Here is a 215,013-nt window from a genome sequence, read left to right as displayed (position 1 = left end):
CTCTCAGGACCCCTACCCATCGTAGCCTTGGTATGCCGTTACCATACCAACTAGCTAATGGGACGCATGCTCATCTTTCACCGATAAATCTTTAAATACATCTTGATGCCAAGTCGTATTACTATGAGGTATTAATCCAAATTTCTCTGGGCTATCCCTCTGTGAAAGGTAGATTGCATACGCGTTACGCACCCGTGCGCCGGTCTCAAAGAAGCAAGCTTCTTCTACCCCTCGACTTGCATGTGTTAAGCCTGCCGCTAGCGTTCATCCTGAGCCAGGATCAAACTCTTCATCGTATATTATGCGAATCAAATTGCTTTGATTCTATTTATGTTTGACTGAAGGTCTAGTGGTTTTTTCAAATCTCTCGATTCTATTACTCTTTATTCTTTTGTTCTAACATCTCTGTTAAAACGGCTGTCAATTCAATATGTCTAGGAACGTGTTCTTATCTTTTTTCAACCTCGTTAATCACTTTTCGTGTTTCTCGAAGCGGGTGCAAAAGTACAACTTCTTTTCTTTCTCGCAAGAAAAATTTAAAGTTTTTTTTGAAGATTTATATCCTCATTTCTTTATATTTTCTTACCAGTCTTTCAACGAACTTTGCATGTTTTGCGGGGTGCAAAAGTAATAAGCAAAATCAAATCTCACAAGCTTTTTTTGATTTATTTTTAGAAATAAATTCTAATCCTAAACCTCTTAATCACTTGACAATCTTTTAATGAACTTATTCGCTCTTGCGGGTGCAAAAGTAGACCCTTTATACCGTTATTCAATACTTTTAATTGACTATTTTTTGTGCTTTCCTCAACCTTGGGTTTAACTCGCTGGAAATACGCGTACTGAAGACGAAAAAAAAATCCTCACCCCCGCCCTCTCCGAAGGAGAGGGAGACTTTGCAGAAGTGGTTTGTGGAGTTTCTATGTAAATGCAGTGATTTTGCAGTTGCTTTGCAGTAATATATTAGGAATAATAACTGTGCTTTTGAACCGATATAAAGGACCGTATAGGTGTCTTTGTATTCAATAACCACTAATCCTTCATTCTTTAGTCGTGTTTTTCATTACTAAATTAAAACCAGATACTTCTAACCTACTTTTGTTTGCGTTAGGGATAGTAGTGGAAAGCCCACAGTCTCGTCTCGTCTTTTTGGACGAGACGAGACGAGGACTTGTAACGGATAGCCCGACCCATTATAAAAAAAGAGGCTACTCCTTTATATATAGGTATAGCCTCTTTTTTTATAATAGGGAACGCCCAAATAGAATAGTAGTCCTGACGAGTTGCTTTGACCCATCAAACTCTAGCGATACTATATTAATAGAATTAGCAACGCTAAAAAAACAAATGCAAATTGTAATTCCGATTAATAATGAAATATACCCCCAATTAAAACATAGCGCCACATAATCAACATAGTACTTTTTAGCACTTAGCTAAATTATTCCGTAATATTTCTGAAGCGATCTAACCACTAATTAAACTACCCTACAACAATCCATGAAGAATTAACCAGGACGAATCACAGACTAGCGTACATTCCTTTGACAATAAAAACAACATGACCTCTGTAAAATCTCTAAACGAGACAATAAAAACTTTTAGACCTCAATTTAGAAGAGTTAGAAACATTAGTTTACTCCTTTTTAAAATAACTAATAGTATTCTTAATTTCTACCACTCCAAAGCTTCTGAGCTCAATCAATTCTTAAATGCAAAAATAAAAGCATTCACAAATAAACATGAAGCAGTTAGAAAAGTACATTCCTCCTATTTAAATTAACTAACCACCTACTTAGCCCCAACTTTTGCACCTGATCCCCAATTTCTTAATCTTAACTATAAAAAAACGCATAAAAAAAGCCCCTCAAGGAGGAGCTTTTTTTATGATATATAAAATGTAATAATTACAATTTAGCTACGTGCTTCGTTAATTTAGATTTTAAATTAGACGCTTTGTTATCATGAATGATATTCTTTTTAGCTAATTTATCAATCATAGAGATTACATTTGACAACTTAGATGTAGCATCCACCTTATCAGTTGCTATTCTTAATGCTTTGATTGCATTACGAGTAGTTTTATGTTGGTATCTGTTTAATACTCTTCTCTTTTCGTTACTTCTGATTCTCTTTAGAGCTGACTTATGATTTGCCATTTTATTATTTTTTTTCTTTTACTATTCTATTTTTTTGTAGTCCGTAAGGGAATCGAACCCCTGTTACCAAGACGAAATCTTGGCGTCCTAACCCCTAGACGAACGGACCATTATCCTCCTAAGTTTTTTTTCAATCTAAATTGAAATTGTAGTCCGTGGGGGAATCGAACCCCCCTTTCCTGGATGAAAACCAGAGATCCTAACCGATAGATGAACGGACCATTTCCTTTTAAAGTTCAGGAATACTTTTAGCAAAACAAAAATTGTAGTCCGTGGGGGAATCGAACCCCCCTTTCCTGGATGAAAACCAGAGATCCTAACCGATAGATGAACGGACCGTGCTTCTGTATTGCGGATGCAAAAATACAACTATTTTTTAGACGCACAATAGCAGAGGCAAAAAAATTTCATTTTTTTTAATACGCCTTTGCAAACAGCACCCTCCTAACAGAAGAATTGCCAGTGAGAATACAGCTTCCCGCCTCTTCTACACCATCCAAAGGAATACATCTTATAGTAGCTTTCGTGAGATCCTTGATTTTCTCTTCAGTGGCTGCTGTCCCATCCCAATGTGCTGATACAAAACCACCTTTGTCATTTAAAACCGCTTTAAACTCCTCAAAACTGTTCACTTCCGTTATATGCGTATCTCTATAATTTAATGCTTTATTAAATAAATCTGCCTGAATTTCTTCTAACAAATCGCTAATATAAGTCGCAATTCCGTTTTTAGGCTTCACTTCTTTTGTCAAAGTATCTCTTCGCGCCACTTCAAAAGTTCCATTTTCTAAATCTTTCGGTCCGACAGCAATTCGGATTGGCACTCCTTTCAGTTCCCATTCTGCAAATTTAAATCCAGGTTTCTGAGTAGTTCTATCATCGTATTTCACCGAAACATGAAGTTTCTTCAACTCTGAGACTAAAACATTGACTTCAGTAGTAATTTCGGCTAACTGCTCATCGCTTTTATGTATTGGCACAATCACAACTTGTATAGGCGCTAAATTAGGAGGCAAAACCAATCCTTTATCATCAGAGTGAGTCATTACTAATGCTCCCATCAATCGTGTTGAAACCCCCCATGAAGTCCCCCATACATATTCTTGTTTCCCTTCGGCATTTGCAAACTTAACATCAAAGGCTTTTGCAAAATTTTGGCCTAAGAAATGCGAAGTACCTGCTTGTAATGCTTTTCCGTCTTGCATTAATGCTTCAATACAATAGGTCTCTTCTGCTCCAGCAAAACGCTCTGTTTCTGTTTTTAATCCTTTTATAACAGGTATAGCCATGAAATTTTCAGCAAACTCAGCATATACGTTCATCATTTTCTCCGATTCTTCAATCGCCTCACTTCTTGTAGCATGTGCCGTATGCCCTTCTTGCCACAAAAACTCAGCAGTTCTCAAGAACAATCGAGTTCTCATTTCCCAACGAACGACATTAGCCCATTGATTGATTAACAAAGGTAAATCTCTATACGATTGCACCCATCCTTTGTAAGTAGACCAAATAATTGCTTCACTTGTAGGTCGAACAATAAGCTCTTCTTCTAATTTAGCGTTAGGATCTACCATTAGCTTACCTGGTTTGTCAGGATCGTTCTTTAATCTGTAATGCGTTACGATTGCACACTCTTTTGCAAATCCTTCTGCATTCTTCTCTTCTGCCTCAAACATGCTTTTAGGAACAAATAAAGGAAAATAGGCGTTTTGATGACCCGTTTCTTTAAACATTCGATCCAACTCTGCTTGCATTTTTTCCCAAATGGCATACCCGTATGGTTTGATCACCATACAGCCTCTAACTCCTGAATTTTCAGCTAAATCAGCTTTGACAACCAGTTCGTTATACCATTTTGAATAATCTTCTGATCTTGTAGTAAGGTTCTTACTCATATTGAATAGTTTGGCACAAATTTTGCATTATTTTATTTAACTAAATAGTTCCGCAAAACTAACTATTTTTGCAATGTGCAACAATAAAAAACCATACAGATATGAAAACTAATATTTATCCATCCAAATCACTACTACTTTCCATCTCAATTTTCATTGTTCTCTTGATGGTTTCGTGTGGCTCTTATCAAAATAGCTCATACTACGAAAGAGACGGGATTTATGGGAATAATGAGGTTCGAAATGTAGAACGAGAATCGAATGCGAATCCAAACAACTACTATCAAGATTATTTCTCTTCACTTCAAGACGACAATCAGTCTGATGAAATTTTCACTGACATAGATAATTACAACAATAGTTATAATGATAATAATCAATCGAATGATGATTCTTACGCAGGCTGGGGAAATAACGCAACGCAAACTTCTATAAATTTAAACTCTTATAATTCTGGGTTTTCATTTGGTTTGGGGTATGGCTATTCCTCTTTCGGATGGGGGTACCCTAATTATGGGTGGGATTATCCATATTACGGTTATTCGAATTTTGGCTGGAATTATCCAAATTATGGTTTTTCAAATTTTGGATGGAATTACCCTTATTATGGATGGGGATATTCTAATTACTATGGCTGGAATTCTCCCTTTTACAATTACGGATACTCTAATTATGGTTACGGGAACTATTCTGGAAATTATTATAACAACCGTAACTACTCTAATAATCCAAGCAGAAGAGGTTCGTCCTATTCAAATTCTGTAAATACAAATAGAAGTTATAATACAACTTCAAGAACTTATTCACAGGACAGGAGCAATACTAATAGAAGTTCTAATAATATAGATTTTAGAAGAAACTCAAATACTGACAGAACAAACGGTAACTTCAATAGACGTAATACAAATCAAAACAACAATTATAGTACTCCTAGCAGAAGCAGAACAAACACAAATAGTTCTAGAAGCGAAAGTACAGCTCCAACCAGAACATATACTCCTTCATCAAATAGCTCAAGAAACGAAAGCTACTCTCCTAGCAGATCTAGTTCGTCAAGTTCTAGTAGTGGTAGATCATCTGGAGGAAGCTCAAGACGAGGTGGGCGTTAAGACATAACAATCCTTAGAATTTTATATTAAAAAATTTATTTCCAAAAAAAATGAAAAAATATTTATTTGTATTAATCGCAGGTTTTACATTTAGTGCAGCACAATCACAAGAGATTACTGACGCTTTGCGTTACTCTCAAGATAACCTAATCGGAACAGCTCGATTTAGAGCTATGGGAGGTGCATTTGGCGCTCTTGGTGGCGACCTATCTTCTTTAAATGTTAACCCCGCTGGATCGGCAGTTTTCATCAATAACCAAGTCACTGTCACCTTAAGTAATAATGACATTAAAAATAACTCCAACTATTTTGGAACAACAACTACTGACAACAGCAATTCCTTTGATTTAAATCAAGCAGGAGGCGTCTTTGTTTTCAAAAATCAAAATCCAACCAGCAACTGGAAAAAGTTCTCAGTGGGCGTGAATTATGAAAATACCAATAATTTTAATAATTCGCTTTTCTCAGCAGGTACAAATCCAAACAATTCTGTTGACAGCTATTTTTTGAGCTTTGCCAATGGCGTTCCGTTAAATACTCTTGAAAATTCAAGCTACGGTAGTTTAAATAATGGTGCACAACAAGCCTTTTTAGCCTACAATGCTTATATTATTGATCCAGTAAATAATGATTCAAACAATACTGCCTACAATTCAAATGTACCCGGAAGCGGAAACTACTACCAAGAAAATACCATCAGTAGTCAAGGATACAATGGAAAACTTACCTTTAATGCTGCAACCTCCTATAAGGACAAACTATATATAGGTGTAAACTTGAACTCTCATTTTACTGATTTTAGAAAATACAGTAGTTTCTACGAAGACAATAACGCTCCCTTGACTTCAGATTATACCATTTCTAAATTGCGTTTTGACAATGACTTATACACTTACGGGACAGGATTTTCTTTTCAACTAGGTGCGATTGCCAAAGTTACAAATGAAATGCGTTTAGGTTTAGCATATGAATCTTCGACATGGTATCACTTGAGTGATGAACTATCTCAAAAACTGGTTTCTGTAAGCAGTAGCTCAACTGGAGATGACATCAATGATATAGCAGATCCAAGAATCACTAATACTTATGCACCATACAAGTTACAGACACCCAGTAAGCTTACAGGGAGTTTTGCCTATGTTTTTGGAACAACAGGCTTAATAAGTATTGATTATGCTATAAAAGACTACAGTAAAACTAAATTCAAACCTGAGAGCGACTCCTATTATAATGGCTTGAACAACTACATGAGCAATACGCTTGATAATACTGGAGAACTAAGAATAGGTGCCGAGTATAAAATTGAAAAATTGAGTTTAAGAGCAGGATACCGATTTGAGCAAAGTCCTTATAAAAATAAAACAACTGTAGGCGACTTAACCGGATATTCTGGAGGTTTAGGTTACAACTTTGGTTCTACTAAAGTTGATTTATCTTACGCTTACGCAAAAAGAGATACGCAACAAGGTTTTTTCTTTCAAGGATTAACGGATGGAGCGACTATCAATACCATTACAAATAATGTAGCATTAACATTATTATTCGAACTGTAATTCACGCTCAAAAAAGCACTTAAAACCGTCTTATTCTTATTTTAGGAAGGCGGTTTTTTTTTAGCCCTGATAGAAGCGGCATCCCACACTGACATTGCGAGGGACGAAGCAATCAGAGTGGATATAGCATATAGCAGGAATAGCTCCATAAATAAACGCTAAAAGAAAGTCAAACAAAGTTCTGTTTGAATAAAAAACCGTAATTTTGCACTCCAATTTACAAATATATGAGAACCAAGTCATTAAAAAAGAATAAAATCAACGTGATCACTCTAGGGTGTTCTAAAAACATATACGACAGCGAAGTGCTGATGGGTCAACTACGTGCAAACGGAAAGGATGTTGCGCATGAAGCTCCTGCTGCCGAAGAAGGAAACATTATTGTTATTAATACCTGTGGATTTATTGACAATGCAAAGGCAGAATCAGTAAACATGATTTTAGAATATGCAGATAAAAAAGAAAAAGGGTTAGTTGACAAGGTTTTTGTTACTGGATGTTTATCAGAACGTTACAGACCGGATTTAGAAAAAGAAATACCTAATGTAGACCAATATTTTGGGACAACTGAATTGCCTGCATTATTGAAAGCTTTAGGCGCTGATTATAAACATGAGCTATTGGGAGAACGGTTAACAACTACTCCAAAAAATTATGCTTATCTAAAAATTGCCGAAGGTTGCGACAGACCATGTAGTTTTTGTGCTATCCCAATTATGCGAGGAAAACACGTATCGCAAACTATTGAGAAACTAGTCAAAGAAGCCGAAGGATTAGCAAGAGATGGTGTAAAAGAGTTAATCTTAATTGCACAAGATTTAACTTACTATGGTCTTGATATTTACAAAAAACGTAATCTTGGAGAATTGCTAGAAGCATTAGTAAAAGTTGAAGGAATCGAATGGATCCGTTTACACTATGCCTTCCCTACTGGCTTCCCTATGGATGTTTTGGAAATCATGAAACGCGAGCCTAAGATTTGTAATTATATTGATATTCCGTTGCAACATATTTCAGATTCCATCTTGAAATCAATGCGTCGCGGAACAACTCAAGAGAAAACAACGAAACTATTAAAAGATTTCCGTGCAGCAGTTCCAGAAATGGCTATTCGTACGACTTTAATAGTAGGATATCCAGGAGAAACACAGGAAGATTTCAATATATTAAAAGACTGGGTTCAGGAAATGAAATTTGACAGAATGGGTTGTTTTGCCTATTCTCATGAAGAGAACACGCATGCTTACTTATTAGAAGATGATGTTCCTGCTGACGTAAAACAAGACCGTGCCAACGAAATAATGGAATTACAATCTCAAATTTCATGGGACTTAAACCAATTAAAACTAGGCAAAACATTCAAATGTATTATCGATAGAAAAGAAGGCAGTCATTTTGTAGGAAGAACTGAATTTGATAGCCCAGATGTAGATAACGAAGTACTTATCGACGCATCAAAACATTATTTAAAAACAGGAGACTTTGCAATGATAAAAATCATTGAAGCCACTGAATTTGATTTGTACGGAGAACCTGCTTAGTTTTTTTTTCCCAATCATCAACTAACATTATTTGACAACCATTTTTTAAAAAACAACCATGAAAACAATTCAAATCTTATTCGTTTTGGCACTTATGTTATTGTCCATAGATACTGCTTCTGCACAATATGGAAACAACGGTTATAGTAACGGAGGCGGTGGAGGTGGATACGGTAGAAATAACCGAATGAACCAAATGCCACAGGGCCCAAGCCAAGACAAACCCAAAGAAATCCCTGTCGAGGTAACTGTTGGGAAGATAATGGAAAAATTAAAACCTGAACTTAATCTTGATGTTCTGCAAGAAATTGCAATTTCCAACGTTTTGATAGAAAGTATCAGATCACAGGGTATTTTATTAAAAGCGGAGACAGCTCAAGAACAAAAAATAAAAGAAATTCAAGCACTTTCTGAAACCACAGACAGAAAAATCAATGATTTTTTAAATGAGGATCAAAAGGTAAAATACAAAGCATTAAACGAAGAAAGTAATACCAAAAAAAAATCAAGAAGAAATAGATAATTATTCTTCCAACCCCAAAAGTACTTTTACCCTTTTATAGTATGCAAAAATATTTTTACTCCCTAATTGTTGTTGTCGCTCTTGCTTCATGTTCTACTAATCCTTACAAGGCGAGCGAAAAAGAATATGACACTAAACTCAAAACCTTTAAGGAAACGATTTCGAATAAAGAGCCTGAGCCGTTACCAGTCGTTTCAAAAACGACAATTAGCATAGACAATGTCTATACAAAACAATTGTATACTTTTAAGGATACTATATCCAAAATGGGATCAACTGCTTTAGACAACGGAATACGCACTGAATGGATTGGGACCGTAAATTTCAATTTACGAAAACCTAATTATATTATCATTCATCACACGGCACAAGACTCTATTCAACAAACGATAAAAACGTTTACTGTAACCAGAACTCAAGTAAGCGCACATTATGTGATTGCAGATGATGGTAGCGTAGTGCAAATGTTGAATGACTATTTGCGTGCATGGCATGCAGGAAGAGGTTCTTGGGGTAAAGACACAGACATCAACTCATCCTCTATAGGGATTGAACTTGACAATAATGGAACAGAGGCTTTTTCTGAAGCACAAATTACCACCTTGATGGCTCTTTTGAGTAAATTAAAAAAAGAGTATAATATTCCAACTCAAAATATCATAGGCCATTCAGACATTGCTCCTACTCGTAAAAATGATCCTAGCGCTCTATTCCCCTGGAACATATTGGCAGAAAATGGATTTGGCGTATGGAAAAATGACATCTTAGAAACAGCCCCGCTTGATTTCAATCCGGAACAAGGACTCCGAATCATAGGATATGACACAAAAAATCTTTCCGCGGCAATTAAAGCATTTAAGCTTCATTTTATCCAAACGGAAGTAGATTCAATTTTAAATCAAAATACTATCAATACAATTTACTCAATCTATAAGAAACAGTAAAACGATATTCTAAACACATCTTAAAACAGTTCTTTGACAACTCAAAGCACTGTTTTTTTTTATACCAAAATCTCAACTATACCTACTCTATTTAAGTTGGCTCAATAAAAAACTGCCAACATACACATTAAAGTATATTGGCAGTCAAAAAAAAAAAAATTATAAATCTAGAATCCGTATACCATTGCTACAGCAAATTGTGATGCAGACTTCGTAGCAGCTCCGCTAGACTTTTCAAAAATTTCTTCAGAACCACTATCTAATCTAAACTCAGGAATAAAAGTTAAGCCACCCGCTTTTAAATTAGCTGAAAATGTTAATGCAGTTACTGAATCATCACCAGAACCTTCTTTATATTTAAAATACTCACCACGTAAACCTAAACTAAATTTCTCCGTTACATCTACTGCAGGATACAAAGCTACACCTGTATAACCCACTTTACCATCATTAGAGAAATCAGCAGCATTTAAACCTAGTTTGAATTTATCCGTAAGTTGGAAAGAAGCAGTTAAGTCAACAATAGTTCCACTAACAGAACCATCCATAAAGTTAAGATAAGCATTTACTCCTTCAGTTGGGGCAAAAGATAACTGAGCTCCAAATGCATTTAAACCTTTAATTGGATCTGCTTTATACATGTTCCAAGTGTCATTAAAAGCACCTACCATCAAACCTACTTTATCAGAAATCGCATAATTTGCTTTAATTCCTGCATTTTGGAATGGTCCATTAGTAAATAAGTATGACGTAGAGTAGTGAAAGTTAGCTACTGGAGAAATTACTTCATACCCTATAAATGTACCCATGAAACCAGCTGTAAAGCTCAATTTTTCTGTAGCAGCATAAGTTGCATATAAATTTTGAATGTGGAATGAATTTTCATCAACTCCATCTCCATTTAATATTGACTGATATTGACCTCTTGGACCAAAAGAAACCTCACCTACAAACGATGCTTTACCTGTTGTTTTTTTCAAAGTAATATCAAGCATCCCTAAAGAAACTGAATTTTGATCAGTTGCAAAACTAGTTCCTATGTTTTCTTTCTTAGCGAAATCATATTTATAGTACACATCTCCAGAACCTGAAATTTCTAGTGGAGTATCCTGAGCTAATACTATGTTCCCTGTCAGCGCTAAAGCTAAAATTAAAATTACTTTTTTCATCATCAATTTGTTTTGGTTATTTATTATTCTGGTTATTTACTACTCGTTTACTGCTTGTTTTTCGCTTTCTCTTGGGACGAATTTATTAACTTTTATTCTACTTAAATAAATATATAATGACTTTTTGATTTGATTTCGAAAGAATTATCGATTACAAAAAATCACTTCCAAAAAACAAGAAATACATATTTTTGCTATTATAAAAATATTATATTCATAATCCGTTTTCTACAACACACCCCTACTTTTTAAATAGTAGCTAAGCAAAAACCACACTTTTTTACAATTAAAACCAAGAAAAAACTACCAAAAAAACAAATAACCCTGCTAAAATACAGGTAAAAATAAAATCACGTGTTTTTAAATCGTGGTAAAAACAATCGTATTTAGCAATAATTCTAAAACGGCAGACTTGAAAATTTCATTCTTTTACGCTAAAATCGAAGCAAAACTGAAGCGTGCTTGAATTTAAGAATCTCAACTCGACTCTTAAAATAAAACAACCATGAAGGGAATTATCTTGACCAATTCTTCCATGACTTTCTATGCTTCTATAAGTACAATAAAATTGAAGTGGTTTCTTTTTGAAGATTTACATACTAAACTTGAATTCAGTTTAGGAATCTTAATAGATACCGTTCAATATTTAAAAATCCATAAAGTTCGTTTTAAAATAGAGCTTATATTTTTATTTTTCGAATTCCGAAAATACTATTTCACTAATAGTACTGCCAACATTCTGAAGAAAACGCTAAGTCAATAGTAATGTAAAAAAACTACGAACGGAAAAAGCGACTGAGAATAGAGTTTCCTCTATTCTCAGTCGCTTATCTAATAAATTTTGCTGCTGCAGTTGTACTTTATTTAAAATACCCATAATAGTCTACAGCCACAATTATAATCTCTTTAACACTATAAATTAAAAATATTATAAACAATAATCCTGTTTCCGTAATTAATATACAATTGCTTTCTATTATCCTGGTGTTTCCTGGTTATTATAGAAAGAGTACAATCATCTCCATTATTATCCTTACAACTAAAGGAGTAGACAACATCTGTGTCATTTTCCTCCGTTGGCTGATACTCTACGATTTCAAACAACTGAATAACTTCGGAGTAAATAACAATTCTACTTTTATTGGTATCCAAAGAAACTACAACATTTACCAATTGTAAGTCAGACCATTTTCCCCATTTCCCTCTTTCGTTTTTTTCCAAAACACTCACGCCAGAAGTTTTGAATTTGTAATTCTGACTGTAAGTCTGCTGCAATCCTATTCCTAAGAATAACAACACTATATATAATTTAATTTTGGTCATTATTTCAATAATTAAAAATCAAGATCTACTACTTCTTTCCTTGCCGTATTATAATCTGCCATCATTTCTAAAATGATTCCCTCTGCCGATTTTACTTCATGTATCAAACCTGCAATTTGGCCAATCTCCAACTCTCCTTCAATTAAATCTCCTTCAAACATCCCTCGTTTAGCCCTTGCTCTACCTAATAATGTTACTAATTCATCCTTTGTTGGACATTTCTCATATAAATTTTGAACATCCTGAAAAAATTTATTTTTTATTAGTCGAACAGGAGCCAGCTCTTTTAATGTAAGTTGGGTATCTCCTTCTTTAGTCTCAATAATCGTATTCTTAAAATTTTCATGTGCCGATGATTCCATCGATGCCGCAAACCTACTCCCCACCTGAACAGCATCTGCACCCAATACCATTGCGGCAAGCATACCTCGTCCGTTTGCAATTCCTCCTGCTGCAATAACAGGAATTTCTATTTGCTCTTTTACCATCGGAATGAGTGTAAAAGTAGTAGTTTCATCTCTTCCGTTATGACCACCAGCCTCAAAACCCTCAGCAACTATAGCATCAACACCCGCATTTTGCGCTTTTAATGCAAATACAGTACTACTCACCACATGCACTACTGTGATACCGTTTTCTTTTAAATACGGAGTCCATGTTTTTGGATTTCCTGCCGATGTAAAAACAATCTTCACACCTTCTTCGACAATAATTTTCATAATTTCTTCAATGTTGGGATACAACATAGGAACATTCACTCCAAAAGGTTTCGAGGTTTCTTTTTTACATTTCTGAATGTGCTCACGCAATACTTCCGGATACATCGATCCCGCACCTATCAATCCTAATCCACCTGCATTACTTACTGCACTGGCGAGTTTATGCCCACTTACCCATATCATTCCTGCTTGGATAATTGGATATTTGATATTAAAAAGTTTTGTAATTCTATTCATTTAGTAGGTTGGGGATTACTGTTTTATTATTTTTCCGCTTTTTGAAAAAGCCTCTGATTCAATTTTATAAATATAAATTCCGTTGCTTAATGCTTGTAATGAAAAAGTATCTACTGGACTGGTTACTTGACGTTCTAAAACTTTCTGTCCTAATATGGTATAAAAACCAACTGTTCCTTTATTAAAACTTTCCGGAAATTGAACGGAAATATAATCAGAAGTTGGATTTGGATAAGCCACAAAATAATTTTTGTTAAGATTCTTTAAAGAAAGCGTTGATTTTAAAGCCGCACTAAAATCCGGGATACCGTAACCATATTGAGCTGTCGGCGCAGTATACCTATCGGCAGATTGAATAATTAACGCTCTGATTTCTTTATTTGTTTTCGTGGGGAATGCCTGCCAAAAAGAAGCAACCATGCCAGCCATGATAGGGCCCGAAAAAGAAGTTCCATTAGCCGTTACAATATCACCATATTGATTTGATAAAACTGCGGATACACCTTGCGCCATTACATCCGGTTTTACTCTTCCGTCATAAGATGGCCCAATTGAACTGAAAGAAGCTCTTGTTTCTGATGAATTAACAGCGCCAATTGCAAGTACAGATACCGCATCGGCCGGCGCTCCAATATGAGGGTTAGAATTACCACCTTCATTTCCTGCAGATGCAACAACAATCATTCCTCTACTAAAAGCAATTTCAGCACCTCTAGATATAAAAGCTGTAATTCCATTCATGTCATTATACGTATGATTGTAAGCGGAATTATCGAACTCGAAATAACCCAAAGACGTATTAATAATATCTACTCCTAAACTATCTGCTTTTTCAGCTGCCTCAACCCAAAGTGATTCCTCAACGGGGCTCTCGCTTCTAACATCTTCCGTAATAAACAAATAGTAAGAAGCATCTGGAGCAGTTCCTACCAATTTAGTCTCGGTATAACCTCCCATTGTTGAAAGAACTGATGTCCCGTGAGAGTCTGAATTGTATACATCTGAGTCTCTTAGTACAAAATTATAACCTCCCAAAATTTGATTGTTATCTCTCAATCTCTGAAAAGGCTGAGTTGTATTTACACCTAAGAAACCTGCATCCATTATAGCGATAATCTTTCCTGTACCAGTATAATTTTGTTTATGCAATAGGTCGCCGTTAAGCATCCTAATTTGATTATCTGACGAACCGTAAGAATAGTCTATTTTAGTCTTTCTTGTCCTACCTTGTTCTTTTTGCTTAAATACCTTCGCCGTTTTACCTGCTTGATTCAAGGTTTTATTAGCGAAATCCACTTTATCGACAAAAGCGAATCCTTTTAAAGAATTTATCAAGGCTTGAGTCCCTCGAACATGAATCGCATTCATCCATTTTGATTTTGCCATAACAGTAATCCCTGCTACGGATTTCACCTGACTTATATAAGTGGCATCGATAGGAACATCTTTAAGGTCAATTGCTATATTCTGATTAGTTCTTCTTTCCAAAGCTCGTTGAGACAGCATCTTTAAAGGCGAATCAAAATATGACTGTGAATTGGATTTGGCATTGAAATAAACCCATGCATCTTCCTGAGAAAAAGCTACTGTAGTAATGGATAATAATAAGAATAGAAAAAACTTTTTCATAGTCAACTTTTACATTCGACAAAACGATACGATCCAATAATCAACTCCTAAATTAAAATGAATGAGTCGAATGAAAAGGTATATTGCAATTTATTTTATAAATAAAGTACTAATCTAAGAAATAACTCCCGAACCAACTAATTCATCCTCTATATACCAGGCAACAAACTGTCCTTCTGTAATAGCTGATTGTGGCTCGCGGAAAGAAACGTACATTCCGTTTTCAAATTGATGTAAAGTGGCTGCTTGCAACGGTTGTCTGTAGCGTATTCTTGCCATAACTTCCATTTCTTCGCCATTATCCAAAGTCATATCCGTACGAATCCAGTGTACTTCTGATTTTTCTATAAATAAGCCTTTTCTAAACAATCCTGGATGTTGACTACTCAAACCCGTATAAATTGTATTAGTCTCTACATTAGTGGCGATAATAAACAATGGATCTTTATTTCCTCCCACATTCAGTCCTTTTCGTTGGCCAATCGTGAAATAATGAGCGCCTTGATGTTTCCCTACTATTTTCCCCATCTCTGGAGTATATGCTATTTTATTCGAAGCCAATGCCAATACTTTTTCAGTAGACAATCCTTCTTGCTCTTCGATGGTATATACCGCATCGTCTTTTTCAATTTGAATAATTGATCCTTCTTTTGGCTGCAATTTTTGTTGCAAGAATTCAGGTAAACGCACTTTACCTATGAAACACAAGCCTTGAGAATCTTTCTTTTCGGCAGTTACCAATTCCATTTCAGCAGCAATTTCACGCACCTCAGGTTTTGTTAACTCACCTATAGGAAACAAAGATTTTGACAATTGTTCTTGTGATAATTGACAAAGAAAATAAGACTGGTCTTTATTATTATCAGCACCTGCAAGTAATTGATACATCGTTTCACCATTAACTTCGATTTCACTTTTTTTGCAATAATGACCTGTAGCTACATAATCTGCGCCCAAGCTTAAAGCAATTTTCATAAAAACGTCAAATTTTATTTCGCGGTTACAAAGCACGTCAGGGTTTGGAGTTCGTCCTTTTTCATATTCATTGAACATGTAATCAACGATTTTCTCTTTATACTCTTCACTTAAGTCTACCGTTTGAAAAGGAATCCCCAATTTTTCAGCAACTAATAATGCATCATTACTGTCTTCTAACCAAGGACAATCATTTGATATAGTAACAGAATCGTCATGCCAATTTTTCATAAAAAGACCTATCACTTCATATCCTTGTTGTTGCAACAAATATGCGGCAACACTTGAATCCACACCTCCAGAAAGTCCTACTACAACTCGCTTCATTTTATATTCTTTATTAATTTTTACAAGACTGCAAAGTTACAATGTTTTTATTACAACCGCTGTTCAAGGATACACTTAATTACCCTTGGACTTCGAGGCACTCCCAGTAGCACTCATGTCAGTTTCTTTGACTATTTTTCCGTTTGCAAAAAATTGCCAAATTCCTGCTTTCTTACCATTCAAAAATTTACCTTTTGAAACTATATTACCTTGCGTATCTCTAAAAATGGCTAATCCATTATATTCATTATTCTTATAAACCGATTCTTCAAGTACCATTCCATTCTCTGAAAAACTTTTGTAAACACCGTCTTTCACATTATTTTTATAATTGATTTCTTCCGCAATTTTACCACTAGGGTAATACACCAAACGCAAACCTTCCAGCTTCCCATTCTTGTAATTTTCGATAGACATAACACTTTTAGCAGCCTGATGATAGTACTTCCACTCTCCTTCAAACAACTTATTGGCAACAACACCCTCACTTACCTTATTCTTTGCCTGATCATAAAATATAGTATAAGCTGAATTGTCCTTGATATTAAATTCTCTTGTAGCAATTATCGATTTTGCTTTGGTATCGTCGAAAAAACTGAACACTCCTACTTCTTTTCCATGATCGAAAGTCCCCTCATACCTGGGTCTTTTAGAATCAACATAAAACCCCTTCCAAGCTCCATTTTTTTTTCCTTTTTCATCAAGCTTATTATAATCTGACTGAGCAATTATAATGTGACTAGAGAACATTAAAAACAGAAGAAGACAAAATTTATAATCTTTCATTGTATTGTATGATTTAAGGCTATTATTATAAAACAAAATTACTGCTTTTATATTTAAACGTTTTTACTTTTTCTTTTATTATCCCACAATTTATCACTGTCAATTATAAGTTCAGAACAAGTCAATCTTTATGCCACGCTTTAACTCTTTACCACAAATTCCTTTAATATTCAGCTTTACTTTCGAATAACACTTACCAATACCTAAACCAGAAAGATTAGGGAACACTATAAAACAAAAAAGCTCCCAAAATTGGGAGCTTTTTTTATGAACTAGAAATTACTATTTCTTTTGGTCTTTCGCTTTTTGAGCCTCAGCTTGTTCCATAACTTCTTGAAGTTTACGTTGGAACTTACCTTGTTTCTTAGGCTCTTTTTTCTTGTTCTCTTGAATTTGAGCATGAATCTTATCACTATCGATGATATAATTCTTAATCACAAGCATGATTCCTATTGTAATTGTATTCGAAACAAAATAATACAAACTCAATCCCGAAGCATAACTATTAAAGAAGAATAACATCATTAATGGCGAAACATAAATCATTATTTTCATCATTTTAGCCATATCAGGCATCCCTTCCTGTGTAGGAGCAGCCATTTGTTGATCTCCAGTAGTCATTTTCATATAAAAGAAAATAGCTATAGAGGCTAGAATTGGAAACAAACTAATATGACTTCCGTATGCTGGAATATGAAATGGCAACTCATAAATAGAGTCAAAAGAGGATAAATCATCTGCCCAAAGGAATCCTTTTTGCCTCAAACTTATTGCAGAAGGAAAGAATTGAAACAAAGCATAAAATATAGGCGCTTGCATCAGTCCTGGAATACAACCAGCCATAGGATTCACACCTGCTTTATTATAAAGCTTCATTGTTTCCTGTTGCTTTTTCATTGGGTCTTTTTTGAATTTTTCCCCAAGTTCATTAATTTCAGGTCTCAATACTTTCATTTTTGCCTGTGACAAAAATGATTTGTATGTGATAGGTGACATCGCTAATTTAACTAACACTGTAAACAATATAATAGCCCAACCGTGTTGAATAAACAAACTTAAGAAACCATACATAGGAATGAATGCATGACGGTTAATCCAACCAAAAATCCCCCAACCCAAAGCAACAATATCTTCTAAGTTTTTGTCATACGATTTTAACAAAGTGTAATCAGTTGGTCCGTAGTACCAATTCATTTTTTGATCAATTTCTCCATTTTTAAATGCTAATGGAACAACTGCCTTAAATTGTTTTGTAAAAGTTGTATCTACTTTATCATCTTTCACTAAATTAGTAGAATGTAATTCTGCTTTTTCAAAAGGAGTACTTGATAACAAAATCGAAGTAAAAAAGTGTTGTTTGTATGCTACATAAGAAACATCTTGAACAACATCATCTTCTTGACTTCCTAATCCTAAGTAGTTACTCTTTCCTTCTTCGTGCTCGTAATACAACTCCGAATAACGGTTTTCATAACTAATACTTTTTTCATTAGTATAGGTTTTTAAATCCCATTCTAGGTTTAATGGCTTAGATGTATTCAATACTTTATTCAATCCTTGTGACTGAATATCGAAGTCTAACATATAATCATCTGCCTTTAGCACATATTTATACTCTAGATATTCATTAGCACCCGCTTTTAAACGCATCGATAAAATTTGGTCTTCACCATTTTTTGTCAATGTAGGTTCAAAATAGAGGTCTTTTGTATTTAACGTATGATTATCACTTGTAAACAACTGAATGTTTAAACTAGCATTATTATCTTTTACTAATTTTACTAATTCTCCAGATCCTTTTTTAAATCTTTCAAAGTTTTTTAAAGTAGCTTCTACAATATACCCCCCTTTATTAGCAATTTTTAGCGTAACTAATTCATTTTCAATAGTAGTAACACCTCCTTTAGCCGACGGTAATGCAGCAGAATAAGCAAAATTTCCAAGCTTTTTCTCCAAACTTGCTAATTGCGTAGAATCGCCGGTGGCAGCAACAGCAACTGTAGCTTCGGCAACCACTTTATCGTTTAATTCTTTAGCTTTAGCTTCCTTAATCACCAACTCCTTTTGCGCTTTTTCAGCTGCAATTACTTTAGGATCTGGTTGATTTTGATACATTATCCAAAGTAATATCCCAAAAATCAATACAAAACCAATTATCGAATTCGGGTCAAATTTCTTCTGTTCCATTATTATAAAATTATTTATGTTTCATTGCTTATCATTTCCCGACAAACAAAAGTTATATTCTATTATCGTACTGAAATACTGAAATTATTTCTTTTTTGCTTTTACAGCAGCGGCTACAAAATTCACAAAAATAGGATGTGGGTTTGCCACGGTACTTTTATATTCTGGATGGTATTGTACCCCGATGAAAAATGGATGATCTTCTAATTCCACGATCTCAACTAATCCTGTATCTGGATTCACTCCAGAAGCTTTCAATCCTGCCTTTTGTAACACATCAACATAAGCACTATTGTACTCATAGCGATGACGGTGACGCTCAGAAATTGTCGACTCTCCATAAATTTTATAAGCTAATGAGTCTGCTTTGATGTCACATTTCCAAGCTCCAAGACGCATTGTCCCTCCCTTGTCAGTCACATTCTTTTGCTCTTCCATTAAATTAACGACTGGATGTTTAGTATCCTCGTTCATTTCTGTCGAATTAGCATCAGCATATCCTAAAACATTTCTAGAGTATTCGATCACTGCCATTTGCATTCCCAAACAAATTCCGAAAAACGGAACTTTATTTTCACGTGCATAACGAACTGCTTCGATCTTCCCTTCAATCCCTCTTTCTCCAAAACCTGGTGCTACAAGTATACCGTCAAGATCTTTTAATTTATCTTCAATATTTGAAGCATCAATATATTCAGAATGAATTGAAATGATATTTACTTTAGTCTCATTTGAAGCTCCAGCATGAATAAAAGATTCTAAAATTGATTTGTAACAATCCTGCATTTCTACATACTTACCAATCAATCCGATATTTATAACATGTTTTGGATTTTTAATTCTGCGTAAAAAAGTATTCCAAATTTTCAAATCTGGAGCCGCTTTTTTAGGTAAGTCTAATTTCTTTAAAGCAACAACATCAAGACCTTCTTCTAACATTAAATTAGGCACTTCATAAATTGTAGCTGCATCAATAGACTGAATAACCGCTTCTCTTTTTACATTACAAAACAAGGCTAATTTATTGCGAATTTCATCTGAAATTTCATGCTCTGTTCTACATACTAAAATGTCAGCTTTAATTCCGCTTTCCATTAGAGTTTTTACTGAATGCTGTGTAGGTTTTGTTTTCAACTCTCCTGCAGCCGCTAAATAAGGTACTAGAGTTAAGTGAATAACAATTGCATTATGCTCCCCTAGATCCCAAACCAGTTGACGAACAGATTCGATATAAGGTAAGGATTCGATATCTCCTACTGTTCCTCCAATTTCAGTTATAACAATATCAAAATCACCTGAATTACCAAGCAATTGCATTCTGTCTTTAATTTCGTTGGTGATATGAGGAACTACTTGTACTGTTTTTCCAAGAAATTCTCCTCTTCTTTCTTTTTCAATAACCGAAAGATAAATTCTTCCTGTAGTAACATTATTAGCTTGAGAAGTAGGAACATTTAAGAAACGCTCGTAATGTCCTAAATCTAAATCCGTTTCAGCTCCATCATCCGTAACATAACATTCTCCATGTTCGTATGGGTTTAAAGTCCCCGGATCAACATTTAAATAGGGGTCGAATTTTTGGATAGTCGTCCGATACCCTCGTGCTTGTAACAATTTTGCCAAAGATGCTGCGATTATACCTTTCCCTAAAGAAGAGGTCACACCGCCAGTAACAAAAATATATTTCGTTTGATTCATGCTGTTGTTATTTGTATTGTAGTTGTGTCAAAAACTTGGCAAAAATACGATTATAAATTGAGAATATGCTAATTTGAAAATGAGATAATTCGGAAAATTGACAATTGCTTAATACAACCCTTTTTAAGCAAAAAACCTCACTAATTTCTTAAATTAGTGAGGTTTTGGATATCTTTTTTTAATATTTCTTATTAATTCTTCCAGTCCATTAAGCTTTAACTCATATATAAGTTTTAATTGCTCGCCTAATTCTCCTTTGGGAAACCCTTTGTTATTATACCATACTACGTAGTACTCAGGCAAATCGATTAAGAACTTTCCTTCGTACTTCCCAAAAGGCATTTTAGTATGTGCCAATTTTACAAGTTGTTGTTGATTTTTATCCATTAAGTAAGAGGTTAGAAAATAGAGAATAGAAAACAAAAATATAAAGACCAGATGATATAACATCTTACAAAAAGCAATCATTCCTTTACTCTATGCTCTTTGCTCTAACTTCTCTAATCTATTTCCAGTTAAAAGTGATTCGTTTTTCTATTTCAGAATTTAAACTCAAGAAAACAGGACAAGTCATCGCTGTTTTTTCAAGAATTGTTTTGCTTTTTTGATCTGCATCGATGTTCATATCAAAAACAATTTCTATTGCTCCAATTCGTCTTGGCTCTGCATTCATGATTTTTGTAACTGAAGCTGTAGCCCCAGTAAAATCAACATCAATATCACGGGCTTTTATCCCCATAACGGTCATCATGCAACTCGCTAAAGCATTTGCAACCGTATCGGTAGGCGAAAAAGCCTCTCCTTTTCCGTTGTTATCCAATGGTGCATCTGAAACAATTTCACTCCCTGATTGTAAATGTATCGACGATGTTCTTAAATCTCCTAAGTAGGTTACTTTTGACGTCATTAGTTTGCTTCTTTAATGGTCATATCCGTATCATAATACAAAATAAAAACGCCTTTGTTTGTGTACCCGCCGTCTTCTTTTTTATAATATTCGAACTTATTCTCACCTCGTTTTGTCGCTGCTGAATTTACAGTGTCTTCAAAGCTTTTATTTTGAACCAATCGAATCATAGTATCAAAAGTCATATCAAAACCACGAGTAGCATAATCACTTGGAAAAATATTATTTACTTTTCTATATTTTTTTTCAAAAATTGCCACTTCAGGAGAAACATAATCACTAGTAACCGAAGGGTACATTAATTTCAGTTTCGTAAGATTCGCAAATTTAATTTCATCTGTATCTAATGTCTCATTAGGCTCTAAAATCACTAACTGCACTTGATAAGCAGACATAGAACTCAACATAGATGCTATAGTAGTTTTTATCATCCAGGTATTTCCCGTTTCCATCACTACGTAATTCATTCTATCTTTCACCAACATGCTTTTTAGACTTTCAGCCGACAAACTTCCATTCTCCTTAAAAGCGACAAAGGGAACTTCTTTTTGGTATTGTTTTATGTATTGTACAATAGATTCTTTTTTCTTGTCAACTACAGCTATAATATTACCATTCTTTGAACGCATATAATCAAACATTGCACCCTTAATCGCTTCATTTGTAGGTATTGTTTGGTACAAGTTAGCATAAGGATTTCCAATATCTTTTGACAAAGGAGAAACAACAGGCACGTTATTCATACCCACTAACTGAGCAGCAGTTTCCGCATTACTTTGATAAAACGGCCCAATTATAGCATTGGCATTTACAAGGTTTTTACTTTGGATTAGAGTAGCAACATCTGAACTGTTTTTAGTTTCACGAGAATCATAAATTTCAACATCGATGGGAAGCCCCAAAGTTTTAGCCGAATCAATTGCTATTAGAGCTCCAGCATAAAAATCTAAAGTCATGTTTAAAAACTTATCTTTTTTCAAACGGCTATATGTAGAGTTAATGGTATCACTTTCTATATTAGCAATATTAAAGGGTAAAAGTAGAACCATTCTTTTTCGGTTATCGTAGGTGATCTTTTTAGACAAAGACTTGTACTCCTTTTTATCACCAATTGAGACTGGCGTTTTAGAAGGAATTCTCAAAAGCATCCCAATTTCGACTCCGTTGTTAAGTTCTGGATTAAGCGCAATAAGTTCTTCTTGAGTCATCTCAAACATCTTTGACAAACTGTATAGCGTTTCTTTAGGTTTTACTTCATAAGCAACATAATCAACTACTGTTAAAGCCTTTTTTAAATCTTGTTTCTCTTTTTCCTCTTTTGACTCTACTTTCTCAGCTATTCTTTCTACAACTTTTTCTGCTTTTGGAGCTGCACCCTTAATTATCAGTCTGTATCCAATAGGTAAATTAGTAACCACTTCAGGATTGCGTTTTTCTAATTCCTCAATCGTAATTCCATATTTTTTAGCAATAGAATATTTCGTTTCCTTTGCAAGCACATCATGATAAATGAATTTATCTTGATTAACAACAGCATTTTTTGGGGCGTTTTTTGAAGGGATAGTAAGGATTTGGCCAATTTGCAACCCTTCATTTTCAAGAAACGGATTCGCTTTTTTCAAATCTTCATCAGAAACCTCATATTTCTTTTCGATTCCATATAATGTTTCTTTTGCGATTACCACATGAGATTGCCCTTGCGCATTTGTTTTAGGCGGTACACTTACAGTTTGCGCCCCTGATTTATTTGGAATCAGTAAAACACTGTTCGGCCTTAGACCGCTTTGCGCATCTGGGTTTAATTGGTAAATATCAAAAGGAGTAACGCGATACTTTTGTGCTATTTGATTGATCGTTTCTCCTTTCTCCACTTTATGTGTTATGACTTTTTCTTGTGAAAAAGTATTTGTGGTAAATAAGAAAACAGTTATGTAGATTGCAAAAAAATACTTCATCATAGTAGTTATATATATTATTGGTTCAAAGATAACAAAAACGGTACCAAATTTTAATTAAAAAATTGGTACCGTTTATATAAAGACCATTAAAAGTTAAATTCTTAATGTAGACAATCTATGTGTCCTATTCCCATTCAATCGTTGCAGGCGGTTTTGAACTAATGTCATATACCACTCTATTAACACCTTTAACTTTATTGATAATATCATTCGATACTTTCATTAGAAAATCATAAGGTAAATGCACCCAGTCAGCAGTCATACCATCTGTAGATTCAACAGCACGTAGCGCGACTACTTTTTCATAAGTACGCTCATCACCCATTACTCCTACACTGTTTACAGGAAGAAGGATTGCTCCAGCTTGCCATACTTTGTCATATAATCCCCAAGATTTTAATCCATCAATAAAGACTTTATCTACATCTTGTAAAATTTGAACTTTCTCAGGAGTAATATCTCCTAAAATACGAATGGACAATCCAGGTCCAGGAAAAGGATGTCTTCCTAATAACTCAGGATCAATTCCTAATGAAGCTCCTACTCTACGTACTTCATCTTTAAAAAGCATACGAAGCGGCTCTACAATTTTCAATTTCATATAATCAGGCAAACCACCTACGTTATGATGCGATTTAATTGTAGCTGATGGTCCTTTGACAGAAACCGACTCAATTACATCAGGATATATAGTTCCTTGTGCTAACCATTTTACGTCTTCAATTAAATGAGATTCATCATCAAAAACTTCTATAAATACTCTACCGATAATTTTACGTTTGGTTTCAGGATCACTTACCCCTGCTAATTCTGACAAGAAACGATCTCCAGCATCTACTCCTTTAACGTTTAATCCCATTCCTTTGTATTGATCTAATACACTTTGGTATTCGTTTTTACGAAGTAAACCGTTATTAACAAAAACACAGTATAGATTTTCACCAATGGCTTGGTGTAATAAAACCGCTGCTACAGTAGAATCTACTCCACCAGAAAGTCCTAAAACCACTTTATCGTTTCCAACTTTCTCTTTCAACTCTGCCACCATTTCTTCAACAAAAGCATTTGGAGTAAAATTTTGAGGAACCTCAGCAATTTTTACCAAGAAATTTTCCAGCATTTTTGACCCGTCTGTCGAGTGAAAAACTTCTGGGTGATATTGTATAGCATAGGTTGTTTCACCTTCAATTTTGTAAGCAGCAAATTCTACATCATGTGTGCTTGCTAACTTCACACCGTTTGTAGGCAAAGCTTTAATACTATCGCTATGACTCATCCAAACTTGACTGTTAAGGTCAACTCCTTCAAAGAAAACTTCATCCTCTTTAATATAAGATAAATTAGCTCTACCATATTCTCTCGTATTTGAAGCTGCTACTTCCCCACCACTAAAGTGAGCTAAATATTGCGCTCCGTAACATACGGCAAGCATAGGTAATTTACCTCTAATTTGAGATAAATCTGGATGTGGCGCATCTTCTCCTCTAACAGAAAAAGGGCTTCCTCCAAGAATTACGGCTTTATAACTTGATAAATCACTCGGAAAATGATTGTATGGGAAAATTTCGCAGAATATATTTAATTCGCGAACTCTACGCGCAATAAGCTGTGTATATTGCGATCCGAAATCTAAAATAAGTACGTTGTGTTGCATGCGCAAAAATACTTTTTATATTCGGAATTGAAAAATTGAATTTTGAAAAAGTGTAAATTATTTTTCCGCTACAACTTTTAAGCTTAAAAAAGTGCGAAAAACACAGAAAGTAAAGCGATGCAACTCTTCGAACGCATGCTTCATTATTTTCATATAGCGTAAGAAAGTACTTTACATGGTAGACAAGTACTTCTTAAGACATAAATCATTTGCAGACAGCTACTTATAAATAAAACAACATGTAAAAATCGAAACAAGTGACAGAAGCCTGTTTAATAAACCATTACTGATTTTATAAGTATTACTTTTGCAAAGAATTAATATAAAAAAAACATTTTGAAAAAATATATTTACACAGCCTTAGCCACTTTAAGCCTTTTTATTGTTTCCTGTAGTATTGTAGATCAGTTGCTGACATTTACAATTTCTAATCAAACAAGTATTACTATTGAAACAGGGTTTCCTATTGGAACAGCTATGAGTATAATAACACCGGAGGTTACGACCAACTCCAGTGCCGAATTTGAGAATAACAACACTAAGGCTAACTTAGTCAAGGATGTGAAGCTAAAGGAGCTGACGTTGACAATAACTGATCCTGCTAACAAATCTTTCAGCTTTTTAAAATCAATTCATCTTTTTATTTCAACAGATGCAAACGACGAAATTGAATTGGCTTATAAAGATGACATAAACTCCACTTCTAACACTTTAACGCTTACGACGACTACTGAAAAACTGGATAAATACATCAAAGCCGCTTCGTATAAATTGCGAACTAAAGCCGTAATTAAAGAAACTATAGCCCAAGACATTACAGTAAAAGCAGATATGAAGTTCAAAGTTACTGCAGATCCGTTTTAGTTCGAAAAGGCAACTTTTATTCTTTAATAAATGTAAATTTAGACTTGACTCCTGTATCAAAATTATTCCACAAGTCAGACAGCAGCAAATTCCCTTCTTTATCGTAAACATAAAAAGCGCCTGTGTTCCCTCCCAAAGAACCACGGTTTAGTGCCTCTAATTCTAAATAATTAAGTCCTTCTTGAAGGTCTATTTTGATATCTTTGAAACTTGATTCTAAGTACAAATTATTTGCTAAAACAGTACCCTTATAATTGTGTATAACGGTAGCTTTTATCAAATCTCCATCAATTGCACCATAGTCTCTTACTCGAATCATTAAAGACTTTGACTTTGTACGAATAATTCCAAAATCTAAGTCTTTTACATTTAAATACGATGTATCCTCTTTTAATCCATTATTGACTAATGATTTTTCAATACTCTTATTCATTTTATCCCTTACTTCATCGCCTGGATTAATAAAATCATTGGTTTGAATCATAGAAATAGGATCAGGATCACCAATTTTAAAATTGGTACTCTGAAATTTGACTTCGGGCTTTTTTAAAATATTAGGAGCGACAATATCTGGTGGCGCAACCGTTGCAGGAATTACTTTTTTAGTTTTAATGCTTGTATCCACCGGGGGAATTGCCTTAAACTTAGAACTAAACTCAGTTTGAGAATAGCCATTGATTGCAAAACACATCATAATAAACAATAATCCCTGTTTCATATTATACCCCTTTGTTTTTATATCCTCCAAATATCAAGTTGCGACAAATATACCGTGCTTTCTATTTAGAAAACAAAACCTTAAACTAACATTAAATAAAATTTAACCAAATAGGACTGAAACAAACTCTAAATGTAGAATCATATCCCTTCCTAATTTTTTAAAAACCATAAACAGCTTTCAAATTATTCTTTATCTACAATTATTGTAGCCTTGTATCCTTCGCCTATATTCCATTGGCTTGAAGAGATCATCTTTCCCTTATCGTCATAAACTTCAAATTCTGCCGTATTAGGTGAGGCAAAACCTTCATTTAATGCTTCGAAATCAATTCTATTTATCCCTTTTTCCAGTTTAATTTCAAATCCTTTAAAATCTCCTTCCAATAAAACTTCATAATCTACCACCTTATAGTTTACATAAATTCTAATTCTATCCCCATCAACATAAGCTCCATCGCGATATCTTATCTTCGCAGTATTAGAATTAGTTTTAAAAACTCCTAAATCTTGGTTTCTTCTATATGCTTCAGAAGCAATTATAACATTATTTGTGGGTACTTTAAAAGTGTTTTCTGGTATGACAGCAGCAACATAAGGCTTAACTGTTGGTGGCCCTGGATCATGTGGAGTTATTGGTTCAATTTTCAATTTCTTGTTTTTAGGAGGAACCACTTTAAACTTGTCTTTAAATTCTTCCTGAGAATAACTATTAGAAATCATTCCTAGTAAAAAAATAAAAAAGAAAATTCGCTTCATACTTCTTGTATATCTATTGATCATTTGTTCAATTTTTTTAAAAATAAAAAACCAAAATTATAAAAACATAAAAATGGCATACTTTAACTTCCTTTTATAACTTCAAATTTTGATAAATAGTATGTTTCAGTACATAGAATATGCTAAAGCAAGCCTATCAAAATCGAACTTTTTTATATGAAATCAGTATTTTTTATTTTATTATTTTTTATAAATTGCAAAAAATATACCAAACTATATAACCAAACAACATTCCTTAAATAACAATCAAAAAAAATAATCAAATGAAAAGAGAAAACGTATTAACAGGTTCGCCTTGGGAAGATAAAATGGGCTATTGTCGTGCAGTACGCATTGGAAATATTATTGAAGTTTCTGGAACGGTCGCTATTGTCGATGGGGAAAAAGTAAAAGCTGACGATGCTTACTCGCAAACATTTAATATTCTTGAAAGAGTAGAAAAAGTACTTGAAGATTTAGACGCAAGCATGAACGATGTCATTCGCACCCGAATTTTTACTACTGATATCAATTCTTTTGAGGCCGTGGCTAAAGCGCATGCTGAATTTTTTAAAGATGTAAAACCTACAACTGGCTTCTATGAAATCAGTAAATTAGTAGCTCCTGAATACCTTGTGGAAATTGAATTTACGGCCGTACTTGCTGAAAAACAAAATATTTCGGCAGGATTGTAATACTTTAGCCAAAAAATACCTGGGAAATCCCACTGTTGAAACGAATGAATTCAGAAAAAATAAAAACAATTATACAAAGCTCTCTCAAATGGATTTTCATTTGTGTTTTGATAGGCTTTTTGTCTGGCTCAGCCTCTGCCATTTTATTAGTGGCATTAGAATGGGCAGCACAATACCGAGGACAGCACAACTGGATTATTTGGCTCTTGCCAATAGGTGGATTACTTATTGGATTAGGATATCATTATTACGGAAAAGAAGCCGTAAAAGGCAATAATTTATTACTGGAAGAATATGAAACTCCTAAAAAAAGGATTCCTTTAGTAATGGCACCGTTAGTGCTTATCGGTACGCTAATCACACATTTATTTGGTGGATCAGCTGGTCGTGAAGGAACTGCGGTACAAATGGGCGGAGCAATAGCCGACCAATTTACAGGGCTTTTCAAGCTCGATAATTCAGAAAGAAAAACACTTATCATTCTAGGAATCAGTGCTGGATTTGCTTCTATTTTTGGCACACCACTAGCAGGGGCTTTATTTGCTTTAGAGGTACTTTATTTCAGTAAAATTAACTACAAAAGTATTGTTTTATCCTTTTTAGTTGCCTTTATCGCTTACTACACCGTCGAGTTCTGGGAAGTAAAACACACCCATTATTCTATTCCTATCGTTCCTACTTTTACTTTAACAGTATTACTTTGGATTATTCTTATTAGTATTTTGTTTGGTTTGGCGGCGATGCTTTTTTCCAGAAGCACTCATTTTTGGGGCACTTTATTTTCGAAAACAATCAAATATCCCCCACTACGTCCCTTCATAGGAGGAATTCTATTTGCATCTGTTATGTATTTCATCGGTACTACAAAATACCTAGGACTAGGAGTTCCTATTATTGTTGAATCTTTCTCGAATCCAAGTGAATACTATGACTTTCTACTCAAAATATTGTTTACCGGATTTACTTTAGGTGCTGGATTTAAGGGAGGCGAAGTTACCCCGCTGTTTTTTATTGGCGCAACCTTGGGAAGTGCCTTATCCATTTTTGTTCCGTTACCTATTGCACTTTTGGCGGGAATGGGATTTGTAGCCGTTTTTTCTGGCGCTACTCATACACCAATTGCCTGTACTATTATGGGAATGGAACTCTTTGGAATAGAAAGCGGACTATTTATCGGTCTTAGCTGTTTTATAGCTTATTTAGCATCGGGACCGGTAGGAATTTACCATTCCCAAATTGTAAAAGGACCTAAGCATCTTTTGTATCAAAAATTTAAAAGAAGGAGATTAGACAATTTTTGATCTTAAAAACAACGTTAATTTCTAAATATTTTCAACTTTACATTAAAAAAATGTAATTTCGCACACTATGAAAATACAAGACATTCAAGCGATACAGTTGTTATTGGCAACACCAAAAAAAATTGCAATCATTCCACATAGAGGTCCTGACGGCGATGCTATGGGTTCTACATTAGGATTATATCACTTTTTATTAAAAAACAATCATGAACCTATCGTGATTGCACCAAATGAATTTCCAGATTTCCTTGGTTGGCTTCCAGGCTCAGAGACCGTTAAAATATTCGAAAAAGACAAAGAAAACTGCACTAAAATACTGGAGGCAGCCGATCTTATTTTTACGTTAGACTTCAATGCTTTACACCGTGTGGGTGGTGATATGGAAGCTACTTTAGCCTCGATGAAATCACCATTTATAATGATTGACCATCATCAAAAACCGGATGATTATGCTGCTTATACCTATTCAGATACTTCTTTTGGTTCCACTTGTGAAATGCTGTACAACTTCATTTCTTTTCTTGGTAAAAAAGAAGATATCGATAAGACTATTGGAACCTGTATTTATACTGGAATTCTAACTGATTCTGGTTCCTTCCGATTCCCAGGAACTACAGGAAATACACATAGAATTGTTGCTGAATTAATCGATTTAGGTGTTGAGAACACTAAAATACCTACTTTACTTTTTGAAAATAGTTCGTACAGCAGATTACAGCTATTGGGTAGAGCGCTACAAAACTTGAAAGTAATTTCAGAACATCACACCTCATATACTACGTTAACTCAAGATGAATTGAATACCTTTGGTTACGTAAAAGGAGATACTGAAGGAATCGTAAACTACGGTTTGAGTATAAAAGGAATTGTTTTTACAGCCATTTTTATCGAAAATAAAGATGAAAAAATAATCAAAATTTCCTTTCGTTCACAAGGGGATTTTGATGTCAATCAATTTGCAAGAGACCATTTTCAAGGCGGAGGACATCGCAATGCCGCAGGAGGAAAATCAGAAGTATCGATGGAAAAAACTGTAAGCAAATTTGAGGATTTAATAACAAAACTAACGGTATAATAAATCATGAAATTTATTTCTATTATCTTAATTGCCTTATTTTTATCAGTCATGGTTTCCAGTTGCAAGCAGCATCAGGACGCCCGAAGACCTATTTCACAAACTTCGGGAAGTTTCATGAAAAAATCTGTAGCAAGAAATAAAAAATTAGTGGCTGGCGAAGAAGATCAGATAAAAAAACTGATGAAAAGCAATCCAGAAGTGGATTATATTGCTTCTTCAAAAGGCTATTGGTATTCTTATGACACTGAAAACGAAGTAGACACTCTAACCCCTAAAAAAGGAGATGTTGTTTTCTTTGACTATGAAATAAAAGACCTTAACGGAGCCATCATATACTCCGAATTAGAATTAAGACCTCAAATCTATTATGTCGACAAACAAGACATCATGATGGGATTAAGAGATGGTATCAAACTAATGCATAAAAATGAAAAAGTGAATTTTCTTTTTCCTTCGCATATGGGATATGGCTATCACGGTGACAATAAAAGAATCGGACCAAACCAACCTCTGATTTGCACCGTTACATTACACGATTTCAAACCGGAAGACGTTTATAAAAAAGAAAATAAATCAATTTCTACTGTTCCAACTCTAAAAAAAGTAATAACAGACAGTACCCCGCAGGTACCTACCACAATAAAAAAAGCAATCCCAACCCCAATAAAACCAAAAGACACTTTAAAATAGTAAGTTAACCCCAATAGTTATGAAAAAAAGCATCTTATTTGTATTACTCGCAATTGTTACTTTGTCTTCCTGCAATGAAGAAAACAGCAATCTTCCAGATGGTTTATATGCTAAAATTGAAACTAGCAAAGGTCCTATTATAGTAGCTTTAGATTATCAAAAAGCACCTATTACAGTTGCTAACTTTGTTACTTTAGCTGAAGGTAAAAATGATTTTGTTACAAATGACAACCTGAAAGCAAAACCATTTTATGATGGATTAAGATTTCACAGAGTCATCAAAGATTTCATGATACAAACTGGAGATCCATTAGGTACGGGTTCAGGTGATGCTGGATATAAATTTAAAGATGAAATCACTGATTTGCGTTTTGAAGGTGCTGGCGTCTTGGCAATGGCAAATAATGGCCCTGCAACTAATAGCAGTCAATTTTTCATTACACATGTTGCTACTCCTTGGTTAGACGGCAAACACACGATTTTCGGACATGTAGTTGATAAAGGAATGGATGTTGTAAACTTGATTGAGCAAAATGACTACCTGAATAAAGTTACAATTATTCGAAAAGGAGAAGCTGCAAAAAAGTTTAACGCAGTAAAAACATTCTACGATTACTTCTCTGTGGAATCTGAAAAGCAAAAACAAAAACTGGCTTTAGAAGAGCAAAGCAAAAAAAAATACGACGAGAAATATAAAGATGTTCGTGAAGACAAGGTGAAATATTTTAATGCTCTAAAAAATAAAGCAATAAAAACATCTACTGGACTTAAATATGTGATCACTCACAAAGCAGGCGGTAAAAAACCGACAAAGGGCGCACCTCTATACATTCATTATGCAGGATTTCTAGAAGATGGTCATCTTTTTGACACGAGTATAGAAAATGTAGCTCAAACTTATGGAAAGTTTGATCCAGACAGAGCCGCTCAAAACGGATATCAACCTATCCCTTTTCAGGCTGGAAAAAAAGATGGCATGATTCCTGGTTTCATTGAAGGGTTAGACAAATTATCTTTTGGTGATAAAGCAATTTTGTTCATTCCCTCTCACTTAGCCTACGGTGCTGGTGGTGCGGGAGATGTAATTCCTCCTAATGCAAATATCGTTTTTGAAATTGAATTAATGGAAGTAATGCCTCAATAGCCAAATAGATCTTTATAAATTACTCCTTAAATAAATATAAAATGAAACTTAAACTTTTATTTTTAATGTGCATCGGAATGTTAAGTGCACAGGCTCAAACCACGAAAAAACCAGTTCCTACTAAGAAACCTGTCTCAGCGGTTAAAGCTGTAGTAAAAGCTCCAGTTGTTGAAGGTATCTTTGCCACTATTTCTACAACTAAAGGCGATATTACCACTCAGTTAGAGTTTGAAAAAACACCTGTTACGGTTGCTAATTTTATTTCGCTTGTTGAAGGAAAAAACACTTTTGTTACCGATGACAAATTAAAGGGAAAACCTTTTTATGATGGTTTAAAATTTCACAGAGTCATCAAAGACTTTATGATTCAGGGAGGAGATCCTACAGGAAGTGGTGGTGGTACTGCTGGCTATGCTTTTAAAGATGAATTCACTGACCTGAAGTTTGACAAAAGTGGTATTTTGGCTATGGCCAACTCTGGTCCAGCGACCAATTCCACTCAATTTTTTATAACTCATAAAGATACACCATGGTTAAACGGAAAGCATACTATTTTTGGGCATGTAACTGAAGGCATGAATATAGTGAATGCTATCGCTCAAGGTGATGTAATCACAAAGGTAACTATTACAAGAAAAGGTGCTTTGGCAAAAAAGTTTGATGCTCCAAAAGTATTCTCCGATTATTTTCTAAATAAAACGGAAGATGCTAAAAAACAAGCATTAATCGATGCGGAAAATAAAGCGAAGCAAGTAGCAGCTGAAGCAGAAAGCAAAGCGAAGCAAGCAGCGGTTGAAGCAGAAAGCAAAAAAGTCTATATGGAAAAATATGCGCCGGTAATTGCTTCAAAAAAGGCTTATTTCGCCACTGTAAAAGCAACTGCTACTACAACCGCTTCCGGATTGACTTACAAAATAGTTCAAAAAGGTACTGATGTAAAACCGATTGACGGTAGTACTTTCTATTTTCACTATGCCGGTTATTTTGAAGACGGAAGCTTATTTGACAGCAGCTATGAAGACGTAAATAAATCGTACGGTAAATACGATCACTATAGAGCCGCACAAAACGGATACCAGGCTTTTCCTTTTCAAGCAGGAAAAAAAGACGGTATGATTCCTGGATTTTTAGAAGTATTATCTTTAATGTCTTATGGAGACAAGGTAATGGCATTTATCCCAGCTAAATTAGCTTACGGAGAACAAGGTGCAGGTGATGTTATACCGCCAAATGCAACCCTTATTTTTGAATTGGAAATGTTTGAAAAACCAACAACAGCAAAATAGTAAACAAACCCTTCTAGATAGAGTTTAAAATAGAAACCCGATACATTAAAAAATGTATCGGGTTTTATATTTACACGAGTTCTTTAACTATTATTTACTCTTAAATTTCCAGTCAAATTCATCTTTCTGGTTGATGATTGCACCCACTTCCACTTTTACAACCTCATCAAATTCTGTTTGAAAGATAATCCAGTTGTCTTCGTTAAAATAGTTTTCGAAAGTATCAAATTCTTCTTGAGTAAATTTAGCTACTCCTTTTGCAGTTAATTCTTTTTTGACTTCACTGATTTTTCTATTAATCACTTTATGCCCGAATAACTCTAAATTTGGATTAGAAGCTACCATATATCCTAGTTTAAAATCTTCTTCTTTGTAGAATGTCAAACGGATTTTGAGTGTGTTGTAAGCAAAAATAACGTTGTCATCTTCGTCCTTGTAGTTTCTATCTGGTTTACCGTATATAGCGGTAACATCCTTTTGTTTCATCCCGAAAATGAGTTGATCAATTCCGTTTTTTAAGTTTATTTTCATTTGATTCTATTTTAATGCAAAGTTCGCAAAGTTTTTGGCAATGTGCGCTATGTTTTATCTTTTTATAATTTTCAATGTCTTCTTAACAATAGCGTTTTTTTGAGAGGTACCCTTTGCCGTTAACGATTTTGCCATTCCCCACTTTTTCTCTATCTTTATGTAGTTGAACACATTCAGCTTTATATCATTACCTAAGTCTTGAACTCACAGTAGCTTAATCGCTATAGAAAATACCGCTATCACCAACCAATTTCTAAAAGTATAATTGGAAAGAAGAGCTCACATTACAACACGATTTTTTGTTTCAAACATTAAATTATTCGAAAATGGATTTCATAAAAATAGCCTCGCTTTCTGAACTACCAGAAGGCTGTAGTAAAATAGTGAAAGTAAACAATTCAAAAGTGGCTCTGTTTCATTTCAACGGAAAAATTACCGCTATTGGTAACGCTTGTTTGCATAAAGGAGGACCACTAGGATTAGGTTGTATTGAAAAGAAATACGGTGCCATGTATGTAACATGTCCCTGGCATGGCTGGGAATACAATATCGAAACGGGGAAAGCGCCACCGGGTTACGAGGACCAACAGTCTGTTTATGAAATAAAGATAGAAGATGATAGTATTCTAATAAGCGATGAACCTATTGTTAAATCTAAAACAGCGACACATGATCTAAGTGCATTGGAGGATTTGATTCAACTAAAATACCAAACTACAGGAACTTCTTTAAACATACTGGGAATCTCAACAACCAATATGAATGATAATTTGGCACGGTTCAGCACATCCGAAGACGCGCTTGAAAAAGCCTTGACGTATGCATCTAAAAAATATGGCGCAAAAACAAAAATGCTTAAGCTACGGCAGTTAAAATTTCGGCATTGTGAAGGCTATTATTCCCAACATATGAATGCTTGCTCTTGGCCGTGCAGCATTACCGAAATGGACGCCAAAGACGGCATGACGCAAGTCTATCGGGAAATGGTATTGTGGGCTGATATCGTTCTACTGGCCACCCCTATCCGATGGGGAAATGCGTCATCCTTGTATTATAAAATGGCGGAACGTCTTAATACGGTGCAAAATCAAATTACCTTAAACAATAAAATTTTAATTAAAAATAAGGTAGCGGCTTTCATTATTACTGGTGGTCAGGATAATATCCAATCCGTTGCAGGTCAATTAATGTGGTTTTTTACTGATTTGGGTTTTGTCTTTCCCCCTTTTAGCTTTGTAGGATGGAGCAGAGGATGGACCGCCGAAGACATGGATAAGAATGTATTACAATTTAAAAAGAGTGACTATATAAAGCGGACCACCGAAGAAATGGTAGACAACTGTGTTGAAACTTTATCCCAAATAAAAAACATGAATACCGTCAAAATAATAGCACCTAAACCTCATCAACAAGATTCTTTTTCTGCAGATATTGAAAATCCGGATATGAATATATAGCCTTAGATGAAAGTACTACTCGAAAAACTTTATTTTAATAAAGCTATTTCACACCTATTAAGTAAACTACTGTCACTTTATGTACTCTATTACTTAAAACAGACTTCACGCTATTAGAAAAAATCCTACATTAACGGAAGGGAACATTATTTTTCATTAACTTAGTTCCCGTTATTAAAAAGTAGACAGCACCCTTTTTTGGTCAAAGAAACAGGAGTCTAATCCATTAAAATATGGAGTCTAACTTTCGTAGCTCCGTTTAGTAAAAAACAATAATTTAAACTTTCGAAATGAAATCATTCCAGTTTCTAACACTCCCAATTTTCCTATTCACAGTATTAGTTTCTTATTCCCAAAACGAAACCAAAACTACAAAGTCCAAAGAGTTCAAAGTAGAATTTGAACAATTCTCCTTAGACAATGGTTTACATGTCATCCTCCATATCGATCGATCTGATCCCGTTGTTGCAGTTGCTTTAACTAGCCATGTGGGATCAGCACGAGAAAAAGCTGGCCGTACTGGTTTTGCCCATTTATTTGAACATTTACTGTTCCTAGAATCAGAGAATCTGGGAAAAGGAGGGCTGGATAAAATGAGTGCACGTATTGGAGGTTCTGGTGCGAATGGTTCTACCAGTAGAGATCGTACAAATTATTTTCAAACTGTTCCAAAAGATGCCTTAGAAAAAATGATCTGGGCTGAAGCCGACAAACTAGGCTATTTCATCAATACGGTTACAGATCCAGTGCTTGCCAAAGAGAAGCAAGTCGTTAAAAATGAGAAAAGACAGAGTTACGACAACAGACCTTACGGAAATAATTTTGCCGTAATCAATAAAAATTTATATCCAGAAAACCATCCTTACCATTGGGAAGTAATTGGTTCTTTAGAAGATTTACAAAATGCGTCGCTTCAAGACGTAAAAGATTTCTACAACCGCTGGTATATTCCTAATAATGTAACACTAACCATTGCGGGTGATTTCGATGTCAAACAAGCCAAAGCATGGGTACAAAAATATTTTGGCGAAATAAAACGTGGTGAGGCTATTCCTAAAATGGAAAAACAGCCCGTAACCCTCACTGAAACTAAAAAATTCTATTTTGAGGATAATTTTGCCCGTTTGCCACAGCTTACACTAACCTGGCCGTCTGTATACGAATACCATCCTGATAGTTATGCGCTAGAGGTATTGGCTAGTTATCTTTCTAAAGGCAAGAAAGCGCCCTTATACAAAGCACTAGTAGAAGATAAAAAACTAACCGATGAAGTTGAATTATCACAATACAACTCTGAAATAGCGGGACAATACATCCTCAACGTTGTTGCTTTTGATAAAACAGAATTGAATACCGTGATGACTGGTATAAATGAAGCCTTTAAAAACTTTGAAAACCAAGGTATTTCACAACAGGATTTAGACCGAATTAAAGCGGGGCAGGAAACTGCTTTTTACAACGGATTATCTAGTGTTCTAGGAAAAGGATTTCAATTAGCCCAATATGAAATCTTTGCAGGAACTCCTGATTTTATTAATCAAGATGTAAAAAACATCCTTGCTGTAACGAAAGAAGATGTGATGCGAGTTTATAAAAAATATATAAAAGACAAACATTTCATCGCAACTAGTTTTGTACCAAAAGGCGAAGCTAATTTGGCATTAGAAGGGTCAACCTTAGCGAAGATTGTTGAGGAAAAAATAATTGAAGGTAAAGAAGAATCATTCGATGCTAGCATTGCTGCAACTTACGCAAAAACAGCTTCTAGCTTTGACCGCAGTATCGAACCTATCTATGGTGCAAGTCCAGAAGTAGTATTGCCAACGGTATGGAAAGAAAAATCGCCATCTGGACTAACTGTTTTGGGAATTGAAAACCATGAAGTGCCACTGGTACAGTTTCAAATGCAAATAAAAGGAGGACTGTTACTAGAAAACCCTGCTAAAATAGGTGTTTCAAATATGTTAGCTCAATTACTGACAAAAGGAACTAAAAATAGAACACCGGAGCAATTAGAAAATGCTATTGAAAGCCTTGGAGCCACAATTAACGCATTTGCAACCGATGAATCCATTTTAATTACAGGAAATACACTGGCAAAGAATTACAATGAAACAATGAAATTAGTTCAGGAAATTGTATTAGAACCCCGTTGGGATACCATAGAATTTGATTTGATAAAACAAAGTACATTGAGTCAAGTGATACAGCAAAAAGCGGATCCAAACAGTATTGCGAGAAATGAATTCAAGAAATTAGTTTATGGAAAAGAATCTATTTTAATGAATAATCGAATTGGTACCGAAAATTCAATCAATAGCATTACTATTGATGATTTAAAAACGTATTACAACCAAAACATTTCACCTTCTGTTACTAATTTCCAAATTGTAGGTGCTATTTCAAGAGCGCAAGTGAACAGCTCACTAGCTACTTTAAATAAAAACTGGAAGCCTAAAGAAGTGACAATCCCGACAACAAAAATTGCAGATGCACCTGCGAATTCTAAAATTTATTTCTATGATGTCCCTGGCGCAAAGCAATCGGTAATAAGAATTGGGTATTCAGCACTTGCTGCCACAGACTCAGATTTCTACCCTGCTGACATCATGAATTACCGTTTAGGAGGAGGTAGTTTTGCATCGCAGCTTACGCAAGAATTACGTGAAGGAAAAGGCTATACGTATGGAATAGGTTCTTCTTTTATCGGTTCTAACAATAAAGGTCCTTTTACTATATATAGCGGGGTACGATCAAATGTAACTTATGAGTCTGTTCGTTTAATAAAAGAAATTGTAGAACAATATGGCAAAAATTTCAATGAAAACGACCTCAATGTCACAAAAGGATATTTAATTAAAAGCAACGCTAGAGAATTTGAAACAATGGCTTCTAAATTGAACATGCTTTACGAAATAAGTAATTATAACTTCCCTGTCGACTACGCCAAACAAAGGGAAAATACAGTTAAAAACATTGCTATTGACGATATAAAAGCGCTTTCTGATAAGTATCTAAACGCTAACAAGATGATTTACTTAATTGTGGGCGATGCTGAGACTCAATTGCAGAAGTTAGAGCAAATTGGTTTTGGAATCCCTGTTCTTTTAAACAAAACAGAGAATAACAATTAAAATAAACAGAATAAAATTAAGCTTATGAAATTGCCAATAGACGATAAAAAATTTATTTTTCTACTTTCCGCTGTAACAATTGTTGTCATTTTAGAAATTTTATCGATTATTGGCATTCACATTCCTATGCCCTACGGACCTTTTATTTTCGCCGCATTTATCATAGGAATTGGTCACGCCGTTTTGATAAATGGAATAAAAGCAATCTTCAAACTTAAATTCAGCAGTATTAATTTACTGATGACCATCGCAGTTGTTGCGGCCTTTTATTTGGGAGAATATCCTGAAGCGGCAGTTGTTATTGTTCTCTATGTTTTGGGTGAGCGACTGGAGGATATCGGTCTTGAAAATTCAAAATCGGCATTAGATCAATTAGTTAATATAGCACCAAAAACTGCTTTTGTAAAATCAGAAAATAAAAATATCCCCGTAAACAAAGTTGCTGTAGGCACCATCATTCAAGTGAAACCTGGCGAAATGATTCCATTAGACGGAAAAATAGTATCAGGAGAAACGACGGTTGATGAAGCGGCTATTACCGGAGAACCTATTCCAAAAGACAAACGTCCTGGTGATATTTTATTTGCGGGAACGCTCAATAAAAATGGTTTTGTCGAAATGGAAACCACAACCCTTTCCATAGACACCACCTTTGCAAAAATAATCCGGCTGACATTTGAAGCAGCGGCATCCAGAAGTGACACACAAAAATTCATTCAACGTTTTTCTAAATTCTATACCCCAACTATTATTGCCTTGGCAGTTTTGGTTTTTGCAGTACCCGTTTTCGTATTGCACTTAGATTTTGACCTTTGGTTGAAACAAGCCATTACACTATTAGTGATTGCATGCCCTTGTGCACTTGTAATCTCTACACCGGTTGCTATCTATGCAGCTATAGGTAATGCTTCCGCAAAAGGCGCTCTGGTAAAAGGAGGGAAATACATCGAAGCCATGGCTCAAGTGAAAGCAATTGCCTTAGACAAAACCAGAACCATCACTTATGGAACTCCCATCGTTTCCGATGTTTTTCCGCTAAACGGAACTGCCCGCGAAGAGCTGTTAGCCTGTACTGCCGGAACCGAACTTTTCTCTGAACATCCATTGGCGCAAGCCATTGTCACGGCAAGCAAAGCTGAGGGTTTTGAACCGCATAAAGCCGAAGGTTTTAAAAGCATCATGGGAAAAGGAGCCATTGCAAAATGTTTGGTTTGTGAGGACGAAACTGTTTATGTGGGTAAACTTGAATTCATTCGAGAATATCACGAAGTAACCGAAGAAGCTGAAAAAATTGTCGAACAATTAGCTTCCCAAGGTAAAACAAGTGTAGTCGTTAGTTTTGGCAAAGGCGTAGCTGGTATCATTGGCTTGACCGATGCCATAAAACCAGATAGTATTGCCGCCATAAAAGAATTGCAAGCGCTTAATATCGAGCTAATAATGCTAACAGGAGATAGTGAAAAAGCAGCTCATTATGTAGCTAATACCGTTGGTATTAAAAAAGTATTTGGAGGATTACTACCCGAAAATAAATCGGAAAAAATGGGTGCACTTTTAAAAAAGTACGGTAGCGTCGCCATGGTAGGTGACGGTATAAACGATGCGCCAGCTCTGGCATTGAGTACGGTGGGAATTGCAATGGGAGCCGCCGGAAGCGATACCGCAATTGAAACTGCCAATATCGCCTTGATGAACGATAAACTTTCCCTTATCCCCTTTCTAATTCGTCTCAGCAAAAAGACACTGTCAAGGATAAAAACCAATACCATAGGAGCCATCGCTGTAAAAGTGCTTTTTATCGCATTAGCCTTTCTGGGATACAGCAATTTAGTTTTCGCGATTGCAGCAGATGTAGGTGTAACTTTGGTTGTAATCCTATTGAGCCTGAACTTGATGAAATTTGAAAATAAATAAAGACTAACGCATCTCTTATTTTAAGAAATTATATTTATCAAATAACTTGCCCCTTTTGCTGATAAAAATCAACGAAAGGTTACTAACAATTATTGACACTATACATCCACTACTTATTTCCTACCTGCTTTTTTTGTATGTTATTTCACTCTAAAAAATATAATTTCACAATACTAAATTGGATATAATTCACTAACTTTCATATTGATAAGCAAGTGCCTTACTCCTTGTCGCACTTTTTCCAAATCAAATTAAAATGTTAGTCCATGAAAATATCATTTGAAAAAAAAGTATTTATAGGATTTGTCATAAATGTACTGGTTGTCGTTGCTTCGGGATGGATTTTCATTTCGCGTCTTGACAAGCAAAGAGACAAAACAATGGATTCTAAATTAGATTGGCTAGAGGTTGCTTTATTTGGACTATCCATAATTTTACTAATTGTTGTCTATTTTATTATTCATTCCCAATTAAAAGCTAAAAAAATATCTCAAAAATTACTATTCGACAACAAACAATTGCTTCAGTCTATTATTGACAATACGTCCAATCCCATTTTTATAAAAAAAATCAACGGGGAATATATATTGATCAACAAACAATTTGGGGATTTATTTAAAATATCGAATGATGAAATCATAGGGAAAACAGATTTTGACTTTTTACCAGAAAGTGTTGCTGATGTCTACAGAAACTCAGACATCGAGGTTGTAAAAAAATTACGTGAGTTAAAGACAGAAGAAACCATCCAGCAAAAAGAGGGCAAACATACGTACCTCGCTGTAAAATTTCCATTGTATGATTCAACTGGAAGAATCTATGCCATCGGCGGGATATCTACCGATATTACTGAAAGAAAGGAAATGGAAGAATCCTTAGTTGCATCTGATAAATTCTTCACCATGTCGGCAGAAATGATGATTATTGCGTCATCAACACACTTCATTAAAGTAAATCCGGCCACGGTCAAAATATTAGGATACTCTGAAGAAGAATTATTAAGTCAACCCTTTCTTAACTTTGTCTATGATGAAGACAAAACTAATACGCAAGGAGAAGTTGTAAAACTGGAAACTGGAGCTACTACGACACAGTTTAAAAATAGATATATTGGTAAAGACGGATCTATAAAATGGATTCAGTGGTCTACCTTCCCCGATATAAAAACAGGTTTATTATATGCCGTTGCCACTGATGTAACTCAATCCGTTGAAAATGAAAAGTCACTAAATGCAGCTGACAATTTTTTCAATATCTCATTAGACATAATGGCGATCGCTTCTAAGGAAAAATTTGAAAAAATAAATCCTACAATGGTTAAAACATTAGGATACTCAGAAGTCGAATTATTAAAACATCCCTTTCTCCATTTTGTTCATCCAGATGATAAAGAAAGTACCCAAAAGGAAATTGAGAAGATTAAAAATGGCTCCTCACTAATACTTGAGTTTAAAAACAGGTGGATTTGTAAAGACGGCTCCATTAAATGGCTTGTTTGGTCTGCCATCGCTGATTCAAAAACCGGATTAATGTATGCCGTTGCAAGAGATATTACCACACTTGTACAATTAGAAAAGGAGCAACAACAGGCAATTGACGAACTCTACGAAAACGAACAAAAATTACGACTAATTCTAGAGAATATAAGCGAAGGGATCATCGTTGCGAATGCAGATAAAAAAGTAATCATGGCAAATTACAATGCTAATGAAATGTTTGGAATTGAAGAAGATGACCTTATATCTCCCAATATCTCAGATCATTTTGAGCTGTATTTCCCTGATGAAAAGACGATTTTCCCTTCTCAAAATTTGCCTATGGAACGCGCATTAAACGGAGAAGTTACTAATGATATTGATATTGTGCTTTGGGACTCTGCTAAACGTGAAAAAAAACGAGTTCTTATTAGTGGGAGGCCATTAATCGATCAGGATAATAACGTGATTGCTGCCGTCGTTACTATAAAAGACATCAGTAAATACAAACACTTAGAAGAAGAATTAAAAAAAACAGAAACAAAATACAGACAACTAATAGGCTTTAGAAAAACAGAAGAAATAGAAGAGGACGATACTAAAGAAGAAGACGGCAAAGAAAAAGAATCTAAGCTTGGAGATTAGTTCAATTCCTTTATAGAATCAACAAGACGTTGCTTAACATTCTCAAACCACTCGGCTCTAAGAATACTTAAAATAATGGTATCACGTCTCACATCGCTATTATATGTCGGCATATGATTTCGTAATACGCCTTCTTCCTTACAACCGATACTTTTCATCGCGGCAATACTTCTTTTATTATCATTATCAGCTCTAAACTCAACACGTTCTACCTCAAGCGTTTCAAACGCAAATTGTAATAATAAAAGTTTACAGTGTTTGTTTAATCCTGTCCCTCGAAAAGCTTCACCATACCAAGTGTAGCCGAGTTGCAGCGTTTTATGAGCAAAATTAATATCATAAAAACGAGTACTGCCAGCATATTTTCCAGATTTCTTATCGAAAACGATAAACGGAAACTCTGCTTTTCTTTCTTTGGCAGCTAATGCTATTTGAATGTACTTTTCTAAATTCTCTTTTCCGTTTGCACGTACTAAAGAATAGTACCAAGTATCTGGCTCGTTAATTGAAAAGTCTAATAAATTATCAAAATCACTTTCCAGAAGTGGACGAAGTAAAACCGCTTCATTTTCAAGAATTAAGTCAGGGAAAGAATCCAAATTCATTTGCTAATTATCAGAAATCAGTATTTTGGTAGTTTTTACTTCAATTGTGTATTTTGAGTTCTATTTATTTATAAAATAGTACTACTCCGGCGCATACATTTCATCGTAGCGCATAGGAACTTGTGGGTCATACAATGGACATTTATATTCTTCCATAATATTCACTAACTGATCCATTGTTTTCCCTTCGGTACCATAGCAATCAATCTGTATACTTTGTGGTGTTGTTAGTACTTGAAAAGCTCCTGGCCCGTTATTGTTTTTCCAACTATTCTCATCTACTTTTTCCCATTTTGAAAATACAGAGGCTATTCTATTCAAAATTACTTGAACAGGAAGTTCTTCTAGGCCTTCAATTGCAGTTTCGTCATCAAATGCTTCATACACTTCTTGATGATTTAAGTAAACCTCTTCTAAATATTTCCAAAAAATTAATTCGTACATATCATTGTGTTTTTAGCCCTGATGGAAGTGGCATCCTTTTATTGTCGAGTTTTTTAACGAGACAATAAAAGATACAACGGACAGCAGGAATAGCTCCTAATTATATTAATATTCGAAAGTTCCGTATTCGCTGGTGATTGTCAATTTTTTAGTATCGGCTGCTTCTACCCTTCCTACGATTTGTGCATCGACATTGAATGATTTTGAAATAGCGATAATATCCTGGGCAACTGCCTCAGGAACATATATTTCCATACGATGGCCACAGTTAAAAACTTGATACATCTCTTTCCAATCTGTTTTAGACTGTTCTTGTATCAACTTAAATAAAGGAGGAACCGGGAATAAATTATCTTTAATGATGTGAAGATTTTCTACGAAATGCAGAATTTTTGTCTGTGCTCCTCCACTGCAATGTACCATACCATGAATGGCAGCAGCGTCGTATTTATCTAAAATTTTCTTGATAATAGGTGCATAAGTTCTCGTTGGTGAAAGTACTAACTGTCCTGCATCGATAGGAGAATTCTCCACGGCATCAGTCAATTTTACTTGTCCAGAATAAATTAAGTCTTCGGGTACTGCCGCATCAAAACTTTCTGGGTATTTGCTAGCCAAATATTTTCCAAATACATCATGACGAGCAGAAGTCAATCCATTACTTCCCATTCCGCCATTATAGCTTTTTTCGTAAGTAGCCTGACCAAAAGAAGCCAAACCTATAATCACATCCCCTGCTTTGATATTAGCATTATCAATGACTTTAGAACGTTTCATACGAGCTGTAACAGTAGAATCTACGATAATAGTACGAACAATATCACCCACATCGGCAGTTTCTCCACCTGTAGAATGTATGGTTACCCCAAAAGAATCCAACTCTTTAATTAATTCTTCTGTTCCATTGATAATAGCAGAAATTACATCAGCCGTAATCAAGTTTTTATTTCTACCAATAGTAGAAGACAGCAAAATATTGTCAGTTGCTCCCACACACAATAAATCATCAATATTCATGATTAAAGCATCTTGGGCAATCCCTTTCCATACTGATATATCACCTGTTTCTTTCCAGTACATATATGCCAAAGAGGATTTAGTTCCTGCTCCATCTGCATGCATAATCAAACAATATTCCTCGTCTTGAGTAAGGTAATCCGGAACAATTTTACAAAATGCTTGTGGAAACAATCCCTTGTCAATGTTTTTTATGGCGTTATGCACGTCTTCTTTGGATGCCGAAACACCGCGTAGTGCGTATCTTTTTGAAGTATCTGAACTCATGTAGTGATTTTTGTTGTGTGTGACAAAGATACTAATTTGATTTAGGATTACAGAATTAGGGTTTAGGATTTATTTTACTATTTTTTGACAATCATAATCTCCACTCTTCTATTGGCAATTCTTTCTTCTTCATTTTGCTCCGGTAGTAAATAAATTGGTCTAGTACTTCCAAAACCTATGTGTGAAAGCCGTTCTTTTTCTATTCCGCTCTTGACTAAAATATCATAAATTTTTTTGGCGCGTGCAGCAGAAACATCATATTTATCTTCCTTAGTTTGACAGCAAATATGACCTTGTATTTCAATCGTCAAACTTTTATTTTTTATTAAAACCGCAACTAGTTCCAATAAAGCAGGCCTCGATTCAGGTAGTAATTGATCACTGGAGTTGAAAAAATTTATATTCTCTAATTTAAACAGGTCGCCTATTTTTGAGTCACCTACCTCTTTTTCAATAGCAGTCTTTTTTGAATATTCCTTTTCTATCGCAATCGGCAAAACCGTTTTAAAAAAGACTTCAACTTTCCGGTTATCACTTTGTATTTTGGACTGTAAAAAATCTTCCCCAAAATTATTTAATTCTACTTTTTCATTAATCTGAATTTGATTAGAATTCAAAAGAGAAAGCACATTATTAACTCTTCTTATAGACAAGTCCTTATTGTACACATTCGTACCAACGCTATCGCAAAACCCATAAATTTTTGTGACTTCTTTGTCTTTTGAATTTTTCAACCAATTTCCGAACCCCTCATTTGATTTTTCATTAATAATCTCTTTATTAAAATCAAAAAACAATTCTAGTTTATCTTGGGCAGATAAAGCCACTATATCAAAAAACAATAAAATTAAAAAGCACTTGATTTTCATGTAAAAAAATTTAATCGTTATTTTTCAAATAACGTACAAGAAAACGAAATTGTATCATAAATCCAATAAAATTTATAAATTCTTCGCAAAAACTAGATGTACACATTCGAACATAAATACATAATCACACCTAACTTTTCTTTCCATAAAAATGCCCCCAAATAGTGTCTAACTTTTGGGGGCAGGCTACTGCTACAGGCTTTTTTTTTTAAAATCCAGTAAAGATTAATTTATTCCCAATCTGGCATACTTGCGTCTTTAAAAAGAATCGTTCTTATTACGCTCAGATTAGTTATCGACGGAGTGTATTTCACTATATTTTTGACAGATATACCATCATTTGAAGTATTCATTAAAATTAATTCTGCCTCATTAGGTGAATACCTTACATCTAAATCTACGGTTCCTTGAGGTTTATCTAACCCAATTTCAGAAGTGAAGTTAGTACTTAAAATATGTTGAAAAACCTTAGTATCTAATTGTCTATAATTAGCTGCTTCAAAACCTGATACATCTCTTGTGAAAACCAATTTCTCCCCATTTACAGCAAAATTCAAACCTCCAATAGCACCAGTTGTACCAGATACAACTTGATTAATGACTGTTCCGGCAGTATTGATAACATATATTTCAGCATTATAACCGCTAGCATTATTTACTTTTAATGCAATTTTTGCTCCATCATTACTCCAATCACATTCTGATATAAACTTTCCATTTGGCGTTTGATAAATCATCGTTAATCCGCTTCCATCATTGTTAATTCGATATAATTTGTCAAAATAAGGGTAGATAATCTGACTTCCAGATGCATTCCATGAGTAGGTAATAAAATCAGAATTAAATCCAGCTATAGGAACTGAATTAGTCACTTTTAAAATACCTGAACCATCTGGGTTCATGGTGTAAATATGATTTTGCGCACCACTCGATCTAATAAAGGCTATCTTTTTAACTTGGTTATTTTTTCTTGGTCGCCAGCTATTAATACTAGAGTTAGTTAATTGCAATTGATTTCCATTTTCGTCTCCCGAATAAATCACATAATTATCACTTTCCTTCTTAACAAATAGAAATCTTGCATTTGGAAAAGCTGTTGTGGTAAAAGTTCGAATAGCGCTTAAAACTGGAGAATTAATACCGTCTGAAACTGAAACCTGCCAATAATACTTTGTACTATAGGTCAATCCTTTTAAAGTGTAATTTAATTTAGAGATGTCTGAATAAATTACGACGTCATTACTACTGTCTTTTCTTAAAATAACTTCATATTTAAGACTATCTTTTTCAGGATCAGTAGCTGTCCAGGTTAGGTTTACTTCTAGAGCTTGATTAATCGCATTCTCAGTGGGTGACACTAAGACAGGCGCCGTTGGAGCCTTATTGTTAGTCGTTGATAATTTAAGTTCAAAAACTAAATTAGTCGTTTTATTAGCATTTACTGTAGCAGCCTCAAATTTAGCAATATATCCATCTTTTTGAGCTTCAAAAGAATAATCTCCCACTTTTACATTATCAACTACAAACTTCCCCTCTTCATCTGTAAATACAATACTTGTATTTGGGCTTGAAAACACTTTTACATTTACTAAAGGCTTAAAATCTATAGCACTCACTACTTTACCCTCAACGGTACCAAATTCTTCTCCTGCAAATTTATCTTCTGAACAAGACATCATTAAAACCAAGAAAACTAAACTAAATCTTATATATATATCTTTCATTATTATCGATTTTGGGTTTATTGAGAATAAAAAATCATTTATTTGAAACATTAATTAAGGTGCGCTTATTTTATTTTTCATTTTTTTTTAGAGAAATAGTACGTTGCCCCAAATCCAAAGCGATAATAATAATCATCCCTTGAACCTCTAATGATATAATCAATATTATCGCTAAAGTTTAAATTATGCTCTCCATAAATTTTTAAACCAATATTATCAGAAACTAAATACTCAAGTCCCAATCCATATTGCACTTTGGCATGTACATTATCAAAATCATCGTTTAGTCCAAAACCCCCACCGCCAAAGAAATACGGACTAAACTTATCTTTTGGTAGTAAAATAACTTCGGCATTAAGGTCAAAGGAAGCGTATCCTTTCTCTGATTGACCTTTATTAGCCAATTTAAAAACATTCGTAGATGCGCTTATATTCAAACCAGGACTTATGAAATATTTCAGTGCTCCACGTCCCATGGGTCTCAATAGCGGATCGAGATAATCACCATCAATTAGTGTCACTCCTCCTGAGAATTCTATTGCAAACTTTGATCTTCTTTCTTCCAGTTTCCTTCCATAAATTGCGGTAACATCAGCCTCTTCGTTTTCTTTAGCATAGTTTTTTAACAGTGTATCAATTTCTGGTTGCGGAATATCAGCCTCCCAAATTCCATCTTTTATTCCTTCTAAAACTAAAGTTACAACTGCTTTTTCAATTGCTTCTTTCACTGCCATTTGTACCGGTTCATTAGTAGTGTATCCTGTTTCAACTTCAAGGAGTCTTTTAAAATTCACATACTTAAAAAGACTTTGATCGATGGCTTGCGACAATATGGTTTTTGATATATAGATTGACTTTAATATTTTTCCATTAGAAGTAGATACCATTCTAAGGTAAATAGTTACCCTATCCTGTCTGTATTTTATCGCTCCTCCTGTGCCAAAATACCGAGCCCCAAAACCACCAGTAATAATATTAGAATCATATGAGACAATACCTCCTTCAAGCAAAACTCCAGCGTAAAGTAAAGGAGTAATTTGAGGTACATTTGGATCTACATCCTTTGTATATTCTTGTCTTGTAGAGCGTATTAAATTTCTTTCCTGAAGTAAATTACTTATATTTTCCCTTTCAATAGGTACAAACCATTTTGAATCTTCAAGTGCTTTAATTAATATTGAGGTAGCACCTTGTGTTACAGCGGTACTAAAATTACTTCCGGTTTCAGAAGCTTTGTACTGGCCGGTTTGATCCCTAAATTTATAAAGGCCAACGACAATGGGTTCTTTAGGTTTAGGCAACTCTTTTAAAAGAGTTGTAGCGGGTGTACTCTCACCAATAATTGCTTTTTCAATACCTGTAGGCTGATTATAATAAGCTCCACAACTGAAAAACAGAAAAACTATCGAAATTATTAAGTAGGATTTTAAGTTCATAATTGTTTTGGCGTATAATTATCGATTTGGAATGATTACTTGAGTTTGTTCACCTGTTTTTGTATCTAGAATATCAACTGTTAAACCTCCTGAAGAAGGATATACCTCAACAGACAAACTCCCAAAAACATAACTCCCAACAGATATTCCCTCTGTTCCAAACTGCTGTGTAAATAAGGATCTTGAAACTGAACTCAATAATTGCGAGTTCAAATCCTCTGTGAATTGTTGTAATTCAGTCAGCTCGTCGCTTTGTAGTTCTTTATCTTTAAATTTATTTTGAGACTCTGCAGAACCAATCATCCATTGATAATTAAATGTATCTCCTCCAAAAGCTGGATTTCGTGGTTTATACACTAATTCTTGTGCAAAGACTGATAGTGAAAATAAAAGTATAGCAAGAGAAAATAAAAGTTTCATAAATCATATATTAAATTAATACTGTGTAAAATATTTACTTTCCTTTTCCAAATTCTTTAAATATAGATAGGTTTGATAAATCGATTGCTGAGCCATTGCCTCTATATATTCTTCATCTGGTCGAGATAAAAACTCATTAACAACTTCATTATTTATGTTAATCGATATTTTTGTATTTCTTGAAAAGCTAAATTCTTCATTAATCACCACAAGTTTATTGGAGTTAATTTTATACTCATTATATAAATAATAATATAAATCATAGAAGTCCTTTCCCATTTTAGTTTTCGTCTCGTCTGAAACTATTCCTCTTAATTCAAAACCATCAACTGGTAGTGTTTCTACTTTTTTTTTTCATCACCAAATACGACTCTGTCCTTCCCTATAAGTTTTTTGCTTTCATCATAAAAAAGCAGCAAAACAATCACTTCATCTTCATTACCAAGGTTAATTTGAGTAGTAGATAAATTTTTATTTTCATTAGGATCTAAGCTAAAAAAGCCTTCTTGTACATTATTAGATGTATTATTACTAGATCTGTTTTTTTTTATCACTGACAAGCTATAAGACATGCTTTGTAGTATGTCCGTTAAATTTTCGGCTGTACCAGTAATTTTAATGATTCCATCATTTTCTTCATATACTATTCTAGCCTTAACTTTTGTATTTGTTGTTTGCGAATAACATCCTACAGTAAATAATAAAAAAACAAAAAACACTTTAAATTGATTACTGGTTTTCATTATTCGCTTATTTATGATTAATAATAAAGACTGAAGCACCGTCGCCTTTTTGAATAACTTTCATATCTTTTGACATAGAATTAGTTCCATAGTTGTGAATATTTTGATTATTCCCTTTTTGAATAAACTCCATATTTACATCAATACCGGTATTAGTATGACGAGAAACATCTCTAATAGTATTTTTTTGTCCTACCTGAACTACCTTTTGTTTGAAGTTATCGACTTGATTGTCTAATTGAAATGTATTTTCATCTCCATATTGTAAAATATCAAGATCTACTGATTGCGCTTTTATATTCACTGCAACTGTATTATAATTCCCAATTTGATTGATATTTAAACTACTGTTTTGTTGAAAATTCCTTTCTGAACTACTCTTTTTATTTGCATAATCAATTTGGGTTATTAAATGATATCGCAAATCTTTAGAAAAGTCAGTTAATGAATTAAAAGCTTTACTCTCCTTTTCCTCATTATCATTTTGACAGAAAGCAATCTCTGAAAATGAAAACATAATAAAAAGAATATATATTTTAGTTTTCATGATGTTTTATATTAAAAAAAAAGAGGTAATTCTTTTTAAACTACCTCTTTTTTATATGTTATTAGAATTGATAAACGTTAGCACCATTGTTGTTCCCCATTTGAGTTACAGTACTGATTTGATAATCATTAAATTGTCTAACTCTAGCGAAGTTTTTATCACCCGTTTGAGTAATATCAGACATATTAAAGTCACCATTTTGTCTAGTAATAGCCTCATTTTTATCACCAGTTTGAATAGTCCATGCTTCATTCCAATCACCTGACTGAGTAGTTATATCATCATTACCATTACCGGTTTGAGTCGTTTCTGAGTCGTTAAACTCCCCTGTTTGGACAGTTCTCGCATCATTATTTTCTCCTTTTTGAGTTTGTTCAGCACGATTTCTCTCACCATTTTGACGAATAACAGCGTTACTTCCTTTCGCCATGTTAGTCATAGTTCTTTGATCTTGTACAGCCTCATTTCTTTTCCCGTCTTGTACAACAAGGGCAGTATTTTTATCATAACGTTGAGTTTGCATAGACTCATTTCTAACTCCGTCTTGTCTAGCAGTAGCACTATTTTTTTCTGCATACCCCACTCCTTGATCAATTGTAGCCATATTAAATCTCTTTTCTTGCACTATTCTAGCATCGTTTTTATCACCATGAGATCCAATTACTGCTACTTGATTTAAACCAGTTTGAGTAACCCAAGCTTCGTTTTTCCATCCATCCCCAAGAACTAAACCATTTTTTCCGTCTTGAATGACATTTGACTGGTGCTGGGTACCTACTTGTGAAATAGTAGCGTCATTACCGTTACCTGTTGACATAACTGAACTGTAATGCGCTACATATGCTGAAGCTGAAGCTCCATGAGGCGCTGTTGATTGTGCTAAGCACATTGCTGTTCCGAATAGCATCGCGGAGATGCTTAAAATTACTTTTTTCATAATAAATATATTTAATTGGTTATTAATACATATTCAGATGTAGGTAATTATAACATATAACCCAGGGCAGGATTTAAGATAAAAAAAGGAGGTGGTATTTGAAGTAACGAAGGTATTTATAGTTACTCTGCAGTGTAAGAATTTATGATATATTAACCTTAAAATAGAAGTATTTATATCGGATATGTCTTAATCAATTATCTTAATTCAAATGTAGAAAAAACATAAGGTGAAATCCAAACCATCTGAACCTTAAGTATTAACATCTTCTACTTTTTCGACAAAGAGAAACAATTTCTCGATGAAAAACATCTATTTTGAACGACCACCTCGGAAATTTCCCGCAAATTAATCGCGAACAAAAAATAAATTGAATGAAAACTCGGAAAAAAAAACTAAGTCTAAAGAATTTACCACTTAAAATCTAAATTCTTAGATTCATTAAATAGTAAGACATTAATAATTAATTATTTAGGTCTCGGTAGTGACAACAGCGGTTAAGGAAAAATTCACGAATTAGAATTTAAAATACCATCTATTTTGATAACATAAAGTTATTTTTCTTTTTTATTGGCCATAAAACCATCCAATAATTACCTTAATACATTTTAAAATAAGACAATCTCTATTCAAAAAATAGCGCTTAAATTTTCAATTATGAAGTGAGAAATTATTCTTCCAAATATTAAAATCAGAACAATAAAAAATGCCTATCCAAAACTGGATAGGCATTTTTAATCAATAAGTTTGTTTGCTTACTATTTCGTAAACAACAATTCTCTGTATTTAGTTAAAGTCCATAGTTCATTATCAACTAAAAGCTCTAATTTATCACAATGCTCACGTATCACCTCAAAATAAGGTTTTACTTTATCACAGTAAGCTTCAGCCATTTCTTGACCATCAGTCAATACATTTGCTTTCTTTCTTTCATTAGTCATTTCAAGAACCTTAGAATTGATTCCTTCTATGTGCTTAGAAATTGATTTAATAATAATGATTTGCTCTTTAGCAATTGTTTCAAAATCAGCTCCAAAAATATCTTTCAATCCTTTTACGTTTTCTATCAAAGTGTTTTGGTAACGAATAGCCGTTGGAATTACGTGGTTTGTAGCAATATCACCTAATACTCTACCTTCAATTTGAATTTTCTTAGTGTACTCTTCCAATTCAATTTCGTAACGCGCTTCAACTTCAACATGATTCATGATCCCTAAATCAGAGAACAAATCTAACGCTTGTTTAGACGCTCTTGCTTTTAATGCTAAAGGAGTCGTTTTGAAGTTACTCAATCCTCTTTTCCCAGCTTCTATTTCCCATGCTTCACTATATCCGTCTCCTTCAAAAAGGATTTTTTTAGAATGTTTGATGTATTCTCTCAAAACATTGAAAATTGCATCGTCTTTCTTCATGTCTTTTGACTCGATTAAAGTATCAACTTCTTTCTTGAAGTCTTTCAATTGTTTTGCAACAATCGCATTTAATGTCGTCATTGAATTAGAACAGTTTGAATTAGAACCTACCGCTCTAAACTCAAATTTATTTCCTGTAAAAGCAAATGGTGAAGTTCTGTTTCTATCCGTATTGTCTAAAAGAACGTCTGGAATTTTACCTACAACATTTAACTTTAAATCTGTTTTTTCTTCAGGAGATAATTTACCAGCAGTTACGCCTTCTAATTCAGCTAACACCTTAGTCAATTGTTCTCCAATAAATACAGAAATAATTGCCGGTGGCGCTTCATTTGCACCTAATCTATGATCATTACCCGCAGTTGCAATGGCTCCTCTTAACAAAGACTCATGGTCATGTACTGCTTTTATAGTATTGATAAAGAAAGTCAAAAACTGTAAGTTTGTCATTGGTGTCTTACTTGGACTCAATAAATTCACTCCAGTATCAGTTGCTAATGACCAGTTATTATGTTTTCCTGAACCATTAACACCTTTGAATGGTTTTTCATGTAGTAATACTTTTAAATCATGACGTTCAGCCACTTTTTGCATTACATCCATTAATAAACAGTTGTGGTCTACCGCTAGGTTTGTTTCTTCAAAAATTGGTGCAAACTCAAATTGATTTGGCGCAACCTCATTATGACGTGTTTTTACTGGTATTCCAAGTAACATACATTCTTGCTCAAGATCTCTCATATACGTTAAAGCACGAGTAGGAATAGATCCAAAGTAATGGTCATCTAATTGTTGTCCTTTAGCAGATGTATGTCCTAACAAAGTTCTTCCTGTCATCATCAAGTCAGGACGAGATTCAGCCAAAGCTCTGTCTATCAAGAAATATTCTTGCTCCCATCCTAGGGTTGCAGTAACTTTCTTTACATTTTTATCAAAATATTTACAAACGTCTGTAGCTGCTTCATCCATAACTTGCAAAGCGCGCAACAAAGGTGTTTTATAATCTAAAGCTTCTCCTGTATAAGAGATAAAAACCGTTGGAATACATAATGTAGTTCCAAAAATGAATGCTGGAGATGTAGGATCCCAAGCTGTATATCCTCTTGCTTCAAAAGTATTTCTAATTCCTCCATTAGGAAAACTAGATGCATCTGGTTCTTGTTGTACCAATTGTGCACCTCCAAATTTTTCTACTGGATCACTACCATCATATGAGGTTTCAAAGAAAGCATCATGTTTTTCAGCAGTAGCTCCTGTCAATGGTTGAAACCAGTGCGTATAATGAGTTACTCCTTTAGCTAAGGCCCATTCTTTCATACCCATTGCAATATAGTCCGCTAACTTTCTGTCTATTTTAGTTCCATGCTGCACCGCACCTTGAACTCCTTTAAAAGCATCTGAAGTCAAATACTGCTTCATTGCCTTATCATTAAACACATTTGAACCGAAAATAGCAGATTTTCTTCCTGATTCTTCAAATTGAACTGGTTTTCTTGTAGAAGCCTCTCTCAAAGCTTGGAAACGTATTGTTGACATAAAAATTATATTTAAAATATTAAACCCCTATTATTGAGGTGCAAATATAATTCAAATAATGCTTTTATAAAATTATACCTCTATTTTTTTAGGGTAAACCCAATTAAATTATGGTTTTCGTAATAATACCCTTGTTTTTTGACAACCTATTAATATTTAGCTCGTATATTTTCATATTGACATTTCAATTAAACTACAAGACTCCTTTTGTCTTAAGATTCAACTTTATAGGAATAACTTTCGAAGTTAGAAATCAAAAAGTATCTTTGTCAATCAATAAATAACTCGATTTATGATTGTCTGGATTTCTTTCTTTGTTATCGTTATTATCATTCTTGCATTAGATCTAGGTGTCTTCAATAAAACACCCCACATTATCAGCACAAAAGAAGCTACTAAGTGGACCATAATCTGGGTGACACTTTCTTTTCTCTTCTCAGGAGTTATCTATTGGATATATGCTAACGAGTATATTGCTAACCCGGACGGACTTAAACCTCTTGCCGCATCGATAAAATTCATTACTGGATATTTAATCGAATTATCGCTTAGTGTCGATAATATATTTGTCATTGCCATCATCTTTTCGTCTTTTAAGATTCCGCAAAAATACCAACACAGAGTTTTATTCTGGGGCATATTGGGCGCCATCGTTTTTAGGGGATTAATGATCTTTTTTGGTGTTTTATTAATACATAAATTCTTTTGGGCTACTTATCTTTTTGGCTTCTTCCTTATTTTCACGGCAATGAAAATGCTATTCTCAAACGGAGAAGAACAATTTGAGCCTAAAAAATCATTTGTATATAAAGGTCTAAAAAGGTTAGTTCCTATTTCAAATCATATCGATAAAGAACATTTTTTTGTAAAAAGACGACATATCACCGCCGCTACTCCTTTATTTGTGGCTTTGGTAGTCATTGAAGTTATGGATGTGGTATTTGCTATTGACAGTGTTCCTGCAATTCTAGCGATTACAAGCGATCCGTTTTTAGTTTTTAGCTCTAACATATTTGCCATATTAGGATTGCGATCCATGTATTTCTTTCTGGCTAATATGCTTGAAAAATTTAGTTATTTAGAATTTAGCCTTATTGCTATATTAAGTTTCGTAGGTCTTAAAATGTTACTCCATGAGTTTATTGAAATTCCAGAGTGGGCTTCCTTGGTTTTTATTGCCTTTTCACTTTTAGCGGGAATTGTAGTTTCCTTACGAATGAGTAAACAGAAGCCAGCAGAAGAAAACTAAACAATACCGCTTCGCTTACCTATGATTTATTAGGTCCGTAGGCAAACATTTAAAATTAAAGCATAAAAAAAAGGAAATCGGGGGATTTCCTTTTTTTGTGCAATACCCAAAACATTAAAAATTAATATTCTGAATTTGGCTTTCTTTTATATTTAGAGCAGTAATTACATCTGCATAATTATTTTTATTAATTGAAGTAGAAAAACTACCAGGAACAATTACAATGCGAAAGGTTTGATTGTTTAAGTATGATGGTGTAGTACTTAAGTCATAGTTACCTCCGGCATAGATCGTAAAATCTTCCTTGCTAAAATCAAAATCATAATCTAGCTCACCTTGCGGTAGAAAAAGAGTTCTGGGAATAAGTTGCCAAATTGGAGTGTTAGCATCGATAGTTCCCCTCATTCTGTAAATCAGTACTACATCAGAAGCAAAAATCTTTGGATTCAATGCTCTATAAATAGTATAACCATCTGTTGCGTTATAGCTGAAGTTAACATTTTTAAGTTCGAAAACTTCGCCCACTAAACCATCTTGTCCATCAAGTCCGTCATATCCTGGAGGCCCTTCTGGCCCTGAACAACTTGAAAGGACAATCATTCCAATAATTGCCAAAATTGTACTTATCTTTTTCATATTTATCTCTTTTAAATGGTTATTTCACTACTATTTATTATGCATTAATTATACCAAAGTCACAATTTACATCATTATTTTTCAGGTAATCAGGTATTTAAATAAAAAAATAATTTTATAACGAGAGAAAAAAATACGATTTACCCTTTCGTTTTGATGTATAAAAAGGAAACCTCTCAGTTCCCTTTTTTATTATTTTTTATTAAAGATCAATTTTCTGAATTTGGCTATCCTTTATGTTTAAGGCTGTAATCACATCAGAGTAACTATTTTTGTTTATTGACTTGGCGTAGCTCGCAGGCACAATAACAATTCGAATTACCTGATTAAGTCTGAAGTTTGTAGATACAGATTGTAAATCATTTCCAATCATATATATTCTTACATCGCGATTAGTATAATCAAATTTAAAACCAAAATCCAATGCTCCATTATTAAAATAGTAGGTTTCTGGTAATAATTCCCACACGTCTCCTTGTGAATTCGATCCAGACAATCGATACGTCAGAACCACATCTGAAGAATAAATTGGAGGATTAAAGGTTACCAATCGACTGAAATTATTTGTGGAATTGAATGAAGTCGTTACTTCAAAAACTTCGGTTGTCGCAATAGGCGCAATTTCAAAACTACCTGATGTTGTGCAACTTTGCAAAGTCAACAACCCTGTAATGGCTAAAAGTGTAATTATCTTTTTCATGTTTTTTATTTTATTGGTTTCTTTGATTGCGTATATCCACGAACTGTGCCAAAGTTTATTTTGTGAAAATTATGTGACTTTGAATTATGGATAAAAAACTCAAATTATACATGGTCATGCTAGGCTGTGCAAGGGAAGACCAACTCAAAGAGCGACACGATATTTTTTTTAGAATTAGTAGTACGCTGATGGAATTGATTCCACAGAGGAATACTTTTTGCTCTGAAGTCAAAGGAAAAATTTATAGTGATACCTGCGTCAAGTTTCGGTGGTGAATAGCAATTCCAAAAATTAAATCACTAAAAGGTCAACCTATATCACGACGGGACGATACCAAAAAAGCACCCGCTTTTGGCGGATGCTTTTAATTTAAATTGGTTAAATTAATTATTTAGAAGACATTACTTTTTTAGTGCTGCTTCCTCTATCAGTAGTCAGTTTGACAATATAAACTTGTTCTTGTCCTCTTTTTACATTGAGTTTAAGTACCACTTCTTTGCCTAAATAACTATTAGTATCCAATTGAGAATGTATTTTACCTCCTTGGGCATCAAACACTTCAATATTTACTTTAGAAACATAATCAAAATCATATTTAATAGTCAACTGATCTTCAAAAGGAACCGGACTAGCTGTAAATCCTGCAACTTCAGTTGTTTTAGCAGTTGTTGTGTCAACTGGTGCAACTGTAGCACTAAACGAACAACTTCCAGGTGATGGAGTGTTATCTGAACAGTCTTTTACAAGATTTATTTTACCAACACTTACACGAGGTCCATAAGGATTAACACCTACTTTTATGTTCATACCGAATGTGGCATACGCTCCTGTTTGAAAAGTTGAGCCAATTATAGATTTAGTATCATATTTCACAGAGACAACATATTTTTTCCCTACTATTGGGGTAAATACTATTGTAACATTGCCTTTATTTGGACCTTTTGCAATAATTGTAATCAAACTTGGCGCTACAGTTTGACAGTCATCTACAAACAATCTGACGTTACTGATATTTTGAGGATCAAATTTACCATTAACATTGAAACTTGTCTGATCAACAATAATTGTTGTCTGATCACCTGATGTAGCTGTAAAATCTCCATAATAAAAGAAAACTCCAGGAATTGCATTAGAAATTACATTAGGATTATTCCCTTTCGTACCTAGTGTAACACAAACATTTTTCAAGACGAATACTTGTGTATCTCCTTTCAAATAATTACAACATGTGGTTTGGGTAGGGAAGATGTGTGCACAATTATCAGGTGCATTTACTGTTGCTCCTGAATTTTTCACACAACCGTTAGCATCAGTTATTACTACTGTATAAGCACCAGGGGACAACCCACTCACGTCTTTAGATGTTGCACCATTACTCCATAAATATTTATATGGAGCCGCACCACCACTTACCGTTAAACTAATAGATCCATCGGCCCCTATACAGCTTTCAGCAGATGGAGTAGCACTGGCTGACAAGGCATCTGGTTGGGTTATTGTTTCTGATCCGCTTGCTGTACAACCACCGGTTGTACCATTGGCATCTCTTACTATCCAGGCATAAGTACCTGCTGCAAGACCGCTGTAAACAACACCGGAAACTTGTGTAGTATAGGCTCCGCCATTGAAGCTCACCGTGTAAGGTGATGTTCCGCCGCTGAAGTTAACAGTAACACTTCCTGTGCTGGCACCAAAGCAAAGCACATTCGTATGTGTGCCACTTGTTGTAACGGCCGCTGCAGGCTGGGTTATTGTTTCTGATCCGCTTGCTGTACAACCACCGGTTGTACCATTGGCATCTCTTACTATCCAGGCATAAGTACCTGCTGCAAGACCGCTGTAAACAACACCGGAAACTTGTGTAGTATAGGCTCCGCCATTGAAGCTCACCGTGTAAGGTGATGTTCCGCCGCTGAAGTTAACAGTAACACTTCCTGTGCTGGCACCAAAGCAAAGCACATTCGTATGTGTGCCACTTGTTGTAACGGCCGCTGCCGGCTGGGTGATTGTAGCTGTTGCTGTTGTTGTACAACCGCTATTACTTGTTACAGTCACATTATAAGTACCTATTGCAAGACCTGTTAAGTCTTCGGTAGCAGCACTAAATGTGGGATCACCAACTTTTGTCCAGGCATAAGTAAATGGAGCTGTTCCTCCTTTGATTGTCAAATCTATAGCACCCGTTGCTCCTCCAAAACAAGAAACATTAGTAGCCACAGCAGTAGCTGTTGGTGTCAAATCCAAAAATAATTGAAAAGGAGCTCCTGGGAAATCCTTTAATTCTGATTGACCGGAAGAACCAGAAGTTCTGGTTCTTACAAACAAGGTGCTAATAGTAAAACAAGGATTTTCTGGAAAAAATTTACTCACATTAACAGCTCCTTCTGCCCATTGATTTGGCGCATATGCCCATACAGGAACAGGAGTAGTGGAGATAGGAGCTTGATTATAAATAGGATAAGGAACTATTGTTTGTACGTCATTATTTGTAGCAAAAATTGTCCCCGGAGTAGGAGTAAATACTATATACTCTATTCCATTCCATTTTCTAACTACAACATTTGCGGCTCCACCACCTTGAGTAAACTCGACAGTCACTAAAAGATCTCCATTTGTACGACCACTAGTAGTACCAGCCTCACTGTCAAATCCACCATAAGCGAATCCTTTATTATCAATTCCGTCTGTTCTCATGTTTAATCGTTTTTGCAGAATCTCAAAATCGATATAACTACTTCCATTAGTCACTTGACGGTCTGCCGCAAAAATCATCCATAAATCATTTACATTTCCTACTATAGGATCACCATTACTTTTAACTTGCGGTACACCATTCACTACTAATTGAATACTAGGGTCTCCAAAACTGAAATGTGCAATTGCATTTTGAATTTCATTTTTGTCTGGTGAAGAACCCACGCCCCACTTAAAATCGGACACATTATGATCAATTTTATTACTCATTAAGAAACTCGTTGGATCTTGACTTGTAATATTATCTCTTAAAAAAGTAGTAAAACCAGGGTATACATAGAATTCAGGTGGTAATACTCCGTCCGGATAAAGGTATGTAGGTGGCACAGGCACAAATATCCCTCCCGGGCTTTTTGCTTTATAGATATTTGGAACAGTTTCTACATAACCTGGTTCGAATAAAAAATCACCCCATGCTGTATTATCTGTTGCGGGTGGCCCAGGATAATTAACAAATGCATTCCCATCAATAGCAAACCCACCCTTAGGAAACGCAACTGGAGCACGACCCAGAATATTTTGCGCCTCAACCGTATAACCAATCATTAAAATTGCCACCACCATAAGAGGCATAGCAAGTGACTGTCGCCAGCAATTGGCCCACAATCTTGTTAGGTAATCAATAGAATTTCTCTCGTTAGATGTCAAATTATCTAATTTAGAAATAGTGTTTTTCATTAAATGGCAACTTATTATTTTACCAGAAAAACCGTCGAAAATTTTCGAAATTGTATTCTTTTTCATAATAATAGTATTTTTATGTCATATTATATAGGAAATTTAAAGACTTGGAAAAAAACAATCTTCACAAAAACAACTATGAAGCACACCATCAAAAAGCTATTTATTCCTTGAAATAAATACTTTTACAAACCATTAAGGGGCAGCAATAATCTTAAAAAATAAGGGACAGAAAAAAATAGATTAAGAACATTTCGGTAGCTAAAACTTTCACACAATAAGTGTCCAACCTAAAAATAAATTATCAGGTTTTCAATCATTAAAAAAACACTTTTTGTGGGGAAATACGAATTTTAACTAGCAAAAGGATTGTAAACAACCATTGTTTAAAATTAATACTAAATAAGAAGTGTAACAGTAGATTTTCTTTTGGGTCAGTAAAAGGTACTGTAACATTTAAACACCTTCAAAATATTTTGAAGATACCTTCATCAAAAGGATATTTTATTGTGGGGAACAATAACTACATTCTTTTTTACCATTATACCATTATACCATTTTACTTAATAATATGGCAGTCAATTCATTTGAGTACTCAAAGATAATCAATAAAATAAAAGCCATTTTATATTTAAATTAAATGTCCGACAATATACAAATATACCGGATAAAAAACTTTTAATTCAGAAAATTAGTACGCTAAAATCGCCGCTCACAAACCACATAACTAATTGATAATCAATACATTTACTGATTATATTATTGCTTTTACATACAGAAATTTAACAGTAAAAAAAACAACATAAAAAAACCCCGAAAGTAAAACTTTCGGGGTTTAATTTTGGTATATAATCCTTCTCTATATTTTATAGGATTAGATCATTAATTCTACTATTGTGAAGACATTACTGTTTTAGTACTGCTTCCTCTATCAGTAGTCAGTTTCACAATATAAACCTGTTCTTGCTCTATGTTAGAGCTAAGTGTTAACGAGATTTCTTTGTTCAAGTAACTATTTGTGTCCAATTTTGTAAGTACCACTTTTCCTTGTGGATTGAATACTTCAATTTTCACATTAGACACGTAATCAAAATTATATTTGATTTTAAGAACGTCTCTGAAAGGAACCGGACTAGCTGTAAAACCAGCAAGTTCAATTTTTGAAGTCGTGCTAGAATCTACTGGTTCAGGAGAACATTTAGAAACATCCCAACCTATGAATATAGCACATTCGTCAAACACTTCATTTATGGAACCAACGGCACCTGCAATTTCAGATAATGATACACCATCCTCCATGTTTTTAGTTCCGTCAACATTAGCTAAAGCTCGGTTTGCTAAATCTAACAATCCGGCAACGGTTTTCTTTCCGTTTCCATCAGCTGTAATAGCATTAATAACAGCGGCGCTGAATGTTCTGTAAGTATATTCATTTACAGTTGGCACCCAAATATCGCCTTCATAATAACCACATACTCTCACTTTTGGAATATCAGATCCACATCCTCCAGCTGGTTTGGCTGTTGCCAAAGTACCTGCTTGCAATATAAAACCTCCTAAATCTGAAGGACTGGTTATATTGATATTCAACGCCATAGCAATGGTTTGTGAAAGAAGTACGTTATTAATTCTGCCATTTTTCAAATACGGAGGGGTCAATGAACAAATACCAATATTAACTGCTGGAAGTTCGCTAGCTTTACCTCCCCCTGGCATTACTTTAATGATACAACCTTCATCCCCTAAACTCATGATAACAGACTGACCAGGTTTACCAATAGTAATTGAATTTCCGGCATTAGCTAATGCTTGTGCAATTAGATTAGTAGTGGAAATTCCTGCGTCTGTTCCATCACAATATTTACCTCCAGAATTACCATAAGCTCCTTGAGTATAAGTACATAATGGTCCTCCGCAAGATTCAACGGTAAGTTCTCTTGAACATTTACTTGAACAATCATTTGAATTGGTGATTGTAACTTCGTAAATACCTGCAACTGTCACCGTGATTTCACGATCAGTTGAAGTGAAACCTCCAGGTCCAGTCCATGAGTAGCTTTTCATTCCTGCAACTGCAGTAAATGTAGAACTATCTCCGGCACAAATGGTTTGTTCTCCAGTAATTTCACAGGTTGGATTTGCATTAATGGTCAATGTTCCATTTCCAGTTCCTGTACATTTTGTATTGGTTCCGTCAGTAATCACTACTGTATATTTACCTGCTACACTGGCATCAAAACTGGCTACATTGCCTGGATCTGTCGCTGTTGCCGGAACTGTCCATTTATATGTATATGTTCCTGCTGGACTTGGTGTCGCTGTGATTTTTCCAGTTTTATCAGATGCACAAATCGTTGGGCTATTTACCGTAACCGTTGGATTCGCATTGATAGTCAAATTACCAAATCCTGTTCCTGTACATTTTGTACTGGTTCCGTCAGTAATCACTACTGTATATTTACCTGCTACACTGGCATCAAAACTGGCTACATTGCCTGGATCTGTCGCTGTTGCCGGAACTGTCCATTTATATGTATATGTTCCTGCTGGACTTGGTGTCGCTGTGATTTTTCCAGTTTTATCAGATGCACAAATCGTTGGGCTATTTACCGTAACCGTTGGATTCGCATTGATTGTCAATTTGCCTTTTCCGGTTCCTGTACATTTTGTACTGGTTCCATCGGTAATCACCACACTATATTCTCCCGCTACACTGGCATCAAAACTGGCTACATTGCCTGGATCTGTCGCTGTTGCCGGAACTGTCCATTTATATGTATATGTTCCTGCTGGACTTGGTGTCGCCGTAATAGTTGCACTTATAGCATCTGCACAAATCGTTGGGCTATTTACCGTAACCGTTGGATTTGCATTCACGGTAACCGTAAAAGAAGTAACATTATCACATTCGCTACCAGGACGAAGACTACGTACCCAAATTGTTTTCGGACTATTAGCAATTTCCAGGTCGTAACTTTCTGGAGAAATAATTGGATTATCCCCTTCCTCTGCGTCAATTTCGTTGTTATGGAATGTTATTGTCGTTTCTGCTGTACTATTCTCTGTGTCAATAGCTTCGTTCAGGTCAAATGTAGCCTTACCTGTTGCGCCATTTTCGCATTTAACGAGGGGTTTCGCAGCGATCTCTGGTTGTTCTCCAGTAAATCCAAACAAATAAGGCCCGGCAAAGTCTTTCAACTCACTGCCAAAAGCGCTCTCATTTGGTCCACCACCACTACTACGCGTTTTAACCAATAAACTACCCAGTAAATTGCTACATGGACTTTGTTCCCCACGTTTATCCAATCCAAAAGCCGTTAGATTAATTCCTATTTCAACAAACTGATATCGAGTATACATATCTACATCTGTTGGCGTAGTTCCTTCCCATGTATGCCATGGTGGTGCTTGTGTACGAGAGTTTTCAAATGTAGCAAAATCATCATTAACCCTACCCCACATATTTACACCCGATCCTATAGGATTAATGGCAGCATAACCATAAACCCCTGAACCGGTACCTTTTTCGAAAGCTACACTTTTATCAACATTAAAAGGGCTATTCACCTTTGTAGTATATCCATCAAAAGTCGCTTGACTCATCCAAACTCTGACCCTAATAGAAGGAACATTTCCCCCATTGATGTAATCTACCGAAATAATGATGGTTCCCGGAATCGCAACAGAACCGTCTAGTGGGTCAAAAGTAAATGCGGTTCGACCTCCATCAGGACCGGTCGCTCCAGGAACAGACAAGTCTGCCGGTTTAGATAATGCAGTACGGAAGAATTCAAAATCGACATGCTTGTTACCGTTGGTAACCACTAAAGAAGCTCCCGCATAAGCCCATAGGGTCCCAAAAGGTCTAGGATCTTTGTGGTCTGGCACATCTGAAAAAGGTATTCTAATATCTTGCCCTCTTAGATGTGCATATACATCAATGATGTCAGTTTTTTGAGGAACACTTCCCGCAGTCCCAATAGTCCAGCTATTCGGATTATCTGAATTTTTATCTGCGCCGCCTGCAAAATAGGATGTTTCGGCACTACCTCCCTTTACGTAAGTATCGCGTCCGTAAACCGCATCCAGCCATAGATATTTTCCTGACCAAGTTGAAGGATCGTCATCTTTATAACCTTCAAGAGGAACTACAGGAAAAGGAAATGGAGCCGTAGGGGCAAATATGGATTGTCTTCGCTGAAAAGACGTATTTGTCATCGGATTCGGAATTGCGTCTGAAGCCGGATTTGAAAAAGGTGGTATTGCCTGATCTATCACCCCTAAACCAGATGCACCTAAAAACCAATCATCATATGGTCCCGAAATAGCTGGATTAGGTGGTGGATTAGTTTGAAACTTAAACAAGCCTGAATAAGCATCCCCATCAATTCCAAAATTAGCTTTAACAGCAGATGAACCTACATCCTGCCCATAGGAATTTGATATAAAACCAATCCCTAAAAGTAGCAGCGTTACATAAAAAACGAGTCTCTTCGTAGATCTACTCGTTTCAAAAAAATCTGAAAAACCTGCTTTTAAACGGCAGGAAAAAGTTTGACAATACTCTTGCCATACTTTTAGCTTCGATAAAATTGTAATCTTTTTCATAATAATAGTATTTTTACTTCATAAAACATGTTATATAGGTAGTTTATAGACTCAGGGAAGAAACTATTAAGAAAAAACACCTTCATAAAAAATATGAAGTGGACCGTCAGTTAAAGGATATTTTGCTACTAACAAAACCCTTCTTTTGAACTTCTAAAAGCTCAATAATTAAAATTAAAGTAGGAGAATTGATAAAAAAAAGCTTGGGGCAGCGTTAAAAAAAATAAACATTATTTCCAATTTGTGATAAAACCAATATTCGAAAAGAAAAGTTTTAAACTAAAAAAAATCCTTATTAAAAAATGTCGTTATTAAAAAATGAATTGCTTTTTATTGTTAAATAAAGTTACCCATTAATCAAAAAAAAAAGAATAAAAACATCTCCAAATAGACAAAATCCTATTATCGCCGATAAAAAACAGGGTCATTAAAGAAACCCATTACAAAAACACAATATTAACAACTTTAGCCTTGTTAAAGTATTGATAATTAGTTTATTAGCTTTTGTATTACAAATTAATTGTTAACCTAAGAATAGTATTACGGTTAAACTACTAATAGTTGGTAAATAGCTCAAGACATTACTATTTCATTGTTTTAGAACGCTTTTTTAAATTTATACCATGTTACTACAGTAGGTTTTCTAAAGTTCCATAAACCGCTATTACTTTTAAAATATTGAACCTCTACTACTCTAATAGTAGCGCATACTAGAAATGAAAAAACCTTCCATAAATGGAAGGTTTTTCGGTAAAAGATCCCGATAAAAATCGAGATAAGCGATTCACATGCTTTTTTGCAGAGCAATTAACACTCTGCTTTAAGAGATCCCGATAGACATCGGGATAAGCGATTCACACGCTTTTTTGCAGAGCAAAATAAACAAAATCGCCGCTCGATGAGATCCCGATAAAAATCAGGATAAGCGATTCACACGCTTTTTTGCTCTGCAAAAAAGCGGTTCTCTGCTTACATATTTCTTCTGTATTGACCACCTACTTCAAATAACGCAGCAGTGATTTGTCCCAAAGAACAAACCTTAGTCGCTTCCATTAAATGATCGAATAAGTTTTCGTTACTAATCGCCGCTTCTTGAATTGTATTCAAAATCTCATCTACTTGGTCGTGATTTGCTTTATGCAAATTATCTAACATTGTGATTTGGTATTTTTTCTCTTCTTCAGTAGCACGAATAACCTCAGCAGGAATAACTGTTGGCGATCCTTTCGAACTCAAGAACGTATTCACTCCTATGATTGGGAATTCTCCAGTGTGTTTCAACGTTTCATAATACAAACTTTCTTCCTGAATTTTAGAACGTTGGTACATAGTTTCCATAGCTCCTAGAACGCCACCACGTTCAGTGATTCTGTCAAATTCTAACAATACGGCAGCTTCAACCAAATCAGTTAATTCTTCGATGATAAAAGCACCTTGAATTGGATTCTCATTTTTAGCCAGACCTAATTCTTTATTGATAATCAACTGAATCGCCATCGCACGACGCACAGATTCCTCCGTTGGCGTTGTGATTGCTTCATCGTACGCATTCGTATGCAATGAATTACAGTTGTCATAAATCGCGTACAAGGCCTGTAAAGTCGTACGGATATCATTGAAATCAATTTCTTGTGCGTGCAAAGAACGACCTGATGTTTGAATATGGTATTTCAACATTTGAGCGCGTTCATTAGCGCCATATTTATTTTTCATGGCTTTCGCCCAAATTTTACGTGCTACACGACCAATAACTGCATATTCAGGATCTACTCCATTCGAAAAGAAGAACGATAAGTTAGGTCCGAAATCATTGATGCTCATTCCGCGACTTAAATAGTACTCTACATACGTAAATCCATTTGAAAGTGTGAAAGCCAATTGTGTAATTGGATTGGCACCTGCTTCAGCAATGTGATAACCTGATATAGAAACCGAATAAAAGTTCCTTACGTTTTTAGTGATGAAATATTCCTGCACATCACCCATTAAGCGCAATGCAAATTCAGTAGAAAAAATACAGGTGTTTTGTGCCTGGTCTTCTTTTAAAATATCTGCTTGAACGGTTCCACGAACTTGTGACAAGGTTCTCGCTTTTATTTCATTATAAACATCCATAGGTAAAACCTGATCTCCAGTCACACCCAAAAGCATCAATCCTAAACCGCTATTTCCAGCCGGTAAATCACCTTGGTAATGTGGTCTTTCAACCCCTTTTCCTTTATATATAGCATTGATTTTTACGGCAACTTCTTTTTCTAAACCGTTTTCTTTAATGTAATACTCACATTGCTGATCGATGGCTGCATTCATGAAAAAACCTAACAACATAGGCGCTGGCCCGTTGATAGTCATACTCACTGATGTCATGGCATGAACCAAATCAAAACCAGAATACAATTTTTTAGCATCATCTAAACAACAGATAGAAACTCCCGCATTCCCGATTTTTCCGTAAATATCAGGACGGATGTGAGGATCATTTCCATATAAAGTCACACTATCAAAAGCGGTTGACAATCGTTTTGCCGGCAAACCCGCACTTACGTAATGGAAACGTTTGTTTGTTCTTTCCGGCCCACCTTCACCTGCAAACATACGAGAAGGATCTTCTCCTTCACGTTTAAAAGGATATAAACCAGCGGTAAAAGGAAATTCTCCAGGAACATTCTCCTGTAAACACCAACGTAGAATATCTCCCCAAGCATGGTACTTTGGTAAAGCAATTTTCGGGATTTGAGAATGAGAAAGGGACTCTGTATGTGTCGCCATTTTTATTTCTCTATCACGTACTTTAAAAGTATAAACAGGATTTTTATATTTATTTACTTTTTCATTCCAAGTCAATATGATTTCCCAGTTGTACGGATCTAAATCCATTTTCACTTTATCGAATTGATTCAGTAACAGATTCAGGAAAATTTTATTTTCAGCAACTCCTACTTTTTCAGATTCAATTGCAGTTGGTAATACAGAGGCATCATCAATTCCAGCTTTTGTAATAACAGGTAATTTTCCTGAAACTGTTTCCAATGTTTTAAAAATACCGTATAGTTTTTGAGCCACTTGTTCTTGAGTCACCGCCGTTTCATCATAATGACGGTTGCTTTCCGCAATCTCAGATAGGTAACGAGTTCTATGTGGTGGAATAACGTAAATCTTCTCGCTCATTTCACGAGTGATTTCGAATGTTGATTTCAAATCGGAATTTGTTTTTTCAACAACCTTATCCATAATCGCTTTGTACAACGTATTCATTCCTGGATCATTGAACTGTGAAGCAATAGTTCCGAAAACGGGCATTTCATCAGGATTCACATCCCATAGATTATGGTTGCGTTGGTATTGTTTTTTAACATCGCGAATAGCATCTAAAGCTCCACGTTTGTCAAACTTGTTTAATGCTACTAAATCAGCAAAATCAAGCATGTCGATTTTCTCTAATTGAGTTGCAGCACCAAACTCCGGTGTCATTACATATAATGATACATCTGAATGATCCATAATCTCTGTATCCGACTGACCGATACCAGAAGTTTCTAAAATGATAATGTCATACTTAGCTGCTTTGATCACTTGGATTGCATCGGCTACATATTTAGACAAGGCCAAATTAGATTGACGCGTTGCTAAAGAACGCATATATACTCTAGGACTATTGATTGCATTCATTCGGATTCTGTCTCCTAGAAGCGCTCCTCCTGTTTTTCGTTTTGATGGATCTACAGAAATCAAACCAATTGTTTTCTCTGGAAAATCGATTAGAAAACGACGAACCAACTCATCCACTAAAGAGGATTTCCCTGAACCTCCTGTTCCAGTAATTCCAAGAACTGGTGTAGTGCAAGTTTCGTTCATTTTATGAATAGCAGCCAAAGCTGGTTTCGCAATTTCCGGAAAATTCTCTGCCGCAGAAATAATTCTTGCGATCGCTGTTGGATTTTTTGACGCTAATTGTTCCACTTCATTGGTCAGCTTATCTCCTGTTGGAAAATCGGAACGCTCAACCAAATCATTTATCATTCCTTGTAATCCCATAGAACGACCATCATCTGGTGCGTAAATACGGGTAATTCCATAGGCTTGTAATTCTTCAATTTCAGAAGGCAAGATCACTCCGCCTCCGCCTCCAAATATCTTAATGTGTCCTGCTCCTTTTTCGACAAGCAAATCATACATGTATTTAAAATACTCATTATGACCTCCTTGATAAGATGTCAATGCGATCGCATTTGCATCTTCTTGAATCGCAGTATTCACTACTTCTTCGACACTGCGGTCATGACCAAGGTGAATTACCTCAACACCGGTAGATTGAATAATTCTTCGCATTATATTAATAGCTGCGTCATGACCATCAAAAAGAGAGGCTGCAGTAACAATTCTTACTTTATTCTTAGGGATATAGGGTGTTTGTGGATTCATTTTGAGAATATGATAATTTTAAGAGTGCAATTTACACATTTTTTTAATAATTGTTTCCTCTTCGTTATTTTAAGTTAACAAAATAATTAAATACAACTTTGATAGTTATAACAGCTTAATTATAAATTTTAAATACCAATTACTAGCTTAAAAGAGTATTAATATAAAGTTTAATGATAAAAATTATTTTTTCACGATAATCAAATAAATATTATTTTTTTTTTACTAAAAAAAGTAGTAAAAATTTGACAATAATTGATTAGAATTATACTTTTGAAAAAAAAATATGAAAAAAATAATCTTATTCTTATTATTAACTGCGATTAGTAGTGCTTCCTATGCTCAAAAAGCAGATACAGAAAAGAAAAAAATTAAAATTAACATTCCGAAATCCGAATTATTCAAAAACATTCTGACTTACAACATTATCATTCAAGGTGATGACACTTGGAACGCTGATTTTGCTAACAAGAAATACAATCGAAGATTATTCTAAAAAAGACACCATTAATCCAGATGTTAGAGTTTTAATGGGATACAAAGGTGCTACTTATAAAAAAGCGAGTAATGGTCAATATTTATTAGATGGAGATTTCAAATATTTAGTTTTAGGAAAAAACAACGAGATACTATATGAGAAAGGATCTAATGCTATGTTATATTCTCCTACTTATAATGGAAAACCGTACACAAGTTTAACAAATGATTTAAATAATATCGGGTATAAATATTTAACTGATAATAACATCATCATTAGCGAAAAAGAGATTTCTTTTAATTATGGTTTTTTTGACAAAGCAGAAGAATTCGCTGAACTTGTCGCATTTAACACTAAAACAGATGAGTTTTTAAAAAAGACCGAAACTAATTCAACAGATCGAACATACTTAAATGAAATGGAAAAATTTTATTTAACTTATGTAGCTAAAGAATATAAAAAAATAAAAACAAAAGATTATAACAAGGTTATCTACCTTAATCTATCACTTACTCAACTACTTCTAAACGACTTCGACAAGTCTTTAGACTATTTAGAAACAGCTAAACAAGGTGCCGGAATGTTCAGTATGTGGCCAACAGAGGCAAAAGCTACTATCGATAGCTTTATTACTGTTAATTCAAAAAACTCTGGTGTAAAAGTTGATAACCTAACTTATGATTCAGCTTATTATATTTACATCAACGGTAGTGTAATACAAAATGGAAAAACACAAACTGGAAAATTAAAAGTAGATCGCTTTACAAATGCTTCAGAAGGAAGTATCTTGAGTTCTAACGATCCTACAAAACCAAAAGTATGGATTTATAAAGATAATGGTGAAGTTGATTTTATTTTTGTTGACGATAAAACGACTATAACAACAAACAACGGGGTTGAATTAATTTACATTTCTTACCAAAGCAACTTCATATTAGTTGAAAAAACAGCAGATTCATGTTATAAAAAATTCGAATCTAATTCTAATTTAATTTACTGCAATCAAGGCGGGAAATTTGAATTAAAAAAATAGTGCTTCACTTTAATTTCAATAAGAAAGGGATTTAACTTCTGTTAAATCCCTTTCTTCATTTAAGTCGATTAAATATTGCTGTAGATAAACCAATTGTTCTTTTGATATAAGTTACCTAAAAATTAACATTCATAATTGAAACAAACATCTTCTTAAAAAAACCTAAAGTTTCTGCTCCAAAAAACAAATAGTGGCTTTATATTTGAAGAAGTAGTATTTTTGGCTGGAGCCAAATGGTAACGCAGCTGAAGTAAACTAATAAAACGATGAATATGAAAAAATTTTTGCTTTTAACAATGGTATTTTCTCTTTTTGGTTGCGCTGAGATGCAACAAGTAATGAATCAGTTTCCACAGACGGACGGAACAGGTTTCCTTGATATTTCAGGAGGACTAAAAGAAGCCCTGAATAACGGTATTTCTAAACAAGTAACTAAGTTGACTGCGACTGATGGTTTTTACAAAAATGAAGCGGTGAAGATTCTTCTACCGGAAGAATTGAGAAAAGTCGATGCTGGATTAAGAAGCATTGGTCTTAGCTCTCTAGCTGATGAAGGTCTTAAAGTGTTGAATCGTGCGGCAGAAGACGCAGTGAAGGAAGCAACTCCCATATTTGTAGATGCAGTAACAAGTATGTCATTTGCAGATGCCAGAGGTATCTTGATGGGTAACGAAAGTGCAGCAACAAGCTATTTACAAAACAGTACTTCTACTGCTTTATACGGGAAATTTAATCCAGTAATAAAAAACTCTTTTACTAAAGTAGGCGCTGACAAAGTGTGGACGAACATCATCACTAAATACAATAGCATTCCACTGGTAAATAAGGTAAATCCGGATTTGACTGACTATGTAACCAATCAAGCAATGAATGGGGTTTTTAAAATGGTGGCTGTTGAAGAAAAAAATATCAGAACTAGTCTTAGCTCAAGAACCTCCGTTTTATTACAAAGAGTTTTTGCTATGCAGGACAAGAAGATGTAATTCTTTTTGCTTGTAACTATGCTAGTTCAAATTCACACAAAAAATCATAAGTAAACATAGATTTAAAACATCCTTTATCTGTTTATTTTAGGTAAAATGGTTTAGTTTTGATTTTCCTTTCCTCCATTGAGTGAAAATAGAAAATCAAAACTAAACTTTTTTTGTTACCCTAAAAAAGGATTAAAAATTATAAGAACCAACAATAATGCAAAAAATCACCCTGCTTATACATTGCAAAGACCAAAAAGGAATTATTGCAACCGTGACTAATTTTATATTAAAAGTAGAAGGAAACATCACTTATTTAGATCAGCATGTCGATATGGAGCAAAATGTGTTTTTTATGCGACTGGAAAGTGAACTTACTAATCCAGCAAGTAGCGTAGAAGCCATAAGAGCCGATTTTCAGCAAACCATTGCCACTGATTTCAATATGTCCTGGGATCTCTACAACAAGGAGGTAAAACCTAAAATGGCATTGTTTGTTTCTAAATACAATCATTGCTTGTATGATATTTTAGGGCGTTACAGCGCTGGAGAACTAAATGTCGAAATTCCTTTGATTATATCCAATCATATGGATTTAAAACCCATCGCTGATCAATTCAACATTCCGTTTTATCATGTTCCTTTTACGAAAGACAACAAGGTAGAAGGAGAAAAGCAACAGATTGAATTACTCCAAAAGCATAAGATTAATTTTATTGTCCTAGCGCGTTACATGCAAATCATCACGCCTGATTTGATTTCGCTTTACGAAAATAAAATCATCAATATTCACCATTCCTTTTTACCTGCTTTTCCAGGAGCTAAACCGTATCATTCGGCTTTTAAAAGAGGAGTAAAAATCATTGGTGCGACCAGTCATTATGTTACTGAGGAATTAGATGAAGGCCCAATTATTGAGCAAGACATTACTAGGGTTTCTCATATCAATTCTGTAGATGATTTTATCATGAAAGGAAAAGATTTAGAGCGCACTGTTTTGGCAAGAGCCATAAAACTACATGCCGAAAGAAAAGTGATGGTATATTCTAATAAAACCGTTGTTTTTTCCTAAAACTATTTTAGAACAAAATCCTATTGAATAAATTTAAAAAAATGAAAAAGCTACTATTACTATTGTTGTTTGTTCCTTTAATTAGTTCCGCACAATTCAAAGATTTACTAAAAAAAGCTACTGATAAAGCGACCGCTATTAGCAGTTCAAATTCGGGTTTAGATATTGCAGCTGGACTAAAAGAAGCCTTAAATAAAGGAGTTACAGAGCAAGTTTCTAAATTAACCCAGGCTGACGGATTTTATAAAAATGAAGCTGTCAAGATTTTAATGCCCGAAGAATTAGTTAAAGTAGACCAAACTTTGCGCAAAATGGGAATGAGCAGCTTAGCTGACGACGGTATCAAAGCACTAAATCGTGCTGCCGAAGATGCTGTAAAAGAAGCAACGCCAATTTTTGTTTCAGCCATAAAAAACATGAGTATTACTGACGCCAAAAGTATTTTATTAGGTGCCGACAATTCGGCTACTAATTATTTACAAACTAGTACAACAACCGCATTATACGCCAAATTTAGTCCCGTGGTACAAACCTCTATTGGTAAAGTTGGTGCTGATGTAATTTGGGGAAATATTATTACAAAATACAATACACTGCCATTCGTTTCTAAGGTAAATCCAGATATTACAGATTACGTTACAAACAAAGCGCTTGATGGTGTTTTTAAAATGATTACCGTAGAAGAAAAAAATATTAGAGGCAATTTAAACGCAAGAACTTCTGATGTTCTTAAGAAAGTCTTTGCCTTACAAGATAAAAAGTAAAATTCTCATAAAAGAAAGTGTAAAAACTTAACTTTTGTACAACAAACTAATAACAAAAACTTAACAACAATTAGCTCACAATTGAACCATCTTTGCAGAGTAATAAACTGGTTATTTATTATTTGGTTTTGGTTAGTTAAAGAACTGCCGGTATTCATAGAGTACCGGCATTTTTTTATTTAGTTCCACTCATAAAAGAAAGAACCGCGTCGTTAAAAACATTGGGCTGTTCTACGTTTACCACATGACCACAGTTAGCAACAACAAATAATTTTGAGGACTTATAATGACTCTCTACTACTTTTCTCACTGACGGTAAAAACATATAGTCTTCTTCACCCATAACATAGAGCGTAGGAATATTTAATTCGACCTGACGAAACCATTTAAGAATAGGGTTAATTTCGGCGGTAAGTTTGAACCATTTCAAAAATTCTTTATGGTATAATTTCTTTGCTTCATTTATAAAAAGAATACGCGATTGCTTGTGGTTTTTTTTAGGCATAATCACAAAGGCAAAAAATCGATATAAAACTAAATAAGGCAAAACATACTTGAAGGTGTTACCCAAACGCATTAATATCTGTGAGCGAAAATTCATTTTTAAGATTGCACCGCCAAGTATCATACTTTGTACTCTCTGCGGATGCATTTCAGCTAATTGCCTGATTAGAATTGTACCCAAAGAAATTCCAACAAAATGTGACTTTTCAATTTTTAGAAAATCTAAAACCTCCAAAATATCATTGGCAAGAGCCGAAAAAGTATATTTTTGTTTGAACGCGGTTTTTAGCGATGATTTAGAATTTCCATGACCGCGCAAATCCAATAACAGCACATTATACTGTTTTTGAAAATCCCTGATTTGTTTGAACCAAATCGATGAACTTCCCCCTGCACCATGAACAAAAGTTACCCATTGGGTACTGACCGGATTTTTGTAAATGGTATAATTAAGCACTTTTTTTTGGTAAAAATAGCACTTTAATTTTAAATCCCAATCTTAACATTTTTTAATGCCTAATTTGTGATAGTATACCGTAAATTTGCCGAAAAAATACCACCATGATTGGATTACTGCAAGAGAAAAGTGAAATTGAAAAACTCCAAAGAGAATACAAAATACTTTCTGAATTAAATTTTAATATCGATACTGATCTTATTTCAAAAGTTACAATTCCTGAAGAAGAATTGATTCTGGAAGAATGTGAATATTAAATATTTAGAAGTTTAAAATTATTCAACCTTATTTCGAAACAAAAAAGGGATTCTGAAAATCATCAGAGTCCCTTTTTTTTGTTTATAACATTATTATAGTGAATTTATAAATTCCACTAGCTTATTTCTATCTGTTACAGCTAGTTTTTTAAAGCTATTCTTTGCATTCTGAGCTTCTCCACCATGCCATAAAATAGCTTCAGTAACGTTTCTTGCTCTACCATCATGCATTAAATTAGTGTGTTTATTTACGGTGCTGATTAAACCAATTCCCCATAAAGGCTGCGTTCTCCATTCACTACCCGAAGCCTCAAAATCGGGTGCGTTATCCGCTAAACCAGTTCCCATGTCATGCAGCAACAAATCTGTATACGGTCTAATGGTTTGATTGCGCAACGCTGTAATCGCATGTGTATTTCCGGTTTGTACTTTAGCAATATGACAACTCGTACAATTAATTGTTTCGAATATTTTCTTTCCTTCCAATACATTTTGCTCTGTGTAATTTCTTCTGGCAGGAACAGCAAGCGTACTCGAATACAAGGCTACCTTGTTTAGATTAGAATCTGTGATTTCTGGACTACCTCCGTTAGGAATTACATCACAATCTACACCTGGGGGACAGTTTTCTGTTGGAAACAAACTAGATGTGATTCCGATATCACCAGAAAAAGCAGCAGCTACTTGTTGACGAACATTGGGTTGATTTGCTTTCCAGCCAAAGCGCCCTATTGTCTTTGAATTAGAAGCGATATCATATACATAATTTAATTTTCCTGAAATTCCGTCCTTATTATTGTCGTTAGGATCTGCCCATTTAAGTAATGTGCTTTCATCAATTGCTTCTAATAAGCCTAAACCGATCATTTGATTGGCTACTCTAGGAGATACTTTTATACCTGAAGCAAATTCACCGTAACCCAAACTATTAATTTGATAATTGGGTTTTCTAAGTATTACTACAGTTCCATCTTCAAAAGTCTCTGTTATATCCTGATAAACAATATTGAATTTTCCTTTTACAGTTTGTCCTAAAACGGCATTATCCTGTAATTGTCCCCCATAAATAGGATCCGAAAACGAACTACCATTACTGTTGACACCAGCTACACTTAAACGCAACAATAAACCATGTGCCGTTTCTCCATCAACTAATGGTGCTCTACCTCTACCGTCTTTAAAATGACAACTAGAACATGATGTAGCATTAAAAAAAGGTCCTAAACCATCTCTGGCGGTTGTAGAGGCCGGAGCTGTTACCCAACTTTGACGAAAAAAGGAATTCCCGATTCCGAAATCACTTTGTTCATCAAAAGTCAAATTAGGCGCCGAAAAACCAAAAGCCTCCTCGGTAGCATTAAAAAAGGTAGTTTCACCACCTGAGTATTGTTCTCCTTCTTCGGCAGTAAGCGTAATGTATTTATCATCACTATTACTACAGCTATAGAATTGAAAACCAATCAACAAAAACAAAATCTTTACACTATTCTTCATTATTTTAAAACAGAAAAAAGTGTCCTTAAAAAAAGGACACTTTAGATTATACAAATATTCTTAAATTACCCATTAACGATAATTCCTATTTTAACAGCTCCAGCCAATAAATTAGCGCCTAAGTTTTTAAGTGCTACAACAGCAACATTAACCTTAGCACCTTCAACAGAGTCGATTCCACCAGAAATGGCTAAATCAAAAGGGGTTTGAATAGCAGCTACTTTGGTTAAAGAAGCATTAACAGCAACATTAGTATCATTGTAAACAGCTACATTAGCTTGCATTACTAAATCTTCTAACGAAGGACCGTCAATAATGCCATATTTTCCTTGGTAAACATTAATAACACCTTGTAAATTCAAAGCAATATCTCTGTGTGTATTATCACTAAAACAAGAATGTTCATCTTCTTGATCTGCATTTCCTAAAGCAACATACATACGCTCAACAGGTAATTCAGCTGAAACAAGAGTTGTTATTCCTAAATATATATTCTTGATTGCTTGATCATCAGATAATGCTAAAAACGTTTTTCTATATGTTCCATCTACTTTCCATTGGTTTACCATATAGTCCAAATGATCCGTCAAAAGGTCAGCACAAACTTTTAAATAAGCCGCTCTACGTAATGGATTAGCAGCAGTTCCACCCACAACATAATCAGTAAAAGGGCGTAATCCCGCTTTTTTCTCAGAAGGCGCAGTCAAATCCTGTCCCCAAAGTAGAAATTCAATAGCATGGTAACCCACACTAATATTCTTTTCTCCACCATTTTCATTTTGAGCTTCTAAGAAAGCCTTGTCAATAATGGGGAATAAAACTGGATTGTTAATAATACCTGAAGTACTCGCTCCTTCTACATAATCGATATAATTTTCATCTAACGGCCAAGCGTTCATTAAGCTCTCTGGTCCGTTTTCATCATCAATGGGACCATTAGCAAAACGAAAAGCTTCTGTAGTACCGTAACTCTCTCTTGATTGTTTCCATTTTGATTTAGCTGTATCAAAATTAGCTTGAGTTGGAGCATTCGTAAAAGTATTTATCGCTGTTTCTAAAACAACAGCATCATCATAAGCTTGTTTATAATTGGCGTAAGCAATATTCGCATAGTTTTCGACAACTTCTTTTTTAGTGACATTAGAATCAGTTGAAGCATTATCATCGTTATTACATGAGAATATTAAACCTCCGATTAATAAAAATAATGATGTTCTCAAAAGCACTTTATTCATAGTATTGTTATTTAGATTAATTAAATTTAAGCGAAAGTATATGCTTTTATTTAAACGACAAAATCTTATTTAGATTAATTTTAAATAAAAATTAAGAAACATTTACAACAATCTTATTTACTGTTATTTAGGATAAATATCCAAATCCTATCTTTTTTGTTCGAAGATGTAGCTTCAAAAAACATCCCTACACCTCTTGTAACTTGTTGATCTGAACGAATAAATATTATTTAGAAAAATTCTAAACAAAGTTTTGGAATTCTAAAATTGAGTTATATATTTGCATAAAATTTATTCTTATTCAATCTAAATAAACAACTGTTATGACACTAAATAAAGTTCTACTCTCAACGTTACTAATGACAGCGTTAACAATTACCTCATGTTCAAATGATGATAATTCAGAACAAACTCCTAATTATACCGTTCCAGCAACTTACACATTTGAAAGAAGCAGTTCAACAACAGTAGACTTTTCTGGACAAAGCAGTCGTTTACTTATGCTTGAAGAAATGGGAAATAACATCAAAACTGCTGCTACAAATGGAACAGTGGCAAGTCAGTCTGTTTTGACCAATATGTATTCTAATACAAACAACGCCTTTGAAACTACTGCTCTAAATACATCGGGAAAACAATTAAAAGATAAGACTGCAGCTTCAAAAGACTACTTTCAATTATTTCTAGGTGGCGGAACAACTACTGAAAAAATAAGTGTTCAAGCTTTCTTTGAAACCCAACTAACGTTGGCAAATACAGCAAGTCTGGGTACAGCAGCCTCAGCAGGAGTAGCAGGTTCTTATCTTGATGGCACCAGCAAAAGATTGTTTGCATCCAATGGATTAGAGCCACAACAAGTCTTACTAAAAGGGATGATGGGAGCTTCTTTCATGGATCAAATTGTCAATAATTATTTAAGCAAAAATAAATTAGACGAAGGGACCAATAAAATAAACAACACCAATAAAGTTTTAGAAGACAGTAAAACGTACACTACAATGGAACATACTTGGGATGAGGCTTACGGTTACATCTATGGTGTAGATGGTACAAAATTTTGGAGTAGTTACATAGACCAAGTAAATGCTGATACTGATTTCAATACTGTAAAAGCAGATATCAACCTAGCTTTTCGCACAGGTAGAGCGGCAATTGTAGCCAATGATTATACTACTCGTGATGCACAAATTGATATCATCAAAGCCAAACTGGCTATAGTACCAGCGGTTAGAGCCGTTTTCTATCTTCAAGAAGGAAAAGGAAAATTAACAACCGATAAAGGTGCCAAAGCTTTTCACGCCCTTTCAGAAGCATACGGTTTTATCATTTCATTGCGATACACTAACAAACCAGGTACTGACAAACCTTATTTTACAAAAGCAGAAGTTGATGCGATGTTAGCTACTATGATAAGCGGTACAAATGGATTTTGGGATATTGACACCCTTGGAACAAAGTTAGACAGCATATCAGTACAAATTGCTACTAAATTTGGCTTCACAGTTGCACAGGCTGCAACGGTAAATTAATTTAGAATTAATACAAATAAGTACAATTGGTTTTGTATTTTTGCAAAAAATATTTTAAAATGAAGAAACTATTTATATTCTTTGGTGCTTTACTAACTATTGCAGCTTGTTCTTCAAGTGACGATAGTAACGCTGGCACAGACGGCAACAACTATAATAGAACAGTGCTTTTGACTAACTGGGCAGACAATATCATTATCCCTAGTTATGTTAATTACCAAGCTAAAATCGAAATATTAGCAACGAATATTACTGCTTTTAACAGTGTTTCAACCACGACAAATCTTCAAGCTGTGAGAACCTCTTGGCTAGAAGCTTATAAAGCATATCAATATGTTGCTATTTACAGTTTTGGAAAATCAGAGGAAATCAACTTAAAAGAGAGCGCTAATACTTACCCTACTAATGCCGCAGGCATTGAGGCTAATGTTAGTGCAGGTGGATACAACTTGGCATTGTTGTCTCAATTTGACAAACAAGGTTTCCCTGCTTTGGATTATTTGATTAATGGATCAAATACTACTGATGCGTTAATTGTAGCTCGTTATACCACTAACGTAAATGCAGCAAACTATAAAAAATACTTAACCGATGTCGTTACGCGCTTAAAGTCAAGTGCAGATACTGTATTAGCAGACTGGAATTCAAGTTATAGAAACAGTTACATTGCCAATAGCGGAACTTCTGTAAGCAGTTCAGTAAACATTACTACAAATAACTTCGTAAAGAATTTAGAGAAAAATGTACGTTCTGGAAAACTTGGAATTCCAGCAGGGGTTTTCTCTGGCGGGGTAAAATACCCAGAGAAAGTAGAAGGTTTTTATAAAAACGATGTTTCAAAAGAGTTATTAAACACGGCCATTCAAGCTTCACAAGATTTCTTTAACGGAAAACACTTTAATAAAACCACCTCAGGAGAAGGTTTAGCATCTTATTTGGATTACCTTAAAACTGTTCGTAACGGCCAAAATCTGAGCACGATTATCAACAATCAATTTACCGCTATTTTTGCAGTAAATGCTACTCTAAACAACAGCTTCTCAAGTCAGATAAATACAGATAATGCAAAAATGATCCTAGCTTACGATGCGTTACAACAAAATGTAATCTATACTAAACTAGACATGATGCAAGCTTTAAACATTACTATTGACTATGTTGATGGAGACGGTGATTAATTATGAGTACCCAAATTAAAAAATATCTGAATACGTATTCAAATGCCTCGACGCTAGCTTTTTTTAGGCTAGCGTTTGGTTTGATGATGCTATTGAGTTTAATTCGCTTTGCGAGTTACGGATGGATTAAGAAATTCTATATTGATCCGCAATTTCATTTTACGTATTACGGGTTTCAGTGGGTAAAACCTTTTGGGAACTACACCTATTTACTTTTTATCATTGCTGGACTCGCTGCTTTATTTGTCGCAATAGGATATAAATACAAGTGGGCTATCGCTGCCTTTTTCTTGAGCTTTACCTACATCGAACTACTAGACAAGACAACTTACCTTAATCATTATTATTTCATCACTATTATTAGTCTTGTGCTGTTATTTTTACCAGCAAACTGTTATTTTTCAGTGGATGCTTTAAAGAATGAAAAAATCCGATTTGAGAAGGTTCCACGTTGGAATATTGACATTTTAAAATTATTATTGGCTATTGTTTACTTCTACGCTGGATTAGCAAAACTAAACTCCGACTGGCTATTGGAAGCTATGCCACTTAAAATATGGTTGCCTAATAACTCTAATCTCCCATTAATAGGTTCATTACTAAATGAAAACTGGGTGCATTATGTGTTTAGCTGGACTGGAGCTATCTATGACCTCGGAATTGTGGTCTTATTACTTTACAAAAGAACCCGAATATTCGGTTTTATTTTAGTTGTTGTATTTCATATTCTAACTAAAATATTATTCCCAATTGGCGTTTTCCCTTATGTAATGATCATCAGTTCTTTGATTTTCTTTGATGCTAATTTCCATAAAAAAGCATTGTCCTTTTTAGGGAAACTGATTTCCATTCCTATTTTAATATTCGAAAATGGAAAAGAAAAAATACCCGCTCTTAACTCTCTATATAAAACAAAATTAGTTTTTATAAGCTGCTTTATTGCGTTTCAGTTACTATTCCCGTTTCGTTATTTATGTTATCCCAATGAGTTGTTTTGGACTGAAGAAGGTTTCCGATTCTCGTGGCGCGTTATGTTAATGGAAAAAGCAGGATATGCCACATTTAAAGTAAAAGATGCAGTTTCTAAAAAGGAAATCACCATCAACAACAGTCACTTTTTGACCACATTTCAAGAAAAACAAATGGCTTTCCAGCCCGATTTCATTTTGGAATATGCTCATTATTTACACGATTATTATCAAAAACAAGGCCTTAATAATCCGGAAGTTTATGTAGAAAGCTATGTAGCACTAAACGGAAGATTAAGCCAAAAATATATAGACCCAAAAATAAATCTAGCTAACGAAAATGAAAATTTCAAACACAAAACTTGGATACTGCCTTTCAATGACACGATTAAGGGATTTTAGTATTCTCATCCTTTTATTGTTTTCTGTAGGTAGTTTTGCCCAAAATAAAATTGCGGGTGTAGTTACTGATGGAAACGGAAAAAAATTAATAGCTGTAGAAATATACAATAAAACGTCCAATACGAAAGTATTTACAGACGCTTTAGGCGCTTTTGAAATTGATTTAAAAAAATCAGGAAGCTTTGATTTTGTTTTCTTCAAAGAGGGCTATTCTATTGTAGAACAAAACAGTATTACAACTGGAAGCACCCTGACGATTGCGTTGACTAAAATCAACAACCTTTCTGAAGTAATCATCAAGAAACAAAACGAAAAAATATTTGCACTTCACAAGCTGAAAGATATTGAGGGTACTGCGATTTATGCCGGTAAAAAGACTGAGGTCGTATCTATAAATAAATTGACCGCTAATAAAGCAACCAACAATGCCCGTCAAATATTTGCTCAAGTAGTGGGCCTAACAATTAACGAAAGCTCCGATGGTGGACTACAACTAAGTATAGGTGGTCGTGGATTAGACCCAAACAGAACCTCAAATTTCAACACCCGCCAAAACGGTTATGATATTAGCGCAGATGTTCTAGGATACCCTGAAAGTTACTACGCGACACCCACAGAAGCTTTAGAAGAAATACAAGTCGTTAGAGGCGCTGCCTCTTTGCAATACGGAACCCAGTTTGGAGGTTTGGTGAACTTCAAGATAAAATCACCGGTTAAAAAACCTTTTGAATTTACATCTAGAAATACGGTAGGATCTTATGGTTTGTTTACTAATTTCACTTCCGTTAGCGGAACCAACAAGAAATTTAGCTACTACAGTTTTTACAATCACAAACAAGGAAATGGTTTTAGACCCAACTCCGAGTTTGAAAGCAAGAATTATTACGCTAATCTTAACTATCAATTGAATGACAAAACTTCTTTGCATTTTGATTATACCTATTTTAATTACTTAGCTCAACAAGCTGGTGGTTTAACTGATTTCATGTTCAACCAAGATCCCAAACAAAGCAACAGAACCAGAAACTGGTTTGCTGTAGATTGGAATCTATTCGCTTTAAAATTAGAGCATAAGTTCAATAACGATGCTGACTTTTCCTTACAGTTATTTGGTTTAGATGCCAGTAGAAAAACGGTAGGATATCTCTCAAACCGTGTTTCAAGTTCTGATGCTGAAGGAACCGTTCGGGATTTAATCGTAGGTGATTTTGTGAACTGGGGAGCCGAAGCACGTTACTTAAAACGCTACAGCATTAACGACAATAGAAGTGCCTTTTTAATTGGAGCTAAATACTATCAATCAAAAAATACCGGATTACAAGGACCGGGTAGCTCAGGTAGTGATGCCAATTTTAATTTAGCCAATAACGAATTCCCGTTCTATGCAAACCAGTCAGATTATACCTTCCCGAATTTAAACCTTGCTATTTTTGGAGAAAATATTTTCAAAATATCGTCAAACTTCTCTATTACACCAGGCTTTAGATTTGAAAAAATACGTACGCAAGCCGAAGGATATTACCGAAAAATAAACCTAGACTTAGCTGGAAATGTTATCCTTGACGAAAATCAACAAGAGAACAATGTCAAAGACAGGAATTTTGTATTATTAGGTGTTGGGTTGAGTTACAAGCCTCAAAACCAAATTGAATTTTACGGAAACGTATCTCAAAATTACCGCTCAGTGACTTTTAACGACATCCGTACCGTGAGTCCAAGTAATGTGATTGATCCCAACATAAGCGATGAAAAAGGATTTACTTCAGACATTGGTGTACGTGGACAACTAGGCAACAAAGTAACTTTTGACGCCAGTATTTACGGCTTGTATTACAACGACAAAATTGGTGAATATGAAACCCGTAATCCAAATGGATCTGCGGCTGTAGTACGTTACCGTTCTAATATAGGTACTGCCGTTACTTATGGTTTTGAAACCATGTTTGACTGGAGTTTAAACAAAACTTTCTTTGAACGAAAAGAAAACTTTATCTGGAATGTGTTTTCTAACATCGCCTTAACCGATTCACAATACTTAAAATCGGATGCGCCCAATATAGAAGGAAACAAAGTCGAATTTGTCCCTCTTTTTAACATCAAAACGGGAACAGGTATTGGATATAAAAATTTCATGTCTAGCCTGCAATTCACCTATGTTTCTTCGCAATATACAGAAGCGAACAATAGCAAAACAGACATCAATGATAACACTTACGGGATATTTGGAGAAATCCCTTCTTATTATGTTGCCGACTTTTCTGCATCTTACAAATGGAAAAAATGGAAACTAGAAGCTGGAGTAACTAATTTCACAAACAACAGTTATTTTACAAGAAGAGCTACAGGATATCCTGGGCCGGGAATCATTCCGTCAGATGCTAGAACTTTTTATACTACTCTGGAGTTTGTATTTTAAAACATCGAAGAAGTATTAAAATTTAAAACCATTTATAAATTAAGGATCAGATCTTAATTTATAAATGGTTTTTTAATAATGTTAAAAAGGAGAATTGTCACTTCAGGAAAAGAAAAAACTATTTTTCTAAATTTTTACGCAGCATTTTGAAATAATCAAATGCTTTTAAAAGTCGGCTGCCGTACCAAGAGAACATTTCGCCATCTACTAGAATTGTTTGCGCTTTGTTCGTGTATTGTCCTATTTCGTATCCATCCTCTTTCTTAAACGGAAAAGGTTCAGACGAAAGAAAAACAATTTCTGGATCGCCTTCTGTCTTCATTTTTTCAAGTTCAATTTCAGGGTAACGTCCTTTATCATCATATATGTTTTTGAAGTGATTCAACTTCAACAATTCATTGATGAAATTGTCTGAACCCGCAGCCATATAAGGGTTTTTCCAAATAAAATAAGCTACTTTTTTTACTGTTTTATCTTTGATGAAATTTTTAAAATCGCTTAAAGCAAAAGCCAATTTATCATTCCACTTTTGTGCTTCAGTTCTACAGTTAAAAAGCTGGCCAAAATCAGTGATCATCTGAAAATTATCTTCTACGGTAATGATATTCGTCACCCACACCGGACAAATTTCACTTAGTCTTTCAACAATTTCCTGGGTATTTTCTTCCTTATTGCAAATGATAAGATCCGGATTTAATAAACGGATTTTTTCATAATGCACTTTTTTAGTACCGCCGACACTCTTCTTGGTTGATTTAAAATGATACGGATGCACACAGAATTTAGTAATTCCGATGATTTTTGCTTCCTGACCCAAATCATAAAGTAATTCCGTTTGAGAAGGAACTAACGAAATTATACGCTGAGGCGAAGTTTCAAAAGTATGTGTTGTTCCGAGCTGGTCTGTTAGGGTTTTCATATTGTTTTATTTAAACACAAAGGTTTTCTTATCCGCAATCCCGATAGCTATCGGGACGCAAAGCTTACAAAGTTATTAAACCATTTAGGTATTAAGAAAAATTAAGGCTTTATAAATTTAACAGCAAAGATCTACGCAATGTCCCATAATATTTTTTTTAAACACATAGAAACATAGATTTTTAATCTTAAAAAGGTATTCCACTTTTTTAAAGATAACATAGCTATGTGAATTCAAGTATTGAACTCAAACATTCTCTTTTATTCTATGATTCTATGTGTTTCAATTTTTTTAACCGTAAACGACATAACCACAAAACACTTAATGAACCTTAATATCTTAATGGTTCAAAAAACATTTCAATTTTAAATTGAGTACAAGCTTAAAAATTTAAACCATTTAGGTATTAAGAAAAATTAAGGCTTTATAAATTTAACAGCAAAGATCTACGCAATGTCCCAAAAGATTTTTTTTAAACACATAGAAACATAGATTTTTAATCTTAAAAAGGTATTCCACTTTTTTAAAGATAACATAGCTATGTGAATTCAAGTATTGAACTCAAACATTCTCTTTTATTCTATGATTCTATGTGTTTCAATTTTTTTAACCGTAAAGGACATAACCACAAAACACTTAATGAACCTTAATATCTTAATGGTTCAAAAAACATTTCAATTTTAAATTGAGTACAAGCCTAAAAATTTAAACCATTTAGGCATTAAGAAAAATTAAGAATCCTTTTTTTTTGGACACTCCAAAAAAATTTAAACCTAAAACTTTAGACTAATTATTCCTTCCATTTCCTGTTGCATTTTCAAAGCTTCTGCTCTTGCTTTTTCGGCAAAGTCAGTTCCGTTTGAAGCATAGATAATTCCTCTAGAAGAATTAATCAGTAATCCTACATTAGCATTCATTCCGTATTTGCATACTTCAGAAAGACTTCCTCCCTGTGCTCCTACTCCGGGAACAAGTAAGAAACTGTCTGGAACAATCTTACGGATTTCAGTGAAATATTCGGCTTTAGTAGCACCAACTACATACATTAAATTTTCGCAGTTTTTCCATGTTTTAGACGTTTCCAGCACTTGCTTGTACAATTCCTTTCCGTCCACAGTAAGCGTTTGAAAGTCAAAAGCGCCTTCATTAGAGGTTAAGGCAAGCATAATGGTATGTTTGTTTTCAAAAGCAAGGAATGGCTCTACTGAATCTTTTCCCATATAGGGTGCAACAGTAACGCTATCGAAGTTTAAATCCTCAAAAAAAGCTTTGGCATACATCGAGGACGTATTACCTATATCGCCACGTTTAGCATCGGCAATCGTGAAGATATCTGGATAGGTTTCGTTGATATAATTGATTGTTTTTTGTAAAGACATCCATCCTTTAATTCCATACGCTTCATAGAAAGCGGTGTTGGGTTTATAGGCGACACATAAATCATGAGTCGCATCAATTATCGCTTTGTTGAATTCAAAAATGGGGTCTTCGAGTTCTAAAAGGTGTTTCGGAATTTTATCTAAATCAACATCTAATCCTACGGCTAGAAATGATTTTTTTATTTTGATTTGCTCAATAAGTTGTTGTGTCGTCATAAAAAAGTTTAAAGTTTAAAAATTTAAAGTTTCAGGTTTTCCCATAAGACCTTAATTGCACTTTCTTGAATTATATTCTATTCTCTAGCCCCGATAGCAGTGGAAATCCTTTTCTTTTTTATTTAAAAAAGAAAAGATTGTAACGAATAGCGGGAAATTGCTCCAAAAAAAAGCCTCAATAAATGAGGCTATTATATTAAAAAACTTCGCTGGCTTCTTTTAATTTTTCCATGTTGTTAACTAACGCTAACTCGTCAACAATTTTCTGAATGTCACCATTCATGATATTTCCTAGATCATACAAAGTCAATCCTACTCTGTGATCCGTTACACGACCTTGTGCGTAATTGTAAGTACGAATCTTTGCAGAACGGTCACCAGAACTCACTTGAGAAGTACGTTTAGTAGCATCTTCAGCTTGTTTTTTAGCTAATTCCTGTTCGTATAAACGGGAACGTAAAACGCCAAATGCCTTGTCTTTATTTTTATGCTGTGATTTCTGATCCTGACATTGCGCTACTAATCCTGTTGGAATGTGCGTTAAACGAACGGCTGATTTTGTTGTATTTACTGATTGTCCACCTGGTCCTGAAGAACAGAAAAAATCTACACGTACATCATTCATATCGATTTGCACATCAAATTCCTCTGCTTCTGGCAACACCATAACAGTCGCTGCTGATGTATGCACACGTCCTTGAGTTTCTGTTTGTGGTACCCGTTGTACACGGTGTACACCTGCTTCAAACTTCAAAGTTCCATAAACATCTTCACCTGTAACTTCAAAAATCACCTCTTTAAATCCACCAGATGTACCTTCATTCATATCCACTACAGATGTTCTCCATCCGCGGTTTTCACAATATTTAGTGTACATACGGAACAAATCTCCTGCAAAAATACTCGCTTCATCCCCACCTGTACCGGCACGAATCTCCACCATCACGTTTTTAGCATCTTCAGGATCTTTTGGGATTAACATGAATTTGATTTCTTCCTCTAATTCCGGTAATCTTTCCTTTGCCTCATCGAGTTGCATCTTGGCCATTTCGGTCATATCTGCATCACTATTGTCGGCTATGATTTCATTTGCTTCTTCAATATTAGCCATCAAAAGCACGTATTCATCGCGCTTTTCAGCCAAAGCTTTCAAAGTCTTATATTCTTGATTCAATTGCACATAACGCTTCTGATCAGAAATAACATCCGGTTGAATGATTAAATCCGAAATCTCATCGAAACGTTGTTTTACTATTTGAAGTCTATCTAACATATTATTAGTCCTTATATTTGGAGTGCAAAATTACGAAAAATAGTTTATAGTTAACTCTAGTTTCCTGACAGTTTTTTTTGGAGCTATTTCCAGCTATCCGCTCTATCTTTTTATCCAAGAATTAGTGCACTTCCCAGAACCAATTTCAGGATAAAAAGGATGCCGCTTTTATCTGGGCTATTTACGATCTTTTTCATAATTTCGCACCGTCATTGTAGTACAACTCAATCTCAAAACACTATGTATAAAAAAATTACTTTTCTAGTTCTAATAACAATCTTCGTTTCTTGTAAAAAATCAGACGATACCGGAACTGACAACAACGAAAAAGATAAAATCAAAACGGCACGTTGGCTACTAGGACAATGGGAAACCAAGTCCGAGGACGGAACACTTACCGAAACCTGGAAAAAAGTAAACGACAGTACTTATAATGGGAGCTCTTTTTTTCTAAAAGGAAAAGACACCATTCATTATGAAACAATAGTCTTGCAACAAATAGGAGAGCAATTAAGTTACAATGCTAATGTAAGAGGTCAAAACGATGATAAACCAGTCGCCTTCCTTCTTGCGGAGACGAAAGAAAACCAACTTGTTTTTACTAACCCCGCACACGATTACCCACAAAAAATCAGTTACACCCAAGTTTCGAAAGACAGTCTAGTAGCTGAAATATCAGGTATTCAATCAGGGAAACCCAGTTCTGAAAAATATGTTATGCGAAGAACTAAATAGAAATATCTACAATACTTTATAAAAAACCTTGCCCACAGCAAGGTTTTTTTTTGGTTTAAACATTAAAAATGATTTCAGCTATTTAATTAATTATTTGTAAATAAAATAGTATATATTTGAATAAAGAGTTGACAAGCGCTATTGTTGAGCTTGTATATTCAATTTAAAGGCAAACTAATAAAAAACGAAATAAACATGAAATTACTTACATCTCAAAAAAATTCATTATTTGAAATAATCCAAAATTTTGAATTCTTTTCTCATAATCAGTTTGAAATAATTGAAGATGATGTGATGGGAAGTTATACAACTTACATAGAATATAAAGCCAACAAAGGATTTAATTTTCGTTTTCTTGATTCAGAGTATAATAATACGTTATATGTAAATTATTCACCTGGTTACGAACAAATGACTGATTGCACTTCTCAAATTGATTGGAATCAAACTTTAAATGTTTTTATCAATTGGCTAGATTATTTGCAAAGAGAAGTGACATCTCCAAACCTTTGGAAACAATTCAAAAATGAAATTTCTGAAATAAAATTACTTAATAACTTTAATAATCAAAAATTTTCATTTTCTGAATATAACGAAATTTCAGAAAAAATAGATGTTCTAAAAAATTGTCTATCTGAAATTCCTCTAATTTTGAATCAGCAAAACGCGATAATATTAAGACTTGACCACTTAAGTGAAACTGCTAAAGATTTAGGTAAATTTGACTGGGTTAATCTATTTGTGGGTACAATAATCAGTGTAGTAATTCAATTAAATGTTACACCTGAAAATACAACTGCTATTTGGGACTTAATAAAAAGAGTTTTTAACAACTACTTTTTACCAAAATAGTGAGCCACTAACAGACCTGCTATACGAAGTGTTCCATATTAAAAGCTTCGATTACTAGCATAGTCTCCCGACTTCTTACAGCATTATATATCCCCAGCTTCAAAACCAATCCAAAAAATTTAAAATAATTAAAATGAAATATATTTTTGATTTAGCTGAAACAACAAAAATTATAAATCGCATAAACCAACTATCTCCAACAACGAAAAATTTATGGGGAAAAATGAATGTATCTCAAATGCTTGCCCATTGCACCGTAACCTATGAAATGGTTTATACCGACAAATACCCCAAACCGAATTCCTTTAAAAGATTTTTATTAAAAACGTTTGTAAAAAAAGCCGTTGTAAGTGATAAGCCATATCCAAAAAATGGTAGAACAGCACCTCAATTTTTAATTACAAGTACAAGAGAATTTGAAGAGGAGAAAAAGAAATTAATTGAATATCTTAAAAAAACTCAGACCTTAGGAGAAAGCCATTTTGATAATAAAGAATCTCACTCTTTTGGAAAATTGACCGCGCAGGAATGGAACAACTTGTTTTACAAACATATTGATCATCATCTAACACAATTTGGAGTGTAGTAAATTATAGAAACAGCTTATTATTTCTTTGAGTTCATAAAGTAAAAAATGAAAGCTATGCTAATAGAAGAATCTAAAAAATTAAGCTCTTATCAAAAAAAAAAGACCATTTAATTTACCTAAAACCAATTTTAACCTTTAACAAAGAACTCTAATGGAAAATCAAAAAACAACAATCCCAAAGTGGTTTTGGGCAGTAGCAATATTCTCTTTACTCTGGAATTTAATGGGAGTTAGCTCCTTTTATCTACAAGTTTCAATGACTGGTGAAGCATTAAAAACATTATCCCTCGCCGAACAAGAACTGTACAACAGTTACCCGCTTTGGACGTTCATTGCCTTTGCATTTGCGGTATTCGGAGGAATTATTGGTTCAGTAGGATTGCTTATGAAGAAAAAATGGGCAAAGCCGGCCTTTATTATTTCGCTTCTTGCCATCATCCCTCAAATGATTCAAAATCTATTTTTTACAAATGCTCGAGAAGTTTATGGCCCAGGTACAGAAGTCATGCCGATACTGGTAATTATTTTTGGAGTTTTTCTAGTATGGTTCTCCACTTTTGGAATTAGAAAAGGTTGGCTGAAATAAATAACAAATTTAATTTCTAGATGGTTTTCAATCTACATATAAACAAAATTTTCATATTCTATTCTGATGCTAGCGCAGAATACATGTCATAAACTTTTAAAAAAATCATATTGAAAAAAAAATATTTTTTATTACTATTTTCATTCTCAATAATTTGTTCCGCTCAAGACACTAAAATTGAAGGAATTGTTTCATTTGCTAAAAAAGGTAATAACTACGTTTCAGTACAAGTGAATGACACATTAAAAAAATTTAGAGACAAGGCTAAGCTTACAAAAAAATGGGATAGTTATCCCGAACTAACAAAAAACAAAAGATACGTAACACATACCGATTCTACAGGTTTTTTTAGTATTTCAGCTAAACCAACAGATTCATTATTTTTCTCTTCATTGACTTACGTTACACAAAAATTTGCAGTATCTGATTTAATTAAAAGTAAGGAAATAAATATTCTATTGGAACCCGAACCTTGTATTCCATATGTTGAATGTAAGCAAGAAAAGCCATCAAAATTTTATATTTTTATTGGAAAAAAGATCGATATAAAATACGAAAAAGGCCCTAACTATTGCGATGTAATTTTTCTACATGGATTTAACGGTGAGTTTAAAAGTGAGTACAAAATAGAAAAAAACATTTATGGGAATTATCAGAAAGACACAATAAATTTTGCTGCCATTGATGAATACGGCATTCCTAATTTTAGTAAATATGAAAATGTCTTACTTTTTGTGGGAGAATATTGTGGACAACTTTACCACCTAAAATACCAATACTTTGATTTATATAAAGTAAAAAATGGAAAATGGGCTAGCCCAGGAAATCCGTATAAATACGATAAAAACGTAAAAGAAAAAATCATTCAAGCTCGAAAAATCAAATTTGACGACTCCGTTTGGTTTGATATTACCAAATTAACGCCTAATCAGATCGAAACTGAATATCCGTCCGAATATTACAAAATAACAAACAACAAAGCAATTCCTATAAGGGGAACTTATGTTGATGACTTGGTTATAATAAAGAAAAACGGAGTCCTCAAGGCTCGTAATATAGAACTTGAATAAAACCTAGTTTGCTTTAATAACTTAGTGTTATTAATTCTTCTCCAATTAATTTATCTTCCTTCCATACTTAGCTCCTTCTCAGGGAAACCATCTCGTTCATAACTCCTGCAGATTTCATTTCCATACCAACTTCTAAATTCCTAATTTGCACCCTCAAAATCAGTAAGAAAAATGAAGGTCTGTATTGCCGAAAAACCAAGTGTAGCACGAGAAATCGCATCCGTTTTAGGTGCCAATACTAAACATGATGGCTATTATGAAGGTAATGGCTATGCTGTCACCTATACCTTTGGGCATTTATGTACTTTAAAAGAACCTAACGATTACAAATCCTATTGGAAAAGCTGGGATTTGAACAACCTGCCCATGCTTCCTGAAAAATTTGAAACCAAAGTCGTGGAGAATTCGGGTATCCAGAAGCAATTTAGAATCATAAAAAGTTTATTTGACAAAGCTAGTTTGGTCATCAACTGCGGGGATGCGGGACAAGAAGGAGAACTCATTCAGCGCTGGGTGATGAACGAAGCCAATTATAAAGGCGAAGTGCAACGCCTATGGATTTCTTCCTTAACGACCGAGGCCATCAGAGAGGGTTTTGAAAACTTAAAACCATCAGCCAACTACGATAATTTATACTATGCGGGTTTTTCCAGAGCCATTGGCGACTGGTTATTGGGTATGAATGCGACCAGATTATACACCGTAAAACACGGTGGATACAAACAAGTACTGTCTATTGGACGCGTACAAACGCCAACATTAGCGATGGTTGTAGACCGCTGGAAAGAAATCGAAAATTTTAAACCACAACCCTATTGGGAGCTACAAACCTTATATCGAGAAACACTTTTTAGTTACGAAGAAGGTCGTTTTTTGAAAAAAGAAGACGGAGAACTTTTAGCCAATAAAGTAAAAGAAAGTTATTTCGAAATTGTCTCTATCGAAAAAAAGAAAGGAAATGAGTTTGCACCAAAGCTTTTTGATTTAACGGGCTTACAAGTCTATTGCAATACTAAGTTTGGCTTTTCGGCAGATGAAACCTTGAAAATTGTTCAAACTTTGTACGAACAAAAAGTAGTTACTTATCCCAGAGTCGACACCACATTTTTACCCAACGATATCTACCCGAAAGTGCCTGGTATTCTTCAAAACCTTACCAATTATGCTGCTTTAACGGAACCACTTTTAGGCAAAAAAATAAAAAAATCAACCAAGGTTTTCAACGATAAAAAAGTAACAGATCACCACGCCATTATTCCAACGGGAATTCAAAGCAACTTGCAATACAATCAGCAACAGGTGTATGACATCATCACTAAACGTTTTATTGCCGTTTTTTATGATGATTGTTCAGTAGCGAATACTACCGTAATAGGGAAAGCGGCTGATGTGTTGTTCAAAACCACTGGAAAAGTAATTCTAAAAAAAGGATGGCGCGTCGTTTTTGAAAACCCAGACGCCAAAGAAAAAGAAGCTGATTTATTGCCCGACTTTGTCAAAGGCGAAAAAGGGCCGCACCAACCTTCTTTTTTAGAAAAAGAAACTAAAGCACCTAATCAGTTTACGGAGGCGACCTTATTGCGTGCGATGGAAACAGCAGGGAAACAAGTCGATGATGAGGATTTACGGGAACTGATGAAAGAAAACGGAATAGGCCGTCCGTCAACACGAGCGAACATTATTGAAACGCTTTTTAAACGCCAATACATTGTTCGAAACAAAAAACAAGTACTACCAACGCCTACTGGAATTCAGTTGATTGACACCATTCAAAATGATTTGGTGAAGTCAGCAGAATTGACAGGATCTTGGGAAAAGCAGTTGAAAGATATCGAAAAAGGAACGTTTACCGCCGCTGCATTTATCAATAACATGAAACGCATGGTGGAAGCTTTGGTGTATGAAGTGCGCAGTGAAACCAAGCGTGCCAATATTTCGCATGCCGGAAGTATTCAAAAACAAGAGGCAACAGTTGAAAAAAAGAAAGCAGCAGGAATTTCGGCAGAAGTTTGTCCGAAATGTAAAAAAGCGACACTTCTAAAAGGAAAATCAGCTTACGGTTGCTCCGGCTATAAAGCGGGTTGTGATTTTGTATTGCCTTATACTTTTGCCGACAAAAAAATATCTGAGAACCAATATTTGCGTTTACTTCAAAAAGGGTCTACAGTAAATTTAAAAGACTTCGTAACTAGTGCGGGAACAGTAGAAGGTTTACTTCGTTTTGATGAAAACTTCAAACTCAGATTAGAACCTAAAAAACTAGCTGCTCCTACTCCACCAAAAGAAAACAAAACACAATCTGATGCTTTGCCTTGTCCAAAATGTCAAAAAGGAACGGTCATCAAAGGAAATACCGCTTACGGTTGCACCGACTATAAATCAGGATGTAATTTTAAAGTTACTTTTGATGTGGTCAGAGAAAAATTGAAAGACCAAAAACCAACTAAAGAACTGGTTTATAAAATATTGGAAGAAAATAGCTAAGAACTTTCGGTGCCGTTTTTAAATTTATAGTCTAAACTTTGAGTCTTACTAAAAAGAATAGATCAACCTATAAAAATGACCTCCATAAACTCATTACCTACCTAAAAACACATATTAAGCGAAAGCACCTATACGTTTTTGATTAAACACAATCTATCTACAAAATACAAACAGACCTCTTTTTAATCACTTTAGAAGAGGTTTATTTTGTTTATAATTATGACGCTAAAAAGCGTTTTGAACTACCCTTTAGATTTTGGTAAAAAAGACAATTAATCTGAATACATAAAAAGTTGATTTTCAATTTACTAAAAAAAAGTTAAAATTATTATTCATATTTAGTCTAAATAAGTTTTATAATTCAAAAAGAAGAGTCTACATTTGCATTGTTATTTTTAATCATTCCAAATAAACAATTATGAACAGTCGAATTAGAATCCTATTCATCCTATTACTTACTTCACTTTATATAAACGCACAAGAACATGGAATCATCGAAGGAAAAATACTTTCTACTGATGGATTTCCGCTTCCGGGAATAGCTATTAAATTAGGTAAAGACGCAAAAGCAACTGAAACGAATGCCAATGGCGACTTTAAATTTGCCAATTTCCCTACAGGAAACCATACAATAACACTTGAGGGTGTTGGCATGAAAAAACAATCTAAAGAGATTAAAGTTTTGGCCAACCAAACAAATTTTGTGGAATTTAGACTAATTGAAGACATCACGACCCTGAAGGAATTAGTGATTAAAATCAAGCAAACTCCTAACAAGAAAAAAGAAACCGTTTTATCAGGTCTGGATATAAAGCCGATAGATCTACCTCAAAGCATTCAAATAGTAGGACATCATATTATAGAACAACAGCAAGCGGTACGGTTGAGCGATGTTATTCGAAATGTGAATGGTGTCTATGTTGGTTCGGCCCGTGGTGGTGCCCAAGAATCATTCTGGTCTCGAGGATATGATATGTCTTCTAATAATATGTTTAAAAACGGTTTCCGTTTTAGCAATGGTTCCCTTCCAGAAGTATCTTCTCTAGAAAGAATAGAAGTACTTAAAGGAAGCGCTGCTCTTTTATTTGGAAATGTAGCTCCAGGAGGGATCTTGAATATGGTTACAAAAAAACCTTCTTTCAAGAGCGGAGGAGAAATTAGTATGCAAATGGGAAGCAACGCCTTCTACAAACCATCTATTGATATTTATGGTCCATTAAACAATGCCATCGCTTACCGCTTCACAGGTTCATACGAAAACTCAGAAAGCTTTAGAGACATTGTAAAAAAAGAACGTTATTATGTCAACCCATCGATACTATTTAAAGTAAGTGACAAAACGGAAATTGTATTGCAAGGAGATTATTTACACGACGATTGGACTCCTGATTTTGGAACTGGAATGACTGGAAAAGAAATTGCTGACGTACCTAGAAACACTTATTTAGGTGCCACATGGTCTAACGGTCAAACAAGACAAGCCAGTGTTTCAGGGTTAGTGAAACATGAGTTCAATAAAGATTGGAAACTAAACTTCAACTCTTCTTTTCAAAACTATAACAGAACATCTAAAGGTACAGAGCGCATCCAACCAACAAATGATGGCTACTGGGAAAGACCATTAGGACAAAATAAAAACCTAGAACAAATACTTGGACAGCAAATCAGCTTACAAGGAAATTTCAATACTGGAAATATAAAACACCAACTATATACAGGTGTTGATTTTGAGAATTCTTATGCTCAAGCATATACTTATACATTCTCACCTAACACTTATGGTAGCGGTAACATTTTTGATTTTGATAATTTTGATCAAGGTGGTGCCATTCCAGAAGCAACAAACACAAAAATAGTAAAAACAGACACAAACCGTTTTGGAATTTATGCGCAAGATTTAATTTCGCTTACTGACAAATTCAAACTGTTGGCAGGATTGCGTTGGTCATGGCAAGAAGCTCAAGCTGAAACTTATGATTTAACTAAAACGCCAACTACTATTACAACTGATGCAAAACGTATCGATCATGCTTTTACTCCTAAGTTAGGACTTGTTTATCAACCTACTCAAGACATGGCCTTATTCGCTAGTTACTCTAATTCTTTTACTCCAAACTCTGGTACAACGGTCGACCTAAAAGTAATTAAACCTTCTTTAATTGACCAATATGAATTGGGAATCAAAAAAGATTTCTGGCAAGGGTTGTTGAGTACCAACATCACTTTGTACCAAATTGAAAATAGCAACTTAGCCCAAACTGCCGAATTTAAAGCAGATGGATCAAATAATACTGATTCAAGTATAAAAGTCTTAAGTGGAGCTACAAAAAGTAAAGGAGTAGAACTGGATATCACGGCTCGACCTACTGAAGGTTTACGCTTAATGGCAGGTTATAGTTATAATGACATGCGCTACACAAAAACTTCAGGCCTTAACGGAAGCTTTATTGTAGGAGACCGTCTAGCAAGAACACCAGCAAACACGGCTAACCTAAGCTTCTTCTACACGGTGCCATCAGGAATATTAAAAGGACTCTCAATTGGATCATCGGCAAATTACATAGGAAATCGTGTAGCTGGATGGAACAACCAAATCTTAATTGACCCAGATACTCAAGTTGTGACTCTTAGAGACAGACAAGTACCTATAAATGATTATACTACCGTAGACCTATCTGCCGGTTATGAATGGGGTAAATTCTCTGTCTTATGTAAATTATCTAACGTAGGAAACGTTTTAGATTATACCGTTCATGAAAACTACAGTGTAAACCCAATTGCGCCACGTCAAGTACTAACTTCCTTAAAATATAAGTTTTAAAACAAACTATTTAAAAAAGTTTTTTCTGAATGATTACTTATTGAAAAACAGAGAAAAGTTTTTTCTTTTCTAAACAGGAATATATTATTTTCGCAAATACAAATTCAACACCTACAATGAAAAAAAAGACCTTCAGAAATTTACATAGAGATTTAGGTTATTTCTATATTGGACTCATCGTTTCCTTTGCTTTATCAGGACTTATGATGAATCACCGCGACATGTGGCATCCTGAAAAATATACTACTGAGACTAAACTAATTGAAGTTACCCTGCCCAAAGAGAGCGAAATCAATGAAGAATTTGCTAAAGATTTAGGTACGAAACTGGGAATAGACGACAAGTTCCGCCGTCACAATGTTAAAAAAGGAAATCTGAAAATTTCATTTGAAAAGCATGATGTCGAAATAGACATGAAAACCGGAAAAGGAGAGATTGTTTCCTTCATAAAAACACCGATCATCAGTCAGTCGATGAGTTTACATAAAAACACCTCTAATTTCTGGATTTACTATTCAGATATTTTCGCCCTAAGTCTAATCATCATTGCTCTAAGCGGAACAATAATGGTAAAAGCCGGTAAATTTAGTTGGAAACAGCGTGGATGGAAACTAGCAGTAGCGGGAATCCTATTTCCATTAATCTTCTTGTTCTTATTAGCTTAAGAAGAGAGAATAAGACATGAAAAAACCGTAATAGCGCATGCGTTATTACGGTTTTTTAGTTTTTAACTATTTCAAATATACCTTACATTGCTTGGTTCATTTTGATTTCGTTCTCACTAAGTAATGCTGAAAGATTAGCATATTGATTGGGCTCATATTTTTCAATACCACTTTCATACCATTTTGAAATTATATTCATTTGATTCGCTGTGTAGCCATCAGCATCGACATCAAAACCTAACATACCTGCGATGAGAAAGTCTTCTAAAACTTTTTCAGTCACAATTCGTTGCGGAATTCCGAAACAAATTAAACCATTCATGTTTTCATAATCTAAACGTCCGGATTTAAAACCCGCACTAAATGCAGTCTCCGTATTACCTTCAGATGATTCATGTGGGTTTAAACCCATTGAATATCCGTCAAGATAGCCTATCCTATAAGTAGAACTAAATATTTCTTTCATATGTTTATTAATGTGGTATTTAACAATATAAGGACAAAAATATATAACAATATGTCCGAAATAACACATAAATCGTTTAAAGGGAAAAATACCCTTTGAAATACAATGGCGATGTCGTTCGTCGATAAAAAGTCTTCATTTCACTGTACTTAAAAGTTTAGATTAAAAACACTTGCGCTCTTTACTTCTAACAAAGCATTCTCTAGAGTTCCTTCTACAAATTTAACGTTTTACAATTTTAATTAAATACTGATTTAAGTAATATAATAGATTGTGCAAATGGTATTATATAAACATAAAACTATTCTCAAAATTTAAATTAACGAAACTATTAAAATCTGTTTTATCATATCTTTGTCTATTGTAGTTTCGTTTACCGTAAATTCATGCCTTTAATGATTGAATAAAATTTAGCCACACTTTTCTAAAACAAAAATTAAGTGAAAAAGATAATAATTCTACTTGGACTTTTATTGCTCACTATCACTTCGTGTTCAACAGACGAAACTGATATACCGATTAAACAAAATAGTAAACCACTACTCAAAACAATTGAAGTGATAAATACTACAAATGGTTTAACAACAGCATTCACTTATAACGGGTACAAAATCATCCAGGTTACAAGTAATCTTTATATTGGAGTTTATAAAATCAGTTATACCTATACTGGAGATTACATTACAAAAGAAGACGGATACATCAATGACCAGCTTATTGTGAGCACTGAATATACATATGAGAATAACAAGTTAAAAACGGTAATTTATAAAGACACGAATAGCGGAACAATTTTTCCGGCCATGAATCAAAATAAGTTAGTTTATACTTATCAGCCTGATAATACCGTAGATATTGGTATCTATTCTTATTCTCTCAATAATTGGCAGTTAGTTGCGCCATACCCTAAAATGAAAATTTATTTTAAAGATGGGAACATTGTAAAAAGAGAAAAATTCAATACTGACGGAATGATTTCATCAACCATAATACATGAGTATGACACGAGCCCTAATAAATACACCAACATAATAGGATTCGATAAATTATTTTTCACGGGTTCGTTTACAAATAATTTTAATCGACATTTCAACATTCAAGACTTAAATAACGTCAACAACGTCATTCGTAATGAATCAGACACCTATAAATACAATTATAACTCTGATGGTTTTCCAATAGAACAAATTAACACTTATTTTTCAAGTCCTATTAGGCCTCCTTTTGGAGAAAAAAAATACACTTACTATTAAATTTAAAACTTATTTATATAGAAAACCCCAATATTGAATTTCAATTTTGGGGTTGTTTTTATGTTAATAATTGACTTATTTCAATCCTGCTAAACACAGCTCGATTGCTTAAATTTTAGAAAATTAGACCTATCCTCTTTGTTTCTGACTCATCGATTTATTTGTAAAATAAATACTATATTTGAATATGTAAATAATTTATTCAGTGCTGTATAGCAAATTAATTCATTTTCACTCACAGGGAAAGCAAACCTTCATAAGTGATAAAAAACAAGACGCAATACTAGCTAATTACTACTTTTCAAAAAAACAAATTCAAATAACAGCTGATGATCTTTTCTTTAAAACATTTATTTTACATTACTGTAACATTCACTGTTACTTCATGTGTTTCTCAAAAAACAACAAATAGAAACTCTATTATTAATACTAAATACAATGAGGAATATATCGCTAGTACAAAAACATTAGTAGGTAAATTAGATGAAAGTCAGTACGCCAAAATAACAACTGTACTAGCAAAGGAACTAAATACGGTATTATCTAAAGACAAAGCAATTTTGATAAATTATAGTCAAAAAGCGCCAAACTGTATTACAGAAGGACATAGCAAGAAGAATGACTTGTTAGTTAGCGAAAATGGTATTCGTCTATCTAATGAAATAAGTAAAAAGTATAATGCTGCCGACTTTTTTGTTTATGCAGCAGATACTTTCGTTAAAGATTTACGTCAAGAAAATTTCATTTTAGATACAGGTTTTTTTTACAATAATGTATTTACCCTCCATGAAAACTGTAAAGCTTTTTTCATTCTCAAACCAAATGGAGATTTCATGAAATATTATGGAGAAGATTACTATTCTCTGGTTAATGATTTTTTAGAAAAGAAATAGTTAAAAAAAAACATTTAAAATAAGGTTAAAATTAATCCTAAATTATACTCAAAAATAGTGATTGAATTTGAAATAAAAATAAAAAATCCCAATCCTGAAAAAATGATCAGCATTGGGATTTTACTATTTTAAAAAGACTAATCTCTTATTTCAATCCAGCTAAACTTTGCTCGATTGTTTCAATTTTAGCTAAAGCATCTGCTTCTTTTTGTCTTTCATTTGCCAAAACTTTCTCAGGAGCTCCATTTACAAATTTTTCATTAGACAATTTTCCTTGTACTGATTTCAGGAAGCCTTTTGTATAATTTAATTCCGTAGTTAATTTTGCAATTTCTTCTTCTACGTTGATGTTTCCAGTAATCGGAATAAAATATTCATTCGATTTTACTCTAAACGATAAAGCACCATCCACTTTTTCAGAAACATATTCTAATGCTGTAATGTTTCCTAATTTGGTCACAACCGAATCAAAATAAGTAGAAGCTGAATCGTTATTAATCGCTTTTAATTCAATCGCGTCTTTGAAAGGAATATTCTTGTCTTTACGAATGGTTCTAATTCCAGAAATCACTTCTGCAGCATTTTCAAAACCAGCAATTAGAGCAGCATCGAAAGGCTTTAATTCTGGCCATGTTGAAACAATTAATGCTTCTTCGGGAGTTCTCTCTGCTAATATCTGCCAGATTTCCTCAGTCAAGAATGGCATAAACGGATGCAATACTTTTAGATTATTTTCAAGCATTTCTATTGCTTTCGCAAAAGTTACGCTGTCAATAGGCTGTTGGTAAGCCGGTTTTATCATTTCTAAGAACCAAGAACAGAAATCATCCCAAACTAATTTGTAAGTTCCCATTAAAGCTTCTGATATTCTGTATTTTTCGAAATTGTCTTCGATTTCCAAAAGGGTTTGTTGCAACTTCGCTTCATACCATTCAATAGCCACTTTTGAAGATTCTGGCTGCGGAATAGTATCAGATACTTCCCATCCTTTTATCAGTTTGAAAGCATTCCAAATTTTATTAGTAAACCCTTTTCCTTGGTTGCATAATTCTTCATCAAACATAATATCATTCCCTGCAGAAGCGCTCAAAAGCAAACCTACACGAACTCCATCAGCACCAAATTTCTCAATCAAATCTAGTGGATCTGGTGAGTTACCTAATGATTTAGACATTTTACGTCTTTGCTTATCACGAACTAATCCAGTTAAATAAACATTAGTAAATGGTTTTTTACCCGTATACTCATATCCCGCAATGATCATTCTCGCTACCCAAAAGAATAAAATATCCGGTCCAGTAACTAAATCATTCGTTGGATAATAATATTTAAAATCTTCACTTTCAGGATCCATTATTCCACCAAAAACCGACATTGGCCACAGCCAAGATGAAAACCAAGTATCTAATGCATCAACATCTTGTTTTAAGTCCTCCGTTTTTAGTCCAGAGTTCTTAGTCTTTTCTTTGGCTAAAGCCAAAGCGTCTTCTATATTTTCAGCAACTACAAAATCTTCCTTTCCATCTCCGTAGAAATAAGCCGGAATTTGTTGTCCCCACCACAATTGACGAGATATATTCCAATCGCGAATATTGTTCAACCAATGAGCGTAAGTATTCTCAAAACGTTTAGGATGCAATTTAATATCTCCGTCCACTAATACAGATTGTATTGCTGGTTTTACTAAATCTTCCATTTTTAAGAACCATTGATCTGATAATCTTGGTTCGATAACTGCTTTGGTTCTTTCAGAAGTCCCTACTTTATTCAAGTGTATTTCTGTTTTTGTAAGTGCACCAATTGTTTCTAATTCTAATGCAACTTCTTCACGAACTACAAAACGGTCTTTTCCTTGGTAATGCAAACCAAAACTATTCATTGTTGCATCTTCATTGAAGATATCAATAATTTCTAAGTTGTGTTTTTCTCCAAGAGTTTTATCATTCATATCGTGAGCAGGAGTCACTTTTAAACATCCTGTCCCAAATTCGATATCTACATATTCATCTTCAATAATAGGAATCACACGACCACAAATAGGCACAATCGCTTTCTTCCCTTTTAAATGAGCAAAACGTTCGTCATTTGGGTTAATACAAATAGCGCTGTCTCCAAAAATTGTTTCTGGACGTGTCGTAGCAATCGTTAAGAAATCTTCACTTCCTTCAATTTTATATTGTATGAAATATAATTTCCCTTGTCTTTCTTCAAAAATAACTTCTTCATCAGATAAAGTCGTCTTCGCTTCGGGATCCCAGTTTACCATTCGGTACCCACGATAAATTAGTCCTTTGTTATATAAATCAACAAAAGAACGAATTACAGATGCTGACATATCAGGATCCATAGTAAACTTAGTACGTTCCCAGTCACATGAAGCTCCTAGTTTTTTTAACTGCTCTAGAATTACGCCACCATATTTGTCAGTCCAATCGTAAGCGTGTTTCAAAAATTCCTCACGAGTTAAATCCGATTTATTAATTCCCTCTGCTTTCAGTTTAGCAACAACCTTAGCTTCGGTAGCAATAGAAGCATGATCCGTACCAGGAACCCAGCAAGCATTAAAGCCCTTTAGACGTGCTCTTCTGATCAAGACATCTTGAATCGTATTGTTTAACATGTGTCCCATGTGTAAAACTCCAGTAACATTTGGAGGAGGGATTACAATGGTATATGGCGTTCTGTGGTCTGGCTCAGAGTGAAAATAATTATTTTTCATCCAGTAGTCATACCATTTATCTTCAATAGTCTTGGCGTCAAATTGTGCGGGAATTGTCATAAAAAGCAACTGTTAAAACCAAAATTAAACTTTGGTCTGATATTTGTAATTCATATAGGGAACAAAAGTAAATAATTAAGTACACTATAAAAAGAGAAATAAAAATTTGTGGGTTAATTAAAAGAAACTAAATTTACTTTTTATCTATAAAAAAAATCTTATGAAAAAAATAGCAACAATAATAGCGGTCATATTCTTTACAAGTATTGGATTTTCGCAGAACGGGGCTAAAATTGAATTCAAAGCGGAAAACAACACTATTGATTACGGAACCATAACTAAAGGAAAAGATAATGGTGTTCGAGTATTTGAATTTACAAATACTGGTACTACCCCACTAATTATATATTCTGTTCAATCTACTGCTAGTTCTACTATCCTATCTAAACAAACAGATACTATTTTACCTGGAAAATCAAGTAAGATTGAAGTGAAGTATAACATGGCTGTAGGGCCTATCAGAAAAACGATTACGGTAGAATCTAATGCTGTCAATTATGACGAAGGTAGAGTTCCTTTAAAAATTAAAGGAGATGTAATCGCTAATTAGTATTAGTCACCTTAAAAAAATTAAAACGTTCCTTGATAATTATTTCAAGGAACGTTTTTCGTTTTACAAAATATCAATAAGTTGGAATCTAAATTTAAGCTTTTGCTTCTCTCTTTCTATTTCTATGGTTATCCATTTGTCCTCTTCTGATCTTAAGAGTGAATTGATTTGCTGTAGCGAATATTTATAGGCAGGATTTCTATTTATGGAAATAATCACATCTCCTTTTTGTAAGCCACTATTTTCAGCCGGCGAATTTTTTCTAATATTGGCTATTTCAAAAATAGGCTTTAATTGAAACTTGTATTTTAAATTAGTAGCACTTCTTTCCCTACTGGTATCCAGATGGTCTACCTTTATTGGAAAAGCTTGCAACTGCACTGTCTCCTGAATCCATTGCACGCCAGAATGCCTTATTTCAATTCCACTTTTATTGTAAACAAATGGAGCAGCATAATGTCTATTCTTCCTTAAATACAAAAATTCATTTGGGTAGTCAAAAATGACTGAGAATCTCCTTAAAATTTCTCCTCCAACCGAACCCACCCGATCAGGAACCATGGTTACATGCTTTATCGAACTGGAATCTGGAAAAGCTATTATAGGTTTGAAAAATTTAAAGTCTGAAATAAAAAATTCAGCAATTCGCGCTCTTTTTCCTTCTACATCACCGCTAAAACCTTTACCTAAATAATCATCAAAATTAATTGTAGGAACATGTATTTTATCGGAAACATTTTGAAAAAGCCAAATCGCATCACTGTTTCCAACATCTACAAGCAATTTTGCGGCAAACCTACTGGAATCAATAACAACATTAGCATTTAGATATGGTTTTGATTTTTCAATAGTAATAGGAACTTTTTTATATCTTCTTTCTATCCTTTTACTGTTTCTCCTACTGTCTTGATAAAAAATAACTTTTCTTTTTTCGTAATTAATTTCGAGTAAATTATTCTTAAAGAAAGGAGACCCGATGATTCCATTTACTGGAATTCCAATGTGTGAGGACAGACTAAAATCCTTATCGACGATAACATATAAAAGATGATTGCGGGATTCCATTCCTTTAACCTCCAATAAATTTCCCTCAGATTTTAAACCGTCAATAGCCTCTTCACTACCTAAACCCCGTAAAGTGATTTTTTGAATATTTTTAAGATTGAGGTCACTTTCCTCTTCTAAACTAAACAGGATAGTCTCTTTTACTCCAGAATCAACTAAAAAAGTCAACTCTACGCCGTTGACATTTATGGGAATAAACACTAGGTTATTAATTAATTTAAAAGGAATACTTATTTTCTTAACCTCTTTTTTAAATCGAAATCCACCCTGTGCCGAAATAGTGAGGGCGTATATGAAAAGGAGAAAAAATAAGATCTGTTTTTTCATAGAGTAACATTTCTATAAATTTACTGAAAAAACTAAAGAATATTGCACATTTAACAATAAATAGGCTAGATAGCTTATTTAGTTCAAAAAAAAAATCGCAAATTTGCATTTCAACAATTACTATCATGCCAAAAATATCGAACAAGGGTACACAAATGCCTGAATCTCCAATACGTAAATTAGTTCCATTTTCTGAAATTGCAAAGAAAAAGGGAAACAAAGTATATCACTTGAATATCGGACAACCGGACATTAAGACACCTGAGGTGGCTATGAATGCGGTTAAGAATTTTGATATTAAAGTATTAGAATACAGCCATTCAGCCGGATTTGAAAGCTACAGAACGAAACTATCTCAATTCTATAAAAATCAAGGATTACCTATCAATTTTGAGGACATCATCATTACAACAGGTGGATCAGAAGCTTTGCTTTTTGCAATGGGTAGCACTATGGATCCGGGAGATGAGATCATCATCCCTGAACCATTTTACGCTAACTATAATGGTTTTTCTACTGCATCAGGAGTTAATGTAGTTCCAGTTATTTCATCAATTGACACTGGTTTTGCACTTCCTCCAATCGCTGATTTTGAAAAACTAATTACACCAAAAACAAAAGCAATCCTTATTTGTAATCCAGGAAACCCAACAGGTTATTTGTATTCAAAAGAGGAAATGATGCAGCTTGCTGACTTAGTAAAAAAACACGATCTGTTTTTAATCGCTGATGAAGTTTACAGAGAGTTTACTTATGATGGAGATATTCATTATTCTGTAATGAACATTCCTGGACTGGAAGAAAACGCTATCATGATTGACTCTGTATCCAAAAGATACAGTATGTGTGGTGCAAGAATTGGTTGCATTGTTTCAAAAAACAAAGAATTAATGGCTGCTGCAATGAAATTTGCACAAGCAAGATTAAGTCCGCCAACATTTGCTCAAGTAGCTAGTGAAGCCGCTCTTGACACTCCTCAAAGTTATTTTGATGAAGTAATCTCAGAGTATCGAGAACGTAGAGATACACTTATCGCAGAACTTCATAAAATTGAAGGTGCAAAAGTAGCGACTCCAAAAGGAGCTTTCTATTGTATTGCTGAACTTCCTATTGAAAATGCTGATGATTTTGCAAGATGGCTTCTCGAAAGTTACGATCTTGATGGAGAAACGGTAATGGTTGCACCAGCAGCTGGGTTTTACTCTACTCCTGGAGTAGGTTTAAACCAAGTTAGAATTGCTTATGTATTAAAGAAAGAAGAATTAATTAAAGCAGTACAAATACTTAAAGAAGCAATTGTCGTTTATAATGCAAAGTAATTAGCACTACAATTTGACAATAAAAGATACTACATCACTATAAAAATAGCGATATAACTCTCATAATTAAAGCAATATACTACAACGGCAATAACCCATAAAGTTATTGCCGTTTGTTTTTAATACAAAACCGTAAAAAGTCCTTTACACAATCACAATGTTAAAGCGATCATTAATTATTAAAAGGGATGGAAATTCTTTAGTATTTATTAATTATCTTTACGCCTTAAATATATACACCCACTATAATAGTAGCTTTTAATGAAACATAATGAAGAAATTCATGACGAAATAGGAGATAATCATATTGGTTCATGCGCAACAAACCCTTTACGAGAAGACGCTTTTGATATTACTGATGACGAAAAAATAGAAAGCATAAAAAAAGATGTTGAAAGTATCCTACTTACACTTGGGATGGACTTGACTGATGACAGCATTAAAGGCACACCTAATCGTGTTGCTAAAATGTTTGTAAAAGAAATTTTTGGAGGATTGAATCCTGCAAGAAAACCAAAAGCATCTACATTCGACAATAATTACAAATACGGCGAAATGTTAGTTGAAAAAAACATTATCGTTTACTCTACTTGTGAGCACCATTTATTACCGATTATAGGAAGAGCACATGTTGCTTATATCTCTAATGGAACTGTAATTGGCCTTTCAAAAATGAATAGAATAGTTGAGTACTATTCTAAAAGACCACAGGTGCAAGAGCGCTTAACAATGCAAATCGTTCAGGAATTACAAAATGCTCTAGGTACAAAAGACGTTGCCTGCGTTATTGATGCAAAACATCTTTGTGTAAATTCAAGAGGAATCAGTGACATCGAAAGTAGCACAGTCACTTCTGAATTTGGCGGAAAATTTAAAGAACCTCAAGCTCGTAGAGAGTTTTTGGATTATATTAAATTAGAAACAAAGTTCTAAAGTAATTTATTTCTTATTTACCCACAATTCCTTAGCCCTGATTGCAGTGGAAATCCTTTTTATTTTTTCTTAAAAATAAAAAGATTGAAGCGGAAAGCAGGAAACAGCTCCTAAAAAAACAAACATGCCTTTATATACTACCCAGAAGTTAAAAATATACAATTCTCTTTCAGGAGAGAAAGAAACATTCGTACCTATTCATGAAGGCAGCATAGGTATGTATGTATGCGGGCCAACGGTTTACAGCAATGTACACCTTGGAAACGTGCGGACTTTTATGTCATTTGACATTATATTCAGGTACTTACTGCATCTGGGTTATAAAGTGCGCTATGTACGAAATATTACTGATGTAGGACATATTGTGGACGATGCAGAAGATGGAGAGGATAAAATTGCAAAAAAAGCACGTTTAGAGCAATTAGAGCCGATGGAAGTGGTACAACGTTACACTGTTGACTTTCATGAAATTTTGAAGGCTTTTAATTTTTTACCTCCAAGTATCGAGCCTACGGCTACGGGGCATCTTATTGAACAAATTGAGATTATAAAAACAATTATCGATAAAGGAATTGGATATGAAGCGAATGGCTCTGTCTATTTTGATGTCGTTAAATTCAATGAAACCAATCATTACGGTAGATTAAGCGGTCGAAATATTGAAGACATGCTTGCTAATACCCGTGATCTTGATGGACAAACTGACAAAAGAAATCCACAGGATTTTGCACTTTGGAAAAAAGCCGAACCACAGCATATCATGCGCTGGCCTTCTCCATGGAGCGAAGGTTTTCCTGGTTGGCATCTAGAATGTACAGCCATGAGTACAAAATACCTAGGAAATCATTTTGATATTCACGGTGGCGGAATGGATTTAAAATTCCCTCATCATGAATGTGAAATCGCTCAAAACGAAGCTTGTACCGGTCAAACGCCTGTTAATTACTGGATGCACGCCAATATGCTGACTTTGAACGGTAAAAAAATGGCTAAGTCGACCGGAAATAATATTTTACCAAGAGAAATCTTAACGGGAGAAAACTCGATCTTAAGTAAAGCCTTTCCAGCTTCGGTAGCTCGATTCTTTATGTTACAAGCACATTACAGAAGCATCCTTGATTTTTCTGACGATGCGATTGTTGCAGCCGAAAAAGGATATAAAAGATTGATGGAAGCCTTAGCTACTTTAAAACAGATAAGCGCAAGCGCAAGCAGTACACTGGATATTGCTAGCTGGAAACAATCCTGCTACGACGCTATGAATGATGATTTTAATTCACCTATTTTAATAGCACAATTATTTGAAGGAGTTCGTTTTATCAATCTATTAAATGATGGTAAAGAAACCTTAAATGCAGTTGATTTAGAAAACTTATCTTCTACAATGAATGCCTTTATATTTGATGTATTGGGACTAGAAGATGAAAAAATAGCAGACGGTAATAATGATAAACTGGAAGCAGTTGTAAACATGCTTATAGGAATGAGAAATCAAGCTAGAGCAGATAAAAACTTTAAACTTTCTGACCAAATAAGAGATCAGTTGATTGCCTACGGAATCCAATTGAAAGATGGTAAAGAAGGAACTACTTTTAGTGTTTAATGATCCTTTTTTAGTGATTAACTAAAAAATTAAAATACTAAATATCTAAAATATGATTTCAAAAATTCTCATATTTCCTTTTATAGTATTAGTTCGCTTCTATCAAGTTGTGCTTTCACCACTTATGCCAGCAACCTGCCGATTTGCTCCCACTTGCTCTTCTTATATGATTGAAGCATTGCAAGTTCACGGTTTGTTTTATGGCGGATTTCTAGGTGTTAAACGAATTTTAAGTTGTCACCCTTGGGGTAAAACTGGCTATGACCCAGTTCCTAAAAAAAAGTGCAATCACCAAGACAATCCTTAAGTTAAAATTGTGCAATTTGCCTCTTAAATAGCACAAGAAAATAAGGCATAACTTCAATATACTATTGAAACTCAAAACAAAAAATGTATTTTTACATCAAATAAAAAATAATGACACACGCTTTAAACATAGTTTGGAACCCATCAGAAGGTATTGATTTAGGTTTTTTTATAATCCGTTTCTACAGTCTAATGTTTGTAATTGCATTTGGACTGGGTTGGTACATCATGAAAAACATATTTGAACGCGAAGGCGAATCCATTGAGAAACTAGATTCTCTTTTTATATGGACTGTTCTTGCTACCTTACTAGGAGCCCGTTTAGGTCACGTATTTTTTTACGACTGGGAATATTTTCGTAATCATTTAATCGAAATTCTTTTACCAATTAGAGAAAATATTAATGGTGAATTATTTGGCTTTATTTCTGGTTGGGAATTTACAGGATTTCAAGGGCTAGCAAGTCATGGTGCTGCGATCTCAATTATTATCGCAATGTATTACTTTAGTAAAAAAGTACTACAAAGACCGCTGCTTTGGATTTTAGACCGAGTGGTAATTGCAGTTGCGAGTGGTGCTATTTTTGTAAGGTTGGGTAATTTTTTCAATTCTGAAATTATAGGAAAACAGACAAGTTCCCCTTTTGGAATAAAATTTATACGTGATCAATTTAGTCCTAGAGATGCCGTAAATGCAACACAAATACCAACTCCAAATGAAGCTTATCAAGCGATTGCAACTAATCCACAGTTTGCTAATTTACTAGAACAAGTTCCTGCCAGACACCCAGCTCAATTGTATGAAGCATTTTGTTATGTTTTTGTTTTTGCGATATTATTTTTCTTGTATTGGAAAACAGAAGCCAGACAAAAATCTGGATTTTTATTCGGACTTTTTCTAGCACTATTATTTTCCGTACGTATCGTTGTAGAATTTGTGAAAGAAAGTCAAGGTGGATTTGAAAGCTCCTTAGGATTACTTTCTACAGGTCAATGGCTAAGTATCCCATTTATTCTTATCGGGCTATATTTTATTTTTACAGCGGAAAAACCGGTAAAGATATAAGTCATAATTTTAAAGTAAATTTCGAATATACCATAAAAAAAAGCTTCCAAATTAGGAAGCTTTTTTTATCTTATCTCTTTAACGAGAAGTGAGATTTAAATTTCTTAAGTATGTCATTTTCTCTATATTCGACAACGAACCAATAATCATTTCCTGGCATTGGACGGCCGTTATAAGTACCGTCCCAACCTATACCGTCTGGCGTAATCTCTTTTAGTAATTTACCATATCGGTCAAATATGTGAATCTTAGAACCCACGTCATCTTGTAGCTCAAATATATTCCATCTGTCATTATAACCATCTGCATTAGGGGTAAAGTACTTTGGATACCCAATCACAAGAATGTTTGTTCTTACTATTGGCAGACTACACCCACCTTCATCGATAACGGTAACCGTATGATATCCCGAGGAAACATATTCAAATATAGGACTCTCTTGAAATGGCCCGTCATCCAATCGATATAGATACTTACCACCTGATCCTATCGCTATTATAGTTACCACTTGATTTTCGGCAAAAGCCTCAGTAACGGTCCACTGAAAGTCTGTTAAAGTGTTAGATGGTATTACGGTGACAACTATAGTTTCTGGGTTAGCACATTGATTTGAGTCTGGCGTAAAAATATACGAACCAGTATTCATGTTATTAACTATAGCTGGAGACCAAGTCCCTTTAATTCCGTTAGGAGATGTCGTTTGTAAGACAGGAGGAACGCTACCTGAACAAATTGAAAAAGAGTTAAATCCAGGACTAATTCGAGGGTTAACAGTAACATTCAATGTTTGGTTTGTGGCGCATTGATTCGCATTAGGGGTGAAGACATAACTTCCGCTTGCCGTATTACTAATTGTAGCTGGTGCCCAGGTTCCTGATACTCCATTTGGAGAAGCCACGTTATTGTCTAAAATAGGCGCTGTCGTTCCTTCACAAAAAGAAGCTATAGCAGGAAAATTAGGAACTGTCCTAGGTGTAATTGTAACAGGAAGAGTTTGCTTAGTAGCACATTGACCGGCAGTAGGTGTAAAAACATAGGAACTGCTTGTGGTATTATTTATGACTGCAGGTGCCCATGTACCTGTAATTCCATTAGGTGAAGCAGTAGCTAAAACCGGCACTGGATTTCCGGTGCAGATAGCACCAATTGAAGCAAAATTAGGAGCAACATTTGCTTGAACTGTTATTGTAGCAGTCGTTTTTGTTGCAACTACACATTGCCCTGCATTAGCTGTAAAAGTATAGGTAACGGGTCCTAAAACTGAAGTATTAACTGTGCTAGGACTCCAAGTTCCTGATATTGATGGCGTATTGTTAGAATTTAAAGGAAGAACAGGTGCCGTAGCATTCTGACAAACGGTGGTCGGAATGGTTGTAAAAGTTGGTGTTGCTCTTGGCGTTATGACTACGGGAAGCGTTTGTGTGGTGGCACATGGAAATGCAGTAGGATTTGGAGTAAATACGTAACTACCGCTTGCGGTGTTACTAACCGTTGCGGGAGACCAGGTTCCTGTAATCCCATTTGGCGATGTATTTGCTAATACAGGAGCAGGATCTCCAGAGCAAATAGGAGCAATTTGGGCAAAATTAGGATTTGAATTATTTACACAAGTTGTTTTGCAAGAATAAACCTCTGGAGTTACGCAAGTTTTTGCTCCCATTGCAGTAAGAGTAAATTCTACTGTTTGTCCTTCAGACAGACCTGTAACAGTAAAATTAGAAGGAGACGTATGTGTTCCTGTTACTGGCGTGCCTCCTGAAATACTGTAGCTATAAGTATAACTTGCCTGTCCAGTATTTGAAAAATCGAACTTGATCGAATTTGGCGTTACTGTTTGACAGTACAAATCCAATTTTTGATTAACATATACATATATTGCTGTCCTAGGAGAACTTTCAACTCCACCAATTTCTTGTGTCACATAAAATATAATTGGACTACCTCCTGTTGCTGGTGTACTTGTAGATGGCGTGGGAGCATTGGTTGAAAAAGTACCTCCGGTGGCATCATTACCATACCATCTTAATGTTCCACCTGTAGAAGCTGTTGCGGACAAAGGAACTGCAGACTCATTTAAACAATAATATAGAAATTGTGGAGTTGGAGTTGGCGGAGGAGTAGCCAATACACTTATACCGTGCCTTAAAGTCTCCATTTCAGAAGCACTATGTGCATGAAGCGCAATATTGGATAAACATACTACTAATAAAAGATAAAGAAATGACCTGTGCTTTTTTTTCATTATACTTTAAGGTTTAATTTAAATCAAAAATAAAATAGTCTTTTAAATCAATATTTAGTAAATATATAAAAATTGAGACTTTAATAAAATTAAAAAACTACTTATTGTCAGGAGTAATTGGGATACAACAGCGAATACTCCCTGTATTTCTTACAAAAACGAAAAATCACAATAGAAGCACAGTGATAAAATCCTCATTAAACATCAGAACACAACCTTCAATTAAGAGTATCAAAATCAAAATTCACCTTCTACAAGCTTGCATTAGAAACACGGCATAAATCAGTCAGACTTTAGCTAAAATATTATAAAATTTATACACAGTACCTAATGAAATTCTATTTTAAAACGCAAAAAAACTTTCGAAAACCATTTTGTTTAAGCGTTCCCTCATTACAGAGCAAACACTGTTAGAAAGACAATCTAAAATTGGTTTCGCTACATTAACGCTATTAAATTGAATCAAAAAAAACTAATTAAAAGTCAAAAAAAAAAGACCCAACTTACGTTGGGTCTTTTAAAGTTATATAAAAACAACTACTAACTTTCTTGATGTTGTTTTTCAATTAATTTTTTATCTTCTCTAGAGATTGTATCTACCAATACTGGGGTTGCAATAAATAACGAAGAATATGTTCCAACAATAATACCGATAAGCATTGCAAAGATAAATCCTCCAATAGATTCTCCTCCAAATACAAACATTATCGCCAATACACCAATCATCGTTAACGAAGTATTGATTGTTCTTGACATTGTTGAATTAATTGATTTATTTACGATTTCAGAAAAAGTACCTTTAGTGTTACCGTCTAAGAATTCACGAACCCTGTCAAATACAATTACAGTATCATTCATTGAATATCCAATAACAGTAAGGATCGCCGCGATAAAATGTTGGTCAATCTCCATACCGAAAGGCATAAACTTGTAGCATAAAGAATAAATCCCTAATACAAATATAACATCATGCGCTACAGCTGCGATTGCACCTAAACCATATTGCCATTTTCTAAAACTGATTAACAAATACAAGAATACAATTAGCATTGCTCCTAAAACTGCCCAGTATGCATTAGTTTTAATATCCTCAGCTACAGTAGGCCCTACTTTCGATGCTTGTACAACACCGTATTGTTTACCTGCGTATGCATTTACAAATTTATCATATGTTAAATCTGCAGAGAAATGTTGTTTTAAACTTTCAAACAACAATTTATTTACCTCTTGATCAGCCTCTACACCATGCTCTTCTACTTTATATTTAGTTGTGATTTTCAATTGATTATCATTACCAAATATTTTTACTTCAGCACTACCAAATACTTTAGTAAGTTCTTCTTTTACGATTCCCGCTTCAACTGGTTTTTCAAAACGCACTTGAAATGTTCTTCCTCCAACAAAATCAACACCTTGATCCAATTTATTTGTTGCCAATGATATAACGCTCACAACCACTACAATTGCTGAAAACAAATAAGCCCATTTTTTAACTTTTAAGAAATCAAAATTGAAATTTGTAAAAAAGTTTTTAGAGAAATTAGTTACGAAAGTCAAATCAGCTTTTTTACCAATGTTTTTATCGATAAAGATTCTTGCAATAAAGATTGAAGTAAACAATGATGTTACAATACCAATTAACAATGTAGTTGCAAAACCTTTTATTGGTCCAGAACCAAAAATAAACAATACAGCACCAATTAAGATGTGCGTAACATTTGCATCAACAATAGATCGCATTGCTCCTGTCCAACTATAAGAAGATTTTACTGCTTCATCCAGTGATTTACCATCACGTAATTCTTCTTTGGCTCTTTCATAGATAATAATATTAGCATCTACTGCCGTACCCATTGTCAAAACGATACCTGCAATACCAGGCAATGTAAGAACTGCTCCTAAACTTGCAAGGATTCCAAAAAGGAATAGTAAGTTAACTGCCAATGCAATATTAGCATACCAACCCGCTTTACCATAATAAACCATCATCCAAAGGGATACTAAAAGCAAACCTACAATAGCAGAGTTTGTACCATTATCGATAGCTTCTTGACCTAAGGATGGCCCTACTACTTCTGACTGAACTATATCAGCAGATGCAGGAAGTTTACCAGCTCTTAGTACGTTAGCTAAATCTTTAGTTTCTGTAACGTCAAACGATCCAGAGATTTCAGATCTACCACCTGAAATAGGTCCGCTAGATACACCTGGAGCAGAATATACGATATCATCAAGAACTATCGCGATATTGCTTTTTTGTGTGTATGCTCTACCTGTCAATTCTTCCCAAGCTTTTGCGCCTTGTCCGTTCATTTGCATAGAAACAGAAGGCTTTCCTAACTGGTCAAATGAATCTTTAGCGTCAGTTACAACTCCACCGCTCATCGCAGCGATATTGTCTCTGTTACCTTTCAAAGCATATAATTCTACTGCTTCAATATCTTTATCTTTAGCGTCTTTTATTGTTGTAAGTTTTCCCCAAACAAATTTCGCATAACGTTGATCTGCAGCTAATAAATTTTTAACATGTTGTCTTTTAAAATACCCATTTACTGTTGCAGTGTCTTTTGGAGAGAAAAGACCTAAAACTGGTCCACCACCTTGAGCAATAATTTTGTCAAGTAAAGGGTTGTTTCCTTTTTTAGAAACAGCTGAATCTTTCCCATCTGCTAATAAAGCACTCAAAGAATCTTTAACAACTGGTTTAGACTCCACTGTAGTAATTTCGGTTTTTTTCAATGCCTCATTTGCAGCCATTAAAAAATTACCCATTTCTTCAATTTTGTACGTTTCCCAGAACTCTAATTGAGCAGTACTTTGCAATAATTTTTTAATTCTATCTACATCTTTAGCACCAGGAAGCTCAACAAGGATTCTTCCAGACTCTCCTAATTTTTGAATGTTAGGTTGAGTAACTCCAAATTTATCAATTCTTTTTCTAAGTACTCCAAAAGCACTTTCTACAGATTCGTCAACTTTTCTTTTGATTACCTTTTCAACTTCTGCGTCAGTCATTTGAAAATCTACTCCACCTTCTCCTTGCAAACTTCTGTTTGCAAAAATATCTGGCGAAGCTAATTTTACAGTTCCTTTTGAATTTGCAGCAAAAGCATCAAAAAACTTATCTAAATAAGATTTGTTCCCCTCTAAATCAGCTGTAGCATCTGCTAAAGACTTGTTAAACACAGGGTTTTTAGAATTATTAGATAATCCTTTCAATATATCTTTAACAGAGATTTGAAGTATTACATTAATACCTCCTTCTAAGTCAAGACCTTTATTGATTTGCTTATCACTTACTTCATTGAAGGTGAAATTTGTAAATCCAAGGTTAAATACGCTTTCCTTACCTATGGAATCCAAATATTTTGTTTCTTTTTCAGAATTACCAGCAGCATAAGCTTTGGCATCATTTTTTACTTTGCTTGCGACAAAAGTGAAAGAAAGTTGGTAAATACTCACCAATGCAAATAGAATTGCGAAAAATTTAATAAGTCCTTTATTCTGCATTATTACTAAAAATTAATTATTTTATATTTATTTGTTTATTTTCAACCCTTATAAAAGAACCCTTGACCACGATTTCGATCCTAAAAAAGAAAATCAAGAATTATATTATTTTTTTTTAACCGAGCAAATATATAATTAAGGTTAAGATTAACCAATTTATTTATTAATTAATCTCAAAAAAAAGACTGCTAAAGTGCAGTCTTCTTTATTATATAAGATATTAATTAGGCTAAAATCGATTTAAGCGCATCGTTCATTGCTCGAACGGCAACTGCACTTTTAGCAAACACGGCCTTTTCCTTATCATTCAACTCAATTTCAATAATTTCTTCCACACCATTTTTACCGATTATACAAGGTACACCGATGCAAATATCATTTTGCTCGTATTCCCCTTCAACAAAAACAGAACAAGCAATCATTTTCTTTTGGTCATTCAAAATACTATCCACCAAATAAGCAACTGATGCTCCTGGCGCATACCAAGCTGACGTTCCTAAAAGACCTGTAAGCGTAGCTCCTCCAACCATAGTATCAGCAGCTACTTTTTCCAAAGCCTCTTCTGAAAGAAATTGAGAAACTGGAATTCCATTGTAAGATGCTAAGCGCGTCAAAGGAATCATTGTAGTATCACCATGTCCTCCTATAACCATTGCAGAAATATCATTAGCTGGTTTTCCCAAAGCCATTGACAAGTACGTTCTAAAACGAGAGCTATCAAGAGCTCCACCCATTCCTATAATTCTATTTTTTGGTAATCCAGTCGACTTCAAAGCCAAATATGTCATGGTATCCATTGGATTTGAAACCACTACTATGATAGCATTTGGTGAATGAACTAGTACATTTTCAACAACCGTTTTTACGATTCCTGCATTAATTCCTATCAATTCTTCACGAGTCATTCCTGGTTTTCTAGGAATCCCAGAAGTAATAACTACCACACTACTATCAGCGGTTTTAGAATAATCATTAGTAACACCAGAAACTCTGGTATTAAATCCTGTATTTGTAGCACATTGCATAATATCTAACGCTTTACCTTCGGCAAAACCTTCTTTAATATCTAATAATACTACTTCACTTGCAATTCCTCTATAAGAAATTACGTCTGCACAAGTTGCTCCTACATTTCCTGCTCCTACAATAGTAACTTTCATCTTTATATATGTGTTTCTGGTTAGTTAGTTGATTCTTATAATTTAGTTATGCATCAATATTCGCATAAACAGCATTCTTTTCAATAAATTCTCTTCTTGGTGGCACTTCATCTCCCATTAACATAGAGAAAACTCTGTCCGCTTCAGCTAAACTATCAATAGTTACCTGACGTAAGGTTCTGAAACTAGGATCCATCGTAGTTTCCCACAACTGCTCTGCATTCATTTCCCCAAGACCTTTGTAACGCTGAATACCTGCGCTACCACCCATTCTTTCATTGGCCTGATCGCGTTGAAGATCATTCCATGCATATTCTTTCTTATTTCCTTTTTTAACTAAATATAAAGGCGGCGCAGCTATATAAACATGCCCCTCTTCGATTAGTTCCTTCATGAATCTGAAGAAAAATGTTAATATTAAAGTAGAAATGTGGCTACCATCGACATCGGCATCACACATAATAATTACTTTATGGTAACGTAATTTCTCAATATTCAACGCTTTACTGTCTTCGGCTGTACCAATAGTAACTCCTAATGCAGTAAATATATTTCTAATCTCTTCGTTTTCAAAAACTTTGTGGTGCATTGCTTTCTCTACGTTCAAAATCTTACCACGTAATGGTAAAATAGCTTGAAAAGCTCGGTCCCGACCTTGTTTAGCCGTTCCCCCTGCCGAATCTCCCTCGACAAGATACACTTCGCATTTTGCAGGATCCTGCTCTGAACAATCAGATAATTTTCCTGGCAATCCACCACCACCCATTACGGTTTTACGCTGGACCATTTCACGTGCTTTTTTAGCGGCGTGACGTGCTTGTGCTGCAAGAATTACTTTTTGAACAATGATTCTAGCGTCATTTGGATTTTCTTCCAAATAAGCTTCAATCATATCACCTACCGCTTGACTTACTGGAGAAACAACTTCTCTATTTCCAAGCTTAGTTTTAGTTTGCCCTTCAAATTGTGGTTCCGCAACTTTTACAGATATAATAGCTGTAAGTCCCTCACGAAAATCATCCCCAGAGATGTCAAACTTTAATTTATCCAACATTCCTGAAGCATCCGCATATTTCTTTAGAGATCTAGTTAGACCAGTTCTAAAACCTTGCAAGTGCGTTCCTCCTTCGTGCGTATTAATATTGTTTACATAAGAAAATATATTCTCTGTATAACTTGTATTGTATATCAAAGCAACCTCAACCGGAATTTCTCCTTTTTCATTATCCATAGAAATAACGTGTGCAATAATAGGCTCACGGTTTCCGTCTAAGTAACGAATATATTCTTTTAAACCTTCATCAGAATGAAAAATTTCAGAAACAAAGTTCCCGTCTTTATCCAATTCTCTTTTATCTGTAAATGTAATTGTGATACCTTTATTAAGGTATGACAATTCACGCATACGGGCAGATAAAGTGTCATATGTAAAATCTGTAGTTTGCGTAAAAATAGTATTGTCAGGATAAAAAGTAACTATCGTTCCTCTTTTGGTCGTTTCCCCAATTTGTTTTACTGGATATAATGCTTTTCCTTTTTCATATTCTTGCTGGTACACTTTTCCATCACTACTATGAACCGTAGCCGTAAGATGATTTGATAGTGCATTCACTACCGAAACCCCAACACCGTGCAGTCCACCAGAAACTTTATAAGAATCTTTATCAAATTTTCCTCCAGCACCAATTTTAGTCATTACAACTTCTAATGCTGAAACTCCTTCTTTTTTATGAATTCCTACCGGAATACCACGACCATTATCTTCAACCGTAATAGATCCGTCTTCATTAATATCAACAGTAATGGTATCACAATGACCACCCATTGCCTCATCGATCGAGTTATCCACTACTTCATAAACTAAATGATGAAGTCCACGAACCCCCACATCTCCAATATACATCGATGGACGCATTCTTACATGCTCCATTCCTTCTAATGCCTGAATACTATCTGCTGAATAATTGTCCTTCTTGATTTCTTCGCTCATATGATTTATTCTAATAATGTAATTTCGTCTAACACGCAAATATATAAAAATGTAAACTATATAACCGTTAAAATAGCTTTTTAAGCTGTTAAGTTATTAACATATTGTTGATTTTTTCACATAAAAAAACGCTCTCAAAATAGAGAACGTTCTGCTTTTATAGAAAACTTAATTATTTTTTTAAATATTTACTCCAGCCTTAGCTATTTCAGTATCTGCCTTTACGTGTGCTGAATTTGCCCTTCCACTCGGATCTTGATTTTCCTGCCATTTTGGAATCCATTTTCTAACCGTTTGTGCCGCACTAACTTGCGGGTAATGTTTATGAAAAATAGATCGGTAAAAATAGGCTTCTTTAGTAATTGGAGAGTTGTATGGAAATTCCGCAACTGCTCCAGACAACTGTTCGTCAGTAACCTGAGAAGCGCAATACTCTATCAGTTGATCAATCCAGTTGTAACCTACCCCATCAGAAAACTGTTCTTTTTGTCTCCACAGCACCTCTGCAGGTAAATATGGATCTTCTGGAGTATCAAATGCTTTTCTTAATATGTATTTTTCTTTACCATCATACGTTTTAGGCTGTTTCTCTTCTGGCTTAATACGTACAGCTATTTCTAAGAATGCCTTATCTAAAAACGGTACCCTAGCCTCTAATCCATGAGCCATCGTAGATTTATCAGCTCTTAATAAATCGGCAGTAAATAATTTCTGAACCCTTTCAATCGTTTCTTTTTGGAATTCTACCGCCGAAGGCGCACTTCTAAAGTATAAATAGCCACCAAAAATCTCATCAGCACCTTCTCCTGACAACACTACTTTAACTCCTAAATCGCTGATTGCTTTTGATAAAAAATACATTGGCGTACTGGCTCTTATCGATGTTAAATCATAAGTTTCCAAATGCCAAATTAATTTATCTAATATTTTTATACCGTCTTCAACAGTAAAATAAATTTCATGATGTTCAGTACCCAAAAAATCAGCTACTTTTCTTGCTGCTATAGCATCTGGTGCATCTGCATCCAAACCAATAGAAAATGAATGAAGCTTCTTCCCTTGCTCCGCCAATAATCTTGAAGCAATTGCAGATGTTAATGACGAATCTAATCCTCCTGACAACAATACTCCAATAGGTACATCACTCATTAAACGTTTACGAGTAGCCTCAGTCAAAGTAGTTCGAATTAATTCTAAGTCTAAGTTTTGATCAGCCTTTTCATAATCTTCATAAACCGGTCTGTAATATTTCACAAAGCCTGTTTTTTGTGTATAATAATGTCCCGGAGGAAAAGTGGAAAATGTTTTACATTGGTCAGAAAGAGATTTCATTTCTGAAGCGAAATAAATCCTACCTCTTTCGTCTAAACCATAATACAGCGGCTTTACTCCTAACGGGTCTCGAGCAGCGATAAAATCATCTCCGTCTATTACAACAAAAGCAAAATCACCATCTATCTTATCACAAAAATCATATCCGAATTCCTCAAACAAATGAACAATCACTTCCGAATCTGATTTTGTTCTAAAAGTGTGTTCTTTCAAAATACCATCTCTAAGCGCTTGATGATTGTAAACTTCACCATTATGAACTACATAAGCAGTAGCACTTCCTTGAATAGGCTGTTTACCAGAATGTAAATCGATGATAGACAAACGTTCATGACTTAAAATAAACCCGTTTTCCATAACATGCAAATCACTTTCATCAGGGCCACGGTGTGACATCCTTTTTGAAAGCTCCTTTACCAGTGCCTCATCTTTTCCTTTTCCTATAATGGCCAATATTCCACACATAATTCTACTATTTTCTATATTTGATACCTCAAAGATGCGTTAGCGGTTACAAATACAAAACACAAGCTCATTATTTAGTTATACTTTCAAACCAAAAACAAGCAAATACATTAAAAATGAAATTAAAACAGACACAATCTGAAGTATTAGAATATAAATTGTAAATACTCCTTTTCAGCAGTTCGTTTATTTGACTTTCATTCCTTTTAAATAGGTATTCGAAGGCTTCATCCCTAAAATTTCACTGGTTTCTATTTTCATAATATCTTTATCATACATAACAAAGTCGGCCCATTTACCCACTTCTAGACTTCCTTTTTCTTTTTCTTCGAAATTAGAATAAGCAGCCCAAATTGTCATCCCTTTTATGGTTTCTTCTCGAGTCAAAGCATTTTCCATCTGAAAACCATCTCTAGGATATCCTCTACTGTCCTTTCTAGCAACTGCCGCATGAAAAGTCAACATGGGGTTCACCTCTTCAACAGGGAAATCAGTACCTAAGGCAATAACTCCTGCTTTTTGAAGTAATTTTTTATAAGCATAAGCATTCTTTAAACGCTCTTTTCCTAATCTCTGCCCTGCCCAATACATATCTGAAGTAGCATGCGTAGGTTGAACGGAAGGAATAATTCCCAATTTAAAATAATCAAAATCAGCCTCTTGCACAACTTGAGCATGCTCGATTTTCCAACGCCTGTCTTTTTTACCTTCTAAAGCCGCTTTATACACTTTTAATATTACTGTATTGGCAGAATCACCTATCGCATGAGTATTCAACTGAAAAGCGGAGGCCGCAATTCTATTGGCAATCACTTTCATATCAGGAATAGGAGTAATTAATGCGCCAAACTGCTCAGGACTGTCTGAATATGGCTTGTGCATACAGGCCCCACGAGAACCTAAGGCTCCGTCACCATACATTTTAAAAGAACGAACATCCAGATTATCGGTTTTGTAAATACCTTTTTTTAGATATAAATCCATGTTTTTTTGATTCACCGTAATCATTGCATAAACATTAAGCTTCATCGCTTTAGCCTTTTGTAAACTATCGATTAAATCAATCACCTGAGGATCTAAACCAGCATCATTTACCGTAGTCAATCCATATTCGAACATTATTTTTTCAGCGTCTAGCAGTGCCGTTATTTGTGTTTTCCTGCTCGGCTTTGGAATTATATTAAACACTAACTCCATTGGGTTATCAATTAAAATCCCCGTTGGTTCTCCATCTACAATTTCTATCTGTCCGCCAATTGTTTTTGTGTCTTTAGTGATATTGGCTAATGCCAAAACTTTACTATTCACGACTATCGCGTGACCATCAACTCTATTAAGCACTACGGGAATATTAGGGAAGTACTTGTCTAAAATTGCTTTAGACGGAAATTCTTTAACCTCCCAATCATTTTGGTCCCAACCATTTCCAACAATAAAATTAAGATTTTTCTTTTTTTGAAAAGCCTGAATACGGCTTATCACTTCACTCATACTTTTAGTACCACGTAAATCGACTTCTTGCAAACTAAGTCCATAACCGTAAAAATGACAGTGTGCATCAATTAGACCTGGATAGATAAACTTCCCCTTCGCATTGATGGTAGTATTAGATTTGAACTTATTACGTATCTCGTCATTTGTACCAATGGCAACTATTTTACCATCTTTAACAGCCATAGCCGTTGATCGGTCGAAAGAATTGTTTACAGTATATATCGTAGCATCAGTAATTATGGAATCGACAGCAGTTTTGTCCTTTTTTAAACAAGAAACAAGAGAGAATAAAGCAAGAATTAAAATATAGCGTTTCATATTGTGCGGTTTAGATAGGCTAATATAAAAAAGAAGAGCAAATAAAAAAACTACTCCCTGTTATTTAGATAGAACCCAAATTCTAAATTTCACTTTTTACTTCCATTTAATTGATACCAGCCTAGGCGCACAAGAAAAATCAGTCCGTAAAAAAAATAAAACATCTCCACTGGACACTAGTTTAAACAAAAAAACGCTCTCATAAATGAGAACGTTTCCTTCACTAATTATAAATAAACTTTAAACTACACTTTTGCATAAGCATCCGAATGCACATTAGCAACTGCTCTTCCAGAAGGATCATTCATGTTTTTGAAAGCCTCGTCCCATTCCAAAGCGATTTTTGTACTACATGCTACACTAGCTTCCTGAGGCACACATAAAGCCGCGGCATCACTTGGAAAATGTTCATGGAAAATAGAACGGTAATAATATTCTTCTTTAGATGTAGGTGTTTGCAACGGGAAACGGAATTTTGCATTTGCTAATTGCTCATCTGTCACCTCAACCGCTACCACTTCTTTCAATTTATCAATCCAACCATATCCTACTCCATCACTAAACTGCTCTTTTTGTCTCCAAGCAACACTTGGTGGCAACATCTCTTCAAAAGCTTTACGCACTACCCATTTTTCCATTGGATGTTCTTTGTTGATCATTTTATCTTGTGGGTTGATTCGCATGGCTACATCCATAAACTCTTTATCTAAGAATGGTACACGTCCTTCAATTCCCCAAGCAGCTAAACTTTTGTTTGCTCTTAAACAATCGTACATATGTAGTTTTCCTAATTTACGAACATTTTCTTCATGGAATTCACGTGCGTTTGGTGCCTTGTGAAAATATAAATACCCTCCAAAAAGTTCATCAGCTCCTTCACCAGACAACACCATTTTTATCCCCATTGATTTAATTACTCTTGCCATCAACCACATTGGAGTTGATGCTCTAATCGTAGTTACGTCATACGTTTCTAAGTTATAAATCACATCGCGTATCGCATCTAAACCTTCTTGAATTGTAAATTTAATTTCATGATGAATCGTTCCAATATGATCTGCTACAATTTGAGCTGCAGCTAAATCTGGCGAACCTTCAAGACCTACAGAAAAAGAGTGCAATTGTGGATACCAAGCATCAGTTGTATCTCCTGACTCAATACGTTTTTGCGCATATTTTTTGGCTATAGCCGAAGTAACCGAAGAATCCAATCCTCCTGAAAGCAATACTCCGTAAGGAACGTCACTCATCAATTGTCTATGAACCGCAGCTTCCAGTGCCTCTTTAATAGCAGGAATACTTGTTTCGTTGTCTTTTACAGCATCATAATCAGTCCACTCTCTTTTGTACCATTGTACAAACTCTCCATCTTTACTTGTCATATAATGTCCTGGGGGAAACAATTGGATTTTTGTACAATATCCTTCCAATGCTTTTAATTCTGAAGCTACATAAAAAGTTCCATGTTGATCCCAACCAATGTATAATGGAATAATCCCCATGTGATCACGTGCAATAAAATATTCATCTTTATCAACATCGTAAATAGCAAATCCAAAGATTCCATTCATTTCATCAATAAAATGAGGCCCTTTTTCTTTGTAAAGCGCTAGAATAACTTCGCAGTCACTTTCTGTTTGAAAGTTATATTTTCCTTCAAATTGTTTACGCAATTCTCTGTGGTTGTAAATCTCACCGTTTGCAGCCAAAATCAACTTTCCATCTTCACTAAATAAAGGTTGTTTACCAGAAGCTGGATCAACAATTGCCAAACGCTCATGAGACATAATTGCTTTTTCATCGCTGTAAATCCCGCTCCAGTCTGGTCCGCGGTGACGAATGATTTTAGACATTTCTAATACTTGCGGTCTTAAAACTTCCGCTTTTTGTTTTAGATCAAAGGCACATACTATTCCACACATAACTATATATTTTTAACTTTTTTATTTATTTTGATAAGGCAAAGATGCAATTACAGTTACAATTACAAAACACAAATAGCTTATTTGGTTATAAATATAAGTAATAATTAAAGATTATAGTAAAAACTGTAACTAAAAGAACAACGAGAAGAGTTTTCAAGTTGAAAACAGTAATTTCATAACGTCTTCCATAATCATAAAAGCATCCAAGAGGACTAAATAGAATGAATGCTATGCAATCTCCTCTATCAAATATTTTGTACTATTAATTTCAAATGTAAATCCTACTGCATTACCCATCAGTTTATTTCCCAAAGGCGATTGAGGAGACAACGCAATTACATTAACTCCTTCTATGTTAATTTTAGGCAGTGCTAAACTAAGGTATAAATATATTCCGTTTGCTTTCACTAAACTCCCTACCACTATGGTTCCAGCTATTTTAGAGGAATCGATTTTATCCAAGATTGCCTTTTGGGCAACGACCTCACGTAGTTTATTATTCAGTTTTTCCTGTTCGATATGCATCATGGATAACGCGGTCTCGTGCTTATCACCAGCAGAACCTTTGGCATCATTCTTAGAATCCTCGGTAAGCGCCACAATCATATCTCTAAAAACATCAATTCTGTCTTGAACGAGTTGTACGTAATGCTGATATATCTTTTGTTTGAAAGTCATAATTATAAATTTTAAATACGGCAAATGCAAATGAGTTTGGCACATTTCGCTTGAGAAGCAAGAGCACTATTTCACATTACAGCTACCAAAGTTATGTTATTATTGTAGAGTCTAACAACTTTTTTTAGAATCCTTTTCAGTATTTGTAGTGAGTTTTAATAGGAATTTCTAACTTTACATTTGATTCAAATACTAATTTCAACATATATAATTAAAACTATGAAAAAATCGACATTGATTACTACAATCGCTTTTGGCTTTATGATACTACTATCATCAAATGCAAATGCTCAGAAATTCCCTGATCTTGATAAGAGCCCTATGGATGTGGCTTCCTACCCCACCGATTATAAAAATGCTGACAAACTTGCAAAAGTAACCTACAGCAGACCGCAACTAAAAGGACGTAGTTTAGACGAACTTGCTCCAGCGGGGAAAGTATGGAGAACAGGCGCAAATGAAGCAGCAGAAATCACGCTTTACAAAGACATGAAATTAGGAGAAACTAAAGTTAAGGCAGGTACTTATACTTTATATGCTATTCCAGAAAAAGACAACTACACTATAATTATTAGTAAAGATTTGAATGTTTGGGGATCTTACTTCTACAAAGTAGCTAATGATGTTGCACGATTAAAAGTTCCTGTAACTGAAGGTACTGATTCATTAGAGTCTTTTTCTATGGTTTTCACCAAAGCGGATAATGGTATCGTTCTAAACTTAGGATGGGACAAAGTAAGAGTTGCAGTTCCGTTTACTGAATAATACTACTTTACAGTATACAAAAAATGGCTTCCCAAATCAGGAAGCCATTTTTTATGCTGTCGTTTTGGCTGTAAGCCAAATTAAAAATCAAACTTATAATTAGCACCTACCACGATTTGAAAACTTTGAACTGGGTAATTCAACCATTTTTGATACCCATTATTCGTGATATTATTCGCTCTTACAAATCCAGTCAATTGGCTGTTGTATTTATACCCCAAATGGGCATTAACATCAAAATAACTATCTAATGTTATTGGGCTAGAATTTGTTACAAAAGCAGTATTGCTTTGTATATCCTTACGCTCTCCTACATAAAAAACAGCAGCTCCAGCAAACCATTTTGGCGTAATATTAAAATCAATGTTAGAGTTTAATTTAATCGTTGGTAAATTCCAGGCTTCTTGCTGCACATCGTTTGTGTAACTACTAAAAGTTCCGCTGATGCCAAAAGTCACATCATCTGAAAAATTAGCTTTTAAGTCTCCTGAGAAACTCACCGTTTTCATATCATCATAAACGACTTGAAATGAATTCCCGTAGGCATAGTCTTCATTTGACACATTTTCATTATAATCATTACTTCGATACAACGCCTTATTTCTTTCGTTTATATAAGACCCGCGAATATTATAACTCACGTTATTCACTATTTTCCCTTTCAAACCAGCAAAAACATCATATTGTTGGTCTGTTGGCCTGATATCCAAAGTAGGTGATAAGAATAAATTTTCATTGGCAAAATCCATATAAGAGTTTTGCTCCAAATTCCCTTCAGCACCTGCATAAAAAATCATTAAGTCCCCAACCACCTTGTAAGAAGCATTAAAATTCGGATACACATACAATTTATTAGTACTGTTTTCATTATCTAAACTATAGAATACTTTAGCACCAATATTCAAGGTCCAATCCTCCTTTTGCATTACAAAACTAGGAGCTATACCCAAATTTGTATACCCATATTTTAAAGGTTCTGTATTAGTCTTTAAATAATTATTTTCAAAACTTCCTCCTACGTAATCAACGGTTATGTCTGTTTTAATCGACTCATCCATAACATCAAATTGTAAGGAAGGCTTGACATAGAATCTGTTTTCAGCAGAACCTAAAGCATCTGTAAAGCGATTAAACTTCATACTTGCTTCATTCAAAAAACCTTCATTAAAATCAATTTTACCGCCAAAAGAAATGGTGTTGTAAGTATGCTGTGGGTCAATTGCAAAAATCAAATCAGATCTATCAGCCGGGTTTAAAGAAGCACCAAAATTTTCTGGTAATCCATACCAGTTATAGATTTGGTTTTTATAGCCTAAATCCAGATTCCAAGACATATCATTATAATTAGCCCCATACGTCAAATTGATAGAGGAGTCATAAAACCGATCGTCTAACTCTACACCGGTTATTCCGCCTTGTGAAGACAGATGACGAAACATTCCGCCTACATAATCATTGTTATCTAGTTCTTGGTTAACAAACAATTCAGCGTTTAATGTTCTGTAATTTCCAAATCCAAGCGTAGCATAATTATTATACAGATGCTCTTGTTTTGTTTTGTCTACACCTTCTGCTTTTCCTTTTGAAGGTGTAAAAGTAGAAGCTACAGGAAAAGAGAAAATAGAATATTTAATAGTTTCTTTTTTAGCATTCCCTTCATCATCAAGAACAGGAGTCTCTTGTACTTTGAAAGCATCCGAAATGGCAGGTGTATATGGCTTTACCACGTTTACAACCTCAGAGCCAATGTTTTCTTCTTTCTTTTGAGCAAAAGAAACCTGAAGTACCATTAGTAAAACGGCAATGCTAATTTTATTTTGGAAATTGAATTTCATATTTTATTATTTTTTTAGAGTTAAGAAGAAAAGTTCTTGTCTTAACCTCCTGTTATTCTCTTTTCGTATTATTTTTTCTAACTAGTTTTTTGTCGCTACTCTATTTCCCATTCTCCTTTTGCAATGAGTTGCGTCTTACCGCCTATTTTAATATCATAATGTCCATCAGATAGTTTTCCTTCGAAAAAAATTTGCGAAGGCCTATTAATAAATTCTCCTTGATTATTAATTATATCAATCACAGGAGCATGATATTTTAAAAGAAACGCTTGCAAACAGCTGCTTGCACTTCCCGTAGCGGCATCTTCTATCAACTGATTTCTTTCGAAACATAACATTCTACTACTCAACGTTGCATCTTCGAGGCAAAAAAAGTATAATGCCTGATGCGCTGTTTTACAATGACCCTCTAACCAGTTCTCCGCTTTGCTTTTATCCAGTTCAATTTTTTCAAGTGTCTTTTTATCTTTAACAGGAACGATGATAAAAGCACTACCTGTAGTGACTTCTTGAATATCAAATCGATTATCAAAATCATTCAATTCTAAGTTACTGAAAGACACAAAATCATCTTTTGAAAAAACATCAAAAAATTGCGGTTGCGCTGCCTGTAACCAAACTAAGCCTTCTGATTGGTAAACCGGAATTGGACCAATAGGAACCGTTACCGTACAATTTTGAGGATTGCTCTTAAAAATTTTATTCATCAATATCCATGACGTTCCTATAATAGGATGTCCTGCAAACTGCATCTCCTTTACTGGAGTAAATATTCTAATTTGCGCAGTAGTTTCATCGGGATTCATTTTAGAAATAAAAGTGCTTTCCGCAAAATTGATTTCAGCAGCTATTTTCTGCATCTGATCCTCTGCTATATTCTCCGCATCTAAAAAAACTGCCAATTGATTCCCAGCATACTTGCGATCTGAAAAAACATCAACGATGTAAAAAGGAATGTTCATTTTTTATGAATTATTTTAAAAATTTATATCAGGTAACCAACAGTGATTTCCCTTACTTCATTTTTATTTTACAATCGATGAGTTTGTTTTAGACTCTTCTGTCTTAATCGCATCCAATTCTCTTTTGGCTTCGGAGATAACATCTGGAAAATCAGTAAAGTTTTCAATTACATTATCTAAAATATAAGTTGCTTGAAAACTATCTTTCAATCCGTAGAAATTCTTGGCCATTAGAATCAAACCTTTGGCTCCAAAATATCGGTAACCTGAATAATTTTTAGCTAATTTTTGAACCGCTGTATTTGAAGTCTCAAACTTTCCGTCTTTATTTTTAAAATAAGCATCATAATACAATGCTTCTGCCGCTAATTCTCCTTTGGCAATCGTTAGTAATTTCGCATACCCTGCTCTCGCCTTTGCTTCGTCTCCTGTTTGCATTGCGGAGCGAGCAATGATAATTTGCGCATCACTTTTTACATTGTCATCCGTTTTAGGATTATTTAATACTTTATCAGCATAAATAACTGAGTTTGAATAGTCTTTTTTATCATAATAACATTTCATCAAATTAGATTGTGCAAACACTTTATTTTGAGGAAAATCAGCTTCATTCTCTAGACGAAGTAATACGGGAATCGCTTTTGCATTATCATTGTTTTTCAATAAAACTTGAGACAAACGAGCTAAAGATTGTTCCGTAAATTCATTTCTAGGCTGCCCTATTACGTATTCATAGTTAGGAATAGATTTGGTTTGCAATCCTTCAGCGAAGTATGCTTGCGCCAAGTAGAAATTAGCCTGTAAAGAATGTATTCCTCTAGGAAAGCTGGCAGTATAAGCCATAAATCCAGAAATAGCCTGCTTGTTATTGTTCTGCTCAAATTGCTTTAATGCTGATTCGTAAGTATCATTATCTAAATCCGCATCAGTAACCGCAACAAAATCTAGAGTTCTTACCCAAGTTGCATATTCCGCTACTCTTCCTCCGTCGACATAAATCAATCGTGCCGTTGAAACCGCCTCAAGCGCCTCAGGAGTTTTTGGGAATTCAGCCGCTACTTTTTTAAATTTTGTTAAAGCATCTGCATTTCTATCAGAGTTATAATAAATTAAACCTTGACGCAAAATAGATTTTGCAGTATAAGATCCATTCTTAAATTCAGAAATTAAACGATCAAATGTTTTCAAAGCCAAATCTTGTTTCCCGCTTGCAACATAAGTGTTAGCCAATTCGTACATGGCATCGTCTCTGTAATTTGATCTTGGATACAATTGCAAAAAGGAATTCAACTCCTCGATTTTTTTATCGTTTTTGGCAACAAAACCATAGCAAATTGCTTTTTGATAAAAGGCATAATCGCCATCGACACCTTTCATATCAATTGCCTTATTGTACGCGTCCATTGCAGGCCAATATTTTGATGTTACAAATTGGCAATCTCCTAATCTCAAGTAAGAATCAGTCAATCGCACTTTATCATCTTTTACTGATTCAATTTGGTTTTGAAAGTAAGTTGCCGCCTGATCGTATTCTTTCAATTTGAAATACGTGTAGGCAATATTGTAATTGATGTTTTTATATTCTGGTGCAGAGGATGCGCGAGACGATCCTGAAAATTGTCTAAAACTCAATAATGCATTTTTATAATCATCTAAAACATACTCCGTTTCTGCTTTCCAGAAAGTAGCTCTTGCTGTCATCGCTGCATCAATTTGCCCATCGATAGATTTCTTAAACATTTTTAATGCTTCTGCATATTCTCTATCAGCATATAATTCTAATCCTCTATAAAAAGTAACTTTTTGATACGCCAACTTATTCTCAGGGCTTTCATTTTTTTCCAATAAAACCAATGCTTCCTTATAATTTTTTGATGAAATATAGGAATCAATCAACAATTTCTCCACTACAGAACGACTGGCGTTATTCGGATATTTTTTGGTAAAGCCCAATAAAACACCGGGTACACTTTGGTACGAATTCCCTATTTCATAACTTAACTTTGCATAGTTTAAACTCGCATCTTCCTGAATTGAAGTGTCAAATGCCATTTCGGAAGCATTCTTAAAAGCATTCAAAGCCTCTTGTTTCTTGTCTAACTTCAGGTAACTTTCTCCTAAATGGTAGTAAGCGTTTTGTGCTACAAAATCTTTTCCGCTTACAATCTTATTAAATTGTGAAATAGCATTTTCAAAATCATTTTGCTTGTAATAAGCATAACCCAATTGGTAAAAATCAGTATTATTCCATCTGCCTTTTTTGCCTTTGTATGCTGCCAAATAAGGAATCGACTGCTCGTATTTTTTTAGATTAAAATAGCTTTCCCCAATGATTTTATTCAGCTCCGATTTTTCGACAGCATTCGACTTAGCCATTGCTTTTTCACCTAGCTCGATTGCTTTTTGAAAATTACCTAACTTAAAATTCATGTCGGCTTGGTAATACGAAAGCTTTTCTTTGTATTTTTCTTCCCCAGACACAGCATCAAAATACTTCGTTGCTTCCTTATAGTCATCACCCTCATAAGCCATAAAACCTAAATAATATTTGGCTTGAGAACCGTATTCTTGAGAGTTTACCACCTTATTAAAGTAAGTAGTAGCTTCTTTTTTATTTTTCGAATTAAAGAAACTGTATCCTTTTTGGAAATTAAATTTATCTCTATCGCTAGCACTCAATTGACTTTCATTTACCTTTTCAAACCACTGTAGGGCTTGAGGATAGTTCCCTTGGTCAAAATAATAATGCGCCACTTCTATAAATGCCTGATTACTCTTGGCACTTGTAGGATAATCTGAAACAAAACGCTCCATAAGCATGTCGGCATTAGCCTGATTCATACGAATGGCGCAAGTCGCATCATAATAGGAACAATCAGACTTTAGTTCGTCATTGTCGCTTTCCGATTTTACTTTTTCAAATATAATTTTAGCAGAAGCATATTGCCCATCATTAAACAAGGAAAGGGCTCTATTAAAATCTTTTAAATCATGGGTATATATTGTTGACTTTTGTGCCGAAACAGAAAAAGATGCAACAAAAAGCACTAAAAAGAGAAGCCAAGAAAGTTTACGCATTTTATTTTTTTTTAATATTCAAATGTATCATATTCTATGGTCTATAACGAATCCACTTTCGGTTTTATTATGAACAAATGTTTTAACAATACCATTTTAAGTACTTAACACTACTTCAACCTCTTTTTAAAAACCACAAACCCACGTTAATTTGGATTTCGATAACGATCATTATCCGTTCACGCATTTATATTCGGGCTAATCCACCTTAATACATGAAATTTATTTTGAATACAACCGTTATCTTATTACTTTTACCCAATAAACAAATGCTAATTATGTCTCAAGCTATACTGTCTTTAAAAAACGTAACGATTCATCAAGAAGATAAAGTGATTTTATCTAATATTAATTTGGACGTAAACCGTGGTGAATTCTTATACATCATTGGAAAAACAGGATCAGGAAAGAGTAGTTTAATGAAAACGCTTTATGCAGATATGCCATTGACAGAAGGTGAAGCACACATTGTAGATTTTGATTTAGCATCCCTAAAGGAAAATGACATCCCGTTTTTAAGAAGAAAAATAGGTATTGTATTCCAAGATTTTAAACTATTACCGGACCGTACTATTAAAGACAATATGTTATTTGTGCTTAAAGCTACAGGATGGACTGTTAAAGACGAGATGGATCGAAAAATTGACGAGGTATTAGACAAAGTTGGAATGAAAGAGTACGCCAGCAAAATGCCACATCAAATTTCCGGTGGAGAACAACAACGTGTCGCCATTGCCAGAGCCTTGCTAAATGACCCAGAACTTATCCTTGCCGATGAGCCAACCGGAAATCTAGACCCACAAACAAGCGCTGAAGTACTTGAGGTATTGAGAAAAATCAACGCCAACGGAAAAACAATAATAATGGCTACGCATGATTATGCCTTATTAATGAAGTTCCCATCAAAAACATTGAAATGTGAAGACACTAAAATATATGAAGTAGTTCAAAGAACGGTGTAATGCTTTCTATCCTTGTTCCAATCTACAATTACAATGCCTATCCATTAGTGTTAGAATTGCATTCTCAGTGTTTGGAATCCAAGATTGATTTTGAAATCATCTGTATTGATGACGCTTCACAGGAGTGTCAATCCAATAACAGTTCAATTCAATTTTTATCAAATTGTATATATATTGAACTACCAAAAAACATCGGGAGAAGTTCAATTCGAAATTTATTAGCGTCTAAATCTAGAAAGGATTGGTTACTTTTTTTGGACTGTGACACATTTCCTAAAAGTTCTGATTTTATTTCGAATTACAGCTACCATATTAAATCGACAACTAAAAAAGCTTTTTTTGGAGGATTGCTTTACACCAAGGAAAAACCAACTGACGAGCAATTATTGCGATGGGTATTTGGAAAGAGTAGAGAGGCTATTCCTTTATCTGAAAGAAAAAGAAATCCCTATAAATCAACTTTCGTTTCTAATTTTCTGATACAAAGATCTGTGTTTGAAACGATTTTCTTTGACGAGAAAATTAATTCGTACGGCTATGAAGATTATTCTTTTATTTCCACTTTAAAGCATCGAAATATTGCCATTGAACAGGTCGAAAACCCGGTCTTTCATTTGAATTTAGAAACATCTGAAGTATTCCTTTCAAAAACCAAAACAGCTCTTCAAACACTTTTATCTCTTTCTAAAGATAATCCTGCAATCACGATGCAAAGCAAAATAACTCAATTGCACAAAACACTTTGCTTTTTCAAAATGGATTATATCGTTTCAAAATTATTTCAAAGTCTTGAAGTGAAACTAGAAGAAAACCTGACTTCAAAAAAACCTTCTCTTATTGCATTTGACATCTACAAAATAGGCTATTTTTGTTCCTTAAATAGTAAATAGATGCCTTTCTTTTCGGTCATAATTCCTCTTTTTAATAAAGAAACCTTTATCGAAGCCACTTTAAAAAGTGTCCTAGAGCAGCGTTTTACTGACTTTGAAATTATCATTATCAATGATGGCTCGACGGACAACAGCGAAAACGTAATTGCAGCATTTGACGATACCAGAATTCGCTATTTCACTAAAGAAAATACAGGAGCATCATCAGCAAGAAATCTAGGAATCGAAAAAGCACAATCCAATTACATCAGCTTTATAGATGCTGACGACTACTGGTACCCCACATTTTTAGAAGAAATGTTCGAAAAAATTAAACGTTTTCCCGAAATCAAAGTGTTTTCGGCAGCGATAGAAATCGAAACTCCAAAAAGTACTTTTCCTGCACACTATGCAATCGAAAAAACGGGGGCTTATGAAATTGTGAATTACTTTACCGCAAGTACTAAAGAAACGGTAATATGTACTTCCTGCGCTGTTTTCAACAAAACTATTTTCGAAGAGATAGGAACTTTTGACACCGATATAAAAAGCGGGCAAGACACCGATATATGGATTCGTATTGGGTTAAAATATCCCGTACTGTTTTCTTGGAAAATTTTAGCGAGGTACGTTTATGATGAAAAAAGTCTCTCAAAGAATAAAAACTACCTAGATACTAAAGTTGATTTTTCGAAATTTGAAGAAGACGAAAAAACAAATCCCGAATTAAAAATATTTCTTGATTTGAATCGGTTTTCGTTAGCGATAAAATACAAAATAGCCGGAAATAAAACACTCTTTCAAAATTATTACGATGCCATCGACTTACAAAATTTAGAACTAAAAAAAAGAATACTACTGCTACTTCCCTCTTTTATTTTGAAACAATTAATTTCTTTAAAATCAGTTTTAACTAACTTTGGTTTTGGTTCGTCGGTTTTTAAATAATTTAAAATCTTTATAATTGCGGATGTAATCAGCTTCATCAAAGACAGCTGAAGACATAACCAAACAAACAGCTCCTGAAGAAAAATTTTCTAATTCTCTCCAAATTCCATCTACTATCAACAATCCAATATTAGGCTTATTGAGTGTCATCACTTTTTTGGACTTTCCATCTTTTAACACCACATCAAAACTACCGCTTAGTGCGATTAAAAACTCTTGCTGCTCCATATGGCAATGGCCTCCTCTTCTACTTCCTCCAGGCACATCATATAAATAATATACTCTTTTAGACTCAAACGGAATCGTGTCTCCTTCCACAACCGAAAGATTGCCTCTGCGATCTTTAATTTTTGGAATTTCAATAAATTGAACGTCGTTGTTAGTTGTCATTGTTTTGGCTTAAAATGGATTCCCATTGTTTTGAAATCGTTTCTAAAGATAAATGTGCTACACTTTTGGCGGCATTTTTTTTACAAAAAGCGTACAACTCGCGATCTGAAATCATACGGTTAAAAGCAGCTGCGAGACGAATAGCATTATAATTCTCTACTAATAATCCGTTATACTCGTCGATTACTATTTCTTTTGGTCCCGAATTACAATCAACAGCGACAACCGGAGTTCCTAATGCTAAAGACTCTACAATCGACATTGGAAAACCTTCATAACGACTCGTTAAAACCGTAAATCTAGCATTCTGAACAATATCAAACGGATTGTTATTAAAGGGTAAAATTGCTATATAACCTTCCAATTGAAATCCTTTAATCGAATCTTGAATCTTGTTTAAGTCAGGACCATCTCCCATAAGCAACAGTTGAAATCCCTGCAAAAACAATTTGGAAACAAAAAAAGCCTCAAGCAATAAGTTGAAATTTTTTACTTTTTCATCAAATCGACCAAAATACAAGATGTAATCTTCAGTAGTCGCAGTATCCTTACTAACTTGTATTCTAGAAAAATCAAACGAATTATGTATTGTCTCCGTATTCTTTAAATCAAATTTTAGTTGTATTTCCTTTTCAATAGCGTTTGAAACACATACTATCTTAGCTGTCTTTCGATACAAAAACTGAGACCAAAATGCAGACTTTGGAAAGTAGTTTTCTAACTTATAACTATGCACCACGACTATCTTTTTTCTGCTACCATAAATCCAATTCGTAATTATTTCTCTTAACAAATTATTCCTAGGTCTATTATCGATGACACAACTAATCTGCTTCTCCTTTAAATAGCTATTCAATAGAAACCCCTTTTTTATTTTCTTAAAAAAAGGAAATCGTCTTTCACTATCTATTCCCAAATTCAACAACTCACCTGCATATTCATATTCAACGGCATCATTTATAATGATAGTATGCACTTCGATATTTAAATTCTCCAACATAAAACTCAATAACGAAGCAAATTTTTCCGCTCCCCCATTTCCTAATGAGGTCGAAATTATAGCGACTTTATTTTTGTTTTTTATCATTCCTGTCTAAAAGTAAATATATTTGTCAAATATACATATAAATGAAAGTTTTACTTGTTGGCGAATTTAGTAGGTTACATAACTCCCTTAAAGAAGGCTTGCAGGAATTGGGTCATGAAGTTTCCATTGTAGGACACCAAGACGGCTTTAAAAATTACCCAATTGACTACCCAATTAAGAAAAAATGGGATAGTGGCATTTTAAAAAAAATAAAAGTTGGAATCCATTTGTTGTCTGGTTTTGATGTCAGCTCGTATTTAACGTATAAACAATTTAAGAAAAATAAAAATCACTTTAGCGGTTTTGATGTAGTACAGCTTATAAACGAAAACAGCTTTTACTGCAACTATTTTCATGAAAAAAGAATTCTAAAATTCCTCTTCAGCAACAACTCTAAAACGTTCTTATTATCTTGTGGATATGACTATTTAAACGTAAAATACTGCTTTGAAAACCCTAGCTACAAATCGGTAATTCAAGCGTATTTATTAGGCCGAATTAGTACTAAAAGTGTTGAAAACGTGTTGAAATTCAAAACAAAATCGTTTAAGAAGCTTCATCAATTTATTTACTCAAACATTAAGGGCATTATCGCCTCTGATATGGATTACCATTTTCCTTTGCTTCAAAATCCAAAATATTTAGGTCTGATTCCCAATCCAATCAACACCAACAAAATTGATTTTAAACCATTAGAAATCGAAGATAAAATCATCGTTTTTCATGGAATCAACGAAGCGAATTACCATAAGAAAGGAAATGATTTTTTTGAAAAAGCATTAAAAATAATCGAGTCTAAATACGGGGACAAAGTAGAAATTATTACAACCCAAGATGTTCCTTATGCAGCCTATATTAATTCCTATAACAAAGCACATATTCTACTAGATCAAACATATGCCTGCGACCAAGGCTACAATGCTTTGGAAGCCATGGCTAAAGGAAAGGTGGTTTTTACAGGAGCGGAGCATCTATTCATGGAGCATTATAAACTCACCGAAAAAGTAGCTGTCAATGCCATCGCTGATGTAGATTATCTGGTTAATGAATTATCCTTACTAATTGAAAACCCAAATGAAATTATTGCGATTGGTAAACGTGCCAGAGCATTTATAAAGAAAGAGCATGATTATATCAAGATTGCAGAACGATATCTAGAAACTTGGAGAACAAGCTAAAATAAGCTTTTCCTAAAATAAATACCAAGCACTACTAAGTATACGAAATACGTCAAGGCATGCGCCATTACAATCCCTTCGATCCCATAAATTGACACTAAGAATATACTGGAGAAGTAAGTGATAGAAAGAGATAGCAATTCAGTAACAATAAAGGCTACTGTAAGTTTTTTTGCAAAAAACTGATAGCCTAAAATCAACGAGGCCACTTTTAACACATCTCCTACTAATTGCCAAAAGAACAAAGTGGTCACCGGTAAAAACTCCCGCGTAAAAAGTAATTTTACAATATAAAAACGTAAGAAATAAACAATAGTCACCCCTACAATAAAAACAGGTAATATCCCTTTATAATAATTCCAAAAAACGGTTTTCGTTTCTTGATTATTTTTTGCGACAGCAAGTTTAGGTAAAAAATAAACTGTCAAAATAGTACTTGCAAAAAGCATATAATACGTTGAAATACGCATCATCGTTTCCCAATAGCCCGCCTGGTTATAATCTAGCGTTTGAATAATATTATTTCGTATTGCAAGAAAAACCAGAGGTCCTAAAACGGATGAAACCAATGCCATAAGCGAATAAGAAGACAAATTCTTTATGATCTCTAAATCAAAAGCGGAACGGCTAATTGATTTAAAAATATCAATTTCTTTGTTGACAAAATAGAAACTAACAAAAAATAATAAAGCCGGTGAAACAACAATCGCCAATAACGCTCCGAAAGTTCTATACTCCAAAATTAAAACAATCGACACTAGCAATCCGATAGCATTTCCGATACTGTTAATCCAAATTACTCTTTTAAAACTACCCAAACCATTCAGAACGGAAATTAAAAAAATGGAGATGACATACCAAGGTAATGCTAAAGCTAAGGCTTTGAAAACAGACTTATACTGGTAATTATTTCCAAAAATTTCTTGGTTCCAAAATGAAGCAAAGAAGAACAAAACACCGCTTAAAAAAACAGCCACAAAAACTAAACTTATAAAAACAGTGGACAATAATTTTTGAAGACGCGGCTTGTCTTCTTTAATTTCGGCTACATATTTTACGATTCCGTTTTGGAAACCCAAAGTAGAAATACTTTCTACTGAAGTCATAAAATTCCTGAGATTCCCCACTAAAGCCATGCCACTTGGCCCAACAAAAACAGCTAGCAATTTAGACGTAACTAACCCAATTCCAATTTTTAATATAATGCTTAAGCTATTTAAAGAACTAATTTTAAACAGCTGTGACCGGTATATTTTTTTCAAAACTTCCAAATCAATATTTATTTAAAATTGCTATAATAAAAGTCACTTCTTCAGCGGTCAAAACAGGACTTATAGGTAAACTCAATACCGTTTCATGTATTTTTTCGGTAATAGGGAAAGACTGCGCATTATAATCAGGTAACGCTTTTTGTTTATGCGGAGGAACCGGATAATGAATCACGGTCTGTATTCCATTTTCATATAAATACTTTTGTAATTCCGCTCTGTTTTCAGTTCGAATTACAAACAAATGGAATACATGATTGTTGGATAAATCCCATTTGGGCAATTGTATTTTATCATTTTTAATCTCTGCTAGATACCTTCTTGCAATCCTTCTACGTTGTTCATTTTCGGTATCTAAATGCGGTAATTTCACATTTAAAAAAGCGGCTTGCAACTCATCTAACCTTGAATTTACTCCAGCATAATCATTGTAGTACTTGGTTTCTGATCCATAATTGCGAAGAGAAAATATTATTTTGGCTAAAGCTGAATCATTTGTAATTATCGCACCTCCGTCACCTAATGCCCCCAGATTTTTTCCAGGATAAAAACTGTACGCGACACTTGATTTTTGATTTTCGATTATTGTTTTTTGATTGCTAATTGCACCATGAGACTGAGCTGCATCCTCTACTACCAGCAAGTTATATTTAGCAGCAATTGTGTTTATACCCTCCATTTCCGCCAATTGTCCATACAAGTGAACTGCAAGAACAGCTTTCGTTTTTGATGAAATTTTCTCAGAAATTAAATCTGGATCGAGGTTATAGGTTTCTAACTTTGGCTCGACCAAAACCGGAATTAAATCGGCTTCTAGAATAGCCAGAATAGTAGCAATATAAGTATTAGCAGGAACAATGACCTCATCTCCCTTTTGTAATTCCCCTAATAGAATATAGCCTTTAAAAATCAATGTTAAGGCGTCAAAACCATTTCCTACTCCGATGCAATATTTAGAACCACAATAGCTAGCAAAATTGCTTTCAAAAGCTTTGACTTCTTCACCCAGAATATACCAACCGTTGTCCAAAACCGTTTTCATTTTTACTTGAAAATCAGTTTCGTATGTGGCATTTATTTTTTTTAAATCTAAAAATGGTATCATATCGCAGCCTGATCTAATTTATAATAATTAGCCGTTTCAACTTCATAGAAATCGTGAACTATAGTGCTGGCTCCAAAGCTTTCTTTCCAATAAGTCAATCCCTCATTCAGCTTTTTCCCTTGGTTTTCGTTAGAGCTTCCAAAATCAAAAAATCGCTTTTTTGCAAATCGTTTATGGACTAAGAAATTGAATAAAAAGTCCAAACTACTCAGCGTCTGATTTGTTTCAAATTTAGAAATATATTGACAATGCGTAACCGTTGTACTTTCAAAAACGGTAGCTCCTGCAACAATTACATCATTATGATAGACATTGAACTGAATGATATTACCGGGAAACAATTCATTCAAATGCGTTATTTCTTCCAATGTATGAACGGGCTTAGCATTGTGTCTTTCTGATAAATTTGGAATCAAAATCTTATTCCAAAACTGTTCAAAATCACTTTCTTCTTTAATAACCAGATCATTTTGTGTTGCTTTTTTAAGACTACTTTTTCTACCTTTTGCTACTGTATTCTCTTGTAATAAATCTATTACTGACAACGTATCTCTTCGGGCTAATTTGGCATCCGCCAAAAACAAAGCGTACTGAATTTCCTCGGAAGGTTTAGTATGGTAGATCGAGGGGACTGTTTTTATATGCATTTTCTCAATCCCATTTTGGTCTAAAAACAATAAAATAGCTGAAAAAATAGCGATTACCGATGCTAATTTAGTTTGCTCTTCATACACTAATCCTCCATAAGTCAAACCTTGATGAGAATAAACAGTAGTTCCAACTCGGTTTGCCGGCAATACAGCAATTAGTTTCTCCTCCTCAAAAATCAGTAATGAATAATCTTGAAATCGATCTGAATGATATTCCATAAAATTGCGATGAAACAGAAAACTCGCATTTTTAGCCTTGCTTATAAAAGCATTCCATTCGTCGAAATATTTAGATTCGTATTGTTTTATTATGTGCTTTTTCAAAGTCGATTTTTAAACATTGGGAAATTAAACAATTATTCGGCAAATATCTCACTATTTATAGAATTAGATTTATAAAAATAAATCACTAAATTTAGATCCGCTACATTACTTTTATATGACGCAAAAATTACATTATTGTTTTTTTACTTTAATTCTTATTCTATCATCTTGTGTGTATGGACAGGATATCTCGCTCTACCATCAATATAATGGGAGATATGATTTTGTATTTTTTGGAAACACGTTAAATACCTATGAAAATGGTACCGGGAGACCTTGCGAAATTAATACAAGCTCAACAGCAATACTGACCTTAAATCCCGGTGATGAAATAGAAAGCGCCTATCTCTATTGGGCTGGCTCTGGATTTGGTGATTTTGAAGTAAAATTAAACAATCAAGATATTACTGCTCAAAGAACCTTTAAAGTTACTCAGAGCTCGTCTGGGCTTCCTTTTTTCAGTGCTTTTACTGATATAACAGCACAAGTTAAAAGTACAGGAAGTGGTGTTTATAATTTAAGCGAACTAGATTTAAGGGACGTAATCGATTATTATTGCTGGAATGGAACCAATTTTGGAGGTTGGGCAATTGTCCTAGTGTATAAAAATGCCAATCTACCCTTAAACCAACTTACTATATATGATGGATTACAGTATGTTCCAAATGAAATAAACATTACGTTAAACAGTTTGAATGTTATTGACAATCAAGATGCAAGAATAGGCTTTGTTGCCTGGGAAGGAGACCGATCAATCAGTGTTAATGAAACGCTCCGAGTGAACGGAAATCCAATCAGTAATTTACCACTGAACCCAGTAGATAACGCATTTAACGGGACCAATAGTTTTACAGGCTCTACTTCGCTTTACAATATGGATTTAGATGTATACAACATTCAAAACAACATTAACATTGGAGATAATTCGGCAAAAATCCAGCTTACGTCAGGTCAAGATTTTGTGATGATCAATGCCATTGTTACCAAATTGAACAGCCAATTACCGGATGCAACACTGCGTATTAACAACATTGACTTAGCCTGTGACTCTAGAAAAATCACTATTGACTATAGTGTTTATAACACTAATAGTACCGCTATTATTCCTATCGCAACTCCAATCGCCATATATACAAATGGAATATTGACGGGCACCACAAAGACACAAAACAGTATACCAATTGATGGAGTCGAAAACAACAAAATTACTTTAGATATACCCAACACTATTCAAGGTCCCTTTAATTTGGAATTTTCTGTCGATGATAACGGAAGCCGAATCGGAGTCGTAACAGAACTGAACGAGGAAAATAATTCAAGTATTATTCAAAATATTTCTTTGAGGATTTCTCCAAAAACCAATACCGTAGCTGACATGGAATCTTGCAATCAAGGGTTAGGAATTGGTTTTTTCAACTTTTCAAATTATGACGATTTAGTAAAAGTAAAGACAGAAGACACCGTTAGTTTTTATACATCGTTAGAAGACGCAACGCTTGGTGTAGAAAACGGAGCCACTGCAATACAGAATACTTACAACTTCAAGACCAATAAAGCGGTTACGACTATATATATTAGAGTCCAAAATGAGTACTGTTTTAGCATTACTTCTTTTCAATTAAACACTAAGAATTGTGCTCCCACGGTACACAACTTTATCTCACCCAATAATGACAATCGCAATGATACCTTTGTGAATAAAGGCATTCGTGATATTTTCTTGAATTTTAAAATATCGATATACAACCGCTGGGGTGCATTATTGTGGGAAGGAAATAACAATACTCGGGACTGGGATGGCTACGCTAGCAAAGGAATACTGCTCGATAACCAAAGATGCCCTGACGGAACCTACTATTACATTATCGAGTTAAACGATCCAGACTACCCGATTCCGCTAGTCGGCTTCTTGTATTTATTGAACTAATAATAAATTACCGCACTAATTCTTTTCTAAAGTAGGTAAATACCATTTAAATTTCACCGCCATCAAACGAACTGAAATAATTACTAACGAAGTTATTAAGTATAAGATATCATTATCTAAATTGAATTTTTTTAGCATAAAAAATACTATTCCGCCCAAGATACAAATCGTAGCATAGATTTCTTTCCTAAAAATCACCGGGATTTCAGTACATAAAATATCCCGAATAACTCCTCCAAAACAAGCGGTCATTGTTCCTAAAGCAATACAAACGACAGGGTGTAATCCAATATTAATTCCTTTTTCAAGACCAATCAATGTAAACACTCCAAGTCCTATCGTATCGAATAACAATAATGAAGTACGCAGTCTGTCAAATTTCTTTCTAAATACTAAGGCCAAAACGAAGGCAATGCATATGAAATACACATACTCTAAATCAAGCATCCAGCCTACAGGCGTTCTACCAATCATAACATCCCGCAAGGTTCCTCCTCCTACTGCCGTTACAAAGGCAATAATAAAAACGCCAAAAAGATCAAGCTTTTTACTCATAGCAGTCAACGCTCCCGACAAGGCAAAAGCAATTGTTCCTATAATATCCAATAAATGAAACATGACTTTTATGAGTTTAAATTGAGTAAATCGTATTCTTGTTTTTAAAAACAATTACCGCAAAATTAAAAAAAAATAACGGCGTAAAGTAGTTCTGAGAAACATATCTGTAGAATCTCTTTTCGGGTCTACAAATATTCTGTTTCAAATTTTTAAAACTGCCTGTTCTCTACGTATCTTTGTTTCCTAAATAATAATTAAATTTTAGAATATCTTGAAACAAATCACTTCAATTCAAAATCCATTCATAAAATCTTTGGTATTATTACAAGAAAAAGCTAAAAATCGCAAACAAACAGGCACTTTCTTAATAGAAGGAAAGCGCGAAATTTCCTTGGCGCTAAAAGGAGGTTATGAAATAGAAACCATCTTATTTTATCCTGAAATTTGTACTGAAATTGAAGCTAAAAAAATATCAAATACTACCGAGCTAATTGAAATCAATAAAGATGTATTTCAAAAACTAGCCTATCGTGATACTACTGAGGGTATTTTGGCTATAGCCAAAACAAAATCACAACAGCTTTCGGATTTAAAATTATCCGATAATCCATTGATTCTTATTGCCGAAGCAACTGAGAAGCCTGGAAATATTGGTGCCTTATTGCGAACTGCAGACGCAGCTAATCTTGATGCCGTAATTATTGCAAATCCCAAAAGTGATTTGTACAATCCTAATGTTGTGCGTTCGAGTGTAGGTTGTTTGTTTACAAACCAAATTGCAACAGGAACGACGGCAGAAATAATTGCTTTCCTAAAAGAGAAAAAAATCAATTTCTATTGTGCCACTTTGCAAAATTCAACTTCATATCACACCCAAGATTACACTACGCCAACAGCTTTAGTGGTAGGTACGGAAGCAACAGGCTTAACCCAAGAATGGCGTGATGCCGCTACCCAAAATATTATAATTCCCATGCAGGGTGAAATCGATAGTATGAATGTTTCGGTTGCTGCAGCGATATTGATTTTTGAAGCCAAAAGGCAAAGAGGATTTTAAAATTACATTTTTGATTCCAGAATTATATAAAAAAAATAAGAATATGAAAAACAAATTATTCGCTCTAATAACATTAATTACAACAACACTTTCTTTCGGACAAATAACCGAGCCGCAAGTGGATGCATTAGTGAACAAAACCTTAACTGCATTTAATGTCCCTGGAATTGCAGTAGCAATTATAAAAGATGGAAAAGTAGTTCTTGCTAAAGGGTATGGGGTAAAATCCATCGATACAAAAGAAAAAGTGGATTCCAATACTTTATTTGGTATTGCTTCTAACAGTAAAGCTTTTACAAGCGCATCACTAGCCATATTAGTGGATGAAGGAAAAATAAAATGGGACGATAAAGTCATCAAATACCTTCCTAACTTTAGAATGTACAATGATTACGTAACTCAGGAATTCACCATTCGTGATTTATTGACACACAGAAGCGGTCTTGGGCTTGGAGCAGGAGATTTAATGATTTGGCCTGACGGAAGTAATTTTACTGCTACTGATATTATTCAAAACTTACAATATTTGAAGCCTGTTTCGGCTTTTAGAACTAAATATGATTATGACAACCTATTGTACATTGTAGCCGGAGAAGTCATTCATGTAGTTAGTGGAAAAAGCTGGGGTGATTTTGTCGAAGAGCGCATTATGGCACCACTCGAAATGAATCATAGCGCAGCTTCATTTGTTCGCTTAAAAGACTCAACAAATATCATTGCCCCTCACGTACCTATCAATGGAAAGCTGAAAGTGATCAAACGCTACCAAAACCAGCTTTTTGATGCAGCCGCGGGAGTTTATTCTAGTGTCAACGATTTGAGCAAATGGGCAATTATGCAAATGAATAATGGAAAATATGGTCCTGAAAATAAGCAGTTATTTTCAGAGAAAGAGCATGATGAAATGTGGCAGTTGCAAACTATTATTCCAACCAAAACTAGGGCTCCATACAATACACATTTTAATGGGTATGGACTAGGTTGGTTTTTAAGTGATGTAAAAGGATACAAGCAAGTAACACATACTGGTGGACTTGAGGGAATTGTAACACAGACTACTTATATTCCTGAATTACAGTTAGGAATTATTGTATTGACAAACCAACAATCAGGTGCTGCATTTAACGCAATTACAAACACCATAAAAGACAGCTATTTAGATATCGTTTCAGACGATTATGTGACGATTTACAGTAACCGCATTAAAGCTAATGAAGAAAGTGCTGATAAAGTGACTGACGAAGTATGGACTACCGTCGCAAAAAACAAAAAAGACAAAATAAAAGTTGACCTAGCTTCAATAACGGGAACGTATCAAGACAAATGGTTTGGAGATGTCGTTATAAGCGAGAAAAAAGGGAAGTTATTTTTTGAATCGAAACGTTCTTCTCAGCTTAGCGGAGAGGTGTTTTTCTATAAAAAAGGAAACTTTGTGGTAAAATGGAATAACGCTTACTTGCATGCTGATGCCCATCTCTTTTTTAGCTTTGATGAAAAAGGAAAAGCCATTACTTTAAAAATGAATCCCATCTCTGATTTAACCGATTTTAGCTATGATTTTCAAGATTTGGATTTTATTCGAATCTAAAAAAAACAACCCTAAAACATTCTTGAAAGACCAAGCGGAATATTATATATTAGGTAGTAATTTATCTCTTGCATATTTGCTAACTTATAGTTATTTTTAGAAAATGAACCATGCCGCTATGACAGAAATAGATATAGAAAAAGAGAACAAAGCAATTGCTCAGGAATACAAAGAATTACTGCGTATCAGTTACCAGACCTTAACGCCTGAAGACAAGAAATTGATACGTAAGGCATTTGATGTTTCCGTAGAAGCCCATAAAGAACAACGAAGAAAATCAGGGGAAGCCTATATATTCCACCCTATTGCCGTGGCAAAAATAGTTGCCTCAGAAATAGGTCTGGGTGCCACTTCTATTGCCGCAGCATTATTACATGATGTTGTGGAAGACACTCCCACTACCGTTAAAGACATTGAACGGATTTTTAATCCAAAAGTGGCGCAACTTGTAGAAGGATTAACTAAGATTTCGTTGGTTCAAAAAGACATGAACGTATCGATGCAAGCCGAAAATTTCCGTAAAATGTTATTGACGCTTAATGATGATGTGCGCGTTATCCTAATAAAAATAGCCGATAGATTGCACAACATGCAAACTATGGAGTCCATGGAAAACCATAAACAAGTCAAAATTGCCTCTGAGACTTTATATATCTATGCACCTCTTGCCCATCGTTTAGGATTATACAACATCAAAACAAAACTGGAAGATTTAGGGTTAAAATACACTGAACCTATCGTTTACAACAATATCGTTAGCAAAATTAAAGAGACCAAAGAACAACAAGATGCCTACATAAAAGACATCTCTGACGTGATTAAAAGCTCTTTAGATGCTGAAGGAGTCGAATATGTTATAAAAGGTCGTCCAAAATCTATCTATTCTATCAGAAGAAAAATGCTGGCTCAAAATGTAAGTTTTGATGAAGTCTATGATAAGTTTGCACTTCGCATAGTTTACAAAGCAAATCCGCATGAAGAAAAGTTTCTTGCTTGGAAAATATATTCCATTGTAACCGACCATTATCGTCCGAGTCCAAGTCGTTTGCGCGATTGGATATCTTCTCCTAAATCTACCGGATATGAAGCATTGCACATTACGGTTATGGGACCTAAAGGGCGTTGGGTAGAAGTACAAGTACGCAGTGAACGTATGGACGAGATTGCAGAAAAAGGGTATGCAGCACATTACAAATATAAAAATGGCGCCACAGAAGAAGGTGGCTTAGATGTTTGGTTGAACTTACTTAAAGAAGCACTAGAAAATTCAGAAACCAGTGCCGTAGATTTTGTTGAGGATTTTAAAATGAATCTGTATTCAAAAGAGATATATGTTTTTACCCCAAAAGGAGATATCAAATCCTTACCGAAGGGAGCTACTTCTCTGGATTTTGCATTTAGCATCCATTCTGAAATAGGTATTAAAACTCGTGGAACCCGTGTAAACGGAAAATTAGTCCCTCTAAATTATGAACTAAAAAATGGTGATCAGGTCGAAATTATCACTTCCCAAAATCAAAAACCCACCATTAACTGGTTTGATTATGTTACCACATCACGAGCAAAAAATAAGATTAGAAATGTCTTAAATGAAAATACCAAAAAAATTGCTGAAGACGGAAAAGAAATCCTAACTCGTAAATTAAAGCATCTAAAAATAACTTTAAATGAGAGCGTAATTAATGAATTAGTCAATTTTTTCAAACTAAAAACCAGTTTAGATTTGTTTTACAGAGTTGGCGTGGGCTCGATTGACAACCAGCAACTTAAAGATTATGCTGCCCAAAAAAGCAACACTTTAATCAATTTCTTTAAAAGCAAAATAAAACGTTCAGGACAAACTGCTGATGCAGACGTCCACAAACAAGTATTGAGCAGTAATTATGATATGCTCGTGTTTGGTAAGGAACAAGATAAACTAGACTATAAACTGTCCACATGCTGTAATCCCATTCCAGGGGACACCGTTTTTGGTTTTGTCACGATAAACGAAGGTATTAAAGTGCATAAAAAAGATTGTCCAAATGCAATTGCGATGCAATCCAACTATGCGTATCGTATTATGCAGGCCAAATGGATCGATTCATCACAACAAGAATTTAAGGCTATCATAAATATTACAGGAATGGATACTTTAGGACTTACAAATGAGTTGACCAAAGTAATTTCGAATAATATGCAGGTCAACATTCAAAGCATATCATTAAACGGAGATGCAGGACTATTCAAAGGACAGTTAATTGTTGTCGTGCAGAATAGTACTTTACTGAATAAACTAATCGATAATATTAAAAAAATCGACGGAATCGATAAGGTAACCCGTGTTTATAAAAAATAAAAGTATTAGGATTAAAGCATAATTATCGATTTTCACGACTCGTTGAGGACTATAGCATTTACGTTCTTTTTGTTTCAAAACTCACAAATTATGCTCTTATAAGTCCTTAAACTTGAAAACTATTAGAATAAATAATTTATCTTTGCCAGATATGACACTCATTTCCACAGATAACAACAAAAACCAAGAAATTGTAAAAAATGTTTTTACAATGTATCTTGAAAAAAAAGGGCACCGAAAAACTCCTGAACGTTATTCCATCCTTCAAGAAATTTATGAAAGTGAAGAGCATTTTGATATCGAGAATCTTTATATCAAAATGAAAAATAAAAACTACCGTGTCAGTAGAGCGACCTTATACAATACAATTGAGTTATTACTGGATTGTGCTTTAGTTCGCAAGCATCAGTTTGGTCAAAATCAAGCACACTACGAAAAATCATACTTCGACAAACAACATGATCATATCATCATGACTGATACTGGAGAAGTGATTGAGTTTTGTGATCCAAGAATACAAAGCATCAAAAAAACAATCGAAGAAATATTTGATATTGAAATCACTAATCACTCTCTATATCTATACGGAGTCAAGAAAAAACCAATATCAGATACTGAAATTTAAAAAATACGAATCACTTGTGAGAGGTTCAGCAAATAAATAATTAACTGCAAATAATAAACAGAATGACCGTAGATTTATTACTAGGATTACAATGGGGAGATGAAGGAAAAGGTAAAATTGTTGATGTACTTACTTCAAAATACGATATTATTGCTCGTTTTCAAGGTGGCCCAAATGCTGGACATACTTTAGAATTTGACGGAATAAAACATGTCCTTAGAACTATTCCTTCTGGAATTTTTCACGATAATAACATTAATATTATTGGAAATGGTGTTGTAATTGACCCAGTTGTTTTCAAAGGTGAAGTTGACGGCTTAGCTAAATTTAATTTAGATATTAAATCGAAATTAATCATTTCAAGAAAAGCACATTTAATTTTACCAACTCACCGTTTACTAGATGCTGCTTCTGAAGCTTCAAAAGGGAAAGCTAAAATTGGTTCTACATTGAAAGGTATTGGACCAACTTACATGGACAAAACCGGTAGAAACGGAATTCGTGTTGGCGATATCGAACTAGAAGACTTCAAAGAAAGATACAGAGCACTTGCTGACAAGCATGAAGCAATGATTGCATTTCATGATGTAAACATTCAATACAACTTAGAAGAACTTGAAAAAGAATTTTTTGAATCTATCGAAGATTTGAAAAAACTTGATTTTATTGATAGTGAAGAATATTTACACCAAGCTCAAAAAGCAGGTAAATCAATACTATGTGAAGGAGCTCAAGGTTCGTTGCTGGATGTAGACTTTGGAACATATCCATTTGTAACTTCTTCTAATACTACTGCTGCAGGAGCTTGTACTGGTTTAGGAATCGCTCCTAACAAAATCAAAGAAGTATACGGAATTTTCAAAGCATACGTAACACGTGTAGGTAGTGGACCATTTCCAACAGAACTTTTTGACGAAGACGGTACTACAATGGCACGCGTAGGAAATGAATTTGGATCTGTTACAGGAAGACAAAGACGTTGTGGTTGGTTAGACTTAGTAGCATTGAAATATGCTATTCAAGTAAATGGCGTTACACAATTAATGATGATGAAAGGTGATGTTCTTTCAGGATTTGAAACTTTAAAAATCTGTACTGAGTACACTTATAAAGGTAAAAACATCGCTCACTTCCCTTATAACATTGAACCAGAAAATGTAACTCCAGTTTACAAGGAATTCAAAGGTTGGAAAGCAGATTTAACCGGTATGACTACATACGATGAATTACCAATCGAACTAAAAGAATACATTGACTTTATTGAAAAAGAAGTCGAAGTCCCTATCAAAATTGTCTCTGTAGGGCCAGATAGAACACAAACAATTACTAAATAAGATTAAAAAACGCTCTGAAATTTCAGAGCGTTTTTTAATTATAAAATTAAATCTTACACTAGTCCATTAAAATACCCCAAATGCAAGATCCGCAAATAAAAATAAAACAAACAGAACTTCTTTCTGACAATTGGTATATTCTGAACAAAGTCACTTTCGACTATCAAAAAAACGACAATAGCTGGATTACTCAAAAAAGAGAAGTTTACGATCGTGGAAATGGGGCAGCCATTTTACTTTATAATTCAAAACAAAAAACAGTAATCCTTACCAGACAATTTCGTTTACCAACGTATCTAAATGAAAACAAATCAGGAATGATGATTGAGGTTTGCGCCGGTCTTCTAGACCAAGACAATCCAGAACAATGCATCATTAGAGAAACGGAGGAAGAAACGGGATATCGCATTTCAAAAGTGCAAAAGGTAATGGAATCCTATATGTCTCCAGGTGCTGTAACCGAAATTTTACACTTATTTGTTGGTGAATATGACGAATCTATGAAGGTAAGTGATGGCGGTGGCGTCACACATGAAGAAGAAAATATTGAGGTCATGGAAATGTCTTATGACGAGGCATATGCTATGATTGCATCCGGTGAAATTAAAGATGCTAAGACTATTATACTATTACAACATGCTAAAATAAACAATCTCGTTTAAAACCTTCCTTTAGAATTTAAGTACATGAATAACCAGACAAAAGGTATTTTATTCGCACTATGCGCTACCCTACTTTGGTCAGTGAATTTTGTGATTGCCAGCGGCATAAAAGGCCATATTCCACCTGTAGGATTAGCTTTTTGGAGGTGGACAATCGCTTGTGTGGTTTTAGCTCCTTTTGCCATTAAGAGCACTATTAGAAATCGTTTAGAAATAAAGAAAAACATTCGTTTTCTTGCTCTCACAGCAGTTCTTGGAATTACCATATTTAACACGTTGATTTATTTTGCCGGAAAAACAACATCAGCGGTCAATCTATCTTTAATAGCCATTTCCATTCCCTTATTTATTGTAGCAATATCCCGAATTGCTTTCAAGGAAAAAGTAAGCAATACAAAAATTATTGGCATCTTAACAATCATACTCGGTGTTTTAATCTTAATTACAAAAGGTTCTTTACAAAGCCTACTTCAAATTAAGTTTGCAATAGGTGATTTAATAATGTTGATTGCCTGTCTTTTCTTTGCGAGTTATACCATTTTAGTCAGGCTGAAACCAAAGGAATTACCATCCAAAGTATTTCTATTTAGTGTTTTTGTTTTGGGAGTCCTTTTCCTCTTCCCTTTCTACCTTTGGGAACACCTCTATTACAAGAAAGTTATTTTTGACTCCACCACAATTTTTGCTGCCACTTATGTTGGCATCTTTGCCTCGCTGGTCTCCTATTATTTATGGAACGAAGCCATTACGCTAATTGGGACGCAAAAAACAGCATTAATCTACTATTTAATACCTGTCTTTAGCGGAGTTTTAGCTTACTTTTTTCTGAATCAGAATATTGTTCTGAGCCAAATCATAAGTATGGGTATCATTATCGTGGGTTTGTTTATTACTAATCGTAAAAAAACTAATTCCTCTTACAGCCTTTTTAAGCATAAAAAAAGTATAATAAAATAGCTTTCATTATACTTTTCTAATTTTAAAAATCTTTATAATCTTATTTGTTAGGCTGAGGGGTCATTCTTAAATAAGGCTTTATTTGCTGATATCCCTTTGGAAATTTTGCAGGTATATCATGATCCGGAATTGAAGGTGAAATCACTACATCATTCCCATCTTTCCAGTTTGCAGGTGTCGCCACACTATATTCTGATGTTAACTGCAGACTATCAATAACACGCAGGATTTCATCGAAATTTCTTCCTGTAGAAGCTGGATAGGTCAATATCAACTTAATTTTTTTATCAGGTGCAATTATAAAAACAGACCGAACAGTAAAGGTTTCATTTGCATTGGGGTGAATCATATCATAAAGATTTGCAACAGTCTTACTTTCGTCTGCAATAATCGGGTATTGCAAAGTAACATTTTGAGTTTCCTCAATATCTTTAATCCATTTTAGATGCGACTCTAATCCATCCACACTTAATGCAATTACTTTTGTATTTCTTTTTTCAAACTCGGGGTAATAATTTGCAACAGTTCCCAGTTCAGTAGTACAAACGGGCGTGAAATCGGCAGGATGTGAAAATAAAACACACCATGAATCCCCTATCCACTCATGAAAATTAATTTCCCCCATTGTTGTTTCTGCTGTAAAATCTGGTGCAATATCTCCTAATCGTAGCGTTGCCATAATTTCTCTATATTTTTATTAAAGTTAGTCAAAAAATATTGAACTAGATGCGTAAATACACAAAGAAACCAAAGCTAGCGTCCGTATTTTTTCATTTTGACATTAGGTAAAAAATAAGTAAATACGCCCAACAAAGGCAGAAAAGAACTGATTTTATAAACATACTCTATACTGGTTTGATCAGCCAAATACCCCAAGATAGCGGAACCCAAACCTCCCATTCCAAAAGCAAAACCAAAAAACAAACCCGAAATCATACCTACTTTCCCCGGCATCAATTCTTGTGCAAATACTAAAATGGCCGAAAATGCAGAAGCAATAACAATTCCTATAACAACTGATAATATCCCTGTCCAAAACAAATTAGCGTAAGGCAAAAGCAAGGTAAAGGGAGCAGCTCCTAAAATTGAAATCCAAATAATGTATTTCCTTCCAAAACGATCCCCTAAAGGACCGCCTATTAATGTTCCTGCCGCCACAGCAGCTAAGAAAACAAATAAATGAAACTGAGATTCTTGAATACTAAGTCCGAATTTTTTCATTAAATAAAATGTAAAATAGCTCGACATACTAGACATATAGAAAAATTTCGAAAAAATTAAAAGAAGTAATACTCCTATCGAAATTTGTATTTTTCTTTTCGAAAAAGGAACAGTCTCATCCTCGGTAGCTATTTTTTTAGCTGCACGCAAATTCAAATGGTCTTGGTACCAAACAGCAATCTTAGTTAAAACAAATATTCCTAAAATACCCACTATTACAAACCAAATGATATTCGATTGACCATAAGGAGCCACAATTATAGCAACTAACAATGGTCCGATGGCGCTTCCGGTGTTGCCGCCTAACTGAAAGATGGATTGTGCCAAACCTCTTTTCCCTCCAGAACCTAAAAAAGCAACACGAGACGCTTCCGGATGAAATATGGAAGAACCAATACCCACGAGGGAAACCGCAACTAATATCATCCAAAAATGAGTAGACACCGATAATAAAGCTAGTCCCGAAATCGTAAACACCATACCAATTGACAATGAATAAGGCTTTGGTTTCTTATCAGTATAAAAACCAATAAAGGGTTGTAATAAAGAAGCTGTCAGTTGATAAACAAAAGTAATCAACCCGATCTGAGTGAAATTTAAGCTAAAATTCTCTTTAAGAATTGGGTAAGTAGACGGAATAACCGATTGCATTAAATCATTTAACAAATGAGCAAAAGCTATGGAAAACAAAACCGAATAAATGGTTTTTTGAGCTACTGCAGGATTATCTGCTTTTAAATCAGTACTAGAAATAGTATTCATATCGGAATAAAAAAAGAAAAAATTAAATAAAACGAAGTACAAAGTACCAAAACGCTAAAGTGATAAAAGAAATAGGGATTCCAAAACCAATCATCATACTACTTAAACGAGGCTTTAAACCATGTGTAGTTGCCAATATGCTGGCAGTTATCATGGGCGCCATTGCTGACTCCATAATGGCCACTTCAATCATTTTGGAATTTTGATTTAAAATCACAACGTACAACACATAGATTATGGCTGGAGTCAATATTAGTTTATATAGAAGCCCCAATCCCAAAAACCGCCAATGCTGGCTTCTACTTTCAAAACGCAGCTGTAGTCCCACAGAAACCAATGCTAATGGGGTGACTCCACTACCTACTTTCTTGAGAATGTATTGTATCCATTCATGGAAATCAAAATTTAATACATTCATTACACAGGCCGCCACAAAAGTAATAAATGGAGGGAAAAACATAATTTTCTTAAAAATTTGAATGCCATTTGGCTCCCCTTTAGAGTACATAGTAGCAACCAGAATCCCTAAAGTAGAAAGTACTACAAAAGTTCCGGGTTGATCTACTAATATCGCAGTTTTCATCCCTTCCTGACCATATAGCGCTTCGATAATTGGAAAGCCAAGGAATGAAGTATTCCCAAGGCCTGCCGTTAAGATTAAGCATCCAGTCAGTTTTTTAGACCAACCATACTTTTTTCCTAAAAAACGAAAAAACACAAACGAAACTGCAAACCCAATCCATGCCACGCCAATAGGAAACAACAATTGATTATTCCAATGAATTTTAGGAATGTAATACAAGGCCAAAGCAGGAAGACAAATATAAATTACAATCTTATTTAATAACTTATAACTGTTCGTAGGAAATCGTTTTACACGTTGCAAGACAATCCCAAGAATTAAATAAAAAAAGATAAGAATAAAGTTAGTCATTGTCTAAAAATTATATCAGCTAATTTAGCACTATCACTTGGTATAAATCAAAATTATTGGAATTGTATTTAACTATTTTTCAATAATTCAATTTCAATGGGATAAGCTAAACTATTCTACTTAAAAAGCGGATTAAATTCTAATAATTCATGTTTAAGTGTTAATTTTACTAAAATGAATTTAAGCTTTGGAAAACAACAAAATAAAACATACTGCCCTTAACGAGAAAGCTGGAATTCCACAGCCAGAAATATTTAGTCCGTCTGTTGTAAAAAACATTCAAAAATATAGAAAAGTACAGCCATCATCGGATGAACTAGTTACCGGGATTTTATCGGGCAATATAACAGCTCTAAGCCGCGCTATTACTTTGGTAGAAAGTACGAATCCAGATCATTTGGTCAAAGCTAATGAAGTTATTAATGCGTGCTTACCTCATGCCAATAAATCCGTTCGAATAGGTATAACCGGTGTTCCAGGCGTTGGAAAAAGCACCTTCATTGAAGCATTTGGTAAACATTTAACTGGATTAGGGAAAAAAGTCGCTGTTCTGGCCGTCGATCCAAGCAGTACCATTTCGCACGGAAGTATTTTGGGTGATAAAACCCGCATGGAAGAATTGGTCAAAGACAAAAACGCTTACATACGCCCTTCTGCTTCAGGAGATACCTTAGGTGGTGTAGCCAGAAAAACACGGGAGACAATTACACTTTGCGAAGCTTGCGGATTCGACACTATCATCATCGAAACAGTAGGCGTTGGTCAAAGTGAAACAGCGGTTCATAGTATGGTAGATTTCTTTTTGTTATTGAAAATTGCTGGTGCTGGTGATGAGTTACAAGGTATCAAACGAGGTATTATGGAAATGGCAGACGCAATTGTTATCAATAAAGCGGACGGAGATAATATTCGAAAAGCAAAACTCGCAAAAACGGAATTCAATAGGGCGCTACATTTATTTCCTGCAAAAAGATCAGGTTGGATTCCCACAACTGCCACCTGTAGTGCGATTACCCAAGATGGAATTCCAGACGTTTGGGAAACGATTGTACAATTTGTCGAACTCACAAAAGGCAATGATTACTTTAATGTAAAACGTTCGGAACAAAATGAATATTGGATGCTCGAAACTATCAACGAACAACTGAAACTTAGTTTTTATAATAATTCTGACATTCAAAAATTATTAGATTCAAATAAAAAAGCGGTGCAAAATGGTGAAATTTCACCTTTTGCAGCCGCTCAAATATTGTTAGAAAAATATTTTAAATAAATATTTAATTATTTACTTATGTTCTTATTAAAAAAAAGCATCCCTTTCGTAATAAGCGCTAAACCTAAAAGCACTCTAAAAATCAAACCTACATTATTACCCAAAGAATAGCTATAGGAATGTATGTGGTTTTCTAATGGTAGAAAATGAAATCTATTGATTCCTACTACCGCGATATAAAGACCTAATACAACAATTAATGCGTATTTCCTGCTATCTGATTTCATACTAATTATAGTTTTAATTATCAATTATTTTTATAAAACAGGTTGAATCTAAAAGGAAAACTACTCTTTCTCGTAACGTTCCATTTCTCTGTCATAAAACTCGTTAGCCAAAACTATAAGTCCTTCCATTTCGGCATTTAATTCGCCTTCATCAAGATCTTCGGCTTCTTCAATAAATTCTACCTCATCATCTTTAAGATTGATGATGAATCTTGGATAATCTAAGTGAATGATAAAAATATCTTCTTGAAAATCAGTGTTATCGCCTAGTAAAAATTTTGGTAATTCCATTTATAAATGTTAAATCATTAATTGCTAAATTCATTGCAACGATTAAATCAATAATCGTTGCAACAAATATAATCTATTTATCAGAAAGAATGATTGAAGAACTTCCTTTACCATCCATAAAAATAATTTTTGTGTTTGGTGATGCAGCTAGTTCTTTTTGTGCTTTTATGGATTCATATTGCAATTGTTTCCCCGTTAAACCCGTAGAAATAATTCTTTGGTAATCAGCAATACCTTGTGCTTCCACTCTTTTGCGTTCTGCTTCTTGTTTTTCTTTCTGAAGCACGAAAGTCATTTTTTGAGCATCTTGTTCCGCATTAATTTTACTTTCAATAGATGCTTTTACTGAAGTAGGAAGATTAATATTTCTAATTAGTAATTGCTCCAGAATTAAACCTCTTGATTTAAAATCAGTCTCAATACTTTTAAAAATTCGATCTTGAAATTCATTTCTCTTCGTAGAATATAAAGCCACCGCATCATAGTAAACTGCGTTATCACGAATACGAGTTCTTGTAACCGGTCGCACAATTTTATCCATATAGCTAACCCCTATTTCTTTGAAAATTGTTGGAGCATCTGCAGCCGATACGCGGTACAATACCGTTAAATCAATCACTACCTCAAGTCCGTCATTTGATAATACTCGAATAGCATCATCACCCTCTTGAGCTCCTTCAGACTGTGCGGCAGACATAGTATAGTTTTGAGTTTGGATATCAAAAATGGTTACATCCAAAAGTGGATTTATAACATTCAGACCACTTTCAAGAATACCTGATTCCACATTACCATACAAGGATTTAACCCCCACTGTACCAGCATCAATTTGCTTAAATGCAGACGAGAATATTCCTCCAAGAATTAGCAAAATCCCGATAATTTTAAAAAGACTTGAAAATTTCGACAGCGGATTTTGATCTGTTTTCAAAGTAAAGCTCATAACCACTAAGATTATGCCTAGAATAATAAGTATTATCATGTATTTTAATTTAGAATGTTTATTGGTCAAATAAGAGCAATAAACGAATTAGAAGTTATAATGTTAGAATAACATTATTTTATAGATTTCTCTAAGATTAACTTTTTCGTCAATCGAGAGAAGCGAATATACAAAAATAAAGCGGCAAAAGATAATCCTACCAGTAATCCTATCCAAATACCAGTAGCTTTCAAATCAGTGTATAACCCCAAATAAATTGAAATTGGAAATCCAACAACCCAATAAGCTACAAATGTAATATACATTGGTATTTTCACATCCTGTAAGCCTCTTAGGGCTCCCAAAACAACAACCTGAATTCCGTCTGAAATTTGAAAAAATGCTGCCACAAATAGTAGTTGAGAGGCTATTAGAACAACTTCCTTAGTCTCAACTATGTGCTTCATATCGTTAACATCCACAAACATTTGAGGTAAATATTGGTGAAAAACCACAAAAATAACAGCAAACACAGTCTCTAGAAGTATGGCCAATAAAAATATGGATCGCGCCACAAGCTGCAATTTCACATAATCCATCAGTCCTTTCTGATTTCCCACTCTAATCGTTACTGCCACACTCAAACCCATGGCAAACATAAAAGTCAAAGAAGCTAAACTCAACGCAATCTGATTAGCAGCCTGACTCGTCGTTCCTAAAACTCCCGAAAGCCAAATTGCCCCTGTAAACAAACCTACCTCAAAAAACATTTGCATAGAGGAAGGCAAGCCTAAGTTGATAATCTTATTAAGCATTTTTTTCTTAATTTCTTTTAAACTGAAATTCTCAAAATAAGGATGGAATTTTGGTTTTCTAATCATGATGTAATGCATAAAAAGCAACATAACAATACGAGAAACAATCGTACCTATAGCTGCTCCCACAATTCCCATTTTAGGAAAAATCCAAATCCCGTAAATCAAGAAATAATTGATGACCACATTAATGACATTACCTATGATCGTGGCCCACATAGAATATTTAGTTTCTGATTTCCCATCAGCAAACTGCTTGTACGCCTGAAAAACGATAAGTGGAACAAGCGAGAAAGCAACGATATCGAGATACGGCTTTGCCATTTCCACCACAATATCCGGTTGCCCCATGAAAGCGATCAAAGGCTTAAAAAAGAATATAATAAGAAATAAAGTCAAACCTAAAATCGTGCATAAAAACAACCCGTTATGAAATACGCTTCTTCCTTCTTCAATATCATTCTTCCCGTCAGACTCTGCTGCCAATGGGGTGATAGCCGTAGAAAAACCAATACCTATTGACATGGCTATAAAAACAAAGCTATTACCTAAAGAAACCGCTGCCAATTCTGTTGGCCCTAGCTTCCCCACCATAATATTGTCTACAATTCCAACAATTGTATGTCCAAGCATCCCTAAAATGATTGGATAAGCTAATCTTAAATTATAGGAAAACTCTTGAGTATATTTAGAAAAATTCACTGTACTATTTTTTGAAGCAAAGATAATTAGAAGCTTTTGATTGTTCTTGTATTATTCAATTAATAAGCTCCCTTTTTTTAAGATATTATCCCTTACTCCCGAATTATATAAGAAAATCAAATAATTCTATAACTTTTCAAGAGAGCTGCCGCTATACATTTGCCCCAGTCATCAATACAACAATAGATATTCAGATGGCATTAAAATTATCAATATAAAAACCCAGATTTATGAAAACGACAACAAAAATTAAGACACTACTTGTATTAGCAATCTCAGCATTTTTATCAAATACAACATCTGCACAAGACACAGCAGTAAAAAATTACGATCAAGGATTCAAATTAGGATTTGGTGTTAGTGGTGGATATGCTACTCAGGATCCATATAAATTAGCCTTGGGCGCAGATGCGAGATTACAATATGATTTAACAAAAAGATACTCTTTGACTTTGACTACTGGATTTACAAATCTTTTTGTAAGTGAAGCTGATGCATTTCCAGGTGAAGCTACTGGAAAAGATTTAGGATTCATTCCAGCTAAAGCAGGTTTTAAAGCATTCATTTGGAATGACGAATTTTACGTAATGGGAGAAGCTGGTGCTGCATTTTCGGTAACTAACGATTACAACCAAACTTCTTTAATCTTAGCGCCAAGTATTGGTTATGCGACAAAATACATTGACGTTTCATTACGTTACGAGCATTATTCTGATTTTAGAAAAATGAACAATAATGGAACTATAGGAAAAGGTGTTGGACAAGTTGGTGTACGTCTAGCTTATGGTTTTCAACTATAATACCATTTTGAATTAGTAAAAAAAATGCTCTGAATTTCAGAGCATTTTTTTTATTCTTTTGCCAGCATCTCCTTGTACAATTCGATATTGCCCTGAATTTTCTCATCCATTTCAGGCATTTGAATGTCCGTATGTTTTTGCATTTCTTCCCAAATGATTTTACCTATAATATAACGACACATATCTTTATCATCGGCAGGAACCACATACCAAGGTGCATACGCTGAAGAAGTATTGTTTATCGCCTCTTCGTAATAATGCATATAATCATCCCAACGTTCTCTTTCTTTTAAATCTCCTACTGAGAATTTCCAATTGTGTTTTTTCTCTTCTAATCGTCGCAATAACCGTTGTCTCTGCTCCTCTTTACTCATATGTAAAAAGAATTTCAATACGATGGTTCCGTTTTGAGTAATGTGTTTCTCGAAATTCCTGATCTGTTCCATTCTGTTTTCCCAAAAAACAGGTGTAATCGACGAAACCTCTTCAATCCCCGGTATATTTTCATTTAGAATATATTCAGGATGTACCCGAGTAACTAATACATTCTCATAATGCGTTCTGTTAAAAACTGCAAATTTTCCTTTTTCTGGTAACGCCAAATAATGACGCCATAAATAATCATGCTCGAGTTCGGTAGAATTAGGTGTCTTAAAACTATGTACAACAACTCCGCGTGAGTTAAATTCCTTAAAAACTTCCCGAATCAAGCTGTCTTTACCAGAAGTATCCATCCCCTGCAAACAAATCAAAACTCCATATCGATTGTGGGCATACATCGTGTCCTGCAAGTCACTCAACTTTTCGCGAACATCATCTAATTTATCTTCTTTTGTATCATCGCTGGCACCAATATCTAAATTAGTAGGAAGTTTTGACAATTCTATCTTGTTAACTACTTTAAAATCTTCGGGATTAATCGATTTCATAGGGATTTTTTTATCTTTACTTTCTCAAATATAACAAATAATCAGGAGTATTCTTGATGATTTTTTGGAGCTTTTTCCAGCTATTCGCTACAATCTATTGTGCCGCCCCGAAGCTTCAGGACTAGCACAATAGGATTTTCGCTGCTATCTGGGCTAGGGCTTTACGTTTTCAACATCAAATTATGAAAAAATTTACATTAGAATTATTCACAACGATTATCGGTATCGGTTCCGCTTCAGGGCTTTTCTTCCAAAACAATTCCCTCTACTTAATAGGAGACAACAGTGGCTTTTTATACGAATACAACATCACCGATGCCAGCCTGAATAAATACCCACTCTTGCAAAATCCGTCTGAGAACATTCCAAAAAAGGACAAACCCGACTTTGAATCCATCACACATTTTCAAGACACGCTTTATATTTTTGGTTCAGGATCGACGGTCAAAAGAAATGCGATGATCGAATTCGATTTAAAAACAAGAAAAAAATCAACGACAAATAATCTGGTTGATTTATATGCAGTCATGCAAAGTTTTGGAAACATCAAATCAGAAGATTTTAATTTAGAAGGCGCAATATATGATGGCGAAAATTGGTATTTCTTTAATCGCGGAAATATCAGCACCAACAAGAATGTAATTTATACAATGCATGCCAAAAAATTAAACGAAGAATTCAGCCTAATTTCTAACGATTACAAGCTACCCAAAATAAAGGGCATTCGCAGCAGCTTTACAGATGCAATTCTTGTTGGCGATAAAATATATTTCTTGGCCACAGCCGAAAACACCTCCTCTACGTATGACGATGGAGAAATCTTAGGAAGTAGTATTGGTCGCATTGACATCGAGACTATGAAAATAGATTTTACACAAAAAATTAGCCCCACAAATAAATTTGAAGGGCTAACCTTATTTTCGAAAACTGAGAACCAAATCCAATTTCTACTTTGTGAGGATAAAGACACGGATGCCTTAGAGAGTACTATTTACAAATTAAGTATGGACCTCAAGTAAAAAAGAAAACTGTTTCTATTTCTTCGCAGACTGAACTGCATCTCTATTCTTTTGTTCTTTTAGAATATCACTCAAGAAAGGCATTGTTTCTTCCTCAATTTGATTTTCTGAAATAGCTAATGCTTTTGGGTCAGTAGCTAATTGCAGCCATGGTCTAGGCGCAGCAAAATCATAACTACCAAAAACGATCACAGGAGTCCCTTTTACTTTAACTGTTTCTGAATCGGCTAATTGCCATTCATCAGCCCAGTCGTATAAATACTTAGCATCTGTCTCCTGAAGTCTCAAACAAGAATGAGAAGCTGGGTAACCCGGTAAACTATATTGATGCCATCCAACACCTAATTTATTTTCTACGTTAAAATTCCAACGTAAATCCCACTCATCATCAAATGTGCTTGTAGTTTCCTCAGCTTTCCAATTCGTAAAAAAGAGACCAGTTGGTGTTACATGATTTTTACTTCCCATATTAGTAGGTCCCGTATAAATCAATTGCCCTTTTTCATAAGCAGCAAATGTTTGTGTAGGATACGAAAAAAAGATGACTTTTTTTATGTCTTTCAAATACGAGACAGTCATTGGAAAAGGAAGATAGAATTCAATATCGCCGCTCATATCCCCCGGAATTAAAATAGAATCCATTTGCTTCAAATTTGCAGCATCGGTTCGATTTACAGCGTATGCAATGCGAAGCGCTTTATTATCGGCGCCATTTGCAGCCAACCATTGTTTTGTGTTTTCGAAATGAAAAGAAACACTTTTCGGTTCTTGTCGCTTAATGACTGGATCGCTTTCTACACTTTCAACATCAGCTTGTTGCTTGCATGAAGCAAAAAGAATCAGGATACTTATATTAAAAAGAAGGGCTATTTTTTTCATAGTTATTATTTATACTACAAAATTGACCTATTTCAGGAACTAAAGTGTTACATAATTATTTGAATAATTTATCAAATTTAAATATTTACGACTTGTGGGAATTAACTTTTTATTCACTTACTGTTCTGCCATTAGAAAATTAGAATGGCTTAACTTTGCTGATAACAAACTAAAATTTGAACATAATGACTGACTTAAAAAATAAAAATGCGCTAATTACAGGAGCCGGAAAAGGAATAGGTAAAGCAATCGCTATTGCATTAGCAAAAGAAGGCGTAAATGTAATTTTAATGTCTCGCACCCAATCTGATTTAGACGAGGTAGCAGCGGCAGTAAATAACTTAGGCGTAAAATCATTGACACTTACTGCTGATGTTTCTGATATTTGTTCAGTAGATACAGCAGTGGCACAGGCATTAGACAAATTTAAAACGATTGACATATTAATCAATAATGCAGGAATTGCAGCTTTTGGTAAATTTTTAGAATTAGAACCTAAAGCATGGGAACGTATCATTCAGGTGAACTTAATGGGAACATATTATATAACTCGCGCGGTTTTGCCTAATATGATCGAAAGACAAACTGGAGATATTATAAACATTTCGTCGACTGCAGGGTTGAAAGGAAATGCATTAACCAGCGCGTACAGTGCTTCTAAATTTGCTGTTTTAGGACTAACTGAATCCTTGATGCAAGAAGTTCGCAAACACAACATTCGTGTTACTGCCTTAACGCCAAGCACAGTGGCTACTGAAATGGCCAAAGACTTAAAACTAACTGACGGTAACCCTGAAAACGTGATGCAAGCTGAAGATGTAGCTGAATTAATCATCGCTCAGTTAAAATTAAACCGACGCGTATTTATTAAAGACGCAGGGATTTGGTCAACAAACCCATAATATTAGTGGAAAGTCGAAAGACATATCACTACTAAAAAAAACCATTAAGAGATTAAGTTATATATAAGTTCTACCTTAATTTTCTTAATCTCTTAATGGTTTAAATTTTAATTATTTTAAAGTACCTACACTTCAACTGCTACAAATTCCATTCTAACACTTCCGTCAGTGTCAATTGTAGTCAAGTTGATTTCATGCAAAGTATTTACTAATTCTGGATTCCACGGTGTTTTTACTTTTACGTAGTTTTCTGTAAAACCATGAATGTAACCCTCTTTATTTTCACTTTCAAAAAGAACTGTTCTAGTACTTCCCAACTGGCTTTCATAGAAAGAACGGCGTTTTTTAACCGATAATCCACGCATCATTTTACTTCTTTTCACACGAACATTTTCAGGTACAACACCAGCCATATCTGCGGCTTCCGTATTATCACGTTCAGAATACTTGAAAACATGCAAATAAGAAATATCCATTTCATTCAAGTAACGATAAGTTTCTAAGAAATGCTCATCCGTTTCACCAGGAAAGCCAACAATCACATCTACACCAATACAGGCATGAGGCATCACTTCTCTAATTTTATTTACTCTCTCCGTGTATATTTCTCTTTGGTAACGACGCTTCATTAATTTCAGAATATCATTACTTCCAGACTGCAACGGAATATGAAAATGTGGCACAAAAGTTCTACTTTTCGAAACAAATTCGATCGTTTCATTTTTCAATAAATTAGGTTCAATAGACGAAATTCGCAAACGCTCTATTCCTTCTACTTTATCTAATTCCTGAACTAGTTCTAAGAAAGTATGTTCGTGCTTTTTGTTTCCAAATTCCCCTTTTCCGTAATCACCAATATTTACTCCAGTAAGAACAATTTCTTTGATATTCTGCTGCGAAATTTCGTAAGCATTTTTCAAAACATTATTTAATTCATCACTTCGAGAAATCCCTCTAGCGAGCGGAATCGTACAATAGGTACATTTGTAATCACAGCCATCTTGCACTTTCAAGAAAGCACGAGTTCTGTCGCCTATGGAGTAACTTCCCACATAGAAATCGGCATCAGCGATCTCACATGAATGTACTTCTCCAAAATCATTTTTGGACAGGTCATTAATATAATCGGTAATTTTAAATTTTTCTGTAGCTCCAAGAACCAAATCAACTCCATCAACTGCAGCTAATTCATCTGGTTTCAATTGTGCATAACAACCCACAGCGGCTACAAAAGCTTTATCATTAAGTTTCATTGCTTTCTTAACCACTTGCTTAAACTGCTTATCGGCATTTTCAGTAACGGAGCACGTATTGATTACATACATATCAGCGACTTCTTCAAAATCAACACGATCGAAACCTTCGTCTTCAAAGCTTCTAGCAATTGTAGAAGTTTCTGAAAAATTCAGTTTGCATCCAAGCGTATAAAAGGCAACTTTTTTTCTGTTTTCCATAGGGATAAACTACGTTTTTAGTAGTAACTTATTATATTTACATCTTTGTAAAAAGAGTTTGCAAATTTACGTACAATATTCTTTAAAATGAAATCAATAATTCACTATATATCAACGCTTTGTATTGTATTAACATTTGTTTCCTGTGGAAAAGACAGTGCAGAAAATAAAGATCATCTGGTTTTTCGTTACAATGAAAGTTCGAATATCACTTCGCTGGATCCCGCTTTCTCAAAAGTACAATCGAACATCTGGGCTTGCAACCACATTTTCAATGGTTTACTACAACTGGACGAAAAGCTAAATATCCAACCCGATATTGCCAAATCTTGGACTATTTCGCCCGATGCAAAAACCTATACTTTTACGTTGCGAAACGATATCTATTTTCAAAAACACATCTTATTTGGTAAAGACAGTACCCGAACGGTAAAAGCCTCCGATTTTGAATACAGCTTAAACCGATTACTAGACGAAAAAGTAGCTTCTCCCGGTGGTTGGGTTTTACAAAACGTAGAAAGCTTCAAAGCTCAAAATGACAGCATTTTTGAAATTAAACTAATCAAACCTTTTCCTGCTTTCTTGGGTTTGATGACCATGAAATACGCCTCAGTTGTGCCAAAAGAAGTGGTATCTCATTATGGTAGTGATTTTCGTTCACACCCAATAGGAACAGGCCCTTTCCAAATAAAACTATGGGAAGAAAACGTAAAACTGGTCTTGCGAAAAAACCCTTTATTTTATGAAAAAGACGAAAAAGGAAATTCGTTGCCTTATCTAGAAGCCGTTGCTATTACTTTTTTACCAGACAAGCAAAGTGGCTTTCTACAATTCATACAAGGTAAACTAGATTTCACTTCCGGTCTGGATCCTTCCTATAAAGATGATATTCTGACACAAACGGGCGAATTACAACCCAAATACAAAAAGGAGATTAACCTAATTACTGGGCCTTATCTTAATACTGAATACCTTGGATTCAGAATGGACGGCGACAACAAAGCAGTACTAGACTTACGCATTCGTCAAGCGATGAATTACGGTTTCGACCGCCAAAAAATGATTACTTATTTGCGAAATAACATGGGAACACCAGCGGTTAACGGAATTATTCCTGCAGGTTTACCCAGTTTTAATAATGCCAAAGGATATACCTACGATATCGAAAAAGCAAAAAAATTAGTAAATGAGTACAAGAAAGCTACCGGTGATAAAAATCCTGTAATTCAATTAAGTACAAATGCTTCTTATGTAGATATTGGAGAGTTTTTGCAACGGGAGTGGCAAAAAATAGGTTTAGATGTTCAAGTAGACATTAGCCCTCCTTCTACGTTGCGTCAAGCTATTTCTACCGGAAAGGTTTCTTTTTTTAGAGCCAGTTGGATTGCTGATTATCCTGATGCAGAGAATTATTTATCGTTGTTTTACAGCAATAATTTCTCTCCAAACGGACCAAACTACACCCATTTTAAGAATGAGGAATTCGATCGTTTATACGAGCAAGCCTTTAAGGAAACTGATGACGAAAAACGTTTTGTGCTGTATCAAAAAATGGACAAAATCATTATTGACCAAGCGCCAATAATTCCTTTATTTTATGACAAAGTAGCCCGATTCTCTAGAAAAGAAGTCACTGGTTTAGGGATTAACCCTTTAAATTTATTGAGTTTAAAAAAAGTAAAAAAGAACATCCCTAAATCGTAACAAACAAATGAAAAAAGCTATTGTATTCTTTCTTCTTATTCAAGTACTAACCACGAATGCTCAAAATAGTATTGAATGGGACGGTATTTACCAACTACAATTATCAGATTTTCAATCAGAAGCTACACAAATAGGAAGTGAGGTTAGTGTTACAAGCATTAACACCGCTTCAAGCCTTGATTTTGCATTTATGATGAACAATGTAGAGTTTATGTTTACCAAAAATTTCAACTCTAAAGTAAACTGCTCTTTTCAAAGGGACGCAGCATACCTAGTCGCTCCAGATACAAATACGGCTAACAAACTACTGGATTTTGCTCGCTATGAATTCGACTTATCTGAACTTTATGCTCGTAAACTGCGCAAAGAAATCTACGAGCAGAAAGGAACTTTTTCTGATGTTAGCTTTTTAAAAGTTATATACGACCATATACAAAAACAGTACACCGAAGAGCATGCCACGGCTGCAAAAAGCACTAATCTGGGGCTTGAAACAGCAAAACTTGCTGTGCTCCATACGGAAGTGACAAAACAAATTCAGAACTATCCTGATTTTTGTAAAAGTTGCAAGCCACCTAAGAAAAAGAAATAAATTCCTTAATTCAAAATAAATCTGCGCACTACCTCAGCAACACCATGATCATTATTTGAAGCGACAATAACATTAGCTCTGTCTCTTAATTCAGGGGTTACATTATCTACCCAAACACCCAGACCAGCATACTCTATCATTGTCAAATCATTCCCGGCGTTACCCACAGCGATGATTTCGTTTTGATGAATATCCAGTTTCTCTGCCAATATTTTTATACTTGCAGCTTTGTCTATACCATTTTGTGCTACTTCTAGGAAAAAAGGCTTTGACATGCTTACGCTCAAATGAGGCATGGCTAGTTTCAAGTCCTTCTCTACTTCTTTCAGATAACTTGGCTCTTCCAATAAAATGCATTTCACAGCCGATGAATTAACAGCAGCCTTGAAATCCAATACTTTATTGTGCAATAAACCCGTAATATTTAGCTCAATATCTATATACTCTGAATTCGTCTCACTCACAACTTTACCATCAAGATACGTAATGATATGAGTTTTGCTTTTTATGCTATACTCATACAGCTCGTGTATTTGTTCTTGGGACAAGGTTTGTTCAAAAATTACTTTGTCTTCCTTTAAATCTGTAATTACAGCTCCATTATAAGAAATCATATAGGAATTGTCCATTTTCAATTCTTTGGCATAAGCGGTCATTGCAGGCGTTGGTCTCCCCGATGCCAAAATAACATACACTCCTTTTTCCTGTGCTTTAAAAAGCATTTCTTTATTTTCTTCCGAAATTTTATGGTCGTCTGTCAACAAGGTGTCATCCATGTCTATCACCAGCATCTTATATTTCATCTGTTTTTTTTATAATTGTGATACAAATCATGTCTAGTCCTAAAAAAACGATACAGGATTAATAAAAATAAATATACAATTATTAAACAGTAGTAAGCGAAAGTTTACTGCTGTTTTTCGTTTTATAAGTTCTCATTTTAATTTGATTTTGCATGTGCATTTGATTAGGTGTTAGCATAAAATTAGAATAATGTGGTCTTTTATTGTTGTAGATTTCAACAACTTCTTTTATTATTTGTTTCATTATAGGCAAGCTCTGGTTGTATTTATCAATATTAAATTCTTGCTTTAAAATTCCATTTATTCTTTCTGCCACAGCATTTTCATAAGGATCTGAATTTTGTGTCATACTACATTTTATTTTACTTTTATTGAGTAGTTTTTGATATTCATTAGCGCAATATTGTAAACCTCTATCTGAATGATGTATTAATGATAAATCCCTGTCTTTCCTGTGCTTTACTGCGTTTTCCAAAGCGACCAAAGTGCTTTGCGTATTCATATTATCAGCCACATTAAAGCCCATTATTTTCTTAGAGTACGCATCGGTTACTAGACTTAAATAATACGGATTCTCTCTTTTTCCAATATAGGTGATGTCCGATACCCAGACTTGTTCCGGCCGCTGGATTTATAACTCTAGAATCTGGTTTTGATGTTTCCTGAATCGATGATGCGAGTTCGTTGTTATATGATAGGAACGTTTAGGTATAATTAATAAATGATTAGCTCTAAGTATATTAATAAATTTATCCCTACCTGTTTTTAGTTGTTTTAATTCATTATTTAAAAGAAAATATAACTTTTTTACTCCTATTCTAGGCATAGTTTGTCTGATTTCTAAAACCATAGAAACCACTGTTATAGCATTAGATTGTCTAGTTATTCTTCTTTTTATTTTTCGATAATAAACCTGTCTATCTACCCCAAACAAAGTACAGGCAAACATTACTGTTTGTTTTTGTTGTTCTTTAAAATGATCGCTTTCTTGTCAGCTACAAAAGCTTGTCGCTCAAGAAGCGCTTTCTGTTTCTCTAATAATTTAACTTGAGCCTCAAGTTCCATTATCTTCTGTTCGGGTGATTTGGGCATATTGAAAGGAATTTGATTTTCCCAATCAAAGTTACCAAATTTTCTAAGCCAATTAACAACAGTTTTTCTACATTGAATCTCATATTTCTTTGTAGCTTCAGTAGTTGTGAGTTGTCCTTGCTCAATTTCTTGAACAATTTGTAGTTTAAAAGACATTGAATAGTCTTTTTGGGTTCGCTTCACATAGCGAGTTGTTTCTAGGTTTTCCATTAAGATACTTTTTTGTGTACCGCTATTTCAGGACGGGACATCATTAAAAAAGAAAACCCTGATATCATAATTGACAGCCAGGGTTTAATTTTATAAATCATCTATTCTTTATTAAATACTTAATCTAAATTCTTCTATAACCGGATTTGCTTTTGCAAAATCAGTTTCTTGTATGAAAACCTCAACAGCCGAACCCGAACTTCCAAAACCTGCTAATCTAGCAGATTGAATATTATCTTTCATCACTGTATCAACACCTGCTGCTTCAATTTTTTCTTTCAAAGCTAGTGCCAATATTTCACTTCCTGAAAACACTTTCATTAATCCCATGGTATTTTATTTTATGTTATTTTGTATCCTCTTCTTCCTCATCCTCTTCTTCACCTTCTTCAATTTCGAAAAGATAAGGCTCTACCATCATTTTATCAGCAAGACTTTCTATTCGTTCTGAAAGTCTGTCTGCGAAGATAATGCGTTGTGTTTTACTGATACTGTTTGACATACGCATCAATTTAGTTTCATGGCGTAATTTCAATATCGGATCTGCGTCATCAATAATAAACATTTTCAATCTGTTTACATTAAAACCTGCAGTCGTAAACATTTCGTTCAGCTTAATTGGCGTTCCTATCAAAACATCAACTCCACCTGAAATATAATTTTTATCATATTCCATATCACCTCTGTCGTGCACTCCGTAAACTACCAAATCAGTATATCTTTCGAATTTTTCGAAGATAGCTTCCATTTCTAACACCTTAGCTTTGTCTTCTACAATAATCAAAGCTCGAGGCGATTGCTCTCCCTCGCAAACTAACTGTTGAATCACATTGATCACAATAGTAGTTGATTTTCCACTTCCCTTTGGAGCGATAATAATACAGTCGGCACCACTTTTCAAAGTAGAAAAAGTTTCTTTTTGTAACTTGTTTGCTTCGGTTAAACCGTTATCAACTAATCCTTCTCGTAACTTTTCGTTTATTTTCTTTAATTTCATTTGGTATTATTGAAAGAGTAAAAACAGTAAAATTGAATTCCAATCTCTGTCTTTTAATCATTAATTTATTTTTATTTACTGGCAAACAGCTTCACATCATTCTCAGAAATTTCAATTCCTCCAAGGATAATCAAACGTTCCACTACATTACGTAATTCACGAATATTTCCGGTCCAATCGTATTCTTGCAATAGTTTGACAGCATCACCAGAGAATTTTTTCACTGCATTTCCCTGCTCAGAAGCAATTTTATCTGAAAAATGAGAAATCAGCATCGGAATATCTTCGCGTCTTTCATTCAATGAAGGTACTTTGATCAGGATTACGGCCAGTCTATGGTATAAATCCTCACGGAAACGACCTTCGGCAATTTCGACTTTCAAATCTTTATTGGTAGCCGCCATAACGCGAACGTCCACTTTAATATCTTTATCTGCTCCTACTCTTGTAATTACGCTTTCTTGTAATGCACGTAATACTTTGGCTTGAGCCGAAAGACTCATATCGCCAATTTCATCCAAGAAAATGGTTCCTTTATCAGCAGCTTCAAATTTACCAGCGCGATCTTTTACCGCTGACGTAAAAGCTCCTTTTACGTGTCCAAACAATTCACTTTCTATCAATTCAGAAGGAATCGCAGCACAATTCACTTCGATTAAAGGAAAGTTTGCGCGTTCACTTTTCTCATGCAATTGATGCGCCACTAATTCCTTTCCGGTTCCGTTTGGCCCCGTTATAAGCACTCGCGCATCTGTTTGAGCTACTTTATCAATCATCACTTTTATGTGACCAATTGCTTCACTATCCCCAATCATTTCGTAATTCTTGCTGACTTTTTTTCTTAAAATCTTATTTTCAACTACAAGTTGTTTTTTATCTAAGGCGTTTCTTACCGTATTCAACAATCGGTTTAAATCTGGTGGTTTTGAGATATAATCAAAGGCACCCAGTCGCATCGTATTAATAGCCGTTTCCATATCACCATGACCGGAGATCATAACAATGGGAATTTCTGGTTTTATTTTTTTAACTGCTTCAAGCAATTCAACACCATCCATTTTAGGCATCTTTATATCGCACAAAACAAGATCGTAATCGTTATTTTTTATTTTCTCATAACCGGCAACACCATCTTCTGCATCTTCAACCTGATAGGTATCGTTCTCTTCAGAGAGTATTTTTGTAAGTACTCTTCGAATCGCTGCTTCGTCTTCTATGATTAATATTTTACTCATATCTATTTTAATTATTAGTATTTAGCTTTTTGAAGTTTCGTCTAAACGAAGTAATGAAAAACCAAATAAACTTTAATACTTAAGCCATTTGTATAATTCTTTCCATGTAGGTTTCTTTCCATACATCAAAATTCCAACACGATATATTTTTGCTGCAAACCAAACTACTGAAAAGAAGGTTGCAAATAACAGGGTTACGGAAATAGCAATTTGCCACAAAGGTACGCCAAACGGAATTCGCATTAACATAACAATAGGTGATGTGAGCGGAATCATAGAAAAAACAACTGCTAAAGTCCCGTGCGGATCATTCATTACACTAAAAAACCCTACATAAACACTCAGCATTAGAGGCATAATGATAGGTAGAAGAAATTGTTGTGAATCAGTTTGATTATCAACAGCGGCTCCAATTGCAGCGTAAAAAGAACTGTATAGAAAGTATCCTCCAATGAAATAAACGACAAAACCAATCAATATACTCGCAATTGGCAAGTTCCACAACTCCTTGATATACATTTGTGCAGTACCAGACAATTCATGCTGTGCCTGACCCATCAATTCAGGTGAAACCCTTGCTGTTGGACCAACATTTACCCCAAAAAATACCGAAGCGGCAAACATCAGCGAAAGTCCTATTACAGCCCATATAAAAAACTGAAGGATTCCTGCCAGTGAGGTTCCGATAATCTTACCAATCATCAACTGAAATGGCTTTACCGATGAGATAATTATCTCGATAATACGATTTGTTTTTTCTTCTATCACACTTCGCATCACCATATTACCATAAATGATAATAAACATCATAATCAGGTATCCAAATCCACCTCCAATGGCAATTTTTATTTCATTAAGCCCTTTTACACTTTGCTCACCTGAAGCCTTTGCCAAGCTTATGTTAACCTTTGACTGGGCATTTCTAATCGCCAAAGTATCCAAATTAGCTTTTACTAGATTGGTTTTAGTGATTTTATTGGCAACGATATTCTGAACCTTTTCTATACACGATATACTCGGACTACTGTTAGATATAAATTGAATTTTATTTTCTAAGTCGGTAGCATTAGTGGTATTCGGGATCAGCAACAAACCCTCATAATTTTCATTAGTGATACTATCTTTTAAGAATTTCGAATCAATTAAAGATAAATCAAGGTATTTATATTCACTTTTCGGATTGTTTTGCGCTATAAACTCTTTGACAAACAAACCTGATTCATCATGAATCGCAATTCGTTTTGTTTCTGCTTTCATCGAACTTAAATACCCCACAAATGCGGCAATACCCACAAATAGCAGCGGACTTAAAAAGGTCATAACTATAAAAGATTTATTACGCACTTTGGCAATAAACTCTCTTTTTATGATTAATGAAATAATACTCATTTAGATTTTTTATTTATGATTAACGTTTTTTGATTTCAGAAATCTAAAATCATAACATTAAAAATTATTTACTTTTCGCTTACTGTTTGAATAAAGATATCGTTGACACTTGGAATTTTTTCGACAAAATGAGTGACTTGTCCTCTTTGTGTCAAGACCTGCAGCAGTTCATTTGGCATAGCATTACCCAATTGGATTTCCAGTTTCAATTCTTTGCCCAGAGATTTAAAATTCGCAGGAGATACCGTAAACTTTTGAGTAATATCATACATCAGACCTTCTACATTATCAGATACAATACCTACCTCAAAACTATTGGTTTTAAATTGGCGTTTAACATCGTCTAACTTTCCTTCAATCAGCTTATTTGATTTATGGATTAGAGCAATATGATCACACAATTCTTCGACACTTTCCATACGGTGTGTAGAAAATATAATCGTAGCTCCCTCATCTCGCAACGCCAGAATTTCATCTTTAATTACATTTGCATTCACTGGATCAAAACCAGAAAAAGGTTCATCAAAAATCAACAATTTAGGTTTGTGCAAGACACAAACGACAAATTGAATTTTTTGAGCCATCCCTTTAGAAAGTTCTTGAATTTTTTTATTCCACCACCCTTGAATTCCTAATCTATCAAACCAATATTCCAATTGTTTTTTGGCTTCTGCTTTTGACAGCCCTTTCATTTGAGCCAAATACAAACATTGCTCGCCCACTTTCATACTCGTATATAACCCTCTTTCTTCTGGAAGATAGCCTATGTATTGTACGTGTTTGGGCTGCAGTTTTTCACCGTCAAGGATGATCTCACCGCTATCAGGCAACGTAATTTGATTTATGATTCGGATTAAAGATGTTTTTCCGGCACCATTTGGACCTAAAAGTCCATAAATACTGCCTTTAGGAACTGTTAATGAAACTTCGTTAAGCGCCACATAATCACCATATTGCTTTACGACTTTATTGACTTCAAGTAGAGTACTCATGCTGAAATTTGAATTTGTGTAAAAGTAAATAATTAGTATCGAAATAGATATAATTGTTACATAAAAAAACCCACCCTTATTTTCACAAGGATGGGAAACTTATATTTAATTTTTAACCTTTATAAAAATTAAGAAAACATATCTTTTACTTTCTCGAAAAATGATTTGTCGGATTTTTCAGGATTTGGAACGAAATGTTCATCACTCATATTATTTTCGAAAAATAACTTTTGCTCTTTACTTATCGTTTTAGGAGTCCATACATTTACATGTACTAATAAATCACCACTTGCGTAGCCATTTATATTGGGAATACCTTTTCCTTTAAGTCTAAGAATCTTACCAGATTGAATTCCTTCTTCTAATTTGATTCTTACTTTTCCGTTTATAGCTTCGATGTCTTTTGAAACTCCGAGAACCGCTTCAGGAAAACTGATGTATAAATCATAATGCAAGTTCTCTCCTTCGCGCTTCAAGAATTCATGCTCTAGTTCTTCAATAGCCACAATCAAATCTCCTGGAACACTGTTTCCTGGCGCATCGTTTCCTTTGTTAGAAACTTTTAACTGCATTCCATCAACAACTCCCGCAGGGATTTTTATAGAAACCGTTTCATCTTCAACAATCATCCCTTGAGAATCAGCTTCTGAAGGTTTTTTATCTAGAATCTGACCTGACCCGCCACAGGTAGGACAGGTAGATGCTGATTGCATTCTTCCTAGAATCGTATTAGTAACACGCATTACTTGTCCTTGCCCATTACAGGTAGAACAAGTTCTATAAGACACACCTGGCGCCTGAACTTTACGTTTTACTTTTACTTTTTTCTCAACACCATTGGCAATTTCCTCTAATGTCAATTTCACTTTGATTCGTAGGTTGCTTCCTTTAGTTCTGCGTTGACCTCCGCCTCCGCCACCAAATCCGCCACCACCACCAAAGGCACTACCGAAAATGTCGCCAAATTGGCTGAAGATATCATCCATATTCATTCCAGCATGACCTCCGCCTCCGCCAAAACCTCCAGAACCATCAAAAGCGCGATGACCTAATTGATCGTATTGTGCTCTTTTATTTGGATCGCTTAATATTTCATAAGCTTCAGCAGCTACTTTGAATTTTTCTTCTGCCGATTTGTCTCCAGGGTTTTTGTCAGGATGATGCTCTAACGCTTTTTTTCTGTAAGCTTTCTTTATCGCTGCTGCATCAGCACCTTTTGAAATACCTAATACCTCGTAAAAATCTTTTTTCATCTTTATTTTTTCTTATGAAAATAGGGACGCAATCACTTGTGTCCATAATTGTACATATTATTGTCCTATAACAACTTTAGGAAATCGAATAATTTTATCACCTAATTTGTATCCTTTTTCAAGTACGTCTACAATTTTTCCTTTCATATTTGGAGCAGGAATTTGAGTAATTGCTTCAGCAAAATCAGCATCAAATGCATCACCAGCTTTAACTTCTACCTGTTCTAATCCTTTTGAAACTAGCGTACTTTTCAATTTTTCATGAATAAGCTCTACCCCTTTCAAAAGTAATTGGTCATCCGATTTAAGTATTTCGACCATCGCTCTGTCAAAATCATCTAAAACAGGCAACATAGCTAAAAGAACTTCTTGATTTGCTGTCTTATACAATTCAATACGTTCTTTTGAAGTTCGTCTTTTATAATTTTCAAATTCTGCAAATAATCGTAAATATTTATCTTTTTCTTTCGCTAAGTCTTGCGTCAATTGCTCTTCAACACTTAACTCATCAGCAACAATTTGCTCTTCACTCGCATTGTTATCTAATGTTACATCATCCATCTCTTTATCGATTTCTGTATTTTCAGTAGTCATATTACCTGTATTTTTAAAAATATTCTTAAACTTCATTTTTTTCACTTTTCTTTGAATTGCAAAAGTACTGCCAATTCTAACTAAATGTCAAATTGTCATTCTTTTTTTTAATAGCAATTATTTACGATAGACGGAATTATAGTCTATCTTTTTTATAATTATTTAAATTTTAATAAAATTTTAAGACTATTACGGTTTTGTTTCTATAAGTTTGTTATCGGTTCTAATCTAGATTAAATTTTTAATCTGTTAAAAAACAAATTTAAGGTTGGTTTCTAAATATTATTAATTCAAGAATACCTTATATTAAAAAAAGCTTTGTTTACTAACAAAGCTTTTTTTTATGCGTAAAATTTAATTTACAATACCGCGTTTTTCAAACCTTCAAAATCAAGAGAAACCTGCTCTCCAGTTACTAAGTTTTTAAGTGAATACAAATTTGATGCAATCTCTTGCTCTCCTATTATTACCGCAAAAGGAATGTTTCTTTTATCAGCATGCTGAAACTGTTTTGCCATTTTTGCATTATCCGGATACAGTTCTACTTTTATCCCTGCGGCTCTTAATTTTCGTATCGCCTGTAATGCATAAAAAGCTTCGGCATCACCGTAATTAATAAACAACGCCTTTGATGTTGCAGTAACGGTTTCAGGGAAAAGATTCAACTCTTCCACAACTAAATAGATGCGGTCCAATCCAAAAGAAATCCCAACTCCACTCATATTTTTCAATCCGAAAATTCCAGTCAAATCATCATAACGACCTCCACCTCCAATGGAACCCATAGCAACTTCTTTAGGAGGCGCTACTTCAAATATTGCTCCAGTGTAATAATTCAATCCACGTGCAAGCGTAACATCAAGATCTAGTATTGCCGATGCCAATCCTAATTTCATTACATTTTCACAAATGAAACGCAATTCTTCCACTCCTTTCATCCCTTCTTCTGAAGAAGCTAAAAGAAGCGCTAGTTTTTCGATTTTCTCAGCAATTGTTCCAGTGAAATTAAAAAGTGGTTGCACTTTTTCTATGGCAGCTGCTCCAATTCCTTTTTCAATCATTTCCTTTTTTACACCATCCTCGCCTATCTTGTCTAGTTTATCAAGCGCAACAGTAAAGTCAATCAATTTGTCAGAAGCACCAATCACTTCAGCAATTCCTGATAATATTTTTCTATTGTTAATTTTAACGGTCACTCCTTTCAATCCTAATTCCGTAAAAACAGTGTCGTAAAGCTGTACTAATTCTACTTCTTGCCATAAAGACTTTGACCCAACTACGTCAGCATCACATTGAAAAAACTCTCTAAAACGTCCTTTCTGAGGTCTATCCGCACGCCAAACTGGTTGGATTTGGTATCTTTTAAACGGGAATTCAATATCATTCTGATGTTGCACTACATAACGAGCAAAGGGAACAGTCAAATCATAACGCAAGGCTTTCTCAGAAATACTCGCTGTCAACTTTGTACTATCCTTATTTTCCAAATGTGCCGCATTGGCTTTCGCCAAAAAATCCCCAGAATTTAGAATCTTGAAAATCAAACGATCTCCTTCTTCACCATATTTCCCCATTAAGGTTTCTGAATTCTCAAATGATGGTGTTTCTATCGGTTGAAAACCAAATTTCTCGAAATTATTCTTAATGATTTGGATAATATATTGACGTTTTGCCACCTCAGCAGGTGAAAAATCTCTTGTTCCTTTGGGGATGCTCGGTTTTGATGCCATTATTTTTAATTTAGGTTTTACTATTTAGGATTCGGGATTCTATCAATTGGCAAAAAATTTCCAATTCGTAAACTCCCAATTCGTAAATTCAGGTTGCAAATATCTTATTTTTAAAATAAATAATACTCCTTCCAAAACAAACTTGTAACAAAAACTGTATTTTCGTGTCAAACTACCATGATGTTAAATTTATTCAAAGAAAACGTACGAATTGCTTTTGGTTCTATTAGGACCCAAATATTGCGTACCTCGCTCACCGTATTAATTATCGCTATAGGAATTACAGCTTTAGTAGGTATTCTGACTGTGGTTTCTGCCTTGGAGAATACTATCTCTTCTGATTTTGCATCCATGGGAGCTAATACTTTTAACGTCAAGCAATACGAAAACAATACCCAAAGACGAGGCGGTGACGAACGCGAAATTATAAACCCTATAATCTCGTACCCCGAAGCAGTCGATTTTAAAAACAAATACGATTATCCCTTTACAGAAACTTCCCTATCCTTTACAGCAACTTCTACTGCAGAGGTAAAATACGAAGCGACAAAAACAGATCCTGAAATTGCGGTTGTAGGTGTTGACGAATATTTTATGACCAACTCGGGTTTAGAAACAAGCTTAGGACGAAATTTTACAGGTTTTGATATTGATAACAATAACTACGTTTGTATCGTAGGTTCCGATTTTGGTAAAGGATTACTTAAAGACACAAACCCTATTGGAAAAACAATTTCGATACGTGGCGCAAGGTTTAAAGTAATTGGCATATTAAAAGAAAAAGGTTCCACTTTTGGGAACAAACAAGATTTAAGAGTTTTAATCCCAATACAAGTCGCTCGATCCTTATTTACAGCACCAAACATTAATTACACAATGAGCATCATGGTTTCCAATAAAGAATTATTGGATCAAGCAATTGACCACGCCATCATTACGATGCGTAATGTTAGAAAGTTAAGCCCCGTGAGAGACAATAATTTTGGGGTTGTACGTAGTGACGATCTTATTAATAGAATCCTTGGTATCACAAAATACCTTGGTTTAGCTTCCTGGTTGATAGGAATTATTACCGTTTTAGGATCTTCTATTGCCTTAATGAATATCATGATTGTTTCGGTAACCGAAAGAACGCGAGAAATAGGAGTAAGAAAAGCATTGGGAGCCAAAAGATCTACCGTTGCCATTCAGTTTTTTATTGAGACCTTACTTATTGGTCAACTAGGCGGAATAGTGGGAATAATTTTAGGAATCTTAATCGGTTTCGGAATCGCGACTGCTTTAAGTTTTGCGTTTGTCATTCCTTGGGGCGCCATTATGGCTGCTTTTTTAACCAGTTTCATGGTTGCTATTGTATCTGGATTATATCCTGCGATCAGAGCGGCATATCTGGATCCAATTGAAGCTTTACGATACGAGTAATGTTTGAGTTTTCTGATATGAAGTATTGAAAAGGAAACTAATCGATTGCTTCTATAAGTCGGTAATTGTGATCCCGACAAAGGAAATATCATTTAAAAAGGCTCAGCAAGTGGAGATTCCTCCTTCGTCGGAATGACAAGATAAGTTTTTTGTTGACTCCAAAAAAATTGCTGGATATTAAATCGTTCCTCGAATCATTCTGTCATTGCCATAAATATCTTTTCGTAATTCAATGTTTTTGAAATTCGTTTTCTCCAGCAAAGCGACCATATCTTTCCCTAAATATTGATTAATCTCGAAGAATAATTGTCCGTTTTCTAAAAGGTTTTTCTGTGCCAATGCTGCGATTTTTTTATAAAAAATCAGTGCATCATCATCCTCTACAAAAAGAGCTAAATGAGGTTCGTTATTCAAAACATTTTTCTTTATTTCCTGTTTCTCTAAATTCCGTACATAGGGAGGATTAGAAACAATGATATCAAACTGCTGATTTAAATCGGCTGTTTCTAGAATGTTCTGAGTTATAAATGCTACATCGACTTGGTTTATTACTGCATTTTTTTTGGCCGTAGCCAAAGCCTTTTCAGAAACATCAATTGCGTACACCTTAGCATTCGGTATGTTTTTAGCCAATGAAATAGCAATGCACCCGCTTCCCGTTCCAATATCAAGAATCTTTAAATCTTTAAATCGTTCAGTGTTTGAATTCCCCTTAATAATCCATTCCACCAATTCTTCTGTCTCAGGTCTCGGAATCAATACATCGTCATTTACCTCAAAATCCAAACCATAAAAACTAGTTTTTCCCAGCAAGTACTGAATTGGAATTTCCAATTTCAATGGCTCTAGGATTGAATTCCAAAGAACCATTTCCTCTTCTGAAAAAACCAATTCAGGATCCAGAGCTAAATCAATTCTTTTTAACTGACGCTTTTCCTCTAGAATCAGGTAAAAAAAACTCTCTGCTTCGCCTTCATCATATATTGGAAGTAGTTCTTGAATAAATTGGCTTCTGTATTCTTTAATTTTCATGATGTTTGTATTTCAACTTTCTGAAATTATTTTTTAAACTACTCCTTCTTATTCCTCTTTCAATATTTAAAAAAATAAGAACTAGGAATTTCGAATGTTCAATTTTGAAATTTTATAATTTCTTCAACATCCAAACTGGACAAGAGACATGTCCCGTACTTCCCATAGGAGCGTCGATGTATTCGAAACCTACTTTTTTGTATAATTTTTGAGCATCATGCATAAAAGGCATCGTTTCTAGATAACAATTTTCGAAACCAAATTCTTTCGCGCTTTGCAGACAAACAGCCATTACCTGACTTCCTATCCCCTGACCACGTGTTTCAGGCAGAAAATACATTTTCTGTAATTCACAAATCGTCTCAGCTTCATTTTCAAGAGGAGCAACTCCTGCCGAGCCTACTATTTTTCCATTATTTTCGACAACATAATAAACCGATTTGGGCTTATTGTATTCCTCAAACATTAAATCTAAATACGGATCAGCATATGCCGTTCCTACTTTTGGGATATTCAATTCGTCAAAAACCATTCGTATTAACTGAGCAACGGCTTCATTATCCTTTTTTTCGATCTTTCTAATAACCAAATTTTCCATTTTGTATAACTGCTTGTTTATAAAAACACAAAAATAGAAATTGTTTATTGTTATTTTCAGAAGTTTTAAAACTAATCTCAAAGATTATACGCTAACCTCAAAAATAACTACTTTTGCATGGTGAAGATACATGAAAAATACATCGAGCGATGCATCCAATTAGCCAAAAATGGCTTAGGAACCACCTATCCTAATCCGATGGTGGGCAGTGTTATTGTTTATGAAGATAGAATTATAGGGGAAGGCTGGCATAAAAAAGCGGGTGAACCTCATGCCGAAGTAAATGCCATCAATTCCGTAAAAGACAAATCACTATTAAAAAAATCCACCATTTATGTAAGCTTAGAACCTTGCAGTCATTTTGGAAAAACACCTCCTTGTTCTGATTTAATCATCAGAAATGAAATTCCAGAGGTAGTTATTGGAACGGTTGACCCAAATGAAAAAGTGGCTGGAAACGGAATAAAAAAATTAATCGAAGCCGGAACAAAGGTAACTGTTGGTATTCTTGAGAACGAATGCCACGAGTTGAACAAGCGATTTTTTACTTTTCATCAAAAGAAAAGACCTTATATTATTTTAAAATGGGCAGAAAGCCAAGACGGTTTCATTTCTCCAAAAGTAAAATCAGAACAAAAACCAGTTTGGATCACAAATAGCTATTCGAGACAATTAGTTCATAAATGGAGAAGTGAGGAACAGGCTATTCTTGTGGGAACACAAACAGTCATTGATGACAATCCAAAATTAGATGTGAGAGATTGGATGGGAAACAATCCTGTCCGAATCGTTTTGGATCAAAAAAATCGCATAGCAGAAAACAGCCATGTATTTGACAATCAAATAAAAACAATTGTTTTTTCAAAAGCAGCAACTAATATCAACAAAGAAAACCTTATCTTTGATATCGTTGATTTTGAAAAAAATATAGCAAGCCAAGTGGCAGATGCGATATACAAACCTCAAATTCAATCGGTGATCATAGAAGGAGGCCGACAAACATTACAAACTTTCATTGATGCTAATCTCTGGGATGAAGCACGAGTTTTTAAAGGCAACATCCTCTTTAAAGAAGGCACGAAGGCTCCGATACTAAGCGGATCTTATTTGGAAAAACACTTAATCTGTCAAGATGAACTCATAATATCCAGAAACCATGATTAATGCAATTATTTTTGATTTTGGGGATGTCTTTATCAATTTAGACAAACAAGCCACCGTTGATGGACTAAAAAATCTAGGACTTACGCAGTGGAATGAGGATTTAGACCTGTTAAATATTCAATTTGAAACTGGTAAAATATCCCAAGAAAAATTTATTGGCGGTATTCAAAAACACATTCCTAACGCTAGTACAGAGGAGATTTTAAAGGCATGGAGTGCCATTTTACTAGATTTCCCTTTGTATCGATTGGAATTTCTACAAATGCTTTCTAAAAAATACCGCTTGTTTTTACTTAGCAATACTGATGCTATCCACATCGAAACATTCGAACAAAATAATGGCGCCTCTTTTTACGGTGATTTTTACAAGTGCTTTGAAAAAGTATATTTCTCCTTTGAAATAGCCATGAGAAAGCCAAATCTTGAAATTTACAACTACGTTTTAAACAAACATGATTTGCAAGCAAAGCGCACCTTATTCATCGATGATAAAAAAGAAAACACAGACGCAGCATTATCACTGGGATTTCAAGTTTGGAATCTACAGGTAGGCAAAGAAGATGTGGTAGACTTATTCAATAAAAACATAATTTAGAAAATCCCATTTGGAAATAAAAGACACCTACAATACCATCGAATTTGAGTCGGAAGAAATACTACATAAAGAAAAAAACAGTAAGTTTTTTGGCTCTGCCTTTCCTATTCAATCAGAAGACGAAGTAAAAACCATCATTGATGGTTTAAGAAAAAAACATCCAAATGCAGGTCATTTCTGTTATGCCTACCAAATAGGTACCGACACCCTTTCTTATCGAGCCAATGATGACGGAGAACCGAGCAATAGCGCTGGCATGCCTATTTATGGCCAAATTCAGTCCTTTTCTCTTACAAACACACTCGTAGTAGTCGCCCGGATTTTTGGAGGCGTTAAACTAGGCGTGGGCGGATTAATATCCGCTTACAAAGCAACCGCTCAACTAACGCTTGAAAGTTGTGAAATTATCGAAAAAACGATCGATATCCATTATCAGGTTTCATTTGATTATAAAAACATGAATAAAGTCATGCGAGTAATTAAAGAAAAAAAGCTAGAAATCGTAACTCAAGAAATGGAGATAAACGAAGAAACAGGATTGCCGATTGGGAAAATAGAGGTGAAAACGCGAAAAAAAAATGCCGAAATGATTTTCGACATTTTTAATTCACTGTTTGAAATAGATATTAAAATTAAAGAATAATTATTTTTTATCCTTAATTTTTACATATTCAAAAGCTTCTCAGTAACATACTCTGGAGGAGCGGTCGGACGAGCCGTTTTCATATTAACAAAAACCAATATTGAGTTGGCAATTGTTAACAACTCCCCTTGTTCGTTGTAAATTTCATAATCAAACTCAATCTTCACGGAAGTCTGACTTTTAAAAATAGTTTTTACCCTCAAAAGGTCATCGTATCGGGCTGGTTTTTTATAATTTATATTCAAGGAAACTACCGGAAGCATAATACCGTTATCTTCCATCCATTTATAAGAAATCCCAATGTTTCTAAGCCATTCCACACGTCCCATCTCAAAATACTGAGCATAATTCCCATGATAAACAACCCCCATCTGATCCGTTTCAGCATACCTTACCCTTACGTTAAATTCGTGTTCCTTCATACTATAATTTATTTATTTTGTATTAAAATTTTACCATCTAAATACTACTTACAACAATAATATTACATAATCAACCCCTAAATATTTTTTTTTACAGAAATTTGTTCACATATTTGTTACCCCGAAAAATAGTGCTTTTTTAAGCATTATTTAATAAGACAACGATTACTAAATAAAATAATTTACCTAGAATTTATGAACAAAACTGCTCAATCAGTATGGGAAAACTGTTTGTCTTTTATAAAAGACAACATTCAGGATCAAGCATTCAAAACTTGGTTTGAACCAATTAAATCAGTTGAACTTACCGATAACGCATTATATATTCAAGTACCAAGTAAATTTTTCTACGAATGGTTAGAAGAGCACTATGTAAAATTATTAAAAGTAGCCTTAACTAAAGAACTTGGTAAAAACGCAAAGTTACTTTATAAAATCAAGATGGAAAACACATATGGCAACAAACAACCGTTTACGGAACAATTGCCAAGTGCAAACCGCGCACCTATGAAACCTCAAAATATTGATGCTCCTTTTAAAAATCTCGACCCGGAATTAAAAAATCCTTTTGTAATACCTGGAATCAGAAATTTAAAAATTGAATCACAACTGAATGCAAACTATAGTTTTGATAACTTTCTTGAAGGAGACTCAAACAGATTAGCACGTTCAGCAGGTATGGCTGTTGCCAATAAACCAGGAGGAACTTCATTCAACCCATTATTAATTTTTGGTGGTGTAGGATTAGGTAAAACACACTTAGCACACGCGATAGGTGTAGAAATTAAAGATAAATATCCAGAAAAAACAGTTTTATACATTTCAGCTGAAATTTTCACCCAACAATATATTGATTCGGTAAAGAAAAATAACCGAAATGATTTTATACACTTCTATCAGCTTATTGATGTTTTAATTATTGACGATGTGCAATTCCTTTCCGGTAAATCTGGAACACAGGATGTATTTTTCCACATCTTCAATTACTTACATCAAAATGGAAAACAAGTGATTCTTACTTCTGATAAGGCACCAGTTGACATGCAAGATATCGAGCAACGCTTATTATCTCGTTTCAAATGGGGATTGTCTGCAGAATTGCATCAGCCAGATTACGAGACAAGAATTTCTATCTTGAAAAATATCTTGTATCGTGATGGTGTTGAAATTCCAGAAGAAATCATAGAATACGTAGCCCGGAATATCAAATCGAATGTTAGAGAACTTGAAGGAGCTATAATCTCTCTAATTGCTCAATCTTCTTTCAACAAAAAAGAAGTAACGATCGAATTAGCAAAAAGCGTCGTTGAAAAATTCGTAAAGAATGTAAAACGTGAAATTTCGATTGATTATATTCAGAAAACAGTTTCTGATTATTTCCAATTGGATTTAGAAACTTTACAGTCGAAAACTAGAAAAAGACACGTAGTACAAGCAAGACAATTAGCCATGTTTTTTGCGAAGAAATTCACAAAAGCATCTTTAGCGAATATTGGATCTCAAATTGGGGATCGCGATCACGCTACTGTATTACACGCTTGTAAAACAGTTGACAATCTTGTAGCTACCGACAAACAATTCAAGAAATTTGTTGAAGATATCCATAAAAAATTAACGCTATAAACGCATCATGTCTGTAAAAATTTTAATGGTGTGTTTGGGAAATATCTGTCGATCACCACTGGCCGAAGGTATTTTAGCCTCAAAACTTCCCAAAAATAAATTCACTGTAGATTCTGCAGGAACAGGATCTTGGCATATAGGTCATGCTCCAGATACACGTTCGATAGCGGCGGCAAAAAATCACAACCTTGACATTTCTAATCAAAGAGGACGCCAATTCAAAACTGCCGATTTTGACACTTATGATTATATCTATGTAATGGACAATTCTAATTATACGGATGTAATTAGTCTTACAGAAAACCCAGCCCACAAAGACAAAGTACAAATCATCTTAAATGAATTGTATCCAAACGAAAACGTAGACGTTCCAGATCCTTATTTCGGAATGACAAACGGATTTGAGATTGTCTATGCTATGCTAGATGAAGTTTGTGATATCATCGCCGACAAATTAATAGCTAAGCACGCTTAAATTAGCATTCTTTGGATTTTTAAACTTGTTGAAAGGTTTGATTATCTATTTAATCCTCTATTTTTGTCAAATAACTTTGATTAAAGAACATAAACGTACCCATAATGAAACCAGCTACTCTTTTAGGAAAACTATATTTAATCCCTACAACAATGGGAGATTGTGACCCGATGGATGTTTTACCGCAGACTGTAAAAAGAACTATAGATTTCATTGATTACTATATTGTTGAGAATGAAAAAACAGCTCGTAAATCAATCAAAGAAGTACATCCCGAAAAAAAACAATCAGAGTTAATTCTTTTTGTTTTGAACAAACGTACCGAAGTGAAAGAGCACCAAGACTTCATCCAACCTTTATTAGAAGGTAAAAATGTTGGTCTAATGAGTGAAGCGGGATGTCCTGGCGTAGCAGATCCTGGCGCTGTAATTGTTAAACTGGCACACGAAAAAGGCATTCAAGTGGTTCCGTTAGTAGGACCTTCTTCTATCCTTTTAGCTATGATGGCCTCAGGAATGAATGGTCAAAGCTTTACATTTCATGGTTATTTACCTATTGACAAAGATGAAAAAAGAGCTAGTTTTAAAACTCTAGAAAGAACCTCTTTCGAAAAAAATCAGTCGCAAATTTTCATTGAAACACCGTACCGTAATAATAACTTGTTAGAAGATTTATTACAGACTTTGCATCCAGAAACCCATTTATGTGTCGCCACAGACATCACATTACCAACCGAATACATAAAAACTAAGAGAATTTCGGCTTGGAAAAAAGAGACAATCGACTTGCACAAACGTCCGACCATCTTTATTATCCATAAAATGTAATTTTTTAACTACAAAAACAATAATTTTTATATATTAGCATCTCTAAACCTTTAAACTATTTAAAATGAAAGTAACTAGTAGAGATGTACGTGTATTTGTTTTAGGCATGCTAGCTTTTTTAGTATTCGAATCAATCTATAATTGGGAAGATTCAAAACAAGCATTTTTGTCCGGATACAATTACTCAAAGTGATAATTAACAGTGTCATTTTTATATTACTAAAAGATTAAACCATCTCTTCCAAAAACTATATCCTTTTCACAATTCTTAAAACTATTTAAAATGAAAGTAACCAAAAGAGATGTTCGTGTATTCCTATTAGGCACACTTGCTTTTTTTATATTTGAATCAATCTATAACTGGAAAGAAAACAAAAGTGATTTTTTAAAAGGCTGGAATGATGCCTCTAACAATAGGTAGCTAAAACCAATAAAAATGAAAGAAGCTAAAAAATTATTTACAGGAGTATTACTAACTATGGTTGCTCTATTTATTATAGAAAGCATATACAACTGGAAAGAATCTAAAGCGGCATTTATGAAAGCCTATGACGAGGGAAGAAATACTGCTTCTACTATCGTGATAAAATAAAACTCACTTCTATAAACTACAAAGCAATAACATTCTCTTCCAGAGACATAAAGACTAGGACAATTTTACTTTCAGATTCATACTAAACTAAAAATATTCGTTCTAAATGCTGATAATCAATATTTTATCATTAATTTTATTACCCCTTAATCTTTAACTTAATCAATTATGTTAAATTTTAAAAAAATATAATTATGAAAAACAGTATTTTTAAGGGAGGATTATTGGTAGTTATCATTTCTTTTATGACAGCTTGTAATCAAAAGAAAGAAGTTCCCGCAGTCATGGTTGACAAAGAGGCAATCAAAACTGAAATTCAAGCAATGGAAAATGCTTTTGCCGAATCCTACAATAACGGGACTACAGATGCAATAAATTATTATGCCGAAGATGCCGTTAGTTTTTCAAACGGTAAAATGCCCTTAGAAGGAAAAAAAGCGATTCATGAATCAATGAAAACCGAATTACTTACTTTCCCAAAAGGTGCAAAAATTGCCTTCGAAACTCAAGAAATCCATCCTTCAAATGACGGGAATATGCTAGTCGAAATTGGCGGATATAAGGTAACAGACTCGACAGGTACAAAAGTAAACAGTGGACATTTTATTAGTCTTTTTGAAAAAAAGGACGGAAAATACATTTGCATCAGAGATATGGGGAATTCAGATATGCCCATGACGAAAAAATAAAAACAATAAAGAAAGACACTCCGCAAGAAGTGTCTTTCTTTATTTTATCTAGTACTTCTGAATCTTAAAGAAACAGCATATTAACTCAAATCATTTGCTTACTTTTAGAGTACTAAAAAGATAAGTATGTCAAAACTTCCAAATATTGGTACGAGTATTTTTACTGTAATGTCCAAAATGGCTGCAGAACATGGAGCCATTAATCTTTCGCAGGGATTCCCTAACTTTCCTGTTGATGAACAGTTGACAAATATTGTTGCTCGATTAGCAAAAGAGAATGTGCATCAATACCTTCCTATGGCAGGCTACCCACCTCTATTATCTAACATAGCCCTTCTAGTCAAAAACTCCTACCGAAGAATTATTCTACCAGAAATAGAGATATTAGTAACTGCAGGCGCTACACAAGCAATTTTTACCACTATTCAGGCTTTAATACAGACTGACGACGAAGTAATTATACTTGATCCAAGTTATGACTGCTATGAAGCTCCTGTATTATTGTGCAATGCAACAGCAGTACGTGTTTCGCTAAACGATGATTATACTCCTAATTGGACTACTATAAGGAAAGCCTGTTCCGCGAATACTAAAATGATTATCATCAATAATCCGCATAATCCAACTGGAAAGATTCTGACGCAATCTGATTTTGAAGCATTAGAATCCTTACTGCAACAATTCCCGGACATTATTGTACTCTCTGATGAAGTCTATGAATACATCACTTTTGAAGAAAAACATATTTCGGCGCATACTCGTATCAATCTCCTGAACCGTTGCGTCATGGTTTCGTCGTTTGGGAAATCATTTCATGTCACAGGTTGGAAAGTAGGCTATCTTGTCGCCCCAGAACATTTAATGAAAGAAATTAAAAAAGTACATCAGTTTTTAGTTTTTAGTGTCAACAGTATTTGCCAAGTAGCAATAAGCGAGTACCTAGATATGGTTTCGGTTGACGGAATTGGAAGTTTATATCAAACGAAAAGGGATTACTTCAGAGAACTATTGAAAACAAGTAGGTTTAAACTCCTCCCTTGTGAAGGCACCTATTTTCAAGTAGCTTCCTACGCCGCTATTTCTAATGAAAATGATGTGGATTTTTGTAAACGATTAATCACGGAATATGGTGTGGCTGCGATTCCTATTTCGAGTTTCTACGAAAATGGAAAAGACCTTCATTTAATACGTTTTTGTTTTGCAAAAGACAATGCTACTCTAGAAGAAGCGGCAAAAAGGTTATGCAAAATCTAAGCCTATGAAATTTTGATTTTAATATGCGTGCATACTATTTAAATTTTTCTATATTTACAATACCAAAAAAATAAAACCAATTATGAGTTATACCGATAAAATGTTGCGCGACGATGCGCTAAAAGGAAAAGTAATAGTTGTTACTGGTGGCGGTAGCGGTTTAGGAAAAGCGATGACAAAGTATTTCCTAGAACTCGGCGCACAAGTAGCTATTACTTCAAGAGACATAGACAAGCTAAAAAATACTGCTTCAGAACTAGAGGCAGCAACCGGAGGAACTTGTTTGCCGCTACAATGTGACGTACGTCATTATGAAGAAGTTGAAAATATGCTACAAAGCGTATTGAAAGCTTTTGGAAAAGTGGATGTTTTGCTAAATAATGCAGCAGGAAATTTTATATCCCCAACAGAAAGATTATCTGCGAACGCGTTTGATACCGTTATTGATATCGTTTTAAAAGGAACTAAAAACTGTACACTCGCTTTTGGAAAACATTGGATTGACAGCAAACAAACATCTTCAACGGTGTTAAATATTGTAACTACTTACGCTTGGACAGGTTCAGCTTATGTTGTACCTAGCGCTACTGCAAAAGCAGGAGTTCTTGCGATGACGCGAAGTCTTGCTGTAGAATGGGCAAAATACGGAATCCGCACGAACGCAATTGCTCCCGGACCTTTCCCTACCAAAGGAGCTTGGGACAGATTGATGCCTGGCGATCTTGCTGAAAAGTTTGACATGGCAAAAAAAGTGCCGTTACAACGTGTAGGAGACCACCAAGAATTAGCCAATTTAGCCGCTTACATGGTTTCTGATTTCTCTGCTTATATAAATGGTGAAGTCGTAGTTATCGACGGTGGTGAATGGCTGAAAGGTGCTGGTCAATTTAATATGTTGGAAGCTATTCCAGAAGAACTTTGGGACCAACTAGAAATGATGATAAAAGCAAAGAAGAATAAATAAGTAAGATCTGAATTCTTTTTAAAAAGAGAGAGCCATTTGTTTGGTTCTCTCTTTTTGCATTTAATACTCCTTCCCTTTTCTAAATAATAGCTCATTCTCGTAAATTTCGTCCAATTACCACTGATGGTCAAATAGCCCGGATAGTAGTGGAAAGCGTTGCAGCCCAAAGGCGTTGTTTTTCCTGACCTAAAAAAGCGACCAAAGGAAGCTCTTTTTAGGGCAATGGAAAAATAGCTTGTGGGCAAAACCTTGAAACGGATAGCCGGAATAGCTCCTCAATTTAAAGCCCAATATTTTATGTGAAAAACAAAAACCACTCCCGATTTAATTCCTATTTTTGCACTACCAATTTATAACAACACCATTTTATGCTCATTATAGGGATTGCAGGCGGAACAGGAAGCGGAAAAACTACCGTAGTTCATCAGATTATGAATGAATTACCCGAGGCAGAAGTCGGGATTATTTCACAGGATTCTTATTATAAAGAGAACAAAAACTTGTCTTTTGATGAGCGTGCTTTGATTAATTTTGACCATCCTCGCGCAATAGATTTCGAATTGTTAGTTGCCCATTTAAAAGAGCTAAAAGCAGAGAAAACAGTCCAGCAACCGGTCTATTCTTTTGTAACTCATAACAGAACGGAAGATACTATTACTACTCATCCTAGAAAAGTGATGATTGTAGAAGGAATTTTAATACTAGCAAACCCAGAGTTACGCGATATGTTTGACGTAAAAATTTATGTTCATGCCGATTCTGACGAAAGGTTGATTCGCCGTATGAAACGTGATATTGCCGAACGCGGACGCGATATGGACGAGGTTCTTAGTAGGTATCAAAACACCCTAAAACCAATGCATCAGCAGTTTATAGAGCCTACTAAAGCGTTTGCAGACATTATCATACCGAATGACAAATACAATACGGTTGCAATTGACGTAGTTCGTGCCGTAATAAATCAAAGAATTCTATAATTTTATTGTAATTTTATCACATTACAAGTTTGAGAAACAATCCCGATTATTATCGGGAAGTGTTTTCTGTTTCAATCCAGGTCAATACGATTAAATTTTCACTGTACTCGGGGCTAAATAAATAAAACATGACAAATCCGCATAAAGACAAACCTTGGTTTAAATTTTTAAGCAATAAATATGTGTGGGTGCTGTTGTTTTTTTCAACTTGGATGATTTTTCTGGACAACTATTCGTATTTTGACCATAGATTTCTAGACAATCAAGTCAGCGAACTGGAGGACAACAAAGAGTACTACCAGGAAGAAATTAAAAAAGACGAAGAGCAAATCAAGCAATTGAAGAACCCAGAACAAATAGAAAAATACGCTCGCGAAAAGTACTACATGAAAAAAGACAGCGAGGATATTTACATCATAGAATTTGAAGGTGACAGCATAGAAAAAAAATAATAAATCTTGAATTATTAAAAATCAAAATTAAAATGGCTACTAATTTATTCGAAGATTTCGATCCTGTTTCTTCCAAACAATGGAAACAAAAAATCCAGTTTGAACTTAAGGGAGCGGATTACAATGAAACCTTGATCTGGAATTCTCCAGAAGACATTAAGGTGAAACCTTTTTATCATCGAGATGAGTATACAAAAGCAGCTGTTGTGAAGACAAAAGCAGCTGAATTTAAAATTTGTCAAAACATTTTTGTTTTCGACATTGAAAAATCAGTGGAAAGAGCTTTGGATACTTTAAACAGAGGTGCAGACAGTCTTCGTTTTACCATAGAAAATGATACTATCGACGTAGCGAAACTTTTGGAAAAACTTCCTTTAGAAAAGATTGCTGTTTACTTCAATTTTAAATTTTTCTCAATCGATTTCGTTAAAAAAATCGATGCAATAATACATCAGAAAAAGGCCATTGCGTATTACAACCTAGATCCAATAGGGCAATTAGCCCGAGACGGTAATTGGTTTACTACTAAGGATAAAAACAATTTTGATTCGCTGAACTTACTGTCTACAGCGATTCCAAATAGTTCTATAATCAGTGTTGACGCTACTTTATACCAAAATGCTGGAGCCAACATGGTTCAGCAGCTTGCTTATACCTTAGCACATGTCAATGAATATTTCAACAGAATTCCAGTTATCAGTCAGCCGATAGTTATAGAGGTTGCTGTGGGTACTAATTATTTCTTTGAAATTGCAAAACTGAGAGCCTTACGATTGCTTTTTAATTTAGTCGCTAAAGAATACAACCATAACTTAGAATGCCATCTTTTAGTTTCTCCTACAAAAAGGAATAAAACGCTTTATGATTACAATGTAAACATGTTGCGTAGTACGACTGAATGTATGTCGGCAATCCTAGGAGGAGCAGATGCAATTGCTAATTTGCCTTACGATTCACTATATCATAAAGACAACGAATTTGGAGATAGAATCGCCAGAAATCAATTGTTGGTTCTAAAAAACGAAAGCTATTTCGACAAGGTAAACAACCCTGCAGACGGAAGTTATTATATCGAAACATTGACTATTCAATTAGCCGAAAAAGCATTGACTTTATTCAAAGACATAGAAGCCAATGGTGGTTTTCTAAAACAATTGAACGAAGGTATTATAAAAAGAAAAATCCAGGAAAGTGCTGATAAAGAACAGGAACTTTTTGACTCAGGAAAAGAAGTCTTGCTAGGAACTAATAAGTACCCAAACAAAGACGACAAGATGAAACAGGATTTAGAATTGTTTCCTTTTGTAAAAGTCAAACCAAGAAAAACTTTGATTACGCCAATAATCGAAAAACGATTAGCCGAAAAAGTAGAACAAGAACGTCTGGATTTAGAAAAATAGTGTAGAACTGCAATCAGTCAACAATACGTATAAATTAGTGTCACAAATGATAAGAAATGACCTCCAACATATTCAATTAGATAGTCAAAAGTCAAAAGAGGAACCGGCGTTGCAAGAACAAGATGCTTTAACTGCGGACTTTTTTACGGCTGAAGGCATTGAACTCAAACCCACTTATTCGAAAAAAGATATTGAAAATCTCAAGCATCTTGATTTTGGTGCTGGCTTTGCTCCAAATTTAAGAGGGCCTTATACCACAATGTATGTGCGCCGCCCTTGGACAATTCGCCAATATGCAGGATTTTCAACAGCAGAAGAAAGTAATGCTTTTTATAGACGAAATCTTGCTGCAGGACAAAAAGGACTATCCATCGCTTTTGATTTACCTACGCACCGTGGTTATGATTCAGATCACGAACGCGTTGTGGGTGATGTAGGAAAAGCAGGAGTTGCTATTGACTCTGTCGAAGATATGAAAGTATTGTTTGATCAGATTCCCTTAGATGAAATGTCAGTTTCAATGACTATGAACGGCGCAGTCCTTCCCATTATGGCTTTCTATATTGTTGCTGCCGAAGAGCAAGGGGTAAAACCAGAGCAACTTTCAGGAACGATACAAAACGATATTCTAAAAGAGTTTATGGTACGTAATACGTACATCTATCCTCCTACTCCTTCGATGAAAATTATAGCAGATATCTTTGAATACACGAGCAAGAAAATGCCAAAATTCAATTCCATATCCATTTCTGGTTATCACATGCAGGAAGCAGGCGCCACCGCTGATATTGAATTAGCGTACACGCTTGCCGATGGACTGGAATACATCAGAACGGGATTATCAACCGGAATGAAAATTGATGAGTTCGCTCCGCGCCTTTCTTTTTTCTGGGCTATCGGGATGAACCATTTTATGGAAATTGCAAAGATGCGTGCTGGAAGAATGATTTGGGCTAAACTGGTAAAACAGTTTAATCCAAAAGATGATAAATCATTAGCTTTAAGAACCCACTGCCAAACTAGTGGTTGGAGTTTAACAGAACAAGACCCTTTTAATAATGTAGCCCGTACTTGTATTGAAGCATCGGCAGCAGCTTTTGGAGGAACCCAGTCTTTGCATACTAATGCATTAGACGAAGCCATTGCTTTACCGACGGACTTCTCCGCTCGAATTGCGAGGAACACACAGATCTTTTTACAAGAAGAAACAAAAATAACTAAAACAGTTGATCCTTGGGCAGGAAGCTATTATGTCGAAAGTTTGACCAATGATATTGCTGAAAGTGCCTGGAAGCTTATCGAAGAAGTAGAAGAGCTTGGTGGAATGACCAAAGCCATTGAAGCGGGAATTCCAAAACTTAGAATTGAAGAAGCAGCCGCAAGAAAACAAGCGCGTATAGATAGTGGACAAGATATTATTGTAGGTGTAAATAAATACCGCCTCGAGAAAGAAGATCCTTTGCTAATTTTAGATGTAGACAACCAAATGGTTCGAAAACAACAATTGGAGCAATTGGACCAAATCAAGGCAAGCAGAGACAGCGAAAAAGTACAGAAATCATTGGATAAATTAATCCTTTGTGCGAAAACTGGAGAAGGAAATTTACTGGAATTAGCAGTGGATGCCGCAAGAAACCGAACTACATTGGGTGAAATTAGTGATGCCTTAGAAACTGTTTTTGGACGATATAAAGCACAAATTAAATCTTTTAGCGGCGTGTATAGTAAAGAAATAAAAGACGACAAAAGCTTTGAAAAAGCCAAACAACTAGCTGATACCTTTGCTAAACAAGAAGGCCGTCGCCCTAGAATCATGATTGCCAAAATGGGGCAAGACGGACACGATCGTGGTGCAAAAGTAGTTGCTACGGGATATGCTGATGTAGGTTTTGACGTAGATATTGGTCCTCTATTTCAAACTCCAGCCGAAGCAGCGAAACAAGCTATAGAAAATGATGTTCATATTCTAGGTGTATCCTCATTAGCCGCGGGACATAAAACGCTAGTCCCTCAAGTAATTGAAGAATTGAAAAAATACGGGCGTGAAGATATTATGGTCGTTGTGGGTGGAGTAATTCCATCTCAAGATTATCAATTCTTATTTGATGCCGGAGCGGTTGCTGTTTTTGGCCCTGGAACAAAAATTAGCGATGCTGCCATAAAGATATTAGAAATCCTTATAGGAGAATAACAAACAATTAAAACGTTATAATAGATAGAAAAACACCAACCAAACGTTGGTGTTTTTCTATTTAAACGCATTCCTTCATCATGAATTACCGATTAAAAAAAGAAACAGCATGGAAGAAAATCAATGTTAAACCCTCTAATCGGTAAAAACAAAAAATCAGCATAAGCCCTCAATACATAAGGAAAAACGACCAACAATACTACAAATACAAAGTTAATTAACAAAACTTAACCTCCTCACTAACTGTAACTTGAAGCTATAATTTGTAAATTTATATATAATTACAATTTCATTTAAAAAGCTCCAAAACGCAAAATTATTTTTTCAAATAATTTAGAATAAATTGACAAACTAAAAAGGGGAAGAAATATACACACCTTAAAACATATTCTAAATTGAGCCATTACTAATTTAAATTCAACTACTATGAAAGCGTTTAAGTATATTTTAATATTATTTATAGGATTAACAAGTCTGTCATACTCACAAGTAAAAAATACTGGAAACATCAGTATGGAAAATTTACCTGCTGTAGTAATCAAAAGTGCTGGAGATGATTTCTCGGTATATCTGCCTGATAGAAATGCAGATCCTAAAGTTAGAGCCCTAGAAGATAGTTTCATTGCCTATGATCTTGGAAAAAACTATGAAGGCTACGAAACGTATCTAGTATACATGGAAGTAAAAGGAGGGACCTTGGCGGCCACTTATAATGAGAACGGCCAACTAATTCGTGTTGTAGAAAATTATAGAAATGTAGTATTACCAAGCAAACTAATCTACGAAATTTACAAAAAATTCCCTGGATGGGAAATTGTAAATGATAAGTATTTATATTCTCAAGAAAAAGGAGACATATTAAAGAAACAATATAATATAAAAATTAAAAAAGGAAATGAAAGCCGCAAGTTAAAGGTTCATCCTGATGGTGAACTTATAGCTGAAAACTAAAATAATAAACATAGCCATTTTAACTGTCCAATAGATATTGGGCAGTTTTTTTTTACCCACACACAGATCACTTCAAGTCCACAAGACGAACACGACACAAGTCAAATACACTATTCCTGAATATTAAAAAAAGGAATCTATTTATATTATAAGAAGGAGATTTATCTTAATAAAAAAATACGGCATTATCCGCTTTTATTAACACTCAATAAGGAAGTCGTTAACGCAAAAACCGCAGCAAAAACACTAACTTTACTATATATTAATAACAAATTTCAATTAAAAAACGATATTTAACAATTAAAACCACTAAGCATCAATGATATCATAATAAGTAGAAAAGCATAATAAGTCCTTAAATTTTAATTATTTAACCGAAACTAAATATTAATTTAAACTAATTATCATGAAAACATTTATTATTACTTTGTTATTTTTGAGTTTAACCATTTCATCTTATTCTCAAGAAAAAGTACAGACAGTTACGAAAGAAGGAGTTATGAAGGTAGAAGATTTACCTGCCGTAGTTATTAAAAGCGCAGGAGATGATTTTTCAATTTATCTACCAGATAGAAATGCAGATCCTAAAGTAAGAGCCTTAGAAGATAATTTCATCGCCTATGATTTGGGTAAAAACTTCGAAGGTTACGAAACGTACTTAGTATTTATGGAAATTAAAGGTGGTTCTTTGTCCGCTACATATGATGAAAACGGAAAATTAATCCGTGTTGTCGAAGAATATAAGGACATAAAGTTACCCGCTCCTGTTATATACTCCGTATACAAAGCATACCCTGGATGGGAAATTGTGAAAGACAAGTATTTATATTCACAAGAAGATGGAGACGTTTTAAAAAAACAGTATAATTTAAAAATTAAAAACGGAAAAGACAGCCGTAAATTAACTGTTCATGCAGATGGTCAAATTCTTGCTGAAAGATAAGCACCATAAAAATAGATTTACTTCTAGCTGCTCAACACAATTTGGGCAGCTTTTTTTTTCATACAAATAACTTAATATTCAGAACAGTATAGAAATACCCTATCTATGGATGACTAAATTTTAAAAGCTTGCCTATTACCATATTCTTCATATCTTCATTAGCGATAAAGTCCTAATAAAATAACAAACAAAAATTTCGCTTTTATTAACATTAGCTATGGAAATCATTAACACAAAAGGGACTCAAAAAGAACTAACTTTATAGTAAGCAGGATTTATCTTAAATAAAGATAGGTAAACATATAAAAATGTAAAATACTGATTGTTAACATTTTAAATTTAATTGTTTTAATTTAGAATGTAAAATGCATTATATTAAATAGTAATTTAAAACCAAATATTATGAAATCATTTATTTTTACTTTGTTGTTTTTAGGTTTGACAATTTCGTCCTATTCCCAAGATAAAACAATGAAACAAGCAAGAGAAGAAGGCCTTATGAAAGTGGAAGAACTGCCAGCTGTTGTAATTAAAAGAGCTGGAGCTGATTTTTCAGTCTATATTCCCGATAATCATCCTGACAAAGATGTCAGAAGAATGCAAGAGAAGTTTATTGCCTACGATATTGGTACTGACTACCAAGGATCTGAAAATTATCTGTTGCTTATGGAAACTAAAAATGGTTCTTTGGCAGCAACATATAACGGAAATGGGAAGTTAATTCGCGTAGTGGAGAATTATAAAGATGTTCGATTGCCTAACGAAGTGATATATTCTATTTACAGAACCTATCCAGATTGGACCATTGTTAATGACAAATATTTGTATACACAAGAAGATGGTGATATCCTGAAAAAGCAATACAACCTTAAAATCCAAAAAGGAAAACAAACACTGCGAATGACTGTTCGTTCTAACGGGGACATTCTAAAAGTAAGATAAAAACAAACCACAAAAAAAGAGGCAGTCAAAATTTATTTGGCTGCCTCTTTTTATTTATCGCCTTGGAAATTAATTCAAACTTGCAACTGCATTAACATTTGCAACTATCAATGAAGTATCATATCCTCCAAATGCTTCCATATAACTTCGTATTGAAGTACCGTAAGCATCCTTAATATATTTTTTTCCATTGTTTTTAAAGTATCTCTTTACAGAACCTGCTCCACCAAGATGTGCAGCTGCTAAAATTCCGGATTCTGTGACCAAAATCCCATTTACCACCTTACCATCGTATCTCTCGATGATATCCTGTAATATCCACTTGTTTTTTGACAAAAGGGCCACAAAGGCTCTTTCTTGCATCTTAGGACTTCTAAGAAATAAAGAAGTATCGTATATTCCTACTGATTTTAAGGTTTCGTTACCAAACTGGTATTTCCCTAAATAACCGAGAGAATTGATTTTTTTGTATTTGTTTTCAGATTCTCTATATCCGATTGCTTCTTTGAATCCAATAAATAAATTTCCAGTAAAAGGAATATTCATATTGGTGTAATCGTCCTGCTGTAGCGATGGAAATAAGTATCTTATTCCATCTGTGTTTTTTATTAGAAACCACTGATTTGCTTCAATCTCAAGAGGTTTAAAACCCGAGCTTAAAAAAGCTATAATAACAGTTAAACTTGTATAAAAATACCACTTCTTTACCATAAATTGTTTTTCTTCAAAACGCTGTCCCGTTAAGAAATTTCTGCGTGCAAAGATACAATAAAATTCATAAAGCTGTAAATCAAGCTGTTAAACTTACCTAAAAATACGATATCCGACCTCTAAAACCCTCGCGATGTGAGTATTCAATCGTTGGCGCTGGGATTTTTAAAGTGTTCAAAACAGAGAAAATTGTCTTCAAAAAATGGGATTTTGTTTGAATTTTCGTCAGGTCAACGTCCAAACTCAAATAAAAACGTCTTATTCTTTCTGTTTTTAGCGTCGGAAAAAGCGCATTATTCTCACCATTTCCAGTGATCATTCCGTCTGCTCCATAACCAACAGCTAAATTTAACCATTTGGGTATTTTTGAACCTTTAGAAAAGGAATATAAATTGGCCGAAAGCCAATAGGTTTGCCCATTGTAATCCTTTAGAATTTGTTCTACAAACGAACTCCCTAAAACATTGGGTCTGTACTGCGCATATTTAGTGGTGTGAAAAGAAAATTTTGGTGTAATGCGCTGCTCGTTCCATAATAATTCCTGTGAGACGTATAAAGCCGTCCCTGAAGCATTCGCAATTATATCTCCTGATGAAGCACCCCATTCTGAAGAAAAGCCGTCTAAGACCTCAACAGCGGTCAAAAACGCAAACCCTAAACCTGCTCCGTAGATCAATTGCTCTTTTTGGGTCGTTCCACTCCACTCCAGCATTTCTGCTCCAAGTCTTCCCAAATGATAAGAAGAATACATATGGCCTACCTTATCCATCTGCAGCCACTCCGCATTATCATTGATAAAATGAAAATTAGACCTAGGATAATCGGCATACCAAAGTTGGTTTAAACCGACCAAAGCTCCTGAGGCAACTATTGCTTCCGTAAAGATTACTGTATTTCTTCTACTTGTATTCAAAGTATCAGAAGGCTTCAAGAAATCTTCTAGTCTATTTTGTCCAAAACTAAGATGAAACCACAGCATTAAAAAAAGTAAAAAAAAACAATTGCTTTTACCCTTCAAAACTATCTTTTTACACCTTGGGCGTTAATCCAATTCGAATATTTTTTAGCATTTACATTATGCTCTGATAACGTAGCAGCAAATTCATGATAACCAAAACGCTCAACACTTGCACAGAAATAGATAAAATCATTCTTTTCAGGATTGATTACGGCTTCTAAAGCAGTGATGTCTGGCATCGCTATCGGTCCTGGAGGAAGTCCAATATTCATATAAGTATTATAAGGAGACGACATTGTTAAATCATTATAAAAAACTCTTTTGATGACTTGGCCGAAGTCATTTGATTTCAATTTTAAGGCATAAATCACCGTAGGATCAGCCTGAAGTGGCATTCCCAATCTCAATCTATTTAGATAAACTCCCGCAATTCTTGGTCTTTCGTCTTTTTTTACCGATTCCTTGTGAACTATGGAAGCCAGAATCGTTGCTTCAACAGGTGTTAACCCTTGCTTCTCTGCTTTTGCGACGCGCGCTGCATTCCAAAAATTACGATATTCCTTAATCATTTTGTCACGGAATTTTTCGGCTGTTGTGTTCCAATAGAATTCATATGTATTAGGAATAAACATAACCAAAACATTTTCTGGCGTGAAACCGTTTTCCTTTAGAAAAATAGAATCTTTAAAAGAGGTTAGTAGCGACAAACTATCGGCCTCAATTTGAGAACCTACCCTTCCAGCAAAATTTTCGAGACGCTCTTGATTGTTAAATGCTAATTTTACAGGAACATTAGATCGCATTGCTTTAACGAGAGCATAACTATTCATTCCTTTGGTCAGTAAAAAACGTCCTGCTTTTACATTCTCCGGATAGCTCATTTTACTTGCTACCATTTCAAAGCGATCCAAATTAGTCACGTAAGGCGCGACTATTTTTTTTACTGTTTCATAATTAGAATCTGTAGGAATATGAACATATACTTCCTTTTCAGTAAATTTTGTGTTGTCGGCAAAAATTTGCCTTACTAGAATAAATCCATAAATAATTAATCCTGAGACTACAACTATAGATACGATTGATATAATTTTTTTTAAATTCAAAGCTGAAATTTTAAAATTGTTGATTAATTAATTGAAAAAGTACCTCATCTTTATAACTACCACTCACTAAATTCCAATCTTTTTTTACGCCGATACATTCGAAGCCAAATTTAGTAAAAAGAGCCTTACTTGCTTCATTTTCGGTGCCAATATTTGCATACAATTGATGTAAATTAAGGTTATGAAACGCATATTGGATTAGCAATCCTAATGCTTCCGAACCAATGTTTTGCTTTCGATTCTCAAGCCCCTGAATGACAATCCCTACTCCTGCCCTATTGTTTTTTGGATCAAAATCAAATAAATCAATTAATCCTACTGCAGGAAAGTCCTCATCTTGACAAATCGCTAACCGCAATTGCTTGGCTTCATAAACATCCTGATGCGCATTCTCGAGATACTGCTTCACTAAAAACCGACTGTATGGGGTATTAGTATTACTTACTTCCCACATCATCTGTTCGTTTTCTATGGCGTAAATGAACTCCAAATCATTTGGTTCAAGCGCTCGGATATATATGTTATCTCCTTTTAGGGTTATCATTATTGATGTTGGAGGTTAGAGATTAAAAATTAGAGGTTAGTTTAAACCTTGATTGTTCCTTCAAAGACAAACTCAGCGGGGCCTTTCAGGAATACATTAGTATAATTATTGTCTTTTTTATCGAAAGAGACAGCGAGCTTTCCGCCCTCCACATTCAAATCTATGGAAGTCGCATCAGTTTTTCCCGTTGCATTCATCGCTATCGCAACAGCCGTCGCACCAGTTCCGCAAGCCAATGTTTCATCTTCAACACCTCTTTCATAGGTACGTAACGAAAAAGTAGTAGCATCTATTTTCTTTACAAAATTAATGTTACTTCCTTGTTTACCGTACAATTCACTGTATCGAATGGCAGCACCTTTTTCTTTTACATTATAATTTTCTAAATCATCTACTAACTGAACGTGATGCGGAGACCCCGTATCTAGAAAAGTATAATCTGATTCTTTTTTAATATTTAAAACATCGATCATTTGTAGTGACACAATACCATCTTTATTTACTGAAGCATGATGCAATCCATCTACCGCCATAAACGTAGTGCTGTCTCCAATCACTTTTAGTTTTTTGGCGAAAGCTACCAAACATCTTCCACCATTACCGCACATGGTACTTTGGCTTCCATCTGAATTGTAATACACCATTTTAAAATCAGATTCGGGATCATTTTCTAATAAAATAAGGCCATCCCCTCCTATACCAAAACGCCTATCACATAAATGCGCTACGAGCTTGGTGTCTTCTTTTGGAAAAGCTCCTAGGCGATTATCAATCATCACAAAATCGTTTCCAGTTCCTTGGTATTTATAAAATTCTATTTGCATTTTCTTTTAATTGTGTTTCACAAAAGTACGAACTATTAATGAAATGTTAATCACTGTTAAAGAGCGTTAAACTGTTTTTTGAAGACCTTATTTAACGCTATTTTTACATTACAAATAACGTAAAACTAACTCTATTATGAATCGATTTTCGCAGCTATTTTTGGCATCTCTGTTAAGTGGCGCCGTAACTTTAGGGGCTTACAAATTATTATTTGACACTAATGGCTATTTTTCTTCGAATAAAAACCCAATAACTACCCTGTCAACTGATTCTTATGCTAAAAAAGTGGGGTTATCGGCAGATGTAATTGACTTTACCGAAGCAGCCGAAAAAACAATCCACACGGTCGTTCACGTAAAAAATGTGTCGTATAAGACTGTTTCTAATCCCTTGTTGGAATATTACTACGGATACAAAGGGGGACAGACACAAGAACAGGTAGGAACTGGTTCGGGCGTGATTATCTCTGCCGATGGCTATATCGTGACCAATAATCACGTGATAAAAGACGCCTCAGAAATTGAAATCACCCTAAACAACAAAAAATCATACAAAGCAAAACTCATCGGTACCGATTCGAAAATGGATATCGCCTTGTTAAAAATTGATGCAGATGAAATACTGCCGTATACAACGTTTGGAAATTCTGATTCCGTAAAAGTTGGGGAATGGGTTCTAGCGGTCGGGAATCCGTATAATTTAACTTCAACGGTAACCGCCGGTATCGTTTCGGCTAAAGCTAGAGATCTTGGAACCAGCGGAATTCAATCTTTCATTCAAACAGATGCCGCGGTAAACCCAGGAAATAGTGGAGGTGCTTTAGTAAACACCCGTGGTGACTTAATAGGAATCAACACTATGATTTCTTCCATGACTGGTTCTTATGTAGGTTATTCTTTTGCCGTTCCGTCTAATATTGCCCGAAAAATTATCGAAGATCTTATGGAGTTTGGCAACGTGCAAAGAGCAATACTAGGGGTCGAAGGCGGAGAATTGAATGCCACCGCTTCCAGAGAACTTGGAATTAACCAAACCGAAGGGTTTTATATTGGTGCGGTGACAAAAAACTCAGGCGCTGAAAGATCCGGACTTCAAAAAGGAGATATTATCGTAAAACTGGATAATCAGAAGATTGCCACTTTTGCAGATCTTTCGGGATATATTAATACCAAAAGGCCCAATGATAAAATACTAGTTACTTATACCAGAGATGGGAAAAACAGTGTCGTTCCTGTATTGCTAAGTAAAAATGAATTCTTCAGTACCGAATTTAAAGGAATCGAATTGGAAAACATTAATGCCGCCGATAAAAAGAAATTCAATATCAACTATGGTGTAAAAATTAAATCCATCTCTAATGAAAATTTAGTTCAGTACAGCACTGAATTAAAAGGCAGTATTATTCTTAGTATTGATAATGTAAAAGCGAAGGATATCGAAACGGTTTCTAAACTTTTAAATACAAAAGAAGAAAATGAAAGCATGCGACTCGAAATGATCAATAAAAACGGGGAAATATTCAGAGTTATTATTTGACAACATCCTCTTTGATAAAAACAAAGTCAGGCCTTAAAAACGCGCTGGCTTTTTTTATTTAAAAAAAACATCAAAATAGTTTACGAAATCGATTGAAATGGGTACTTTTGCGCCAAATTTAATGCAATAACTACTAAAATTTTTTTAAATTTTCAACATGAGCAAGACACCTTTGTATCAAAAAGAAGTTTCATTTCAGGTCGATAGACGACGTGCAGGAGTAGAGTTAATTAAAATTGTCAGTGACTTATGGTATGACAAATCCATAGAAATGGTTTTGTTTAAAAATCAATTGCTAGACAAAAACGTAAGTGACATTATCAATTTGCATCAGTATGCCGGAGAATTTGTAGGCAAACCGATTACCATCTTTGATTCGGTAGAAATTGCCAAAGTCGTTTTATCGTTGGATTTACCACCATCAAAATTAGATATTGGTAAACTGACGTACGAGTACATGTTAGAAGACGAAAAATATCCAGATGCAAGACACTTTGTATTGGACAAATTGAAAGAAGCCAAATCATCTGAAGAAATTCAGCCGAAAGATGTGGTTTTATATGGTTTTGGTAGAATTGGACGTTTATTAGCCAGAGAGCTAATGTCTAAAACTGGAAAAGGAAATCAATTACGATTGAGAGCCATTGTAACTAGAGATAAAAATGACGCTTCGACACTTGAAAAAAGAGCTTCATTATTGCGTTATGACTCTATTCACGGTGATTTTCAAGGTTCGGTAACTGCCGATGTTAAAAACAACGCGTTAATCATCAACGGTACTACGGTTCATATTATTACGGCAAATTCTCCTGAAGAAATTGATTATACCGCTTATGGAATTGACCAAGCTTTGGTAATCGACAATACAGGTGCTTTTACAACTAAAGAAGCGTTAAGCAGACATTTAGTTTCAAAAGGAGCGCACAAAGTATTATTGACTGCTCCAGGTAAAGGAGTACCAAATATCGTTCACGGTGTAAACCAAAACGAATACAATCCAGACGATCTAGACATTTTCTCTGCCGCTTCTTGTACAACAAATGCCATCACTCCAATTCTGAAAGCAGTTGAAGATACTTTAGGTGTAGTAAAAGGGCACTTAGAGACGATACACTCTTATACAAATGATCAAAATTTGGTCGACAACATGCATAAAAAATACCGTCGTGGTAGAGCTGCAGCCTTGAATATGGTAATTACTGAAACGGGAGCAGGTACTGCTGTCGCTAAAGCGTTACCATCATTAGAAGGTAAATTGACCTCTAACGCTATTCGTGTTCCTGTTCCTAACGGATCATTGGTTGTTCTGAATCTTGAAGTATCGAAAGAAACTTCAATTGAAGAAATCAATGCCATTATGAAAAAATATGCGTTGGAAGGCGAATTGGTAGAGCAAATTAAATATTCAACAAATAACGAATTAGTTTCTTCAGATATCGTTGGTACATCTGCACCTTCAATTTATGATAGTAATGCCACAATCGTTTCTAATGACGGTAAAAATATCGTATTATACATCTGGTATGATAATGAATATGGCTACAGTCACCAAGTAATTAGATTAGCAAAATATATCGCTAAAGTAAGACGTTTTACGTACTACTAGCCTACAGTTTACAGGTTTGGGAATGCCGTTTCAATTTTTAGTTTTTAGTTTTTAGTTCAAGTTTTAGATTAAGATTTACAGCAGCCCAACCTGGATTAAATAAAAAATCCCTCCCGTCTCGTTTTCAAGAACAAGACGAGAGGTTTTTTTTTGAAATTATTTTTAAAGAATACCGCTGATTTTTTCTACCACATAGAAACATAGATTTTTTCTTAGTATACAAAAGAAGCGTCACTTTAATCAAAGAGCAAACTATCTGAAAAATAATTTTCTTTGCCATTCTTCTATTTACAGAGTAAAGCTATGATTCTATGTGGTTAGCTTTTCTTTATCTCGAAAGATTAAACCATATAAAGTCATCTAAGTTTTCAAAAGCTTCTTCGATGAATCGAACATACCAATCACAGCATTCAAACTTACATTAAATAGAAAATCGGTTCCGTTAGTAAAACGGAACCGATTTTTTTATTCTAGAAAACAATTAATTATTCTCAAAGATCTAAACTCTATTTTCTAAAATCTAGAAAAACAAAAAACTACTCCTTAGCCTTTGTCAAATAATAAACTGGAATACCCATTAGCATAATCACAACACCCCAACCGCTAGTACTCGTTTTAGTGTACAGTAAGGCAATACAAATTGCACTGGCGACAATAATGTAAAGCGCCGGTAAAAATGGATATCCAAAAGCTCTATACGGTCTTTCAGCATCTGGCATTTTTCTGCGAAGAATAAATATTCCTAAAATTGTAAGTATATAAAAGATCAAAACTATGATAACCACAAAGTCAAGTAAATCACCATACTTCCCTGTCAAACACAAAGCCGAAGCCCAAAAACACTGTGCCCAAATAGACCATGCGGGAACACTAGCTTTGTTTAGCTGAGCCGCTTTCTTGAAGAAAAGACCGTCTTGCGCCATTGTATAATACACTCTGGCACCAGCCATAATCAGTCCGTTGTTACAAGCAAAAGTCGAAATCATAATCATCACTGCAATGATTAACGTCCCTATAGCTCCAAAAATATATTGCGAAGCCACTACTCCAATACGGTCTGACGGGGCAGTAGCAATTTCTTGCAACGGTACTACAGCCAGAAACATCAGATTAGCCAAAACATAAATAACACATACTATTGAAGTTCCTAAAAACAAACTCAATCCCACATTGCGTTTTGGATTTTTAATCTCCCCTGCAATAAAAGTAACTCCTTCCCAGGCAACGCTCGAAAACATCGAACCCACCAAAGCTGCTGAAATTGCAGAAATTAAGGTCACTCCGCTTATCGGCATCCACGAACCGCTTGCTACGTCAAGTGACGACGAAGCCCAAGCATTTGTCCAGTTAGCATCCCAAACCTCAGCCTTAGCAGCAAAAAATCCAAAAAGAATTAGACCTGCCAACGATAAAATCTTAATCACCGTTAAAACAGTTTGAAGGATCTTAGAGTTTTTCACTCCGCGGCTATTGATATAGCTCAGTAAAACAATCGTAAAGATCGAAACAATCTGTGCGGCATTCAATTTGAAATCGCCTATTTCATATAAGATATTTGAATCACTAAAAGCTGGAAACAGATAGGCTGTAAACTTAGCGAAGGCAACTCCCACGGCAGCGATGGTACCCGTTTGTATCACAGCAAAGAAACTCCAGCCGTAGAGAAAACCAACGAGTTTTCCGTAAGCCTCCTTAATATATACATACTGTCCGCCCGCTTTTGGAAACATGGAACTCAACTCCCCGTAACTCACGGCCGCAACCACCGTAATTACTCCGGTGAGCACCCACATCGCAATCAGCCATCCTGCCGAGCCCAATTGGCGCACCATATCTGAACTAACTATAAATATTCCCGATCCAATCATGGAACCCACCACCAGCATGGTTCCGTCTAGTAATCCGAGTTCTCTCTTAAAATCGTCTTGGTTATCTTCTTGCATATTTTGGTTTTTGGTTTTTTTGGTTGGCTAAAGATATACTTTTTTTGGAAATCCCAATATTTTATACCTATAAGAACAGTTAAACCCCAAATCAAAAATGGCTGCACTACCATTTAAATCATTTGGGCGTGTCCATGCCTCCACTCCGTTGCGGTACGGTCAGGCTATTCGCTACAATCTCTCTTGTCTCGTCTCGTTTTTAAACGAGACGGGACAAGTGAGGATTTTCACTACTATCCCTCACGCAACGAAACGATATAATCAATGACTACAACGGTGAAATAAGACGATTCAGTTTACGCCCATGTAATGATAACAATGGTGCAATTGCATTCCACGAATGTACTGCATCACAAACGGAGATTCCTCCTTTGTCGGAATGACAAGATAATTAAAATGAAAAAGCCGAATTAATTAATTAATTGTGAATAAAACAATATATATTTGAGTAACGGATTATGAGCTATTGAGAAGCGCATATTTACTAGTTCACAGTAATTTCACGACATTGCAACAAACAATCGAAAAATTAAAAATGCAACCATTACAAATAGATAGACTCCTAACGGAAAGATTAATTCTTATTCCGTTTACAATACAAATTTGCAAAAATATTATGAACGATGATTTTGGTGATTTATCTATAATGGGATTAACGAAAGGTAAAAGCTGGCCTGATGCTGATGTTATAGAAACTTTACCCAAAATAATTAATAATTTATCTCAGGTTGAATCACCTACTGGATTTGAATCATGGATGATCATCAAAAATGACACATTAGAAATAATTGGCGACTTAGGTTTTAAAGGGTTCAATCATGACGAAGAAAATATCGATATTGGATATGGCATCATAAAAGAAGAAAGAAAAAATGGTTATGCGGAAGAAGCCTCAAAAGGACTTATAAAATGGGCCTTTTCAAACAAATTTGTAAAGGAAATAACCGCACGATGTTTAATTGACAATATTAGTTCTATCAATCTACTAAAGAAATTAAATTTTATAGAAATGAAGAATGACAACGAAATGATGTATTGGACATTACAAAACAAAGAATAATCCGCGCCAGTAATGCATCGCAATTAAAACCCCTCCTTTGTAGCAATGACCAGATTGAGCAAAAAAAGCTGTATTTATTAAAAATACAGCTTTTTTTATAGTGTAAACAGAAAACGGTTTTCTTTATTTCGTTTTCATTGGTGGCAAATCAAATGCCTTAGATTCATGATCAAAATTGCTACGGTGCGAACCATCGCAAAAAGGCTTATTAGAAGACAATCCACAACGACAAAGACCCAAAGCCGTTCTTCCTTCTAGTCCATATACTTTACCGTCGCAGTCCATTATTACGAAATCACCTTCGATCTTAATAGATCCGTTGCTATTGATTATTAGTTTTGTTTTGCTCATAGTACTCTTTATTTTTTTGAGTTCAAAGATTGCAAAATATATGCTCACCATTTCACATCGCCCTACTTTATTTTGACATCAAAACCCTAATTTATCTTAATTCTATTTTACACCATTGCTATGATGCTAGGAAACCAACCCGTTTGGTCAACACATTCAAAAAAACACAAGTCATCATATCGGCAGTTTATTTATTTTTTCGTACTTTTAGTATCCTATTTAAATGAAAATTCTCGCTTGAGAAATCCCCACTTCAGCAAGATGTAAAAAGTCATTTAAGATTAAAATCTTCGGCATAGAAATACTGATTCGCTATTTAAAATAACTTCTTCATTTTTAGCGATACATTTTTAAATTACGCTGAATCACAAAAGGAATAGTTAACTAATAAATTGATAGTATGGAAAATTTAAAACGTAAACCAAAAAATGATTTTAACTGGGAAGCTCAGTGGCAACAATTGTACATATTGACAGAACACCTGTACTCTGACTTACAATTCTACAAAGATGATTTGAAATTCTTATACCATCTTGTTGACAAATATTTCATGGGACTCACACATAATGCGAATTTGGATGAAATGCGCGAACTAGCCAAAGAGTTGTCTGACGAAAGTAAATGTTGCGATGAATTACAAGATAAAACTGCCCTTCATTTGAAACATCTAGCTGAACTTATTGATGCTCCCTATAAATATGATTCCCATCAAATAAGAAAGGAACACGAAAAATTAGACAATGAGATCGTCTCGTTTGTAAATAAATTTAGAAAAAACAAAAAAGAAATATTTGCCATTACAGAAAAAGTGATGAAAAAAGAAATTCAAAAAAGGCTAACGGCATAGGTTAATTACGTCCAATCTTTGAAATTTTTACGCTGATTGCTTGGGGCGATGGATTCTTTTGGATACGAATGGATAATAGCACCCAATAAAGAGGATGTCAGCCCTGATGAAATGTAAAAGCGTTTTGACAAAATATTTACCACGTAGCACTAAATATAACATAGGAACAGAAGATTCCTCTTTCTACTCCTTTTTCGAATACTACAAATACATCCAAATCCTGAAAATTTTAAGGATTTGGATGCATTTTTTATATAGCAGCACACCGAACTGCTTCACTATTTCCACCTTTACAATACATTCCATTTTTATGTTTCAAAAGCACCTCCTTAATATCCTATTTGAGATCTTTTATACCAAAAATAAACCTTAATTTAGTATTCCTTTTCTAAAGCTACTATCAGCTTCACTGTTACTATAAAAACAGTAAAAAGAAAAGTCAAAATTAGCATTTAAAATTATGGAAGCACTAAAAATAGGATGGATTGGCCTTGGAAACATGGGAAATCCGATGGTACAGAACTTATTAAAAGCGGGATTTGAAGTAGTTGTATTTAATCGTACCAAAGACAAGGAAAAAGAACTAACCGCATTAGGAGCAACTTCTGGAGCCTGTCCGCAAGAGTTGTTACAAACCTGCGATATGGTAATTACTATGTTATCCAATGATGCTGCTGTCAAAGAAGTTTTTGAAAGTGAAAACGGATTGCTATCTCAGGATAATCCTAACAAACTCATCATCAATATGAGTACCGTTTCTCCTGAAACTTCTCGCTATTTAGCTACGATATGTACCGCTCATCAGCTACATTTTATTGACGCTCCCGTTTCCGGAAGTGTCAAGCCGGCGCAGGATGGTACCCTAGTGATTTTGGTGGGAGCCACTGATGAAGACTATCTTCTTGCAAAACCTATTTTTAATGTTTTGGGAAAGGTTTCTATTCCTGTGGGTGAGCCTGGCAAAGCAAGTTCAGCCAAATTAGCTATTAATTACTTGCTGGGACTAAACCTTCAGGGACTAGCTGAAACGATTATTTTTGCAGAAAAAAGCGGCGTACGAAAAGAAGACATGCTATCCATAATAAATGAAGGCGCTTGTGGCAATGGCATAACGAATATCAAAGCCAACTCCATTTTAAACGATAGTTACCCCGCAGCTTTTGCACTCAAGCACCTAGTTAAAGATCTGAGACTGGCCAAGGAAGCCGGTTTAGACTCGCCACTAATCCACCCGTTGTATGATAGCTATAAAGCAGCTCAAAAAGAGGGCCTTGGTGATGAAGATGTAATGGCGATAATAACGAGCCTTAGAAATAAATAGCAACCTTTTTCCTTCCGATAATAAAATCATCGAAGTTCACGACAACAAATAAAACTTAAAACAATCACAGTAAATAAATAAACAATATGGGAATATTCTCGGCACTTCTTGGTAACGCAGGAGCGGTAACTCAAGAACAATTAACAACACAGTACGGGCAACTTTTAATCGACGGAGAAGAGATTGAATTAGGTTTTAAACTGATTCGCGATACCTTTATATTTACCACCAAACGTTTAATATTGGTCGATAAACAAGGCTTGACTGGAAGTAAAACGGAGTACAAATCCATCTCTTATAAAAGCATTTCCAGATTCAGTATTGAAACTGCAGGAACTTTTGACCTTGATGCCGAATTAAAAATTTGGGTTTCGAGTGAACTACAACCTAGCATAAAAAAGCAATTTAATAAATCCGTTAATGTGTACGAGGTGCAAAAGGTGTTAGCTCATCATGTTTTAAAATAAATTCGGACTAGCTCATAAAAAAAACTCCCAGGGAATCCTGGGAGTTTCTATTTTGTGAATTTTATAAAAAACTAACTTTGCTCTAATTATAGTACGCGATTAATTTGAGTTACTTTCTTTTTATAATATTTTTCTTTAACCGAAGAGATCATTACACCTCCGCTTACCGAAGCATGAATAAATTTGATATCACCATCGACTGCTTCTACTACCATACCAACATGATTGATTTGTCTTCTACCGTTTGTTTTAAAGAAAATTAGATCTCCTTTTTGAGCATCTTCACTATCGACCTTCACTCCATATTGCGACTGTTCAATAGAAGTTCGCGGCAGTTGAATATCAAAATTACTAAAAGTAGTACACATTAAACCGGAACAGTCAAAACCATCCTTTGTGGTTCCCCCCATGCGGTATCTTGTCCCGATATTTTCTGAAGCGGTAGAAACCAATTGATCTAAGAAATCAGTTCCGTGAAAAGATTTTACATTGTATTTTGAATCTGAATTCCCCATTTCATTAGTTGACCCAGAATTACTATTTGAAGCAATCGCCTCAACAGCTTTATTACTTCGAATGTTTAACTTATAACCTACTGGAAGCCCCCTAACAATTTTCGGATTTTGTTTTTCTAACTCTTTTACTGAAATCCCGTATTCTTTAGCGATTCCATATTTTGTTTCTTTTGCCAATACTTCCCGCACCACTTCTGTTTCCGTAGCGACAACGTTAGCAATGGGTTCAACTATAGTCTGGACTTCAGTTTTCGACACCGCTTTATCTGCAACGACAACTTGTTCTGTTTTTATAATTTTAGCTTCAGGGTGAGACTGCTGCACTGTAGCTGTAGATTCCTTGTTAATTTCTTTTTGAACAGCTGCTAATACCACTTTGTTATCCTCTTTTACCGGAATTATGATCTTCTGACCAATTTTTAAAGCTTCTGTTTCAAGAATAGGGTTTGCTTTATCTATATCCGCTACCGTAATTCCGTATTCTCTTGCAATAGAGTATTTTGTTTCTTGTGCTACAATTTCACGCACAACTCCTTCAGATGATGTTTCTTTTGCCTCATTAGATTTCACAACAAAGTTCGATTCTTCTTTTTGAATTACTTTTCTTTCCGGAAAAGCATTTTTTTGAATTTCTTTTATTGGTTCTGTAATGGCTACGGCTGAACTTTGATTTAATTCTGTTCCTGGAATTCTAATTTTGTCTCCCTTTTTTAATCCTGATTTCTGAAGTGTAGGATTAAGTTTGTTTATATCTTCAACGGTAACTCCGTATTGTTTTGCTATGCCGTAAAGTGTTTCTTTGGGAAGGACAGTATGCTTTTTTTCAGGATAAGTATTGGCAATTTCTGATACTGTATTCTTGGTTTTCGAGACCGCTGCGGGTATTAATATAACTCCTTTGAATTTTATCCCTTTTCGTGCATCAGGATTAAGTTCATAAATAGCACTGGGCTTAATTTTATAATGCGCTGCGATCTGAGTAATAGTTTCTCCCTTAGAAACGGTATGCTCCGTATACTTTTCTTGTGAAAAAGCACTTACACTACTTAATAAAACAACTACAAAGACCCAATTAAAAAACCGCATAAATTTCATTTAAATTTCACCCTACAACTCCTATCTCACTGAATAACAAAACAATAATACAATTTTATTTTCATAAAATCTCAAATCGTACTATAATAACGTCGATACTCGAAGATATTGCATCTCTACAATGCGAATTTAACCTATAAATACAAATATCTTACTATTTTAACATCTCTTTATAATCATTTTAACAAACTTAAAAAACATAAAAAAACGCCCTATTTTCACAGGGCGTTTTTCACATATTACAAAACTTAAAGTTATGCTTTTCCAGCTGCAATTAAATTCAATGCTGAACCTGCAACGAACCAACCAATTTGTCCTTCATTATAAGTATGATTAGCCATGATAATATCTTTACTTCCATCCTCATGAACGAATTCTATTGTTAATGGTTTTCCTGGAGCGAAATCTACTAAATCCGTAAAGTTAATAGTATCGTTCTCTTGAATTTTATCATAATCAGCTTCATTAGCAAATGTCAATCCTAACAACCCTTGTTTCTTAAGGTTTGTTTCGTGGATACGTGCAAATGATTTCACTAATACTGCTTTCACACCTAAGAAGCGTGGCTCCATTGCCGCGTGCTCACGTGAAGATCCTTCACCGTAGTTATGATCTCCTACAACAATTGAAGGAACACCCGCTGCTTTATAAGCACGAGCTACAGCAGGAACTGCATCATAAACTCCAGTCAATTGATTCTTAACTGTATTTGTTTTTTGGTTGAATGCATTGATAGCGCCAATCAACATATTATTTGAAATATTATCTAAATGTCCACGGAAACGCAACCATGGTCCTGCCATAGAAATGTGATCAGTAGTACATTTTCCAAATGCCTTGATAAGCAATTTAGCAGATGTAATATTTTTCCCGTCCCATGGAGCAAACGGAGCCAATAATTGTAAACGTTCTGAAGTTTCACTAACAGACACTTGAATACCTGAACCATCAGCAGCTGGAGCCTGAAAACCTGGGTCTTCTGCATCAAATCCATTTTTAGGCAACTCATCTCCTGTTGGCGCCTCCAACATCACTTCCTCACCATCTTCATTGATTAACGTATCTGTCAATGGATTGAATCCTAAATCACCTGCAATCGCCATAGCAGTTACCAATTCTGGCGAACCTACGAATGCCATTGTATTTGGATTTCCATCAGCACGTTTAGAGAAATTACGGTTGAAAGAGTGAACGATTGTATTACGCTCTTCTTTTTCAGCCCCTTCTCTATCCCACATTCCGATACATGGTCCACAAGCATTTGCAAAAACTGTCGCTCCCATTTTATCGAAAATATCGATAAATCCGTCACGTTCTATCGTATAACGAACTACTTCAGACCCTGGAGTAATCGTGAACTTAGACTTTATTTTTAATTTTTTATCTGTAACTTGTTTAGCTATTGAAGCTGCACGAGCAATATCTTCATAAGAAGAATTGGTACAAGAACCAATCAAAGCAACTTCGATTTTCAAAGGCCAATTATTTTTAATAGCCGTTTCTTTCATTTTAGAAATTGGCGTAGCCAAATCCGGCGTAAAAGGCCCATTTAAATGTGGCTCTAATTCTGATAAGTTAATTTCGATAACTTGGTCAAAATACTTTTCTGGATTAGCATAAACTTCAGGATCTCCTGTTAAGTAATCCGCAACTTTATCTGCAGCATCAGCTACATCAGCTCTGTTAGTAGAACGCAAGTAACGCCCCATTGAAGCGTCATAACCAAAAGTAGAAGTAGTAGCTCCTATCTCAGCACCCATATTACATATAGTTCCTT

181 protein-coding genes, 3 tRNA genes and 1 rRNA gene (1 of these 185 only partly in view) are annotated in these 215,013 nt (G+C 34.6%); 88 read left to right on the top strand and 97 right to left on the bottom strand.

Annotated elements, in window-relative coordinates:
• The 6 genes from BLV35_RS03540 to proS form a co-directional block, all read right to left on the bottom strand.
• Positions 1-296 (bottom strand): 16S ribosomal RNA (locus BLV35_RS03540); the annotation flags it as partial.
• A 1,611-nt stretch (positions 297-1,907) separates the two neighbouring features.
• The gene (rpsT, locus tag BLV35_RS03535) at positions 1,908-2,159 is read right to left on the bottom strand and encodes a 30S ribosomal protein S20 (protein WP_073207384.1); all 252 of its coding nucleotides are present in this window, start codon (positions 2,157-2,159) and stop codon (positions 1,908-1,910) included.
• Positions 2,160-2,196: 37 nt separating this feature from the next.
• Positions 2,197-2,268: transfer RNA gene (locus BLV35_RS03530), tRNA-Glu, on the bottom strand.
• 40 nt (positions 2,269-2,308) lie between these two features.
• Positions 2,309-2,380, bottom strand: a tRNA-Glu gene (locus BLV35_RS03525).
• Positions 2,381-2,425: 45 nt separating this feature from the next.
• Positions 2,426-2,497 (bottom strand) — tRNA-Glu (locus tag BLV35_RS03520).
• Between the two features lie 78 nt (positions 2,498-2,575).
• A complete protein-coding gene (proS, locus tag BLV35_RS03515) occupies positions 2,576-4,054 on the bottom strand; it encodes a proline--tRNA ligase (RefSeq protein WP_091084765.1) in 1,479 nt (492 codons plus the stop codon).
• Between the two features lie 101 nt (positions 4,055-4,155).
• On the opposite strand from proS, the gene BLV35_RS03510 reads away from it, so the two are divergent.
• The 5 genes from BLV35_RS03510 (at position 4,156) to BLV35_RS03490 (ending at position 9,724) form a co-directional block, all read left to right on the top strand.
• A complete protein-coding gene (locus tag BLV35_RS03510) occupies positions 4,156-5,163 on the top strand; it encodes a hypothetical protein (RefSeq protein ID WP_091084763.1) in 1,008 nt (335 codons plus the stop codon).
• A gap of 50 nt (positions 5,164-5,213) precedes the next feature.
• Positions 5,214-6,716, top strand: a complete 1,503-nt coding sequence (locus tag BLV35_RS03505) for an OmpP1/FadL family transporter (protein ID WP_091084762.1) — start codon at positions 5,214-5,216, stop codon at positions 6,714-6,716.
• Between the two features lie 227 nt (positions 6,717-6,943).
• A complete protein-coding gene (rimO, locus tag BLV35_RS03500) occupies positions 6,944-8,257 on the top strand; it encodes a 30S ribosomal protein S12 methylthiotransferase RimO (protein ID WP_091084760.1) in 1,314 nt (437 codons plus the stop codon).
• Between the two features lie 58 nt (positions 8,258-8,315).
• Positions 8,316-8,780: a hypothetical protein gene (locus BLV35_RS03495; protein WP_091084759.1), complete on the top strand. Its 465-nt coding sequence runs from the start codon at positions 8,316-8,318 to the stop codon at positions 8,778-8,780.
• A gap of 41 nt (positions 8,781-8,821) precedes the next feature.
• Positions 8,822-9,724: an N-acetylmuramoyl-L-alanine amidase gene (locus BLV35_RS03490; protein WP_091084757.1), complete on the top strand. Its 903-nt coding sequence runs from the start codon at positions 8,822-8,824 to the stop codon at positions 9,722-9,724.
• 167 nt (positions 9,725-9,891) lie between these two features.
• Here the strand turns inward: BLV35_RS03490 and BLV35_RS03485 are convergent, their stop codons facing one another.
• The gene (locus BLV35_RS03485; protein WP_091084756.1) at positions 9,892-10,893 is read right to left on the bottom strand and encodes an outer membrane beta-barrel protein; all 1,002 of its coding nucleotides are present in this window, start codon (positions 10,891-10,893) and stop codon (positions 9,892-9,894) included.
• Positions 10,894-11,398: 505 nt separating this feature from the next.
• Between BLV35_RS03485 and BLV35_RS03480 the strand changes: the two genes are divergently transcribed.
• Positions 11,399-11,656, top strand: a complete 258-nt coding sequence (locus BLV35_RS03480) for a hypothetical protein (protein ID WP_091084754.1) — start codon at positions 11,399-11,401, stop codon at positions 11,654-11,656.
• 149 nt (positions 11,657-11,805) lie between these two features.
• Here BLV35_RS03480 and BLV35_RS03475 read toward each other — a convergent pair whose 3' ends face one another.
• The 11 genes from BLV35_RS03475 to guaA all read right to left on the bottom strand — a co-directional run bounded on the left by BLV35_RS03475 (position 11,806) and on the right by guaA (position 25,293).
• Positions 11,806-12,216 (bottom strand): hypothetical protein, encoded by a 411-nt coding sequence (locus BLV35_RS03475; RefSeq protein ID WP_091084753.1) that lies wholly within the window; start codon positions 12,214-12,216, stop codon positions 11,806-11,808.
• An 11-nt stretch (positions 12,217-12,227) separates the two neighbouring features.
• Positions 12,228-13,172 (bottom strand): NAD(P)H-dependent flavin oxidoreductase, encoded by a 945-nt coding sequence (locus BLV35_RS03470; protein WP_091084751.1) that lies wholly within the window; start codon positions 13,170-13,172, stop codon positions 12,228-12,230.
• Positions 13,173-13,187: 15 nt separating this feature from the next.
• Entirely contained in the window at positions 13,188-14,801 is a 1,614-nt protein-coding gene (locus BLV35_RS03465) for a S8 family peptidase (RefSeq protein WP_091084750.1), read from the bottom strand.
• Between the two features lie 114 nt (positions 14,802-14,915).
• Positions 14,916-16,103, bottom strand: coding sequence for a tRNA 2-thiouridine(34) synthase MnmA (mnmA, locus tag BLV35_RS03460; RefSeq protein WP_091084748.1), 1,188 nt, complete (start codon positions 16,101-16,103; stop codon positions 14,916-14,918).
• A gap of 75 nt (positions 16,104-16,178) precedes the next feature.
• Positions 16,179-16,889 (bottom strand): toxin-antitoxin system YwqK family antitoxin, encoded by a 711-nt coding sequence (locus tag BLV35_RS03455; RefSeq protein ID WP_091084746.1) that lies wholly within the window; start codon positions 16,887-16,889, stop codon positions 16,179-16,181.
• 282 nt (positions 16,890-17,171) lie between these two features.
• Complete coding sequence (gene yidC / locus BLV35_RS03450) at positions 17,172-19,076, bottom strand: membrane protein insertase YidC (protein WP_091084744.1); 1,905 nt, start codon at positions 19,074-19,076, stop codon at positions 17,172-17,174.
• A gap of 84 nt (positions 19,077-19,160) precedes the next feature.
• Positions 19,161-20,774, bottom strand: coding sequence for a CTP synthase (locus BLV35_RS03445; RefSeq protein ID WP_091084741.1), 1,614 nt, complete (start codon positions 20,772-20,774; stop codon positions 19,161-19,163).
• Positions 20,775-20,927: 153 nt separating this feature from the next.
• Positions 20,928-21,161, bottom strand: a complete 234-nt coding sequence (locus BLV35_RS03440) for a DUF3820 family protein (protein WP_091084738.1) — start codon at positions 21,159-21,161, stop codon at positions 20,928-20,930.
• Between the two features lie 118 nt (positions 21,162-21,279).
• The gene (locus BLV35_RS03435) at positions 21,280-21,681 is read right to left on the bottom strand and encodes an OsmC family protein (protein ID WP_091084735.1); all 402 of its coding nucleotides are present in this window, start codon (positions 21,679-21,681) and stop codon (positions 21,280-21,282) included.
• Positions 21,681-23,639 carry a LysM peptidoglycan-binding domain-containing protein gene (locus BLV35_RS03430; protein ID WP_317040153.1) on the bottom strand — a complete coding sequence of 653 codons (1,959 nt, stop codon included), beginning with the start codon at positions 23,637-23,639 and terminating at the stop codon, positions 21,681-21,683. The genes BLV35_RS03435 and BLV35_RS03430 overlap by 1 nt, the downstream gene beginning before the upstream one ends.
• A gap of 124 nt (positions 23,640-23,763) precedes the next feature.
• The gene (guaA, locus tag BLV35_RS03425) at positions 23,764-25,293 is read right to left on the bottom strand and encodes a glutamine-hydrolyzing GMP synthase (protein WP_091084733.1); all 1,530 of its coding nucleotides are present in this window, start codon (positions 25,291-25,293) and stop codon (positions 23,764-23,766) included.
• A 336-nt stretch (positions 25,294-25,629) separates the two neighbouring features.
• Here guaA and BLV35_RS03420 point away from each other — a divergent pair, with 336 nt between their 5' ends.
• Positions 25,630-26,157, top strand: a complete 528-nt coding sequence (locus tag BLV35_RS03420) for a hypothetical protein (RefSeq protein WP_091084730.1) — start codon at positions 25,630-25,632, stop codon at positions 26,155-26,157.
• Between the two features lie 16 nt (positions 26,158-26,173).
• On the opposite strand, the gene BLV35_RS03415 is transcribed toward BLV35_RS03420, so the two are convergent.
• Both BLV35_RS03415 and BLV35_RS03410 read right to left on the bottom strand, forming a co-directional pair.
• On the bottom strand, positions 26,174-26,875 hold the full coding sequence (locus BLV35_RS03415) for a hypothetical protein (protein WP_091084727.1): 702 nt from the start codon (positions 26,873-26,875) through the stop codon (positions 26,174-26,176).
• Between the two features lie 185 nt (positions 26,876-27,060).
• Positions 27,061-27,657 (bottom strand): hypothetical protein, encoded by a 597-nt coding sequence (locus BLV35_RS03410; protein WP_091084723.1) that lies wholly within the window; start codon positions 27,655-27,657, stop codon positions 27,061-27,063.
• Positions 27,658-27,917: 260 nt separating this feature from the next.
• Between BLV35_RS03410 and BLV35_RS03405 the strand changes: the two genes are divergently transcribed.
• From BLV35_RS03405 to BLV35_RS03380, 6 genes are all read left to right on the top strand, one after another.
• Positions 27,918-28,328: a RidA family protein gene (locus BLV35_RS03405; protein WP_091084719.1), complete on the top strand. Its 411-nt coding sequence runs from the start codon at positions 27,918-27,920 to the stop codon at positions 28,326-28,328.
• A 44-nt stretch (positions 28,329-28,372) separates the two neighbouring features.
• Positions 28,373-29,629, top strand: coding sequence for a voltage-gated chloride channel family protein (locus BLV35_RS03400; protein WP_091084715.1), 1,257 nt, complete (start codon positions 28,373-28,375; stop codon positions 29,627-29,629).
• A gap of 67 nt (positions 29,630-29,696) precedes the next feature.
• Complete coding sequence (locus BLV35_RS03395) at positions 29,697-30,704, top strand: DHH family phosphoesterase (protein ID WP_091084710.1); 1,008 nt, start codon at positions 29,697-29,699, stop codon at positions 30,702-30,704.
• A 6-nt stretch (positions 30,705-30,710) separates the two neighbouring features.
• Complete coding sequence (gldI, locus tag BLV35_RS03390; protein ID WP_091084707.1) at positions 30,711-31,397, top strand: gliding motility-associated peptidyl-prolyl isomerase GldI; 687 nt, start codon at positions 30,711-30,713, stop codon at positions 31,395-31,397.
• A 19-nt stretch (positions 31,398-31,416) separates the two neighbouring features.
• A complete protein-coding gene (locus tag BLV35_RS03385) occupies positions 31,417-32,541 on the top strand; it encodes a peptidylprolyl isomerase (protein ID WP_091084704.1) in 1,125 nt (374 codons plus the stop codon).
• A 41-nt stretch (positions 32,542-32,582) separates the two neighbouring features.
• On the top strand, positions 32,583-33,827 hold the full coding sequence (locus BLV35_RS03380) for a peptidylprolyl isomerase (protein ID WP_091084702.1): 1,245 nt from the start codon (positions 32,583-32,585) through the stop codon (positions 33,825-33,827).
• A gap of 90 nt (positions 33,828-33,917) precedes the next feature.
• On the opposite strand, the gene BLV35_RS03375 is transcribed toward BLV35_RS03380, so the two are convergent.
• A complete protein-coding gene (locus BLV35_RS03375) occupies positions 33,918-34,358 on the bottom strand; it encodes a hypothetical protein (protein WP_091084699.1) in 441 nt (146 codons plus the stop codon).
• 326 nt (positions 34,359-34,684) lie between these two features.
• Here BLV35_RS03375 and BLV35_RS03370 point away from each other — a divergent pair, with 326 nt between their 5' ends.
• The 4 genes from BLV35_RS03370 (at position 34,685) to BLV35_RS03355 (ending at position 42,983) form a co-directional block, all read left to right on the top strand.
• Positions 34,685-35,815, top strand: coding sequence for a Rieske 2Fe-2S domain-containing protein (locus tag BLV35_RS03370; RefSeq protein ID WP_091084697.1), 1,131 nt, complete (start codon positions 34,685-34,687; stop codon positions 35,813-35,815).
• 290 nt (positions 35,816-36,105) lie between these two features.
• The gene (locus tag BLV35_RS03365) at positions 36,106-38,949 is read left to right on the top strand and encodes a M16 family metallopeptidase (RefSeq protein ID WP_091084694.1); all 2,844 of its coding nucleotides are present in this window, start codon (positions 36,106-36,108) and stop codon (positions 38,947-38,949) included.
• Between the two features lie 24 nt (positions 38,950-38,973).
• The gene (locus tag BLV35_RS03360) at positions 38,974-40,863 is read left to right on the top strand and encodes a heavy metal translocating P-type ATPase (RefSeq protein WP_091084691.1); all 1,890 of its coding nucleotides are present in this window, start codon (positions 38,974-38,976) and stop codon (positions 40,861-40,863) included.
• 266 nt (positions 40,864-41,129) lie between these two features.
• Positions 41,130-42,983 (top strand): PAS domain S-box protein, encoded by a 1,854-nt coding sequence (locus BLV35_RS03355; RefSeq protein ID WP_091084689.1) that lies wholly within the window; start codon positions 41,130-41,132, stop codon positions 42,981-42,983.
• Here the strand turns inward: BLV35_RS03355 and BLV35_RS03350 are convergent.
• The 12 genes from BLV35_RS03350 to BLV35_RS03295 form a co-directional block, all read right to left on the bottom strand.
• The gene (locus BLV35_RS03350) at positions 42,980-43,588 is read right to left on the bottom strand and encodes a GNAT family N-acetyltransferase (protein WP_091084686.1); all 609 of its coding nucleotides are present in this window, start codon (positions 43,586-43,588) and stop codon (positions 42,980-42,982) included. The two genes, BLV35_RS03355 and BLV35_RS03350, sit on opposite strands and share 4 nt — an antisense overlap.
• A gap of 81 nt (positions 43,589-43,669) precedes the next feature.
• Positions 43,670-44,032: a hypothetical protein gene (locus BLV35_RS03345; protein ID WP_091084683.1), complete on the bottom strand. Its 363-nt coding sequence runs from the start codon at positions 44,030-44,032 to the stop codon at positions 43,670-43,672.
• A gap of 105 nt (positions 44,033-44,137) precedes the next feature.
• Entirely contained in the window at positions 44,138-45,316 is a 1,179-nt protein-coding gene (locus BLV35_RS03340) for an AIR synthase related protein (RefSeq protein ID WP_091084681.1), read from the bottom strand.
• Between the two features lie 77 nt (positions 45,317-45,393).
• On the bottom strand, positions 45,394-46,113 hold the full coding sequence (locus BLV35_RS03335; protein WP_176980557.1) for an OmpA family protein: 720 nt from the start codon (positions 46,111-46,113) through the stop codon (positions 45,394-45,396).
• 302 nt (positions 46,114-46,415) lie between these two features.
• Entirely contained in the window at positions 46,416-47,909 is a 1,494-nt protein-coding gene (locus BLV35_RS03330; protein WP_091084676.1) for a carboxypeptidase regulatory-like domain-containing protein, read from the bottom strand.
• Positions 47,910-47,986: 77 nt separating this feature from the next.
• Complete coding sequence (locus BLV35_RS03325) at positions 47,987-49,345, bottom strand: CsgG/HfaB family protein (RefSeq protein WP_091084673.1); 1,359 nt, start codon at positions 49,343-49,345, stop codon at positions 47,987-47,989.
• Between the two features lie 18 nt (positions 49,346-49,363).
• Positions 49,364-49,765: a curli production assembly/transport component CsgF gene (locus BLV35_RS03320; protein ID WP_091084670.1), complete on the bottom strand. Its 402-nt coding sequence runs from the start codon at positions 49,763-49,765 to the stop codon at positions 49,364-49,366.
• A gap of 15 nt (positions 49,766-49,780) precedes the next feature.
• The gene (locus BLV35_RS03315; RefSeq protein ID WP_262488511.1) at positions 49,781-50,071 is read right to left on the bottom strand and encodes a curli production assembly/transport protein CsgE; all 291 of its coding nucleotides are present in this window, start codon (positions 50,069-50,071) and stop codon (positions 49,781-49,783) included.
• 35 nt (positions 50,072-50,106) lie between these two features.
• Positions 50,107-50,508 (bottom strand): curli-like amyloid fiber formation chaperone CsgH, encoded by a 402-nt coding sequence (csgH, locus tag BLV35_RS03310; protein ID WP_091084661.1) that lies wholly within the window; start codon positions 50,506-50,508, stop codon positions 50,107-50,109.
• 7 nt (positions 50,509-50,515) lie between these two features.
• A complete protein-coding gene (locus tag BLV35_RS03305) occupies positions 50,516-51,055 on the bottom strand; it encodes a hypothetical protein (RefSeq protein ID WP_091084658.1) in 540 nt (179 codons plus the stop codon).
• A 61-nt stretch (positions 51,056-51,116) separates the two neighbouring features.
• Positions 51,117-51,992: a hypothetical protein gene (locus tag BLV35_RS03300; RefSeq protein ID WP_091084654.1), complete on the bottom strand. Its 876-nt coding sequence runs from the start codon at positions 51,990-51,992 to the stop codon at positions 51,117-51,119.
• Positions 51,993-52,750: 758 nt separating this feature from the next.
• Positions 52,751-54,940 carry a glutamine synthetase III family protein gene (locus tag BLV35_RS03295; RefSeq protein WP_091084652.1) on the bottom strand — a complete coding sequence of 730 codons (2,190 nt, stop codon included), beginning with the start codon at positions 54,938-54,940 and terminating at the stop codon, positions 52,751-52,753.
• A gap of 292 nt (positions 54,941-55,232) precedes the next feature.
• On the opposite strand from BLV35_RS03295, the gene BLV35_RS03290 reads away from it, so the two are divergent.
• Positions 55,233-56,189, top strand: coding sequence for a TerC/Alx family metal homeostasis membrane protein (locus BLV35_RS03290; protein ID WP_091084648.1), 957 nt, complete (start codon positions 55,233-55,235; stop codon positions 56,187-56,189).
• A gap of 114 nt (positions 56,190-56,303) precedes the next feature.
• Here the strand turns inward: BLV35_RS03290 and BLV35_RS03285 are convergent, their stop codons facing one another.
• The 5 genes from BLV35_RS03285 to BLV35_RS03260 all read right to left on the bottom strand — a co-directional run bounded on the left by BLV35_RS03285 (position 56,304) and on the right by BLV35_RS03260 (position 69,990).
• Positions 56,304-56,825 carry a hypothetical protein gene (locus BLV35_RS03285; protein ID WP_091084645.1) on the bottom strand — a complete coding sequence of 174 codons (522 nt, stop codon included), beginning with the start codon at positions 56,823-56,825 and terminating at the stop codon, positions 56,304-56,306.
• A 202-nt stretch (positions 56,826-57,027) separates the two neighbouring features.
• Complete coding sequence (locus tag BLV35_RS03280) at positions 57,028-57,525, bottom strand: hypothetical protein (protein ID WP_091084641.1); 498 nt, start codon at positions 57,523-57,525, stop codon at positions 57,028-57,030.
• A gap of 387 nt (positions 57,526-57,912) precedes the next feature.
• Complete coding sequence (locus BLV35_RS03270) at positions 57,913-61,023, bottom strand: T9SS type A sorting domain-containing protein (protein WP_091084635.1); 3,111 nt, start codon at positions 61,021-61,023, stop codon at positions 57,913-57,915.
• Positions 61,024-61,851: 828 nt separating this feature from the next.
• Complete coding sequence (locus BLV35_RS03265; RefSeq protein WP_091084633.1) at positions 61,852-65,568, bottom strand: T9SS type A sorting domain-containing protein; 3,717 nt, start codon at positions 65,566-65,568, stop codon at positions 61,852-61,854.
• Positions 65,569-66,537: 969 nt separating this feature from the next.
• On the bottom strand, positions 66,538-69,990 hold the full coding sequence (locus tag BLV35_RS03260; protein WP_091084630.1) for a methylmalonyl-CoA mutase family protein: 3,453 nt from the start codon (positions 69,988-69,990) through the stop codon (positions 66,538-66,540).
• A gap of 286 nt (positions 69,991-70,276) precedes the next feature.
• Between BLV35_RS03260 and BLV35_RS03255 the strand changes: the two genes are divergently transcribed.
• The 5 genes from BLV35_RS03255 to BLV35_RS03235 all read left to right on the top strand — a co-directional run bounded on the left by BLV35_RS03255 (position 70,277) and on the right by BLV35_RS03235 (position 74,308).
• Entirely contained in the window at positions 70,277-70,486 is a 210-nt protein-coding gene (locus BLV35_RS03255; protein WP_091084627.1) for a hypothetical protein, read from the top strand.
• Positions 70,452-71,501, top strand: coding sequence for a hypothetical protein (locus tag BLV35_RS03250; protein WP_091084624.1), 1,050 nt, complete (start codon positions 70,452-70,454; stop codon positions 71,499-71,501). The genes BLV35_RS03255 and BLV35_RS03250 overlap by 35 nt, the downstream gene beginning before the upstream one ends.
• A 272-nt stretch (positions 71,502-71,773) precedes the next feature.
• Positions 71,774-72,484 (top strand): DUF4197 domain-containing protein, encoded by a 711-nt coding sequence (locus tag BLV35_RS03245; RefSeq protein ID WP_091084873.1) that lies wholly within the window; start codon positions 71,774-71,776, stop codon positions 72,482-72,484.
• A gap of 205 nt (positions 72,485-72,689) precedes the next feature.
• Entirely contained in the window at positions 72,690-73,544 is an 855-nt protein-coding gene (gene purU / locus BLV35_RS03240) for a formyltetrahydrofolate deformylase (protein ID WP_091084622.1), read from the top strand.
• Between the two features lie 41 nt (positions 73,545-73,585).
• Positions 73,586-74,308, top strand: a complete 723-nt coding sequence (locus BLV35_RS03235) for a DUF4197 domain-containing protein (RefSeq protein WP_091084619.1) — start codon at positions 73,586-73,588, stop codon at positions 74,306-74,308.
• A gap of 175 nt (positions 74,309-74,483) precedes the next feature.
• Here the strand turns inward: BLV35_RS03235 and BLV35_RS03230 are convergent, their stop codons facing one another.
• Positions 74,484-75,269 carry an alpha/beta fold hydrolase gene (locus BLV35_RS03230; RefSeq protein ID WP_091084615.1) on the bottom strand — a complete coding sequence of 262 codons (786 nt, stop codon included), beginning with the start codon at positions 75,267-75,269 and terminating at the stop codon, positions 74,484-74,486.
• 104 nt (positions 75,270-75,373) lie between these two features.
• Between BLV35_RS03230 and BLV35_RS19230 the strand changes: the two genes are divergently transcribed.
• Positions 75,374-75,526 carry a hypothetical protein gene (locus BLV35_RS19230; protein ID WP_176980556.1) on the top strand — a complete coding sequence of 51 codons (153 nt, stop codon included), beginning with the start codon at positions 75,374-75,376 and terminating at the stop codon, positions 75,524-75,526.
• Between the two features lie 93 nt (positions 75,527-75,619).
• Here the strand turns inward: BLV35_RS19230 and BLV35_RS03225 are convergent, their stop codons facing one another.
• Together BLV35_RS03225 and BLV35_RS03220 are read right to left on the bottom strand one after the other, a co-directional pair.
• Positions 75,620-77,020: a di-heme oxidoreductase family protein gene (locus BLV35_RS03225; RefSeq protein WP_091084611.1), complete on the bottom strand. Its 1,401-nt coding sequence runs from the start codon at positions 77,018-77,020 to the stop codon at positions 75,620-75,622.
• Positions 77,021-77,085: 65 nt separating this feature from the next.
• Positions 77,086-78,255, bottom strand: a complete 1,170-nt coding sequence (locus tag BLV35_RS03220; RefSeq protein WP_091084607.1) for an imelysin family protein — start codon at positions 78,253-78,255, stop codon at positions 77,086-77,088.
• A 323-nt stretch (positions 78,256-78,578) separates the two neighbouring features.
• Between BLV35_RS03220 and BLV35_RS03215 the strand changes: the two genes are divergently transcribed.
• From BLV35_RS03215 to BLV35_RS03200, 4 genes are read left to right on the top strand one after another with little or no spacing between them, the layout of a single operon-like run.
• Complete coding sequence (locus tag BLV35_RS03215) at positions 78,579-79,784, top strand: DUF4856 domain-containing protein (RefSeq protein ID WP_091084603.1); 1,206 nt, start codon at positions 78,579-78,581, stop codon at positions 79,782-79,784.
• A 59-nt stretch (positions 79,785-79,843) separates the two neighbouring features.
• Positions 79,844-80,962 (top strand): imelysin family protein, encoded by a 1,119-nt coding sequence (locus BLV35_RS03210; protein WP_091084600.1) that lies wholly within the window; start codon positions 79,844-79,846, stop codon positions 80,960-80,962.
• Between the two features lie 2 nt (positions 80,963-80,964).
• Positions 80,965-82,332 (top strand): HTTM domain-containing protein, encoded by a 1,368-nt coding sequence (locus BLV35_RS03205; protein ID WP_091084599.1) that lies wholly within the window; start codon positions 80,965-80,967, stop codon positions 82,330-82,332.
• Entirely contained in the window at positions 82,271-84,748 is a 2,478-nt protein-coding gene (locus tag BLV35_RS03200) for a TonB-dependent receptor domain-containing protein (RefSeq protein WP_394331039.1), read from the top strand. The genes BLV35_RS03205 and BLV35_RS03200 overlap by 62 nt, the downstream gene beginning before the upstream one ends.
• Positions 84,749-84,866: 118 nt before the next feature.
• Here the strand turns inward: BLV35_RS03200 and BLV35_RS03195 are convergent, their stop codons facing one another.
• The 3 genes from BLV35_RS03195 to prfA form a co-directional block, all read right to left on the bottom strand.
• Positions 84,867-85,667, bottom strand: a complete 801-nt coding sequence (locus BLV35_RS03195) for an ABC transporter substrate-binding protein (protein ID WP_091084592.1) — start codon at positions 85,665-85,667, stop codon at positions 84,867-84,869.
• Between the two features lie 773 nt (positions 85,668-86,440).
• Positions 86,441-87,262 carry an orotidine-5'-phosphate decarboxylase gene (pyrF, locus tag BLV35_RS03190; RefSeq protein ID WP_091084589.1) on the bottom strand — a complete coding sequence of 274 codons (822 nt, stop codon included), beginning with the start codon at positions 87,260-87,262 and terminating at the stop codon, positions 86,441-86,443.
• 196 nt (positions 87,263-87,458) lie between these two features.
• Positions 87,459-88,535, bottom strand: coding sequence for a peptide chain release factor 1 (prfA, locus tag BLV35_RS03185; protein WP_091084586.1), 1,077 nt, complete (start codon positions 88,533-88,535; stop codon positions 87,459-87,461).
• A 240-nt stretch (positions 88,536-88,775) separates the two neighbouring features.
• On the opposite strand from prfA, the gene BLV35_RS03180 reads away from it, so the two are divergent.
• The 8 genes from BLV35_RS03180 (at position 88,776) to BLV35_RS03145 (ending at position 98,337) form a co-directional block, all read left to right on the top strand.
• Positions 88,776-89,270 carry a DUF6265 family protein gene (locus tag BLV35_RS03180; RefSeq protein ID WP_091084582.1) on the top strand — a complete coding sequence of 165 codons (495 nt, stop codon included), beginning with the start codon at positions 88,776-88,778 and terminating at the stop codon, positions 89,268-89,270.
• A 195-nt stretch (positions 89,271-89,465) separates the two neighbouring features.
• A complete protein-coding gene (locus tag BLV35_RS03175) occupies positions 89,466-90,122 on the top strand; it encodes a hypothetical protein (RefSeq protein WP_143031829.1) in 657 nt (218 codons plus the stop codon).
• A 133-nt stretch (positions 90,123-90,255) separates the two neighbouring features.
• Positions 90,256-90,708: a DUF1569 domain-containing protein gene (locus tag BLV35_RS03170; RefSeq protein WP_091084576.1), complete on the top strand. Its 453-nt coding sequence runs from the start codon at positions 90,256-90,258 to the stop codon at positions 90,706-90,708.
• A 154-nt stretch (positions 90,709-90,862) separates the two neighbouring features.
• The gene (locus BLV35_RS03165) at positions 90,863-91,297 is read left to right on the top strand and encodes a hypothetical protein (protein WP_091084573.1); all 435 of its coding nucleotides are present in this window, start codon (positions 90,863-90,865) and stop codon (positions 91,295-91,297) included.
• Positions 91,298-91,407: 110 nt separating this feature from the next.
• Positions 91,408-92,367 (top strand): hypothetical protein, encoded by a 960-nt coding sequence (locus BLV35_RS03160; protein WP_091084569.1) that lies wholly within the window; start codon positions 91,408-91,410, stop codon positions 92,365-92,367.
• 171 nt (positions 92,368-92,538) lie between these two features.
• A complete protein-coding gene (locus BLV35_RS03155) occupies positions 92,539-94,851 on the top strand; it encodes a type IA DNA topoisomerase (RefSeq protein ID WP_091084566.1) in 2,313 nt (770 codons plus the stop codon).
• A 418-nt stretch (positions 94,852-95,269) separates the two neighbouring features.
• On the top strand, positions 95,270-97,672 hold the full coding sequence (locus tag BLV35_RS03150; protein WP_091084563.1) for a TonB-dependent siderophore receptor: 2,403 nt from the start codon (positions 95,270-95,272) through the stop codon (positions 97,670-97,672).
• 116 nt (positions 97,673-97,788) lie between these two features.
• Complete coding sequence (locus tag BLV35_RS03145) at positions 97,789-98,337, top strand: PepSY-associated TM helix domain-containing protein (RefSeq protein ID WP_091084559.1); 549 nt, start codon at positions 97,789-97,791, stop codon at positions 98,335-98,337.
• Between the two features lie 82 nt (positions 98,338-98,419).
• Here the strand turns inward: BLV35_RS03145 and BLV35_RS03140 are convergent, their stop codons facing one another.
• Positions 98,420-98,803 (bottom strand): hypothetical protein, encoded by a 384-nt coding sequence (locus BLV35_RS03140; RefSeq protein WP_091084556.1) that lies wholly within the window; start codon positions 98,801-98,803, stop codon positions 98,420-98,422.
• Positions 98,804-99,243: 440 nt separating this feature from the next.
• Here BLV35_RS03140 and BLV35_RS03135 point away from each other — a divergent pair, with 440 nt between their 5' ends.
• Positions 99,244-100,056 carry a hypothetical protein gene (locus tag BLV35_RS03135; protein WP_091084553.1) on the top strand — a complete coding sequence of 271 codons (813 nt, stop codon included), beginning with the start codon at positions 99,244-99,246 and terminating at the stop codon, positions 100,054-100,056.
• Between the two features lie 329 nt (positions 100,057-100,385).
• Positions 100,386-100,949: a hypothetical protein gene (locus tag BLV35_RS03130; RefSeq protein WP_091084551.1), complete on the top strand. Its 564-nt coding sequence runs from the start codon at positions 100,386-100,388 to the stop codon at positions 100,947-100,949.
• 145 nt (positions 100,950-101,094) lie between these two features.
• Here BLV35_RS03130 and BLV35_RS03125 read toward each other — a convergent pair whose 3' ends face one another.
• Positions 101,095-103,728: a valine--tRNA ligase gene (locus BLV35_RS03125; RefSeq protein ID WP_091084548.1), complete on the bottom strand. Its 2,634-nt coding sequence runs from the start codon at positions 103,726-103,728 to the stop codon at positions 101,095-101,097.
• Between the two features lie 160 nt (positions 103,729-103,888).
• Here BLV35_RS03125 and BLV35_RS03120 point away from each other — a divergent pair, with 160 nt between their 5' ends.
• Complete coding sequence (locus tag BLV35_RS03120; protein ID WP_091084545.1) at positions 103,889-104,278, top strand: DUF1573 domain-containing protein; 390 nt, start codon at positions 103,889-103,891, stop codon at positions 104,276-104,278.
• 63 nt (positions 104,279-104,341) lie between these two features.
• On the opposite strand, the gene BLV35_RS03115 is transcribed toward BLV35_RS03120, so the two are convergent.
• Positions 104,342-105,670, bottom strand: coding sequence for a PDZ domain-containing protein (locus tag BLV35_RS03115; RefSeq protein ID WP_091084542.1), 1,329 nt, complete (start codon positions 105,668-105,670; stop codon positions 104,342-104,344).
• Between the two features lie 125 nt (positions 105,671-105,795).
• Here BLV35_RS03115 and BLV35_RS03110 point away from each other — a divergent pair, with 125 nt between their 5' ends.
• The 5 genes from BLV35_RS03110 (at position 105,796) to lgt (ending at position 110,896) form a co-directional block, all read left to right on the top strand.
• On the top strand, positions 105,796-106,989 hold the full coding sequence (locus BLV35_RS03110) for a pyridoxal phosphate-dependent aminotransferase (RefSeq protein WP_091084539.1): 1,194 nt from the start codon (positions 105,796-105,798) through the stop codon (positions 106,987-106,989).
• A 261-nt stretch (positions 106,990-107,250) separates the two neighbouring features.
• A complete protein-coding gene (folE, locus tag BLV35_RS03105) occupies positions 107,251-107,922 on the top strand; it encodes a GTP cyclohydrolase I FolE (protein ID WP_091084535.1) in 672 nt (223 codons plus the stop codon).
• Positions 107,923-108,046: 124 nt separating this feature from the next.
• Entirely contained in the window at positions 108,047-109,525 is a 1,479-nt protein-coding gene (gene cysS, locus BLV35_RS03100) for a cysteine--tRNA ligase (RefSeq protein WP_091084532.1), read from the top strand.
• Positions 109,526-109,577: 52 nt separating this feature from the next.
• On the top strand, positions 109,578-109,832 hold the full coding sequence (gene yidD, locus BLV35_RS03095; protein ID WP_091084531.1) for a membrane protein insertion efficiency factor YidD: 255 nt from the start codon (positions 109,578-109,580) through the stop codon (positions 109,830-109,832).
• A gap of 110 nt (positions 109,833-109,942) precedes the next feature.
• Positions 109,943-110,896, top strand: a complete 954-nt coding sequence (lgt, locus tag BLV35_RS03090; protein ID WP_091084528.1) for a prolipoprotein diacylglyceryl transferase — start codon at positions 109,943-109,945, stop codon at positions 110,894-110,896.
• A 70-nt stretch (positions 110,897-110,966) separates the two neighbouring features.
• Here the strand turns inward: lgt and BLV35_RS03085 are convergent, their stop codons facing one another.
• From BLV35_RS03085 to BLV35_RS03050, 8 genes are all read right to left on the bottom strand, one after another.
• Positions 110,967-113,138 (bottom strand): T9SS type B sorting domain-containing protein, encoded by a 2,172-nt coding sequence (locus BLV35_RS03085; protein WP_091084526.1) that lies wholly within the window; start codon positions 113,136-113,138, stop codon positions 110,967-110,969.
• A gap of 540 nt (positions 113,139-113,678) precedes the next feature.
• The gene (secDF, locus tag BLV35_RS03080) at positions 113,679-116,648 is read right to left on the bottom strand and encodes a protein translocase subunit SecDF (RefSeq protein ID WP_091084523.1); all 2,970 of its coding nucleotides are present in this window, start codon (positions 116,646-116,648) and stop codon (positions 113,679-113,681) included.
• Between the two features lie 224 nt (positions 116,649-116,872).
• On the bottom strand, positions 116,873-117,808 hold the full coding sequence (gene mdh, locus BLV35_RS03075) for a malate dehydrogenase (protein ID WP_091084520.1): 936 nt from the start codon (positions 117,806-117,808) through the stop codon (positions 116,873-116,875).
• Positions 117,809-117,854: 46 nt separating this feature from the next.
• A complete protein-coding gene (gene gyrB / locus BLV35_RS03070; protein ID WP_091084517.1) occupies positions 117,855-119,798 on the bottom strand; it encodes a DNA topoisomerase (ATP-hydrolyzing) subunit B in 1,944 nt (647 codons plus the stop codon).
• A gap of 180 nt (positions 119,799-119,978) precedes the next feature.
• On the bottom strand, positions 119,979-121,595 hold the full coding sequence (gene asnB / locus BLV35_RS03065; RefSeq protein WP_091084513.1) for an asparagine synthase B: 1,617 nt from the start codon (positions 121,593-121,595) through the stop codon (positions 119,979-119,981).
• Between the two features lie 186 nt (positions 121,596-121,781).
• The gene (locus tag BLV35_RS03060; protein ID WP_091084507.1) at positions 121,782-123,407 is read right to left on the bottom strand and encodes an amidohydrolase; all 1,626 of its coding nucleotides are present in this window, start codon (positions 123,405-123,407) and stop codon (positions 121,782-121,784) included.
• 245 nt (positions 123,408-123,652) lie between these two features.
• A complete protein-coding gene (asnB, locus tag BLV35_RS03055; RefSeq protein WP_091084504.1) occupies positions 123,653-125,329 on the bottom strand; it encodes an asparagine synthase B in 1,677 nt (558 codons plus the stop codon).
• A 231-nt stretch (positions 125,330-125,560) separates the two neighbouring features.
• The gene (locus tag BLV35_RS03050; protein ID WP_091084502.1) at positions 125,561-126,010 is read right to left on the bottom strand and encodes a hypothetical protein; all 450 of its coding nucleotides are present in this window, start codon (positions 126,008-126,010) and stop codon (positions 125,561-125,563) included.
• Between the two features lie 219 nt (positions 126,011-126,229).
• Here BLV35_RS03050 and BLV35_RS03045 point away from each other — a divergent pair, with 219 nt between their 5' ends.
• Positions 126,230-126,775, top strand: coding sequence for a DUF2911 domain-containing protein (locus tag BLV35_RS03045; protein ID WP_091084499.1), 546 nt, complete (start codon positions 126,230-126,232; stop codon positions 126,773-126,775).
• Between the two features lie 80 nt (positions 126,776-126,855).
• Here the strand turns inward: BLV35_RS03045 and BLV35_RS03040 are convergent, their stop codons facing one another.
• The 3 genes from BLV35_RS03040 to BLV35_RS03030 form a co-directional block, all read right to left on the bottom strand.
• On the bottom strand, positions 126,856-128,610 hold the full coding sequence (locus BLV35_RS03040; RefSeq protein WP_091084495.1) for a TonB-dependent receptor: 1,755 nt from the start codon (positions 128,608-128,610) through the stop codon (positions 126,856-126,858).
• 95 nt (positions 128,611-128,705) lie between these two features.
• The gene (locus tag BLV35_RS03035) at positions 128,706-129,572 is read right to left on the bottom strand and encodes a PhzF family phenazine biosynthesis protein (RefSeq protein ID WP_091084492.1); all 867 of its coding nucleotides are present in this window, start codon (positions 129,570-129,572) and stop codon (positions 128,706-128,708) included.
• Positions 129,573-129,635: 63 nt separating this feature from the next.
• On the bottom strand, positions 129,636-132,650 hold the full coding sequence (locus BLV35_RS03030) for a tetratricopeptide repeat protein (protein WP_091084490.1): 3,015 nt from the start codon (positions 132,648-132,650) through the stop codon (positions 129,636-129,638).
• A gap of 278 nt (positions 132,651-132,928) precedes the next feature.
• On the opposite strand from BLV35_RS03030, the gene BLV35_RS03025 reads away from it, so the two are divergent.
• Genes BLV35_RS03025 through BLV35_RS03015 form a run of 3 tightly spaced genes read left to right on the top strand, consistent with a single transcriptional unit; the run spans position 132,929 to position 135,429 of the window.
• The gene (locus BLV35_RS03025) at positions 132,929-133,612 is read left to right on the top strand and encodes a cell division ATP-binding protein FtsE (RefSeq protein ID WP_091084871.1); all 684 of its coding nucleotides are present in this window, start codon (positions 132,929-132,931) and stop codon (positions 133,610-133,612) included.
• The gene (locus BLV35_RS03020) at positions 133,612-134,502 is read left to right on the top strand and encodes a glycosyltransferase family 2 protein (RefSeq protein ID WP_091084487.1); all 891 of its coding nucleotides are present in this window, start codon (positions 133,612-133,614) and stop codon (positions 134,500-134,502) included. Before BLV35_RS03025 ends, BLV35_RS03020 begins: the two co-directional genes overlap by 1 nt.
• Positions 134,503-135,429: a glycosyltransferase family 2 protein gene (locus tag BLV35_RS03015; protein ID WP_091084484.1), complete on the top strand. Its 927-nt coding sequence runs from the start codon at positions 134,503-134,505 to the stop codon at positions 135,427-135,429.
• Here BLV35_RS03015 and BLV35_RS03010 read toward each other — a convergent pair.
• On the bottom strand, positions 135,391-135,819 hold the full coding sequence (locus tag BLV35_RS03010; RefSeq protein ID WP_091084482.1) for a sugar 3,4-ketoisomerase: 429 nt from the start codon (positions 135,817-135,819) through the stop codon (positions 135,391-135,393). The two genes, BLV35_RS03015 and BLV35_RS03010, sit on opposite strands and share 39 nt — an antisense overlap.
• Positions 135,809-136,906: a glycosyltransferase gene (locus BLV35_RS03005; RefSeq protein ID WP_091084479.1), complete on the bottom strand. Its 1,098-nt coding sequence runs from the start codon at positions 136,904-136,906 to the stop codon at positions 135,809-135,811. The genes BLV35_RS03010 and BLV35_RS03005 overlap by 11 nt, the downstream gene beginning before the upstream one ends.
• Before the next feature lie 41 nt (positions 136,907-136,947).
• On the opposite strand from BLV35_RS03005, the gene BLV35_RS03000 reads away from it, so the two are divergent.
• Positions 136,948-138,084, top strand: coding sequence for a glycosyltransferase (locus tag BLV35_RS03000; protein WP_091084476.1), 1,137 nt, complete (start codon positions 136,948-136,950; stop codon positions 138,082-138,084).
• Here the strand turns inward: BLV35_RS03000 and BLV35_RS02995 are convergent.
• The 3 genes from BLV35_RS02995 to BLV35_RS02985 are packed head-to-tail and all read right to left on the bottom strand — an operon-like array spanning position 138,081 to position 141,431.
• Positions 138,081-139,346 (bottom strand): O-antigen translocase, encoded by a 1,266-nt coding sequence (locus BLV35_RS02995; RefSeq protein ID WP_245712002.1) that lies wholly within the window; start codon positions 139,344-139,346, stop codon positions 138,081-138,083. The genes BLV35_RS03000 and BLV35_RS02995 overlap by 4 nt on opposite strands.
• A 10-nt stretch (positions 139,347-139,356) precedes the next feature.
• Positions 139,357-140,457, bottom strand: coding sequence for a DegT/DnrJ/EryC1/StrS family aminotransferase (locus BLV35_RS02990; RefSeq protein WP_091084473.1), 1,101 nt, complete (start codon positions 140,455-140,457; stop codon positions 139,357-139,359).
• Positions 140,454-141,431, bottom strand: a complete 978-nt coding sequence (locus BLV35_RS02985; RefSeq protein WP_091084471.1) for a GNAT family N-acetyltransferase — start codon at positions 141,429-141,431, stop codon at positions 140,454-140,456. Before BLV35_RS02985 ends, BLV35_RS02990 begins: the two co-directional genes overlap by 4 nt.
• A gap of 115 nt (positions 141,432-141,546) precedes the next feature.
• Here BLV35_RS02985 and BLV35_RS02980 point away from each other — a divergent pair, with 115 nt between their 5' ends.
• Positions 141,547-143,358, top strand: a complete 1,812-nt coding sequence (locus BLV35_RS02980; RefSeq protein WP_091084468.1) for a T9SS type B sorting domain-containing protein — start codon at positions 141,547-141,549, stop codon at positions 143,356-143,358.
• 15 nt (positions 143,359-143,373) lie between these two features.
• On the opposite strand, the gene BLV35_RS02975 is transcribed toward BLV35_RS02980, so the two are convergent.
• Positions 143,374-143,976, bottom strand: a complete 603-nt coding sequence (locus BLV35_RS02975) for a trimeric intracellular cation channel family protein (RefSeq protein ID WP_091084464.1) — start codon at positions 143,974-143,976, stop codon at positions 143,374-143,376.
• 211 nt (positions 143,977-144,187) lie between these two features.
• Here BLV35_RS02975 and BLV35_RS02970 point away from each other — a divergent pair, with 211 nt between their 5' ends.
• The 7 genes from BLV35_RS02970 (at position 144,188) to BLV35_RS02940 (ending at position 152,477) form a co-directional block, all read left to right on the top strand.
• Positions 144,188-144,973, top strand: coding sequence for a TrmH family RNA methyltransferase (locus BLV35_RS02970; RefSeq protein WP_091084460.1), 786 nt, complete (start codon positions 144,188-144,190; stop codon positions 144,971-144,973).
• Between the two features lie 43 nt (positions 144,974-145,016).
• Positions 145,017-146,561, top strand: a complete 1,545-nt coding sequence (locus BLV35_RS02965) for a serine hydrolase (RefSeq protein WP_091084866.1) — start codon at positions 145,017-145,019, stop codon at positions 146,559-146,561.
• A 118-nt stretch (positions 146,562-146,679) separates the two neighbouring features.
• Positions 146,680-148,899, top strand: coding sequence for a RelA/SpoT family protein (locus BLV35_RS02960; RefSeq protein WP_091084863.1), 2,220 nt, complete (start codon positions 146,680-146,682; stop codon positions 148,897-148,899).
• A 151-nt stretch (positions 148,900-149,050) separates the two neighbouring features.
• A complete protein-coding gene (locus tag BLV35_RS02955; RefSeq protein WP_091084457.1) occupies positions 149,051-149,524 on the top strand; it encodes a Fur family transcriptional regulator in 474 nt (157 codons plus the stop codon).
• 62 nt (positions 149,525-149,586) lie between these two features.
• Positions 149,587-150,858: an adenylosuccinate synthase gene (locus tag BLV35_RS02950; protein ID WP_091084455.1), complete on the top strand. Its 1,272-nt coding sequence runs from the start codon at positions 149,587-149,589 to the stop codon at positions 150,856-150,858.
• Between the two features lie 80 nt (positions 150,859-150,938).
• Complete coding sequence (nudK, locus tag BLV35_RS02945; RefSeq protein ID WP_091084452.1) at positions 150,939-151,520, top strand: GDP-mannose pyrophosphatase NudK; 582 nt, start codon at positions 150,939-150,941, stop codon at positions 151,518-151,520.
• Between the two features lie 24 nt (positions 151,521-151,544).
• Positions 151,545-152,477, top strand: coding sequence for a DMT family transporter (locus BLV35_RS02940; RefSeq protein ID WP_091084450.1), 933 nt, complete (start codon positions 151,545-151,547; stop codon positions 152,475-152,477).
• A 40-nt stretch (positions 152,478-152,517) separates the two neighbouring features.
• Here BLV35_RS02940 and BLV35_RS02935 read toward each other — a convergent pair whose 3' ends face one another.
• The 3 genes from BLV35_RS02935 to BLV35_RS02925 form a co-directional block, all read right to left on the bottom strand.
• Positions 152,518-153,156, bottom strand: a complete 639-nt coding sequence (locus BLV35_RS02935; RefSeq protein ID WP_074721230.1) for a peroxiredoxin — start codon at positions 153,154-153,156, stop codon at positions 152,518-152,520.
• A gap of 74 nt (positions 153,157-153,230) precedes the next feature.
• A complete protein-coding gene (locus tag BLV35_RS02930) occupies positions 153,231-154,460 on the bottom strand; it encodes an MFS transporter (protein ID WP_091084449.1) in 1,230 nt (409 codons plus the stop codon).
• A gap of 22 nt (positions 154,461-154,482) precedes the next feature.
• Positions 154,483-155,394, bottom strand: coding sequence for an AEC family transporter (locus BLV35_RS02925; RefSeq protein ID WP_091084446.1), 912 nt, complete (start codon positions 155,392-155,394; stop codon positions 154,483-154,485).
• A gap of 187 nt (positions 155,395-155,581) precedes the next feature.
• On the opposite strand from BLV35_RS02925, the gene meaB reads away from it, so the two are divergent.
• Complete coding sequence (meaB, locus tag BLV35_RS02920) at positions 155,582-156,667, top strand: methylmalonyl Co-A mutase-associated GTPase MeaB (RefSeq protein ID WP_091084443.1); 1,086 nt, start codon at positions 155,582-155,584, stop codon at positions 156,665-156,667.
• A gap of 8 nt (positions 156,668-156,675) precedes the next feature.
• Here the strand turns inward: meaB and BLV35_RS02915 are convergent, their stop codons facing one another.
• From BLV35_RS02915 to BLV35_RS02900, 4 genes are all read right to left on the bottom strand, one after another.
• Positions 156,676-156,894 (bottom strand): hypothetical protein, encoded by a 219-nt coding sequence (locus BLV35_RS02915; protein ID WP_091084440.1) that lies wholly within the window; start codon positions 156,892-156,894, stop codon positions 156,676-156,678.
• Positions 156,895-156,954: 60 nt separating this feature from the next.
• Positions 156,955-157,185, bottom strand: a complete 231-nt coding sequence (locus tag BLV35_RS02910) for a hypothetical protein (protein WP_074721236.1) — start codon at positions 157,183-157,185, stop codon at positions 156,955-156,957.
• 73 nt (positions 157,186-157,258) lie between these two features.
• On the bottom strand, positions 157,259-158,167 hold the full coding sequence (locus BLV35_RS02905) for a prohibitin family protein (RefSeq protein ID WP_091084437.1): 909 nt from the start codon (positions 158,165-158,167) through the stop codon (positions 157,259-157,261).
• Between the two features lie 74 nt (positions 158,168-158,241).
• Entirely contained in the window at positions 158,242-159,624 is a 1,383-nt protein-coding gene (locus tag BLV35_RS02900) for an MATE family efflux transporter (protein WP_091084435.1), read from the bottom strand.
• A gap of 230 nt (positions 159,625-159,854) precedes the next feature.
• On the opposite strand from BLV35_RS02900, the gene BLV35_RS02895 reads away from it, so the two are divergent.
• Entirely contained in the window at positions 159,855-160,424 is a 570-nt protein-coding gene (locus BLV35_RS02895; protein WP_091084432.1) for a hypothetical protein, read from the top strand.
• A gap of 50 nt (positions 160,425-160,474) precedes the next feature.
• Here BLV35_RS02895 and BLV35_RS02890 read toward each other — a convergent pair whose 3' ends face one another.
• Positions 160,475-161,353 (bottom strand): PPK2 family polyphosphate kinase, encoded by an 879-nt coding sequence (locus BLV35_RS02890; protein WP_091084427.1) that lies wholly within the window; start codon positions 161,351-161,353, stop codon positions 160,475-160,477.
• A 182-nt stretch (positions 161,354-161,535) separates the two neighbouring features.
• On the opposite strand from BLV35_RS02890, the gene BLV35_RS02885 reads away from it, so the two are divergent.
• Complete coding sequence (locus BLV35_RS02885) at positions 161,536-162,372, top strand: DUF6929 family protein (protein ID WP_091084424.1); 837 nt, start codon at positions 161,536-161,538, stop codon at positions 162,370-162,372.
• Between the two features lie 15 nt (positions 162,373-162,387).
• On the opposite strand, the gene BLV35_RS02880 is transcribed toward BLV35_RS02885, so the two are convergent.
• Positions 162,388-163,251, bottom strand: coding sequence for a L,D-transpeptidase (locus BLV35_RS02880; RefSeq protein WP_091084421.1), 864 nt, complete (start codon positions 163,249-163,251; stop codon positions 162,388-162,390).
• Positions 163,252-163,436: 185 nt separating this feature from the next.
• On the opposite strand from BLV35_RS02880, the gene BLV35_RS02875 reads away from it, so the two are divergent.
• Positions 163,437-164,153: a 3-ketoacyl-ACP reductase gene (locus tag BLV35_RS02875; protein ID WP_091084420.1), complete on the top strand. Its 717-nt coding sequence runs from the start codon at positions 163,437-163,439 to the stop codon at positions 164,151-164,153.
• Positions 164,154-164,278: 125 nt separating this feature from the next.
• Here the strand turns inward: BLV35_RS02875 and mtaB are convergent, their stop codons facing one another.
• Positions 164,279-165,607 carry a tRNA (N(6)-L-threonylcarbamoyladenosine(37)-C(2))-methylthiotransferase MtaB gene (gene mtaB, locus BLV35_RS02870; RefSeq protein ID WP_091084417.1) on the bottom strand — a complete coding sequence of 443 codons (1,329 nt, stop codon included), beginning with the start codon at positions 165,605-165,607 and terminating at the stop codon, positions 164,279-164,281.
• Positions 165,608-165,694: 87 nt separating this feature from the next.
• Between mtaB and BLV35_RS02865 the strand changes: the two genes are divergently transcribed.
• Both BLV35_RS02865 and BLV35_RS02860 read left to right on the top strand, forming a co-directional pair.
• Positions 165,695-167,311: an ABC transporter substrate-binding protein gene (locus BLV35_RS02865; protein ID WP_091084415.1), complete on the top strand. Its 1,617-nt coding sequence runs from the start codon at positions 165,695-165,697 to the stop codon at positions 167,309-167,311.
• 7 nt (positions 167,312-167,318) lie between these two features.
• The gene (locus BLV35_RS02860) at positions 167,319-167,903 is read left to right on the top strand and encodes a hypothetical protein (RefSeq protein ID WP_091084412.1); all 585 of its coding nucleotides are present in this window, start codon (positions 167,319-167,321) and stop codon (positions 167,901-167,903) included.
• 5 nt (positions 167,904-167,908) lie between these two features.
• Here BLV35_RS02860 and BLV35_RS02855 read toward each other — a convergent pair whose 3' ends face one another.
• The 11 genes from BLV35_RS02855 to hisS form a co-directional block, all read right to left on the bottom strand.
• On the bottom strand, positions 167,909-168,706 hold the full coding sequence (locus BLV35_RS02855; RefSeq protein ID WP_091084409.1) for a Cof-type HAD-IIB family hydrolase: 798 nt from the start codon (positions 168,704-168,706) through the stop codon (positions 167,909-167,911).
• A gap of 82 nt (positions 168,707-168,788) precedes the next feature.
• A complete protein-coding gene (locus BLV35_RS19395) occupies positions 168,789-169,337 on the bottom strand; it encodes an IS3 family transposase (RefSeq protein ID WP_218133001.1) in 549 nt (182 codons plus the stop codon).
• A 317-nt stretch (positions 169,338-169,654) separates the two neighbouring features.
• The gene (locus BLV35_RS19390) at positions 169,655-170,008 is read right to left on the bottom strand and encodes a hypothetical protein (RefSeq protein WP_218132998.1); all 354 of its coding nucleotides are present in this window, start codon (positions 170,006-170,008) and stop codon (positions 169,655-169,657) included.
• Between the two features lie 111 nt (positions 170,009-170,119).
• Positions 170,120-170,338 (bottom strand): putative signal transducing protein, encoded by a 219-nt coding sequence (locus tag BLV35_RS02845; protein WP_074721256.1) that lies wholly within the window; start codon positions 170,336-170,338, stop codon positions 170,120-170,122.
• A 16-nt stretch (positions 170,339-170,354) separates the two neighbouring features.
• Positions 170,355-171,005: a DEAD/DEAH box helicase gene (locus tag BLV35_RS02840; RefSeq protein WP_091084407.1), complete on the bottom strand. Its 651-nt coding sequence runs from the start codon at positions 171,003-171,005 to the stop codon at positions 170,355-170,357.
• A 71-nt stretch (positions 171,006-171,076) separates the two neighbouring features.
• The gene (locus BLV35_RS02835; RefSeq protein WP_091084404.1) at positions 171,077-172,240 is read right to left on the bottom strand and encodes a sigma-54-dependent transcriptional regulator; all 1,164 of its coding nucleotides are present in this window, start codon (positions 172,238-172,240) and stop codon (positions 171,077-171,079) included.
• Between the two features lie 72 nt (positions 172,241-172,312).
• The gene (locus BLV35_RS02830; RefSeq protein ID WP_091084400.1) at positions 172,313-173,629 is read right to left on the bottom strand and encodes an ABC transporter permease; all 1,317 of its coding nucleotides are present in this window, start codon (positions 173,627-173,629) and stop codon (positions 172,313-172,315) included.
• Positions 173,630-173,697: 68 nt separating this feature from the next.
• Positions 173,698-174,621, bottom strand: a complete 924-nt coding sequence (locus BLV35_RS02825) for an ABC transporter ATP-binding protein (protein WP_091084398.1) — start codon at positions 174,619-174,621, stop codon at positions 173,698-173,700.
• 128 nt (positions 174,622-174,749) lie between these two features.
• Positions 174,750-175,874, bottom strand: a complete 1,125-nt coding sequence (dnaJ, locus tag BLV35_RS02820) for a molecular chaperone DnaJ (RefSeq protein WP_091084395.1) — start codon at positions 175,872-175,874, stop codon at positions 174,750-174,752.
• Between the two features lie 57 nt (positions 175,875-175,931).
• Positions 175,932-176,504 carry a nucleotide exchange factor GrpE gene (locus BLV35_RS02815; RefSeq protein ID WP_091084393.1) on the bottom strand — a complete coding sequence of 191 codons (573 nt, stop codon included), beginning with the start codon at positions 176,502-176,504 and terminating at the stop codon, positions 175,932-175,934.
• Positions 176,505-176,827: 323 nt separating this feature from the next.
• Positions 176,828-178,198 (bottom strand): histidine--tRNA ligase, encoded by a 1,371-nt coding sequence (gene hisS, locus BLV35_RS02810; RefSeq protein WP_091084390.1) that lies wholly within the window; start codon positions 178,196-178,198, stop codon positions 176,828-176,830.
• 177 nt (positions 178,199-178,375) lie between these two features.
• On the opposite strand from hisS, the gene BLV35_RS02805 reads away from it, so the two are divergent.
• The gene (locus tag BLV35_RS02805; RefSeq protein ID WP_176980555.1) at positions 178,376-179,620 is read left to right on the top strand and encodes an ABC transporter permease; all 1,245 of its coding nucleotides are present in this window, start codon (positions 178,376-178,378) and stop codon (positions 179,618-179,620) included.
• Between the two features lie 177 nt (positions 179,621-179,797).
• On the opposite strand, the gene prmC is transcribed toward BLV35_RS02805, so the two are convergent.
• Positions 179,798-180,652 carry a peptide chain release factor N(5)-glutamine methyltransferase gene (gene prmC / locus BLV35_RS02800; RefSeq protein WP_091084384.1) on the bottom strand — a complete coding sequence of 285 codons (855 nt, stop codon included), beginning with the start codon at positions 180,650-180,652 and terminating at the stop codon, positions 179,798-179,800.
• A gap of 112 nt (positions 180,653-180,764) precedes the next feature.
• A complete protein-coding gene (locus BLV35_RS02795) occupies positions 180,765-181,250 on the bottom strand; it encodes a GNAT family N-acetyltransferase (protein WP_091084382.1) in 486 nt (161 codons plus the stop codon).
• A 120-nt stretch (positions 181,251-181,370) separates the two neighbouring features.
• Here BLV35_RS02795 and ribD point away from each other — a divergent pair, with 120 nt between their 5' ends.
• From ribD to BLV35_RS02780, 3 genes are read left to right on the top strand one after another with little or no spacing between them, the layout of a single operon-like run.
• A complete protein-coding gene (gene ribD, locus BLV35_RS02790; RefSeq protein ID WP_091084861.1) occupies positions 181,371-182,414 on the top strand; it encodes a bifunctional diaminohydroxyphosphoribosylaminopyrimidine deaminase/5-amino-6-(5-phosphoribosylamino)uracil reductase RibD in 1,044 nt (347 codons plus the stop codon).
• Entirely contained in the window at positions 182,407-183,009 is a 603-nt protein-coding gene (locus BLV35_RS02785) for an HAD family hydrolase (protein WP_091084377.1), read from the top strand. The genes ribD and BLV35_RS02785 overlap by 8 nt, the downstream gene beginning before the upstream one ends.
• A 10-nt stretch (positions 183,010-183,019) precedes the next feature.
• Positions 183,020-183,652 carry an IMPACT family protein gene (locus BLV35_RS02780; protein ID WP_091084375.1) on the top strand — a complete coding sequence of 211 codons (633 nt, stop codon included), beginning with the start codon at positions 183,020-183,022 and terminating at the stop codon, positions 183,650-183,652.
• A gap of 20 nt (positions 183,653-183,672) precedes the next feature.
• Here the strand turns inward: BLV35_RS02780 and BLV35_RS02775 are convergent, their stop codons facing one another.
• A complete protein-coding gene (locus BLV35_RS02775) occupies positions 183,673-184,074 on the bottom strand; it encodes an acyl-CoA thioesterase (protein ID WP_091084372.1) in 402 nt (133 codons plus the stop codon).
• A 195-nt stretch (positions 184,075-184,269) separates the two neighbouring features.
• Between BLV35_RS02775 and dnaA the strand changes: the two genes are divergently transcribed.
• From dnaA to BLV35_RS02710, 15 genes are all read left to right on the top strand, one after another.
• Entirely contained in the window at positions 184,270-185,697 is a 1,428-nt protein-coding gene (gene dnaA, locus BLV35_RS02770) for a chromosomal replication initiator protein DnaA (RefSeq protein WP_091084370.1), read from the top strand.
• A gap of 7 nt (positions 185,698-185,704) precedes the next feature.
• The gene (locus BLV35_RS02765) at positions 185,705-186,172 is read left to right on the top strand and encodes a low molecular weight protein-tyrosine-phosphatase (protein WP_091084367.1); all 468 of its coding nucleotides are present in this window, start codon (positions 185,705-185,707) and stop codon (positions 186,170-186,172) included.
• A 104-nt stretch (positions 186,173-186,276) separates the two neighbouring features.
• The gene (locus BLV35_RS02760) at positions 186,277-186,999 is read left to right on the top strand and encodes an SAM-dependent methyltransferase (protein ID WP_091084365.1); all 723 of its coding nucleotides are present in this window, start codon (positions 186,277-186,279) and stop codon (positions 186,997-186,999) included.
• A 283-nt stretch (positions 187,000-187,282) separates the two neighbouring features.
• Positions 187,283-187,420 (top strand): hypothetical protein, encoded by a 138-nt coding sequence (locus tag BLV35_RS19225; protein ID WP_176980554.1) that lies wholly within the window; start codon positions 187,283-187,285, stop codon positions 187,418-187,420.
• A gap of 15 nt (positions 187,421-187,435) precedes the next feature.
• Positions 187,436-187,591, top strand: a complete 156-nt coding sequence (locus BLV35_RS19220; RefSeq protein WP_176980533.1) for a hypothetical protein — start codon at positions 187,436-187,438, stop codon at positions 187,589-187,591.
• Positions 187,592-187,785: 194 nt separating this feature from the next.
• Positions 187,786-188,280, top strand: coding sequence for a YybH family protein (locus BLV35_RS02755; RefSeq protein WP_091084362.1), 495 nt, complete (start codon positions 187,786-187,788; stop codon positions 188,278-188,280).
• Between the two features lie 126 nt (positions 188,281-188,406).
• Positions 188,407-189,534 (top strand): methionine aminotransferase, encoded by a 1,128-nt coding sequence (locus BLV35_RS02750; protein ID WP_091084358.1) that lies wholly within the window; start codon positions 188,407-188,409, stop codon positions 189,532-189,534.
• Positions 189,535-189,616: 82 nt separating this feature from the next.
• Positions 189,617-190,498 carry an SDR family oxidoreductase gene (locus BLV35_RS02745; RefSeq protein WP_176980553.1) on the top strand — a complete coding sequence of 294 codons (882 nt, stop codon included), beginning with the start codon at positions 189,617-189,619 and terminating at the stop codon, positions 190,496-190,498.
• A gap of 368 nt (positions 190,499-190,866) precedes the next feature.
• Positions 190,867-191,475: a uridine kinase gene (udk, locus tag BLV35_RS02740; protein WP_091084353.1), complete on the top strand. Its 609-nt coding sequence runs from the start codon at positions 190,867-190,869 to the stop codon at positions 191,473-191,475.
• 128 nt (positions 191,476-191,603) lie between these two features.
• Positions 191,604-191,927, top strand: a complete 324-nt coding sequence (locus tag BLV35_RS02735; protein ID WP_091084349.1) for an FtsB family cell division protein — start codon at positions 191,604-191,606, stop codon at positions 191,925-191,927.
• Between the two features lie 32 nt (positions 191,928-191,959).
• Complete coding sequence (locus tag BLV35_RS02730; protein WP_091084345.1) at positions 191,960-193,327, top strand: methylmalonyl-CoA mutase subunit beta; 1,368 nt, start codon at positions 191,960-191,962, stop codon at positions 193,325-193,327.
• 46 nt (positions 193,328-193,373) lie between these two features.
• On the top strand, positions 193,374-195,518 hold the full coding sequence (gene scpA, locus BLV35_RS02725; protein WP_176980552.1) for a methylmalonyl-CoA mutase: 2,145 nt from the start codon (positions 193,374-193,376) through the stop codon (positions 195,516-195,518).
• A gap of 426 nt (positions 195,519-195,944) precedes the next feature.
• Positions 195,945-196,469 carry a hypothetical protein gene (locus BLV35_RS02720; protein ID WP_091084341.1) on the top strand — a complete coding sequence of 175 codons (525 nt, stop codon included), beginning with the start codon at positions 195,945-195,947 and terminating at the stop codon, positions 196,467-196,469.
• 406 nt (positions 196,470-196,875) lie between these two features.
• Complete coding sequence (locus BLV35_RS02715) at positions 196,876-197,412, top strand: hypothetical protein (RefSeq protein WP_091084338.1); 537 nt, start codon at positions 196,876-196,878, stop codon at positions 197,410-197,412.
• A gap of 402 nt (positions 197,413-197,814) precedes the next feature.
• Positions 197,815-198,354: a hypothetical protein gene (locus tag BLV35_RS02710; protein WP_091084335.1), complete on the top strand. Its 540-nt coding sequence runs from the start codon at positions 197,815-197,817 to the stop codon at positions 198,352-198,354.
• Between the two features lie 69 nt (positions 198,355-198,423).
• Here the strand turns inward: BLV35_RS02710 and BLV35_RS02705 are convergent, their stop codons facing one another.
• The 5 genes from BLV35_RS02705 to dapF all read right to left on the bottom strand — a co-directional run bounded on the left by BLV35_RS02705 (position 198,424) and on the right by dapF (position 202,494).
• Positions 198,424-199,065 (bottom strand): lysozyme family protein, encoded by a 642-nt coding sequence (locus tag BLV35_RS02705; RefSeq protein WP_091084329.1) that lies wholly within the window; start codon positions 199,063-199,065, stop codon positions 198,424-198,426.
• Between the two features lie 97 nt (positions 199,066-199,162).
• Entirely contained in the window at positions 199,163-200,044 is an 882-nt protein-coding gene (locus tag BLV35_RS02700) for a DUF2279 domain-containing protein (protein ID WP_091084327.1), read from the bottom strand.
• A 41-nt stretch (positions 200,045-200,085) separates the two neighbouring features.
• Positions 200,086-201,126, bottom strand: a complete 1,041-nt coding sequence (mltG, locus tag BLV35_RS02695; protein ID WP_091084324.1) for an endolytic transglycosylase MltG — start codon at positions 201,124-201,126, stop codon at positions 200,086-200,088.
• Between the two features lie 10 nt (positions 201,127-201,136).
• The gene (locus BLV35_RS02690) at positions 201,137-201,670 is read right to left on the bottom strand and encodes a GNAT family N-acetyltransferase (RefSeq protein WP_091084321.1); all 534 of its coding nucleotides are present in this window, start codon (positions 201,668-201,670) and stop codon (positions 201,137-201,139) included.
• 41 nt (positions 201,671-201,711) lie between these two features.
• Entirely contained in the window at positions 201,712-202,494 is a 783-nt protein-coding gene (gene dapF, locus BLV35_RS02685; protein WP_091084318.1) for a diaminopimelate epimerase, read from the bottom strand.
• Between the two features lie 136 nt (positions 202,495-202,630).
• Between dapF and BLV35_RS02680 the strand changes: the two genes are divergently transcribed.
• Entirely contained in the window at positions 202,631-204,031 is a 1,401-nt protein-coding gene (locus tag BLV35_RS02680; RefSeq protein ID WP_091084315.1) for a trypsin-like peptidase domain-containing protein, read from the top strand.
• A gap of 157 nt (positions 204,032-204,188) precedes the next feature.
• Positions 204,189-205,637 (top strand): glyceraldehyde-3-phosphate dehydrogenase, encoded by a 1,449-nt coding sequence (locus tag BLV35_RS02675; protein ID WP_091084313.1) that lies wholly within the window; start codon positions 204,189-204,191, stop codon positions 205,635-205,637.
• 536 nt (positions 205,638-206,173) lie between these two features.
• On the opposite strand, the gene BLV35_RS02670 is transcribed toward BLV35_RS02675, so the two are convergent.
• Positions 206,174-207,580, bottom strand: coding sequence for an APC family permease (locus BLV35_RS02670; RefSeq protein WP_091084310.1), 1,407 nt, complete (start codon positions 207,578-207,580; stop codon positions 206,174-206,176).
• Positions 207,581-208,115: 535 nt separating this feature from the next.
• On the opposite strand from BLV35_RS02670, the gene BLV35_RS02665 reads away from it, so the two are divergent.
• Positions 208,116-208,640, top strand: a complete 525-nt coding sequence (locus BLV35_RS02665; RefSeq protein ID WP_091084853.1) for a GNAT family N-acetyltransferase — start codon at positions 208,116-208,118, stop codon at positions 208,638-208,640.
• A gap of 123 nt (positions 208,641-208,763) precedes the next feature.
• On the opposite strand, the gene BLV35_RS02660 is transcribed toward BLV35_RS02665, so the two are convergent.
• A complete protein-coding gene (locus BLV35_RS02660) occupies positions 208,764-208,991 on the bottom strand; it encodes a CDGSH iron-sulfur domain-containing protein (protein ID WP_091084308.1) in 228 nt (75 codons plus the stop codon).
• A 400-nt stretch (positions 208,992-209,391) separates the two neighbouring features.
• Between BLV35_RS02660 and BLV35_RS02655 the strand changes: the two genes are divergently transcribed.
• From BLV35_RS02655 to BLV35_RS02645, 3 genes are all read left to right on the top strand, one after another.
• A complete protein-coding gene (locus BLV35_RS02655) occupies positions 209,392-209,838 on the top strand; it encodes a hypothetical protein (protein WP_091084305.1) in 447 nt (148 codons plus the stop codon).
• Between the two features lie 460 nt (positions 209,839-210,298).
• Positions 210,299-211,159 (top strand): NAD(P)-dependent oxidoreductase, encoded by an 861-nt coding sequence (locus BLV35_RS02650; protein ID WP_091084303.1) that lies wholly within the window; start codon positions 210,299-210,301, stop codon positions 211,157-211,159.
• 86 nt (positions 211,160-211,245) lie between these two features.
• Positions 211,246-211,626, top strand: coding sequence for a PH domain-containing protein (locus BLV35_RS02645; RefSeq protein WP_091084301.1), 381 nt, complete (start codon positions 211,246-211,248; stop codon positions 211,624-211,626).
• 86 nt (positions 211,627-211,712) lie between these two features.
• Here BLV35_RS02645 and BLV35_RS02640 read toward each other — a convergent pair whose 3' ends face one another.
• A complete protein-coding gene (locus BLV35_RS02640) occupies positions 211,713-213,227 on the bottom strand; it encodes a C40 family peptidase (protein WP_091084851.1) in 1,515 nt (504 codons plus the stop codon).
• Between the two features lie 263 nt (positions 213,228-213,490).
• Positions 213,491-215,013, bottom strand: partial view of an aconitate hydratase gene (locus tag BLV35_RS02635; RefSeq protein ID WP_091084298.1) — the 3' portion only. Its footprint extends 742 nt past the window's final position; 1,523 of the gene's 2,265 nt are visible here — the last part of the coding sequence; the start codon falls outside the window, past its right edge; it ends in the stop codon at positions 213,491-213,493.

It is taken from the genome of Flavobacterium gillisiae (assembly GCF_900107635.1).
GTDB classification, from domain to species: Bacteria; Bacteroidota; Bacteroidia; order Flavobacteriales; family Flavobacteriaceae; genus Flavobacterium; species Flavobacterium gillisiae.
The sequence above is the reverse complement of the archived record's forward strand: the minus strand, read 5'-3'. Positions and strand labels throughout refer to the sequence as shown.

What these genes read in the sequence shown, in the direction of transcription:
- BLV35_RS02720 (WP_091084341.1), top strand. Translation starts at nt 195,945, where the DNA reads ATGAAAGCGTTTAAGTATATTTTAATATTATTTATAGGATTAACAAGT.
- BLV35_RS02655 (WP_091084305.1), top strand. Translation starts at nt 209,392, where the DNA reads ATGGAAAATTTAAAACGTAAACCAAAAAATGATTTTAACTGGGAAGCT.
- yidC (WP_091084744.1), bottom strand. Translation starts at nt 19,076, where the DNA reads ATGGAACAGAAGAAATTTGACCCGAATTCGATAATTGGTTTTGTATTG.
- BLV35_RS02645 (WP_091084301.1), top strand. Translation starts at nt 211,246, where the DNA reads ATGGGAATATTCTCGGCACTTCTTGGTAACGCAGGAGCGGTAACTCAA.
- BLV35_RS03510 (WP_091084763.1), top strand. Translation starts at nt 4,156, where the DNA reads ATGAAAACTAATATTTATCCATCCAAATCACTACTACTTTCCATCTCA.
- BLV35_RS03325 (WP_091084673.1), bottom strand. Translation starts at nt 49,345, where the DNA reads ATGAACTTAAAATCCTACTTAATAATTTCGATAGTTTTTCTGTTTTTC.
- BLV35_RS03370 (WP_091084697.1), top strand. Translation starts at nt 34,685, where the DNA reads ATGGATTTCATAAAAATAGCCTCGCTTTCTGAACTACCAGAAGGCTGT.
- BLV35_RS02670 (WP_091084310.1), bottom strand. Translation starts at nt 207,580, where the DNA reads ATGCAAGAAGATAACCAAGACGATTTTAAGAGAGAACTCGGATTACTA.
- BLV35_RS02880 (WP_091084421.1), bottom strand. Translation starts at nt 163,251, where the DNA reads ATGAAAAAAATAGCCCTTCTTTTTAATATAAGTATCCTGATTCTTTTT.
- BLV35_RS03060 (WP_091084507.1), bottom strand. Translation starts at nt 123,407, where the DNA reads ATGAAACGCTATATTTTAATTCTTGCTTTATTCTCTCTTGTTTCTTGT.
- dapF (WP_091084318.1), bottom strand. Translation starts at nt 202,494, where the DNA reads ATGCAAATAGAATTTTATAAATACCAAGGAACTGGAAACGATTTTGTG.
- proS (WP_091084765.1), bottom strand. Translation starts at nt 4,054, where the DNA reads ATGAGTAAGAACCTTACTACAAGATCAGAAGATTATTCAAAATGGTAT.
- BLV35_RS03220 (WP_091084607.1), bottom strand. Translation starts at nt 78,255, where the DNA reads ATGAATAAAGTGCTTTTGAGAACATCATTATTTTTATTAATCGGAGGT.
- BLV35_RS03130 (WP_091084551.1), top strand. Translation starts at nt 100,386, where the DNA reads ATGATCTTTTCTTTAAAACATTTATTTTACATTACTGTAACATTCACT.
- BLV35_RS03360 (WP_091084691.1), top strand. Translation starts at nt 38,974, where the DNA reads ATGAAATTGCCAATAGACGATAAAAAATTTATTTTTCTACTTTCCGCT.
- mtaB (WP_091084417.1), bottom strand. Translation starts at nt 165,607, where the DNA reads ATGGAAAACAGAAAAAAAGTTGCCTTTTATACGCTTGGATGCAAACTG.
- BLV35_RS02845 (WP_074721256.1), bottom strand. Translation starts at nt 170,338, where the DNA reads ATGGGATTAATGAAAGTGTTTTCAGGAAGTGAAATATTGGCACTAGCT.
- BLV35_RS03340 (WP_091084681.1), bottom strand. Translation starts at nt 45,316, where the DNA reads ATGAGTTCAGATACTTCAAAAAGATACGCACTACGCGGTGTTTCGGCA.
- BLV35_RS02960 (WP_091084863.1), top strand. Translation starts at nt 146,680, where the DNA reads ATGACAGAAATAGATATAGAAAAAGAGAACAAAGCAATTGCTCAGGAA.
- BLV35_RS03110 (WP_091084539.1), top strand. Translation starts at nt 105,796, where the DNA reads ATGCCAAAAATATCGAACAAGGGTACACAAATGCCTGAATCTCCAATA.
- BLV35_RS03020 (WP_091084487.1), top strand. Translation starts at nt 133,612, where the DNA reads ATGCTTTCTATCCTTGTTCCAATCTACAATTACAATGCCTATCCATTA.
- BLV35_RS02805 (WP_176980555.1), top strand. Translation starts at nt 178,376, where the DNA reads ATGATGTTAAATTTATTCAAAGAAAACGTACGAATTGCTTTTGGTTCT.
- hisS (WP_091084390.1), bottom strand. Translation starts at nt 178,198, where the DNA reads ATGGCATCAAAACCGAGCATCCCCAAAGGAACAAGAGATTTTTCACCT.
- BLV35_RS03470 (WP_091084751.1), bottom strand. Translation starts at nt 13,172, where the DNA reads ATGAATAGAATTACAAAACTTTTTAATATCAAATATCCAATTATCCAA.
- BLV35_RS03415 (WP_091084727.1), bottom strand. Translation starts at nt 26,875, where the DNA reads ATGAAACAGGGATTATTGTTTATTATGATGTGTTTTGCAATCAATGGC.
- BLV35_RS03350 (WP_091084686.1), bottom strand. Translation starts at nt 43,588, where the DNA reads ATGAATTTGGATTCTTTCCCTGACTTAATTCTTGAAAATGAAGCGGTT.
- BLV35_RS03285 (WP_091084645.1), bottom strand. Translation starts at nt 56,825, where the DNA reads ATGAAAAAGATAAGTACAATTTTGGCAATTATTGGAATGATTGTCCTT.
- yidD (WP_091084531.1), top strand. Translation starts at nt 109,578, where the DNA reads ATGATTTCAAAAATTCTCATATTTCCTTTTATAGTATTAGTTCGCTTC.
- BLV35_RS02750 (WP_091084358.1), top strand. Translation starts at nt 188,407, where the DNA reads ATGTCAAAACTTCCAAATATTGGTACGAGTATTTTTACTGTAATGTCC.
- BLV35_RS03280 (WP_091084641.1), bottom strand. Translation starts at nt 57,525, where the DNA reads ATGAAAAAGATAATTACACTTTTAGCCATTACAGGGTTGTTGACTTTG.
- BLV35_RS03005 (WP_091084479.1), bottom strand. Translation starts at nt 136,906, where the DNA reads ATGATAAAAAACAAAAATAAAGTCGCTATAATTTCGACCTCATTAGGA.
- BLV35_RS19230 (WP_176980556.1), top strand. Translation starts at nt 75,374, where the DNA reads ATGATTGGATTACTGCAAGAGAAAAGTGAAATTGAAAAACTCCAAAGA.
- BLV35_RS02815 (WP_091084393.1), bottom strand. Translation starts at nt 176,504, where the DNA reads ATGAAGTTTAAGAATATTTTTAAAAATACAGGTAATATGACTACTGAA.
- BLV35_RS03410 (WP_091084723.1), bottom strand. Translation starts at nt 27,657, where the DNA reads ATGATCAATAGATATACAAGAAGTATGAAGCGAATTTTCTTTTTTATT.
- BLV35_RS03175 (WP_143031829.1), top strand. Translation starts at nt 89,466, where the DNA reads ATGAAATTACTTACATCTCAAAAAAATTCATTATTTGAAATAATCCAA.
- pyrF (WP_091084589.1), bottom strand. Translation starts at nt 87,262, where the DNA reads ATGACGACACAACAACTTATTGAGCAAATCAAAATAAAAAAATCATTT.
- BLV35_RS02885 (WP_091084424.1), top strand. Translation starts at nt 161,536, where the DNA reads ATGAAAAAATTTACATTAGAATTATTCACAACGATTATCGGTATCGGT.
- BLV35_RS02675 (WP_091084313.1), top strand. Translation starts at nt 204,189, where the DNA reads ATGAGCAAGACACCTTTGTATCAAAAAGAAGTTTCATTTCAGGTCGAT.
- BLV35_RS03180 (WP_091084582.1), top strand. Translation starts at nt 88,776, where the DNA reads ATGTATAAAAAAATTACTTTTCTAGTTCTAATAACAATCTTCGTTTCT.
- BLV35_RS03355 (WP_091084689.1), top strand. Translation starts at nt 41,130, where the DNA reads ATGAAAATATCATTTGAAAAAAAAGTATTTATAGGATTTGTCATAAAT.
- BLV35_RS03320 (WP_091084670.1), bottom strand. Translation starts at nt 49,765, where the DNA reads ATGAAACTTTTATTTTCTCTTGCTATACTTTTATTTTCACTATCAGTC.
- BLV35_RS02745 (WP_176980553.1), top strand. Translation starts at nt 189,617, where the DNA reads ATGAGTTATACCGATAAAATGTTGCGCGACGATGCGCTAAAAGGAAAA.
- BLV35_RS02910 (WP_074721236.1), bottom strand. Translation starts at nt 157,185, where the DNA reads ATGGAATTACCAAAATTTTTACTAGGCGATAACACTGATTTTCAAGAA.
- BLV35_RS03260 (WP_091084630.1), bottom strand. Translation starts at nt 69,990, where the DNA reads ATGAATCCACAAACACCCTATATCCCTAAGAATAAAGTAAGAATTGTT.
- BLV35_RS03210 (WP_091084600.1), top strand. Translation starts at nt 79,844, where the DNA reads ATGAAGAAACTATTTATATTCTTTGGTGCTTTACTAACTATTGCAGCT.
- BLV35_RS03150 (WP_091084563.1), top strand. Translation starts at nt 95,270, where the DNA reads ATGAACAGTCGAATTAGAATCCTATTCATCCTATTACTTACTTCACTT.
- dnaA (WP_091084370.1), top strand. Translation starts at nt 184,270, where the DNA reads ATGAACAAAACTGCTCAATCAGTATGGGAAAACTGTTTGTCTTTTATA.
- BLV35_RS02735 (WP_091084349.1), top strand. Translation starts at nt 191,604, where the DNA reads ATGACAAATCCGCATAAAGACAAACCTTGGTTTAAATTTTTAAGCAAT.
- BLV35_RS03035 (WP_091084492.1), bottom strand. Translation starts at nt 129,572, where the DNA reads ATGAACATTCCTTTTTACATCGTTGATGTTTTTTCAGATCGCAAGTAT.
- BLV35_RS03290 (WP_091084648.1), top strand. Translation starts at nt 55,233, where the DNA reads ATGATTGTCTGGATTTCTTTCTTTGTTATCGTTATTATCATTCTTGCA.
- BLV35_RS03505 (WP_091084762.1), top strand. Translation starts at nt 5,214, where the DNA reads ATGAAAAAATATTTATTTGTATTAATCGCAGGTTTTACATTTAGTGCA.
- BLV35_RS03025 (WP_091084871.1), top strand. Translation starts at nt 132,929, where the DNA reads ATGTCTCAAGCTATACTGTCTTTAAAAAACGTAACGATTCATCAAGAA.
- scpA (WP_176980552.1), top strand. Translation starts at nt 193,374, where the DNA reads ATGATAAGAAATGACCTCCAACATATTCAATTAGATAGTCAAAAGTCA.
- BLV35_RS02760 (WP_091084365.1), top strand. Translation starts at nt 186,277, where the DNA reads ATGAAACCAGCTACTCTTTTAGGAAAACTATATTTAATCCCTACAACA.
- asnB (WP_091084513.1), bottom strand. Translation starts at nt 121,595, where the DNA reads ATGTGTGGAATATTGGCCATTATAGGAAAAGGAAAAGATGAGGCACTG.
- BLV35_RS02840 (WP_091084407.1), bottom strand. Translation starts at nt 171,005, where the DNA reads ATGAAATTAAAGAAAATAAACGAAAAGTTACGAGAAGGATTAGTTGAT.
- BLV35_RS02855 (WP_091084409.1), bottom strand. Translation starts at nt 168,706, where the DNA reads ATGAAATATAAGATGCTGGTGATAGACATGGATGACACCTTGTTGACA.
- BLV35_RS03300 (WP_091084654.1), bottom strand. Translation starts at nt 51,992, where the DNA reads ATGAAAAAAGTAATTTTAAGCATCTCCGCGATGCTATTCGGAACAGCA.
- secDF (WP_091084523.1), bottom strand. Translation starts at nt 116,648, where the DNA reads ATGCAGAATAAAGGACTTATTAAATTTTTCGCAATTCTATTTGCATTG.
- gldI (WP_091084707.1), top strand. Translation starts at nt 30,711, where the DNA reads ATGAAATTTATTTCTATTATCTTAATTGCCTTATTTTTATCAGTCATG.
- BLV35_RS02865 (WP_091084415.1), top strand. Translation starts at nt 165,695, where the DNA reads ATGAAATCAATAATTCACTATATATCAACGCTTTGTATTGTATTAACA.
- BLV35_RS03145 (WP_091084559.1), top strand. Translation starts at nt 97,789, where the DNA reads ATGAAAAAAAAGACCTTCAGAAATTTACATAGAGATTTAGGTTATTTC.
- BLV35_RS02990 (WP_091084473.1), bottom strand. Translation starts at nt 140,457, where the DNA reads ATGATACCATTTTTAGATTTAAAAAAAATAAATGCCACATACGAAACT.
- BLV35_RS02915 (WP_091084440.1), bottom strand. Translation starts at nt 156,894, where the DNA reads ATGAAATCAGATAGCAGGAAATACGCATTAATTGTTGTATTAGGTCTT.
- BLV35_RS03435 (WP_091084735.1), bottom strand. Translation starts at nt 21,681, where the DNA reads ATGACGTCAAAAGTAACCTACTTAGGAGATTTAAGAACATCGTCGATA.
- BLV35_RS03400 (WP_091084715.1), top strand. Translation starts at nt 28,373, where the DNA reads ATGAATTCAGAAAAAATAAAAACAATTATACAAAGCTCTCTCAAATGG.
- mdh (WP_091084520.1), bottom strand. Translation starts at nt 117,808, where the DNA reads ATGAAAGTTACTATTGTAGGAGCAGGAAATGTAGGAGCAACTTGTGCA.
- BLV35_RS02700 (WP_091084327.1), bottom strand. Translation starts at nt 200,044, where the DNA reads ATGCTGTGGTTTCATCTTAGTTTTGGACAAAATAGACTAGAAGATTTC.
- BLV35_RS03165 (WP_091084573.1), top strand. Translation starts at nt 90,863, where the DNA reads ATGGAAAATCAAAAAACAACAATCCCAAAGTGGTTTTGGGCAGTAGCA.
- BLV35_RS03395 (WP_091084710.1), top strand. Translation starts at nt 29,697, where the DNA reads ATGAAAATACAAGACATTCAAGCGATACAGTTGTTATTGGCAACACCA.
- BLV35_RS03345 (WP_091084683.1), bottom strand. Translation starts at nt 44,032, where the DNA reads ATGTACGAATTAATTTTTTGGAAATATTTAGAAGAGGTTTACTTAAAT.
- BLV35_RS02795 (WP_091084382.1), bottom strand. Translation starts at nt 181,250, where the DNA reads ATGGAAAATTTGGTTATTAGAAAGATCGAAAAAAAGGATAATGAAGCC.
- BLV35_RS02905 (WP_091084437.1), bottom strand. Translation starts at nt 158,167, where the DNA reads ATGATAATACTTATTATTCTAGGCATAATCTTAGTGGTTATGAGCTTT.
- BLV35_RS02785 (WP_091084377.1), top strand. Translation starts at nt 182,407, where the DNA reads ATGATTAATGCAATTATTTTTGATTTTGGGGATGTCTTTATCAATTTA.
- BLV35_RS02755 (WP_091084362.1), top strand. Translation starts at nt 187,786, where the DNA reads ATGAAAAACAGTATTTTTAAGGGAGGATTATTGGTAGTTATCATTTCT.
- BLV35_RS02980 (WP_091084468.1), top strand. Translation starts at nt 141,547, where the DNA reads ATGACGCAAAAATTACATTATTGTTTTTTTACTTTAATTCTTATTCTA.
- BLV35_RS03030 (WP_091084490.1), bottom strand. Translation starts at nt 132,650, where the DNA reads ATGCGTAAACTTTCTTGGCTTCTCTTTTTAGTGCTTTTTGTTGCATCT.
- BLV35_RS02835 (WP_091084404.1), bottom strand. Translation starts at nt 172,240, where the DNA reads ATGAGTAAAATATTAATCATAGAAGACGAAGCAGCGATTCGAAGAGTA.
- BLV35_RS02955 (WP_091084457.1), top strand. Translation starts at nt 149,051, where the DNA reads ATGACACTCATTTCCACAGATAACAACAAAAACCAAGAAATTGTAAAA.
- BLV35_RS03380 (WP_091084702.1), top strand. Translation starts at nt 32,583, where the DNA reads ATGAAACTTAAACTTTTATTTTTAATGTGCATCGGAATGTTAAGTGCA.
- prmC (WP_091084384.1), bottom strand. Translation starts at nt 180,652, where the DNA reads ATGAAAATTAAAGAATACAGAAGCCAATTTATTCAAGAACTACTTCCA.
- BLV35_RS02930 (WP_091084449.1), bottom strand. Translation starts at nt 154,460, where the DNA reads ATGAATACTATTTCTAGTACTGATTTAAAAGCAGATAATCCTGCAGTA.
- BLV35_RS03255 (WP_091084627.1), top strand. Translation starts at nt 70,277, where the DNA reads ATGAAAAAAATAATCTTATTCTTATTATTAACTGCGATTAGTAGTGCT.
- BLV35_RS03050 (WP_091084502.1), bottom strand. Translation starts at nt 126,010, where the DNA reads ATGACTTTCAAACAAAAGATATATCAGCATTACGTACAACTCGTTCAA.
- BLV35_RS02895 (WP_091084432.1), top strand. Translation starts at nt 159,855, where the DNA reads ATGAAAACGACAACAAAAATTAAGACACTACTTGTATTAGCAATCTCA.
- BLV35_RS03485 (WP_091084756.1), bottom strand. Translation starts at nt 10,893, where the DNA reads ATGAAAAAAGTAATTTTAATTTTAGCTTTAGCGCTGACAGGGAACATA.
- BLV35_RS03015 (WP_091084484.1), top strand. Translation starts at nt 134,503, where the DNA reads ATGCCTTTCTTTTCGGTCATAATTCCTCTTTTTAATAAAGAAACCTTT.
- BLV35_RS03495 (WP_091084759.1), top strand. Translation starts at nt 8,316, where the DNA reads ATGAAAACAATTCAAATCTTATTCGTTTTGGCACTTATGTTATTGTCC.
- BLV35_RS02940 (WP_091084450.1), top strand. Translation starts at nt 151,545, where the DNA reads ATGAATAACCAGACAAAAGGTATTTTATTCGCACTATGCGCTACCCTA.
- BLV35_RS03040 (WP_091084495.1), bottom strand. Translation starts at nt 128,610, where the DNA reads ATGAAATTCAATTTCCAAAATAAAATTAGCATTGCCGTTTTACTAATG.
- BLV35_RS03010 (WP_091084482.1), bottom strand. Translation starts at nt 135,819, where the DNA reads ATGACAACTAACAACGACGTTCAATTTATTGAAATTCCAAAAATTAAA.
- BLV35_RS03330 (WP_091084676.1), bottom strand. Translation starts at nt 47,909, where the DNA reads ATGAAAGATATATATATAAGATTTAGTTTAGTTTTCTTGGTTTTAATG.
- BLV35_RS03480 (WP_091084754.1), top strand. Translation starts at nt 11,399, where the DNA reads ATGAAGGGAATTATCTTGACCAATTCTTCCATGACTTTCTATGCTTCT.
- udk (WP_091084353.1), top strand. Translation starts at nt 190,867, where the DNA reads ATGCTCATTATAGGGATTGCAGGCGGAACAGGAAGCGGAAAAACTACC.
- BLV35_RS03270 (WP_091084635.1), bottom strand. Translation starts at nt 61,023, where the DNA reads ATGAAAAAGAATACAATTTCGAAAATTTTCGACGGTTTTTCTGGTAAA.
- BLV35_RS02650 (WP_091084303.1), top strand. Translation starts at nt 210,299, where the DNA reads ATGGAAGCACTAAAAATAGGATGGATTGGCCTTGGAAACATGGGAAAT.
- BLV35_RS03195 (WP_091084592.1), bottom strand. Translation starts at nt 85,667, where the DNA reads ATGAAAACCCTAACAGACCAGCTCGGAACAACACATACTTTTGAAACT.
- BLV35_RS02890 (WP_091084427.1), bottom strand. Translation starts at nt 161,353, where the DNA reads ATGAAATCGATTAATCCCGAAGATTTTAAAGTAGTTAACAAGATAGAA.
- BLV35_RS03295 (WP_091084652.1), bottom strand. Translation starts at nt 54,940, where the DNA reads ATGTCAACAATACGTTTCCAAGCTTTGAGAGAGGCTTCTACAAGAAAA.
- BLV35_RS03170 (WP_091084576.1), top strand. Translation starts at nt 90,256, where the DNA reads ATGAAATATATTTTTGATTTAGCTGAAACAACAAAAATTATAAATCGC.
- nudK (WP_091084452.1), top strand. Translation starts at nt 150,939, where the DNA reads ATGCAAGATCCGCAAATAAAAATAAAACAAACAGAACTTCTTTCTGAC.
- BLV35_RS03085 (WP_091084526.1), bottom strand. Translation starts at nt 113,138, where the DNA reads ATGAAAAAAAAGCACAGGTCATTTCTTTATCTTTTATTAGTAGTATGT.
- guaA (WP_091084733.1), bottom strand. Translation starts at nt 25,293, where the DNA reads ATGCAACACAACGTACTTATTTTAGATTTCGGATCGCAATATACACAG.
- cysS (WP_091084532.1), top strand. Translation starts at nt 108,047, where the DNA reads ATGCCTTTATATACTACCCAGAAGTTAAAAATATACAATTCTCTTTCA.
- BLV35_RS02975 (WP_091084464.1), bottom strand. Translation starts at nt 143,976, where the DNA reads ATGTTTCATTTATTGGATATTATAGGAACAATTGCTTTTGCCTTGTCG.
- BLV35_RS19390 (WP_218132998.1), bottom strand. Translation starts at nt 170,008, where the DNA reads ATGGAAAACCTAGAAACAACTCGCTATGTGAAGCGAACCCAAAAAGAC.
- rpsT (WP_073207384.1), bottom strand. Translation starts at nt 2,159, where the DNA reads ATGGCAAATCATAAGTCAGCTCTAAAGAGAATCAGAAGTAACGAAAAG.
- purU (WP_091084622.1), top strand. Translation starts at nt 72,690, where the DNA reads ATGCAAAAAATCACCCTGCTTATACATTGCAAAGACCAAAAAGGAATT.
- dnaJ (WP_091084395.1), bottom strand. Translation starts at nt 175,874, where the DNA reads ATGAAAAAAGATTTTTACGAGGTATTAGGTATTTCAAAAGGTGCTGAT.
- BLV35_RS03440 (WP_091084738.1), bottom strand. Translation starts at nt 21,161, where the DNA reads ATGGATAAAAATCAACAACAACTTGTAAAATTGGCACATACTAAAATG.
- BLV35_RS03305 (WP_091084658.1), bottom strand. Translation starts at nt 51,055, where the DNA reads ATGAAAACTAAAATATATATTCTTTTTATTATGTTTTCATTTTCAGAG.
- BLV35_RS02825 (WP_091084398.1), bottom strand. Translation starts at nt 174,621, where the DNA reads ATGAGTACTCTACTTGAAGTCAATAAAGTCGTAAAGCAATATGGTGAT.
- prfA (WP_091084586.1), bottom strand. Translation starts at nt 88,535, where the DNA reads ATGTTAGATAGACTTCAAATAGTAAAACAACGTTTCGATGAGATTTCG.
- BLV35_RS03245 (WP_091084873.1), top strand. Translation starts at nt 71,774, where the DNA reads ATGAAAAAATTTTTGCTTTTAACAATGGTATTTTCTCTTTTTGGTTGC.
- BLV35_RS03000 (WP_091084476.1), top strand. Translation starts at nt 136,948, where the DNA reads ATGAAAGTTTTACTTGTTGGCGAATTTAGTAGGTTACATAACTCCCTT.
- BLV35_RS03215 (WP_091084603.1), top strand. Translation starts at nt 78,579, where the DNA reads ATGACACTAAATAAAGTTCTACTCTCAACGTTACTAATGACAGCGTTA.
- lgt (WP_091084528.1), top strand. Translation starts at nt 109,943, where the DNA reads ATGACACACGCTTTAAACATAGTTTGGAACCCATCAGAAGGTATTGAT.
- BLV35_RS02765 (WP_091084367.1), top strand. Translation starts at nt 185,705, where the DNA reads ATGTCTGTAAAAATTTTAATGGTGTGTTTGGGAAATATCTGTCGATCA.
- BLV35_RS03140 (WP_091084556.1), bottom strand. Translation starts at nt 98,803, where the DNA reads ATGAAAGAAATATTTAGTTCTACTTATAGGATAGGCTATCTTGACGGA.
- csgH (WP_091084661.1), bottom strand. Translation starts at nt 50,508, where the DNA reads ATGAAAACCAGTAATCAATTTAAAGTGTTTTTTGTTTTTTTATTATTT.
- BLV35_RS02705 (WP_091084329.1), bottom strand. Translation starts at nt 199,065, where the DNA reads ATGGTAAAGAAGTGGTATTTTTATACAAGTTTAACTGTTATTATAGCT.
- BLV35_RS03265 (WP_091084633.1), bottom strand. Translation starts at nt 65,568, where the DNA reads ATGAAAAAGATTACAATTTTATCGAAGCTAAAAGTATGGCAAGAGTAT.
- BLV35_RS02710 (WP_091084335.1), top strand. Translation starts at nt 197,815, where the DNA reads ATGAAATCATTTATTTTTACTTTGTTGTTTTTAGGTTTGACAATTTCG.
- BLV35_RS03475 (WP_091084753.1), bottom strand. Translation starts at nt 12,216, where the DNA reads ATGACCAAAATTAAATTATATATAGTGTTGTTATTCTTAGGAATAGGA.
- BLV35_RS02830 (WP_091084400.1), bottom strand. Translation starts at nt 173,629, where the DNA reads ATGAGTATTATTTCATTAATCATAAAAAGAGAGTTTATTGCCAAAGTG.
- BLV35_RS03155 (WP_091084566.1), top strand. Translation starts at nt 92,539, where the DNA reads ATGAAGGTCTGTATTGCCGAAAAACCAAGTGTAGCACGAGAAATCGCA.
- BLV35_RS02730 (WP_091084345.1), top strand. Translation starts at nt 191,960, where the DNA reads ATGGCTACTAATTTATTCGAAGATTTCGATCCTGTTTCTTCCAAACAA.
- BLV35_RS02925 (WP_091084446.1), bottom strand. Translation starts at nt 155,394, where the DNA reads ATGACTAACTTTATTCTTATCTTTTTTTATTTAATTCTTGGGATTGTC.
- gyrB (WP_091084517.1), bottom strand. Translation starts at nt 119,798, where the DNA reads ATGAGCGAAGAAATCAAGAAGGACAATTATTCAGCAGATAGTATTCAG.
- BLV35_RS02690 (WP_091084321.1), bottom strand. Translation starts at nt 201,670, where the DNA reads ATGATAACCCTAAAAGGAGATAACATATATATCCGAGCGCTTGAACCA.
- BLV35_RS03490 (WP_091084757.1), top strand. Translation starts at nt 8,822, where the DNA reads ATGCAAAAATATTTTTACTCCCTAATTGTTGTTGTCGCTCTTGCTTCA.
- BLV35_RS02965 (WP_091084866.1), top strand. Translation starts at nt 145,017, where the DNA reads ATGAAAAACAAATTATTCGCTCTAATAACATTAATTACAACAACACTT.
- BLV35_RS02860 (WP_091084412.1), top strand. Translation starts at nt 167,319, where the DNA reads ATGAAAAAAGCTATTGTATTCTTTCTTCTTATTCAAGTACTAACCACG.
- BLV35_RS19220 (WP_176980533.1), top strand. Translation starts at nt 187,436, where the DNA reads ATGAAAGAAGCTAAAAAATTATTTACAGGAGTATTACTAACTATGGTT.
- BLV35_RS03445 (WP_091084741.1), bottom strand. Translation starts at nt 20,774, where the DNA reads ATGAATCAAACGAAATATATTTTTGTTACTGGCGGTGTGACCTCTTCT.
- asnB (WP_091084504.1), bottom strand. Translation starts at nt 125,329, where the DNA reads ATGTGTGGAATAGTATGTGCCTTTGATCTAAAACAAAAAGCGGAAGTT.
- BLV35_RS02775 (WP_091084372.1), bottom strand. Translation starts at nt 184,074, where the DNA reads ATGAAGGAACACGAATTTAACGTAAGGGTAAGGTATGCTGAAACGGAT.
- BLV35_RS02875 (WP_091084420.1), top strand. Translation starts at nt 163,437, where the DNA reads ATGACTGACTTAAAAAATAAAAATGCGCTAATTACAGGAGCCGGAAAA.
- rimO (WP_091084760.1), top strand. Translation starts at nt 6,944, where the DNA reads ATGAGAACCAAGTCATTAAAAAAGAATAAAATCAACGTGATCACTCTA.
- BLV35_RS03365 (WP_091084694.1), top strand. Translation starts at nt 36,106, where the DNA reads ATGAAATCATTCCAGTTTCTAACACTCCCAATTTTCCTATTCACAGTA.
- BLV35_RS02665 (WP_091084853.1), top strand. Translation starts at nt 208,116, where the DNA reads ATGCAACCATTACAAATAGATAGACTCCTAACGGAAAGATTAATTCTT.
- BLV35_RS03115 (WP_091084542.1), bottom strand. Translation starts at nt 105,670, where the DNA reads ATGAAAAAACAGATCTTATTTTTTCTCCTTTTCATATACGCCCTCACT.
- mnmA (WP_091084748.1), bottom strand. Translation starts at nt 16,103, where the DNA reads ATGAAGCGAGTTGTAGTAGGACTTTCTGGAGGTGTGGATTCAAGTGTT.
- BLV35_RS02640 (WP_091084851.1), bottom strand. Translation starts at nt 213,227, where the DNA reads ATGCGGTTTTTTAATTGGGTCTTTGTAGTTGTTTTATTAAGTAGTGTA.
- BLV35_RS03120 (WP_091084545.1), top strand. Translation starts at nt 103,889, where the DNA reads ATGAAAAAAATAGCAACAATAATAGCGGTCATATTCTTTACAAGTATT.
- BLV35_RS19225 (WP_176980554.1), top strand. Translation starts at nt 187,283, where the DNA reads ATGAAAGTAACCAAAAGAGATGTTCGTGTATTCCTATTAGGCACACTT.
- BLV35_RS03430 (WP_317040153.1), bottom strand. Translation starts at nt 23,639, where the DNA reads ATGATGAAGTATTTTTTTGCAATCTACATAACTGTTTTCTTATTTACC.
- BLV35_RS02935 (WP_074721230.1), bottom strand. Translation starts at nt 153,156, where the DNA reads ATGGCAACGCTACGATTAGGAGATATTGCACCAGATTTTACAGCAGAA.
- BLV35_RS03465 (WP_091084750.1), bottom strand. Translation starts at nt 14,801, where the DNA reads ATGAAAAAGTTTTTTCTATTCTTATTATTATCCATTACTACAGTAGCT.
- BLV35_RS03125 (WP_091084548.1), bottom strand. Translation starts at nt 103,728, where the DNA reads ATGACAATTCCCGCACAATTTGACGCCAAGACTATTGAAGATAAATGG.
- BLV35_RS03455 (WP_091084746.1), bottom strand. Translation starts at nt 16,889, where the DNA reads ATGAAAGATTATAAATTTTGTCTTCTTCTGTTTTTAATGTTCTCTAGT.
- BLV35_RS03225 (WP_091084611.1), bottom strand. Translation starts at nt 77,020, where the DNA reads ATGAAGAATAGTGTAAAGATTTTGTTTTTGTTGATTGGTTTTCAATTC.
- BLV35_RS03385 (WP_091084704.1), top strand. Translation starts at nt 31,417, where the DNA reads ATGAAAAAAAGCATCTTATTTGTATTACTCGCAATTGTTACTTTGTCT.
- BLV35_RS02950 (WP_091084455.1), top strand. Translation starts at nt 149,587, where the DNA reads ATGACCGTAGATTTATTACTAGGATTACAATGGGGAGATGAAGGAAAA.
- BLV35_RS03375 (WP_091084699.1), bottom strand. Translation starts at nt 34,358, where the DNA reads ATGAAAATAAACTTAAAAAACGGAATTGATCAACTCATTTTCGGGATG.
- BLV35_RS02680 (WP_091084315.1), top strand. Translation starts at nt 202,631, where the DNA reads ATGAATCGATTTTCGCAGCTATTTTTGGCATCTCTGTTAAGTGGCGCC.
- BLV35_RS03235 (WP_091084619.1), top strand. Translation starts at nt 73,586, where the DNA reads ATGAAAAAGCTACTATTACTATTGTTGTTTGTTCCTTTAATTAGTTCC.
- BLV35_RS03200 (WP_394331039.1), top strand. Translation starts at nt 82,271, where the DNA reads ATGAAAATTTCAAACACAAAACTTGGATACTGCCTTTCAATGACACGA.
- BLV35_RS02660 (WP_091084308.1), bottom strand. Translation starts at nt 208,991, where the DNA reads ATGAGCAAAACAAAACTAATAATCAATAGCAACGGATCTATTAAGATC.
- BLV35_RS03205 (WP_091084599.1), top strand. Translation starts at nt 80,965, where the DNA reads ATGAGTACCCAAATTAAAAAATATCTGAATACGTATTCAAATGCCTCG.
- BLV35_RS03045 (WP_091084499.1), top strand. Translation starts at nt 126,230, where the DNA reads ATGAAAAAATCGACATTGATTACTACAATCGCTTTTGGCTTTATGATA.
- folE (WP_091084535.1), top strand. Translation starts at nt 107,251, where the DNA reads ATGAAACATAATGAAGAAATTCATGACGAAATAGGAGATAATCATATT.
- BLV35_RS03405 (WP_091084719.1), top strand. Translation starts at nt 27,918, where the DNA reads ATGAAAAGAGAAAACGTATTAACAGGTTCGCCTTGGGAAGATAAAATG.
- BLV35_RS02715 (WP_091084338.1), top strand. Translation starts at nt 196,876, where the DNA reads ATGAAAACATTTATTATTACTTTGTTATTTTTGAGTTTAACCATTTCA.